Origin of the sequence: Chitinimonas prasina, from assembly GCF_030160395.1 — a bacterium.
Lineage (GTDB): Bacteria > Pseudomonadota > Gammaproteobacteria > Burkholderiales > Chitinimonadaceae > Chitinimonas > Chitinimonas prasina.
In genome coordinates this window covers 1,244,304-1,474,989 of record NZ_BSOG01000001.1, presented here as the reverse complement: position 1 = coordinate 1,474,989, position 230,686 = coordinate 1,244,304, and the positions used below count along the sequence as shown (strand labels likewise).

At 62.7% G+C, this 230,686-nt stretch carries 202 protein-coding genes, 6 tRNA genes, 1 pseudogene and 1 riboswitch (2 of these 210 only partly in view); of the genes and pseudogenes, 109 read left to right on the top strand and 100 right to left on the bottom strand.

Annotated features, from left to right (window positions below; translation table 11 throughout):
• From QQK16_RS06795 to QQK16_RS06780, 4 genes are all read left to right on the top strand, one after another.
• On the top strand, window positions 1-1,043 hold the 3' portion of the coding sequence (locus QQK16_RS06795) for a sensor domain-containing diguanylate cyclase (RefSeq protein WP_284195670.1). It extends 883 nt beyond the left edge of the window; the window shows 1,043 of its 1,926 coding nt (coding positions 884-1,926); the start codon falls outside the window, past its left edge; the stop codon is at window positions 1,041-1,043.
• A 25-nt stretch (window positions 1,044-1,068) separates the two neighbouring features.
• Complete coding sequence (gene gstA / locus QQK16_RS06790; RefSeq protein ID WP_284195669.1) at window positions 1,069-1,677, top strand: glutathione transferase GstA; 609 nt, start codon at window positions 1,069-1,071, stop codon at window positions 1,675-1,677.
• Between the two features lie 69 nt (window positions 1,678-1,746).
• The gene (locus QQK16_RS06785) at window positions 1,747-2,208 is read left to right on the top strand and encodes a DMT family transporter (RefSeq protein ID WP_284195668.1); all 462 of its coding nucleotides are present in this window, start codon (window positions 1,747-1,749) and stop codon (window positions 2,206-2,208) included.
• Window positions 2,205-2,492 (top strand): YkgJ family cysteine cluster protein, encoded by a 288-nt coding sequence (locus QQK16_RS06780; RefSeq protein WP_308446986.1) that lies wholly within the window; start codon window positions 2,205-2,207, stop codon window positions 2,490-2,492. The genes QQK16_RS06785 and QQK16_RS06780 overlap by 4 nt, the downstream gene beginning before the upstream one ends.
• 3 nt (window positions 2,493-2,495) lie before the next feature.
• Here the strand turns inward: QQK16_RS06780 and QQK16_RS06775 are convergent, their stop codons facing one another.
• Window positions 2,496-3,707, bottom strand: coding sequence for an HD-GYP domain-containing protein (locus tag QQK16_RS06775; RefSeq protein ID WP_284195667.1), 1,212 nt, complete (start codon window positions 3,705-3,707; stop codon window positions 2,496-2,498).
• Between the two features lie 362 nt (window positions 3,708-4,069).
• On the opposite strand from QQK16_RS06775, the gene QQK16_RS06770 reads away from it, so the two are divergent.
• The 4 genes from QQK16_RS06770 (at window position 4,070) to parE (ending at window position 8,119) form a co-directional block, all read left to right on the top strand.
• Window positions 4,070-4,894, top strand: coding sequence for an undecaprenyl-diphosphate phosphatase (locus QQK16_RS06770; protein ID WP_284195666.1), 825 nt, complete (start codon window positions 4,070-4,072; stop codon window positions 4,892-4,894).
• A 62-nt stretch (window positions 4,895-4,956) separates the two neighbouring features.
• A tRNA-Met gene (locus QQK16_RS06765) sits at window positions 4,957-5,032 on the top strand.
• Between the two features lie 289 nt (window positions 5,033-5,321).
• A complete protein-coding gene (locus QQK16_RS06760) occupies window positions 5,322-5,987 on the top strand; it encodes a hypothetical protein (protein WP_284195665.1) in 666 nt (221 codons plus the stop codon).
• A 158-nt stretch (window positions 5,988-6,145) separates the two neighbouring features.
• Window positions 6,146-8,119 (top strand): DNA topoisomerase IV subunit B, encoded by a 1,974-nt coding sequence (parE, locus tag QQK16_RS06755; protein WP_284195664.1) that lies wholly within the window; start codon window positions 6,146-6,148, stop codon window positions 8,117-8,119.
• Between the two features lie 55 nt (window positions 8,120-8,174).
• On the opposite strand, the gene QQK16_RS06750 is transcribed toward parE, so the two are convergent.
• The 3 genes from QQK16_RS06750 to QQK16_RS06740 are packed head-to-tail and all read right to left on the bottom strand — an operon-like array spanning window position 8,175 to window position 12,759.
• On the bottom strand, window positions 8,175-9,401 hold the full coding sequence (locus tag QQK16_RS06750; protein ID WP_284195663.1) for an alanine racemase: 1,227 nt from the start codon (window positions 9,399-9,401) through the stop codon (window positions 8,175-8,177).
• Window positions 9,398-11,365, bottom strand: coding sequence for an aldehyde dehydrogenase family protein (locus QQK16_RS06745; protein ID WP_284195662.1), 1,968 nt, complete (start codon window positions 11,363-11,365; stop codon window positions 9,398-9,400). The genes QQK16_RS06750 and QQK16_RS06745 overlap by 4 nt, the downstream gene beginning before the upstream one ends.
• Window positions 11,365-12,759 (bottom strand): FAD-dependent oxidoreductase, encoded by a 1,395-nt coding sequence (locus QQK16_RS06740; protein ID WP_284195661.1) that lies wholly within the window; start codon window positions 12,757-12,759, stop codon window positions 11,365-11,367. Before QQK16_RS06740 ends, QQK16_RS06745 begins: the two co-directional genes overlap by 1 nt.
• Before the next feature lie 192 nt (window positions 12,760-12,951).
• Here QQK16_RS06740 and QQK16_RS06735 point away from each other — a divergent pair, with 192 nt between their 5' ends.
• The 3 genes from QQK16_RS06735 (at window position 12,952) to QQK16_RS06725 (ending at window position 17,304) form a co-directional block, all read left to right on the top strand.
• Window positions 12,952-14,940, top strand: a complete 1,989-nt coding sequence (locus QQK16_RS06735) for a neutral/alkaline ceramidase (protein ID WP_284195660.1) — start codon at window positions 12,952-12,954, stop codon at window positions 14,938-14,940.
• Between the two features lie 96 nt (window positions 14,941-15,036).
• A complete protein-coding gene (locus QQK16_RS06730) occupies window positions 15,037-16,452 on the top strand; it encodes an OmpP1/FadL family transporter (protein WP_284195659.1) in 1,416 nt (471 codons plus the stop codon).
• 216 nt (window positions 16,453-16,668) lie between these two features.
• A complete protein-coding gene (locus QQK16_RS06725) occupies window positions 16,669-17,304 on the top strand; it encodes a TetR/AcrR family transcriptional regulator (RefSeq protein WP_284195658.1) in 636 nt (211 codons plus the stop codon).
• A 130-nt stretch (window positions 17,305-17,434) separates the two neighbouring features.
• Here QQK16_RS06725 and ptsP read toward each other — a convergent pair whose 3' ends face one another.
• The 5 genes from ptsP to gshA all read right to left on the bottom strand — a co-directional run bounded on the left by ptsP (window position 17,435) and on the right by gshA (window position 22,311).
• Window positions 17,435-19,168, bottom strand: a complete 1,734-nt coding sequence (ptsP, locus tag QQK16_RS06720) for a phosphoenolpyruvate--protein phosphotransferase (protein WP_284195657.1) — start codon at window positions 19,166-19,168, stop codon at window positions 17,435-17,437.
• A gap of 5 nt (window positions 19,169-19,173) precedes the next feature.
• A complete protein-coding gene (locus QQK16_RS06715; RefSeq protein ID WP_284195656.1) occupies window positions 19,174-19,443 on the bottom strand; it encodes an HPr family phosphocarrier protein in 270 nt (89 codons plus the stop codon).
• Between the two features lie 14 nt (window positions 19,444-19,457).
• Entirely contained in the window at window positions 19,458-19,859 is a 402-nt protein-coding gene (locus tag QQK16_RS06710) for a PTS sugar transporter subunit IIA (RefSeq protein WP_284195655.1), read from the bottom strand.
• A 118-nt stretch (window positions 19,860-19,977) separates the two neighbouring features.
• Entirely contained in the window at window positions 19,978-20,922 is a 945-nt protein-coding gene (gshB, locus tag QQK16_RS06705) for a glutathione synthase (protein WP_284195654.1), read from the bottom strand.
• 87 nt (window positions 20,923-21,009) lie between these two features.
• Complete coding sequence (gene gshA / locus QQK16_RS06700; protein WP_284195653.1) at window positions 21,010-22,311, bottom strand: glutamate--cysteine ligase; 1,302 nt, start codon at window positions 22,309-22,311, stop codon at window positions 21,010-21,012.
• Window positions 22,312-22,665: 354 nt separating this feature from the next.
• Here gshA and mgtE point away from each other — a divergent pair, with 354 nt between their 5' ends.
• The 3 genes from mgtE (at window position 22,666) to prmC (ending at window position 25,839) form a co-directional block, all read left to right on the top strand.
• Entirely contained in the window at window positions 22,666-24,114 is a 1,449-nt protein-coding gene (gene mgtE, locus QQK16_RS06695; RefSeq protein WP_284195652.1) for a magnesium transporter, read from the top strand.
• A 118-nt stretch (window positions 24,115-24,232) separates the two neighbouring features.
• Complete coding sequence (locus QQK16_RS06690; protein ID WP_284195651.1) at window positions 24,233-25,021, top strand: EAL domain-containing protein; 789 nt, start codon at window positions 24,233-24,235, stop codon at window positions 25,019-25,021.
• Window positions 25,018-25,839, top strand: a complete 822-nt coding sequence (gene prmC, locus QQK16_RS06685) for a peptide chain release factor N(5)-glutamine methyltransferase (protein ID WP_284195650.1) — start codon at window positions 25,018-25,020, stop codon at window positions 25,837-25,839. Before QQK16_RS06690 ends, prmC begins: the two co-directional genes overlap by 4 nt.
• A gap of 10 nt (window positions 25,840-25,849) precedes the next feature.
• Here the strand turns inward: prmC and QQK16_RS06680 are convergent, their stop codons facing one another.
• From QQK16_RS06680 to QQK16_RS06655, 6 genes are all read right to left on the bottom strand, one after another.
• A complete protein-coding gene (locus QQK16_RS06680; protein ID WP_284195649.1) occupies window positions 25,850-26,875 on the bottom strand; it encodes a septal ring lytic transglycosylase RlpA family protein in 1,026 nt (341 codons plus the stop codon).
• The gene (gene rodA / locus QQK16_RS06675; protein ID WP_284195648.1) at window positions 26,872-27,972 is read right to left on the bottom strand and encodes a rod shape-determining protein RodA; all 1,101 of its coding nucleotides are present in this window, start codon (window positions 27,970-27,972) and stop codon (window positions 26,872-26,874) included. Before rodA ends, QQK16_RS06680 begins: the two co-directional genes overlap by 4 nt.
• Window positions 27,962-29,914: a penicillin-binding protein 2 gene (gene mrdA, locus QQK16_RS06670; protein WP_284195647.1), complete on the bottom strand. Its 1,953-nt coding sequence runs from the start codon at window positions 29,912-29,914 to the stop codon at window positions 27,962-27,964. The genes rodA and mrdA overlap by 11 nt, the downstream gene beginning before the upstream one ends.
• Window positions 29,911-30,423, bottom strand: coding sequence for a rod shape-determining protein MreD (gene mreD, locus QQK16_RS06665; protein WP_284195646.1), 513 nt, complete (start codon window positions 30,421-30,423; stop codon window positions 29,911-29,913). Before mreD ends, mrdA begins: the two co-directional genes overlap by 4 nt.
• On the bottom strand, window positions 30,423-31,328 hold the full coding sequence (gene mreC, locus QQK16_RS06660) for a rod shape-determining protein MreC (RefSeq protein WP_284195645.1): 906 nt from the start codon (window positions 31,326-31,328) through the stop codon (window positions 30,423-30,425). The genes mreD and mreC overlap by 1 nt, the downstream gene beginning before the upstream one ends.
• A gap of 82 nt (window positions 31,329-31,410) precedes the next feature.
• Window positions 31,411-32,454, bottom strand: coding sequence for a rod shape-determining protein (locus tag QQK16_RS06655; RefSeq protein WP_284195644.1), 1,044 nt, complete (start codon window positions 32,452-32,454; stop codon window positions 31,411-31,413).
• Window positions 32,455-32,711: 257 nt separating this feature from the next.
• On the opposite strand from QQK16_RS06655, the gene gatC reads away from it, so the two are divergent.
• From gatC to gatB, 4 genes are read left to right on the top strand one after another with little or no spacing between them, the layout of a single operon-like run.
• The gene (gatC, locus tag QQK16_RS06650) at window positions 32,712-32,999 is read left to right on the top strand and encodes an Asp-tRNA(Asn)/Glu-tRNA(Gln) amidotransferase subunit GatC (RefSeq protein WP_284195643.1); all 288 of its coding nucleotides are present in this window, start codon (window positions 32,712-32,714) and stop codon (window positions 32,997-32,999) included.
• A complete protein-coding gene (gene lpcA / locus QQK16_RS06645; RefSeq protein ID WP_284195642.1) occupies window positions 32,996-33,586 on the top strand; it encodes a D-sedoheptulose 7-phosphate isomerase in 591 nt (196 codons plus the stop codon). The genes gatC and lpcA overlap by 4 nt, the downstream gene beginning before the upstream one ends.
• On the top strand, window positions 33,583-35,085 hold the full coding sequence (gene gatA, locus QQK16_RS06640) for an Asp-tRNA(Asn)/Glu-tRNA(Gln) amidotransferase subunit GatA (RefSeq protein WP_284195641.1): 1,503 nt from the start codon (window positions 33,583-33,585) through the stop codon (window positions 35,083-35,085). The genes lpcA and gatA overlap by 4 nt, the downstream gene beginning before the upstream one ends.
• A 59-nt stretch (window positions 35,086-35,144) precedes the next feature.
• Complete coding sequence (gene gatB / locus QQK16_RS06635) at window positions 35,145-36,572, top strand: Asp-tRNA(Asn)/Glu-tRNA(Gln) amidotransferase subunit GatB (RefSeq protein WP_284195640.1); 1,428 nt, start codon at window positions 35,145-35,147, stop codon at window positions 36,570-36,572.
• 504 nt (window positions 36,573-37,076) lie between these two features.
• Here the strand turns inward: gatB and QQK16_RS06630 are convergent.
• Window positions 37,077-37,841, bottom strand: coding sequence for a hypothetical protein (locus QQK16_RS06630; protein WP_284195639.1), 765 nt, complete (start codon window positions 37,839-37,841; stop codon window positions 37,077-37,079).
• A gap of 159 nt (window positions 37,842-38,000) precedes the next feature.
• Between QQK16_RS06630 and QQK16_RS06625 the strand changes: the two genes are divergently transcribed.
• The 5 genes from QQK16_RS06625 to QQK16_RS06605 all read left to right on the top strand — a co-directional run bounded on the left by QQK16_RS06625 (window position 38,001) and on the right by QQK16_RS06605 (window position 42,911).
• On the top strand, window positions 38,001-39,443 hold the full coding sequence (locus QQK16_RS06625; RefSeq protein WP_284195638.1) for a DNA-3-methyladenine glycosylase 2: 1,443 nt from the start codon (window positions 38,001-38,003) through the stop codon (window positions 39,441-39,443).
• Window positions 39,440-39,958: a methylated-DNA--[protein]-cysteine S-methyltransferase gene (locus QQK16_RS06620; protein WP_284195637.1), complete on the top strand. Its 519-nt coding sequence runs from the start codon at window positions 39,440-39,442 to the stop codon at window positions 39,956-39,958. The genes QQK16_RS06625 and QQK16_RS06620 overlap by 4 nt, the downstream gene beginning before the upstream one ends.
• Window positions 39,959-40,063: 105 nt before the next feature.
• Complete coding sequence (gene grxD, locus QQK16_RS06615; protein ID WP_284195636.1) at window positions 40,064-40,378, top strand: Grx4 family monothiol glutaredoxin; 315 nt, start codon at window positions 40,064-40,066, stop codon at window positions 40,376-40,378.
• 478 nt (window positions 40,379-40,856) lie between these two features.
• A complete protein-coding gene (locus tag QQK16_RS06610) occupies window positions 40,857-41,483 on the top strand; it encodes a LysE family translocator (protein ID WP_284195635.1) in 627 nt (208 codons plus the stop codon).
• A gap of 396 nt (window positions 41,484-41,879) precedes the next feature.
• Complete coding sequence (locus QQK16_RS06605; RefSeq protein WP_284195634.1) at window positions 41,880-42,911, top strand: Glu/Leu/Phe/Val family dehydrogenase; 1,032 nt, start codon at window positions 41,880-41,882, stop codon at window positions 42,909-42,911.
• A gap of 180 nt (window positions 42,912-43,091) precedes the next feature.
• Here QQK16_RS06605 and QQK16_RS06600 read toward each other — a convergent pair whose 3' ends face one another.
• From QQK16_RS06600 to QQK16_RS06530, 15 genes are all read right to left on the bottom strand, one after another.
• Window positions 43,092-43,508, bottom strand: a complete 417-nt coding sequence (locus QQK16_RS06600) for a hypothetical protein (RefSeq protein ID WP_284195633.1) — start codon at window positions 43,506-43,508, stop codon at window positions 43,092-43,094.
• A 373-nt stretch (window positions 43,509-43,881) separates the two neighbouring features.
• On the bottom strand, window positions 43,882-46,749 hold the full coding sequence (gene gcvP / locus QQK16_RS06595; protein ID WP_284195632.1) for an aminomethyl-transferring glycine dehydrogenase: 2,868 nt from the start codon (window positions 46,747-46,749) through the stop codon (window positions 43,882-43,884).
• Between the two features lie 99 nt (window positions 46,750-46,848).
• A complete protein-coding gene (locus QQK16_RS06590; protein ID WP_284195631.1) occupies window positions 46,849-47,256 on the bottom strand; it encodes a hypothetical protein in 408 nt (135 codons plus the stop codon).
• 28 nt (window positions 47,257-47,284) lie between these two features.
• Window positions 47,285-47,674: a glycine cleavage system protein GcvH gene (gcvH, locus tag QQK16_RS06585; RefSeq protein ID WP_284195630.1), complete on the bottom strand. Its 390-nt coding sequence runs from the start codon at window positions 47,672-47,674 to the stop codon at window positions 47,285-47,287.
• Window positions 47,675-47,828: 154 nt separating this feature from the next.
• A complete protein-coding gene (locus QQK16_RS06580; RefSeq protein WP_284195629.1) occupies window positions 47,829-48,713 on the bottom strand; it encodes a tetratricopeptide repeat protein in 885 nt (294 codons plus the stop codon).
• A 53-nt stretch (window positions 48,714-48,766) separates the two neighbouring features.
• Entirely contained in the window at window positions 48,767-49,864 is a 1,098-nt protein-coding gene (gene gcvT, locus QQK16_RS06575) for a glycine cleavage system aminomethyltransferase GcvT (RefSeq protein ID WP_284195628.1), read from the bottom strand.
• A gap of 185 nt (window positions 49,865-50,049) precedes the next feature.
• Window positions 50,050-50,598, bottom strand: coding sequence for a hypothetical protein (locus QQK16_RS06570; RefSeq protein ID WP_284195627.1), 549 nt, complete (start codon window positions 50,596-50,598; stop codon window positions 50,050-50,052).
• Window positions 50,599-50,605: 7 nt separating this feature from the next.
• Window positions 50,606-52,585: a ribonuclease catalytic domain-containing protein gene (locus tag QQK16_RS06565; RefSeq protein ID WP_284195626.1), complete on the bottom strand. Its 1,980-nt coding sequence runs from the start codon at window positions 52,583-52,585 to the stop codon at window positions 50,606-50,608.
• Window positions 52,586-52,890: 305 nt separating this feature from the next.
• Window positions 52,891-53,337 (bottom strand): hypothetical protein, encoded by a 447-nt coding sequence (locus QQK16_RS06560; protein ID WP_284195625.1) that lies wholly within the window; start codon window positions 53,335-53,337, stop codon window positions 52,891-52,893.
• 149 nt (window positions 53,338-53,486) lie between these two features.
• Window positions 53,487-53,867: a hypothetical protein gene (locus QQK16_RS06555; RefSeq protein ID WP_284195624.1), complete on the bottom strand. Its 381-nt coding sequence runs from the start codon at window positions 53,865-53,867 to the stop codon at window positions 53,487-53,489.
• Between the two features lie 147 nt (window positions 53,868-54,014).
• Entirely contained in the window at window positions 54,015-54,266 is a 252-nt protein-coding gene (locus tag QQK16_RS06550; protein WP_284195623.1) for a hypothetical protein, read from the bottom strand.
• Window positions 54,267-54,485: 219 nt separating this feature from the next.
• Window positions 54,486-55,217: a hypothetical protein gene (locus QQK16_RS06545; protein ID WP_284195622.1), complete on the bottom strand. Its 732-nt coding sequence runs from the start codon at window positions 55,215-55,217 to the stop codon at window positions 54,486-54,488.
• A 297-nt stretch (window positions 55,218-55,514) separates the two neighbouring features.
• Window positions 55,515-56,339, bottom strand: a complete 825-nt coding sequence (locus tag QQK16_RS06540) for an abortive infection family protein (protein ID WP_284195621.1) — start codon at window positions 56,337-56,339, stop codon at window positions 55,515-55,517.
• 402 nt (window positions 56,340-56,741) lie between these two features.
• Window positions 56,742-58,487, bottom strand: coding sequence for a methyl-accepting chemotaxis protein (locus tag QQK16_RS06535; RefSeq protein WP_284195620.1), 1,746 nt, complete (start codon window positions 58,485-58,487; stop codon window positions 56,742-56,744).
• Between the two features lie 58 nt (window positions 58,488-58,545).
• On the bottom strand, window positions 58,546-59,640 hold the full coding sequence (locus QQK16_RS06530) for an alkane 1-monooxygenase (protein ID WP_284195619.1): 1,095 nt from the start codon (window positions 59,638-59,640) through the stop codon (window positions 58,546-58,548).
• Window positions 59,641-59,748: 108 nt separating this feature from the next.
• Here QQK16_RS06530 and QQK16_RS06525 point away from each other — a divergent pair, with 108 nt between their 5' ends.
• From QQK16_RS06525 to QQK16_RS06510, 4 genes are all read left to right on the top strand, one after another.
• Window positions 59,749-61,956: a UvrD-helicase domain-containing protein gene (locus QQK16_RS06525; RefSeq protein WP_284195618.1), complete on the top strand. Its 2,208-nt coding sequence runs from the start codon at window positions 59,749-59,751 to the stop codon at window positions 61,954-61,956.
• Between the two features lie 65 nt (window positions 61,957-62,021).
• Window positions 62,022-63,749 carry a tetratricopeptide repeat-containing response regulator gene (locus tag QQK16_RS06520; RefSeq protein ID WP_284195617.1) on the top strand — a complete coding sequence of 576 codons (1,728 nt, stop codon included), beginning with the start codon at window positions 62,022-62,024 and terminating at the stop codon, window positions 63,747-63,749.
• A gap of 223 nt (window positions 63,750-63,972) precedes the next feature.
• On the top strand, window positions 63,973-64,296 hold the full coding sequence (locus QQK16_RS06515) for a hypothetical protein (RefSeq protein WP_284195616.1): 324 nt from the start codon (window positions 63,973-63,975) through the stop codon (window positions 64,294-64,296).
• Window positions 64,297-64,320: 24 nt separating this feature from the next.
• Complete coding sequence (locus QQK16_RS06510; protein WP_284195615.1) at window positions 64,321-65,199, top strand: hypothetical protein; 879 nt, start codon at window positions 64,321-64,323, stop codon at window positions 65,197-65,199.
• 14 nt (window positions 65,200-65,213) lie between these two features.
• On the opposite strand, the gene QQK16_RS06505 is transcribed toward QQK16_RS06510, so the two are convergent.
• Window positions 65,214-65,843, bottom strand: coding sequence for a TIGR02466 family protein (locus QQK16_RS06505; protein WP_284195614.1), 630 nt, complete (start codon window positions 65,841-65,843; stop codon window positions 65,214-65,216).
• A 428-nt stretch (window positions 65,844-66,271) separates the two neighbouring features.
• Between QQK16_RS06505 and QQK16_RS06500 the strand changes: the two genes are divergently transcribed.
• The gene (locus tag QQK16_RS06500) at window positions 66,272-66,643 is read left to right on the top strand and encodes an immunity 22 family protein (RefSeq protein WP_284195613.1); all 372 of its coding nucleotides are present in this window, start codon (window positions 66,272-66,274) and stop codon (window positions 66,641-66,643) included.
• A 348-nt stretch (window positions 66,644-66,991) separates the two neighbouring features.
• Window positions 66,992-67,783, top strand: coding sequence for a substrate-binding periplasmic protein (locus QQK16_RS06495; RefSeq protein ID WP_284195612.1), 792 nt, complete (start codon window positions 66,992-66,994; stop codon window positions 67,781-67,783).
• 8 nt (window positions 67,784-67,791) lie between these two features.
• Here QQK16_RS06495 and rng read toward each other — a convergent pair whose 3' ends face one another.
• The 3 genes from rng to QQK16_RS06480 all read right to left on the bottom strand — a co-directional run bounded on the left by rng (window position 67,792) and on the right by QQK16_RS06480 (window position 70,864).
• Window positions 67,792-69,249 carry a ribonuclease G gene (gene rng / locus QQK16_RS06490; RefSeq protein WP_284195611.1) on the bottom strand — a complete coding sequence of 486 codons (1,458 nt, stop codon included), beginning with the start codon at window positions 69,247-69,249 and terminating at the stop codon, window positions 67,792-67,794.
• Between the two features lie 83 nt (window positions 69,250-69,332).
• Window positions 69,333-70,343, bottom strand: a complete 1,011-nt coding sequence (holA, locus tag QQK16_RS06485) for a DNA polymerase III subunit delta (protein ID WP_284195610.1) — start codon at window positions 70,341-70,343, stop codon at window positions 69,333-69,335.
• Window positions 70,343-70,864, bottom strand: a complete 522-nt coding sequence (locus QQK16_RS06480) for an LPS-assembly lipoprotein LptE (protein ID WP_284195609.1) — start codon at window positions 70,862-70,864, stop codon at window positions 70,343-70,345. Before QQK16_RS06480 ends, holA begins: the two co-directional genes overlap by 1 nt.
• A gap of 220 nt (window positions 70,865-71,084) precedes the next feature.
• Here QQK16_RS06480 and QQK16_RS06475 point away from each other — a divergent pair, with 220 nt between their 5' ends.
• Window positions 71,085-72,035, top strand: coding sequence for a hypothetical protein (locus QQK16_RS06475; protein WP_284195608.1), 951 nt, complete (start codon window positions 71,085-71,087; stop codon window positions 72,033-72,035).
• 331 nt (window positions 72,036-72,366) lie between these two features.
• Here the strand turns inward: QQK16_RS06475 and QQK16_RS06470 are convergent, their stop codons facing one another.
• Together QQK16_RS06470 and leuS are read right to left on the bottom strand one after the other, a co-directional pair.
• Window positions 72,367-73,242 carry a substrate-binding periplasmic protein gene (locus QQK16_RS06470; RefSeq protein ID WP_284195607.1) on the bottom strand — a complete coding sequence of 292 codons (876 nt, stop codon included), beginning with the start codon at window positions 73,240-73,242 and terminating at the stop codon, window positions 72,367-72,369.
• Window positions 73,243-73,524: 282 nt separating this feature from the next.
• Window positions 73,525-76,170, bottom strand: coding sequence for a leucine--tRNA ligase (leuS, locus tag QQK16_RS06465; protein WP_284195606.1), 2,646 nt, complete (start codon window positions 76,168-76,170; stop codon window positions 73,525-73,527).
• A 133-nt stretch (window positions 76,171-76,303) separates the two neighbouring features.
• On the opposite strand from leuS, the gene QQK16_RS06460 reads away from it, so the two are divergent.
• Entirely contained in the window at window positions 76,304-77,173 is an 870-nt protein-coding gene (locus QQK16_RS06460; RefSeq protein WP_284195605.1) for a FecR domain-containing protein, read from the top strand.
• Between the two features lie 110 nt (window positions 77,174-77,283).
• Here QQK16_RS06460 and QQK16_RS06455 read toward each other — a convergent pair whose 3' ends face one another.
• Window positions 77,284-79,437, bottom strand: a complete 2,154-nt coding sequence (locus QQK16_RS06455; RefSeq protein WP_284195604.1) for a prolyl oligopeptidase family serine peptidase — start codon at window positions 79,435-79,437, stop codon at window positions 77,284-77,286.
• Between the two features lie 350 nt (window positions 79,438-79,787).
• Here QQK16_RS06455 and dusB point away from each other — a divergent pair, with 350 nt between their 5' ends.
• The 14 genes from dusB (at window position 79,788) to QQK16_RS06385 (ending at window position 93,976) form a co-directional block, all read left to right on the top strand.
• Entirely contained in the window at window positions 79,788-80,804 is a 1,017-nt protein-coding gene (gene dusB, locus QQK16_RS06450; RefSeq protein WP_284195603.1) for a tRNA dihydrouridine synthase DusB, read from the top strand.
• Between the two features lie 19 nt (window positions 80,805-80,823).
• Window positions 80,824-81,060: a helix-turn-helix domain-containing protein gene (locus QQK16_RS06445; RefSeq protein ID WP_284195602.1), complete on the top strand. Its 237-nt coding sequence runs from the start codon at window positions 80,824-80,826 to the stop codon at window positions 81,058-81,060.
• Window positions 81,057-81,620 (top strand): GrpB family protein, encoded by a 564-nt coding sequence (locus tag QQK16_RS06440; protein WP_284195601.1) that lies wholly within the window; start codon window positions 81,057-81,059, stop codon window positions 81,618-81,620. The genes QQK16_RS06445 and QQK16_RS06440 overlap by 4 nt, the downstream gene beginning before the upstream one ends.
• Window positions 81,621-81,656: 36 nt before the next feature.
• Window positions 81,657-83,219, top strand: coding sequence for a bifunctional phosphoribosylaminoimidazolecarboxamide formyltransferase/IMP cyclohydrolase (gene purH / locus QQK16_RS06435; protein ID WP_284195600.1), 1,563 nt, complete (start codon window positions 81,657-81,659; stop codon window positions 83,217-83,219).
• 671 nt (window positions 83,220-83,890) lie between these two features.
• Entirely contained in the window at window positions 83,891-85,177 is a 1,287-nt protein-coding gene (gene purD, locus QQK16_RS06430; RefSeq protein ID WP_284195599.1) for a phosphoribosylamine--glycine ligase, read from the top strand.
• 29 nt (window positions 85,178-85,206) lie between these two features.
• Window positions 85,207-85,638: a hypothetical protein gene (locus QQK16_RS06425; RefSeq protein ID WP_284195598.1), complete on the top strand. Its 432-nt coding sequence runs from the start codon at window positions 85,207-85,209 to the stop codon at window positions 85,636-85,638.
• Between the two features lie 180 nt (window positions 85,639-85,818).
• Window positions 85,819-86,622 carry a transporter substrate-binding domain-containing protein gene (locus QQK16_RS06420; protein WP_284195597.1) on the top strand — a complete coding sequence of 268 codons (804 nt, stop codon included), beginning with the start codon at window positions 85,819-85,821 and terminating at the stop codon, window positions 86,620-86,622.
• Window positions 86,623-86,816: 194 nt separating this feature from the next.
• Window positions 86,817-88,070 carry a glutamyl-tRNA reductase gene (gene hemA / locus QQK16_RS06415; RefSeq protein ID WP_284195596.1) on the top strand — a complete coding sequence of 418 codons (1,254 nt, stop codon included), beginning with the start codon at window positions 86,817-86,819 and terminating at the stop codon, window positions 88,068-88,070.
• A gap of 2 nt (window positions 88,071-88,072) precedes the next feature.
• Window positions 88,073-88,516: a GNAT family N-acetyltransferase gene (locus QQK16_RS06410; protein WP_284195595.1), complete on the top strand. Its 444-nt coding sequence runs from the start codon at window positions 88,073-88,075 to the stop codon at window positions 88,514-88,516.
• A complete protein-coding gene (gene prfA / locus QQK16_RS06405; RefSeq protein WP_284195594.1) occupies window positions 88,513-89,595 on the top strand; it encodes a peptide chain release factor 1 in 1,083 nt (360 codons plus the stop codon). The genes QQK16_RS06410 and prfA overlap by 4 nt, the downstream gene beginning before the upstream one ends.
• Window positions 89,596-89,630: 35 nt before the next feature.
• Complete coding sequence (locus QQK16_RS06400; protein WP_284195593.1) at window positions 89,631-92,087, top strand: putative bifunctional diguanylate cyclase/phosphodiesterase; 2,457 nt, start codon at window positions 89,631-89,633, stop codon at window positions 92,085-92,087.
• A complete protein-coding gene (locus QQK16_RS06395; RefSeq protein ID WP_284195592.1) occupies window positions 92,059-92,913 on the top strand; it encodes a transposase in 855 nt (284 codons plus the stop codon). Before QQK16_RS06400 ends, QQK16_RS06395 begins: the two co-directional genes overlap by 29 nt.
• An 86-nt stretch (window positions 92,914-92,999) precedes the next feature.
• Window positions 93,000-93,608, top strand: a complete 609-nt coding sequence (locus QQK16_RS06390; RefSeq protein WP_284195591.1) for a hypothetical protein — start codon at window positions 93,000-93,002, stop codon at window positions 93,606-93,608.
• A 92-nt stretch (window positions 93,609-93,700) separates the two neighbouring features.
• Entirely contained in the window at window positions 93,701-93,976 is a 276-nt protein-coding gene (locus tag QQK16_RS06385; protein WP_284195590.1) for a hypothetical protein, read from the top strand.
• A gap of 172 nt (window positions 93,977-94,148) precedes the next feature.
• Here the strand turns inward: QQK16_RS06385 and QQK16_RS06380 are convergent, their stop codons facing one another.
• Entirely contained in the window at window positions 94,149-96,224 is a 2,076-nt protein-coding gene (locus QQK16_RS06380; RefSeq protein ID WP_284195589.1) for a sensor histidine kinase, read from the bottom strand.
• Entirely contained in the window at window positions 96,221-96,931 is a 711-nt protein-coding gene (locus QQK16_RS06375; RefSeq protein ID WP_284195588.1) for a response regulator transcription factor, read from the bottom strand. The genes QQK16_RS06380 and QQK16_RS06375 overlap by 4 nt, the downstream gene beginning before the upstream one ends.
• 243 nt (window positions 96,932-97,174) lie before the next feature.
• Here QQK16_RS06375 and QQK16_RS06370 point away from each other — a divergent pair, with 243 nt between their 5' ends.
• Together QQK16_RS06370 and QQK16_RS06365 are read left to right on the top strand one after the other, a co-directional pair.
• Window positions 97,175-98,425: an SPFH domain-containing protein gene (locus QQK16_RS06370; RefSeq protein WP_284195587.1), complete on the top strand. Its 1,251-nt coding sequence runs from the start codon at window positions 97,175-97,177 to the stop codon at window positions 98,423-98,425.
• Complete coding sequence (locus QQK16_RS06365; RefSeq protein ID WP_284195586.1) at window positions 98,422-99,834, top strand: hypothetical protein; 1,413 nt, start codon at window positions 98,422-98,424, stop codon at window positions 99,832-99,834. The genes QQK16_RS06370 and QQK16_RS06365 overlap by 4 nt, the downstream gene beginning before the upstream one ends.
• A 100-nt stretch (window positions 99,835-99,934) precedes the next feature.
• Here QQK16_RS06365 and QQK16_RS06360 read toward each other — a convergent pair whose 3' ends face one another.
• Window positions 99,935-101,164, bottom strand: a complete 1,230-nt coding sequence (locus QQK16_RS06360) for a serine hydrolase domain-containing protein (RefSeq protein ID WP_284195585.1) — start codon at window positions 101,162-101,164, stop codon at window positions 99,935-99,937.
• Between the two features lie 119 nt (window positions 101,165-101,283).
• On the opposite strand from QQK16_RS06360, the gene QQK16_RS06355 reads away from it, so the two are divergent.
• A complete protein-coding gene (locus QQK16_RS06355; protein ID WP_284195584.1) occupies window positions 101,284-101,940 on the top strand; it encodes a response regulator in 657 nt (218 codons plus the stop codon).
• Window positions 101,937-103,328, top strand: coding sequence for a sensor histidine kinase (locus tag QQK16_RS06350; RefSeq protein WP_284195583.1), 1,392 nt, complete (start codon window positions 101,937-101,939; stop codon window positions 103,326-103,328). The genes QQK16_RS06355 and QQK16_RS06350 overlap by 4 nt, the downstream gene beginning before the upstream one ends.
• A gap of 35 nt (window positions 103,329-103,363) precedes the next feature.
• Here QQK16_RS06350 and QQK16_RS06345 read toward each other — a convergent pair whose 3' ends face one another.
• The 14 genes from QQK16_RS06345 to QQK16_RS06280 all read right to left on the bottom strand — a co-directional run bounded on the left by QQK16_RS06345 (window position 103,364) and on the right by QQK16_RS06280 (window position 121,508).
• A complete protein-coding gene (locus QQK16_RS06345; protein ID WP_284195582.1) occupies window positions 103,364-105,343 on the bottom strand; it encodes a helicase-related protein in 1,980 nt (659 codons plus the stop codon).
• A 135-nt stretch (window positions 105,344-105,478) separates the two neighbouring features.
• Window positions 105,479-106,903, bottom strand: a complete 1,425-nt coding sequence (locus QQK16_RS06340) for a gamma-aminobutyraldehyde dehydrogenase (protein ID WP_284195581.1) — start codon at window positions 106,901-106,903, stop codon at window positions 105,479-105,481.
• 20 nt (window positions 106,904-106,923) lie between these two features.
• Complete coding sequence (locus tag QQK16_RS06335; protein ID WP_284195580.1) at window positions 106,924-107,733, bottom strand: ABC transporter permease; 810 nt, start codon at window positions 107,731-107,733, stop codon at window positions 106,924-106,926.
• Window positions 107,723-108,700: an ABC transporter permease gene (locus QQK16_RS06330; RefSeq protein WP_284195579.1), complete on the bottom strand. Its 978-nt coding sequence runs from the start codon at window positions 108,698-108,700 to the stop codon at window positions 107,723-107,725. The genes QQK16_RS06335 and QQK16_RS06330 overlap by 11 nt, the downstream gene beginning before the upstream one ends.
• Before the next feature lie 3 nt (window positions 108,701-108,703).
• Window positions 108,704-109,714, bottom strand: a complete 1,011-nt coding sequence (locus QQK16_RS06325) for an ABC transporter ATP-binding protein (RefSeq protein ID WP_284195578.1) — start codon at window positions 109,712-109,714, stop codon at window positions 108,704-108,706.
• Window positions 109,715-109,820: 106 nt separating this feature from the next.
• Window positions 109,821-110,966 (bottom strand): ABC transporter substrate-binding protein, encoded by a 1,146-nt coding sequence (locus QQK16_RS06320; RefSeq protein WP_284195577.1) that lies wholly within the window; start codon window positions 110,964-110,966, stop codon window positions 109,821-109,823.
• 237 nt (window positions 110,967-111,203) lie between these two features.
• Entirely contained in the window at window positions 111,204-112,151 is a 948-nt protein-coding gene (locus tag QQK16_RS06315; protein WP_284195576.1) for an NAD-dependent epimerase/dehydratase family protein, read from the bottom strand.
• Window positions 112,139-112,996, bottom strand: a complete 858-nt coding sequence (locus QQK16_RS06310; protein ID WP_284195575.1) for a glycosyltransferase family 2 protein — start codon at window positions 112,994-112,996, stop codon at window positions 112,139-112,141. The genes QQK16_RS06315 and QQK16_RS06310 overlap by 13 nt, the downstream gene beginning before the upstream one ends.
• Window position 112,997: 1 nt before the next feature.
• Window positions 112,998-114,164, bottom strand: coding sequence for a radical SAM protein (locus QQK16_RS06305; RefSeq protein WP_284195574.1), 1,167 nt, complete (start codon window positions 114,162-114,164; stop codon window positions 112,998-113,000).
• Window positions 114,157-118,242, bottom strand: coding sequence for a non-ribosomal peptide synthetase (locus QQK16_RS06300; protein ID WP_284195573.1), 4,086 nt, complete (start codon window positions 118,240-118,242; stop codon window positions 114,157-114,159). Before QQK16_RS06300 ends, QQK16_RS06305 begins: the two co-directional genes overlap by 8 nt.
• Complete coding sequence (locus tag QQK16_RS06295; RefSeq protein WP_284195572.1) at window positions 118,232-119,341, bottom strand: radical SAM/SPASM domain-containing protein; 1,110 nt, start codon at window positions 119,339-119,341, stop codon at window positions 118,232-118,234. Before QQK16_RS06295 ends, QQK16_RS06300 begins: the two co-directional genes overlap by 11 nt.
• On the bottom strand, window positions 119,338-120,444 hold the full coding sequence (locus tag QQK16_RS06290; protein WP_284195571.1) for a hypothetical protein: 1,107 nt from the start codon (window positions 120,442-120,444) through the stop codon (window positions 119,338-119,340). The genes QQK16_RS06295 and QQK16_RS06290 overlap by 4 nt, the downstream gene beginning before the upstream one ends.
• Complete coding sequence (locus QQK16_RS06285; protein ID WP_284195570.1) at window positions 120,441-120,713, bottom strand: acyl carrier protein; 273 nt, start codon at window positions 120,711-120,713, stop codon at window positions 120,441-120,443. The genes QQK16_RS06290 and QQK16_RS06285 overlap by 4 nt, the downstream gene beginning before the upstream one ends.
• 24 nt (window positions 120,714-120,737) lie before the next feature.
• Window positions 120,738-121,508 carry a class I SAM-dependent methyltransferase gene (locus QQK16_RS06280; protein ID WP_284195569.1) on the bottom strand — a complete coding sequence of 257 codons (771 nt, stop codon included), beginning with the start codon at window positions 121,506-121,508 and terminating at the stop codon, window positions 120,738-120,740.
• A 152-nt stretch (window positions 121,509-121,660) separates the two neighbouring features.
• On the opposite strand from QQK16_RS06280, the gene QQK16_RS06275 reads away from it, so the two are divergent.
• Complete coding sequence (locus QQK16_RS06275; protein ID WP_284195568.1) at window positions 121,661-123,217, top strand: class I adenylate-forming enzyme family protein; 1,557 nt, start codon at window positions 121,661-121,663, stop codon at window positions 123,215-123,217.
• Here QQK16_RS06275 and QQK16_RS06270 read toward each other — a convergent pair whose 3' ends face one another.
• The 8 genes from QQK16_RS06270 to QQK16_RS06235 all read right to left on the bottom strand — a co-directional run bounded on the left by QQK16_RS06270 (window position 123,218) and on the right by QQK16_RS06235 (window position 127,753).
• Window positions 123,218-124,516: a nucleotide sugar dehydrogenase gene (locus QQK16_RS06270; RefSeq protein WP_284195567.1), complete on the bottom strand. Its 1,299-nt coding sequence runs from the start codon at window positions 124,514-124,516 to the stop codon at window positions 123,218-123,220.
• A gap of 136 nt (window positions 124,517-124,652) precedes the next feature.
• Window positions 124,653-125,228, bottom strand: a complete 576-nt coding sequence (locus tag QQK16_RS06265) for an HNH endonuclease (RefSeq protein WP_284195566.1) — start codon at window positions 125,226-125,228, stop codon at window positions 124,653-124,655.
• 505 nt (window positions 125,229-125,733) lie between these two features.
• Window positions 125,734-125,809, bottom strand: a tRNA-Trp gene (locus QQK16_RS06260).
• Between the two features lie 77 nt (window positions 125,810-125,886).
• Window positions 125,887-125,960, bottom strand: a tRNA-Pro gene (locus QQK16_RS06255).
• A 371-nt stretch (window positions 125,961-126,331) separates the two neighbouring features.
• The gene (locus QQK16_RS06250) at window positions 126,332-126,535 is read right to left on the bottom strand and encodes a hypothetical protein (RefSeq protein ID WP_284195565.1); all 204 of its coding nucleotides are present in this window, start codon (window positions 126,533-126,535) and stop codon (window positions 126,332-126,334) included.
• A 261-nt stretch (window positions 126,536-126,796) separates the two neighbouring features.
• Window positions 126,797-126,869: transfer RNA gene (locus QQK16_RS06245), tRNA-His, on the bottom strand.
• Between the two features lie 246 nt (window positions 126,870-127,115).
• Window positions 127,116-127,187: transfer RNA gene (locus QQK16_RS06240), tRNA-OTHER, on the bottom strand.
• Window positions 127,188-127,477: 290 nt separating this feature from the next.
• Window positions 127,478-127,753 (bottom strand): hypothetical protein, encoded by a 276-nt coding sequence (locus tag QQK16_RS06235; protein ID WP_284195564.1) that lies wholly within the window; start codon window positions 127,751-127,753, stop codon window positions 127,478-127,480.
• 207 nt (window positions 127,754-127,960) lie between these two features.
• Here QQK16_RS06235 and QQK16_RS06230 point away from each other — a divergent pair, with 207 nt between their 5' ends.
• The 5 genes from QQK16_RS06230 to QQK16_RS06210 all read left to right on the top strand — a co-directional run bounded on the left by QQK16_RS06230 (window position 127,961) and on the right by QQK16_RS06210 (window position 131,282).
• On the top strand, window positions 127,961-128,254 hold the full coding sequence (locus QQK16_RS06230; RefSeq protein WP_284195563.1) for a helix-turn-helix domain-containing protein: 294 nt from the start codon (window positions 127,961-127,963) through the stop codon (window positions 128,252-128,254).
• 253 nt (window positions 128,255-128,507) lie between these two features.
• The gene (locus tag QQK16_RS06225) at window positions 128,508-129,203 is read left to right on the top strand and encodes a suppressor of fused domain protein (protein ID WP_284195562.1); all 696 of its coding nucleotides are present in this window, start codon (window positions 128,508-128,510) and stop codon (window positions 129,201-129,203) included.
• A 178-nt stretch (window positions 129,204-129,381) separates the two neighbouring features.
• On the top strand, window positions 129,382-130,089 hold the full coding sequence (locus tag QQK16_RS06220; RefSeq protein WP_284195561.1) for a Bax inhibitor-1/YccA family protein: 708 nt from the start codon (window positions 129,382-129,384) through the stop codon (window positions 130,087-130,089).
• Between the two features lie 112 nt (window positions 130,090-130,201).
• Window positions 130,202-130,669, top strand: coding sequence for a DUF3592 domain-containing protein (locus QQK16_RS06215; protein ID WP_284195560.1), 468 nt, complete (start codon window positions 130,202-130,204; stop codon window positions 130,667-130,669).
• 178 nt (window positions 130,670-130,847) lie between these two features.
• On the top strand, window positions 130,848-131,282 hold the full coding sequence (locus tag QQK16_RS06210; RefSeq protein WP_284195559.1) for a DUF3592 domain-containing protein: 435 nt from the start codon (window positions 130,848-130,850) through the stop codon (window positions 131,280-131,282).
• Window positions 131,283-131,387: 105 nt separating this feature from the next.
• Here QQK16_RS06210 and QQK16_RS06205 read toward each other — a convergent pair whose 3' ends face one another.
• From QQK16_RS06205 to QQK16_RS06165, 9 genes are all read right to left on the bottom strand, one after another.
• On the bottom strand, window positions 131,388-133,262 hold the full coding sequence (locus tag QQK16_RS06205; protein ID WP_284195558.1) for a reverse transcriptase family protein: 1,875 nt from the start codon (window positions 133,260-133,262) through the stop codon (window positions 131,388-131,390).
• Window positions 133,263-133,609: 347 nt separating this feature from the next.
• Window positions 133,610-135,265: an SWIM zinc finger family protein gene (locus QQK16_RS06200; protein WP_284195557.1), complete on the bottom strand. Its 1,656-nt coding sequence runs from the start codon at window positions 135,263-135,265 to the stop codon at window positions 133,610-133,612.
• The gene (locus tag QQK16_RS06195; RefSeq protein ID WP_284195556.1) at window positions 135,265-138,372 is read right to left on the bottom strand and encodes a hypothetical protein; all 3,108 of its coding nucleotides are present in this window, start codon (window positions 138,370-138,372) and stop codon (window positions 135,265-135,267) included. The genes QQK16_RS06200 and QQK16_RS06195 overlap by 1 nt, the downstream gene beginning before the upstream one ends.
• 158 nt (window positions 138,373-138,530) lie before the next feature.
• On the bottom strand, window positions 138,531-139,715 hold the full coding sequence (gene prpF, locus QQK16_RS06190; RefSeq protein ID WP_284195555.1) for a 2-methylaconitate cis-trans isomerase PrpF: 1,185 nt from the start codon (window positions 139,713-139,715) through the stop codon (window positions 138,531-138,533).
• Window positions 139,712-140,092 carry an endonuclease domain-containing protein gene (locus QQK16_RS06185; protein ID WP_284195554.1) on the bottom strand — a complete coding sequence of 127 codons (381 nt, stop codon included), beginning with the start codon at window positions 140,090-140,092 and terminating at the stop codon, window positions 139,712-139,714. The genes prpF and QQK16_RS06185 overlap by 4 nt, the downstream gene beginning before the upstream one ends.
• 459 nt (window positions 140,093-140,551) lie before the next feature.
• Window positions 140,552-143,155 carry a Fe/S-dependent 2-methylisocitrate dehydratase AcnD gene (gene acnD, locus QQK16_RS06180; RefSeq protein WP_284195553.1) on the bottom strand — a complete coding sequence of 868 codons (2,604 nt, stop codon included), beginning with the start codon at window positions 143,153-143,155 and terminating at the stop codon, window positions 140,552-140,554.
• Window positions 143,156-143,262: 107 nt separating this feature from the next.
• Entirely contained in the window at window positions 143,263-144,414 is a 1,152-nt protein-coding gene (gene prpC, locus QQK16_RS06175) for a bifunctional 2-methylcitrate synthase/citrate synthase (RefSeq protein WP_284195552.1), read from the bottom strand.
• A gap of 310 nt (window positions 144,415-144,724) precedes the next feature.
• Window positions 144,725-145,609, bottom strand: a complete 885-nt coding sequence (gene prpB / locus QQK16_RS06170; protein WP_284195551.1) for a methylisocitrate lyase — start codon at window positions 145,607-145,609, stop codon at window positions 144,725-144,727.
• Between the two features lie 304 nt (window positions 145,610-145,913).
• Window positions 145,914-146,846, bottom strand: coding sequence for an ADP-ribosylglycohydrolase family protein (locus QQK16_RS06165; protein ID WP_284195550.1), 933 nt, complete (start codon window positions 146,844-146,846; stop codon window positions 145,914-145,916).
• A gap of 118 nt (window positions 146,847-146,964) precedes the next feature.
• Here QQK16_RS06165 and QQK16_RS06160 point away from each other — a divergent pair, with 118 nt between their 5' ends.
• A complete protein-coding gene (locus QQK16_RS06160) occupies window positions 146,965-147,306 on the top strand; it encodes a DUF5713 family protein (RefSeq protein ID WP_284195549.1) in 342 nt (113 codons plus the stop codon).
• Window positions 147,307-148,129: 823 nt separating this feature from the next.
• Here the strand turns inward: QQK16_RS06160 and QQK16_RS06155 are convergent.
• The 6 genes from QQK16_RS06155 to dnaA all read right to left on the bottom strand — a co-directional run bounded on the left by QQK16_RS06155 (window position 148,130) and on the right by dnaA (window position 155,792).
• Window positions 148,130-148,630 (bottom strand): hypothetical protein, encoded by a 501-nt coding sequence (locus tag QQK16_RS06155; RefSeq protein ID WP_284195548.1) that lies wholly within the window; start codon window positions 148,628-148,630, stop codon window positions 148,130-148,132.
• 274 nt (window positions 148,631-148,904) lie between these two features.
• Complete coding sequence (locus QQK16_RS06150; protein WP_284195547.1) at window positions 148,905-149,300, bottom strand: hypothetical protein; 396 nt, start codon at window positions 149,298-149,300, stop codon at window positions 148,905-148,907.
• A 163-nt stretch (window positions 149,301-149,463) separates the two neighbouring features.
• On the bottom strand, window positions 149,464-149,907 hold the full coding sequence (locus QQK16_RS06145; protein ID WP_284195546.1) for a hypothetical protein: 444 nt from the start codon (window positions 149,905-149,907) through the stop codon (window positions 149,464-149,466).
• 646 nt (window positions 149,908-150,553) lie between these two features.
• Window positions 150,554-152,950, bottom strand: coding sequence for a DNA topoisomerase (ATP-hydrolyzing) subunit B (gene gyrB, locus QQK16_RS06140; protein WP_284195545.1), 2,397 nt, complete (start codon window positions 152,948-152,950; stop codon window positions 150,554-150,556).
• 131 nt (window positions 152,951-153,081) lie between these two features.
• Window positions 153,082-154,188 carry a DNA polymerase III subunit beta gene (gene dnaN / locus QQK16_RS06135; RefSeq protein ID WP_284195544.1) on the bottom strand — a complete coding sequence of 369 codons (1,107 nt, stop codon included), beginning with the start codon at window positions 154,186-154,188 and terminating at the stop codon, window positions 153,082-153,084.
• 203 nt (window positions 154,189-154,391) lie between these two features.
• Window positions 154,392-155,792: a chromosomal replication initiator protein DnaA gene (gene dnaA, locus QQK16_RS06130; protein ID WP_284195543.1), complete on the bottom strand. Its 1,401-nt coding sequence runs from the start codon at window positions 155,790-155,792 to the stop codon at window positions 154,392-154,394.
• Window positions 155,793-156,045: 253 nt separating this feature from the next.
• Between dnaA and rpmH the strand changes: the two genes are divergently transcribed.
• The 17 genes from rpmH (at window position 156,046) to QQK16_RS06045 (ending at window position 174,889) form a co-directional block, all read left to right on the top strand.
• A complete protein-coding gene (rpmH, locus tag QQK16_RS06125) occupies window positions 156,046-156,180 on the top strand; it encodes a 50S ribosomal protein L34 (RefSeq protein ID WP_072426848.1) in 135 nt (44 codons plus the stop codon).
• A gap of 75 nt (window positions 156,181-156,255) precedes the next feature.
• Window positions 156,256-156,543, top strand: coding sequence for a ribonuclease P protein component (rnpA, locus tag QQK16_RS06120; protein ID WP_308446985.1), 288 nt, complete (start codon window positions 156,256-156,258; stop codon window positions 156,541-156,543).
• Window positions 156,528-156,737 (top strand): membrane protein insertion efficiency factor YidD, encoded by a 210-nt coding sequence (gene yidD / locus QQK16_RS06115; protein WP_284195541.1) that lies wholly within the window; start codon window positions 156,528-156,530, stop codon window positions 156,735-156,737. The genes rnpA and yidD overlap by 16 nt, the downstream gene beginning before the upstream one ends.
• A 22-nt stretch (window positions 156,738-156,759) precedes the next feature.
• The gene (gene yidC, locus QQK16_RS06110; RefSeq protein ID WP_284195540.1) at window positions 156,760-158,496 is read left to right on the top strand and encodes a membrane protein insertase YidC; all 1,737 of its coding nucleotides are present in this window, start codon (window positions 156,760-156,762) and stop codon (window positions 158,494-158,496) included.
• Between the two features lie 78 nt (window positions 158,497-158,574).
• Complete coding sequence (gene mnmE / locus QQK16_RS06105; protein ID WP_284195539.1) at window positions 158,575-159,924, top strand: tRNA uridine-5-carboxymethylaminomethyl(34) synthesis GTPase MnmE; 1,350 nt, start codon at window positions 158,575-158,577, stop codon at window positions 159,922-159,924.
• A 536-nt stretch (window positions 159,925-160,460) separates the two neighbouring features.
• Window positions 160,461-161,588 (top strand): Re/Si-specific NAD(P)(+) transhydrogenase subunit alpha, encoded by a 1,128-nt coding sequence (locus QQK16_RS06100; RefSeq protein WP_284195538.1) that lies wholly within the window; start codon window positions 160,461-160,463, stop codon window positions 161,586-161,588.
• Window positions 161,589-161,625: 37 nt separating this feature from the next.
• Window positions 161,626-162,003: a proton-translocating transhydrogenase family protein gene (locus QQK16_RS06095; RefSeq protein ID WP_284195537.1), complete on the top strand. Its 378-nt coding sequence runs from the start codon at window positions 161,626-161,628 to the stop codon at window positions 162,001-162,003.
• A 10-nt stretch (window positions 162,004-162,013) separates the two neighbouring features.
• Window positions 162,014-163,396 (top strand): NAD(P)(+) transhydrogenase (Re/Si-specific) subunit beta, encoded by a 1,383-nt coding sequence (locus QQK16_RS06090; protein ID WP_284195536.1) that lies wholly within the window; start codon window positions 162,014-162,016, stop codon window positions 163,394-163,396.
• A gap of 627 nt (window positions 163,397-164,023) precedes the next feature.
• On the top strand, window positions 164,024-164,161 hold the full coding sequence (locus QQK16_RS06085) for a thiopeptide-type bacteriocin (RefSeq protein ID WP_284195535.1): 138 nt from the start codon (window positions 164,024-164,026) through the stop codon (window positions 164,159-164,161).
• A gap of 86 nt (window positions 164,162-164,247) precedes the next feature.
• On the top strand, window positions 164,248-165,840 hold the full coding sequence (locus tag QQK16_RS06080; protein WP_284195534.1) for a hypothetical protein: 1,593 nt from the start codon (window positions 164,248-164,250) through the stop codon (window positions 165,838-165,840).
• Window positions 165,837-167,525 carry a YcaO-like family protein gene (locus tag QQK16_RS06075; protein WP_284195533.1) on the top strand — a complete coding sequence of 563 codons (1,689 nt, stop codon included), beginning with the start codon at window positions 165,837-165,839 and terminating at the stop codon, window positions 167,523-167,525. The genes QQK16_RS06080 and QQK16_RS06075 overlap by 4 nt, the downstream gene beginning before the upstream one ends.
• Before the next feature lie 5 nt (window positions 167,526-167,530).
• Window positions 167,531-168,769: a hypothetical protein gene (locus tag QQK16_RS06070; protein ID WP_284195532.1), complete on the top strand. Its 1,239-nt coding sequence runs from the start codon at window positions 167,531-167,533 to the stop codon at window positions 168,767-168,769.
• A complete protein-coding gene (locus QQK16_RS06065) occupies window positions 168,766-171,243 on the top strand; it encodes a lantibiotic dehydratase (RefSeq protein ID WP_284195531.1) in 2,478 nt (825 codons plus the stop codon). The genes QQK16_RS06070 and QQK16_RS06065 overlap by 4 nt, the downstream gene beginning before the upstream one ends.
• Window positions 171,240-172,643 (top strand): MATE family efflux transporter, encoded by a 1,404-nt coding sequence (locus QQK16_RS06060; protein ID WP_284195530.1) that lies wholly within the window; start codon window positions 171,240-171,242, stop codon window positions 172,641-172,643. The genes QQK16_RS06065 and QQK16_RS06060 overlap by 4 nt, the downstream gene beginning before the upstream one ends.
• A complete protein-coding gene (locus QQK16_RS06055; protein ID WP_284195529.1) occupies window positions 172,640-173,797 on the top strand; it encodes a quinone oxidoreductase family protein in 1,158 nt (385 codons plus the stop codon). The genes QQK16_RS06060 and QQK16_RS06055 overlap by 4 nt, the downstream gene beginning before the upstream one ends.
• Window positions 173,798-173,868: 71 nt before the next feature.
• Window positions 173,869-174,348 carry a hypothetical protein gene (locus QQK16_RS06050; protein WP_284195528.1) on the top strand — a complete coding sequence of 160 codons (480 nt, stop codon included), beginning with the start codon at window positions 173,869-173,871 and terminating at the stop codon, window positions 174,346-174,348.
• Complete coding sequence (locus QQK16_RS06045; RefSeq protein WP_284195527.1) at window positions 174,326-174,889, top strand: hypothetical protein; 564 nt, start codon at window positions 174,326-174,328, stop codon at window positions 174,887-174,889. The genes QQK16_RS06050 and QQK16_RS06045 overlap by 23 nt, the downstream gene beginning before the upstream one ends.
• 130 nt (window positions 174,890-175,019) lie before the next feature.
• On the opposite strand, the gene QQK16_RS06040 is transcribed toward QQK16_RS06045, so the two are convergent.
• The 6 genes from QQK16_RS06040 to QQK16_RS06015 all read right to left on the bottom strand — a co-directional run bounded on the left by QQK16_RS06040 (window position 175,020) and on the right by QQK16_RS06015 (window position 182,790).
• On the bottom strand, window positions 175,020-176,120 hold the full coding sequence (locus QQK16_RS06040) for a hypothetical protein (protein WP_284195526.1): 1,101 nt from the start codon (window positions 176,118-176,120) through the stop codon (window positions 175,020-175,022).
• Window positions 176,095-176,985: a thiopeptide-type bacteriocin biosynthesis protein gene (locus tag QQK16_RS06035; protein ID WP_284195525.1), complete on the bottom strand. Its 891-nt coding sequence runs from the start codon at window positions 176,983-176,985 to the stop codon at window positions 176,095-176,097. Before QQK16_RS06035 ends, QQK16_RS06040 begins: the two co-directional genes overlap by 26 nt.
• Before the next feature lie 2 nt (window positions 176,986-176,987).
• Window positions 176,988-178,097: a sigma 54-interacting transcriptional regulator gene (locus tag QQK16_RS06030; RefSeq protein WP_284195524.1), complete on the bottom strand. Its 1,110-nt coding sequence runs from the start codon at window positions 178,095-178,097 to the stop codon at window positions 176,988-176,990.
• 140 nt (window positions 178,098-178,237) lie between these two features.
• Window positions 178,238-180,688, bottom strand: coding sequence for an ABC transporter permease (locus QQK16_RS06025; RefSeq protein WP_284195523.1), 2,451 nt, complete (start codon window positions 180,686-180,688; stop codon window positions 178,238-178,240).
• 68 nt (window positions 180,689-180,756) lie between these two features.
• Window positions 180,757-181,437: an ABC transporter ATP-binding protein gene (locus tag QQK16_RS06020; RefSeq protein WP_284195522.1), complete on the bottom strand. Its 681-nt coding sequence runs from the start codon at window positions 181,435-181,437 to the stop codon at window positions 180,757-180,759.
• A 66-nt stretch (window positions 181,438-181,503) separates the two neighbouring features.
• Window positions 181,504-182,790, bottom strand: coding sequence for an efflux RND transporter periplasmic adaptor subunit (locus tag QQK16_RS06015; protein ID WP_284195521.1), 1,287 nt, complete (start codon window positions 182,788-182,790; stop codon window positions 181,504-181,506).
• A gap of 564 nt (window positions 182,791-183,354) precedes the next feature.
• On the opposite strand from QQK16_RS06015, the gene QQK16_RS06010 reads away from it, so the two are divergent.
• The 4 genes from QQK16_RS06010 (at window position 183,355) to QQK16_RS05995 (ending at window position 187,175) form a co-directional block, all read left to right on the top strand.
• Window positions 183,355-184,692 carry a sigma-54-dependent transcriptional regulator gene (locus QQK16_RS06010; RefSeq protein ID WP_284195520.1) on the top strand — a complete coding sequence of 446 codons (1,338 nt, stop codon included), beginning with the start codon at window positions 183,355-183,357 and terminating at the stop codon, window positions 184,690-184,692.
• On the top strand, window positions 184,682-185,908 hold the full coding sequence (locus QQK16_RS06005; protein WP_284195519.1) for a sensor histidine kinase: 1,227 nt from the start codon (window positions 184,682-184,684) through the stop codon (window positions 185,906-185,908). Before QQK16_RS06010 ends, QQK16_RS06005 begins: the two co-directional genes overlap by 11 nt.
• Before the next feature lie 95 nt (window positions 185,909-186,003).
• A riboswitch (FMN riboswitch) is annotated at window positions 186,004-186,175 on the top strand.
• 119 nt (window positions 186,176-186,294) lie between these two features.
• A complete protein-coding gene (gene ribB, locus QQK16_RS06000; RefSeq protein WP_284195518.1) occupies window positions 186,295-186,960 on the top strand; it encodes a 3,4-dihydroxy-2-butanone-4-phosphate synthase in 666 nt (221 codons plus the stop codon).
• Complete coding sequence (locus tag QQK16_RS05995; protein WP_284195517.1) at window positions 186,957-187,175, top strand: hypothetical protein; 219 nt, start codon at window positions 186,957-186,959, stop codon at window positions 187,173-187,175. Before ribB ends, QQK16_RS05995 begins: the two co-directional genes overlap by 4 nt.
• A 6-nt stretch (window positions 187,176-187,181) precedes the next feature.
• Here QQK16_RS05995 and QQK16_RS05990 read toward each other — a convergent pair whose 3' ends face one another.
• The 4 genes from QQK16_RS05990 to QQK16_RS05975 all read right to left on the bottom strand — a co-directional run bounded on the left by QQK16_RS05990 (window position 187,182) and on the right by QQK16_RS05975 (window position 190,417).
• Window positions 187,182-188,231, bottom strand: a complete 1,050-nt coding sequence (locus tag QQK16_RS05990) for a CobW family GTP-binding protein (protein ID WP_284195516.1) — start codon at window positions 188,229-188,231, stop codon at window positions 187,182-187,184.
• Window positions 188,228-188,854, bottom strand: a complete 627-nt coding sequence (locus tag QQK16_RS05985) for a ParA family protein (protein ID WP_284195515.1) — start codon at window positions 188,852-188,854, stop codon at window positions 188,228-188,230. The genes QQK16_RS05990 and QQK16_RS05985 overlap by 4 nt, the downstream gene beginning before the upstream one ends.
• A gap of 6 nt (window positions 188,855-188,860) precedes the next feature.
• Window positions 188,861-190,147, bottom strand: coding sequence for an acetyl-CoA C-acetyltransferase (locus QQK16_RS05980; protein WP_284195514.1), 1,287 nt, complete (start codon window positions 190,145-190,147; stop codon window positions 188,861-188,863).
• A 196-nt stretch (window positions 190,148-190,343) separates the two neighbouring features.
• A tRNA-Gly gene (locus QQK16_RS05975) sits at window positions 190,344-190,417 on the bottom strand.
• Window positions 190,418-190,543: 126 nt separating this feature from the next.
• Between QQK16_RS05975 and QQK16_RS05970 the strand changes: the two genes are divergently transcribed.
• The 8 genes from QQK16_RS05970 to QQK16_RS05935 all read left to right on the top strand — a co-directional run bounded on the left by QQK16_RS05970 (window position 190,544) and on the right by QQK16_RS05935 (window position 197,616).
• Window positions 190,544-191,137 carry a hypothetical protein gene (locus QQK16_RS05970; protein WP_284195513.1) on the top strand — a complete coding sequence of 198 codons (594 nt, stop codon included), beginning with the start codon at window positions 190,544-190,546 and terminating at the stop codon, window positions 191,135-191,137.
• Window positions 191,138-191,304: 167 nt separating this feature from the next.
• On the top strand, window positions 191,305-191,904 hold the full coding sequence (locus QQK16_RS05965) for a hypothetical protein (protein ID WP_284195512.1): 600 nt from the start codon (window positions 191,305-191,307) through the stop codon (window positions 191,902-191,904).
• 276 nt (window positions 191,905-192,180) lie between these two features.
• The gene (locus tag QQK16_RS05960) at window positions 192,181-193,026 is read left to right on the top strand and encodes a S1/P1 nuclease (RefSeq protein WP_284195511.1); all 846 of its coding nucleotides are present in this window, start codon (window positions 192,181-192,183) and stop codon (window positions 193,024-193,026) included.
• Window positions 193,027-193,291: 265 nt separating this feature from the next.
• The gene (locus QQK16_RS05955) at window positions 193,292-193,771 is read left to right on the top strand and encodes a hypothetical protein (RefSeq protein ID WP_284195510.1); all 480 of its coding nucleotides are present in this window, start codon (window positions 193,292-193,294) and stop codon (window positions 193,769-193,771) included.
• On the top strand, window positions 193,761-195,362 hold the full coding sequence (locus tag QQK16_RS05950; protein WP_284195509.1) for a GMC oxidoreductase: 1,602 nt from the start codon (window positions 193,761-193,763) through the stop codon (window positions 195,360-195,362). Before QQK16_RS05955 ends, QQK16_RS05950 begins: the two co-directional genes overlap by 11 nt.
• Window positions 195,363-195,373: 11 nt before the next feature.
• Window positions 195,374-196,447, top strand: coding sequence for a ferritin-like domain-containing protein (locus QQK16_RS05945; protein WP_284195508.1), 1,074 nt, complete (start codon window positions 195,374-195,376; stop codon window positions 196,445-196,447).
• A gap of 150 nt (window positions 196,448-196,597) precedes the next feature.
• Window positions 196,598-197,179: a peptidoglycan recognition protein family protein gene (locus QQK16_RS05940; RefSeq protein WP_284195507.1), complete on the top strand. Its 582-nt coding sequence runs from the start codon at window positions 196,598-196,600 to the stop codon at window positions 197,177-197,179.
• Window positions 197,173-197,616 carry a hypothetical protein gene (locus QQK16_RS05935; protein WP_284195506.1) on the top strand — a complete coding sequence of 148 codons (444 nt, stop codon included), beginning with the start codon at window positions 197,173-197,175 and terminating at the stop codon, window positions 197,614-197,616. The genes QQK16_RS05940 and QQK16_RS05935 overlap by 7 nt, the downstream gene beginning before the upstream one ends.
• A gap of 29 nt (window positions 197,617-197,645) precedes the next feature.
• Here QQK16_RS05935 and QQK16_RS05930 read toward each other — a convergent pair whose 3' ends face one another.
• From QQK16_RS05930 to QQK16_RS21295, 3 genes are all read right to left on the bottom strand, one after another.
• Window positions 197,646-198,488 (bottom strand): class I SAM-dependent methyltransferase, encoded by an 843-nt coding sequence (locus QQK16_RS05930; RefSeq protein ID WP_284195505.1) that lies wholly within the window; start codon window positions 198,486-198,488, stop codon window positions 197,646-197,648.
• Between the two features lie 13 nt (window positions 198,489-198,501).
• A complete protein-coding gene (locus QQK16_RS05925; protein ID WP_284195504.1) occupies window positions 198,502-199,992 on the bottom strand; it encodes a YifB family Mg chelatase-like AAA ATPase in 1,491 nt (496 codons plus the stop codon).
• 252 nt (window positions 199,993-200,244) lie between these two features.
• Window positions 200,245-201,000, bottom strand: coding sequence for a phosphatase PAP2 family protein (locus tag QQK16_RS21295; RefSeq protein WP_368860126.1), 756 nt, complete (start codon window positions 200,998-201,000; stop codon window positions 200,245-200,247).
• A gap of 326 nt (window positions 201,001-201,326) precedes the next feature.
• Here QQK16_RS21295 and QQK16_RS05920 point away from each other — a divergent pair, with 326 nt between their 5' ends.
• Window positions 201,327-202,997, top strand: a complete 1,671-nt coding sequence (locus QQK16_RS05920; RefSeq protein ID WP_284195503.1) for a phosphoethanolamine transferase — start codon at window positions 201,327-201,329, stop codon at window positions 202,995-202,997.
• A gap of 96 nt (window positions 202,998-203,093) precedes the next feature.
• A complete protein-coding gene (locus QQK16_RS05915) occupies window positions 203,094-203,765 on the top strand; it encodes a response regulator transcription factor (RefSeq protein WP_284195502.1) in 672 nt (223 codons plus the stop codon).
• 189 nt (window positions 203,766-203,954) lie between these two features.
• Here QQK16_RS05915 and QQK16_RS05910 read toward each other — a convergent pair.
• A pseudogene (locus QQK16_RS05910) lies at window positions 203,955-204,188 on the bottom strand (magnesium chelatase domain-containing protein); the annotation flags it as partial.
• Window positions 204,189-204,751: 563 nt separating this feature from the next.
• On the opposite strand from QQK16_RS05910, the gene QQK16_RS05905 reads away from it, so the two are divergent.
• Both QQK16_RS05905 and QQK16_RS05900 read left to right on the top strand, forming a co-directional pair.
• Window positions 204,752-205,357: a hypothetical protein gene (locus QQK16_RS05905; protein ID WP_284195501.1), complete on the top strand. Its 606-nt coding sequence runs from the start codon at window positions 204,752-204,754 to the stop codon at window positions 205,355-205,357.
• 3 nt (window positions 205,358-205,360) lie between these two features.
• A complete protein-coding gene (locus tag QQK16_RS05900) occupies window positions 205,361-205,822 on the top strand; it encodes a hypothetical protein (protein WP_284195500.1) in 462 nt (153 codons plus the stop codon).
• Between the two features lie 246 nt (window positions 205,823-206,068).
• Here QQK16_RS05900 and QQK16_RS05895 read toward each other — a convergent pair whose 3' ends face one another.
• The 3 genes from QQK16_RS05895 to QQK16_RS05885 all read right to left on the bottom strand — a co-directional run bounded on the left by QQK16_RS05895 (window position 206,069) and on the right by QQK16_RS05885 (window position 208,508).
• Entirely contained in the window at window positions 206,069-207,226 is a 1,158-nt protein-coding gene (locus tag QQK16_RS05895) for a phage tail protein (protein ID WP_284195499.1), read from the bottom strand.
• 110 nt (window positions 207,227-207,336) lie between these two features.
• Window positions 207,337-208,029, bottom strand: a complete 693-nt coding sequence (locus QQK16_RS05890; protein ID WP_284195498.1) for a glycoside hydrolase domain-containing protein — start codon at window positions 208,027-208,029, stop codon at window positions 207,337-207,339.
• 38 nt (window positions 208,030-208,067) lie between these two features.
• On the bottom strand, window positions 208,068-208,508 hold the full coding sequence (locus QQK16_RS05885) for a hypothetical protein (RefSeq protein ID WP_284195497.1): 441 nt from the start codon (window positions 208,506-208,508) through the stop codon (window positions 208,068-208,070).
• Window positions 208,509-208,999: 491 nt separating this feature from the next.
• Between QQK16_RS05885 and QQK16_RS05880 the strand changes: the two genes are divergently transcribed.
• From QQK16_RS05880 to QQK16_RS05860, 5 genes are all read left to right on the top strand, one after another.
• Window positions 209,000-210,016 carry a sensor histidine kinase gene (locus QQK16_RS05880; protein ID WP_284195496.1) on the top strand — a complete coding sequence of 339 codons (1,017 nt, stop codon included), beginning with the start codon at window positions 209,000-209,002 and terminating at the stop codon, window positions 210,014-210,016.
• A complete protein-coding gene (locus QQK16_RS05875; RefSeq protein ID WP_284195495.1) occupies window positions 210,013-210,774 on the top strand; it encodes a LytR/AlgR family response regulator transcription factor in 762 nt (253 codons plus the stop codon). The genes QQK16_RS05880 and QQK16_RS05875 overlap by 4 nt, the downstream gene beginning before the upstream one ends.
• 179 nt (window positions 210,775-210,953) lie before the next feature.
• Window positions 210,954-211,352: a DUF6249 domain-containing protein gene (locus QQK16_RS05870; protein ID WP_284195494.1), complete on the top strand. Its 399-nt coding sequence runs from the start codon at window positions 210,954-210,956 to the stop codon at window positions 211,350-211,352.
• Window positions 211,353-211,354: 2 nt separating this feature from the next.
• A complete protein-coding gene (locus tag QQK16_RS05865) occupies window positions 211,355-211,909 on the top strand; it encodes an RNA polymerase sigma factor (protein ID WP_284195493.1) in 555 nt (184 codons plus the stop codon).
• The gene (locus QQK16_RS05860; RefSeq protein ID WP_284195492.1) at window positions 211,906-212,280 is read left to right on the top strand and encodes a hypothetical protein; all 375 of its coding nucleotides are present in this window, start codon (window positions 211,906-211,908) and stop codon (window positions 212,278-212,280) included. Before QQK16_RS05865 ends, QQK16_RS05860 begins: the two co-directional genes overlap by 4 nt.
• 26 nt (window positions 212,281-212,306) lie before the next feature.
• On the opposite strand, the gene QQK16_RS05855 is transcribed toward QQK16_RS05860, so the two are convergent.
• Window positions 212,307-213,278, bottom strand: coding sequence for an alpha/beta fold hydrolase (locus QQK16_RS05855; protein WP_284195491.1), 972 nt, complete (start codon window positions 213,276-213,278; stop codon window positions 212,307-212,309).
• Between the two features lie 220 nt (window positions 213,279-213,498).
• Here QQK16_RS05855 and QQK16_RS05850 point away from each other — a divergent pair, with 220 nt between their 5' ends.
• Window positions 213,499-214,428 (top strand): alpha/beta hydrolase, encoded by a 930-nt coding sequence (locus tag QQK16_RS05850; RefSeq protein WP_284195490.1) that lies wholly within the window; start codon window positions 213,499-213,501, stop codon window positions 214,426-214,428.
• Window positions 214,425-215,279 (top strand): GNAT family N-acetyltransferase, encoded by an 855-nt coding sequence (locus tag QQK16_RS05845; protein ID WP_284195489.1) that lies wholly within the window; start codon window positions 214,425-214,427, stop codon window positions 215,277-215,279. The genes QQK16_RS05850 and QQK16_RS05845 overlap by 4 nt, the downstream gene beginning before the upstream one ends.
• On the opposite strand, the gene QQK16_RS05840 is transcribed toward QQK16_RS05845, so the two are convergent.
• Window positions 215,276-216,694 carry a cryptochrome/photolyase family protein gene (locus tag QQK16_RS05840; RefSeq protein WP_284195488.1) on the bottom strand — a complete coding sequence of 473 codons (1,419 nt, stop codon included), beginning with the start codon at window positions 216,692-216,694 and terminating at the stop codon, window positions 215,276-215,278. The two genes, QQK16_RS05845 and QQK16_RS05840, sit on opposite strands and share 4 nt — an antisense overlap.
• 219 nt (window positions 216,695-216,913) lie before the next feature.
• Here QQK16_RS05840 and QQK16_RS05835 point away from each other — a divergent pair, with 219 nt between their 5' ends.
• The 6 genes from QQK16_RS05835 to QQK16_RS05810 all read left to right on the top strand — a co-directional run bounded on the left by QQK16_RS05835 (window position 216,914) and on the right by QQK16_RS05810 (window position 220,934).
• On the top strand, window positions 216,914-217,465 hold the full coding sequence (locus QQK16_RS05835; RefSeq protein WP_368860125.1) for a YqgE/AlgH family protein: 552 nt from the start codon (window positions 216,914-216,916) through the stop codon (window positions 217,463-217,465).
• Between the two features lie 4 nt (window positions 217,466-217,469).
• Window positions 217,470-217,889, top strand: coding sequence for a Holliday junction resolvase RuvX (gene ruvX, locus QQK16_RS05830; RefSeq protein WP_284195486.1), 420 nt, complete (start codon window positions 217,470-217,472; stop codon window positions 217,887-217,889).
• Window positions 217,890-218,339, top strand: a complete 450-nt coding sequence (locus QQK16_RS05825) for a GNAT family N-acetyltransferase (RefSeq protein ID WP_284195485.1) — start codon at window positions 217,890-217,892, stop codon at window positions 218,337-218,339.
• Window positions 218,340-218,352: 13 nt separating this feature from the next.
• Window positions 218,353-219,306, top strand: a complete 954-nt coding sequence (locus tag QQK16_RS05820) for an aspartate carbamoyltransferase catalytic subunit (RefSeq protein ID WP_284195484.1) — start codon at window positions 218,353-218,355, stop codon at window positions 219,304-219,306.
• Window positions 219,303-220,589 carry a dihydroorotase gene (locus QQK16_RS05815; protein WP_284195483.1) on the top strand — a complete coding sequence of 429 codons (1,287 nt, stop codon included), beginning with the start codon at window positions 219,303-219,305 and terminating at the stop codon, window positions 220,587-220,589. The genes QQK16_RS05820 and QQK16_RS05815 overlap by 4 nt, the downstream gene beginning before the upstream one ends.
• A gap of 81 nt (window positions 220,590-220,670) precedes the next feature.
• Window positions 220,671-220,934, top strand: a complete 264-nt coding sequence (locus tag QQK16_RS05810; protein ID WP_284195482.1) for an acyl-CoA-binding protein — start codon at window positions 220,671-220,673, stop codon at window positions 220,932-220,934.
• Window positions 220,935-221,012: 78 nt separating this feature from the next.
• On the opposite strand, the gene QQK16_RS05805 is transcribed toward QQK16_RS05810, so the two are convergent.
• Window positions 221,013-221,171 (bottom strand): hypothetical protein, encoded by a 159-nt coding sequence (locus tag QQK16_RS05805; RefSeq protein WP_284195481.1) that lies wholly within the window; start codon window positions 221,169-221,171, stop codon window positions 221,013-221,015.
• 528 nt (window positions 221,172-221,699) lie between these two features.
• Between QQK16_RS05805 and parC the strand changes: the two genes are divergently transcribed.
• The 5 genes from parC (at window position 221,700) to QQK16_RS05780 (ending at window position 227,069) form a co-directional block, all read left to right on the top strand.
• Window positions 221,700-224,078, top strand: coding sequence for a DNA topoisomerase IV subunit A (parC, locus tag QQK16_RS05800; RefSeq protein WP_284195480.1), 2,379 nt, complete (start codon window positions 221,700-221,702; stop codon window positions 224,076-224,078).
• A gap of 80 nt (window positions 224,079-224,158) precedes the next feature.
• Window positions 224,159-224,815, top strand: a complete 657-nt coding sequence (locus tag QQK16_RS05795; protein WP_284195479.1) for a GIN domain-containing protein — start codon at window positions 224,159-224,161, stop codon at window positions 224,813-224,815.
• A 180-nt stretch (window positions 224,816-224,995) separates the two neighbouring features.
• Window positions 224,996-225,640 carry a 7-carboxy-7-deazaguanine synthase QueE gene (gene queE, locus QQK16_RS05790; protein ID WP_284195478.1) on the top strand — a complete coding sequence of 215 codons (645 nt, stop codon included), beginning with the start codon at window positions 224,996-224,998 and terminating at the stop codon, window positions 225,638-225,640.
• Window positions 225,641-225,878: 238 nt separating this feature from the next.
• On the top strand, window positions 225,879-226,556 hold the full coding sequence (gene queC / locus QQK16_RS05785) for a 7-cyano-7-deazaguanine synthase QueC (RefSeq protein WP_284195477.1): 678 nt from the start codon (window positions 225,879-225,881) through the stop codon (window positions 226,554-226,556).
• An 84-nt stretch (window positions 226,557-226,640) separates the two neighbouring features.
• Entirely contained in the window at window positions 226,641-227,069 is a 429-nt protein-coding gene (locus QQK16_RS05780) for a copper chaperone PCu(A)C (RefSeq protein ID WP_284195476.1), read from the top strand.
• A gap of 279 nt (window positions 227,070-227,348) precedes the next feature.
• Here the strand turns inward: QQK16_RS05780 and QQK16_RS05775 are convergent, their stop codons facing one another.
• Window positions 227,349-227,726, bottom strand: coding sequence for a DUF7793 family protein (locus QQK16_RS05775; protein WP_284195475.1), 378 nt, complete (start codon window positions 227,724-227,726; stop codon window positions 227,349-227,351).
• Between the two features lie 169 nt (window positions 227,727-227,895).
• Complete coding sequence (locus QQK16_RS05770) at window positions 227,896-228,492, bottom strand: sulfite oxidase heme-binding subunit YedZ (protein ID WP_284195474.1); 597 nt, start codon at window positions 228,490-228,492, stop codon at window positions 227,896-227,898.
• A 498-nt stretch (window positions 228,493-228,990) separates the two neighbouring features.
• Between QQK16_RS05770 and proB the strand changes: the two genes are divergently transcribed.
• Both proB and QQK16_RS05760 read left to right on the top strand, forming a co-directional pair.
• Complete coding sequence (gene proB / locus QQK16_RS05765; RefSeq protein WP_284195473.1) at window positions 228,991-230,109, top strand: glutamate 5-kinase; 1,119 nt, start codon at window positions 228,991-228,993, stop codon at window positions 230,107-230,109.
• Window positions 230,110-230,686, top strand: the 5' portion of a protein-coding gene (locus QQK16_RS05760; RefSeq protein WP_284195472.1) for a DUF924 family protein. The gene runs 527 nt beyond the window's last position; 577 of the gene's 1,104 nt are visible here — the first part of the coding sequence; it begins with the start codon at window positions 230,110-230,112; the stop codon falls past the right edge of the window. It abuts the gene before it with no gap.

Below are 230,686 nucleotides of genomic sequence, written 5' to 3'. Positions count from 1 at the left end.
ATGCCTATTACGGCGACTGGCGCCTGAAGGCCGGTGCCTATGTCAGTACCCTGCTGGTGTTGCTGTGCTTTGGCCTGGCCATGATCTGGCGCGGCTGGCGCGAGGCCAAGCTGGCGCTGGCACTGCAGTTGGGCGCACAACGGCTGCAGGAGCAGGATGCCCATATCGTGCGCGCCATCGAGACCATCTCGCGCCCGCTGTTGCTGGTAAGGGCTGACGGCGACATCATCCTGCAGGCCAACAAGGCCGCTGCCGAGCTATGCGGCCTGCCAGTCGAATCGCTGATAGGCCAGCCCCTGACCCAGCTCTACCTGCGGCCCGAGCATCATGTGGAGATCACCGCGCAACTGACCGCCCGCCAATCGCTAACCGACTACGAACTCAAGTTCCGCCGGCCTAATGGCGACAGCTACTGGGTGGCGCTGTCCGGTTCCGTCATCGAATACCAGGGCGAGCGCGCCTATTTCGTCAACCTCACCGACATCAGCGAGCGCAAGCAGGCTCAGGAGTCACTCTGGCGCCGCGCCACCCTGGACCCGCTGACCGGCATACCCAATCGCGGCTACTTTCTGGAGCGGGCACAGCTGGAGTGGCTGCGCGCCGTACGCTACTGCCATCAAGTAGGCGTGCTGATGCTGGACCTGGATCACTTCAAGACGGTTAACGATACCCATGGCCATGATGCCGGTGATCGGGTGCTGCAACGATTTGCCGAGCGAATACAGGGCGAGTTGCGCGAAACCGACCTGTTTGGCCGCCTGGGAGGCGAGGAATTCGCCGTCCTGCTGCCCGAAGAAACGGAAACCGGCCTGCTGGAAGCAGCCGAACGGCTGCGCAATGCACTGGCCAGCAAACCCATCGTACTAGAGGATGGCCACGCCCTGGCTATCACCATGAGCGTGGGCTGCACCCTGTCCAACGAACTGTCGCCCGATATCGAAAGCCTGCTGAAGGAAGCCGACCAGGCGCTCTATGCCGCCAAGGCAGCGGGTCGCAACCGCGTCATGGCTTACAAGCCCGTCGTCTCCGATACCCTACGCTAAACCCCTCACCCGGATATCCCTCGCCATGAAACTCTACTACTCCCCCGGCGCCTGCTCGCTCTCCCCCCATATCGCCCTGCGCGAGGCCGGACTACCGGTCGAACTGGTCAGGGTCAACCTCAAGAACCACCAGACCCAGGACGGCACCGATTTCTACACCATCAACCCCAAGGGCTACGTGCCCACCCTGATACTCGATGACGGCGCAACGCTGACCGAAGGCCCAGCCATCGTCCAATACATCGCCGACCAGCTACCGCTGAGCCAGCTGGCACCGCCCCATGGCAGCATGGCCCGCTATCGCCTGCAGGAGTGGCTTACCTTTATCGGCACCGAGATACACAAAGCCTTCGGCCCGCTCTGGAACCCCGGGGCCCCAGCCGAGACACGTGCGGCCGCCCAAGCCAGGCTGGAGCAATGGTTCGGCTGGCTGGATCAGCAACTGGGCCAGCACGACTACCTGATGGGCGATACCTTTACCGTGGCCGACGGCTATCTGTACACCTGCGTCAACTGGTGCAACTTCCTCAAAATCAGCCTAGCCCCCTGGCCGCATCTGGGAGACTATATGCAGCGCGTGGCCCAGCGCCCCGCCGTGCAGGCCGCCCTGCGTGCCGAAGGCCTGCTCGATTAACCCTTCCCTAAGAGCCTGTTTACGATCTTTTCGCCGGGGTGAAAAAACCGTGGACAGGCTCCAAGCCACATGACTACGCTCTATTATCTATTTGCCTTCACCATAGGCTGTGTGGTGCCGCTGCAGGCCGCCATCAACAACCAGCTCAAGCTGCAGATCGGCGGCAGCACCCTGCTGGCCGCCCTGCTGTCCTTCGCCGTCGGCACCTTGGCCCTGCTGCTGATCGCCGCACTGACCGGCCAGCGCTGGTCCGGCCTGACGGGCCTGGCACAGGTCAGCGGCTGGCAGCTCAGCGGCGGGCTCATGGGCGCCCTGTTTGTCTTCGGCACCACCCTGCTGGCCCCTCGCATAGGCGTAGCGGCCATGCTGTCGCTGATCATCGCCGGCCAGATACTGCTGTCGCTGCTGTTTGACCGCTACGGCTGGCTGGGCCTGGCCGTGCGCGAGGTCTCGCGAGCACGGCTAGTGGGTGCCCTGCTGGTGGTGGTTGGCGTATTGCTGGTCAACTATGGCGACAGGCTGGGCAAATGATGGAATGCCGCCTGGGCTGCGCAGCCTGCTGCATCGCGCCGTCGATCTCCTCCCCCATCCCCGGCATGCCCCATGGCAAGCGGGCAGGTGAGCGTTGCGTGCAGTTGGATGAGCTCGATCTATGCAAGCTGTTCGGCAAGCCTGAGCGGCCCGCCGTCTGCTGCGGGCTGCAGCCCAGCCTAGAGATGTGCGGCAGCAGCCGCGAACAAGCCATGCATTACCTGGGCTGGCTGGAGCGGGAAACCGGCGAGTTCACCCCTGCGGCCCGCTGGCCAAGGAACTAGCACCTACAGAAACCGCTGGGTATCAATCTTCCACTTGGACGGGCTCTCATGGCTGACTATCTTGTCCGCCCCCGTTTTGCCGCTAGGCTTGGCCAGATCGATCTCGGTCGGTGGCAGATAGCCCTTCTTGGTATCAAAGATCACCTTGACCTTGGGCTGTAGCAGGCTTTCCTCGTTGTGCTCGGTCACCAGGCCCAGTCGGCCGCTTTCCAGCAGCACCAGGGTGCCTACCGGGTAGATGCCAACGCAGCGCATGAAGGCCTTGACCAGGTCGGGCTCGAAGTGGAACTTGCTCCATTCGAATATCTTGCGCAGCGCATCGGTGGGCGGCATGCCCTTGTGATAGCAGCGGTCTGCCGTAATGGCGTCGTAGACATCGACAATGGCGCACATCTTGGCCAGCGTGCTGATCTGGTCGGCCGCCTGCTTGTCCGGGTAGCCCGAACCATCCACCCGTTCGTGGTGGTGCAGGGTGATATCGAGCGGAATCGGCCCCACGCCAGGGGTCTTAAGCAGTATCTCGTAGCCGTCACGCGGGTGGCGGCGGACAATGTCAAATTCCTCGTCGGTAAGCCGCCCTGGCTTGTTCAATATGCTGTCCGGCACCAATGCCTTGCCGGTATCGTGCAGTAGGCCGCCCAAGCCCGCCTGCCGAGTCGTCTCTGCATCCAGCCCGACCGAGCGGCAGAACGCCACCATGAAGGTACAGACGCTGACCGAATGCAGGAAGGTATAGTCGTCCTTGTTCTTGATGTGCATCAGCCCGATCAGCGCGCCGGAATTGCGCAGTATCGACTCGGTGATACCCGCCACCACCGGCTCCACCGCCTCCATATTGACCGCCTTGCCCAGCCGCGCGTCCTGCATCACATTGCGCACTAGATTGGCGGCCTGGCTCTTGATAGCGCGGGCACGCCCCATTTCCTCGGCGGTCGATATCCGTATGCGGGGGGCAGGCTCGCTCTCAGCAATGGCGATCATCTCGGCCTGCAGGGCGGTCTGCACTTCTTCCTGGGTGGGGGCATCGGGAACATCAAGGCCCCGGTCGGTGTCGATGTAGACTTCAGGAATGGCGCACTTGATGATGGTTTCTATTTCTTTTTCCGACTTGATCGGAAACGCCGAGCGCATGAAGGGGTGCTGGGACCAGTCGGCTCCCAGATCGTGGATATACATCCCGACCTTGAGTTCTTTGGAGGAAACACGCTTGATCATGTAAGAAACTCCAGGCTCGACCCCACCTCTAATCGAGCGGGTTCAATTCAGTCTAGACGATAATCCACTGCACCCAACCCCAGGCATCGGCGCACCGGATAAATTTATCCGGCAACCCGTACGGCAAAGGTTGCCAGAGACTGTGGCTGCCCAACAGGGCAAGGCGCGAATGAACCCCTTCAACGCAGTACTGGATTGATATATAAGGCAGGATTCTTCTCAAGCAACGCCGTATTGCGACACAAACCAGGTTGCTGGCCGTTGCCTTGATGAAATGGGGGCAACCTCCCTACCATCCTCGCCGCACTAAGCCGGGCCTCATCCCCGCCCTTAACTTCTTACCTAGCAAGACCACCCCCGCCATGGATTTTCTGCTGCTGTTCAAGTCGCTCATCATGGGCATCGTCGAGGGCCTCACCGAGTTCCTGCCCATTTCCAGCACCGGCCACCTGATACTGACCGGCCACCTGCTGGATTTCCTGGACAAGGAAAAACGCGACGTCTACGAGATCTTCATCCAACTGGGTGCCATCCTGGCCGTGGCCTGGGAATACCGCAGCCGGCTGATACAGGCCGCTGCCGGCGCCCGCGAGCCCGGCCCCGGCAGGCAGCTGCTACTCAACCTCGCCATCGCCGCCATACCGGCACTGGCCCTGGGCAAGCTGTTCGGTAGCCAGATCAAGGCCGTGCTGTTCAACCCCATCTGCGTGGCCATCAGCTTTATCGTGGGCGGGCTGATCATCCTGTGGGCCGAAAAGCGCCAGCACAGCATCAGCGCCCAGACCATGGACGACATCACCCCCTGCATGGCCCTCAAGATCGGCCTGGCGCAATGCCTGGCCCTGATACCGGGCACCTCGCGCTCCGGCTCCACCATCATAGGCGGGCTGTTCTTCGGCCTGTCCCGCCAGGCTGCTACCGAGTTCTCCTTCCTCCTCGGCATCCCGGTGTTGGGCACCGCCTCGCTCTACAGCCTGTACAAGCACCTGCCCGCCATGACCGCACAAGACATCCCGGTGTTTGGTGTCGGCCTGGTCGCCAGCTTCGTCTTCGCCCTGATCGCCGTACGTGCCCTGCTGCGCTTTATCGCCAGCCATACCTTCGTGGTCTTCGCCTGGTACCGCATCGCCTTCGGCTTCGTGGTGTTGCTCACTGCCTACACAGGCTGGGTAAACTGGACCGCCTGACATTTAATTGCACACAGTGCTTGACGACCCATCAAGTATCCGACATAATCTTTCCTCTCTGTCGCGGGATGGAGCAGTTGGCAGCTCGTCGGGCTCATAACCCGAAGGTCACAGGTTCGAGTCCTGTTCCCGCAACCAAGAACATCAAGGCCTTAGACGCGAAAGCATCTAGGGCCTTTTCGTTTTGGTTGGCTCTTCGGCAGAGCTGCGCATAGTTATGCTCTCCCGCACGTGCTCAGCCAGCGCACCTCGGCTTCATCGCGGGCAACCCACAGCTCTGGCGCCCCATATCGTCACACCTGCCATAGGCACTGCGCATTGCGCGGTTGGCCCTACAAACTGAAACCGCGTCCCGCGCGCGGCTTTCTGCTTTGCCCCGCCTGGTCTACTATCTGAGCTCCTTATCGCCTAAGCCATCGACACCGATATGCGCCACCTGCCTAGCCTTCTTGCCGCCCTGTTGCTATCCCCCGTGCTGCACGCTGCCGACCAGCCTGGCGCTGCACCGGTACAGTTGCCGCCGGCCTGGGCGCGTGGCGTGCCGGTCAGCACCCTGATTGGCGCCGATGTGGCGGCCGGCCTGAGCGGCCAGGCTACGCCGGCACAGTTCATCCTCAAAGTAACCGATCTGGCGCGGCTGCCGCAGCCGGTGCAGGGTGCCAGCGAGTGTGTGTTCGAGGCAGAGGGCTGGGCCAATTTGTCGTCCGAGCGGATTACCGTGCAGCCGCGCCTGTTGCGCTGCTTTGATAGCCAAGGTCGCGAGATCGCCAGCCGGGCCGTGCGTGGCTTTGCGGCGGACAAGGATGCCCGCAACGGAATCAAGGCGCCTTTGCTGTGGGGACAGGCCGCCAAGGATCTGCTGTTGATGGGGGTGGGCGCGCAGGCCAAGCAGAATTTCCTGCAGCGGGCCGCCAAATCAGCGCTGGGCCGCGCTTCGATGGGGTTGACCGATGACCTGATGGGTGGTGACAAGGCACCCAGGGTGGAAGGCGATGCCGTGCGTGAAGTTCGCAGCAGCGAGACACTGCTGCCCATGCTGGCGCTGGAGCCGGGCCGTGAGTTCAACATCGTGCTGAGTGGTACGCCGCAGTAGGCACCACCCACCGCACCTAGCCTGGCCTCCCCCTGACGGGCGGCCCGGGCTAAATCGCTGCAATAAAAGACCCGCTACACCCTGGGCGCCCGCCGGACTTGCCCCGGCAGCCTCGCGCCCCTAGACTCCGCGCAACTGCAGCAATAGAAAGACCTGTAATGGCCGCCGCACCGCAATACGACGAATCTTCCGTCAAGGTACTCAAGGGCCTGGAGCCGGTAAAACACCGGCCCGGCATGTACACCCGTACCGAGCATCCGCTCCATATCGTCCAGGAAGTGATAGACAACGCCGCTGACGAGGCGCTGGCGGGCTACGCCAAGAGTATCGAGGTGGTGGTCTACCAGGATGGCTCCATCGGCGTGGCTGACGATGGCCGGGGCATACCGGTGGGCATACACCCGGAAATGGGGGTGCCTACGGTGGAAGTGGTGTTCACCCAGCTGCATGCGGGCGGCAAGTTCAACAAGAAGGACGGCGGCGCCTACAGCTTCTCGGGCGGCTTGCATGGCGTGGGCGTCAGCGTGACCAATGCGCTCTCCACCCGGCTGGAAGTACGGGTCAAGCGCGATGGCGCCGAACATGCGCTGGCCTTTGGCGATGGCTTTGTGATCGAGCCGCTGGCCGTCGTCAAGGAAGTAGGCAAGAAGAACACCGGTACGACCGTGCGCTGCTGGCCCGATGCCAAGTATTTCGACTCGCCGGCCATCCCCATGGGCGAGCTGGCGCATATCCTGCGTTCCAAGGCGGTGCTGCTGCCCGGCATTACCGTCACGCTGATTACCGAGAAAAAGGACGGCAGCCGCGATACCCAGAGCTGGACCTATCCGGACGGTTTGACCGGCTACCTGAACGAGCAGCTGAGCGGCGCCGACCTGATCGTGCCGCTGTTCCGTGGCGAGCGCTATATCACCGAGGCCAATGAGAGCTTCTCCAGCGGCGAGGGCGCCGCCTGGGTGATTACCTGGACGGAAGAGGGCGGTATTGCCCGTGAGAGCTACGTCAACCTGATCCCCACCCCTTCGGGCGGCACCCACGAGACGGGTCTGCGCGATGGGGTATTCAATGCCATCAAGAATTTCATCGACCTGCACAACCTGCTGCCCAAGGGCGTCAAGCTGCTGCCGGAAGACCTGTTTGCACGGGCCTCCTTCGTATTGAGCGCCAAGGTGCTGGACCCGCAGTTCCAGGGCCAGACCAAGGAGCGGCTATCCAGCCGCGATGCGCTGCGGCTGGTATCGACCCAGGTGCGCGATCCATTCGAGCTGTGGCTGAACGAACACCTGGACTACGGCAAGAAGCTGGCCGAGCTGGCGATACGCCAGGCCCAAAGCCGCATGAAGGCCGCCAAGACCGTCATCAAGAAGAAGACTAGCGGTGTGGCCGTGCTGCCAGGCAAGCTGACCGACTGCACCAGCGAGGATGTGAGCCGACGCGAGCTGTTCCTGGTCGAGGGCGATTCGGCTGGCGGCAGTGCCAAGCAGGGCAGGGACAAGGACTTCCAGGCCATCCTGCCCTTGCGCGGCAAGGTGCTCAACAGCTGGGAAGTCGATGCCGGCGAATTGTTCGGCAACAACGAAATCCATGATATCGCGGTAGCCATAGGCGTAGACCCGCACAAGCCGGACAGCGCCATAGACCTCAGCGGGCTGCGCTACGGCCGCATCCTGATCATGAGCGATGCCGACGTGGATGGCTCGCATATCCAGGTACTGTTGCTGACCCTGTTCTGCCGGCACTTCCCGCAGCTGGTCAAGCACGGCCATATCCATATCGCCCAGCCGCCGCTGTACCGGATAGACGTACCGGGTTCGGGCAAGAGCAAGCCGCCGCGCAAGTTCTATGCGCTGGACGATGGCGAGCTGGAAGCCGTGCTGGACAAGCTGCGGCTGGAGAAGGTGCGCGAGGGCAGCTGGGGCATCAGCCGCTTCAAGGGCCTGGGTGAAATGAACGCCGAACAGCTGTTCGAGACCACCATGAATCCCGACACCCGCCGCACCCTGCAGATTGATTTCGACGCAGCCGAGGACGATACCCGCCGCATCATGACCATGCTGATGGGCAAGGGCGAGGCCTCGTCCCGCCGGGCCTGGCTGGAAGAAAACGGCAACCTGGCCGAAGGGGATATCTAGCGTATCCCCGCTAGGGCCGGCGGATGGCATGCGGCTGGCTGGTGCCGTCCGCCCCTCAGAAAAAGCGCCATCCCAGGCCACGATAGGTCGGCACCCGGTCGACGATACTACCGTCCCGTACCAGCAGGACTTCATCAAAGCGATCCAGGTATTCCCCCGCCTTGGCTGGGCGGAATAGTACGGGGCTGCCTATCTCTGGCAAGTTCTCGCCGAACAAGGGGGTCTGGACTTCGCCCAGGCCTTCTTGGCCCAGCAGACGCAAGCCAGGAGGCCAGACTGGGAGGGGTTGCTTGCGGGCTTCGATGGCGCCGGAGGCAATATAGCCGCCGCCCTGGCAGGTGATGCTGCCGGCACCGGCACTGCGGCAGGCTTCCAGGGCGAAGAAGGCGGCGGGCTCGTGCTGGAAGCCCCGGAAGTGATCGAACAGGACCGGGGTATAGAGCCCAGAGCCGGCGCCCAGTTCGGTCACGCTGAGATCCTGGGCGGTGCTCTCCAGGCTGCCGGTACCGCCGCCGTTGACGAAGCGCAGCTGGGCACCCTCCAGTTGCAGGGCCGCGACCATGGCCTGGCGGCGGGCGGCGATGCGCGGTATGGCCCAGGCCTTGAGGCGGGCCACCACCCAATTCTCCAGCGCCTTGCCGGGGACAGCCTCGCCTACGCCGGCTATCTGGGCCTCATAGCCCATCAGCCCCACCAGTTGCAGGCGGGCATGGCGTGCCAGGCTGGCATGCAGGGCCACCAGCTTGGCCGGGGTATTGAGCGGCGAGCGGTAGACGCCGAAGTGCAGGCCGGGCAGGTCCAGGCTCATATCCAGGTCGAAGGCTATCTGCATCCTGGTGCCCGCCTGCTCGGCAGCGGCCTGCAGGGCCGCCAGATGTGCCTCGCTGTCGGCCATGGCGACGATGCGGCGGCCGGCTGCCACAGCCTGGGCCAGGCGCGTCAGTGCCTGGGGCTGGCAGGTGGGGTAGGCCACCAGCAAGTCGTCCAGCCCCTGTTCGGCCAGGGCGACGGCCTCGGCCACGCTGTAGCAGAGCAGGCCGGCATAGGCTGGGCCAAAGGCCAGCGCCCGCTTGAGCAGGGCCGGCACCCGCAGCGACTTGCTGGCCACCCGTATGGGCTTGCCGCCGGCCCGTGCCGCCATGGCAGCCAGGTTGCGATCAAACGCGTCCAGATCAATCAAGGCGCAGGGCAGGGCTTCGCCGCGCACCGCATCCAGCAGGCTGGCATAGCGTTGGTGCCTGGGCTGGCTGGCTTGCGGCGGCATGGCGGCGGCCCGTTTCATGGCTGGCGACCCTTGCGCCCCAGCTTGTTGGCCAGGGATTCCAGCGGCAGGCCTGCCAGGGCAAAGCGGATGATGCCCACCAGGCCGCGCATACGGCTGGCCACCGTCATCTTGTCCAATGCCTGGTATTTGGCGGTGGTGAACGGGTACCAGTTGGCCTCGATCTTGGCCGAGTTGCCATCCACCATCACGGCCTTGGTATTGCAGAAGCCGCGTAACCCGTCCTCGCCCTTGAAGCGGCCTATGCCGCTCTGCTTGGCGCCGCCGAAGGGCAGGGCATGGTTGCCCTCGGTAATCATGTGGTTGTTGATGGAGACATTGCCGACCTTGAGCTGCCGTGCCACGCGCTCCAGCTGGGCCTTGTCGCCCCCCCAGACGCAGGCCGACAGGCCATAGATGGTCTGGTTGGCCAGCCGCACGGCCTCGGCCTCGCCGTCGAACGCCATCACCGGCAGGAAGGGGCCAAAGCTTTCCTCCTGCATGACCCGCATCTCGTGGTTCACCTGGGTCAGCACGATGGGGGGAATGGCCGGACTGACACCATCCCAATCCAGGCCGGTATGCTGCATGGCGCCCTTGGCCAGGGCATCAGCCAGGTGCTCGCGCACGATGGCGATCTGCATGGGCGTGGTCATGCTGCCGATATCATGGTCTGGCCCGGTGCCCAGGGTCAGCTTGCTGGTCTGCTCCACCAGCCGCGCCACGAAGCGCTCGAAGAGCGGCCGCGCCACATAGCAGCGCTCTATCGAGGTGCAACTCTGGCCGGTATTGGTGAACGCACCCCACATGGCGCCAGCGACGGCGCGCTCCAGATTGGCATCGGCAAATACCAGCATGGGGTCCTTGCCGCCCAGCTCCAGCTCCACCGGCACCAGCAGCTCGGCAGCCTGGGCCATCACCCGCTTGCCGGTGGCAATGCTGCCGGTAAAGAACAGCTTGTCGGGCGCTTGGGCCAGGCAGGCACTGCCGATCTGACCATTGCCGTACACCACCTGTGCCCAGTCCGCCGCAAAGCCGGCTTCGGCCAGGATGGATTCCACCAGCCCGGCCAGGGGGGTGTATTCCGATGGCTTGTGTACCACCGCGTTGCCGGCGGCAAAGGCGATGCTGATGGGCACGATGGCTTGGTAGAAGGGATAGTTCCAGGGCGCGATCACCAATATGGTGCCCAGCGGTTCGTACCAGACCCGCGACTGCTTGCCCAGCATGGCCAGCGGCGTGGGCATCTTGCGGTCCGCCAGCACGGCGGCCGCATGCCGGCGCAGGTATTCCAGGTTGTCGATGACGGCGTATATCTCGCCCAGCAGGGCATCGCTGGCGCACTTGCCTGTCTCCTGGCTCACCCGGGCGATGATTTCCTCACGCCGCCGCAGCACCACCTGACCCAGCCGGTCCAACAGTGCCAGCCGCTGCGGTAGCCCCAGTGCGGCGATAGTGGTTTGTGCGGCGCGGGCACGGTCGAAGACAGCTGCCACTTCGGTGGCATCCACGGCAAGGTCTGGCGCGGCATCGCGCACGAGCTGGTTCATCACGGGTTCTCCCGGTATCTGGGTTCGTATGGCGGCATCCCAGCCCAGGCGGTCGCGCACTTGCGTGCCGCCTGGGCCGGCAAAGCCGTAGTAAAGCGAGTAGACCACCCCTGCCGCGCCCAGCCGGGCCAGCCGCAAGGGGGTGAGCCGCAGGTGCTCGGCCTGGTTGAACAGGCGCAGCAGGCCGGCGAGCAGGGGTTGGGGAAGGCTGGCCGCCACATCCAGAAGCAGGCCCAGGTCGGCCCGGTCCTGCGGGTGCATGGCCTCGGCCAAGCGGTCTATCTGCCAGCCAGCGCCGCTGGCGCTGAAACTCGGCAGGCCGTCTCCGCCGGGGCAATAGCCATCGCCCAGCCGGTTCAGACCGCGTAGCTGGCGAGCGCTGAAATAGACGCTGCCCAAGGTGGCAGCCAGGTGCAAAGTAGATTCACGCCGCATCACGCAGCCTCCGCCATCTGTCGCCCCAGGCGGCGTGCCAGCGCCATGATGGTGAGCGAGGGGTTGATACCCGGCGCACTGGGAAACAAGCTGGCATCGGCCACCTGGATGCGCCGGCTGCCGAACAGCCGGTAGTCTTCACCCACGCAGCCCTCCTCGGGCCTGCGTGCAAAACCCAGGCCGCCCATCAGATGCAGGCCTATGCCAAAGCGGCCCGGCAGCACACGCTCGGCGCCGGTCGCCTCGAATATCCGCTGCACAGCCTGGTAGCCCGCCGCCGCGCGGCGCTGGTCCTCGGCGTCCAGTTCCTTGTCTATCTGCAGCCGCCCGCCCTGGCCCAGGCTGAGCCGGCCTGGATGGCTGTCGCGCACGGCGACTTCTATGCAGGCGTAATGGCGCATGGCGGCCATGTCGGCCTGATGGGCCGCTCCCATGCCCGGCAGCAGCAGGGCGGTGCCGATGGGGGGGGAGAACACGTTTTCCAGCTTGAAGCCCTGCCGCCTGAAACCGGCATCATCCGACTTGTAGGCTTGGAACGGCCCCTTGTGGGCAAGGACAGGCTCGCGGTATTGGGCAAAGTACATGAACTGTGGGTGGCAGTAATAGCCCTGCCCCAGCCTGGGCAATTGAGCGGCATAGCCCGAGCGCAGCAGCACGGTATTGCTGCCCAGGGTGCCGGCCGCCAGCACCATCTGGCCGGCGCGGAAAGTCTGTGGCCGGCCATCGGCCAACCTGGCCTGCACCGTCACCCGGCCGGGAGCTTCGCTCACCCGCTCGACCTCGCACTGGGTCAGCAGTTTGGCGCCCGCCTTGAGCGCGGCCTGCAGCGAGGTCAACGGCGTCGACTGCTTGCTGTCCAACCGGCAGCCGTACAGGCACTCTATGCAGTCGTTGCCCTCCTCGTGCCGACAGCCAGACTGCCCCCGCTGCAGCGGCGCGCACTGATATCCGCACTGCTCAAAGCCCTGCTTGAACAGCTGGGCATTGCGGTTGGCATGCACCAGCGGCACCGTCTGTATCTGCAGGGCGCCACGGGCCCGAGCGTACCAGGGGGCCATGCCCGCCTGGTCCAACCAGGCAAAGCCGGTACGCTCGCGCCAGTCGTCCAGCGCGACATCGTCAAACTCATCGAGCAGGGCCTGGTTGACGATGGAGCCCCCGCCCACCACCCGTGCCCGCAGCATGGCGATGCTGGCGCTGCGGTTGAGCTCCATGCCGCCATGCCAGAACAGCCTGGTATTGCCATCCAGCTCGCCACGCGGGTAGTCCTGCCGCGAATGGTAGGCCCCCGCTTCTATGACCAGGCAGCGCCAGCCGGCGGTGGCGAGCTCGGCCGCTGCATTGGCCCCGCCTACCCCGGCCCCTATCACGATAGCGTCGTAATCGCTTTGCACTCGCCTCTCCTCTTCCCCTTCTTGTAACGATGTTATCCCATAAAACCTTTGTATTGCGCAAGCTACCATTTCTGTTGCATCGCAGCATAATTTGCGCTTTTACATCAATTACTTGCGCAATCAAATCGGGGTTTGACAAATCCAAAACGTGATTCATAACATCGTTACACAAACACACAAAGGAGACACGTCATGCATGCTTTCAAACAGCGTTCCGGCCGCTGGCTATGCCTGGTCGCACTGTTCCTGACCCTGCCTGCCCAGGCGGGATACCTGGTTGGTCGGGGCAAGGCCGACATCACCGGCGAGGCGGCCGAAGTCGGCATGATGGGCTATGCCAAGCTGGACCAGAAGACCGCCGGCATCCATATGCGCCAATGGGCACGGGCCTTTGTGGTGCAGGATGAAGCAGGCCGCCGGCTGGTATTCGTCAACAACGACCTGGGCATGGTCTTCCAGGGTGTGCACCAGGCGGTGCTGAACCGCCTGCAGGCCCGCTTCGGCAACCGCTATACCCGCGAGAACGTGCTGCTGTCGGCCACCCATACCCACGCCGGCCCTGGTGGCTTCTCGCACTACGCCCTGTATAACTTCACTACCCTGGGCTACAACGCCGCCACCTTCCATGCCGCAGTCGATGGCATAGTCGAAGCCATCGTGGCCGCCGATGCCGACCTCAAGCCCGGCGAGATCCGGGTGGCACGGGGCGAGTTGTTCGATGCCAGCGCCAACCGCTCGCTACCGGCCTATGAGCGCAACCCGGCAACCGAACGCAGCCGCTGGCAGCACAACATAGACCCCACCATGACCGTGCTGCGCTTCAGCCAGGGCGGCCGCGATGTGGGGCTGATCAGCTGGTTCGCCACCCACGGCGTCTCCATGCATCCCGGCAATACCCTGGTCTCGGGCGACAACAAGGGCTATGCCGCCCAATACATAGAGAAGCAGGTCTACGGCAAGCAGGGCCGCAACGACTTTGTCGCGGCCTTCGCCCAGAGCAATGCGGGCGATATGACGCCCAACCTGTGGCTGAACGGTAACGGCCCCACCAGCAATGAATACGACAACACCCGGTTGCTGGGCGAGCGTCAGGCCGGCCGTGCCCTCAGCCTGTTCAATGGCGCCAGCGAGCTGGTAAGCGGGCCGGTGGACTACCGCCAGCAATACGCCAATCTCTCGCAGGTGGCGCTGCGGCCTGAGTTTGGCGGTGGCCAGACCTGCCCGGCCGCATTGGGCCGCGCCTTTGCCGCCGGTACCGAGGATGGCCGGGGCGAGGATGGCTTCAACGAGGGCGACCTGACCAGCAATCCCTTCCTGGCCCAGCTGGGCGGTGCGCTGTTTGGTGCGCCCAAGGAGGTGGAGGACTGCCAGGCCCCCAAGCCCATCATGATCGCCACCGGCCTGCAAAAGCCCTTCCCCTGGACACCTGAAGTGCTACCAGTATCGGTGGCGCGCATAGGCCAGCTGGCCATTGTGGCAGGGCCAGGTGAGTTCACCGTCATGGCCGGCCGCCGTGTGCGCGAGACGGTGGCCCAGGCCATGGGGCTGCCGCTGGGGAATGTGATCTTTGCCGGCTATACCAACGCCTACGCCGGCTATGTGGCCACCCCGGAGGAGTATGACGCCCAGCACTACGAGGGTGCCTCCACCCACTTTGGCCGCCGCACCCTGCCGGCCTATGCCCAGCTGTACCAGGATCTGGCCACGGCCCTGCGTAATGGCCAGGCGGTAGCCGCGGGTCCGCAACCGCGTGATCTCTCCGGCAACCAGATGAGCCTGCAGACCGGTGTGGTGCTCGATAACACCCCAATCTTCAAATCGTTCGGCCAGCTGGATCGCGATACAGCGGCCAGCTACAGCCGTGGCCAGACTGCCGAAGCCTGGTTCTGGACCGGCCACCCCAAGAACAATCTGCGCCGCAACAACACCTTCGTCAGCATCGAGCGCTGGGATGGCAGTACCTGGCGCCGAGTGGCCAGCGACGACGACTGGAGCACGCGCTACCACTGGGTACGCATAGACCCGGTGTGGGGCACTTCGCAAGCCCGCATCCAGTGGCAGATACCGCTGGATACCACGCCGGGGCAGTACCGGATTGTCCACCTGGGTAACTACAAGAATGGCTGGAACGGCCAGATCTACGGACTCTCGGGCAGCAGCCGCAGCTTTACCGTCTACTAAGTCCCCCGTACCACGCACGGCCTTGCCCTAAACCGGGCAAGGCCGTGACGAGGCCGCACCATCGCAATCAGACACTAACAATAACGAGGAGCACACATGAAGCAGCAACAGACCCTGGCCACCCTGGTGGCGCTGGCCCTGCTACCCGCCGCACAGGCTAGCGGCTTTGCCCTGGATGAACAGGGCGCCGCCGGTATGGGCAATGCCTGGGCTGGCGCCGCCGCCGTCACCGACGACGCCAGCGCCGTCTTCCACAATCCTGCTGCACTGATACGGGTGCAGGGGCCGCAGTTGGTGGCGGCAGGCAACTACCTGGATTTCTCGGCCCGTTTTCATGCCACCGGCAGCGACACCTGGCTGGTGGACCGTGCCACCGGCACCGTCGGCACCAGCAGCATGCTGGGCACACCTACCGGCGAAATCCGGCCGGTGGGCGGCAGCGGTGGTAGCGATGCCGGCCGGGGCGGCGTGGTGCCCGGCTTTTTCTATGCCCAGCCCCTGAGCCACGATCTGGTACTGGGGGTGGGCGTCTATGCCCCGTTTGGCAGCGAAACCCGCTTCGATGCCAATTGGGCCGGCCGCTATACCGCCATCGACACCGTCCTCACCGGTCTCAACATCAGCCCCAGCCTGGCTTGGCGCATCAGCCCCCGGCTATCGCTGGGCCTGGGCCTCAATGCCACGCTGGTCGATGCCGAGGCCAGCAAGGCGCTGGATTTCCGTTACGAGGCCAGCATCGCCGAAATGGCGCTGGGGCAGGCCATACCTGTGATAGACGGCAAGGCCACGCTCAAGGGCGATGGCTGGGGCTGGGGGGCCAACCTGGGCCTGTTGTACCAGCTGGAAGGGGGCGGCAGCCTGGCGGCCAGCTTTCGCAGCAGCATGACGCCCAAGGCCAAGGGCGACTATCGGGTCGATATTCCGCCGCTCTACAGCGAGTTGGCCGCTGGCCTGGGCTTGAGCCTGGAATCGGAAATCCAGTCGGCTACGGCCAAGGTCAAGCTGCCCTGGCGCCTGCAACTGGCTGCCGACCTGCCCTTGAACCAAACATGGTCGCTGCAGGCCGACCTGACCCGTACCGGCTGGAAGCGCTTTGACGAGTTGCGGGCCGTGATCAGCAATACGCCCGACCAGGTACAGGTGCAGAACTGGCGCGACACTACCCGTCTGGGCCTGGGTACCACCTGGCGGCAGAGCGACAGCATGGACTGGAAGTTCGGTCTGGCCTGGGACCAGACCCCGGTACGCTCAGCCCATTGGCGCCATCCCTCCACCCCCGACGCGGACCGCCTGTGGCTAACTACTGGCCTGAGCTGGCGCCCCAGCAAGGCCGGTAAGCTGGATGTAGGCCTGGCCTATGTACGCATGGATGATGCCGCCGTGGATTACACCGACACCGCCTACAACCGGGCCGACTATCCTTTCTTTGCCGCTGAACAGAAGTTCCGGGTACGCGGCAGCTTCGATCTGTCGCTGTGGTCCTTGGGCTTACAGTATCGCCACAGCTGGTAAGCGCCGGCCCACACCGGCCCGGTTGTGACTCCGTTGCGCCGGCTGCCCCGGCGTGGCGGAGGCACAGTCATCCCGGGCAGGCACGCCCAACCCTCGCCAAAACAGCGGCTTGGCAAGCACAGCACCTATGCGCAAAGGATACTTATATTTCTGTCAACCGTTTACGCGGCTACGGCCCAGTGCTCAAATAGCATCTTCTGCATCACAGGCTGCACCATGTCCATCGCCGAACGTCGTCAACGCGAGCGCGAAGTCCTGCGCCGAAAAATCATCGATGCCGCCCGCGCCCTCTGCGCCGAGGGGGGCTACGAAGCCCTCACCGTACGCGCCATTGCCAGCCGCATCGAATATTCCACCAGCGTCATCTACAGCCAGTTCGAAGACAAGGCCGCCATGCTGCGCGTCATTGCCGACGAGGACTTTGCCGAGCTGACCCGGCAATTGATGGACCACGACGTGGCTGATGCCAGCCCAGCCGAGCGCATTCTGGGCATGGCAGAGCGCTTTGCCCATTTTGCCCAGCACCAGCCCGAACACTACCGCCGCATCTTTATCAGCCCGCCGCCACCGGTCAGTGTCGAGGAATCCGCCGCCGAGCACGGCAACCCCAACGAAGATGCCTACGCCTACGCCCGCGCGCTGTTCGTGGCCTTGATAGAGGGCACCCCCAGCATCACCGAACCTGATGCTGACGCACTGCTGCAGATGTTCTGGGGCACCCTGCATGGGCTGATCGCCCTGCATATGACCCTGGGCGACGAGCCCTGGGTAACGCTCAAACCGCTATCGCCCCTGGTGGACAGCGCCTCGCGGGCATTGCTGCGGGGCGTGGGCGTGGTACTGCCGGCCTGATTTGTGCCCAGCATGGGACGATGCTGGGACTATGCACCGCTAGTAGCGTAGGGGCCGCCGCGCCTTTCCAGGCCGCACCGGTAGATATCTGTCCCAACTCCACAGGCTGTACACCCGGTGGCCGGCGCGCTCAGGCCACTACATCGTTGAGCATTTCACGTACCTGATCGGCATCGGCGGCCTGCTCCAGCATGGGGCGCAGCGCACCCAGCTTCTGCAGGTCGCAGCTGAGGATAATCTGTTTCACATTCAGCAACTGGGCAGGATGCATGGAGAACCGCCGAAGGCCCAGGGCCAGCAACAAGGGGGTCAGGCGGACATCACCGGCCATCTCGCCACAGACCGACACCGGCACATTGGCCTGGTCGGCCGTCTTGATCACATGGGCGATCAGGTGCAGTACGGCAGGGTGGAAGGGGTCGTACAGATGGCTGACGCTATCGTCGCCTCTATCGACCGCCAGGGTGTACTGAATCAGGTCATTGGTGCCGATGGAGACAAAATCCAGCTTCTTCAGGAAATGCCCCACGGTAATGGCCGCGCCGGGCACTTCTATCATGCCGCCTATCTCCACCAAGTCGGAGAACTCGATGCCATCCTCGCGCAGGCCTTCCTTGGCCTGCTCCACGTGGAACAACACCTGGTTCACTTCCGCCAGGTTGGCCAGCATGGGCACCAGCAGCTTGAGCTTGCCATGGCGGCCGGCACGCAGCAGCGCCCGCAGCTGGGTGCGGAACATATGCGGCTCGGCCAGGCACAGGCGTACGCCGGTCAAACCCAGTGCCGGGTTAGCGGCAGAGATGATTTCGCCTTCCGCCCACTTGGGCATCTTGTCACGGCCCAGGTCTATGGTACGGATGGTGACAGGCGCGCCTTTCATGCCCTGGATCACGGCCTTGTAGGAGGCGTATTGCTCATCCTCATCCGGCAGGTCGTCGCGACCCAGGAACAGGAACTCGGAGCGGTACAGGCCCACGCCGGTGGCGCCATTGGCCAGCGCCTGCTCCACATCGCCGGGCATCTCGATATTGGCGTGCAGCTCGATGGCCGTGCCATCCAGCGTCTTGGCGGTGGTGGTCTTGAGCCCGCGCAGCTTCTTGCGGTCGGCGGCATAGCCAGCCTGGCGCTTGCGGTACTCGGTCAGTATGGTTTCACTGGGGTCGATGATGGCCACGCCGGCCGTGCCATCGACAATCAGGGTCTCATCCTCGCGTATCAGCTGGCGAGCATGGTGCAGCGCCAGTACCGAGGGGATATCGAGGCTGCGCGCCAGGATGGCGGTATGCGAGGTCGGGCCGCCCACATCGGTCAAGAAGGCGGCGAACTCGGCTTCCTTGAACAGCACCATATCGGCCGGCGACAGGTCGTGCGCCACCAGGATGCGTTCCTTGCTGTCCTCGGGCGGCACATAGTGGCCCCCCCCTTCGCCATTGAGCGCCTTGAAGATGCGCTCCACCACCTGGATCACATCAGCGCGGCGCTCGCGCAGGTATTCCTCTTCAATAACGTCGAACTGCTCCAGCAGCCTGTCCTGCTGCAGCTTGAGCGCCCATTCGGCATTGCAGTGCTGCGCCTGGATGATGTCGCGCGGCTCTCGGCTGATGGTGTGATCGTTCAGCAGCATCACATGCAGGCTGAGAAAGGCGCCCAGCTCGGTCGGGGCATTCTCGGGAATGCTGCCCCACAGCTGCTCCAGCTCCTTGCGGGTCAGCCGCACCGCCGCATCGAAACGGGCAATCTCAGCGGGCACCTCGGCGTCCGTGATCTCGTAGTGGGCAACTTCGAGATCGGTATGGCTCACCAGATGCGCGCGGCCTATGGCGATACCGCCACCTATGCCTATGCCGTGCAGGGTGATGGTCATGGGGGCTATTCCGACTCGTCGAAACGGTTGGCAATCAGCTCGGTAATGGCTGCCATGGCAGCATCCTCATCCTCGCCGCTTATCTCCACACTGATACGGCTGCCCTTGGCGGCGGCCAGCATCATGACGCCCATGATGCTCTTGGCGTTGACGCGCTTGCCATTACGGGTCAGCCAGACCTCGCTGCGAAAGCGGCTGGCCAACTGGGTCAGTTTGCTGGAGGCCCGGGCATGCAGGCCCAGCTTGTTGATGATTTCAACTTCCTGTTGCGCCATGGTGTTCTGTCTCTCTAATCCTGCTTGCTGGGCGGCAGCATGTACATCACGCCTTCCAACCCACCGGTGACGGCCTTGCCGACCACCACATCAAGCGATTCATGTCCGTAATTGAGTGTACGCACCAGCATGGGCAGATTCACCCCCGCCACCGCTTCGATGCGGCCCGGCTCGATCAAGCGGTAGGCCACATTGGACGGCGTACCACCATAGATGTCCGACAGCACCAGCACGCCACTACCGGTATCCAGCTCGGCCAGCAAAGCCCTGGCCCGCTCCAGCACCACGTCTGGGTCGTCGCTACGGTACACCGGCAGATAACGAAGTTGCGGCAAGGGCCGACCAAGCACATGGGCAGCACACTCGGCCAGGCTCTCACCCAGGCCATAGTGCGTTACCAACAGGATTCCAACCATGACGAAGCTCAAAAAAACGCGTTGGAAACGATTCTAGCAGCCGCCGCCCGCTGCGCTGCACTATATGCGGACAAATGTACCGTCAGCAGGTGCCGGCAGCCCTGCCGGCAGCCTCCACTCACGCGCTGATGGCGGCTTCCAGCGCATCCATGAACAGGCCAGCCACCGGTATGCCGGATTGCGCCGTGATTTCCTGGAAGCAGGTCGGGCTGGTCACATTCACCTCGGTCAGGGTGTCGCCGATGACATCCAGCCCCACAAGCAGCAAACCCTCGGCCGCCAGCAGGGGGCCCAGCGCCTCGCCTATCTCGCGGTCGCGGGCGGTCAAGGGCCTGGCTACGCCAGTGCCGCCGGCGGCCAGATTGCCACGGGTCTCGCCGGCCTTGGGTATGCGGGCCAGGCACCAGTCCACCGGCTTGCCGCCGATCAGTAGCACCCGCTTGTCGCCATCCTTGATGGCCGGCAGGTAGCGCTGCACCATCAGGCTGACCGTGCCGTTGCGGGTCTGGGTTTCCAGTATGGCACCCAGATTGGGGTCATCCGGCCGCAGCCGGAAAATACCGGTGCCGCCCATACCATCCAGGGGCTTGAGCACCACGTCGCCATGCTCGGCCAGAAACGCACGGATATCGTCGTCGCGGCTACTGACCAGGGTAGGCGCGATAAACTGGGGAAAGCGCAGTATGGCCAGCTTCTCGTTGTTGTCGCGCAGGGCGCGGGGCTTGTTGAACACCTTGGCGCCCTGGCGCTCCGCCGCCTCCAGCAGATGGGTGGCGTACAGGTACTCACTGTCAAAGGGCGGGTCCTTGCGCATCACGATGGCATCCACCTCGGGCAGACCCAGGGTGGTAGCGGGCTCGGCCCGGTACCAGTCGTGGGCATCGCCAGTCAGGTTGATGACCCGCATGTCGGCCAGCACCCGGCCATCCAGAACCCGCATGTCGCGCTGCTCGAACGCCAGCACGGTGTGGCCGCGGGCGGCGGCCTCGCGCATCATGGCAAAGGTGGAGTCCTTGTAGGTCTTGAACCCATCCAGTGGGTCGGCCAGAAAGGCAATACGCATGGCTTGGTCTGCTCGAGTGGATTTGAGTCGGCCCAGGGCCGGGAACTCGGCCAGGGCGCACAGCAGTGGATCAGTCAGGCAAGCCGGCTAGGCCGCCATGCTGATGCTCTCCAGCACCGATTCGGTGCTTTCGATCTCGCGCGAGGCAGCCAGCAGCGCCAGCCGGGCCACCACGCCATAGGCGTAGAAGCGGTTGGGCGCGCAATCTGGGCTACCGTCGCAGTCCGGTGTCGATAGCGGGGTATCAAAGGCCAGCGGCTTGAAATACGCCCCCGGTGCATTGAGGTTTTCATCGGCGCCGCGCTCGGTATGGACGCGATAGAAGCCGCCCACCACAAAGCGGTCCATCATGTAGACCACTGGCTCGGCCACCGCCTCCTCCAGCGTCTCGAAGGTGGGCACGCCCTCCTGCACGATCACGTCGCTGACCTCCAGGCCTTCCTTCACCACCGCCATCTTGTTGCGCTGCTTACGGTTCAGGCCGATCACATCGGCAGGCGACTTCACGCTCATCACGCCCATGCCATAGGTGCCGGCATCCGCCTTGACGATGGCGTAAGGCGCATCGGTAATGCCCAGTTCACGATACTTGGCGGCCGTCAGCCCCAAGATACGCTCCACCTCGGCAGCCAGACGCTCCTCGCCTTCGCGGGTCTGGAAATCCAGCTGGCTGACCTGGCCGAAGTAGGGGTTGATATACCAAGGGTCTATGCCCAGCAACTGGCCAAACTCCGCGGCCACGCCATCATATTCACGGAAATGGTGGGTCTTGCGGCGAACAAACCAACCAGCATGCAGGGGTGGCAGCAGGTTCTGGTCGATATCGCGGAGGATATCGGGAATGCCGGCCGACAGATCGTTGTTGAGCAACACCACGCAAGGATCAAACCCAGGCAGGCCCACGCGGCGGCCATTACGTTGCAGTGGCTCCACCGTCAACGTCCCGCCATTGGGCAGTTCCAGGGTGGTGGGTGCCGTGATCTCGGGGTTCAGCGTGCCCAGTCTTACATTGAGGCCAGCCAGTTTCAGGATGCGCGCCAGCGAGGCCACGTTCTGCAGGTAATACTGGTTACGGGTATGGTTCTCGGGTATCAGCAGCAAGCGCCGTGCATCGGGGCAGATCTTCTCCAGCGCGCTTTGCACGGCCTGCACGCACAGTGGGGTGAAATCCGGGTTGAGGTTGTTGAAACCGCCGGGGAACAGATTCATGTCCACCGGGGCCAGCTTGAAGCCGGAATTGCGCAGATCGACCGAGCCATAGAACGGCGGCGCATGCTCCAGCCACTGGCTGCGGAACCAGGCTTCAATCTCGCACTGGGCGGCAAGGAACTTGCGTTCCAGGTCAAGCAGGGGGCCGGTCAGGGCGGTGGCTAGGCGGGGTACGTTCATGGCGGAACCTGTCTGGAAAAGAAACGGGCGAACCCGGACTTGGAGAATAGCCCATTGTGGCTAACTGTCACGACAGCCCTGGCTCCTTTGATGGCGTCTAGGCCGGCCAGCCGGGCTCTGGGAGCGGCAGGGCGGGCAATTCCTCTTAGATAGGGGCCAGGGGTGACAGTTTCAAGCCTTGCCCATGCTACACTCGCGCGGCTTTTCATGCTGCCCGGCCGAGCGTGCAAAACCGCTGCCTGTGCCATGCCGAAACAGCCGGCCAGGCACAGCAACAGCCCCCAGGATTTGCCAGGCAGCATAGGCGCCACCGTGCGTGGCGCAGCTAGTTAATGAACCGGTTCCGAGGTCGCCATGTCCGCACCCGCCCCCAAGCCCAAGGAAAGCCTGCAGGAAACCCTGCAGCAGGTGCTGCGCATCCTTAGCCGCCACAAGCTGGTCGAAAACCTGATCCACAAGCAGGAGATGCCCAAGCACGAGCTGGTGGAAACCATCGTGCACAAGCAGAACCTGACGGAGCTGGAAAAGCGGCTGGAGCAGCTCTACCCCGCCGACATTGCCTTTATCCTTGAATCGCTGCCGCTGGACGAACGGTTGACGGTATGGGAGCTGGTACGCCCGGAAATCGAGGGCGATGTGCTGCTGGAGGTGTCCGACTCTGTGCGGGAAACCCTGCTGGCCGACATGGATCGCGAAGAGATCCTGGCCGCCGCCGAGCATCTGGATACCGACGAGCTGGCCGACCTGGTGCCCGACCTGCCGCAGGACGTGATGCACGAGCTGATGGGCTCGCTGGAGGAGGAAGAGCGGGCCGAGCTGCAATCAGCGCTGTCCTATGCCGACGACCAGGTTGGCTCGGTGATGGACTTCGACATGGTCACCATTCGCGACGATGTGACGCTGGAGGTAGTGCTGCGCTATCTGCGCCGCTTCGATGAACTGCCACACCATACCGACAAGCTGTTCGTGGTAGACAACGACCAACGCATCAAGGGTGTGCTACCCATCAAGAAGCTGCTGATCTCCGACCCCGAGCGCGGCGTGGCCGATGTGATGGCGCACGAGGTGGTGATCTTCCGCCCCGACGAGGACGTCGGCGACGCGGCCCAGGCCTTCGAGCGCTACGACCTGGTATCCGCCCCGGTGGTGGACTCCACCCACAAGGTCATCGGCCGCCTGACGGTGGACATGATGGTGGACGTCATCCGCGAGGAATCAGAGGCCGAGGTGCTGAGCCTGGGCGGCCTGAAGGAAGACGAAGACCTGTTCAGCTCGGTCTGGAGTTCGGCCAAGAACCGCTGGCCCTGGCTGGCACTCAACATCGTCACCGGCATCATTGTCTCGCGGGTGATCGGCGCATTCGAAGCCACCACCGCACAGATCGTCGCGTTGGCCGCACTGGCCCCCATCATCTCCGGCATCGGCGGCAACTCTGGCTCGCAGACCGCCACCATCATCATCCGCGCCATGGCGCTAGGGCAGGTGACCGCCACCAGCACCCGCCGGCTGGTGGCCAAGGAGTTCGGCATCGCCATGCTCAATGGCGCGCTATGGGGTAGCGTGCTGGGCACGGTGGCCTGGCTGATCTACGGCAAGCTGGGCCTGGGCCTGGTGATGGCCGGCGCCATGATGCTGAACTTCCAGGTAGCCGCCGGCGTGGGGTTATTCGTACCGCTGCTGATGGAGCGCTTCGGCCGCGACCCGGCCTATGGCTCCAGCGTGTTCCTGACCTTCATGACCGATGGCATGGGCAACCTGATCTTCTACGGTCTGGCCACCCTGTTCCTGCTCAACGCCATGTAGGCAGGTGCCCGGCATGTCGACAGCTGTGGCGAGCAGGCTGCAAGGCGGTAAACCCGCATGTCGCCTGCCACCACCGGCTTTTAAATTGTGCAGCTCCCCTCGTGTAATATTTCCCGCCATGTTCTCGCCCATCTCAGACCGCGCCCTCCATCTTGCGCCAGCCCGCCTGCCAGCCACCCTGCTGCTGGATCTGATGCGCCATCAACGCTATGGGGTGGAGTACCAACCCATCATCGATATCGCCAGCGGCGAGGCCATCGCCTACGAGGCGCTGGCGCGCTTTTATGCGGCAGATGGCCAGCCGCTGGCACCCAAAGCCGTATTCGACGCCCTGCACGCCAGCCCACTGAGCCTCTACCAGGTGGAATACGACATGAAGCAGCTGCAACTGGCCCATGCCCCGGCCGATGCCAGCCAGCTGTTCGTCAACCTTGATCCCGATGCCTACGGGGTGACGGCCAACGAGGCGGAAGACCCGCTGCTGGGCCTCTTGGCCAGCCACGAAGGGCTGGTGGTGGAGATCATAGAAAATACCGATGTCGCTGACGCCCAATTATCGCAGCAGTTGGCCCAGGCCTTCTCGGCCCGTGGTGTACGGCTGGCGCTGGACGATATCGGAGCGCCCAACTCCATGCTCTCGCTGGATGTGATGATGGAGGTGGACTGGTTCAAGTTCGACCGCTCCTGGCTGGTACGGGCGCGTGACAGCCGCAACCGGGCAGCGCTGACCCACCTGATCGCATTCGCCCACGAATGCCACTGCAAGGTGATACTGGAAGGCATAGAGCGTCCCGAAGACCTGGCACTGGCGCGCAGCCTGCAGGTCGACTGCGTGCAGGGCTTTCTCTACCGCAAGCGCTTCGTCTCGGTTTCGCAGGCCGCTCGCCCCGCCCGGACGGCAGCATGAGCAGCGTCGCCAGCCTGATCATGGCCGCCCGGCAAAGTGGCATGCCGGTACTGGAGGCACGCTTGCTGCTGGAACATGCCAGCGGCCTGAGCCGCACCCGCCAGGCCGCCTGGCCCGAGGCCGAGCTGCCGCCCGAGCAGGCCGAACGCTTCCACACGCTGCTGCAACGACGCCAGGCCGGCGAGCCGGTAGCCTACCTGATAGGCCTGCGCGAGTTTTTCAGCCTGGATTTCGAAGTCAGCCCTGCCGTGCTGATACCACGGCCTGAGACCGAGCTGCTGGTGGAACTGGCGCTGGAGCACATTCCGCTGGACACCCCCAGCCGCGCACTGGACCTGGGCACCGGCTCCGGCATCATCCCGGTGTCACTGCGCAAGCACCGCCCCATGCTGGACATGCGGGCAGTCGATATCTCGGCCGACGCCCTGGCCGTAGCAGCCCGCAATGCTGAGCGCCATGCCACCCCCATACAGCTGATGCAGAGTGACTGGTATGGCTCGCTGGGGCGTGAGCAATTCGACCTGATCGTCTCCAACCCGCCCTATATCGCCCATGGCGACCGGCACCTGGCAGAGGGCGATCTGCGCTTCGAGCCGCGTGGTGCGCTCACCGACGAGGCCGACGGCCTGGCCCATATCCGCCGTATCATCCAGGGCGCTCCCCGCCACCTGGTCCATGGAGGCTGGCTGCTGTTCGAACACGGCTACGACCAGGCCGAACCCAGCCGCGCCTTGCTGACGGCAGCCGGCTTTACCCAGGTGCAAAGCTGGGACGACCTGGCCGGCATCGCCCGCGTCACCGGTGGCCGACGGGCCTAGCACCCAGGTTTTAGCGCATCACCACCGGCCGCAGATCCGCCTCGTTGGCGATCCGGTCGGCTGCCTGCTGCGCCGCCTGGCGGCTGTCGAACGGGCCTACCCTTACCCGCCAGATAGCGCCGCTGTTCTCTACCACCGGCGCCGGTAGCCAACCCAGCGTGCCCGTCACCTTGTCGCGAAAAGCCTCGGCTGTCGTCTGGGTGCCGAAGGCCCCCAGCTGCACCCAGCGCTGCTCGGCACGGGTCTCTATCGGTGGTGCCGGCATGGGTTCGTCCGCCAGATTGCTGGCCAGCCGGGCCAGCGGGTCCACCGCCGTGGTGCGCTCATCGCGTACCGGCAAGGTGCCGGCTGCCGCCTCTACCGCCTGCAGCAGCGCCGTCTCGGGCGGAGGAGCTGGCTGGGTCTCGCCGGGTGCAACCGCCTCTACCTTGACCTGGGCGCTACCGCCATTGTGGTAGCCCAGCCGGTAGGCAGCGGCATAGGACAGATCGATTACCCGCCCCTTGTGGAATGGCCCCCTGTCATTGATACGCACCAGCACCGACTTGCCGTTGCTCAGGCTGGTCACCCTGGCATAGCTGGGTATAGGAAGGGTGGGGTGGGCGGCAGTCAGCTTGAACATATCGTAGGGCTCGCCGCTGGCCGTACGCTTGCCGTGGAACTTCTTGCCATACCAGGAGGCCATGCCCTGCTGGCTGAACTCGCCATAGGTCTTGCGTGGGGTATAGCTCTTGCCCAGCACCGTGTAAGGCCGGTTGGCATAGCGGTGCAAGGGCTCGGGCCGGGCTTCCGGCTCGGTCAGGGCATCCAGATCGTAAGGCACGTCCAGAATGGGGCCATCGTCCTGGTAATAGCCGCCATATTGCTGCGGTATCTGTTCGGGTTTGGCCGGCGGCAGGGCAGGCTTGGGATTAGCCGCCACAGGCGGGCGTGCAGGTTCGGCCGGCTTGCTGGGTGTGGCAGGCGGCAGGGGCTGGTAGCTGGCGCAGCCGGCTGCCAGCAGGCAGCCGCAGAGTACTAGATGTCGTATCGTCAACTCTTCATCAACTTTCGGTCACGCTGAATAGCCATCAGCATACCGAAACCGATGAGGATGGACAGCATGGCGGTACCCCCGTAGCTGACCAACGGTAGTGGCACACCCACCACCGGCAGGATGCCAGACACCATGCCCATATTGACGAACAGATAGGTGAAGAAGGACAGCGTCAACGCGCCGGCCAGCAATCTGCCAAACAGGCTGGAAGCGTTATTGGCAATCATCAGGCCACGGCCGATGACGCAGAGATACAGTATCAGCAGCAGGATATTGCCTATCAGGCCGAATTCCTCGGCATAGACGGCGAACACGAAGTCAGTGGTGCGCTCAGGAATGAAGTCCAGGTGGGTCTGGGTACCCTTGAGCCAGCCCTTGCCGAACACCCCGCCAGAGCCGATGGCAATGGTGGACTGGATGATGTGGTAGCCATTGCCCAGCGGATCGGCCATGGGATCGATCATGGTCATCACCCGCTCACGCTGGTAATCATGCATCAGCGGCCAGATCACGAAGGGGATGGCGACCGCCAGCCCGGCCAGGCCGCCCAGGATGATGCGCCAGGAAAGGCCAGCAAAGAACAGAACATAGAAACCGGCTGCACCGATCAGCAAGGCCGTGCCCAGGTCAGGCTGCTTCAGCACCAGCGCCATGGGCATGCCTATCAGCAAGGCAGCCACGGCAAAATGCTTGAGCTTGAGGCTGGCCTCGTGCCGGTCGAAGTACCAGGCCAGCATCATGGGTACGGCCAGCTTCATCAGCTCTGACGGCTGTATCCGGGCCACGCCTATGTCCAGCCAGCGACGGGCGCCGTTGGTGATGTCGCCGAACAGCGCCACCCCGATCAGCAGCACCATGCCGAAGGTATACAGCTGCGGTGCCAGCCACATCAGCTGCACCGGCTTGAGGTTGGATACCACCCACATGGCAGAGAGCGCCACCACCACCGAGACCAACTTGCTGTTGATCTTGTCGAAGCTCTGGTTGGACGCCGAGAAAATGGTCATCAGGCTGACACCGACGAGCAGGGCCACGAACAGCAGCAGCCAGGGGTCGATAGGGTCGACGAAACGTTTGATCAGTCGCTTAATCAGCATGGCTGTGACTCGTGATTTCCGGTATTGGCGCCTGCGCCTCGGCAGTGGGCGCCACCGCCCCGGCTGCGGGCTTGGCTTCCTGGCTGGGCAGCTTGCCCAGCAGGTAGTAGTCGAAGGCCTTGCGGGCAATAGGCGCGGCATGCGCGGCACCGAAGCCAGCATTCTCCACGATCATGGCCAGGGCGATACGCGGTTTGTCGGCCGGTGCAAAGGCGATGAACAGGGCGTGGTCGCGCAGTTCCTCTCGGGTGGAACTGGCGTTGTACTTGGCGCCCTTGAGGCTGTAGACCTGGGCCGTGCCGGTCTTGCCGCCCGAGGTATAGGGTGCACCCCGGAAAGCGGTGGATGACGTCCCCTGCATATTGGTGGCCACCATGGCCTGCTTGATGACTTCGATATGCTCGGGCTTGTAGGGCAGTTGTTTGGCCGGCACCGTCTCCAAAGCACGCCGCTCGCGGCTGACGCTGTCCTCTATGTATTGCACCAGATGCGGGCGGTACTGCACGCCGTTGTTGACCAGGGTGGCTGTCGATTGCGCCATCTGGATGATGGTATAGGTATTGAAGCCCTGGCCGTTGCCGATGGAAATCGTATCGCCCGCCAGCCAGCGCTGCTGTTCCTTGCGTTTGAAGGCGCGGCGCTTCCAGGCCTGCGAGGGCAGTATGCCTTCCTTCTCGCCTGGCAGGTCCACCCCGGTACGGCTGCCAAAGCCCAACGGCCCCATGAAGTTGGATATGGCGTCTATGCCCATATCGTTGGCCAGGCGGTAGTAATAGGTATTGCAGCTGACCACGATGGACTTGTGCATATCGACCATGCCATGGCCGTGAACCGCATCGTCGCGCCAGCGGTTGTTACCCATGATGAAATAGCCGGGGTCGGAGATGGCATCGCTGGGGCGGCGCTTGCCGGTCTCCAGCGCAGCCAGCGCCATAAAGGGCTTGAAGGTGGAGCCAGGCGGATACAGGCCCTGGATGGCGCGGTTGTTGAGCGGCCGGGAGGTCGCGTCGTTGAGCTCCTTCCACGATACCGGATCGATGCCATCAACAAACAGATTGGGGTCGAAACCAGGCCGCGACACCATGGCCAGTATACCGCCGGTGCTGGGCTCTATGGCTAGCAGGGCGCCACGGCGTTCGCCAAATGCCTGCTCCACCACCTGCTGCAGCTTGATATCCACGGTCAGCACCAGATTGTTGCCCGGCGTGGCCTGGGTGCTGTTCAGCGCCCGTATGGCCCGGCCGCCCGCATCGGTCTCGACCTGCTCATAGCCGGTAGTGCCATGCAGCACCTGCTCATAGCTCTGTTCCAGGCCGAACTTGCCGATATGGTCGGTGCCCTTGTAGTTGGGCAAGCGGCCATCGGCATCCAGTCGTTTCAGGTCGCCATCGTTGAGCCGGCCGATATAGCCCACCAGGTGCGAGGCGGATTCGCCCATGGGGTACTGGCGGAACAAGCGCGCCTTGACCTCCACCCCGGGGAAGCGGAATGCCTGGGCCGCAAAGCGGGCCACTTCCTCGTCACTGAGCCGGGTCTTGATGGGCAGGGACTCAAAATCCTTGCTCTCATCCAGAAGCTTCTTGAACCGGCGCCTGTCCTTGGCCGTGATATCGATGAACTCAGCCAGCCGGTCTATGGTGGCGTCCAGCTTCTCGCCCAGCTTGGACTGGGTGATTTCCAGCGTATAGGCCGAATAGTTGTGGGCCAGCACCACGCCGTTGCGGTCAGTGATGATGCCGCGCGACGGTGGGATGGGCACCAGCGAGATGCGGTTGCTCTCGGCCAGGGTGTGATACTTGTCGTGCTTCATCACCTGCAGGTAGACAAAGCGACTGAGCAGGATGGCGAAGCCGATCAGCACGCCGGTGATGACCACCACCAGGCGCAACTGGAAGCTGTAGCGCTCGCCGTGGTGGTCGCGCAATACGGTGCGACGGCTCATGACTGGATTTCGGCAGGTTTATCCACGCGCTGCGGTGCCTGCAGCAACTGGCTCAGCAGGGGCCACAGCAAGGCGCCCGAGAGGGTGCCGACAAAATAGCTCCAGCCCGGAAAACCGCTGCCCGTCGCCATGCGCACCAGCAGCATGATGAGCTGGTTGGCCAGCAGCAGGGGCGCCACATAGAGGGCCTGCTGCCACAGCGGGAACATGCCCAGCTGGCGATGTCGCCCCAGCACAAACCAGCTGGTGGCGCAGTAGGCCAGGCCATGCTGGCCAAACACATTGCCGTCAGCGATATCCAGCAGCATGGCCAGCCAGAAGGCCCAGCCCACGCCCACATGGCGCGGCTGGTTCATGCACCAGTAGAGCAGGGTCAGTGCCACGAAATCGGGCAGGAAGGCACGCACCATGGGGCCCCAGGGTATCAGCGCCAGGGTTAGTGCCACGATAAAGGTAAAGACGATAAAGCTGCGCTTGACCGGCTTGAGCAGTTGGCTGGATACCGGCATCAGGCAGGCTCCTTGTGGGCGCCGCGACGGGCGGGCTTGGCGGCATGCTCCACCGGCCTGGCGGGCTGATCCCGGCGTTCGTCCAGTATCAGCAGGAAGCGGTGCTTGTCGATATCGGCGGCCGGCTCGCAGCTGATGCGGGCAAAGGCCGAACCGGCATTGCGATCCACCCGCTTGACCCGGGCCACGGGCAGGCCGGGCGGGTAGGTGCCATCGATGCCGGAAGTCACCAGCACATCGTCACTGCGTATGTCGGCGTTGAGCGGCATCCAGTTCACTTCCAGCGGGTTTTCCGGGCCCAGGCCATACAGCACGGCCCGCACACCGTTGCGCACCACCTGCACCGGCACGGTATGGCCCTTGTTGGAGATCAGCGTCACCTCGGCCGTCAGCGGTTGCAAACGCGTCACCTGGCCGACTACCCCCTGGGGGTCTATCACCACCTGGCCCAGCCTCACCCCGCTGCTTTCGCCTCTATCCACCACCAGCTTGGCGGTAAACGGATCGCGGTCGTTATACAGCACCTCGGTCAGCGTGCCCTTGCCCTGGTGGGCTGCCCGGGTAGACAGCAGGGCACGCAGTTGGGTGTTCTCCTGCCGCAGCGCCTGTAGGCGCATCAGTTCGGCACTGGCCAGCAGCTTGTCGTCCTGCAGCTTGCGGTTCTCCCGCTGCAAGGCCGTCTGCGACACAAAATAATCGCCCACCTGCTGGGCGGCGGAGATAGGGGCGGTCGCCAGCCACTGCAGCGGATACAACGCTACCGATACGGTCTCGCGCACCGGCTGCAGTATCTGCCAGCGCACATCCACTACCAGCAGGGTGAGCGACAGCGAGGCGTAGATCAGCAACAGGCTGAATGGCTTGGGGCCCTGCTTGAAGAAGACAGGTTGGTTAGTGGCTTGCATATCAGGGTGAGGGGCAAGGCGCAAAGGGCGCTGCGTGGAAGAGCTGGCTCTTCACACCTCACCCTTCGCTCCTCACGCTGTATCAGTCGTTAGTAAAGATCGTGCCGACCTTGTCCATCTTCTCCAGGGCCTTGCCCGAACCGCGCACCACGCAGGTCAGAGGATCATCGGCCACGATGACCGGCAGACCGGTCTCTTCCATCAGCAGGCGGTCCAGGTCACGCAGCAGCGCACCACCACCTGTCAGCACCATGCCCTTGTCGGCAATGTCGGCGCCCAGTTCCGGCGGGGTCTGTTCCAGCGCCTGCTTCACTGCCGAGACGATCTGGTTCAGTGGCTCGGTCAGGGCTTCCAGGATTTCGTTCGACGAAATGGTGAACGAGCGGGGGATACCCTCGGCCAGGTTGCGACCCTTCACTTCCATCTCGCGCACTTCGGCGCCAGGGAAGGCCGAACCGATACGCTTCTTGATCTCTTCCGCCGTGGTTTCGCCAATCAGCATGCCATAGTTGCGGCGGATGTAGTTGATGATGGCTTCGTCGAACTTGTCGCCACCCACCCGCACGCTGTTGGCGTACACGATGCCGCCCAGCGAGATCACGCCCACTTCGGTGGTACCACCACCGATATCGACCACCATAGAGCCGGTAGCCTCTTCGACCGGCAGGCCGGCGCCGATGGCGGCAGCCATGGGCTCCTCGATCAGTTCAACCTTGCGGGCACCGGCGCCCAGCGCCGATTCCTTGATGGCGCGGCGCTCAACCTGAGTGGAACCGCAGGGCACACAGATCACGATACGGGGGCTGGCGGCAAACAGGCGGCTGGGGTTCACCTTCTTGATGAACTGCTTGAGCATCTGTTCGGTGATGGTGAAATCGGCGATCACGCCGTCCTTCATCGGCCGGATGGCAGTAATGCTGCCCGGGGTACGGCCCAGCATCTTCTTGGCCTCTGCCCCCACGGCCAGGATGGTCTTCTTTGCGCTGGGGCCGCCTTCCTGCTGTATGGCTACCACCGAGGGTTCGTCCAGCACGATGCCCTTGCCAGAGACAAAGATCAGGGTGTTGGCCGTGCCAAGGTCGATGGCGAGGTCGTTGGAGAAATAACCGCTGAGAGAACCGATCATGAGATGTCCGTATGCTGTGTCTTGGGGCGCCATGCCCCGGGGGCCTGCCCGGGGACAGACCACGCTCTATATGGGTTTGTTCACCAGCCACACCTCGCAGTGCAACATGGCTTACCGTGCTCTTGCTTTTGTCCTTGGGAGTCAACGCCTTGCGTGCCTGCCTGCGCAGTCGCGCGCTTCCCCAAGGCTTGGGTGCGGTAAACCCGGTATGTTACCCTAATAGCCTTGCAAAACTAAAGATTTGAAGGGTTTTGACCATGTCTCTGACACAAGCCGATGTGCGACGCATCGCCCGCTTGGCGCGTCTGCAGGTAAATGACACCGAAGTCGCCGAGGTCGAGCAGAAACTCAATGGCATATTCGGCCTGATAGAACAGCTGAAAGCCATTGATACAGAAGGCGTCGAGCCCATGAGCCACGCCCGCGACGTGGCCCTGCGCCTGCGCGAGGACGTCGCCACCGAGACCAACCGCCGCGCCGCCTTCCAGGCCGTGGCCCCGGCAGTGGAAGACGGCCTCTACCTGGTGCCCAAGGTCATCGAATGAGCGCCGCGCATATCCGCGCCACCCTGGCCGAGGGGCATGCCCTGCTGGCCCGCGTGCTGGCCGACGAGGCGTTCATCGCCTCGGTCGAGTCGGCCGGCCAGTTGCTGGTCGAGGCCTTTCGCGCCGGCCACAAGGTAATCTCGGCTGGCAACGGCGGCTCGCATTGCGATGCCATGCACTTTGCCGAGGAGCTGACCGGCCGCTACCGCGACAACCGCCCGGCCCTGGGCGCCATCGCCGTATCCGACCCCTCCCACCTCAGCTGCGTGGGCAACGATTACGGCTTCGAGTTTGTGTTCTCGCGCTTTATCGAGGGCGTAGGCCGGGCCGGCGACGTGTTCGTGGGCATCAGCACCAGCGGCAATTCACGCAATATCCTGCGCGCCGTCGAAGCCGCCCGGCAACAACAGATGCGCGTCGTGCTGCTGCTGGGCAAGGACGGCGGCCAGCTCAAGGGCCAGGGTGACGCCGAGATCACCGTGCCGCACTTCGGCTATGCCGATCGTATCCAGGAAATCCACATCAAGGTCATCCACATCCTGATCGACATGGTCGAGCGGGGAATGGGGTATACAGAACAGCCATGACTTACACACTCAAGCAAGCCGCCGACCTGCTGGCCGCCGGCAAGACCTCCGCAGTCGAACTGGCCAGTGACTACCTGGCCAGGATAGAAGCCGCCCAGGGCGCGCTCAATGCCTTTATCACAGTGGACCGCGAGCTGACGCTGGCCATGGCCCGCAAGGCTGATGCCAGCCGCGCTGCTGGCAATGCCGGCCTGCTGACCGGCGTGCCCATTGCCCACAAGGACATCTTCTGCGCCGAGGGCTGGAAGACCACCTGTGGCTCCAAGATGCTGGAGCACTTTGTCTCGCCCTATGACGCAGGCGTGGTGGAGCGTTGCACGGCGGCCGGTCTGGTCACGCTGGGCCGCACCAATATGGACGAGTTCGCCATGGGCTCGAGCAACGAGAACAGTGCCTACGGCGCGGTACGCAACCCCTGGGACAGGGATGCCGTCCCCGGCGGCAGTTCCGGCGGTTCGGCAGCAGCCGTTGCTGCACGCCTGGCGCCGGCCGCCACGGCCACCGATACCGGCGGCTCCATCCGCCAGCCGGCAGCCTTCTGCGGCGTCACCGGGCTCAAGCCCACCTATGGCGTGGTCAGCCGCTACGGCATGGTCGCCTATGCCTCCAGCCTGGACCAGGGCGGCCCCATTGCTCAGACTGCAGAAGACTGTGCCCTGATGCTCAATGTCATGGCAGGCCACGATGTGCGTGATTCCACCAGCCTGGAAATGGCCAAGGAAGACTACAGCCGCGATCTGAACCAGCCGCTCAAGGGACTGCGCATCGGCATGCCGCGCGAGTACTTCGGTGCTGGCCTGGCGGCCGACGTGGCCGCCGCCATCGAATCGGCCTTGGCCGAGTACCGCAAGCTGGGCGCCGAGGTGGTGGAAATCAGCCTGCCACGTACCGAACTGGCCATCCCCGCCTACTATGTGATTGCCCCGGCCGAAGCGTCCAGCAACCTGAGTCGTTTCGATGGCGTGCGGTATGGCCATCGCTCTCAGAACTACGAAGCCTATTTCGAAGAACACAACAAAGAAGCCAAAGAGGAAAAAGAGAAGGTAACGCTGCTGGAAGCGATGTATGAAACCAGCCGAGCCGAAGGCTTTGGCTGGGAAGTGAAGCGCCGCATCCTGACTGGTGCCTATGTGCTCAGCCACGGCTATTACGACGCCTACTACCTCAAGGCTCAGAAGGTCCGCCGCCTGTTGTCCGAGGATTTCCAGGCCGGCTTTGGCCAATGCGACCTGATTGCCGCCCCGGCGGCCCCCACGGTGGCCTGGAACCTGGGCGAGAAGGGCGATGACCCGATTGCCATGTACCTGGCCGACATCTACACCCTGGGCGTCAACCTGGCTGGCCTGCCCGGCATTGCCCACCCGGTGGGCTTTGGCGCCAACGGCCGCCCGGTGGGCCTGCAGCTGATAGGCAACTATTTCAGCGAGGCGCGCCTGCTCAATGCGGCCCACCAGTTCCAGCAGGCCACCGACTGGCACACCCGCGCGCCAGCACTGTAAGCAACAGGGATCAATCGACAGGCCGTCCCGGCGGCCCAGTCATGGAAGGAATACGCAAGATGCAATGGGAAGTCGTTATCGGGCTGGAAATCCACACCCAGCTCTCGACCCAGTCGAAAATCTTCTCGGCCAGCAGCACCAGGTTTGGCAATGAGCCCAATACCCAGGCCAGTGCGGTGGATATCGCCCTGCCCGGCGTGCTGCCGGTGATGAACCGCGCGGCGGTGGAAAAAGCCATACAGTTCGGTCTGGCCATCGGCGCCAAGATCAACCGCAAGTCCATCTTCGCCCGCAAGAACTACTTCTACCCGGATCTACCCAAGGGCTACCAGATCAGCCAGTTTGAAGTGCCGGTGGTCGAGGGTGGCCAGGTCACCATACGGGTAGGCGACCAGGACAAGGTGATCAACCTGACCCGCGCCCACCTGGAAGAAGACGCCGGCAAATCGGTGCACGAAGACTTCCACGGCATGAGCGGCATCGACCTGAACCGTGCCGGCACACCCTTGCTGGAGATCGTCTCGGAGCCGGAAATGCGCTCGGCCGCCGAAGCCATCGCCTATGCCAAGGCTTTGCACAGCCTGGTGACCTGGATAGGAATCTGCGACGGCAATATGCAGGAAGGTAGCTTCCGCTGCGACGTCAACGTCTCGGTACGCCCGCTGGGCCAGAAGGAGTTTGGCACCCGGCGCGAAATCAAGAACCTGAACAGCTTCAAGTTCATGGAACAGGCGATCAAGTACGAGGTGCAGTGGCAGATCGAACAGATCGAAGACGGCCACAAGATCCAGCAGGCCACCGTGCTATTCGACCCCGATAGCGGCCAGACCCGCATGATGCGTAGCAAGGAAGATGCACATGACTACCGCTACTTCCCCGACCCGGACCTGCCGCCGCTGGTGATAGACGAGGCCTGGATAGAGCGGGTGCGCAGCGAGCTGCCCGAGCTGCCGGAAGCCATGCAGGCCCGCTTCCAGTCGCAATACGGCATCCCCGCCTATGATGCCGCCACCCTGACTTCCAGCAAGGCCATGGCCAGCTACTACGAAGCCACCGTGGCTGCCGGTGCCGATGCCAAGCTGGCCAGCAACTGGATCATGGGCGAAATCTCGGCCACGCTGAACCGCGAAGAGCGCGACATCGCCGACAGCCCGGTTGCCGCCGACGCCCTGGCGCTGCTGATACGCCGCGTGATGGATGGCACCATCAACAACAAGACCGCCAAGGATGTGCTGAAAAAGATGTGGGAAGCGGGTGACAGCGCCGATGCCATCATCGAACGCGACGGGCTCAAGCAGGAAAGCGACACCGGCGCCATCGAAGCCATCATCGACGAAGTACTGGCCGCCAATGCCGCCATGGTGGAGGAGTACAAGTCCGGCAAGGAAAAAGCCTTCAACGCCCTGGTCGGCCAATGCATGAAGGCCAGCAAGGGCAAGGCCAACCCGGCGCAGGTGAACGAAGTACTCAAGCGCAAGCTGGGCTGACGCTCCCACCCCACGCACCTCGCAACGTGAACTCCCATCACGGCAGCGAGGGCGGGGGGTGTGGAATAAATCAAGGAATAGCCTACCAGTTCAGGCTGCGCTGGCGCCTGCTCAGGCGTCGCACCCATCGATGCCCTCAGCCCATGAAAGGCTCGCTAACGAGCGTCAGCGAGGCTCCCTCACGGCGGTGAGGGCGGGAGAGTGGGAATAAATCAGGGGAGAACCTACTGGTTCAGGCTGCGCTGACGTTTAGCGCCAGCCCCCTGGCGCCTGCTCAATCCTTCATCACCCATCCCAGACCTGAGTCCATAGCACCCGCTGAAGCCCATTCAGAGAGATAACGAGCGTCAGCGAGGCTCCCTCGCGGCGGCGAGGGCGGGGGGTGTGGATTCAATCAAGGAAGAGCCTACCGGTTCAGGCTGCGCTGGCGTCCAGCGCCAGGGTTCCCCTGGCGCCTGCTGCTCACGTCATCACCCATCCCAGACTCAAGCCCATAACAGGCTCTCACCGGCGATTCCAGCCGTAACGCGGTGGGTCGGGGGTGAAGCCTTCTTGCGGGAAGGGGTTGGGTTCGTCGCGCTGATGGCGACGGCCCGGTATCACCCCGGCTGCTACCAGGTTACGGCGGCTGTCGTAGCGCAGGGCCAGGCGGTCGGATGGTTGGGTGCTGGCCCGCTCGAACCGGGTACGGCGAGCCTGCGAGTCCTCGATCTCACCGTGGCCGGTGCCCATCTGCGGCGCGGCGGACGGCGCCGACTTTGCGCGCGGTGAGCTCTCTTCCATGGCCCGGGCATCGCGATCACGGGCGATCACCACGGGTGGAATATAGCGACGCTCGCGGAACACGGCGGCGCCTATCACGCCTACTTCGTCCGGCCTGCCGGTACGGTCAGCGTAGCTGTCACCCAGGTCGGTAAAGTAGAAGCGGGCTACGCTGCCCATAGATTTGCGCCAGCCCGACACGACGGTGTCACCGTGGGGTTCCAGCACATAGCCGGCCTGCTGGTAGCCGGCAGTCTCACCGCTGACAGCGTTGATGCCGTCTACCGACAACACCACCAGCACCCGCTCGTCGGTAAGATTGCGCAGCCTTACCTGATAGGCCTCGCCTTGCTCGCCTGCCACCCAGGCACTGCCACGGTGCTGGTATTCACGGTAGTCACGACCGTAACGGTCTTCCACCTGGATCTCAACCAGGTTGCCACGCTGGGCCAGGGCGCCGAGCGAGGCGGTGGCAAGCAACAGGGCGATCAGCTTCTTGGTGTTCATTTCAGCCTCCTTGGCCGTTCGGGGTTGTAGTACCTTGAACGGCATTGAGCGCCTGATAGGGTTAACGCAAACTGAACTGATTGCAGACTATCTCGCTCCCGCCAATTCCAGCGTCAGCGATGACAGTCGCAAACCCCCAGCTCGCGCTAGACTGCCGCCATGGTTACCGATACCGAGCGCTACCAGCGCATACTGGACCGCGATGTCCGCTACAACGGCCGTTTTCTGACAGGCGTGCTGACCACGGGCATCTATTGCCTGCCATCCTGCCCTGCGCGCAAGCCCAAGCTAGAGAATGTTCGCTTCTTTGCCGATGAGGCGGCTGCCCGCGCTGCCGGACTGCGCCCCTGCCTGCGCTGCCGACCCGATCTGTTCTACCGGGGCCAGGGTAGCGACGAAGCCATCTATGAAGGCTTGCAGACTCGCCTGCTGGCCGACTGCAGCGAAGTTGCCGACCTGGCTGCACTGGCCCGCCTGGCCGGGGTATCCCGTACCAAGCTGGGCACCCTTTGCCGCGAGCATGGCCATACCAGCCCGGCAGCCCTGCTGCGCCATGCCCGCCAACTGGCCACCCTCAGGCACCTGCAAGCGTCCGACACCGCCATCGCCGATATCGCCTACGCCGTGGGCTATCGCAGCGAAGCCACCTTCCACCGCCAGTTCCTGGCTGAGCAGGGCATGACACCGGGCTGCTACCGCAGCATGCTGGCCGGCAGCAGCTTCACCCTGCGCCTGCCGCAGGCTTACCGCAGCGCCGAGGTGCTGGCCTACCTGGGCCGCGACCCTGACGGCCCCGCCGAGCGGCGCAGCGGCAACCACCTCTGCAAGGCCCTGCTGGTCCAGGGGCAGGCCATCCGGCTGAGCCTGACCCTGGCGCCGGGCCAGGCCCATTGCGAAGTTGCCAGCGAACAAAGGCTTGTGCCGGCCACCATGGCGGCCGCCCACCTGGCCGCACTACGCTGCCTGGGTCTATGGCGCCCGCAGGAAGAAACCCTGAGCGACCCACTAGCCTTGCAACTGCAGGCCAGCCAACCGGGCCTAGTGTTCCCGCTCAGCGCCAGCGTGTGGGAGGCCCTGGTGTGGGCCATAGTCGGCCAGCAGGTGAACCTGACGTTTGCCGGCCAGCTGCGCCGGCAGGTCATCCTGCTGGCGGGCGCCGATGCTGGCGAGGGCATGCAGGCCCATCCCAGCCCTGCTGCCGTGGCCGCGCTGGACCCAGCCTTGCTGTGCGAGCGCAAGTTTTCCCGCTCCAAGGCCAGCTATCTGGTCGACACGGCCCGGCATCTGGTCGAGCATGGCATTGATATCGAGCAGCTGCCGTATCAATCGGCACCGGCTGCCCTGCGGCGGCTCACCGCACTGCGCGGTATTGGCCCCTGGACGGCGCAATACACGCTGCTGCGGGGGGCCGGTTTTGCCGACTGCGTGCCGGTGGGCGACGCCGGCCTGGTCGCCGCCCTGCAGCGCCAGTTTGCCCTGCCACAACGGCCCGATGCCGCCCAGACCCAGGCGCTGATGGCCTGCTACGCGCCGCATCGCAGCCTGGCCACCGCCCGCCTGTGGGCCAGCCTCAAACCCCTGGCCAGCGAGGAGGCAGCATGAGCGACCGTTACTGGGACGCCATGGACTCGCCCTTCGGCCGCATGGTGGCGCAGGTCAACGGCCAGGGTGGCTTGCTGAGCATGAGCTTCTTCGACCATGCCGAAACCACGGCCGTTGCCGCAGGCGCACGGCACGACGCCCGCCGCCTGGCGGCGGTGATGGCCCAGTTGCGCGAATACCTGGCCGGCACCCGGCAGCAGTTTACGCTGCCACTGGCGCCCAGCGGCACGCCTTTCCAGCACGCAGTCTGGGCGGCCCTGGTACAGATACCCTATGGCGAGACGATCAGTTATGGTGAGCTGGCGCAGGCCCTGGGCCAGCCCGGTGCCGCCCGTGCGGTGGGGCGTGCCAACGCCACCAACCCCATCGGCCTGATCGTGCCCTGTCACCGCGTCATCGGCGGTGATGGCTCGCTGACCGGCTACGCCGGCGGCCTGCCACGCAAGCAGGCCTTGCTGGCGTTCGAGCGCCAGCACAAGCCGCAGCCGGGCAGCAACCTGGCGCTGTTTGACTGAAACCGATCAGCAGGCTTGCCGGCCACACCGGCCACCGCGTAAAATTCCCGACTGAATTAATCAGCTATTACGCAACCGGCCGCCCGATGGCCTGCGAGGAGTGTCATGGATACCCAGGAAAAAATCCGCCAAACCGTCACCGAAAACCCGGTCGTGCTGTACATGAAGGGTACGCCCACCTTCCCGCAGTGCGGCTTCTCGGCCAAGGCAGTCAGCATACTCAAGGCCTGCAATGTGAACTTTGCTGCCGTCAATGTGCTGACCGACGATGAAGTCCGCCAGGGCATCAAGGAATTCGCCAACTGGCCCACCATCCCCCAGCTCTATATCCGTGGCGAATTCGTCGGCGGTTCGGACATCGTGGGCGAGATGTACCAGAGCGGCGAACTGCAGAAGCTGCTGGAAGGCCTGACCAGCTAAGCGCTGTTCTGCCCCCATGCAAAGAGCCGGCTTATGCCGGCTCTTTGTTTTTGGGACTGAGGGTTATGGCTGCTTACCCGTCCACTGGCGCCTGCGCTGTCCCTAACCCATAACGGGCGAGCCGGCAGGCACCGACGCTACATCTGCTTGAACAGCTACTGATAACCCTACCTAGAACTGCTTGCCGACCTGGCCAGCAGCACGCCAGCCGGCGGGTACGCCGGGCCGTTATGCAGCCGCGAGCGGTACATTCAATGCGCCAGCGACAGCAACCGACAACAACAAAGCCTTGATTTGCATGATGGGATCTCCCGTGAGTTGATGAAGCACAGGAGGGACTCCAGGTAAGGTCAGGCGCATGGGGGAGACAGGCTGCGATGAATACCGGCAAGCTTACGATAAAACCGGGATTTTGCCCGACCTGGCCGTAGGCGTTAGCATGCGTCCTACTCTCCGCTCACGCTACAGGCAGGCTGTCATGTCCCTCCAACTCTGGCTCGCCTATGTCGGCGCCGTCTTCGTCATATCGGGCACGCCCGGCCCCAATATGTTGCTGGCCATGACCCACGGCATACACCATGGCCTGGGCCGTACCGCCAGTAGCACCATGCTGGGCCTGCTGGCCGGCCTGGCTGTCATATTGTCCATCTCGCTGGGCGGCCTGGGCGCGGTGCTGCTGGCCTCCAGCCATGCTTTCGACGTCATCAAGTACGTGGGGGCGGCCTATTTGATCTACCTGGGCATCAAGACCTGGCGCGCCAGTGCCGATGGCCTGGAAACCGAGGGCCGGCCCGATGCCGACAGCGGGTGGGCGCGCTTTCGCATCGGCGTGCTGATCGCCCTCTCCAACCCCAAGGCCATCCTGTTCGGGGTGGCGTTCTTTCCCCAGTTCATCGACGCCAAGCAACCCATGGCCGGCCAGGCCAGCCTGTTGTTGCTGACCTTTGTGCTGATAGAGACAGGCTGGATGTGTGTGTATGCCGGCGGTGGCGCCCGCCTGGCCAGCTGGCTGCGGCAGAGCGGCCGCATGCGCTGGTTCAACCGCGCAGCCGGTGGTGCCTTCGTGGCCGCCGGGGTGCTGCTGGGGGCGTTCAAGCGAGGTTGAGGGCCTGTTTGCGCTGAAGTCATGGATGGGGGATGGGCAGGGCAGGCACTAAGGAGACGCTGGATGTCAGCGCAGCCTGAATCCATAGACTCTCCCGCCCGCGCCGCCGTGCGGGAGCCTCGCTGGCGCTCCTTGAGGCCGTCGATGAAGGCCAGCCACGCATAAGCGGCAGGGACCGCCCATCCTATATTGCTGAAAAATCAGGCACACACCCTAGCCACGACGGCTATCCCGCATTACGATTCGGCCTCGGTTGGCGACACAATTGCCGACCGCATGGCAGCGTGGTCTATCGCCGCGCTGCATGACCCGAAAAACACGATTTTTCTGCGGACCCAGCCTGCCGACCAAGCCTTCTCGCTTGCGTTGCCGGCCATTCCGCGCGGAGCCAAAAGCATGACCGCATTTGTATTCAGCGAACCCAACTTCGACAACCACGAGCAAGTGGTGTTCGTGTCCGAGCCCAAGTCGGGCCTCAAGGCCATCCTGGCTGTCCACAATACCAACCTGGGCCCCGCCATGGGCGGCTGCCGGATGTGGAACTACGCCAGCGAAGCCGACGCCGTTACCGATGTACTGCGCCTGTCGCGCGGCATGACCTACAAAAACGCCGTTGCCGGCCTGCCCATCGGCGGCGGCAAGAGCGTGATTATCGCCAACCCCAAGACCGACAAGACCCCTGCGCTGTTCGAAGCTCTGGGAGAGGCACTTGAGCGCCTGGGCGGCCGCTATGTGACGGCCGAAGACGTGGGCACCAATACCGACGACATGGCCCATGTGGCCCGCAAGACCCGCCATGTGGCCGGCCTGGGCGAGACTGGTGATCCGTCGCCCTTTACCGCCCTGGGCTGCTTTGTCGGCGCACAGGCTGCCGTGAAGTACCACCTCAAGCGTGACTCCATGGAAGGCCTGGTCGTGGCCCTGCAGGGCTTAGGCAATGTTGGCTTCGACTATGCCCGCCGCCTGCGCCAGGCCGGCGCCAGGCTGATTGTCACCGACATCGACCAGGCAGCGCTGGAACGTGCCCGTACCGAACTGGGCGCCGAAGTTGTGCCGGTGGACAGCATCTACGACGTGGAAGCCGATATCTACGCCCCCTGCGCCCTGGGCGCCACGCTGAACCCCAACACCCTGGGCCGCCTCAAGGTCAAGATCGTGGCCGGCGGCGCCAACAACCAGCTGGCTACCGCCGACATTGGTGAGTTCCTGCGCCAGAAGGGCATACTCTATGTGCCCGACTTCGTCATCAACGCTGGCGGCATCATCAAGGTCTGCTACGAGCACCTGAAGAAGCCCGAGAACGAAGTGGAAGCCCATGTACGCCGCATCGGCGACACGCTCACCGAGATCTTTGAGCGCGCTGCCCGCGAAGGCGTCGCCACCAGCGTGGAAGCCGACCGCGTAGCGGAGTTGCGCTTCAAGCGTTGAGCATGATGGTGCAGCCCTGGCCGCAACAGCCAGGGCTCCACGTGAAACAGCCCGGCTTGAGCCGGGCTGTTTTGCTTTTCCCGGCCACCAATCATGCGGGGCAGGGCAGACAGATAGTTGGAAGTCGCCGGGGCTGTACCCGGCGCGGCCAGGCAAGCGCCGCGCATTCGGCCTACTTGATTAACGCTGGTGCACGCAGGCCCGATACTTGGCGTCTTCATCCTCGAATACTTCTTCGCCACCGGTGGCATAGGCCAGGCTCAGCGCGACTACGGCCTGATCCAACCGGCCCAGTTCAAACTCGCACTGGCCCAGGCGCAGCTGGATAAACGGGTTGGTTGACCCTTCCGGACACTCCGATGCCTGTGCCAGCGCCTGCTGGCCACGGTCGTGCTCGCCCATCAGGAAGCAGGCGTCGCCTATGGCAGCTAGCACCCAGGTACTGGCTTCCCAGCGTTCCAGATCGCTGGGCAAGAGGGCGCGGGCCTCTTCGTACTTGGCCAGGGCAGCGTCGAAGCGGCCCTTATCGAATTGCTTGTCGCCTTCGTCCAGCAGCGCCTGTATGGGCTCCTGCAATATGGCCGGCAATGTGGTCATGAATCGGACTCCCTATGAACAGAAGCCCGGACCAGGCCGGGCTTCAAACACTTTAACTCATTAGCAGGGCGTGGGGGCACACCCAGACTCTCCGCAGCGCACCACCTCGGTGGCGGCCAACGCCAGGCTCTCGGAGCCAGTTATGAGCTTAAGCACTAAAAATGCAGCTAATTCAAAGTGATGACGAGCGTCAGCGAGGTTCTCTCCACGCACCGTGCAACGTGGACTTCCGTTGCAGAGCGAGGGCGGAGGGTGTGGATTAAATCAGGGAAGAGCCGACTGTATCAGGCTGCTTTGACGCTTAGCGCCAGGGTTTCCCTGGCGCCTGCACAGCCCGATATCAGCAATCAATGACTTAATTCAAAACCGGCTCTTAACGGTAGGCGTCGATGCTGGGGCAGGAGCAGACCACATTGCGGTCGCCGTAGGCATCGTCAACCCGACCCACGCTAGGCCAGAACTTGTTGTCGCGCACCCATTCCAGCGGGTAGGCGGCCACTTCGCGGCTGTAGGGGCGTTCCCACTGACCCACCACGGCAAACTGGGTGTGGGGGGCGTTGCGCAGCGGGTTGTTGTCTGCCGGCCAGTTGCCTTGCTGTACCTGCTCCACTTCCTTGCGGATGGACACCATGGCGTCGATGAAGCGATCCAGTTCGGCCTTGGATTCGGATTCGGTCGGCTCGATCATGAAGGTGCCAGGCACCGGGAAGCTCATGGTCGGGGCATGGAAGCCGTAGTCCATCAGGCGCTTGGCGATATCCACCTCGGTCACGCCGCTGGCGGCCTTGAGCGGGCGCAGGTCGATGATGCACTCGTGCGCCACGCGGCCGTTCTTGCCGGTGTAGAGGATGGGGTAATGGGCCGACAGCTGCTTGGCCATGTAGTTGGCGTTCAGCAGGGCTGCCTGGGTGGCCTTCTTCAAGCCGTTGCCACCCATCATGCGGATATACATCCAGGAGATGGGCAGGATGGAGGCCGAACCGAACGGCGCTGCCGATACGGCAGTCTGGCCACGGTGCGGGCCGTCGATCGGGGCCACCACATGGTTGGCCATGTAGGGAGCCAGGTGGGCCTTGAGGCCGATGGGGCCCATGCCGGGGCCGCCGCCGCCGTGCGGAATGCAGAAGGTCTTGTGCAGGTTCATGTGCGACACATCGGCACCGATCTCGGCCGGCTTCACCAGCGCCACCAGGGCGTTGAGGTTGGCTCCGTCCATATAGACCTGGCCGCCGTGGGCGTGGATCACGTCGCAGATTTCGCGGATGGCTTCCTCGAACACCCCGTGGGTAGACGGGTAGGTGATCATCAGGCAGGCCAGGTTCTTGCTGTGCTCCTCGGCCTTGGCCTTGAGGTCGGCCACGTTGACGTTGCCGTTGTCGTCGCATGCCACCACCACCACCTGCATGGACATCATCTGCGCGGTGGCCGGGTTGGTGCCGTGGGCCGATTGCGGGATCAGGCAGATATTGCGATGCCCTTCGCCACGGGCCTCGTGGTAGCGGCGGATGGCCAGCAGGCCGGCGTACTCGCCCTGCGCGCCCGAGTTGGGCTGCATGCAGATCTCGTCAAAACCGGTAATGGCCTTGAGCTGCTCGCTCAGGCCTTCCACCAGCTCCAGGTAGCCACGGGTCTGGCTGGCCGGGGCGAACGGATGGATATCGCCGAACTCGGGCCAGGTCACCGGAATCATTTCGGCGGTGGCGTTCAGCTTCATGGTGCACGAACCCAGCGAGATCATGGCGTGATCCAGGGCCAGATCCTTGTTCTGCAGCTTCTTCATGAAGCGCAGCATCTCGGTCTCGGTGTGGTGGGCGTTGAACACCGGGTGGGTCAGGATGGCGTCGGTACGCAGCAGGCTGGCAGGCAGCGCGGCAACGCGTTCCTGGTCCAGCAGCTCCACATCCAGGGCCTTGGCGGCTTCACCGACCAGGGCCGTCCACAGTGCCTTCACATCGGCGCGGCTGCTGCGCTCGCCAAAGCTGATGCCCAGCTGGCTGCTGGAGACATGGCGCAGGTTGTAGCCGGCGCTCTGGGCGGCTTCGTAGGCGGCATGGGCCTTGGCGCCCAGGTCTACCACCACGGTGTCGAAGAAATGGCGGGTCTGCACGGTCACGCCCACGCGCTTGAGGCCTTCGACAAAGATGGCGGTCAGGCGATGGATGCGGTCGGCAATGCGCTTGAGGCCGACCGGGCCGTGGTAGACGGCGTACAGCGAGGCCATATTGGCCAGCAGTACCTGCGAGGTACAGATATTGGAGTTGGCCTTCTCGCGGCGGATATGCTGCTCGCGGGTCTGCAGGGCCATGCGCAGGGCGGGGTTGCCGGCCGAATCGACCGACACGCCGATGATGCGACCAGGCACCGAGCGCTTGTATTCGTCGCGGGTGGCAAAGAAGGCGGCGTGCGGGCCGCCGAAGCCCATGGGCACGCCAAAGCGCTGGGCCGAGCCCAGGGCGATGTCGGCGCCCAGCGCGGCTGGCGACTTCAGCACTACCAGGGCCATCGGGTCGGTTGCCAGGGCAACCAGACCGCCCATGGCCTTGATGGCTGCCACGGCGGCTTCGAGTTCGGCGATTTCGCCGTTGACATTGGGGTACTGGAACAAGGCGCCGAAGACTTCATGGTCCTTGGCCTCGGCTGCCGTGCCGTAGATCAGTTCCCAGCCAAAGGCCGTGGCGCGGGTCTTCATCACGTCTATGGTTTGCGGCAGTGCGTCGCGGTCCACAAAGAAGCGGTTGGACTTGGACTTGGACACGCGGCGGGCCATGGCCATGGCTTCGGCTGCGGCCGTGGCTTCATCCAGCAGCGAGGCATTGGCCAGCTCCAGGCCGGTCAGGTCCAGCACCAGTTGCTGGAAGTTCAGCAGGCATTGCAGGCGGCCCTGCGAAATCTCGGCCTGGTAGGGCGTGTAGGCGGTGTACCAGCCGGGGTTTTCCATCACGTTGCGCAGTATCACCTTGGGGGTGATGGTCTCGTGGTAGCCCATGCCGATGAACGAACGGGCAATCACGTTCTTGCTGGCTATGGCGCGGATTTCGGCCAGTGCCGCTTCCTCGGTCACGGCATCGGGCAGCGCACAGGGCGATCCGCCCAGGATGGTGCCTGGCAGCGTGTCCTTCACCAGGCCATCGAGCGAGTCCGAACCCACGGTCGCCAGCATGCTGGCGATTTCGTGTTGATCGGGACCGACATGGCGGTGGATGAATTCGTCGTGGTTTTCCAGCGAGAGAAGCGGCGTCATGGTATGACCCTTACTAGGTATGGTTCATCGCACGGGGCGATATTCAAAATGGCAAACCGGCCGCTTGTGGCGACCGGCGGGTAATGCTTGTGCGCAGCGTCAGAGCACTTTCTTGTAGCGCACCACCATGCTGGCGGTATCGGCGCAGCTCTCGCCGGGGCGGGAGCAGCCCAGCACCGTCACTTCCAGCTCGCCGGGGGCCAGCAGGCGGCCGCGCATGGGCAGGCTGAGCTTGCCGCTATTGAGCGTGCCGGCAAACTCGCCGGCCTGCCCCAGCTGGGCCAGCAGGGTATCGGCCCAGGTGCCGGAGAGCGGCCCGGCCAGCTCAGGCTGGCTGGCGCTGTTCGGTATCAGTTCCATGCCGATCAGCACCGTGCCGCTGGTGGTGACGATGAGATACTCGCCGTGCTGCGCCTGCCACACCCCGTCGAAGGCCTTGTCCGCAAGGGCCAGCATGGGTGCGGCAGCCAGCAACAGGGCAGCGAGGGTAGATTTCAGGCGCAGCATGGGGTGCCTCCTGTGCTCGGTGACTGGATCAGGCGCCGATTTCCTTGCCATAGGCAGCGGCGTCCATCAGGCCGTCCAGATCAGCTGGGTTGGCCGGCTTGATCTTGAAGAACCAGCCTGCACCGTAGGGGTCGGTGTTGACCGACTCGGTGGCATCGGCCAGGGATTCGTTCACGGCGAGAATCTCGCCAGCAATCGGGGCGTACACATCGGAAGCGGACTTGACCGACTCCACCACGCCAGCCTGCTCGTCGGCAGCCAGTTGGGCACCCACCTTGGGAACTTCCACGAACACCACATCGCCCAGCAGGCTCTGGGCGTGGTCGGTAATGCCCACGGTCACGCTGCCGTCGGCTTCAACGCGCAGCCACTCGTGGCTGGCAACGTATTTCAGATCGCTGGGGATATGGGTGCTCATGGGATCGCTTCCGTTTGGGTGTGGCGCTTTTGGCGCCGGATTATCGGACCGGCCATCAGGCACGGTTGGATTTTGCGCGGATTCTACCAAATCTGTAGGCAGTTACGCTGCTGCTACAGAGACTTATCTGTCGCGTTGTACATGAACCAAATCACTACTGCCCGGCCAGCAGCTTCATCCGTGCCAGCCGCTCGGCTTGATCGCGTTGCAGGAAGGCATCCTGCGACAGCGCCGCATGGGCCAGACCAAAGTAACGCCTGGCCTCGTCGCCCTGCTGGCGGGCCAGGTACAGCTCGGCCAGCTCCTCGAACACATAGCCGTCCACCTCGCCTGCTGCGGCATTGTCGCGCTCCAGTGCCTGTTGCTCGGCCAGGGCGGCTTCGTGCCTGCCCATGAGCCTGTGCACATGGGCCACCATCCAGCGGGCAACCCGCAGCGGCCCGGCTTGGCCTTGCTGGCGGCGCTCGGCCAGCTGTTTCTCGAAGTAAGCCAGGGCGGGCTCGTACTGGCCCATGTCCTGGTAGGCCATGCCGATATTGTTGTAGAGCGAGGCCAGCCAGCGCTTGGCCCTGGGCTGTCTGCTGGCTTCGGCATAGGCCACGGCCTTGAGGTTCCAGGCCAGTTGCTCGGCCGGCGCTACGGTAAACGGCACCATATGGGCGGCGTCCACCGCCAGGTAGTCGGCCTCTATGGTGCGCGCCTTGTCCCAGGCCTGTTCGAACAGGGGGCGGGCCTTATCCTTCTGCTTGCCGGAGTTGAACAGCCGGCCGCGTTCCAGCAGGTAGCGCACCGTCACGATGGGCGGCAGCGCATCCAGCCGGGGGGCCAGCTGATCCAGCAGGGCATGGCCTTCGTCAAAGCGCTGCTGCAACCCCAGGGTGCGGGCCACCTGGGTTGCCACCTGGGCCTGCTCGCTGCTGCCATCGGGATAAGCCGCCATGGTGGCGCGAAAACGCTGCTCCACTGCCGCCACATCCCGGCTCTGCCAGATCAGGAATTCCTGCAGGGCATCGTCATCCTTGGGTCGTTCTGCGCTCATGGCGGCCCCCAGGCAAACAAGAAAAAGCGCCTCAACGAGGCGCTTGCTCAGACTCACTCGTAAACCTTCTTGCCATTGCGCACAAAGGGCATCTTCACCACGCGGGCCGGTTGCAGGGTGCCGCGCACATCCACCTGCACGGTGTCGCCTACCTTGACGGCCAGCGGCACGCGGGCCATGGCGATGGATACCTGCAAGGACGGCGAGAAGGTGCCGGAGGTGATCTCACCCTCGCCGGATTCAGCCACCACCTTCATATGGCCACGCAGCACGCCCTTGCCTTCGTAGACCAAGCCCACCTGCTTGAGCAGGGCGCCACCGGCGGCGCGTGCGGCTTTTTCCTTTTCCACCACGCTGCGGCCCACGAAATCACGGCTTGCCGGCTCCCAGGCAATGGTCCAGCCCATGCCGGCGGCCAGGGGCGAGGTGTTGTCGTCCATCTCGTTGCCGTACAGGTTCATGCCGGCTTCCAGGCGCAGGGTATCGCGCGCGCCCAGGCCTGCGGGGGCCACACCAGCAGCGATCAGGGCGTTCCAGAAAGGAATCGCCTCGGCCGCCGGCATGGAGATTTCCAGGCCGTCTTCGCCGGTATAGCCGGTACGGGCAAAGAACCAGTCACCCATGGGCAAGCCCTGGAACACCTGCAGGCCGGCAATCAACTCGGCAGCGTCCGGGCGGGCAGCCTGGGCCTTGGCAATGGCGTTGGGGCCTTGTACGGCAATCATGGCCAGGTCGCGGCGCGGGGTCAGTTCCACGTGGAACGATGCCGCGATCGGCGCCATCCAGGCCAAGTCCTTGTCGGTGGTGCCCGCGTTCACCACCACGCGGTAGCCCCAGCTGGTCTTGTAGACAATCAGGTCGTCGATCACGCCACCGGCTTCGTTCAACATGCCCGAATACAGTGCCTTGCCCTCGAAACCCAGCTTGGCCACATCGTTGCCGATCAGCTTCTGGAAGAACTCGGTAGCCCGCTCGCCACGCACGTCCACGGCCGTCATGTGCGACACATCGAACATGCCTGCATCGCCGCGCACCGCCTCGTGCTCCTTGATCTGGGAGCCGTAGTTGATCGGCATCTCCCAGCCGGCAAAGTCCACGATCTTGCCGTTGGCGGCCAGGTGCGCATCGAACAGGGGGGTACGTTGAGCCATGTTGTCTTCCTTATGAGAATCGTTTTGTAGAGCCGCTAACAAAGCCCAGCGTAGCGGTTCTGGCTAGGCGTGCAAGCGTAGACAGTACAGGTGGGTACGGCAAGCTTGCACAACAACGCCAGAAGGGTTTTGTTCGTGGCTCTTGGGGAGCGGCAGTGGGTAAGCTGCCACTGGTTGGGTACAAATCAAGCCGCTTTATAGACGAAACAGCCATCCAGCAGGTATTCACCGTTAGCCACCCGCCCTTCGGGTTCTACCCGGTCGAACGGCACTTCCTGACCATTCACCACGATATAGGCCGGTATGGGCTTGCCCTGGTACTGGCCCAGCACGGCATCGGCGCGGGGGTAATCCACGCTCGGCACCGGGGCCGCCTGGGGGGCGGGCTGCTCGCGCGCCAGTTGGGCCTGGCCGTCCTCGCGGGCCTTCTGCTCGATGGCATTGGCCGGCAGGCTACGCAGGTAGAGCTTGAACAGAAAGTTAGGCAGCACCACCCGGCGCACCCGCTTCTCGTTGTCGATCACGCAGGCGATGGGGAACTGGGTATGGCAGCTAGGGCAATGGGCCGTGGCAGCCAGCGCCATATGGTCTTCCACCACGCGGGCAATGCCGTGCATATGGCGTGCGTGCAGCAACTGCTGGCACTTGATGCAAGGCTTGGAGAACTGCTTGACCAGGGTGCCGTTGCCAAAACGCACGGGCAGGAAATGATCGATACGATTATTGGGCTGCATGACAGACTTACTCCTCGGCCGGGGGGGCCGGTGCTACAGGTGTTTCGGCCACGGCGGGCTCAGCCAGTTCCTCGGGGACTTCCGCCGCCTCGGCCACTTCTTCTTCCTCTTCCACCACGGCAACCGGCTCGCCGGCTTCCAGCAGGCGGCATTCCAGTGCCAGGTCGAGATAGTCGGTGCTGATCAACTGCAGCTTGACCGGGGTGCCGCGTGCCAGTTCGGGCAGGCCGGCAATCCGCAGAATCAAGGGCAGGCCATCAAAGCGCACCAGGTTTTCCTTGATCACGGTTGCGCCTATCTCGCGCACGCCCTCCTGCTCCAGCCACTTCAGGCACCAGTAGCGCTCCATCCGGCCCTGGAATTCGGCATAGGCGTTGTAGGTCTGGTCAAAATCGCGCAGGGCCGCAAACAGCATGGGGTCGCGCGGGGCATAGCGCGGTGGCGTGCCCTGCAGCATGGCCACCAATTGCTGCTGGTTGATGAAATCGGCCGCGCGGCGCAGCGGCGAGCTGGCCCAGCTGTACTGCGCCACCCCCAGGCCCACATGGGGCGAGGGCTGGGTGGTCATGCGCACCCGGCCCATGGCCTGGGCGCGGTAGATGGCGGGAATCCGCGCATCGGCCAGCTGTTTGCCCCAGGTGGAGTTGCACAGAATCATCAGCTCGGCCACCAGTTTGTCCATGGGGCTGCCGCGCTTGCGCGGATAGATGCGCACACGCTTGCCGCCCGCCTCGTCGCGGTCGATGGCAAAGCTGTAGTCCGGCCGTTCCACCCGGTTGGGGTCGTGCTTGCCACGGCCTATCTCCAGCGCAATGGCAAAGCGCCAGAGGAACATCAGCTCGGCCTTCCACGGGTAATCGGGGCCGCCGTCGGGCTGGGCCACCGTCTCCTCGTTGAACACCGGGTCCAGATCGTGGTGGCGCAGGTTGGCCGCAATGTGCACGCGGTCCAGCCGGCTTTCGCTGGCGATCACCTGCAGATCGGGGTTCACCGTCACATACAGGCTCACCGCCGGGCAGTCGCGGCCTTCCGACAGCGTAAACGACTCCACCACCGCATCGGGCAGCATGGTGATCTTGTCGCCGGGGAAATAAACGGTAGACAGCCGCGCCAGCACTACCTGCTCCATGGTGGCATCGGCCGCCATGCCCAGGGTAGGCGCCGCGATATGGATGCCCACGCGGGTATTGCCATCGGGCAGCACCGTTACCGACAGCGCATCGTCAATCTCGGTAGTGGCGGCATCGTCGATGGAGAAGGCACGCACCCCGGCATCGGGCAGATCCGTCGGGGCCGCCGGCAGCTCCATGGCCGGAAAGCCCGTCCCCTTGGGGAAGTACTCGCTGAGAAAGCCATCCAGCAGCCAGGTCTCCACATCGGGTATGGCGCCACAGCCGGCCAGCAGGCGCAGCGGCGACTTCTGCGCCGCATCGGCGGCGGCGGCCACGGCCTTCCATTCGATGGTGTTCTTGTCCGGCCGGTGCAGCAGGGTGCGGATATGCGATTTCAGCACCTCGGGCAAGGCACCGGCCTGCAGCTCGCGCTGCCACTCGGCCATCAACGCCGCCTCGCGGGCCTTCTTCTCCATACCGGACTTGGCCGCCCGCAGGTTGTCCTCGGGCGCAGCCTTGTAGCGGCCCCGGCCCTTGCGGTAGAAATACATGGGCGCACCATGCAGGCGCACCACCAGGGCAGCTTGCTCCAGCGCCGTAGGGTTGGGGCTGTAGTACTCGCGGGCCAGCTCCAGAAAGCCGAACTCCTCGGTACCCGCCACCTCCCACAAAAAGTCGAGATCCAGCTGCTCGGCCATGGCCTGCGCCTGCGGCATGAAATCGGCCAGGGCGATCTTGTCGAAGCGCAACCGCACATCCACAGCCTTGATCTTGCTGCGCTTACCGCGCGCGTCCTCAATCTGCAGATTGGCGTCGGACTCGCTCATGATGGCAGCAACCTTGAAGTCACCGCTTTCTTCGTAAAAGACGTTCATGCGTGGCCGCCCGGCAGGGCGAACTCTGGGGAGGGAAAGGGGGCGGATTATACCGGAGCCAGCCGCCACTGGCGGCCCGGGCTTGCCCTATTCGTCAAGGCTTTGCGACGGGCGGTGGGGTGGTGGCGGGTGTTTGATGGCAGCGCTGGGTGGGAGGGTGTGGTGGCGGCTGATTGTTTGGGCTGGTGCGGGTACGGACGGCTACGTAGTCCGCGGGTTGGTGGTTGTGATCTGTGGATTTGCAAAGTGCCGAGTCAACAGGCTGCGTCCCGACCGAGCGGACATGATTACGCCAGAAAACACGCTCAGCGCGTGCTTAATACTTCCAACCCGATGACTTGACCATGCTGCCCAAGAAGCGTCCGCCTCCACGGGCCGGCGTATGCATATCTTGCGGCAAACTCAGCAACGTAAGTGACGACTTCGGTGGAGGTTGGCCATTCCGTGCAGGGTATCGTCATCTCATCGACGAATTTTTGGGCTGCAGAAAGCATCGCAGCGGTAACCATTACAGTGGGCTCAGTATGGCAAGATGATTTATCCAATTCCATTTTCGCCACACCGAGACTGTTAAGCACGCCCAAGGCGCTTTCGCGGTAGTCACCTACCGGCGCAGATCGTGCCCCAAGCAGCATTCCATAAGCAGTAATGGCACATCTCGCTTCATCCCCCACGATGCATTGCGCCAGCGATATCAACTCTTGGAGACTTTGGCAGGTAGACGCAGGTCCGAATAGTTGGTGTTCATTCATTCTGTGCATCTTCTATCTACTGGTGTTTTGAAAATTTGAGAAATGCTCATGAGGCTAAACATCTGCTGCTGGTCGCTAGTGATCCACAAACAGCACGTAGGGCAATGGCAGCTTGAGGCCATCATCCCGCTGCCCCACTCGCTAATCTCCTACCAAGTTTCAAACTCGCCCTTTAAGGCAAATTCGATGAACGCTGTAATCAATTCCCTATCATCGACATCTAGCTCAACGGAAATCCCAGCTTCTTCATGGAACATTTTCGCGAGCAATGCCTTCTTTTCTTCCCGTGCCGGGTCGGCGATATAGGCATTAAGCGCAATGGCAAACGCGATTGCATCTTGTGCTGCTACAACTTGACCCGCATTCCAATCGTACTCTCCCTGCCAAGGGCTCTTATCGCCATCCCAATTCCTTGGAGCAACTGTACCTATTGCTTCCCAACCGTAGTGCAATATCGCCAAATTAATGTAGAAAGCCCAGCCAATTGTTGTAAAGTAGAATTCCTGTCCGTGCTTGTTGCGTAAGTCCATGCCCATATGAGTTACCTGATTGCTCGACGGTTAAAACGAATAATTGATCACCAATGACCTACAGTGGTTATCCTAGCACAAATTGTACGGCGGCCGCTTCGAGCGTAGGGTAATGGGATGGACTCCTCCCTCCCATTGTCCTACGCGCTAGTCAAGTTGTTGCCAAGCAGGCTCTGACTCTCCATACTCCCAACACTTGAATTGAATGCGCTTGACCGCATGATCGATGCGATATGTTACATAGAAGCCTTCCCAGAGTTGGCTTTGCATCCAACGAAATCCCATGCTCGAGGTCTCTGGTGACCAGCCAGGAATGTGAAAACTGTATTCTGACTCGTTGCCGTCGAGTTCTTTGCGAAGAGTAGCGATGGCTACTTCTGTCTCTTCTCGTGTTGCCATGGCGTATCTCAAAAGGTTGAAACCCAAACGTTGGAGGTAACGTGCGGCTAGAACACCGTAGCGCGCAATAAGCAACGCGCATTGCGCCGTATGTTATCACCTCACGTAGGCTGAGATTAGCTTTGTGTAGCCATTGCTGTATTCGGTGTCAACCCAAGGTTGAGCCTCTATTCATACGGCGCAATGCCCGTTGCTTATTGCGCCCTATTCACTAAAAGGTTAGGCACGATCATTTGTCACCAAGTCAATTTGCCGAAGAAGCAACCGACCAAGAGATGTAATTTGATACCCCCTTACTTTCTGACGACCGGTTTGAGTGTCAAAAATGGGCTGTTTTGTTTTGGGGTCTAGTTCATATTTCGTTACCAGCAAACCAAGTCGAACCAAGTGTTCCTTATAACTTTCTTGAAGAGCATGTTTATCAACCAAGTCTTGACCACCACCTAAGTATGGAGTTATCGGCTTGAGTATTTCTTTATGGGCCCCTATGAATTCAGCATCACTACCTACCGTTGGGTTTAGGTAGTAGCGCAACCAAACAACTTCAATATCATTCAATTCGCCAAGAATTTGTAGTAAATGTTTTGATTCAGTATGTGATACTAATGTGGAAGAGATGCCATTAACTAGCAATGCAGATAGATATAGGCGGCGCTCATCTGAGATGGATTTAGCCGCTTGCCTAATACTCTCTTCAGCTAAGTCTGTAAAATTTTCATTACTCAACTGCTCGGACAGGTGCCCGTGATCTAAACGAGATAGACGACTCTCCAATTCAATGGCAAATTTTGCAAGGCGATCAATGCGTTGGTTCGGGATGACAGTGCCAGCTAACTCAGCTAGTAACGAGCCTGCGAATGGGACCATTCCAAGGACGCCCTTGGCTGCGGCAGTGACATAGTCAGTAGAATCAGACTGCAAGTTTTTGGGCGTGTTGGGAGTGATGGTCATGCTGGGCGCCTAACAGTTAATAATAGACCTTTGGGCATAAGCCCGCAAACATCGAGAAAAATAGCGCATTGCGCCGTATGCTATCGCCACCTGCACGCCGGTAGAATACACAACGTATAACCAACTTGCTAAGTGGTGCCCGGCAACTGCCTTTGGCAACAAATCGACGAATAGGTATTGGCAGGCCTCTATGAGCACGGGGATGTAGCCTTCGCTGTATTCGATGCCAAACCTAAGTTGAGCCTCCATTCATACGGCGCAATGCGCTTTGCTTATTGCGCCCTACGCGCTGAAAGGTTAGCGCTTTTTTTCATCCCATGTCTCGATAACAAACAGAGCCAAGGTATGCGCCGAGTTTATTGCTAAGCGTGCGTGACGAGGTTTGATGTTGTATAGCTTTCTTCCTTGCCCATGAGCGGAGCTTGCATGAGTTCTGAAGGCACCTATTCCATCAACTGTTGAAATTATTCCAGTCAATATTCTTTTTAAATCATCATCTTCAAGCGCGCCGGGGTCGAATCCGAGATCACTTCTTACAACTTTCCAAACATTTTGTAGGTCTTGCTTTTGTGGTACCTCTAGATTTTCATCTGCAATGTATACCTTGAATAGAGACTCCAGAATATTGCAGGCTGCCGAAACGGCTTCGCGAGGCTCTGCATTTACGTTTACCAATGCTCGATTGAATTCGGCCTCAAGTGCAGGTATGTCACGCCCCTTTATTAATTCTTGCAGTGACCTGCTAGGGGATGATGTTCCGTCGGAAATGTGTCCACCTTGGACGTATTGCAGGTTGCAACGTTTAAGTATTGATTTTAGCTTTTCTCTTAGTTGTTTCTTGGGGCTCTCTATTGAATGACCGAAGATTATTGATTCCTTTTCATCCTGCTCCGGAATCTCCATGTAGCACTCAATGAGCTTGCCAAGTACACGCAGTGGCTCTTTAGCCTCTTTGTTTATACGACGTAACCAAGCTTGTGTCTTAACAGGCTTTGAGCCTTCGGGAGGATCACCTGGAGCGTCAGCGTGTAAGAACAAACTATCCAGTGATGCGTGCGACTCAATAGACGGAAAACTCTCCGCTAGCACGGCGATAACTGGGGCAGGGATTTCTTTTCTCATCTCAGATGCCGCTCTAGAAAGCGCTAACAGTGTTTATACGGACCCGCGGGTCCGTATATCAATTAATATTAAGGGTGCCGTAAAATCGTCGTAACTCATTGATTTTCAGTCGCTTGCGATTCGCAGTGCAGTATAACAACAACAGAAAACCGGGCGCCACGACGTTCTCTATGTCTATAGGGTATGGTGAAACGCTCTCTCGCATGCAAGCCCGGAATGGATCATTAGCGGACGACCAAACCCAGTGTGCTCAGGGTCCGCTTAGGCCGAACTCCAGTCACACGGGCTTGCCAAGTTGGTGGTCTGCGCTTGGTCAACAGTGACGCATAAGCACCTAGCCTAGCCGCATTCGTCACCGCCTCAACCAAGCTCAAACACCTGCCACCCGACATTTCAAGCCCCCTACACCGCAAACCTCGCCACCGCCCCGCCCAACGACTGCGACAAGGCATGTAGCCCCCGCGAAGTCGCATCCAGCGATTCCACGCCCAGCTTGGTCTCCTCGGCCATGGCGGCCAGCGATTCGACATGGCGGGCCAGTTCTACGCTGGTGGCCTGTTGTTCGCCCAGGCGGTCTGATAGATCGTCCACTCTTGCCAGGGTGCCATTGGCGGCCTGCTCGACCTGGTTGACTGAGTCGGCGGCGGCAGACATGGTCTGCACCACGCCGCCTATCTGGCCCAGGGCGGCTTGTACGCTTTGTTCGGCCTGCTCTACCCCGGTGCGCATCTGTGCCAGGGTGTGGGTGATTTCGCGGGTGGATTGGGCGGTGCGCTCGGCCAGCTTGCGTACTTCGTCGGCCACCACGGCAAAGCCCCGGCCTGCTTCGCCGGCGCGGGCGGCTTCGATGGCGGCGTTGAGGGCCAGCAGATTGGTCTGTTCGGCCACGTCCTTGATCACACCCACCACGGCGCCCACCTGTTGCGAGGCGCCGTCCAGTGATTCCATGCGCTCGTTAGCCTCGATCAGGCGGCTGGCCAGGGCGTCGACCTGGGCGGTGGCGGCCGAGATGGCCTCGTGGTTCTGGGCCGAGAGGCTGCCGGCGCGCTGGCTCTCTTGCCGGGCTTCGCGGGCGTTGGCGGCGATTTCGTGGATGCCGACGGCGAAGTTCTCGACGGCGGCGGCCATTTCTGAGGCCAGCTCCTGCTGCATCTGGCTTTGCCCCAGGGTGGTGCCGGCCACCTGGGCCAGTTGCCCGGCATCGCCGCCCAGCCGGCCTGCCTGGCTTTGTATGCCGCCTATCAGCTCGCGCAGGTTTTGCTGCATCAGGCGCAGCCGGCCCAGCAGGCTGTGTTCGTGGGCCTGGGCGATGGGGGAGGCCAGGTTGCCGTTGGCCACCTGGTGTACGGCCTGGGCCGCAATGGCGGGCTCGCCCCCCAGCATCTGCACCAGCTTGCGATAGGTGTAGGCCAGGCCCAGCGCCAGGCCGGCCAGGTTGATGGCAATGGCCAGCCAGACCAGCCACAGGTCGAAGGTTTTCTTGGCCTGCGCGGCCTGCACGGCGCCTTCGGTGCGTTGCTCCATCAGCTGGTAGAAGGCATCGACCGGCTTCATGATGCGGGCTTTTTCGGCGTGGTAGGCGCTGTCGTGCATCAGCCGGCGGGCCAGTTCCAGGTCGGGCTCGGCGGTTTTGCTAAAGCCACCCTGGCCGTCGTCGAAGCGGCCTTTGACGGCATTCATGGCGATGGTCTCGGTCTTGACCAGGCCGTCTGAATTGGCCTTGGCTTCGTTCAGCTTGGCGAACTCGGCCTCGCTGAAACCGGCGGCCTTCATCATGTCCAGCAGGGCTGTGGGCCGGCCATCGGGCCGGGGCTTGGCCTCGCCTGCGGCCACAAAATCCCAATAGATGCGGTGATAGGCCTCGGGCAGTGGTTTGTCGCCATTGCGGATGGCGATCACATCCCAGTACTGCCGCTCGTAGGCGGGGTCGCCGGTTACCACATAGGTGCGCGCCAGCCGGGTCAGGTCGTCGGAGCTTTGCCGCAGGGTATCGGCCAGCAAATAGGATTGGTAGCGGTTGGCCTGGGCCTGGCTCAGTTCGTCGACGGCGGCCGACAGGCGGCTGAGGGTGAACAGTATCAGCAGTACCAGCAGCAACGATGCGGCGGTGAGCCAGATAAACAAGGAGCGCAGGCGCAGCTGGTACATGGTGGGGCCTCGGTTGAGTCGACAGGTCGAGTACCCGGTTTAGCTGAGCTGGCTGGGGCTATGAATCATTCATTTGGGGTAAATCGCCCCATTTTTTTGCACGCGGGTTCATGACGCGGAACCACAGGGGCGGTATCAGGGCCAGCGGAATCATGCCGGCATAGCCCGATGGCAGTTGCGGGGCGTCGGGGAAGGGGCGCAGGGCCTGGTAGGGGCGGCTGGGGTGGGCGTGGTGGTCGGCATGGCGTTGCAGCTGGTAGACGAACAGATTGGAGAACAGGTGGTTGCTGTTCCAGGAATGCCGGGGGGCAACGGGCTCGTAGCGGCCATCGGGCAGGGCGCGCCGTTGCAGGCCGTAGTGCTCCAGGTAGTTCACCACTTCCAGCAGGCTGAAGGCCATGACGGCCTGCCCCAGCCAGAACAGCAGGGCCCACGGCCCCAGTGCCAGGGCAATGGCGAGGCCCAGAGCCAGAGGGATGCCGCAGTGCCGCCACATGGCATTGCGCCAGTGCCAGCGGCTGTGGCCCAACCGCGCCATGCGTTCGAACTCCAGCCGCCAGGCGGCCTGCCAGGTGGCGGGCACGCAGCGCAGATAAAAACGGTAGAACGATTCGCCATAGCGGGCGGTGGCCGGGTCGCCCGGCGTGGCCACCCAGGCGTGGTGGCCGCGATTGTGTTCGAGCGTGAAGTGGCCGTAGCACACCGGCTGCAGTAGCAGTTGCGCCAGCAGGCGCTCCAATCGGGTGCGGCGGTGGCCCAGCTCGTGCGCCACCACGATGGCGATGCCGCCCACCACGCCCATGCTGAGGGTGGCGCCCAGCCGGGTCTGCGCGGTCCAGTCTGGCTGGGCGGCACACCATAGCCCCAGCAGCAGGGCTGCCCAGTAGGCCGGTACATAAAGGTAGATGACCAGGTCGAACCAGTAGTGCCGCTGCGGCTCGCCCTGCTGCACGGGTGGGCTGGGGTCGTCGCCCAGCAGCCAATCCATGCAGGGGGCCAGCACAAACGATACCGCCAGCAGTTGCCAGGCGCGCCAGCCGCCGTCCAGGAAGCCTGCCATGGCCTGCAGCGGTGTAATCAGGGCCACCATGAAGCCGACCTGCTTGAACAGGTTCCAGGCTGCGCCCGGTGCGGGGTGGAGTAACGACGACATGGGCGGGGTTTCCTGGCCTGTTGACCATTCCAATTTACGCCGGGCCATCGCGCATCACAAGACACTGATCGCACGGGTTTTTCCGGGGCGGCGGGCAGGCTTGCTAGAATGGGCGCCATACCTATCTCCGGCCCTCCTATGTCGTCCTCGCTGCTCAACGGCCTTAATCCCGAACAACTCGCTGCTGTCACCCTGCCGGCCGTGCCCGCCTTGATCCTGGCCGGCGCCGGATCGGGCAAGACCCGCGTACTGACCACCCGCATTGCCTGGCTGCTCAGCACCGGCCAGGTGAGCCCCCAGGGCATACTGGCCGTGACCTTTACCAACAAGGCCGCCAAGGAGATGCTGACTCGTATCTCGGCCCAGCTGCCCATCAATGCGCGCTCGCTGTGGGTGGGCACCTTCCATGGCTTGTGCAACAGGCTACTGCGGCTGCATTGGCGCGATGCCGGCTTGCCGCAGGCTTTCCAGATACTCGACAGTGCCGATCAACTGGCGGCCATCAAGCGGCTGCTGAAGGCGCTGAATATCGACGACGAGAAATACCCGCCGCGCGATCTGATGCACTTTATCAATGCCAACAAGGAAGAAGGCCGCCGTGCCCACGAGGTGGAATCGTGGGACGACTACACTCGCCAGCTCAAGCAGCTGTACGAGGAATATGAGCGCCAGTGCCGCCGCGAAGGGGTGGTGGACTTTGCCGAGCTGCTGCTGCGCAGCTACGAGCTGCTGCGCGACAACGCGCCCTTGCGCCAGCATTACAACGCCCGCTTCCGCTATATCCTGGTCGATGAGTTCCAGGACACCAACCGGCTGCAATACCGCTGGCTCAAGCTGCTGGCCGGCAAGACCGATCCGCTCAACCGGGCGCTGGGCAAGGTCGATACTGCTACGGGCGAGACCATCCCCGAGGCGGCGGTGTTTGCGGTGGGCGACGACGACCAGAGCATCTATGCCTTCCGAGGCGCCAATGTGGGGAATATGCGCGATTTCGAGTCGGATTTCGCGGTCCAGACCGTGATACGGCTGGAGCAGAACTATCGCTCCCACGGCAATATCCTGGATGCGGCCAACGCCCTGATTACCCATAACCGGGGCCGCCTGGGCAAGAACCTGTGGACCGAGGAATGCGCCGGCGACCCTATACGGGTGTTTGAGGCTGCCAGCGATTTCGAGGAAGCCCAGTTTGTGGTCGATGAGGTGCGCCAGCTTAACCGTGAGGGCCAGGCGCTCAGCGATATGGCCGTGCTGTACCGCTCCAACGCGCAATCACGGGTGCTGGAACATGCCTTGTTCCAGGCCGGCTTGCCCTACCGGGTATATGGCGGCCTGCGCTTTTTCGAGCGGCAGGAAATCAAGCACGCGCTGGCATATTTGCGGCTTATCGCCAATGTAGAGGATGACAACGCCCTGCTGAGAGTGATCAACTTCCCGGTACGGGGGATAGGCAACCGCACGCTGGAGCTGCTGGGCGAAACCGCACGCGGCACCGGCACCAGCATCTGGCAGGCCGCCTGCTCGGGCGGGGCAGGCCGTAGTGCCGCTGCCGTGGGCCGGTTTGTGCAGCTGATCGAGGGCATGCGTGCCCAGGCCGATGGCCTGAGCCTGCCCGAGCTGGTGCAGTTGGCCATCGAGCAATCGGGGTTGCTGGAGTTTTACCGCAACGACAAGGAAGGTCAGGACAGGTTGGAAAACCTGGAACAGCTGGTGTCTGCCGCCGCCCGTTTCGTGCAGGACAACGAAGACAGCGTGGTGGACTTTCTGGCCCAGGCCAGCCTGGAGGCGGGCGAGCACGAAGCTGCGCCCGGCCAGGATGCGCTGCAGCTGATGACGGTGCACGCTGCCAAGGGGCTGGAATTCCACGCGGTGTTCCTGACTGGTGTCGAAGAAGGCCTGTTCCCCCACGACAACAGCATCAACGATCCGCAATCGATAGAAGAAGAACGCCGGCTGGCCTATGTGGCTATTACCCGCGCCCGCCGCCGGCTGTATATCAGCCTGGCGCAAAGCCGCATGCTGCATGGCCAGACGCGTTTTTCCATCGCCTCGCGCTTTTTGAGCGAGATACCGGAAGACCTGCTGAAATGGCTGAACCGGGGCTATGCGCCAGCCGCCATGCCGGCCCGCAAGCCGGAGAAGGCGGCGCCCGAGCACGGTATGCGGGTGGGTGCCAGCGTGGCCCATCCCAAGTTCGGCACCGGCGTGGTGATCGACTACGATGGAACAGGCAAGGGTGCCAATGTGCAGGTGAATTTCGGTGCCGCCGGCGTGAAGTGGCTGGCGCTGGATTATGCAAAGCTCACCTTGGTGAGCTAACTATATATTCTGGGCCGCCTTGCTGCGGTTCCAGATAGGCAAGCTGCACCGGGAGGTAGACTGTCATGGCCGAGCTAGCTGGTAATTCCGCCCTGTTTGCGGCGCGCGCCGCGCGCGCTGGGGGCGACGACAGCCCGGAAGAAGTGGCAGCCCGCACCATGCGGCGGGGCCAGATTGAGGTCGATTACAGCGCCAAGCGCTTCATGGTGATCGACGCTGTGCAGGAAATGCGCGCCGCCATGAACAACACCCTGTCCACCTTCGGGGTGACCAAGGTCGAATACGCCCATCGCGCCACCGAGGCCATCGGCATGATCAAGCGGGGCGACTACGATGTCATCCTCTGCGATTTCGACCTGGGCCACGGCTACGACGGCCTGCACCTGCTGGAAGAGCTGAAGCTGCGCAACCTGATCAAGCCCTCGGCAGTGTTCATGATCGTCACCGGCGAGCGGCGCTCGCGCATGGTGATCTCGGCGGCCGAGCTGGCGCCGGACGACTACCTGCTCAAGCCGTTTACCGGCGAAGAGCTCAAGCAGCGGCTGGACCGCATCTACAACAAGAAGGTGGAATTCGAGGCGCTCGATGCCGCCATGATGAACCAGGACTATTTCAAGGCCCTGGCCGAGTGCAACGAGCGCATCGGCCGCAAGGACCCCTTCCTGGTTGATTTCCTGAAGATGAAGGGGCGCATCGCCCTGACCATAGGCGACTACCCGCTGGCGCGTGATACCTACCAGCTGGTGCTGAACGCCCGCGAGATACCCTGGGCCAAGATGGGGCTGGCCAAGGCGCTGTTCCACCTGAAGGAATTCGCCCCCGCCCGCGAGATTTTCGAGGCCCTGCTGGCCGAGAACAACCGCATCATGGAAGCCTACGACTGGCTGGCCAAGATCCACCAGGCCGAGCACGAACACCAGGAAGCCCAGGGCGTGCTGGAAAAGGCACTGGAGTTATCGGCGGCCAATGTCTCGCGGCAGAAGAAGCTGGGCGAGGTGGCCATGCGTAATGGCGATTTCGAGACGGCCACCAAGTCATTCCAGCAGACCATCAATATCGCCAAGTATTCGTTCTGGCGCGACGCTGGCGATTACGCCAGTCTGGCCAAGGCCCACCTGGGTAGCGGCAATGTGATGGAGGCTGCCAAGGTAGCGGCTGATGTGCGGCGTGAATTCCGCTACGACCAGAAGGCCGAGCTGCTGGCCACGGTGATGGAGACCCAGGTGGCCATCAAGCAGGGCAACGACAGCCGCGCCCAGCAGATATTGAACAAGGCCAAACAACAGTACCAGGCCGTGGCCAGCGAGCTGCCCAACCATTTTGCGCTGGAACTGGCCGAAGCCTGCTACCAGCTGGGCGAGGATGCCGCTGCCGGCGAGATTGTGCAGAAGCTGGTGCGCAACCACCACGAGGACGCCGCCGTGCTGGAACGGGTATCGGCCATGTACGAGGCTGTGGGGCGCTCCGACCTGGGCCAGGAGATGATAGAAAACACCGCCCGGGCCATCGTGGCGGTCAACAACGAGGCCGTGCGCATGGCCCAGGCTGGCGATCTGGGCGGCGCCGTGCAGAAGTTTATCCACGCTGTGGACGAAATGCCCGCCAACGTACAGGTGATGCTCAACGCCGTGAACGCCATGCTGGCCTATGTATCACGGCTGGGCTGGCACCAGGAATACATGGAACTGGCCCAGACCTACCTCGACCGCGTCAAGGCGCTGGAACCCGCTAGCGTGAAATACCTCAAGCTCAAGGATGCCTACGCCACCGCTAGACGGCGGTTCAGGGTTTGAGCACAGGGCGCATCGCGGCGCTTGCGCCTGCCCTGAGCTTGAACTGTTGCGTCGCGGAAGGCTATTCGAGGTAATGGCAAGCGCCAGTGTCCCCCCTGGCGCCATCGCCTCTCGTAATCACGCATCCCAAAAACGTGTTCATCGCGTTACAAATCCCATGGACTGAGTCCATCCGCTCGCCTAGCATGCAGGCGCTCAGGCTGCCCCAGGATCGCTACGCGCCATGTCCCCCTATCTGCTGATGTCGCTGCATGTCGTGACCCTGCTTGGCCTTTTGATGGCCAGCGGGATGTTCGTGCTGCCCCTGCATGACGAACTGGATGACGACGCAGACCGCTGGCGCGTGTTGAAGCTGGGCCGGATGGGAGTATGGACCGCCGGTCTGGCCTGGTTGGGTAGCCTGGTGGGCGCCTGGGCCAGTTGGCCGGGCTTGAACGAGCTGGGGCGCTGGCTGCTGATGGCTGGCCTGCCGCTGGAACTACTCTGGTTGGGGCTGTGCAGCCATGTGATATGGCGCGAAATTCAAACGATAAAGGCCACAAAATAAAATGGGCCATATGGGAGGAAATACATGGCGGGTGTACGCATACCAGGCCCGATAGGCCAGGAACCGGCAGTGGGCCCGGTCTTCTTGCCGGTGCCAAGGCAGGCGGTGGCGGGGCCGATCAAACCACCACAGCAGCAACCCAAGCACTACCAGAGCCAGACGGTGACGGCCGAGGTGGTGCAGGACATGGGCAATGCTGTGGCTGGCATGGTGCAACAGCTGTCCTTCGACTCGTTCGTGCGCATCTATGTCTATGAACCGGGTGCCCGCGCCATTGCCGAGCAGGGCGCGAAGTTCGTCAAACAGGGGATCATGACCACTCAGGAGGCAGCGGAGTGGGTGAATACCCAGCGCAATGCCTGGCTGATACGGGTGCGCGACACCCGCAACACCCCCCTTGGGCGGGCGTATTCGGAATTCCTCAAACCCCGCGACAAGCTGCCCAAGGTGCCGGACCTGCTGGAGAAGCTGGCCAGGCGGCAACCGAGCATGGCGCTGGAGCAGCGTTTTGAGGCCATCATCAAAAGCGGCGGTTCCACCCGGGCCTCCGTCAACAAGCTGGCCATCACCCTGCGCTGGGCGGGGCCGGTACTGCTGGTGGCACAAGTCGGCGTTGCCGCCTATATCGTGGCGGATGCACCGCCCGAGTCGCGCTGGCAGGTGGGCGCGGAGCAGGGCGGGGCCATCGTCGGCGGCTCGGTCGGTGGTTGGCTGGGGGCAAAGTACGGCTGTGCCGGCGGGGCGGCCATCGGCGTCTGGTTCGAAGTGGTCGGTGCCGTGCCGGGCTGTTTGATCGGCGGCATTGCCGGTGCCTTTGGCGGTGGCTGGGCGGGTTCCAGCGTGGGCCGCGAAGCCGGCTACTACAGCTGGAAGGCTGCGAGCAGCGTGGCGGAGTGGTTGTAACACTCGCCCTAGGGCTACGCTAGGCTGGCGCCACCCGCCTCCTCAAGATGAATATTGAAAGCAATGGCTATCCGCTCGCCCGGCCCAGTGTGCGGATGCACCATATGGTTGAGCCAGGCCGGGAACAGCACCAGCAAGCCGGCTTGTGCCGTTACCGTGGCCGAGGGCGAGAAGAACTGGCCGGGTTGGGGTAGCTGGTCGGCGCCGCTGCGGGGGTCCAGCAACTCCAGCTTGCCAGCCTGGCTATCGGCCCCGGCGGGCGGCACCATCAGGTAATAGCAACCGGACCAATGCTGGCCGGGGTGGTGATGGAGCTTGTGGTAACCACCAGGCGGCAGCACATTGGCCCAACCGGTGAGGGTGGCCTGCTGCTGGCGGCCCTTGCTGCCGGGTTCCAGCTCACCCAGAAGATGCCCCAGCTGCGCTAGGATGTAGCCATGCAGCTCACGCACGGCCGGGATATCGAGGGTGAACAGGTTGCCGGTGGAATGCCAGCCGCCCACATTGCTGACTACCGCGCCCGCCTGCTGTTGCTGTAAGGCCCGCACCGTGGCCAGCAAGGTTGGGTTGTACACCTCGGCCTGCGCCCAGGGCGCCAGCCAGAGCGGGGTGGCGAACAGCAGGTGCAGACTGGCTTGGGTCATGGTTGGGGGCTAGTGTCGCGATGGCTCAGTCTATAGGGACTAGGGGGCAATTTCATCTGACATGCGCCGGGTGTCTGATAGTTGCATCGGACACCCAAGGAAGCGATCGACTCGGGGTGCGCTGACGACTAGCGGCTGGGCCTCTTGGCGCCAACGCTGCCTCATCCCATAATGGTGTGCATTGCCGAATCTGGTGGCGCGAGACCGCCCATGCTGATGCTCGGGATTACGCTGGGATTGAGTAGGATCGTCACTGTATTGTCAGAGACAGCTGGTCGGTCTAAGCAGTCAATGATGACAAAGCGCTAGAATGGCAGCTACCGGCCAGAATCAGACGGTGGGGTCTGGTCGCCAAACTTGTCATTCCCGCCCTGCTATGATCATATTAATGCGGACCCTTGGGCCCAAATATACACTGTTAAACCATAATGGATATAACATCTGTCCACGTTTTTATTTCAACGAATCGCTTTAATAGTTTCGGCGAATTGCGCGAATATATTGACGAGACTTATACCGAAGATGGCGATGGCATCCCGTCTCAGTTCATGATTGAAACTGGGCTGAATGGATACGAGCCAATGTGTATAGAGGCGATCCTGTCCAACTCCGGTCACCCAGCGCGCCTTGACGAACTGCTTCGGGATTCTTCCTATGCCGATCAGTGGCTTCCACAACTGGATAGGGATAAGACCGCCGATGCTGCGATCTGTGTTTTCAGCCCGAATCAACTCACGACACCAGCTTCCGCGTCGATAGAGTATTTAGGTTGTCTTGCATACATGGTCAAACCAATTTGACCAACGGACGCCTAGCCTCGTTTAAACAGACCTCGCTATTGCATACGCTGAATGCTCGGGCTGCTTAGCTCGAACACTAAACGACTGCTTCTACAGCCCTTCGATTTCCGCTTTGGGTCGGCAGCAGACGGTGGTGTGCAGTCTTTCCACTGTCCGCTTCGGCCAAATTGCAGGCCAACTAGTCATGCTCTGGCAAGCCGTAGCCTCCGCATCAGTGAGCAGGGAGGTAATCACGAGTCATCAGAACGGGGGGTCGCGTCCAGCAGCATCCGCGCATTCATCACTGGTACTTAGCCAAACCTGCCGACCAAGGCTATAAATCAGGCAACGGTTAACCGGATGCTCGCCATGAAGACCCACCACCTGCTTGCCCTGGCCCTGGCCGTTTTGCTGCTGCCCGCCCAGGCGGATAGAAAATCCCTACGTATCGCCACTGGCGAGTTGCCGCCCTATGCCACCGAGACCCGGCCGGACCAGGGTATCGCGCTCAGCATTGTGCGGCGGGCCTTTGAACTGGCCGGATATAAGGTGGAGTTCCACTTCCTGCCCTGGTCGCGCGCCCTGGCAGAGACCAAGACCGGCAAATGGGATGGCACGGCCTATTGGGGGCACAGGCCCGATCACGAGAAGGCCTTTTATCTGAGCGACAATGTGGTCACCGAGCAATGGGTGTTTATCTACCGCAAGACCATAGACCTGAACTGGCGCACGCTGGACGACCTGCGGCCCTACCAGATCGCCATCATCCAGGACTACACCTACACGCCCGAGCTATGGGCCATGGTCAAATCGGGCGAACTGAAGAGTGACTCCACCCCCGATGACCTGGCCGCCTTGCGCAAGCTGGTGAATGGCAGGGTGGACATAGCCCCGATGGAACGCAATGTGGCGTGCGACCTGCTGGGCCGCAACTTCGTCGAAGGGGAAGCCAATCGCCTGCGTGCCCACCCCAAGCTGATGACAGACAAGTTCAGCACCCACCTGATGCTGCCACGCAGGTTACCGGACAGCCGGGCTCTCATACTGGCCTTCAATATCGGTCTGAAAAAGCTGTACGAAAGCGGCGAGCACGCCAAGCTGATGAGCCAGGTGCGCTGCCCCAGCAGCTGGTCGGAGGTCAGCGTCGGCATGCCTAAATAGGCGTGCCGCTACACCAGGATCACGTCGAACTGCTCCTGGAAGTAGGCGCTTTCCACCTGCAGCGAGATGGGCTTGCCGATAAAGTCGGCCAGCATGGCCAGGTTGGCGCTTTCCTCGTCCAGGAACATATCTATCACCGTCTGCGAACCCAGGATGCGGTACTCGCGGGCGTTGAACTGGCGTGCCTCGCGCAGGATCTCGCGCAGGATTTCATAGCACACCGTCTGCGCCGTCTTGATCTCACCACGCCCCTGGCAAACCGGGCAGGGCTCGCACAGCACATGGGCCAGGCTCTCGCGGGTGCGCTTGCGGGTGATCTCCACCAGGCCCAGGCTGGTAAAGCCTGATACCGTCACCTTGGTGCGGTCCTTGGCCAGGGCCTTGCCCAGTTCATGCAGCACCTGGTCGCGGTGCTCGGCGTTATCCATGTCGATGAAATCGACAATGATGATGCCGCCCAGATTGCGCAGCCTGAGCTGGCGGGCAATGACCTGGGTGGCTTCCAGATTGGTCTTGAAGATGGTGTCGTCGAACGAACGGGTGCCGACAAAGCCACCGGTATTCACATCTATGGTGGTCATCGCCTCGGTCTGGTCGATGATCAGGTAGCCACCGAACTTGAGGTTGACCCGCCGGGCCAGGGCGCGCTCTATCTCGGCCTCCACCCCATGCATCTCGAACAGCGGCCGCTCGCCCTGGTAATGCTCCACCCGTGGCGCCACATTGGTGACGAAGGCGTTGGCGAACTCGCTCATCTTCTGAAAGGTTTCACGTGAATCCACCACTACCTTCTGCGTCTCGTCGGTCACGATATCGCGCAGCACCCGCATGGGCAGGTTGAGATCCTGGTAGAGCATGGATTCGGGCGGCAGGGTCTTGGATTTCTGCTTGAGGTCGGCCCAGATCAGGTTCAGGTAGGCCACGTCGGCGCGCAGCTCGTCTTCCGTGGCATGCTCGGCCGAGGTGCGGATGATATAGCCGCCGTGATCGTGCCCCTTGGGCAGCATCTGCAGCAGCCGCTCGCGCAGGTGCTCGCGGCCTTCGCCGTGCTCTATGCGCTGGCTGACGCCGATATGGTGCTCCTGCGGCAGGAACACCAGGAAGCGGCCGGCAATACTGATCTGGGTGGAAAGGCGGGCGCCCTTGGTGCCTATGGGGTCCTTGATGACCTGTACCATGACGCTCTGGCCTTCGAACATCAGCCGCTCGATGCGCTGGGGTTCGCTGGGATGCTGGCGCTGCTCGATGACGTCGGCAATATGCAGAAAGGCCGCGCGCTCCAGGCCGATCTCGATAAAGGCCGACTGCATGCCGGGCAGCACGCGCTTCACCACACCCAGGTAGACATTGCCGACGATGCCGCGCGAAGCGGTACGTTCGACATGGATCTCCTGCACCACGCCTTCTTCGGTTACGGCCACCCGCGTCTCCTGCGGGGTGACGTTGATCAGGATGTGCTCTTTCATCTGCTCACTTCCGAAATGTCGTACCGCAACGCACGCGTCGGCATGCGCTGGGGTACGTCATTTCCAGGCCATCCGGCCCCGACTCAGCGCGCAGGCATCAAGCGCAGGCCCAGCTTGAGCAACTCCTCCCAGGCATCTCCCTGGCCCACGCCCTTGACGATGCGGTCTATCTGCGCGGCGTGCCCCAGGGCCGCCTTGAGCTGGCTGGCTTTCAGGCGATCCAGTGCGGCTGGGTAGCGCTTCTGCTTGTCGCCCCAGACCCGGTTCTCGCGGTATAGCTGCTGCAGATTCAACCCCTGCGAGCGGCCCAGGCCCACCCGCAACAGGGCGCGTATCTCGTCGGCCATGGCCCACAATACCAGATGTGGGGCCTCACCTTCGCCACGCAAGCCATCCAGCATGCGCGCCAAGCGGCTGGGTTCGCCAGCAATCAACGCCTCGCCCAAGCCCCATACATCGTAACGGGCCACATTGGCAACCGCCGCCTGCAGGGCGGCCAGGTCCAACTCACCAGCCGGATGCAACAAGGCCAGCTTGTCTATCTCCTGTTTGGCGGCAAGCAGATTCCCTTCTACCCGCGCCACCAGATACTCCATGGCATCGCTGCTAAGCCGCTGCTGCTGGCTGGCCAGACGCCCGGATATCCAGCCAGGCAGCTCGTTGCGGCTCACGGCCGGGCAGGCCACCACCGTGCCCTTGGCTTCCAGCGCAGTAAACCATTTGCTCTGCAACTGGGGCTTATCCAGCTTGGGCAGCTGCAGCAGCAGCACGTTTTCGCTGGGTGCATTGGCGGCATATTGCTGCAAGGCGTCACCGCCCTCGGTACCAGGCTTGCCGCTAGGCACCCGCAGGTCGATGAGCTTCTGCTCGGCAAACAAGGAGATGGCTTGGCCAGCTGCTGCCAGTTCTGCCCATTTGAAGCCCGGTTCCACCGTGAGCACTTCGCGCTCGGCAATACCGGCGGCACGGGCGGCATCGCGCACCATCTGGGCGGCCTCCAGCGCCAGCAGCGCTTCCTCGCCATGTATCACATAGATGGGCGACAGCTTGCCACCGGCCAGGTGGCTTGCCAGATCGGCTGGGCGTATCGGCATTACTGCGCTGCCGGTGCGGGGGTATAGGGTGCCACTGCGGGCTTGAGCGCAGCCAGCCGGCGTATGATCTGCTGGGCAGCATCCGAGCGCATATCACGCACCAGTATCTGTTCTTCCGCCTCCTTGCCCAGCACATTGTTCTCGTCAAAGGAGTAATCGCGACGCAAGGTCAGCTCGGTGCTGGGAATACGCTCAACCGCGCCCTGGCGCAGGTTGAAGCGGGCACGGTAGATCAGCTGGTATTCGGTCACCCGGCCAGACTTGTTCACCGTCAGTATCTGCTTGTCTAGGGCTTCGTTCTCCACCGCCAGCACGGCTTCTGCCTCTTTGGCTGCCAGCAGTTTCAGATCAGGCCGCAGCGATAGCTGTCGTCCCAACACATCACCCAGGCCACCGGCAGGCGCCGTGACATTGAGCGTGGCAAAAGCCAGCGGTGTGCTTGAACCCAGGCCACGCAGGTGGAAGCCGCAGGCGCTCAGCAGAAGGGCCAGGCCAGCGGGGATCAGGAGTCTTGGCGTCATACGGGGCAGTCCGATGAAAGGGGCCGGCAAAGGGCAAAGGCGCATTGTAGTCGCTGCCAGCGCGGTGAGACATAGGCAGACGCAGATGCGCCTACCCTAGCTGAATACGATGACTATCGACACGATTGAATCAATAGCAAACAGCCACTAACATGGCCTCACCTTGCCCGCCAAAGAGGCAAGGCAGAAAACCAATAGACAATACTCCAGGAGGCTTAACTTGAAACTGCGTTATCTTGCCGCCCTTGCGGCATCCACCCTGCTTGCCGCCACCCCGGCGCTAGCCCTGTCTCCAGACAACCCGCCCATCTCGGAATACACCAACAATCTGGTCGGCATGGACCATGTGCTCTATGTCACCCACAAGGGCGAGAGCAAGCGATATGTCGATCAGCACAACCTGCTACAGCGGGTGACCGACCATACCGAGTCCATCCTTCGCATCAAGCAGGATTTCGCCGACCAAGCCCGGGCCGAGCTGGAACGGCAGCTGCAGGGCAAGGCAAGCCTCAAGGCTTTCTCGATGACAGCGCCCGGCCCGCTGACGGTCAAGCTGGCTGGCAATGCCCAGGGCGAGGTGATCGCCTCGGTGGGTGGCTTCAGCCTCAATGGCTACGCCAGGGTGAAGAAAAGCTGGTATGCCGAGGCCACCATCAGCATACGTTCCAACCCCATCTGGATCAGCGCCCGCTACAACCCCTACAGCGGCCAGCTCAGCGACGCTCAGGTGCAGAACCTGGATATCCAGGCCAGCGTGGACGTGGACACCGTGTTTGACTTTATCCCAGGGTTCAACGCCCTGTTCACCAACAAGCTGGAGGATATGACGCTGGCCGAAATCAAGGGTGCGGTAACCGAGATCAACAACGCCCGCCTGCCCACCAGCACGATGGCCTTCTCGCTGGACAAGGCCATACCGCCGGGTGCTTATATCGTGGGCAATACCGATGTAAACCAGTTTGTGCGCGAGAAGCTGACCAACTTCGTGGCCGGCCAGACCATCGCCATCAGCCTGCATGGCGAACGGGTGCATTACTACAATGGCCGCGCCTCGTTCGAACAGAACACGCTGGTGGTGGAAATCCCGGGTGGTTCGCGCATCGCGATCGCCGAGCAGCCCATCTTCGAGCTGGTCCGCGACGAATGCTACCCGCACCAGATTTGCCCATAGGCAGGCAGTAAGAGCCTGTTCAAAGACTTTTCACCGCGTCGTTCGCAACCTTGCCGGATGAAGGGCAAGGCGCAAGACGCGCAGCGGTACGGGTACCGTCAGCGGCTTGCAACGCCGCCGTTCGCCAGCAAGGCTGCGAACCCGTAGGGCTGATCTGGAAAACGGCCACTCACTGCGTTGTGGCGCTTGGCAATAACTTGTTATTGCCTGCGCGCCACGCCTTGTGCCTGGCCATTTTCCAGACCAGCGACGCGGCGAAAAGACATTGAACAGGCTCTAAGCGCAGGACAAATAACCAGGTAAACGACAGGGCCACCGTGAGGTGGCCTTGTTATTTGGGCAGCGGCGCCGTGGGGTCGAACCACAGGCTCTTGTCGGCCAGTGGGGTCAGCGGCGGCAGTTGCCGGTTAGGGATGACAATCACGCGACGGCCGGCCAAGTTGGCCTTGCGTATCGATTCACCATTGTGGCGCCAGAATATCTCGTCAAAGCTGCCGTCCTTGATCATCAAGCGCAGGCCCTGCTCCAGCCGCCGGGCCAGGCGCTCGTTCTGCCGGCTGACAAAAAAGTAATAGGGATTGTCGTAGCGGATCACCAGCCGCTCTTCCACCGCCAGATTCGGTATTGCGGCGCGGTTGGCCTCGTATTCCTCGAAGGCCTCGTGCAGCCCGCGCGGAAACATGTCTATGCGCCGGCTACCCACCATGCGGAACAGGCTGTCGTAATTGCTGGTGACCACCGGGAAGCCCGCTTCTTGCAACACATCGGCACTGGACCAGCCCTTGCCCTGGCCGATCACGAAACGCCGCAGATCCTGCAGGCTGTGAACCTGATCAAATGCCGCCTGCCGCTCCTGGGCAATCAGCGAGATGCGATAACCGCCCAGCCCTTTGCGCAGCGGTATCCGCACGGGCAGAAAATCCCGCTCCATCTGCAGGGTGGTGCCGCTCCAGGTCAGCGTCAGCTCTTGGCCGGTGGACAGCGATACCAACTGCCTGGCCTTGTTCATCACCGCGCTGGCAGGCCGTATGTGGTAGTCGCCATACTGCCCCTTGGTGCGCTCCAGCGCCCCGCGCAGGAACTCCAGCTTGTCGTCATGGCGTACATCTGCCGCCCCTTCGGGCGCAGGGTAGACCACCTCGTCGTCTGCCCTTGGGGCGAGGGACAGCAGGGTCAGGCAGAGCAGGGGTAACAACAGGATGCGCATGGCAGGCCGGCGAACAATCGGATACTCCGTTATAGCAGGCCGATCAGCCGAGGAGCGCGCCCCTGGCCGGTCGCCCCTCGCCGATCGCCCCTCGCCGATCGCCCCTCGCCGGTTGCCCTCGTAGGGTGCCCTTGGCCGGTTAACGCGATAAGCGACGCTAGAAACAAAAACGGGATGGCCGGGGCCAACTTGGCCAGCACCATCCCGTTCTCGTTCGTCGCGGACGCCTAGAGCCTGTTTACGATCTTTTCGCCCCGGGGTGAAAAAATCGTGAACAGGCGCTTACACCACCAGGTTCACCAAGCGGCCCGGCACCACCACTACCTTCTTGGGCGTCTGCCCCTCCAGGAACTTCTGCACATTGGCATTGGCCAGGGCAAACGCCTCGATGGCAGCACGGTCGGCCGAGGCCGGGACTTCGATCTCGCCGCGCAGCTTGCCGTTGACCTGCACCATCAGCTTGATCTCGTCCTGTGCCAGGGCATCGGCAGCCGGCTCCGGCCAGGCGGCATCGATCAGTTCACCGCCGTAGCCCAGCTCCACCCACAGGGCGTGGGTGATATGGGGGCTGACCGGGTAGAGCACGCGCAACAGAATGCCCAGGCCTTCACGCATTGCCGCCCAATTGGCGTTATGAGGGGCGGAAAGCTGAGTCGCTTGGGCAAACGCTTCCATCGTGTTCAACAGTTTCATCGCCCCTGATACTACGGTGTTGTACTGCAACCGATCATAGTCAGCGTTGATTTGCTTCAAAGTTGTATGCACTTCAAAGCGAAAATCTTTTACAACTTTCTCTTGAGCCCGCGATGCCCCTGGTTCAATCTCAGCGAACTTCATACGGTCCGCATATTTATACGCAAAATTCCACAACCGGCGCAGATAGCGCGACGCGCCCTCCACACCGCTGTCGCTCCAGGCGGCACTTTGCTCCGGCGGTGCGGCAAACATGGTGAACAGGCGGGCGGTGTCGGCACCGAAGCGGGCAATGATGTCCTTGGGTTCAACCACATTGTTCTTGGACTTGGACATCTTCTCGATGCCGCCCATGATCACCGGCTGGCCATCGGCCTTGAGGGTGGCGGCAATGGCGCGGCCCTTGTCGTCATGTTGGACTTCCACCTCGTTGGGGTAGTACCAGGTCTTCTTGCCGCTGGCTTCCTCGCGGTAGAACGACTCGTTCAGCAGCATGCCCTGGGTGAACAGCGCCTTGAACGGCTCGTCTATCTTGAGCAGGCCCAGATCGCGCATGGCCTTGGTCCAGAAGCGGGCATACAGCAGATGCAGCACGGCGTGCTCGATGCCGCCGATGTACTGGTCCATGCCGCCAGCCATCCAGTAGTCGTTGCGCTCGTCCACCATGGTGCCGGCATCGGGGCAGGTATAGCGCATGAAGTACCAGGACGAATCCACGAAGGTATCCATGGTATCGGTCTCGCGCTGGGCCGGCTTGCCGCACTGCGGGCAATCAACATGGAGGAAATCCTCGCGCTTCTTCAGCGGATTGCCCGAGCCATCCGGCACGCAATCGGTAGGCAGTACCACCGGCAGTTGCTCGTAAGGCACCGGTACATCGCCACAGCCATCGCAGTGGATAATGGGGATAGGGGTGCCCCAGTAGCGTTGACGCGAGATACCCCAGTCGCGCAGGCGCCAGGTGGTCTTCTTTTCGCCTATCTGCCGGCCAGCCAGGTCGGCGGCCACGGCATCCACGGCCGCCTTGTAGCCCAGGCCATCATACTTGCCCGAGTTCACAGTCACGCCACGCTGCTTGTCGCCATACCATTCGGCCCAGCCGTCCAGGCTGAAGGTCTCACCTTCGACCGCCACCACCTGCTTGATGGCAATGCCGTACTTTCGGGCAAAGGCAAAGTCACGCTCGTCATGGGCCGGTACGCCCATCACCGCGCCATCGCCGTAGCCCATCAGCACATAGTTGCCTATCCAGACTTCAACCCGCTCACCGGTCAGCGGATGAATCACCTGCAGGCCGGTGGCCACGCCCTTCTTGTCCTGGGTCGCCAGCTCGGCCTCGGTGGTGCCGCCCGCCTTGCATTCGTCGATAAAGGCCTGCAGCTCGGGCTTGAGTTCGGCCGCGCGGCGGGCCAGCGGGTGCTCGGCCGCCACGGCACAGAAGGTCACGCCCATGATGGTGTCGGCGCGGGTGGTGAACACCCACAGCTGACCGTCGCCCACCAGTTGGCCTTCGGCATCGCGCACATCGTGGCCAAAGGCAAAGCGTACGCCCTCGCTCTTGCCTATCCAGTTGCGCTGCATGGCGCGCACCTGGTCGGGCCAGCCATCCAGCTTGTCGATATCGTCCAGCAACTCATCTGCGTACTGGGTGATGCCAAAGTAGTAGCCTGGTATCTCGCGCTTCTCCACGATGGCACCGGAACGCCAGCCACGGCCATCCACCACCTGCTCGTTGGCCAGCACGGTCTGATCCACCGGGTCCCAGTTCACCACCTGGGTGCGCTTGTAGGCGATGCCTTTCTCCAGCATCTTGAGGAACAGCCACTGGTTCCACTTGTAGTAGTCCGGGTCGCAGGTCGCCACTTCGCGCGACCAGTCAAAGGCCAGGCCCAGCGGCTGCATTTGCGACTTCATGTCGGCGATATTGGCGTAAGTCCATTCTGCTGGCGGCTTGCCATAGGCAATGGCGGCATTCTCGGCGGGCAGGCCGAAGGCATCCCAGCCCATGGGCATCAGCACATTGAAGCCCTTCATGCGCAGGTGGCGGGCCAGCATGTCGTTGATGGTGTAGTTGCGCACATGGCCCATATGCAGCTTGCCCGAGGGATAGGGCAGCATGGAGCAGGCGTAGAACTTGGGCTTGGTCTTGTCTTCAACGACGCGGTAGGCGTCGCGACCCTGCCAGTGTTGCTGGGCGGCAGATTCCACCTCAGAGGGACGATACTGTTCTTGCATGTGGGCTATCCTAACGAATCATGCCAAGCGACAGGCTGCCACGGGAATGTGGATGCGTGACTTGTTACCTGGCGACCAAATAAAACATTGATTATAACCGAGCGTTATCCCTATTCGTCTCAAGGAGTTTGCCATGCGCGCCCCCCTGATCGTCGCCCTGCTTGCCACCAGCCTGGCGACCGCTGTTGCGGCCGCCCCTACCCAGGTCAGCGCCGTCAATATGCCGGCCTGGCTGGAGCGCAACGGCCAGATGCGGCCGCTGGCAGTGGGCATCAACCTGCAGGCCAGCGATGTGGTCCACACCGGCAATGGCGCACGGGTGCTGCTGACCCTGCCCGAGGGCAGCCAGTTCAAGCTGGGCGAGGACGCGGTGTTCCGGGTCAACACTCTGAATGCATCTGACGGCCGCAAGACTGCCTTCCGGGCCACGGTGGACGTGCTGAAGGGGGCATTCCGATTTACCACCGGCCTGGCCAGCAAGCTGCGCCAGCGCGAGGTCGACATCAAGGTTGCCACCATCACTGCCGGCATACGGGGTACCGATATCTGGGGCAAGTCCGACGCCGAGAAAGACCTGGTCTGCCTACTGGAGGGCAGCATCGCGGTGGAGCACGAAGGCGAGGCCGGCTTCATCACCATGGACCAGCCCCTGGACTTCTATGTTGCACCCAAGGGCAAACCTGCCCTGCCGGTGGCCAAGGTCGATCCCAACAAGGTGGCCAACGAATGGGCGCCGCAGACCGAACCGCAGGCCGGCACGGGGCTGAGCCAGGCGCAGGGCCGCTGGCGGCTGGTGGTGGCGGTCGCTGGCAATCAGGCCGAGGCGCTGCAGTGGTATGACAACCTGCGCGAGGCAGGCTACCCCGCCAAGATACGCCCCATGGTCGAGGGCAAGTTCCGCGTTAGCCTGGAGCAACTGGCCAGCGAGACCGATGCCCGCGCCCTGGGCGAACGGCTCAAGGCACAGCTGAACACCCCCACCATCAGCACCATGCGCATGTAGGCGCCAGCCAGGCTACGGGCGTCGCCAGCAAAACTGGAGTAGCGCCAGGGTCTCCCTGGCGCCAGCCCTGGGCGCAACACCCATCAATGGCCTGATCTCATGACAGGCACTCAATGGCCGGGCGCGAATCCCGCTACGCCCATCTGCCACAGAAAAAAGCTCCACACATCGGCGCTCTCAGCCACCTGTTGTGCCTTGGTTGAGCCCCGGCCATGGCCGCCGTCGTAGTCCACCCGCAGCAACACCGGCTTGCCGCTGCTGCTGGCAGCTTGCAGGCGGGCGGTCAGCTTGGCCGGCATCCAGGCATCCACCCGCGGGTCGTTGGCCCCGGTAGTGACGATTACCGCCGGGTAGGCTACTCCGTCCTTGATGCGATGGTAGGGGCTGTTGCTGAGCATGGCCGGAAAATGCTCGGGGTTCTTGACCGTGCCGAACTCGGCAATATTGGGCGGCCCATTTGGGGTCAGCTCCATCCTCAGCAGGTCGCTCACCCCCACGGCGCTCTGGGCCGCGGCAAACAGCTCGGGCCGCGCCGTGATGGCGCCGCCTATGGTGATGCCGCCAGCACTCCCGCCGGTACCGGCCAGCTTGGCCGGCGAGGTATAGCCCTGCTGCACCAGCCATTCGGCGCAGGCAATGAAGTCCTTGGCCGTGTTGGCCTTGGTCTGGATGTAACCGGCACGGTGCCAGTCCTCGCCAAACTCGCCGCCACCACGTACATGGCACACTGCCATCACGCCATCGCGCTCCAGCCAGGCCAGCCGGTTGGCGGAATAACGTGCCTCCATGCTGATGCCGTAGGCGCCATAGCCGCTGACGATGGTGGGGTGGCTGCCATCCAGCTTGATGCCCTTGGCCGCCATAATGGACAAGGGCACGGCCACGCCATCGTGGCTCTTGACCATCACCCGGCGGGCCTCGTAGCCGTCCAGCCTGGTCGTAGCGGGTTTGAACACCCTGGTAGCGCGCACCACGCCGGTCTTGCCGTCGAGCCGATAGACACGCGGCGGCTCCACCCAGCCTTCCAGCTTGAACACCGCGCCGCTTCGGGCCACATCAGTCGCCAGTCCCATCAGGGTGCCGACCACCGGTAGCGCCAACTCGCGGGCAGCACCGCCGTGGCTGAGCTTGAACAGCTTGTCCACCCCGCCTTCGCTGGCCCTGACATACAGGGCCTCGCGTGCCACAGCGGCTTGCCGCAGCACATGGCTGCCCTGTGGCAGCACCAGTTTGGCCTGGGCCAATTGCGGCTGTTTCAGATTCAGCGCCAGCACCTTGCCCCTGGGGGCATCCAGCAGACTGTGCAGATACAGGGTGTCGCCGTGCAGCCAGGCATCGGCAGTCTTGTCGGCCGGGGTGCTGATACGCTGCCAGGGCGTTGCGGCACCGGCCAGCTGGGCAATGCTGGCCACATAGTAGGACCGCTCCACCGCATCGCCATGCAAGACCTCGGCCACCAGGTAAGGGCTGCCGGGATCGGTACGGATATGGCTGATGTCGGCGATATCGAAAGGCAGATCGGCCCGCACGCCGTAGCCGAACAGGGCGATATCACGCTCCACCGGCTGGCCTACCGTATGTAGCCAGGTGGCGCTCTTGTTGTAGCGCTCCTGCACCCCATCGGCGCCGGCGGCAGGCAGCCGGTTGTAGATAAAGCGCTTGCTGCCACCCAGCCAGCCCAGGCTGTCGTTCAGCCCAGCCCGGCTGATGCGCTCAGGCAGCCATAGTCCGCTCACCAGGTCCAGCAGGCGCAGCTCGCTATCCTCCGAACCGCTGGCCGACAGGCCCACGGCCACCAGCGCACCATCGGGTGAGGGCGAATACCAGTCTATGGCGATATGGGCGCCGGCAGTCCCCAGGGTGTCCGGATCCAGCAGCAGGCGCTCGCCGCGACCGTCGCGCACATACAGGCGACGGCCGTTGCGGCCGGGCTCGGTCTTCAGATAGAACAGGCGGCCGGCAGCCTGCTGCAGATCGGCCACATTCTCGCCCGCATCGGCCAGCTCGGTCAGCCTTTGCTTCAGGGCGCTGCGGCCGGGCAGGGTGGCCAGCACCGTTTCGGCATGGTTGGCCTGAGCCTTGAGCCAGGTCTTGAACTCGGCCCCCTGCATGTTTTCCAGCCAGCGGTAGGGATCGTTCACCTGGGTGCCAAAGTAGTCTTCGACCACATTGCGCACCGGCGTGGCAGGCGGCGGGGGCAGGGGCGCCGTCGCGGCGCTGGCGGTGACCGCCAGCAGGGTCAGCAGAGCAGGGCGATGGGGCATGGCGACTCCTTATATAGTCTGTTTTTCGGCCACGGCAAGCGGACAGGGGTGTCTGTGCTCCGGTGCGACACACCAGGACTGCCATCGTACGACAGCATTGTAGCGACAACCGATACTATCCCTCGCGTTCGCTGCAACTGCGCGCTGTTATCGGCAGCGATTGCCTTGGCACTATCGGCACCTGCTCAAAAATTAAGCGAAATGCCTTCGCGCCGGGCGCAGGCTTAGGTAGAATGCGCGCCTGTTACCGCTGGATACCGAAGCCTCTACGCCTCTCGTCTCCAGCGGTTTTTCATTCTGTACCGTTGCCGGCACCGCCCCCTGGGCGGGCCATGGTCCATAGAACAAGCATGCGCATAGGTCCTTATCAACTCCGCAACCGCCTGATCGTCGCGCCCATGGCCGGCGTGACCGACCGGCCATTCCGCATGCTGTGCAAGCGGCTGGGCGCAGGCCATGCAGTCAGCGAGATGATTACCTCCAATGCCATGCTCTATGGCAGCAACAAGACCCGCCGCCGTGCCAATTTCGACGGCGAACTGGCCCCGGTCGCGGTGCAGATTGCCGGCAGCGACCCTGCCCAGATGGCCGAGGCCGCCCGCCATAATGTGGCGGCAGGTGCCCAGATCATCGATATCAATATGGGTTGCCCAGCCAAGAAAGTCTGCAATGTACTGGCCGGCTCTGCTCTCTTGCAGGACGAAGACCGCGTCGCCCGCATACTGGAGGCCGTCGTCAGCGCGGTGGATGTGCCGGTGACGCTCAAGACCCGGCTGGGTTTTCGCAACGGTGAGGAGAATATCCTGCGGGTGGCGCAGCTGGCTGAGCAGACCGGCATTGCCGCCCTGGCCCTACATGGCCGCACCCGCGAGGACATGTATAACGGCGCCGCCCGCTATGAACTGATTGCCGAGGTCAAGCGCAGCCTGCGCATACCGGTGGTGGCCAATGGCGATATCACCACCCCGGAGAAAGCCCGCGCGGTACTGCAGCAGACCGGTGCCGACGCGGTGATGATAGGCCGCGCCGCCCAGGGCCGACCCTGGATATTCAGAGAGATTGATCATTTCCTTGCCACCGGCGAGCACCTGCCCCCACCCAAGGTGAGCGAGATACACGCCATCCTGATGGAACACCTGCAAGACCACTACGCCTTCCACGGCGAGTACTCGGGCTGCCGCATCGCCCGCAAGCATATAGCTTGGTACACCAATGGCCTGCGCGGCTCCAACGAGTTCCGCCAGCGTATGTACCAACTAGATAGCACGACCGAGCAGCTGGCTGCCGTGGATGCCTATTTCAAACAACTGGCGCTCCAGGGCGAGCGGCTGGTTTACCAAGACGAGACCGCGCTAGCGGCCGCCTAGTTCAGGAGAGAACCCCACCATGTCCACCAAGGATCAAATCTGCTTTGCCGTGCGCGACGCGCTGGAACAGTATTTCCGCGACCTGGACGGCGAAGCACCGCAGGCGATCTACGACATGGTGCTGGCCAAGGTGGAGAAGCCCATGCTGGAAGTAGTGCTGGACAAGGCGCAGGGCAACCAGACCCGTGCCGCCGAACTGCTGGGCATCAACCGCAACACCTTGCGCAAGAAAATGCAGGAACACGATCTGATATGAGCCTGGGACTGGTTGAAGGCACGGTAGTGCTGGTCGAACACAATGCGGACTGGTCGGAGGCCTATGACCAAGCCGCCCACGCCATCGCCACCGCCCTGCCGGGTGTAGTGTTGGCCCATATTGGCTCCACCGCCGTGACTGGCCTCTGCGCCAAGCCGGTGCTGGATCTGATGCTGGGACTGACCGCATTGTCGGAGCACGCAGCCTGCATCGCCCCACTGGCGGCGCTCGGGTACCAGCACCATGGCGAGTTCGGTATAGCTGGGCGCCATTATTTCACCCGCCAGCAGGCGGGGCTGCGTACCCACCATCTGCATATGGTGGTGGTGGACAGTCCCTTCTGGCGCGAACACCTGGCATTTCGCGACTGCCTGCGCAACAACCCGACGCTGAGGGCCGATTACGCCGCACTCAAGCAGATGTTGGCACGGCAGTATCCGACCGATAGCAAGGCCTACGCCGGTGCCAAGACCGACTTTGTCCGCGCCGCCCTGCACGGACTGGCGGTCGTCCCCTCCACTGGCGCCAAGGCAACGGCAGCCGGGGCTGGCAGCTGCTAAGTTTTATCTTTCACTTTGTCTTATGAGCAAGCAACCATGGTCAATATCAAACGTGCGCTGATCAGCGTCTCCGACAAAACCGGTGTACTGGAATTCGCCCAGGCCCTGGCCGGTTTTGGGGTGGAGATACTTTCCACTGGCGGCACCGCCAAGATGCTGGCGGAAGCCGGGGTCAAGGTCATCGAGGTGGCCGACTACACCGGCTTCCCCGAGATGCTGGATGGCCGCGTCAAGACCCTGCACCCCAAGATCCACGGTGGCATCCTGGGCCGCCGCGATCTGGCCGGCCATGTCAGCAAGATGGCCGAGCACGGCATAGGCAGCATCGACCTGGTCTGCGTCAACCTCTACCCTTTCGAGGCCACCATCGCCAAGCCCGATTGCGATTTTGACGATGCCATCGAGAACATCGACATCGGCGGCCCGGCCATGGTGCGTTCCGCCGCCAAGAACCACGCCTTTGTCGCCATCGTCACGGATGTTGCCGATTACGCCCCACTGGTGGCCGAGTTGCAAGCCAACGACGGCGCTCTGGGCATGCCCACCCGCCGCCGCCTGGCCAAGAAGGCCTTCAGCCACACGGCAGCCTACGATGGCGCCATCTCCAACTACCTGACTTCGCTGAACGAGGACGGTACCCAGCAGACCTTCCCCGCCCGCCTCAATATCAGCGTGGAAAAGGTGCAGGACATGCGCTACGGCGAAAACCCTCACCAGGCTGCGGCCTTCTATCGTGACCTGCACCCTGCCGTGGGCAGCCTGGCCGGCTACCAGCAATTGCAGGGCAAGGAACTGAGCTACAACAACATCGCCGATTCCGATGCCGCCTGGGAAGCCGTCAAGGCCTTCGATGAGCCGGCCTGCGTCATCGTCAAGCATGCCAACCCCTGTGGCGTTGCCATTGCCGCCGATACGCTGACCGCCTACCAGCTGGCCTTTGCCACCGATACCACCAGCGCCTTTGGCGGCATCATCGCCTTCAACCGCGAAGTGGATGCGGCCACCGTGGAGGCCGTCACCGGCCAGTTCCTGGAAGTGCTGATCGCCCCCGGCTTCTCGGATGAAGCCCGCGCCATCATCGCCGCCAAGAAAAATGTACGGGTGCTGCAAGTCGCCCTGCAGGATGGCGCCAACCGCTTTGACCTCAAGCGCGTGGGTGGCGGCATCCTGGTACAGACACCCGATATCCATCACATCACCACGGCCGACTTCAAGGTGGTGACCAAGCTGGCACCGACCGCCGAGCAGCTGAAAGACCTGCTGTTCGCCTGGCGCGTGGCCCAGTTCGTCAAATCCAATGCCATCGTGTTCTGTGGCGGCGGCCGTACCCTGGGCGTAGGCGCGGGCCAGATGAGCCGGGTGGACTCCACCCGCATCGCTGCCATCAAGGCCCAGCATGCCCAGCTGGCACTGAAGGGCTCGGTCTGCGCTTCCGATGCCTTCTTCCCCTTCCGCGATGGCGTGGACGTGATCGCCGAGAACGGTGTCAGTGCTATCGTCCAACCTGGCGGCTCCATGCGTGACGAGGAAGTCATTGCCGCAGCCGACGAGCATGGCATTGCCATGGTGGTGACTGGCGTGCGCCACTTCCGGCATTGAGAGCCTGCTATGAACGCAAGTCACTGATGGGTGGTATCGGACGGCGCAGGCGCCAGGGAAACCCTGGCGCTAAACGCCAGCGCAGTCTGAACCAGTAGGCTCTTCCTTGATTGAGCCCACACCCCCCGCCCGCGCCGCCGCGCGGGAGCCTCGCTCACGCTCGTCATCATTTTGAATGGGCTTGAGCGCTTGGTATGGACGCAAGTCATAGATGGGTGGTATCGGACGGCGCAGGCGCCAGGGAAACCCTGGCGCTAAACGCCAGCGCAGTCTGAACCAGTAGGCTCTTCCTTGATTGAGCCCACACCCCCCGCCCGCGCCGCCGCGCGGGAGCCTCGCTCACGCTCGTCATCATTTTGAATGGGCTTGAGCGCTTGGTATGGACGCAAGTCATAGATGGGTGGTATCGGACGGCGCAGGCGCCAGGGAAACCCTGGCGCTAAACGCCAGCGCAGTCTGAACCAGTAGGCTCTTCCCCGGTCGAGCACACACCCACCTCCCTCGCCGCCGCGACGGAAGTCCACCTTGCAAGGTGCGTGGGAGGCGCCAAGTGCAACACGCAAGCAGGTATCTGGGCCAAGGTTCCATGTGGAACATCGGCCCGGTGAGCAGTAAGGCTTGCCAGCTGCCAGCAGCGGGCAAGCCTCACTCCTTACCCCTATGAGGCAAGCATGAACGTACTCGTCATCGGCTCCGGCGGCCGCGAACACGCCCTGGCCTGGAAAATTGCCCAGTCCCCCCGCGTCAGCAAGGTCTTCGTGGCGCCCGGTAACCCCGGCACCGCCCGTGAAGCCGGCCTCACCAATGTCGATGTCACCAGCATCCCCGAGCTGGTGGCCTTTGCCCAGCGCGAAAACGTGGCCCTGACCGTGGTCGGCCCCGAGGCCCCCCTGGCGGCTGGCGTGGTCGATGCCTTCCGTGAGGCCGGCCTGAAGATATTCGGCCCCACCCGCGCCGCCGCCCAGCTGGAAAGCTCCAAGGATTTCGCCAAGGCCTTCATGACTCGCCATGGCATCCCTACCGCCCAGTACCGCACCTTTGCTGATGCCACTGAAGCCCATGCCTATGTGGAGGGCCGTGGCGCCCCCATCGTCATCAAGGCCGATGGTCTTGCTGCCGGCAAGGGCGTGATCGTGGCCATGACCTTGGCTGAAGCGCACGCCGCCATCGACAGCATGCTGCTGGACAACAAGATGGGCGATGCAGGCGCCCGGGTGGTGATAGAGGATTTCCTCAAGGGCGAGGAAGCCAGCTTTATCGTGATGGTGGATGGCCGCCATGTGCTGGCCCTGGCCAGCTCACAGGACCACAAGCGCCTGAAAGAGAATGACGAAGGCCCCAATACCGGCGGCATGGGCGCCTATTCGCCCGCCCCGGTGGTCACACCCGAAGTCCACGCCCGCGCCATGCGCGAGGTGATACTGCCCACCGTGGCCGGCATGGCCCGTGACGGCATACCGTACACCGGCTTTCTTTACGCCGGCCTGATGGTGGATGACGAGGGCGCGGTCAGCGTGGTGGAGTTCAACTGCCGCATGGGCGACCCGGAAACCCAGCCCATCATGGCACGCCTCAAGACCGACTTTGTCATGCTGCTGGAGCACGCCGTCAACCAGACGCTGGACCAGACTGAGGCCGAATGGGACCGTCGTGTCGCGCTGGGCGTGGTACTGGCAGCCGGCGGCTACCCCGACGCCCCGCGCAAGGGCGACGTGATACACGGCCTGCCAGACACCCAGGCAGAAGACGTGCTGGTGTTCCATGCCGGTACGGCGCAGCAGGGCGAGAAGATCGTCACCAATGGCGGCCGCGTACTTTGCGTCACCGCGTTGGGCGACAGCGTGAAGATGGCACAAAAGGGCGCCTATGAAGTCATAGACGGCATACACTTTGAAGGTATGCAGTGCCGCCGTGATATCGGCCATCGGGCCATTGCCCGTAAGCCGGCCGGCAGCTGACCCACGCTCCCCTCATCGTTAGGTAGGCCATGGCAAGCGATCAGAGTTGGTTTTCCCGTCTCCTCAGTGCCTTCTCCTCGCTGTTCAGCAGCGGCGCAGCCAAGGAGCCCGGCGCCCGCTCGCCCGTCCAGACCACCGCCCAGGCCCGCCGTATGGCGGGCCATTGGCCGGTCTGGATAGAGCTGGGCAAGACCACCCGCGAACAGCACCCACCGCGCGATGACTCGGCCCTTACCCTGCGTTTTTCTGCCACCGATGGACCCTTGCTGAAATCCATGGGCATCAATACCCGCGATTTCAACGGCAGCTATGTACCCGACAAAAACGCAGGCCTGGTGCAGATACCGGAGCGCTTGGTGCAGGAATTGATGCGTAAAACCGACAGTGCCGTCTTTGTCGAGGCCTTTCTGGATGGCGAATCACTGGGCGCCCGCAAGTTCACCATCCCGCTCCGGTTCTGACCGTCCGCCGCCTCCAGCCTCGCTTGGCGGCAATCACCCTGGCCCGCTCATCCGAGTGGGCTTTTCTATTACCGTATCCTTATCTACGCTTTCCCTAATAGGCGGTGCATTTGTACTGAACTATGGTCGCGACCACAATGACATTGGCACGACCGCCCATGTCGAATACGGAGCAAACCTATGAAAATCAAACTGTTGCTGACCGCCCTGCTGGGGCTGTGCATGCTGTCACCTGCTGTGGCGGACGATCTGGACGAGATCAAGAAACGCGGCACCCTGGTGGTCGGCGTGAAGGATTCCACCCCCCCTTTCGGTGTGCTGAACACCAAGACCCAGACCATCTCCGGCTATGACGTGGACTTCGCCGCGGCCATCGCCAAGAAGCTTGGCGTCAACCTGATCGTCAAGGGCGTGGAATCGGCCCAACGCGTACCCAAGCTGCAGAACAAGGAAGTGGATCTGATCATCGCCACGATGACCAAGAACGCTGAGCGCGAAAAGCAGGTGGATTTCAGCTACGGCTATTTCATCACCGGCCAGAAGTTCGTCGTCCGCAAAGGCAAGGTCAACTCGATTGAAGACCTGACCAGCGCCACCATCGGCACCGTCACCGGTTCGACCTCGGCCAAGCAGTTGGCGCGTGAAATGCCCGGCGCCAATATGGTGCTGTTCGGCGATTACGACGAAGCCTTCGTTGCGCTGGGCAAGGGCCAGCTCGATGCGGTCAGTACCGACGAGCCCATCCTGGCCGGCCTCTTGAACAAGATGCCCAACAAGGCCCAGTACGAGATACCCAACGTCACCATCTCGCTGGAAGTCTATGGCATTGCCGTGCGCAAGGGCGAAAAGCGCCTGCTGGAAGAGGTCAACAAGACCATCGTCGCCATGGAGCAGTCGGGTGAAGCCGCCAAGATCTTTGATCGCTGGTTTGGCCCCAACTCCAACGCCCCCCTGATGCGCCTGTTCAAGATCAACGCCAAGTAAGCGTTTGAACTCACCGCACCTGAAAGCCCGGTCTGACCGGGCTTTTTGCTAGCTGGCGCCACGCTTATCCACCGCTTGGTGTCAGCACCACCGCCGCCGGCCTGCAGGCCAAGTATTTGCCGCAAAAGCCTTTCTGGCTCGCAAGGGCCCGCCTGGGGTAAAATTCAGGCCCTTTCCCGTCCCGCCTCCCTCGCATGTCCCTGTTTGCCCTCGGCCTCAATCATGAGACTGCGCCCATCGCGGTGCGGGAGAAGCTCGCCTTCGCACCCGAGGAACTGGCTGCGGCGGTGGCCGAACTGACGGCGCAGAAGGGCGTGCACGAGGCGGCCATCGTCTCTACCTGCAACCGCACCGAGCTGTACGCGGCGGCACGCGATGAAGCCACCCTGCTGAACTGGCTGGCCGCCTCGCGCCAGCTGGATGCAGCCAGTATCGCCCCCTATCTGTACCGCCTGCCCGATCGCGAGGCCGTGCGGCATGTGTTCAGGGTGGCGTCGGGGCTGGATTCCATGGTGCTGGGCGAGACCCAGATACTGGGCCAGCTCAAGGACGCCGTGCGCGAGGCGCAGGAGGCTGGTGGCCTGGGCTCCTCGCTCAACGGCCTGTTCCAGAAAGCCTTCTCGGTCGCCAAGGCCGTCCGCAGCGAAACGGGCATAGGCGCCAATTCGGTGTCCATGGCCGCCGCCGGGGTCAAGCTGGCCGAGCGCCTGTTCCCCGATATCGCCGACCTGAATGTGCTGTTTATCGGCGCGGGCGAGATGATAGAGCTGTGCGCCACCCATTTCGCTGCCCGCAAACCACGCCGGCTGTCGGTAGCCAACCGCACACTGGAGCGTGGCCAGGCGCTGGCCAGCCAGTTCGGTGGCGATGCCTTCGCTCTGGCCGAGCTGCCGGACCGCCTGCCGCAATACGACATCGTGGTCACCAGCACCGCCAGCCAGTTGCCCATCATCGGCCTGGGCGCGGTCGAACGGGCCATCAAGGTGCGCAAGCACCGACCTGTCTTCATGGTGGATCTGGCCGTACCGCGAGATGTGGAGCCCGAGGTGGGTGCCCTGCCCGACGTCTACCTCTACACCGTCGATGATCTGTCGGAAGTGGTGCGGCAGGGCAGGGCGGAGCGGCAGCACGCCGTGGTGGAAGCCGATGGCATCGTCGAGCGCAGTGCCGATGAGTTCATGCAGTGGCTGGACAATCGCGCCCTGGTACCCACCATCAGGGCACTCAAGGATCAGGCCGAGCGGCTACGCCGGCATGAGCTGGACCGTGCCACCAAGCTGCTGGCCAAGGGCGAGGACCCGGCCGCCGTGCTGGAATCGCTGTCGCTGTCGCTCAGCAACAAGCTGCTGCACGCGCCGCTGGCCGCACTCAACCAGGCCGACGCCAGCCAGCATGGCGAGCTGATCGATGCCGTGCGCCGGCTCTACCACCTGCACGAGGGAGACTGAGCATGGTCTTTCCCCTAACGTATGGCGAGTACCAGATCGATACCGACCCGGCCAGGCTGGACCTGGCCCAGTGCCACGCCTATATCGCCAGCACCTACTGGGCCAAGGATATCCCCCTGGCGACCTTTCGCCGCTCGGTAGAGGGCGCGCTGTGTTTTGGCGTCTATCACCATGGGCAGCAGGTAGGCTTTGCCAGGGTGATCAGCGACTACGCCACCATCGCCTATCTGGGCGATGTATTCATCGCCCCTGACCACCGTGGCCAGGGGCTCTCCAAATGGCTGATGGACAGCATCATCAGCCACCCCGACCTGCAAGGCCTGCGTCGCTGGATACTGCTGACCGGCGACGCCCACGGCCTTTACCAACAATACGGCTTTACGCCCCTGGCTGCCCCCGAGCGCTGGATGGAGCGGGCCCACCTGGATATCTACACCTCATCATGAAACCCAGCATCGCCAACAAGCTGTCGCAACTGGCCGACCGGCTGGAGGAAGTCGGCCAGCTGCTCGCCAGCGAAGAAGCCACTCGCGACATGGACAACTTCCGTAAGTTGAGCCGTGAGCACGCCGAACTGACCCCGGTGGTCGAGCTGTACCAATCCTTCTGCCAGACCGAGGCCGATCTCGCCACCGCACGCGAGATGCTGGACGACCCGGACATGAAGGAGTTGGCCGAGGCCGAACTGGCCGATGGCGCAGGCCGGCTGGAAGCCCTGGAAACCGAGCTGCAGAAGGCACTGCTGCCGAAGGACCCCAACGACGAGCGCAATATCTTTCTGGAAATCCGCGCCGGTACCGGTGGCGACGAATCGGCCCTTTTCGCGGGTGACCTGTTCCGCATGTACACCCGCTTTGCCGAGCGTAATCGCTGGCAGGCCGAGATCGTCTCGGCCTCCGAATCGGACCTGGGCGGCTACAAGGAAGTCATCGTCCGTATTGCCGGCCTGGGCGCCTATTCCAAGCTCAAGTTCGAGAGCGGCGGCCACCGCGTGCAGCGCGTGCCCGCCACCGAATCGCAGGGCCGCATCCATACCTCGGCCTGTACCGTGGCCGTGATGCCGGAAGCGGACGAGCTGGAGGAGGTGAACATCAACCCCGCCGATATCCGCATCGATACCTTCCGCGCCAGTGGCGCGGGCGGCCAGCATATCAACAAGACCGACTCGGCCATCCGCATCACCCACTTCCCTACCGGCCTGGTGGTGGAGTGCCAGGACGGCCGCAGCCAGCACCAGAACAAGGCCCGCGCCATGCAGGTGCTGGCTGCCCGCATCAAGGACAGGCAGGAGCGCGAGGCCCACGCCAAGGAAGCTGCCATGCGCAAGTCCCTGGTCGGCTCAGGCGACCGCAGCGAACGGATACGTACCTATAACTTCCCGCAGGGCCGTATCACCGACCACCGCATCAACCTGACCTTGTACAAGCTCGACTATGTGATGGATGGCGATCTGTTCGAGCTGACCGATGCCCTGATGGCCGAACATCAGGCCGAATTGCTGGCCGCCATGGCCGAGCAGGTCTAAACGGAACCGGCGGCGACCATGTCAGGCACCATCCGATGAAGCCAGCCGCCCTGTTCCAGTTACTGCTATGGCTGCTGCTGGCCCTGCCGGGGCTAGCGCAGGCCAGTCCGCCCATACAGTACCGCTGTGCCCCAGGCGTCTCTGCCTGGCAGCCGCTGCCTACCGATGGCAAGCTGCACCTGCTGGAAACTGACCACGACTTGCAGCGGGTCTGCCAAATCCGGGCCTATCTGCCAGCCAGCAGCCCCGCCCCGCTCTGGCTAACCGTGCGCAGCGTCCCGCAAAGCACGGTCAGCAGCGAACCGGCCGGCCCCAACCGGCATGTGGCTCCCCAAATATGGCGCAGCGCCCGCAGCGCCGCCCTGGCCCTGTACCCCGGCGAATGGGCCCAGGCCAGGCTGGACATGCACCTGCCCATAGGCAGTACCGTGCATATCAGCATGGAACCGCCAGCCGACATGCTGGCCCAGGAATCCCGCGATGCGCAGATCCGCAGCGCCCTGCTGACCCTGCTGTTTGCCATGGGCCTGGTCAGCGGCATGTTTGCCTATGCCCTGCGCGACACCACCACCGGCTGGTACACCGCTCTAACGCTGATGCTGGCCCTGCTGTGGAGCCTGCTCAGCGGCCATGCCATCAGCCCCACCGGCCTGGCCATCAGCCATCCACAGCTGAGCCAGGCCTTGCTGCTGGGCAGCTATGGCCTGGCCCTGTTTACCGGCCTGCGCTTCAGCCTGGGCTTTACCAACCTGCAGCAGCACGCCCCCCGCCTGGCCCGCTACCTGCGTGGCCTGGGCTGGCTGGTACTGGGCTACACCCTGATGGGCCTGGTGCCCGCCCTGGCGGCCTGGGTGGTGCAGTACTACAACCTGGTGGCGCTGGTGACCATGCTGGCCATGCTGGTGCCCGGCCTGGTCGCCCTGCGGGCCGGCGATTTCCGTGGCGGCGGCTTCTACCTGGCCGGCTGGTCGCCCATCGTGCTGATCTGGTGCGGTGTACTGCTGCTGCGTATCGACCTGCTGGCGGGTTACCCAGCCTGGCTGGGGCAGTTGAGCCATGGCCTGCAGGCCGTGGGCCTGCTGCCGGACTGGATAGACACGGCCCATGCCCGCCAGGCCGCCTTCCTGCTGCAAGCCGTGATCTTCTCGCTGGCCCTGGCCGACCGCGCTGCCCGCCTGCGCCACAGCCGCGAGCGGGCCACCATGACAGACCGCACCACCGGCCTCGCCAACCGCAGCAGCTTTCTGCTTGAAGGCGACCAGTTGCTGGCACAGGACAACCAGCGCGCCCGTACCCTGGTGCTGTTCGATATCGCCGGCTTTGCCGCCATCAACGAAACCCTGGGCTACGACACCGGCGACCGGGTGCTGCAGGAAACCGCCGAGCGCCTGCGCCGCAAGCTGGGGCCCAACAGCCCCTTGGCCCGCGTAGGCGGCAACCAGTTCGCCACCCTGCTGGACGATGGCGCCAGCGCCGGCTCGCTGCAGTTGTTGGCCAGCACCCTGACACGCCAGCCGCTGGTGGTGGATGAGCAGCAGGTCGATATCCGCCTACGGCTGGCAGGCGCACTGCACCCGGCCCATGGCAACGATATCGAGCTCCTGATGCGCCGCGCCGAAATTGCCCTTGGCCATGCCAAGCAGGAGAAACAGCACGCTCAGGTCTACCATGGCGCGCTGGAGCGCGACCTGCGCTTCCAGCTCAGCCTGCTGTCCGCCCTGCGTGCCGCCATGGCGCAAAACCAGCTGCAGCTCTACCTGCAGCCCAAGGTAGTCAGTCGCACCGGCCTGGTCACCGGCGCCGAAGTGCTGCTGCGCTGGCAACATCCCACGCTGGGCCTGGTATCCCCGCACGATTTCCTGCCCTACGCCGAGAAAACCGGCCTGATTGTGGAATTGACCCGCTGGGTACTGGTGGAATCGCTCAAGCTGGCCAAGCACTGGCAACTACAGGGCGAACCTCTGCGGCTATCGCTCAACCTCTCGGCCGCCGACCTGGCCGACCCCAGCCTGCCCGCCTATGTGGCCGAGTTCCTGCAGCATAGCAAGGCCAACCCGCACCTGCTGACGCTGGAGATCACCGAGAGCGAAGTGATGCGCGACCCCAAGCTCGCCATCAGCAGCATGCAGGCGCTGCGTACGCTGGGCTTCCAGCTGGCGCTGGACGACTTCGGCACCGGCAACTCCTCACTGGCCTACCTGCAGGCCATGCCGGTCAGCGAAATCAAGATAGACCGCTCCTTCGTCAGCAACTGCCGCCGCAACCCCCAGGGCGCCACCCTGATACGCGCCATCGTGGCCCTGTCGCACACCCTGGGCCTGAAGACCATCGTCGAAGGGGTGGAAAACGAAGAGGAATGGCATATGGTCTGCGACACCGGCTGCGACGAAGTCCAGGGCTACCTGCTGAGCCCGCCACTACCGGTGCCGGCCTTCGAGGAATGGCTGCTGCTGAATCAGCCCTATGTGGTGCCGGAGCGGCAAACCGCATAGCAATCCGCTGATACCGCGCTGGCGTGGCTTGTGCCTGGTCGCCGGCGATGGCTCTTCCCTGCGCTTTGGGCTGCGCATCAACCATGTGCCGCACGCTGCCATGCGCGATCAACTCGCCTTCTGCCTGCATCTGCCCGGTGCTGATTTGATGCTGGCAGGCGCCTTGCGCGGCCCGCTGGAGAACGAGCGACAGATGCTGTTCGAGCAGCTCGACCGCCTTGGTCACGATGATCTGCTGCTGCTTGATCGCGGCAATGCCGCCCGCTGGCTGGTGGCAGCCCTGAACCAGCGCAGCATCCGCTTCTGCATGCGGGTCGTTGGCTCGGGCTATGCATGTGTACATGACTTACTGCGCAGCGGGGAGGCCGAGCGCATGGTCATACTGACGGCACCGAACCGCAGCAATGCCGCTGACTACGACTGCCCGGCCACGCCGCAGACCATGCACCTGATACGCCACCTCACACCAAACAGTCAGGTAAGCGTCCTGATGAGCAATCTGCTTGATTCTGCCGCCTTTCCGGCCACGTTGTTCGGCGACCTTTATCACCAGCGCTGGCGCATCGAGGAGGCGTTCAAGCGGCTCAAGTGTCGCCTGAACCTCGAGCACGTGTCGGGCCTGTCGCACTTGGCGGTCGCGCAGGACTTTGCGGCCCGGGTGCTGTGCGACAACCTGCAGGTCTTGACCAGCCTGGCCGCACAGGCGATGCTTAAGCCCATACGGTGCTCAAGCCTATTCTGCCGCTGTTACCGTTGCGCACCTCTCGGGCGGTTGATCTGCTCGCCCAAGCCGTGGACCGGATCGCGGAAAGGATTGTTGGGCTGAGGCTGGCTTAAGTTGGGTGGTTTGCCGCGAGGACCCCTGGCGCACGCCTGACTCACTTGGAAGATCCCATGAGACGACGCTGAGACATGATCAAAAATTCAGCCCCCGGAACAGGGGAAGCTACACCTCGCTCGTTGAGCCCTTTTTCTACAGCCTCGTTAGATGCCTCCCTCTTCACTTATTCGCTCACAAAGAAAGAAATGAACGCCATGAAAATATACGCTGCTGCACTGGTCATTGTAATTTCTCTTATGGGCTGTGCAACAGGCGGACCCAAAACCATCCTAATTGCAAATAGCATTGCGCCGGAAAAAGCTGCCATATTGCATCCTACGGTAGTCCCAGGAGGAATCATGTTGATTCGCAGAGTCAATGAAAAAAGCACGTATACGCTTTCCATTGGTTACTTCGGTTCGCTCTATGTTCCGCCTGGTGAGCATGAATTCGAAATCGAAGTTAGCCATGGCTTTACAGTTCATGATGCTGGGGGGCCAGCCTGGACTGCACCGAAAGGTGCTAATATTTCGCCGGTCATCGGCGAGTATGGCGGAGGGTTATTCGTTTTGAAAGGGGTATCAAAACTCAAAGGGAAAGTGCTGCCCGGCAAAGTCTATGAGATCAAATTTGGTTTTGACAGAAGCACCCATAACAAGCCCGTACCTGTTACATGGTTATCGGAAGTACCCGGTACCTAACACGGCAGTCAACCGGACACACAAATGCTACGCATTTGGGGTCCCTCTGCTGGCACTTTGACATACGCTGACCAAATAATTCTGAGACGGCGATGAAACTGAAAATGAGCAAAGTTGAGTGGCAAGCTAAACTGGCTGAAGTCTTGCCGCTGTACGAAGCCGGAACGTACACAGCAAGTGAATTCTTTTGGTTCGCTCTCCCGCTTTTCGATGGTGGAGTGAACGACAAAGACTTCTGGGAGGTGCTGCCGCAAGATGTGAAAGACTATTTTGTTGCGCAGCTCGGGAGGGTTGTGGAGGCGAATGACTCGGTGGGATTGGCTCTGTTGGAAAGGTTATCAGCGGTTCGGCGAGTAGCGATGCTTTAGCGAACGTGCGACCGTGGGGTCTTGTATTTTGCATATTCTAAACAGCCATGGAGTGCAAATAACAAGACCTCATGGTTTCTTATGAGGAGGGGTTAGAGGGGTTAGATGCGTTGGACTCCCTCAAAGGTCGTCCACGAATGATGGAATTGAATGGCGGGGCAATTGATGCCACTCAAGCCCCCACCGCCCGCTGCAACACCAACTCAAAGCACACGCCATCATCCAGATTGTGCGCCGTGATGGTGCCGCCCATCTTGGCCATATAGGTTTTGGCGACAAACAGGCCCTGGCCGCGGTTGCCCAGGGCGCCGGATTCGGCTTGGTCTGATACGCCATATTCGAAGATCTTGTCCAGCATGTCCTCGGCGATGGCCGGCCCCTGGTTGCGTATGGCCACGGTCACGGCGGTGTCGCTGGCCTGCAGTTGCAGGGTGATGTGGCTGCCTGCGGGGCGATAGCGGTCGGCGTTGCGCAGCACATGGGTGACCACGTCCTCCAGCGGGTATTCGTCGGCACGGGCCCATAGTGGGCCTGCCGGGCCCTGGTAGTGGACTTCGACGATGCCTGCGCTGGGGGCATTGGCCGCCACATGCTGCAAGAAGGCGGCGATATCGATGGCCTGCGCCTGCAGGGTGGTGGACTGGAAGGCCTCGCTGGGCGAGGCCGTGCCATAGAGCACCCGGATGGCCTGCTGCATGCGGTGGATATAGCGGCTGCTGTCGTCGTCGCTGCCGCCGTGCAGGGCCATCAGCGACTGCAGCGGCGACATGATCTCGTGTCCCACGGCATGCCACATGTCCTTTTCCTGCTCGGCGCGGATATGTTCGCGGGCGACGTCTTCCTTTACCCGCTGCAGCAGGTCGGCCAGGCCGGCGGCCAGCACGCCCAGCTCGTCATGGCCGCGCAGGTCGCTCAGGTCTATCTGGTCCAGCTCGCCTACCCCCCGCACGGTGCGCGACACCGAGGCCGCCCGCCGGGTCAGCACCGTGATGCGGCGGATGATGCCTATCTCTATCGCCAGCCAGGCCAGCATGATGGCTAGCAGCATGGCACCGACAAACCACGATACCCGGGTGGCCACCACCGCCAGGTTGCGGTTCACGCTGCGCACATCGCCCGTCAGTATCAGCTGGTAGCTGCCCAGCGGGGTGGCGATGGTCTCGCGCGCTTCCAGTGGCTGATCATAGCCGGCCACCGCCAGCCGCCGGATCACACTGCTGATCAGGCGCGAGGGCTGGTAGGGTTCGTCCGCCACGCCGGTCAGCTGCAGCAGATCAGGCTGGCCGGCATCGGGCAGCTTGCGCAGGCGTAACTGCTCGCCGGGCAACAGCAGCGGCGCGAGATCAGTCAGGGCAAAGGGCAGGGTGGCTTCCGGGCTGTTGCTATCGAGCAGGGGCGGGCCTTCGCCTGGCGGCAGCACCTGCACATGTACCTGTATCCGGTCCAGATCGGCCGGCGGCCAGACCAGCTTCTGTTTCATGAACAAGGCATCGCGCAGCACCCCTACCGGCAGGCGCAGCGAGAAGAACGACCGCTTGCTGCAGGCCACCGGCCCCATGGGCCCGACGGTATCGCAATGGCCGTCCTGCCAGATCCAGCCTCGGAAATCCCGCACCGGCCGGGCGCCCGGCATGACCCGGCCACGATCGACAAACCCCGTCAGCCGGCCGCGCACGCCGGCCTCTGGCCTGGCGTCGACCTGGCCCAGCAGCTCGAACGGGGCGATCCAGCGATAGGTCTGGCCGCGCAAAGTCACCACCACCCGCACCCGATGCGCCAGGCTCAGGTCATCCTCACCGCGCGCGTGGGCCACCAGTTCGCTGCTGGCAAAGCTGCCTGCCACATAGACGAAACCACCGGCCCAGGGATTGCTGCCTACGGCGGTGCAGAGTGTGCCGTCGCGATACTGCACCAGGCAGCCGGCCATCTCCACTGCCTGCTGCACCTTGTACTGGTCGTCGAAATCAATGGCGGTATAGGGCAGCAGCAGGGGCCGCAGCGGGACCAGGTTGTCATTGCCGGTGCGTGGGTTGAGCAGGGCCAGTTGACCAGCCGGGTGGTGCAGCTTGGCAGCGATCTGTGCCTGGGTCTTGCTGAAGCCGTATTGGTAGTTGCGGTAGCTGAGCTGCTTTTCCTCGCGCAGCACATAGAGCGCCAGCGCCACCGTTGCCAGCGCCAGCAGCAGGAAGGCCCCGCGCGACAGCAGCCGCAGGCGGTAGGGTGTCAGGCTCCACCAGGCGGGCTTCATCGGCCGGCCTGGTCTACCCAGCGGAAACCACGCATGGGTATGTTCTCGATGCAGTCGAAAGCCGGGTCTATCTCGCGGAAGGCATCCCGCAGGGTGCTGACATGCTTGCGGATATTGTCGCGGTTGCGGCCGCTTTTCACTACCTGGAACAGGTCGTCATAGGACACCACCTGGCCCCGGCACTGGTACAGCGTGGCCAGGATGCGCTGGGCTGTCAGCGGCAGGTTGATGCGCTGGCCACGCCAGATCGGCGTGCTCTGGCGCAGTGGGTCCAGCGACAGCTCATTGCCCTGGGGCAGGGCGGCGGGGGCTTCCTGGCGGCCGGGCCTGTCCTTGGCGGCACGCAGTATTTCCAGGAAGGTGTCGATGAAGTCGCCTTCCTCGAAGGTGGTCTTCTGCAGGTAGTCCCAGGCATCCAGCGCCTTCATGATGCTGCGGTAGATGGTGGCGGGCATGGCCGATACCACCAGCACCGGCGTGCCCGAGCCCTTGTTGATGGCATTGATGATGGCCACCCCGGCATGGCGTTCGCGCCCCAGCTCGATATCCAGCACCACCAGGTCATACCGCTCGCGGCTGATGGCCGCCTCGGCGTCGTCCCGGTTGAACCACTGGTCCACCTGTATGCCGGGCCGGGCCGACTCTATCCAGCCACGCAGCTGGTTGCTGGTGGGCAGATCATCTTCTACGACGGCAACCTTCAACATGGCCTTGCTCCGTGGCCATAGGGCCGGTTTTTGCTATGCGCCATTATCGAATGGAACCGGCCCAGGGCGGTGTGAGTTTTTCTTCCGGCGGCGGATGAAACTCACCCCGGCCCGGCTTTGATATTTCCGCGGCCCCTCGCGCAACATGCATCCCAAGGAGCAGGGCAACGCGGACTGCTCCCGGGCCACCGGCGGTGGCTTGCAGACCGCGATTCCAACAGCGCATATACAAGGGGTAACACCATGTCGGAACGTATCAAGAAGCTGGCGTTGGCCATCCGTAACCTGCTGGCCAAGCCGGCCGCCCAGGGCGGACAACTGGCCGCCAGCGGCCTGGCACAACACAAGGGCAAGCTGCTGGCAGGTGCCGTCTTGCTGGCAGCCGGCTACGGCCTCTATACCCACCCGCCCATCCAGACCCTGGGCAACGGCGAGATCGGTGTGCGCAGCAACCGGCTTACCGGCGGCCTGACCGAGCTGCGCGAAGGCAGCGCGCTGGTCCTGCCGGGGCTGCACGAAATGCGCCGCTTCAGCCTGCGTGATCAGGTCTACCGCCCGGTGCAGAGCAGCCGCGCCAACGGCGAGGCGCCATTCCAGTCCATCGAAGGACTGTCGCTGGGGGTAGACCTCACCATCCGCTACACCCTGGACCCCACCAAGGTCGGCACCATGGCCCGCAAGCTGCCGGAAGACATCGGCGGCCAGATTGTCGAACCGGCAGTGCAGGGCGTCATCTACAAGACCTTCACCCGCTACACCGTGAGGCAGATCTTCTCCAGCAAGCGGGCCGAGATACAGCAGGTGATAGAGGCCGAACTCAAGCCGCGCCTGGCTGCCGATGGCATACAGCTGCGCAGCGTGCAGATGGGCAAGGTCGACCTGCCGCCCGAATACCGCGTCGGCATGGAAAGCCTGCTGGCCGAAGAGCTGCAGACCGAGAAGATGCGCTACACCCTGGAGCTCAAGGGCAAGCAGGTGGAGGCCACCGCACTGGACGCCGAGGCCGAGAAGGTACGCCGCCAGAAGGAAGCCGAGGCCGCCGCCAGCGAGCAGATCATCGCCGCCCGCGCCCAGGAGGAAGCCATGAAGCATGTGCTGCCCTTCAAGCAGAAGCAGATAGAACAGCGCCAGTTGGAGGCCGAGGCCGACAAGCAGTCGCGTATCCGGACCGCCGAGGGTAGCGCCCAGGCCCGCCGCATCGAAGCCGCCGGCGAGGCCGACTCGCGCCAGAAGCTGGCCGATGCCGAGGTCTACCGCATGGAGCGGCTGGGCAAGACCAGCAGCGAGCAGATGGCCCGCGATGGCGCCGTCATCACCAAGCATCCGCTGCTGATCCAGAAAACCCTGGCCGACAAGCTGTCGGACAATATCTCGGTCATCATCGCCCCGCCCTCAGCTGATGGTGGCTTTATCGGCTCGGGCCTGATCGGCAAACTGCCAAACGCCCCACGCCAGGCCGATGCCGAGAGCAGCAGCGAAGCAGGAGCAGAATGATGTTGATCGCCTCCCTGGCCGCCATGGCCATCGTCACCCAGAACCAGGCCCCCCTGCGTGCCGCCCCCAAGGACAGCGCCCAGCAGCAGGCCGTGCTGTGGCAAGGCGACAGCCTGGAAATCCGCGGCGAGCGCCTGGGCTACCTGCAGGTCTGGGATCACCGGCGCGAACGCGGCGGCTATGTGCGGGCCAGCCAGGTACGCCAAACCCAGCTGGATGCCGCCGCTGCACCCGAACTGCTGAGCGTGGTGCGCTTTCTGCGCGACACCCCCGGCGCCGAAGCCCTGGGCATCGCCTATAGCGCCGCCTACCTTAAGGCCGCGCCGGCCCAGAGCATCACTGCTGAGCCTTTCGAGGCACTGGGCAACATGGCAGACCGGCTGGCCCGCCGTGCCAGCAACAGCCAGGCCAAGGCGACCGATACCACGGTGGCAGCCCACCTGGAAGTTGCCGCCCATTACGGCATCAGCATGACCAGCCTGGAGCGCGACGAGCGCATCCAGCTCTGCTACCAGGGTGATGCCTACCGCCGCGTGCTGAGCCTGCCGGCCACCGACGAGCAACGCGCCCGCGCCGCCTTGGCCCTGACCCGGCCCGACTGCCAGCGCGCCGACCTGCATCCGCAGGCCCGCTACAGTGCCGACAACGAAGCCGCCGACCTGCTCAACCGCATCGCCAGCGACAAGCTGCCCGAACAGCTGAAGAACCAGCTGCGCCTGCGCCGCGCCGGCATCTGGGCCAATCTCGCCTACCAGCGCAACCGGCGGGGCGAGGCCTTCCAGTCTGCCGCCGAACGCGCCCTCAATGAGCTGGCAGCCATCAACAAGCAGGAGCTGGCCGAAGACGACCAGGCCAGCTACAACGACGCCGCCATGCGCGTGGGCGCCTCACGCTGGGCCGTCGAAACCGCTACGGCCGCCATCCCCGGCAAGCTGCGCATCGTCACCGAACCCGGCCAGCCTGGCGAGACCTGCGTGCAATTGCAGGACACCCGCCAGAAAACACCCACCTCGCTTTACCGCCGCTGCAGCTACGGCACGGTATGGACCGCCTCGGCCCGCAGCAACGCCGACGGCACAGCCCTGGCACTGGCCGTGCAACCGCTGGCCAACTGGCGCGAGCTGTGGGTATTCCAGCAAACCCCCGAGGGCTGGGTACTGAGCGTGCTCCCCCCGGCCGACCAAGGCCCCGATCTCGGCTATATCGAGTTTGCCGGCTGGGTGCCAGGCAGCAAACAGATGCTGGCCGCCCGCGAGGCCCGCGTGCAAGGCCGCTACCAGCGCAGCTTCCAGCTGATCAGCCTGGACAGCATGACGGTGCTGAAGCAAGCCGACCAACCCAGCTCGCTGAGCACTTTCTACCGCTGGCAGGATGCAGCGTGGAAGCGCTTGACGGTGAGTTTGCGCTGATGTTTCACGTGGAGCGGGGGGCGGGAAAGGCACGCCCCCTTTGGAGTAGTGAGGCAAACCCTAGACTTGGCGGCATCCTCAGCCATCCCTCAAACAACCATTACAGACCCGCCTCCTTGAGCGCGTTCTCGATGTCGTACAGGGCGCTGTATTCAACCGACCCCGGCCCATCGCTGTGTAATTCATCCCGCGTATTGAGCATCACGGCAAAGCTGATGCCCGACGGCAGCTGGCGCATCACCGTGGTGAGGCCGGGCACCGCCCCGGTGTGACCGCCGTTGTGTGTCTTACCCGCCAGCGGCAGACCGCTGGGCGCCTCATATTTACCGGCAAAGGCCGCCATGGCATGGGCCGTGCTGATCACCAGACCGGTCGATTGCCAGTTCTCCGCCCGCACCGCCCCATCCAGCGCCGACACCATCTTGCCAGGCTCAAACACACTGGGAACCTGCAAGGTAGTCAGATAGTTGGGTTCGCGGGGATCGTGATCCTTCAGGCGCGATGCCATGGGCTTGAAGTCCTCGCGCGGAATACCCAGAGGCTGCAAGATCTGGCCGTACACATAGTCGACATAGGCCGTCTTGCTGGCCTGCTCGATAATGCGCCCCAGCAGCATATAGCCAAAGTTGGAGTACACCATTTGACTGCCTGGCTGGTAATCCAGGGGCCGTCGCACCATCCAGCGGGTGATGTCCTCTTGCTGGGCCGGTGCATTCAGGCCCAGCTCGGCCCGGATCACGGCCTCGGCGATGAAGGCATCGCCGGAAACCGACGCATCCCAGCCGCCTTGGTGGGCCAACAGATGGCTGATGGTGATGTCCTTGAGCCGGGGATCGAAAGCCTCCTCTGGCGAGAGGGGCACAGGCAGCCAGCAGCTTTGGCCTGCCACCGTGCAGAACACCTTGTCGTCCAATGACAGCTGCCGCGCCGCTGCCAGCTTATGTATAGCGGCGGCGGTCACCGGCTTAATGATGCTGGCGGTGACAAACAGCGCATTGGCCGGCAAAGGGGTACGCTGGGTCGCGTCCAGAAAGCCATAACCCTGTTCATGCAGCACCCGGCCGTCATGCATGATCGAGATGGTGGCGGCGGTCACGCCATGTTTTTTCTGTATGCCCTGCATGGCCTTGCCCACCTTGGCAGGCAAGTCCCCTTCACAGGCTTTTATCTGCTTGACCGATGCACCAGGCTGCTTGGCCGCACACAAGCTGGCCTGCACATTCGTTTTGGCTGAAATGCCATTGCAGGCCGACAACAAAGCCAGGGGCACCAGGCAAAGTGCCACTGTTCGGGCAATGGGATTTTCAACAAGGCAGTTTGATTTCAGCATGATGCAGACATCCTGTGAGTGAGAAGGTCTCCATCGTGCCAAACCCAAGCTTTGCGCCAGCTTAAGACGGCCCGGCCAGGGGCTGCCCAAACGGTGGGACTCTGCCTACACTGCAGGCTATGCATGTACTCCTTATTGAAGACGATCTAGACTTGGGCAGCGCGCTGCAGAAATCCCTGAAAGCCGCCGGTTTCAGCAGTGAATGGCTGCGGCGCAGTGCCGATGCACCACAACACCCAGCCGATCTGGATTACGCCTGTGTCCTGCTCGACCTCTCGCTGCCCGATGGCAGCGGTTTTGAGTTGCTCAATACCTGGCGCAAGCAGGGTGCCACCGTCCCCATCATCATCCTCACCGCCCGGGCCACCCTGGAAGAGCGCCTGCACGGCCTCGATAGCGGTGCCGATGATTTCATCGTCAAACCCTTTGCCACCGCAGAACTGCTGTCACGGCTACGTGCCGTGCTGCGTCGCTACGCACAACAGGCCAGCGAAACCTGGCAGATCGGCCCCTTGCAGATAGAACCCAAGCGCCACCGGCTCTGCCTGGCGGGAGCAGAGATCGAACTCTCGCCCCGCGAGTTCCAGATCCTGCTGGAGCTGGCCCGCGAGCCAGGCATGGTCGTCTCCAAGGGCGAACTGGCGCAACGCCTCGAACCCTTGGGCGAGCCGCTCAATTTCAGCGCCATCGAGGTGCATATCTGCAATCTGCGCAACAAGATCGGTGCCGGCCATATCCGCACGATTCGCGGCGTCGGCTATCTGCTGCAAGCATGAACAGCCTATTTCGCCCCACCCTCATCCGACGGGTTGTCCTGGCCTTGCTGGCAGCCTTCTCATTGGTGTGGCTGTTGTTGCTGGCCGTCATGTTTACCACCGGCAATAGCGATACCGAACTGGATACCGGCCTCCGCGATGTCGCCAGCGAGCTGCGCAGTAACTTGTTGCAGCTGAAAAGCGACGAGGAGGCGGTTGCCGCCACGCAGACGACGTCGAACATGATCAATGGCATGTACCGGCGCAATGACATACCCAGCCTGGTGCTGTTCCAGCTATACGACCAGGACGGCCGCCTCATGTATCGGACTACCCAAGCCGCGGGTCAGGTGCTCAATCAGCAGGCGGAGCATATCCAGGACCAGCAGTTGCTGGGGCGCCGCTATCGGGTGCATACCGTGACCGCATCACGCTGGACCCTGACCGTGGCCGCCTCTCAGGTGGACGCCGGCTGGATGCTGCAATCGCTGGCCGAGGATTTGACACTGTATCTTTTGATTGCGTTTCCCTGTATCGCACTGCCAGTCTGGATAGCCGTGCGCCAGGGCATACGGCCCTTGCGGCAGTTCTCCCAATTCATTGCCGCACGCAGCATCGACGATCTCTCGCCCATCACACTGCCGGTACGCCATGAGGAACTGAAACCGCTGCATCATGCCCTGAATCAGCTGCTCGATCAGCTACGTCTCAAGGTGGCCCGTGAACACAGCTTTGTACACGACGCCGCCCATGAATTGCGTACCCCGATGGCGGTCATTGCCGCCCAGGCCCATGTACTGACCCTGGCCGCCACACCCAGCGAACGGCAAGAGGCGAAACAGCAACTCGAGCATGCCATTGCCCGCTGCGCACACCTGGTGCAGCAGCTATTGCAACTGGCCCGGCTGGATCCCGCTGCCCCGCAAACCCTGCGCCAGCTCGATGCCGCACAATTGCTCCGCCAGGAAATTGCCCTGCAGGCCCCCAAGGCCTTCGCAAAACAGCAGGAGTTGGCGCTGGATACACCGGACCATCTGCCCTGCCAGTTGGCCGAATCGGCTTTCCAGTGCGTGATACATAATCTACTCGACAACGCCATCCGCTACACGCCGCAGGGCAGCCATATCGACATCGCGCTGCAACAGACGCAGCAGTCTCTTTTACTGAGTGTTCGGGACGATGGGCCAGGGATTGCAGCCGAGCAGCAGGACATGGTGTTTGAGCGCTTCCATCGCGGCCAGCACCTGGACAGCAGTGGCTCCGGGCTGGGCCTGGCTATCGTCAAACAGGCCATTCAGCGCCTGGGCGGCCAGATCACGCTGGAGGCCGGCCTACAAGGCAAGGGCTGCTGCTTTACGGTCAGCATCCCCTTGAGCGCACCGGGAGCGCCACCGCCGACATTGCGATAATGTTATCTTGGCCACGTCAGGCTAGAAATGGATGCCTAGCGCCGCCGCCCCTTGAACTTGGCCGCACCGCCGCCGTCGCGCCTACCCTGCCGCTTTTCCTTGTCCTGGCGTTGGCGGGTATTGCGCATGGCCAGCATGCGGTCGATCTTCTCCGAAGTGGATTGCATCAGCATCTGCGCCATGTCCTCGTCCGGGAAGGTCTCGGGCATGCGGTAGCCCAGCCAGGCATAGGCGGCATAGAGCTTGCAGCTGTCTTCCATGAACTGCAATTCGTTGCGGCCGCCCATGCCCTCCATCCGCAGCAGCGGGGCACGGCGTTTTTCGGCGCGGTGGCGGGCCCAATCCTGCAGGGCACGTTCCAGCATCGGTATCTTGGTCGATACCGGGCACAGGCTCAGGGTAAAGCGGTCGGCCAGCGAGAGGTTGAGGGTGTCCAGCCAGCGGGCTTTCTCGGTCTGCTCGGTCAGGTTGGCGGGCAGGAAGAACTCGTCGTGCACATTGATGTGCTTGGCAAACAGCTCCAGCAGCGGCTGCAACTTGGTCTGGCCGGTGGCCTTGGCGATCAGTTCCAGGTAATCGAGATTGGGCGCCACAAAGAAGCCGGTGTCGGGCAGCGGTTCGGGCTTGGCGCGAAGCAGGGCGGTGATGGTCTTGTGGGTGTGGGCATCGAGCCCGGCCACGTAGCCGGCGGCATGCTCGCCATAGCGGCCGGCCCGGCCGGCGATCTGCTTGGCCAGCGGGGCGGCGATCACCCCTTCGGCATAGCCGTCGAATTTGTTGGAGGTAGTAAAGATCACCCGCCGCGCCGGGGTGTTGAGGCCCATGCCGATGGCGTCGGTGCCCACCACGATCTGGGTCTCGCCTTCGATAAAGCGCTCGGCCTGGGCCTGCCGTACCTCGGGCGAGAGGTTGCCGTAGATGGCCGAGACGGCAAAACCCTGTTCCATTACCTGATCGCGCCAGTTCAGCACCTCGCGGCGGGAGAAGGCGATCAGCACGTCGCCGGGCTTGAGGTTGCGCAGCGAGCCCAGTGGCTGCTTTTCCATCTCCAGCGGCGATTTGCGCTCCATCTTGCGTACTTCCAGCGTACCGCCCACCCGTTTGACCAGCGAACGTATGGCCTCTTCGGCCTCCAGTGCGCCCAGCAGGTAGACGGTGCTGGCAGGGACGCCGCAGACGGCTGCCGTCCAGGCGGCACCACGGTCGGGGTCATCGAGTAGCTGTATCTCGTCGATGACCGCCACCTCTATCACCCGGTTGGGATTGAGCATTTCCACCGTGCTGGCCACATGGGTCGCCTCGGGGTGGAGCTTGCGCTGCTCGCCGGTGACCAGGCTGACGGCCACGCCCACGTCCAGCAGTCGGTTGTAGTTTTCCAGGGCCAGCAGGCGCAGCGGCGCCAGATAGACGCCGGATCGGGCCCGGGTCAGGTGCTCCATGGCCGCATGGGTCTTGCCCGAGTTGGTCGGCCCCAGGATGGCAATGAAATGCCGCTTCATGCCCTGAGCGGTGGTAAAGGATTCGGGGTAGAGCGACAGATTGACCGCATCACGGGTCTTCTCGGCCTGGCGGGTGGCGGCGCGGTTGCCCTTGGCCGCCTCGATACGATCGAGCGCCACGATGCAGCGCAGCCGCGCCAGCTCGTACTTGGCCTGCAGCGCATGCAGGGCACTGCTGGGGTCCAGCTCGTATTCGTGGGCGATGGCGACCACCTGGTCTGCGCACTTGCCCAACTGGGCTTCCAGCCGGGCGCGGGCCTCGGCATTCCAGCGCGACTGCAGCAAGGCCAGCCGCTCGACGATATCGAGCTTGCGCCATTTGCTGACCTTGCCCAGAAAACCATCGTCCGGGATCAGGTGGTAGGGCACCACCCGCTTGCCCACCAGGATCTCGCCATGCACCGATACGGCATAGCTGCCGTCCGAGGTCACCAGGGTGGCCTGCTGGGCCTCCAGGTAGTCGCTCAGGGCGGTGGCTTCGGTCGGGGCGATATCGTTCTGGCTGCTGTCATTCATGGAGATACGGTGCTTTCTGGGAAGTCAGCCATGCGTATACCAAAGCACGGCCATTGCCACCAGCGATTTCCGCCGCGTAGGCCGTCGTAACCTTCACCGCCGGTCGGATAGCCGGCCCGTGGTGGGCATAGCCCTTCAACCTTTGATCATCACATGCCGCACGCAGCTGTAATCCTCCAGCGCGTACAGCGACATATCCTTGCCATAGCCTGACTTCTTCATGCCGCCATGCGGCATCTCGTTCACCAGCATGAAATGGGTATTGATCCAGGTGCAGCCGTATTGCAGCCGGCTGGCCACCTGCATGGCGCGGTTCACATCGCGGGTCCACACCGAGCTGGCCAGGCCGTAGTCCGAATCATTGGCCCAGCTGACCGCCTGCTCCACCTCGTCGAAACGGGTAATGGACACCACCGGGCCGAACACCTCGCGCCGGACGATCTCGTCGTCCTGGCGGGCACCGGCCACCACCGTGGGCTCGAAGAAAAAACCGCTGCCCGCGCCGGCCCTGCCACCAGCGGTCACCTCGATATGCGCCTGCGCGGCCGCCCGCTCCACGAAGCCGGCCACCCTGTCGCGCTGTCGCGCCGAGATCAGCGGGCCCATCTCCACGCCTTCCAGGTGCTGTTCGCCAAAGCGGATGCCCGATACCGCGCTGGAAAGATCGGCCACCAGCTTGTCGTAGATGCGGGGGCCAGCATAGATGCGGCAGGCCGCCGTGCAATCCTGGCCGGCGTTGTAATAGCCGAAGGTGCGTACGCCTGCCACCACTTCATCCAGGTCAGCATCGTCGAACACAATCACCGGTGCCTTGCCGCCCAGTTCCAGGTGGGTGCGCTTGAGACTGTGGGCGGCGGTCTCCAGGATTTTCTGGCCGGTGGCGACATCGCCGGTCAGCGAGATCATGCGTACCTGCGGTTGCGAGATCAGCGGGCGGCCCACCGTCTCGCCCCGGCCGGTGACCACGTTGACCACGCCGGGCGGCAGCAGCTCGGCCAACAGCTCGGCCAGCTTGAGGGTGGTCAGCGGCGTCTGTTCGCTGGGCTTGATCACCACGGTATTGCCGGCAGCGATGGCGGGGGCGATCTTCCAGGCCGCCATCATCAAGGGGTAGTTCCAGGGCGCGATGCTGGCCACCACCCCTAGCGGGTCGCGCCGTATCATGCTGGTAAAGCCCGGCAGGTATTCGCCCGCCACCTGGCCCTGCTGGCAGCGCACCGCGCCGGCAAAAAAGCGGAAGACATCGGCCACGGCCGGTATCTCGTCATTCAGCGCAAACAGATAGGGCTTGCCGCAGTTGAGCGATTCCAGCTGGGCAAACTCAGTGGCGCGTGCTTCGATGGCATCGGCCAGCCGCAGCAAGGCGGTGGACCTGTCCTTGGGCGTGGTACGGCCCCAGGCGGCAAAGGCGGCTTCCGCCGCCGCCACCGCAGCCTGTACCTGTGCCAGGCTGGCTTCGGCCACCTGGGCGATGGCCTGGCCGCTGGCCGGGTTGAGCACGGCTTCCACATCGCCCTCGCCAGCAACAAACTGGCCATTGATCAAGAGTTGGGTCTGCATGGTGTCTCCAGATAAGCACGCTATTTGCCGCTGCCCGCCACCGCTTCGGTGCCCTGGGTCAGCTTCCAGGCGGCGATGACGGGAACCATGGTGATCAGCATCACCGTCAGCGCCACCACATTGGTAATCGGTACATCGCGCGGCCGGCCCAGCTGGTTGAGCAGCCAGATGGGCAGGGTGCGTTCGTGGCCGGCCGTGAAGGTGGTCACGATGATCTCGTCAAAGCTGAGGGCGAAGGCCAGCAACCCGCCAGCCAGCAAGGCGGTGGCCAGCTGCGGCAGCACCACATGGCGAAAGGTGGTGAAGCCATCTGCCCCCAGATCCATGGAGGCTTCGACCAGGCTGTGCGAGCTACGGCGGAAGCGGGCAATCACATTGTTGTAGACCACCACCACGCAGAAGGTGGCGTGGCCGATGGCGATGGTCCAGAACGAGGGCTCCCAGGCCAGCAGCTTGAAGGCCGACAGCAGGGCGATGCCGGTGATGATGCCGGGCAGGGCGATCGGCAGTATCAGCATCAGGGTCAGCGCCTCCTTGCCCCAGAACCTGCGGCGGTACAAGGCCGCTGCCGCCATGGTGCCCAGCAGCAGCGATGCCAGGGTGGCCACGGCAGCCACCTTGACCGACAGCCAGATGGCGGCAAGCACATCGTCTCGGCCGAAGGCGGCGGCAAACCAGTCCAGGGTAAAGCCCTGCAGGGGGAAGCTGTAGGCGGATTCCTCGGTGTTGAAGGCATACAGCGCAATCACCACGATGGGGAAATGCAGGAAGGCCAGGCCGCCATAGGCCAGCAGCTTGAGCCATAGAGGGGCACGGGCTTCAGAGTGCATCGAAGGCTCCCAGACGCCTGGCCAGGGCCAGGTACAGGCTGATCAGCAGCACCGGTACCACGGTAAAGGCCGCTGCCATGGGGATGTTCCCCACCGCGCCCTGCATGGTGTAGACATAGTTGCCGATGAACAGGCCGGACGGCCCGACCAGCTGCGGCACGATAAAGTCGCCCAGGGTCAGGCTGAAAGTGAAGATGGAGCCTGCCACCACGCCTGGGAAGGCCAGCGGCAGCATGACGGTCCGGAAAGTCTGTGCCGGCCGAGCGCCCAGATCACTGGATGCCTGCAGCAGCGACAGCGGCACCCGCTCCAGCGCCGCCTGTATGGGCAGTATCATGAAGGGCAGCCAGATATAGGTGAATACCATGAAGCGCCCCAGATTGCTGGTGGAGAGCGAGCTGCCGCCCACCACCGGCAGGCTCAGCACGGCCTCCAGCACGGCATTCAGCCCCAGCGCCTGCACCAGCCAGTAGACGATGCCACCCTTGGCCAGGATCACCGTCCAGGAATAGGCCTTGACGATATAGCTGGCCCACATGGGCGCCATGACCGCGATATAGAAAAAGCCTTTCTGCCACCCCCTGGCGTAGCGGGCCATGTAATAGGCGATGGGGAAGGCAATCAGGGCGCAGGCCACCGTCACGGCAGCCGCCATGCCCAGGGTGCGCAATACGATATCGATATTGGCGCCGAACAGCGGGTTGGCCGGATCGGCAATGGCGCGGAAGTTGGCCAGCGTCAGTTCGGGCGTCACCGCCATGGTGAAGTCGTCAAAGGTATAGAAGCTCTGCATCAGCAGGGCCAGCAGCGAACCCAGGTAGACCACCCCGAACCACAGCAGAGGTGGCGTCAGCAGCAATAGCAGCAACAGGGTCTGGCGCCGGTACAGCAAGCTGGCCAGGCGTCGCCTGATGCCGGCGGTGGGCAGGCCATGCTGGTGCAGCGGGTCGGGGGCTGGGATAGCCATGGCTCAGGCTTCCAGCATGACCATGGCGTGGGCAGGCCAGCCCACCGTCACGGCCTGGCCGGGCTCGGGCGCTACCTGCGTGGCATCAAGCAGGTTGGGGCGGCTTACCGCCAGTTGCCGGCCATCGGCCAGTGCCACCTGGTAGCGGCTGACCGCACCGTGGTACTGCACATCCACCAGGGTACCGGCCAGCTGGATGCCACCATCGCCCTCGCTGACGAAATCCATCTGTTCTGGCCGCACCGAGAATGCTTGCGCCCTGCCGATCAGGCCCTGGGCCAGGCTGGCATCAATGACATTGGCGCCGCCGACGAAGTCGGCCACGAAGGCAGTACGCGGCCGGTTGTACAGCTCGCGCGGGCTGGAGAGCTGCTCGATGCGGCCCTGCTTGAACACCGCCACCCGATCCGACATCGACAGGGCCTCGCCCTGATCGTGGGTGACGTAGACAAAGGTGATGCCCAACTGCCGCTGCAAGGCCTTGAGTTCGGTCTGCATGGCCTCGCGCAGCTTGAGGTCCAGCGCGCCCAGGGGTTCGTCCAGCAGCAGCACGCGGGGCTGGTTGATCAGGGCGCGGGCCAGGGCTACCCGCTGGCGCTGGCCGCCCGATAATGCCGCCGGCCTGCGGCCGCCGAAATCGGCCAGCTTGACCATGGCCAGCATGTGTTCTGCCTGCCTGTGCCGCGCTGCACGCGCCACTCCCCGCACCATCAGGCCATAGGCCACATTGTCCAGCACGCTCATATGCGGGAACAGGGCATAGTCCTGGAACACCGTGTTCACGTCGCGCTCATAGGGCGGCACCCCGGCAGCGTCGCGGCCATGGATGCGGATACAGCCGGCACTGGCCTGCTCAAAGCCTGCAATCAGCCGCAGGCAGGTGGTCTTGCCCGAGCCCGAGGGCCCCAGCATGGAAAAGAATTCGCCTTCGGCGACGGTTAGATCGACCCTGTCCACGGCATGGACGGTATCGAATACCCGCGATACCTGTTGGAACTCGACGGCATGATTCATCACACTACCTGTGGCGGGCAAAAAACCTGGCCAACCGTGGGGTCGGCCAGGAGAGCGGTGCGCGCAGCAGCCGCGGAGCAATCGGGCTGAGGACAGCCCACCGGCATCAGCGGCCGCCCATGATGGCGATGTAGTCGGCCGTCCAGCGGCTATAGGGCACGCAGCTGGCCTGGGTGCTGCACTTGGCCTGCGGGGTTTTCCAGAAGCGTATCTGGGCGATGCGGTCGAAACCATTGCTCTTGCAGAAGTCACTGCCGCCAGGCACCTTGTCCTTGCAGGCGGCTGGTACGGCAGGGTTGGAGCCAAACCATTCGGCAAGTGACGATTGCAGCTTGCGGTTGAGCGAATGCTCCATCCACTTGTAGGCGCAGACCGGGTTCTTGGCATCGGCATGCAGCATGGTGGTATCGGCCCAGCCGGTAGCGCCTTCCTTGGGTATCACACCTTCAATGGGGAATTTTTCCGCCTGCAAGGCATTGATCTGGTAGCCCCAGGCACTGCTGGCCGCCACCCCCTCGTTCTTGAAATCGTTCATCTGTACAGTCACATCGTGCCAGTAGCGATGGATCAGCTGCTTCTGCGCCCGCAGCAGTTTGAGCACCTCGGCATACTGGGTCTCGGTCAACTCGTAGGGGTCCTTGATGCCCAGAGCGGGATTCTTGTACATCAGGTAGAGCGCGGCATCCGCCACATAGATGGCCCCATCGTAGGCCTGCACCCGGCCCTTGTTGGTCTTGCCGTCCGGCAGTTTCTGCTCGTCGAACACCACGCCCCAGCTATCGGGCGCCTTGGGAAAAATCTTGGTGTTGTAAGCCAGGAAATTGGCCCCCCACTGGTAGGGCACGCCATAGTGCTTGCCATCCACCTTGTGCCAGGGCGCGTGCTGCAGGCGGCTATCGACGGTGGCATAGGAGGGAACCAGCTTCAGGTTCACCTCCTGCACCTTCTTGCCGTAGATCAGCCGCAGGCTGGCGTCCCCCGAGGCGGTCACCAGGTCATAGCCACCCTGGTTCATCAGGCTGACCATTTCGTCCGAGGTAGCCGCCGTCTTGACGTTGACCTTGCAGCCGGTGGCCTTCTCGAAGCCGCTTACCCAATCGTAGTTCTTGTCGGTCTCGCCGCGCTCTATATAGCCTGGCCAGGCAATGATGTTGAGCTTGCCTTCGGGCTTGCCCAGCGCCTGTAGTGGTGCGGCCAGGGTGTTGCCTGCCAGTGCGGCGGCAACAGCGATAGAGAGCGTGCGTGCGTGCATGGTGGGTCTCCTTGGAGCCGCTAACAAAACCCTTCTGGCCTTGTTGTGCAAACTTGCCGTACCCACGTACTGTCTGCTGCACGCGCCTACGTTTGCACGCCTGGCCAGAACCATTGCGCCGGGTTTTGTTAGCGGCTCTTATCATCACGGCCGGTTAGCCGGGCAATTAGATATAGACCATCCGCACTTGCGATACGCCCCTCCCGGCCTGGGCCGCCGTAAGAAGCTGCACCAAGGCTATCCGTGCGCCTCAGCCCAGTTGCGCGACCAGGCCAGGCTGCGCCGCAGCCCCTCGGGCAGCGATACCTGTGGTGCATAGCCCAGCAGCCGGCGGGCGTGGTCCAGATTGGCCACATAGCGGCTGATCTCGCCAGCCTGGGTGGGTGCCTCCACCAACTGGGCCGCCCGCCCCAGCAGCCCGGCCAGATAATCGGCCAGCTGCCGCAGGCTATGGCCCTCGCCCCTGGCCAGATTGAAGGTCTGGTCGCGTACTTCACCCGCCTGCAGGGCCTGTATGCCCAGGAACAGCCCCTCCACGCAGTCGTCGACATAGGTGAAGTCCAGCACCTTGTCCGCGCCGAACAGCGTCAGCGCCTCGCCCTGCTGCAGCTTGTGCATGAACAACGGTATGACCCGCTCCATGCGGCCCAGATCGTTGTCGTAGCGGCCGTAGACATTGCTGAGCCGGAATACCAGATAGGGCAGGCCATAGCAGCGGGCATAGCTGTAGACCAGCGCTTCGCCCGCCAGCTTGCTGGCTGCATAGGTACTGGCAGCCAGCGCAAAATCGGCATCCGCCTCGGCGGTGGTATCGCGCCTGGCATTGCCATAGACCTCGCGGCTGCTGCTGAAGACGATGGGCAGGCCATGTTGCCGGCAGAACTCCAGCACCTGCTGGGTCATGGCCATGTTTTCCATGGCCTTGTCGGGCTCCAGCACCAGTTGATGCACCTTGGCATGGGCCGCCAGATGCACCACCACATCCGGCTTGCCCCAGGCCGCCAGTTGCGTGGTCAGCAGGCCGGGCGTACCGGGCCGGGTCAGGTCATGTAGCAACACGGGGTAGGCATCGCACCAGCCATTGGGGCGTTGGTCCACGCCATGCACGGTGTGGCCTGCCGCCAGGCAGCGTAGCGCCAGGTTGCAGCCTATCTGGCCGCTGGCGCCGGTAATCAGGATACGCAAGGCAAGTCCTCGGGGTAGTCGGCATAGTAATGATGCAGAAACACGCGGCGTGCCGCCGACAGTACGGCCGCCGGGCTGCCATCGGCCAGGTAGCGGCATGCCGCCGCCAGTTCGGCCTCGCCATAGGCAGCAGGATTATTCAGCATGATCTGGGCATGCAGGGCCTCGTAGCGGGGCAGGATGTCCCATAGCTGCGACTGTCGCCGCCGCCGATGCAAGAGATAGGGCGCCGCCAGATGCAGGGCACGCGCACCGTGCAGGGCGGCCGCCAGCCAGAAGTCCCAGTCGTCAAAACCGCTGACATTGACCCGGTAGCCCCCCACGGCCTGCCACAGGCTACGGCGGTACAAGCCGCAATAGGCCAGCTGGTTGAAATACTTCAGGCGGGCCAGCTCGAATCGTCCCGATGTCCAGCGGCGCTCGCTGTCGCCAAAATCCTGCCGGTCGGTGTAGACCAGGTCCAGGCTGGCATCGGCATCCAGCATGGCACCGCATTCAGCCAGCATGGCCGGGTGCAGGCTGTCGTCGGCGTCCAGCGGCAGCACATAGGGGCCTTGGGCCATCGCCATGCCCAGGTTGCGGGCCGCCGCCACCCCGGCATTGGCCTGCCATGCCGTGCGCAGCCGTCTGCCATGGCGCTGCTGCAGGGAGGCGATCAGTGCGGCCGTTTCATCCACGCTGCCATCGTCCACCAGGATGATCTCGCTGGCCGGGCGGCTTTGCGCCAGCACGCTGGCCACCGTCTCCGCCAGGGTATCGGCCGAGTTGTAGCAGGGAATGATCACCGAGATGGCGGGTGGACTGGCGCGGTCCATGCGCTCCGGCAACTGCGGCTGCTCGGCCATCTCAGCCCCCACGGGTATAGAGCAGATTGCACTTGGCACACACCGGCATCAGGCCGCAGCGCGCCAGCGTCTCCCGCTGCTGGCGAAAGCGCGGCCCCAACCAGACGGCCTCCACATCCTGCTGCGCCAGGTTGCCCATGCGGAACTCGGGGAAGAACTTGCAGGACACCACCTCCCCATCCGGGAACACATCCATGCGGGTGGCAAGCGACTGGCAGCGCTGCTTGTTCTGCGCCGGCACATCGCTGCCACCGATAAAGGCCGGCAGCTCGGCCGCGCTCAGGGACGGGTTGTAGCGCAGCTTGATGGGGCCCTGGCGGGCATCGAGCGCCGCCATGCCCTGCGCCAGCGCGGCCAGGTGATCGGCCGCCAGCCGGTAGTTATAGGAATACCAGCTGGGCCGGCCAAACACCTGGGGCGTACCAAAGTGGCGCTGGTGGTAGTCATCCATCCTGGCATTGGCCTCGTCCGACAAAAACCAGGGAAAGCTGACATAGACCGTACCCACGCCCTCCTGCTCCAGCCAGGTCACAAACTCGGCCATGCGGGCCACCATGGGGTCGGTAATCAGGAAGTTCACGGTGATCTCGCCCCGGTAGTCGCCCGCCCGCTGCGCCGCCAGCAGCGTGCGCAAGCCTTGCAGCGAGCGGGCAAAGCTGCCCTGACCACGGACGGCATCATGCTCGGCCTCGAAGCCATCGAGCGAGACCGATACCTCCAGCTGTGCCGACAGCTTCAACAGGCCCGGCAGTCGCTTTTCAATCAGGGTGCCGTTGGTACACAGGGCCACCCAGCGCGGGTCTGCCACCAGCAGGTTGACCAGGCCATCCCAATCGCGATAGACCAGCGGCTCGCCCCCCCATAGGTAGACATTGCTTTTGCGGGCACGGGTAGCAGCCAACACCTTGGCGATGACCGCCAGGTCCATGTCTCCCCCCTTGGCACCGGCCGGCAGCATGCGGTGGTAGCCCGCCTCATTCCACTGATAGCAATGGCTGCAGCGCAGGTCGCAGCGGTTGGTGAGCTTGAAGGCCACTTCCTCGGGCACCGGCCGCGCCTGTTCGGCGCCGGTCAGCTCGGCCCGCCGGCTGGCCAGGATATTGGGCGCAATGCGGCGCAGTTTTTCAAAGGCCTGCTGATCAAACCGCGGCCCCTTGGTCCTATCCATGGTGTTGCTCCTTGCTTGCCAGCGTGGCAGCCAGACAGGCCGACAGCACCTGGGCTGTGGCTTGCGGGGTATCACGCAGATACGATTCATGGTCGCCCGGTGCCACCCAGCAACGCAGTCGCCCGCCCAGCAGGGCCTGCCAGTCGCGCGCCAAGCCCGCCTGTTGGTTGGCCTGCGACAGCAGCAACTGCACTGGCAGATCCAGCGGCCTGGGCCGGTAGCGCATGGCTTGGGCAATATGGTTCGCTCCCTGGGCATGGCTGGACTCCTTGCCCGCCTCGGCCCGGCCCACCTGCGCCAGCTTGCGCCACCAGGCGGCGGCAATCCGGCCCTGGGTGAGGGCGACGTGATAGAAATAATGCAGGCTGCGGCGCGGACGGAAAGCCGGCCGCTGGCGGACATGCCCGCGCCAGGCTGCCCAGAAATCCAGCCAGCCCAGGCGTGCCAACGGTAGCCGCAAGCGCCACAACAAGCTGGGTTGCTGCCAGCAGCGCCAGTGCCAGCGCCGCCACGGCGTGGGGCACCAGCTATCCAGCAACAGCAGCAGGGCCACCGTCTCGCCCTGCGCCTGCAACTGCCCGGCCATCTCGTAGGCCAGCACCCCGCCCACGCATTCGCCCGCCAGCGCATACGGCCCCTGGGGCTGTTGCTGGCGCAGGGTGGCAATATGCCGGGCCGCTGCCTCGCTCACCGATTTGGGCAAGGGGCCGGCATCGTCCAGCAGCAGCCCGTAGACTGCCCTGTCACCGGCCAGGTGCTGCATCAGGCGGGCATACAGGGTCATCTCCGCCATACCGCCACGGCCACCGGGCAGCATGAACAAAGGCTGCCGTGTATCGCCTCGGCGTATCTCCACCAGCCCCGCAGCTCGCAGCACCGGCTCGGCAGCCAAGCGGCCGAGCTGGCCGGCCAGGCCTGCAGGGGTGGCATGCTCGAACACGGCAGCCAGGGGCAGGCGGCAACCCAGCAGGGTTTCCAGCTGCGCCACCAGCCGCAGCGCCAGCAGGGAGTGTCCGCCCAGGGCAAAGAAATCCTCGTCCGGCCCTACCTGCGGCATCCCCAACAGGTCGGCAAATACCTGGGCGATGGCCATGGTCTGCGGCCCAAGGGCGACTACGGCGGCAGCCGGCCTGGGCAGTCGCTGCAGCGCGGCCCTATCCAGCTTGCCTGTCGGCGTCAGCGGCAGGCTGGCGTGCAGCCACAGTTCGGACGGCTGTAACGGCGCCGGCAGGCGCTCCCGCAGATAGGCCAACAGCAGTACGCGCAAATTGGCCTCGTCCGGGCAGGCCGGTACCGCCACCACATGGGCCTGCAGCTGCTGCCGCGACGCCGCCGCGCAGACCAGCGCCCGGGCCACCAGCGGGTGGCTGGCCAGTACGGCCTCGATCTCGCCCGGCTCGACCCGGTAGCCGCGCAGCTTGAGCTGGCCATCAACCCGGCCCACAAAGGCCAGCGTGCCATCCTCGCGCCAGCGCATCAGATCACCACTGCGGTACAGCGGCTGGCCCTGGGCCAGCGGCGGTGACTGCAAGGCAGCCGCCGTGGCCTCGGGCTGGCCCAGATAACCCCGCATCAGGCCGTCGCCGCCCAGCCAGGCCTCGCCCACCACGCCACTGGGGACCGGTTGCCCCAGGCTATCCAGTATGTGCACATCGGTATGGCTCACCGGCCGGCCCAGCGGTATGGCGCCCTCGGTATCGGCCAGGGTCACGGTATGAAAGGTACTGAAGGTGGTGTTCTCGGTCGGGCCATAGCAATTGATCAAACGCCCAGCGGGCAGCCCTTGCAGGTAGCGCCGGGCATGGCCGGGCGACAGCACATCGCCCCCCACCAGCAACTGGCCAGGCAGGGCCAGGGCTGCAGGCTCGGCGTCCTGCATGGCCTCGAACAGGCCGGTGGTCAGCCAGAGTGTGGTCACACCATGCTGCCGTATCAGGCCGGCTATCTCGCCCAGGCTGGGGCGGGGCATGGGCGGCAGCACCAGGCGCGCGCCGTTGAGCAAGGCGCCCCAGACCTCGAAGGTTGCCGCATCGAACGGCAGCGGCGCCAACTGCAGCAGGGTGTGGCCCGGCCCCAGGTCGGCGTAGTTGGCACCCAGCACCAGCCGCAACACTCCCCGGTGCGGCGTGCATACCCCCTTGGGCGTACCGGTAGAGCCGGAGGTGAACATCACATAGGCCAGGTCGTCCGCCACCACCGGGCGCAACGGCGGCGTCTCCGACAGGCCAGCCAGCGCAGTGGCGTCGAGCAGCTGCACGGGTGCCAGCCCTGCCAGTTGCGGTGCAAAGCCGGCATGGCTCAACACCGCGGCCAGCGGCCGGCCGCCCAGGGCTGCCAGCACCCGGCCCGCCGGTTCATCCTGCAGCAGCGGCACAAAGGCAGCACCACACTTGAGTACCGCCAGCATGGCCACGATGTAGTCCACCCCGGCCGGCAGGCAGATACCGACCAGCGCCCCAGGGCTGACCTGGCCGGCCAGGCTGTGTGCCAGCTGGTTGGCGCGCCGCGCCAAGGCCCCGTAGCTGAGTATCTGCCCGCCGCAGACCAGAGCCGGCGCCTCGGGCTGGGCCTCGGCCCAGGTATCGAAGCGGGCCGGGATGCTGCTATCGCGGGGGTAATCAGGCCTGGGGCCACAGCCTTGCCGCCAGGCCAGTTCAAGCGCCTGTGGCGTCAGCAGAGGCAGGGCATCCAGGCTCAGGCCCGGTTCTGCCACGGCGGCCGCCAGCAGGGTCTGCCATTGCGCCAGCATGCGACTGGCCGCAGCGGGGGTAAAGCGGTCGCAGTCATACTCCAGCTGGCCTCCCAGGCAGCCATCGCGCTCCCATAGGGTCAGGCTCAGGTCCATCCTGGCCGTGCCATTGGCCACATTGTCGGCTGCTACCACCAGCCCAGGTAACGACCAGCCGGAAGGGGGCAGGTTGAGGTAGGCAAACAGGGTCTGCACCAGCGGGGGCACGTGCGGCTGGCGCGGCAGGGGCAAGGCTTGCACCAGCAGCTCGAATGGCATGTCCTGGTGGCGGTAGGCCTCCAGCACCGTCTGCCGCAACTGCCCCAGCAGGCCACGAAAGCTGGCCTCGCCCTGCATCTGGCTGCGCAGCGGCAGGGTGTTGACCAGCAGGCCCACCAGGCCCTGCAGTTCCCGCCGGTTGCGGTTGGCGACAGGCGTGCCAACCACGATGTCGGCTTGGCCGCCATGCCGGTACAACAAGGTCTGGTAGGCCGCCAGCAGCAGTACAAACAGCGTCACGCCTTCCTGCGCGGCCATGGCCCTGCAGGCCTGGCTCAGCACCGGCGACAGGTCGAACTGCACACAGGCGCCACGCCGCTGCGCCACCCCGCCTGTCGGCTTGTCGGCGGGCAGTTGCAGCGCGGCGGGTGGCCCAGCCATCCGGGCCAGCCAGTATGCCTGCAGTCGCTCCAGCGGCTCGCCCTGCAGCCAGCCGCGCTGCCAGGCGGCGTAATCGGCGTATTGCCATTGCAGAGGGGGCAGTTGTACAGGCTGGCCCTGGGCCAGGGCGCCATACAGCTGCCCCAGCTCGGCCATGAATACCTCGAACGACCAACCGTCAAAGGCCAGATGGTGGTGGGTCAGTAGCAGGCAATGCTGCTGAGCATCCAGCTGCAGCAGGCTGGCGCGCAGCAGCGGTGGCCGGTTCAGGTCGAACGGCGTGGCCGCCTCGGTGCGGGCCAGCTCGGCCAGCGCGGCCTCATCGGCCACCTGCTGCAGCGGCAAGTGAAAGTCTGTGGCCGGATGTATGCGCTGCAACAGCACGCCGTCGTCCAGATACAAGGTGGTGCGCAGGGCCTCGTGCCGCTCCAGCAGCAGAGCCAGGCTGCGTTGCAGCGCCGATGTATGCAGCGAGCCGCGCAGGCGCAGACTCACGCAGAGATTGTGCTGGGCACTGGGGCCGCTCAACTGCTCCAGCAGCCATAACCGCTGCTGAGCAAAGCTGGCCGGCAGCGGCCCACTGCGGTCTTGCCGTGCCAGCGGCGGCGCCTGGCGCTGCGCCTGCAGGCCAGCCCGCACCGCACCCCAGCGGGCGGCATGCCCCGCATGAGTGGCAGCGCTATCCGCCATGCTGGGCCGCCGGTGCAGGCAGGGCACCGGCGCCACCGTAATAACGGCAACAGGCGGTACAGATGGGAAACAGCTGGCCGCGCAGATGCTCGCGCACCTGCCTGAGCCGCTCGCCGCGCCAGATCTCCAGCAAGGGTTGCTGGTGGATATTGCCTATGGGCAGGTCGTAAAAGGAATGGCAGGTACTAACCTCGCCCCGCGCCGAAATCTCGGCGGCCAGCCAGGGCACGCCGCAGCGGCTCTTGCGGTCTACCATGGCCTGCCAGTTGGCCGAGAAGTATTGCCGGATATTGTCGGCCTGCAGGGTCTTGGGCTGGCTGTGGAACAGGATGCCACGCTCGGCACAGGCGTTTGCCACGGCCTGCAGCTGGGCTGTCAGGCTGTCGCTGTCTATACCGGCGAAAATGGCCGGATCGCGCGCATAGGCACGAGCACAGGGGGCACCCTGCACGCCGAATTTGGTCTTGAGCACCTCGGCATAGGCCTCGGTCTGGGCATGGGTGGCATAGCTCTGCAGCTCGATGCTGACGCAGGACAACAGGCTGAGATCGATATCCTGCAAAAAGAAGGACGCCACGAAATCGCAATTGGCCGGTGTCACCACATAGGTGATGCCCAGCTCGGGGTAGCGACTGCCCCTGGCCTGCTTCACCGCCTGCAGCTTGGCCAGCCCGCGCATCACCCGCTTGAACACACCACGGCCGCGTTGCCTGTCATTGATGGCCGCCGGGCCATCCAGTGATATCCACAAGCGGGTGGGGCCTTGGTCGACCAGCTGTTCGGCGTATTTCTCCAGCAGCGTGCCATTGGTGGGGAAGGCCAGCTCGCAGCCGCCCTCGCGTATGCGGCGTATCACCTGCCAGATGCCGGGGTAGAGCAGGGGTTCGCCGCCGAAGAACTCGAAGGTGGGCTTGCTCGGCAGGCACTCGTCCACCGTGCGCAGCACCAGCTCTAGATCCAGCGTCGCCAGTTTGTCCAGGCCATGGTAGGCGCCATTGTCACCCCACTCGTAGCACATGGTGCAGCGAAGATTGCACTGCTCCAGCAGCTGTATCACCACCCAGGAAGGGGCAGCCAATGCGTCGGACAACCGTATCATGCGGCTTGCTCCTGCAGCAGCCTGGCTGCATAGGCCTGAGGGTAGTCGGTGCCGCGCCCGGGGTGAGCCAGCAGATTGTGGTGCAGCTGTTCCAACAGGGCGGGATCGAAACCGCTGTCGCGCCAGTCCTCGTAGCGTATGCCAAAGCCCAGCTGCAGCCAGATGTCGGCATTGCGGGCCTCGGCATAGCCATAGGGTTCCAGCAGCACGACCGGCGTGGCCGATGCCAGCGAATCGATCAGGGTGCAGCCGCCCGGCTTGCTGACGATGGCCTGGTTGCGGCGTATCACGTCATACAGCACATGGTATTGGGCATGCCGCAGATAGAGGGTTTCACGTGAAGCAGTGACTTCGCCCATGGCTGGGAACTGCAGCTCACCGGCGGCATCGCGGTGCCAGGCCCGCCAGCCGGGCTGCAGCAGGAAGCAGGCGTCGCCGGGCCGGGCGACGGTGGCTTCCGCCTCGGTGTGGATGACGCGATCCAGCGCGAAGCCTGCCTGCGCCAGCGCCTCGGCCCGCGCCTGGTAGGTGCCTATGCCCCAGCCGCCGCCATGGACGGTCAGCCGCGCCTGCCGCTGCTGCCAGGGCAGGGGTGGGGCGCTACCCACGGGTATCTCATACACCAGCCGGCCGGCATCGCCATGCCATAGCCAGATTTCCCGGCCCTGGGCGGCGAGATCGGCATGCACCCGGAAAGACGCCGACATCTCGGCATCGATGCGGCAATGGTCTATCTCCAGCGCCCAGCCGGTCTGGGTTTGGTAGCGCGCCAGGATGGGCAGCCAGAAGCCTGACCACACCATGAAATGGCGGCAACCTTGCCGGGCCCAGTCCGCCAGCAAGGTCTGCAGCCGTTCGCCGTCGAGGCAGCCCTGCACGTCGCGGGCCATGCGGTGGGCCAGCTGCGCCAGGGCAAAATCGGCGTGATGTGCCTCGCCGTGGGCAATATGGCTTTGCTGGCGGCTGGCGGTGTAATAGTCCTCCAGCACCTCACAGCGCACGACCAGCCCCTGCTGGCGCAGGCGTCCCTGTATCAACAGGGCGGGGATATAGACCCCCAGCCCGACGGCCGAGGTAAGGATGACGGCGACCGGTGCACTCATGCCAGCCCCGTTGCCGCCTGGCGCCGTGGCATGTTCTGCAGAAAGCCCGCCAGGGTGGCGATGGAGCGCAGGTAATCGAACTCCAACGCGTCGAAGTCGATCTCTATGCCCAGGCGCTCCTCCACCTCCAGCATGAACTGCAGCATCTCCAAGGAATCGAGCCCGACCTCGTTGATCAGGTCGGCGGTATCCCCCAGGCTCTGGGCCAGGGCCGGGTCACGCTTGAGTTTGGCCACGATGGCCTTGATGGTTGCGATAGTGGTTTGCATGTTTTCCTCCGCCGTCCTGGCACGCTAGCCCAACTCGTCCAGACGGCTGTTCTTGATGGCCAGGCCTATCCCCATATAGGGGCCCAGACCAGGGTATTGCTCGGTGTACTCATGGCAGGTCCAACCGGGCAGCGCCTTGATCTCCTGCCAGACCTTGGCTATGCCGGGACAGCCGATATTGCTGATATCGTGGAAGGCAATCATGTTGGCGTAGGGCACCAACGCCGCGAACTCCCGCCGGCACTGGTTTTCCTCATGGTGCGAATCGATGAACACCAGGTCTACGGTGCCGTACTGCTGCAGCAGCGCCGTGAACTCGGCAGACTGGCTGTTGAGGCAGGCAAACCGGCTGCGCGGGTTGATGGCCTGGTATTCGGTCATGGCAGCGCAAGGAATGATGTCCACCCCCACGGCAAAATCCAGCGGCCGAAACCGCTCCAGCAGCGCCACCGTGGCCAGGTAGCTGCCGCCGTGGCGTATGCCCAGCTCCAGATAGGAGCGCACCTGCAGGCGGGCCAGCTGGGCCAGATAGGGGCCGAACTGGATGGGGTATTGCCAGATGCGCAGGCCCTGGCCGCAACTACCATGCAGTGCGGGCGGAAACTCCGCCAAGCCTTCGTCATTGAGGCCCAGCTGCGGCAGCAGCGTGACCAGATGGTCGGGCTGGGCCAGCCACTCGGCCGGCTGCTGCTGGATCAGCGCTAGCCTGGCCAGGTCTACGGCACGGGGCCGCAGGCCTTTGAGCAGGCGCCAGGCACTCTCCTGCACCGACGGTTGGCGTGCGACTTCATCCAATGCTCTTCCTCCTGTCTATACCTGATCAGGTCAGCGCTTGGGCCCATGCCCTGTGACGCGCTTCACAAGTCATGCAGTGATGGCTTGCATCACCACAGGTTTAGCGCCATGTTAGTTCATCGCCCAACTGGGCATAGTGAAGGACTTCACAGATGCGTCTGCCCGGCTCCCTGCTGCAGGACTATCTGGCGCACAGCGCACAGCAACTGCCCGACAAGATCGCCCTGGTCTGCGGCAAGCAGCGTCTCAGCTACGCCGAGCTGGCCCGCCAGAGCGACGCCCTGGCCCACGCCCTGCTGCAGGCCGGCCTGGTGCGTGGTGATCGGGTCATCGTACTGGCCGATAACAGCGTCGCCAGCGTGCTCGCCCTGTGGGCGGTGCTCAAGGCCGACGCGGTGGTCTGCCCGGTGAGCCCGCATACCCGAAGCGACAAGCTGGCCTACTACCTGCACGACACCGGCGCCCGTGCTCTGATGGCCGATGCCCCACTGGCCGACCAGCACGCCCCCCTGCTAGGGCAATCCCACCAGCTCGCCTGCGTACTGGTCGACGGCGTTGCCACCCAGCCGCTGCCAGGGCTATGCAGCCATGCTGCCGCGCTGGCCGCTTTGCCACCCGGCTTTCAGCCACCGGGGCAGAACCTGGATATTGATCTGGCCGCCATCCTCTATACCTCGGGCAGCACTGGCGAGCCCAAGGGGGTGATGCTGAGCCACCGCAACATGCTGGCCGCCACCGCAGCCATCAACCACTACCTGGGCAATCGGCAGGATGATGTGATCCTGGCGGCCTTGCCGCTGTCGTTCGACTACGGCCTGTACCAGCTGATCCTGGCCACCGCTGTCGGCGCCAGGGTGCTGCTGGAGCGCTCCCACGCCATCCTGCCGCAACTGCTGGCCCGCGCCAGGCGCGAGGCAGTCACCGCCTGGCCTTTAGTCCCCAGCGTGCTGGCGCTGCTGGCCGAAATGCCCTTGGACAGGGTCGGGCTGCCTCATCTGCGCTATCTCAGCAGCACTGGCGCTGCATTGGCGCCGGGCCATATCGCCACCGCACAACGGCTGTTCCCCCAGGCCCAGCTCTTTGCCATGTATGGTCTGACCGAGTGCAAGCGCTGCAGCTATCTGCCGCCGCAGGACTTGCCGCACAAACCCGACAGTGTGGGCCTGGCCATACCCGGCACCGAGCTATGGCTGGTGGACGAGGCCGACCAGAAGCTGGGGCCGGGGCAGGTAGGACAGCTGGTGATACGCGGTGCCACCGTCATGCGGGGCTACTGGAACAAACCCGAGGCCACCGCTCGCCGCCTGCGGCCCGGCCCCCTGCCGGGCGAGCAGGTGCTGTACACCGGCGACCTGTGTCGGCAGGACGAAGCGGGCTATCTGTACTTTGTGGCGCGGATGGACGAGGTGATCAAATCACGCGGCGAAAAGGTGGCGCCGCGCGAGGTGGAGCTGGCCCTGCTGGCACAGCCCGGCGTCAGGGAGGCGGCGGTCATCGGTGTGCCCGACCCCGTCTGGGGCCACGCCATCAAGGCCTATGTACTGCCCGCCAGCGGTGCCTTGCTGGATGTCGACAGCCTGCTGGCCGCCTGCCGGCGGCAATTGGAACCCAGCCATGTACCCCAGTACCTGAGCCTGGTGGAGCAGCTGCCACGCACCAGCAGCGGCAAGGTCGACAAGACGGCCCTGTCGGTTGCAGACAGCCAGTAGCTACAATCGCCCATCCGCCGCACCCTGCGGCAGGGCCGACTTGAGGTCGTATAGCACATGGCCGGGCTGACCCAGCGCCCGCAGGCCCGCCACGCCCCAGTTCAAGAACTCCGGCTGCGGCACGGCCAGCACCAGGGCGGCATAGCGGCCCGGTTGGGGTGGTTGGCTCAGGAGGCGGAGGTCGTACTGCCTGAAGGCCTCGGTGGCATCGACCCAGGGGTCGTAGATATCCACCCTGGCACCGCAGGCCTGCAGCTCGCGCACCAGGTCTGCCACCTTGGTATTGCGGATATCGGGGCAGGCTTCCTTGAAGGCAAAGCCCAGCACCAACACCGGGGCACCCGCCACGGCCAGGCCAGCCCGTGCCATCAGCCGTAGCACCTCGCCCGCCACATGGCGGGCCATGCCCTCGTTCACCTGCCTGGCTGCCAGCACCAGCTGCGGCGTATGGCCAACGGTGCGGGCCTGGTGGCACAGATAATAGGGATCGACGCTGATGCAGTGCCCCCCCACCAGGCCAGGCCGGTAGGGCTGGAAGTTCCACTTGCTACCGGCCGCTTCCAGCACCTCCACGGTATCCAGCCCCAGGCGCGAGAACACCATGGCTAGCTCGTTTACCAAGGCGATATTGAGATCGCGCTGGGTGTTTTCTATCAGCTTGGCCGCCTCGGCCACGGCAATGCTGCCGGTACGATAGACGCCCGCCGGCACGACGCAGCCGTACAGGGCCTCTATGAACTCTGCCGCCGCCGGGGTGGAACCCGACACCAGCTTGCAAATATCGGCCAGCCGCCGCGTGCCATCGCCAGGGCTGACCCGTTCAGGGCTATAGCCCACCACAAAGCCGGTGTTGAAGGAGAGACCCGATACCTGGGCCAGCAGCGGGGCGCAATGCGCCTCAGTCACCCCGGGGTAGACGGTGGATTCGTAGATGACGACCGCGCCCGCCGCCATGGCCAGACCCACCAGCCGGGTGGCCGCCAGCACCGCAGCAAGATCAGGCTGCAGCGCCGCATCCAGGGGAGTAGGCACGGTGACGATATAGACATTGCAGCCTGCCAGGTCGGCAGGCTGGCTGCTGCAACGCAGCTGGCTTGCCGCCGCCAGTTCGGCGGCGCTCACCGAGCGGGTGGCGTCGTGGCCCTGCTGGATGGCGGCCACCCTGGCGGCATCGGTATCAAAACCCAGCACCGGGAAAAACCGGGCAAAGGCCACCGCCAGGGGTAGCCCCACGTAGCCCAAGCCCAGCACGGCTATGCGTACGGGCTGGCCATCGGGATGCAAGGGGGGTAGGGACACGCACAGGCTCCGGTAGACGGCAGACAATGGCGCCATCCTAGCAGCCGCCCTGGCGGTTTGCCTGTGGGCAGGTTCACAGCCCTGCAAACCCGGCAGGCAGAAAAAAAGCCAAGTGTCCGGCTGGAACGCTTGGCTTTCAGTGTGCCCGCAGGCGACTGTGTTTGGGCAGCTTGGCCCTGAGGTAGGCATGCTGATCGGCCAGCACATTGCGGCCACTGAGCAGGAAATGCTCGAACCGGCAGGGTGCGTAAGGCACATAGATCAGGGGGCGGAAATCCTCCACCATCTTGGCGCCCTTGGCCTGGTTGCAGTCGCGGCAGGCAGTCACGCAATTGGTCCAGGTATCCTTGCCACCCCGGCTGCGGGCCAGGATGTGGTCACGGGTCAGGTAGCGGCGGGCAAGACGGCGGCCACAGTAGCCACAGGTATTCTGGTCTCGCTTGAACAGCAGGGTATTGTCGCGGTCGCTCAGCACCAGCTGATCCCAAGCCATGGAGGCCATGATCTCGCTGCCGGCAATGGCAATAATGGGCGCCACTTCAATGCGCGAACGGGCACCATGGTGGTTGTAGCCGCCACGGAACACGGCACGGGCACGGCCCAGTTCCCACGCCACCTTGTTCTTGGCGTAGTAGGTTACGGCTTCTTCGGGATTCAGCCAGGCATAGGGTCGGCCGGCGATATCGAGGGTCAGCACTTGCTTCATGGTCATGATGTCACCTTGGTTACATGTATCTGGTTTTCTCTGGGTTGGTATCGCGCCAAGGGCCGCGCGCGATATACGGCATCCGGGCATCACAAGACCCCACCCTTGCCTGCAGTGTAGTCTCTATGGCGCCATGTGAATCAATAACTTGCTGACACAGGCACGACAGCACCGGCCGGCCGCCGCCGCAGCGGAAAACCGGACGAAGCAACGGCAACCGGGCCACCGCCCGACACCTGAATATATCCACACAGGCCCCCGCCATGCCCGTGCGTGGCCCATCCCCATCTACCCCAGGCACCTACGGTGCAAGGGCATGGCGGGCCTCCCTTTCCACAGCCAGCCAGACCGTGGCGTTCTGGTAGGAGGCAGCCTGCCTCCCCTATCGGGCGCAGCACCCTGGCATCCGCCAGACGGGCGTGAGGGCGCCCTGGTGCTGCATGGATGTGTCTCCCCCGGCACACCGGCATCGCAAGCTAGTGCCTACGTGCAAGTTGCCGGGAGGCGAAGATGGCGACCCAGGAAGGAATCGAACCTCCAACCTTCGGATTTGGAATCCGCTGCGCTGCCAATTGCGCTACTGAGCCGGATATAGATGCCTGCAAAGGCAGGGTGTGGCCGAACAGGTTCTGACTACAAGGTCGAAACCTTTGCGGTTTTTTTGTCGAAACGGTCAGGTTCGAACTGACGACCCCCTGGTCCCAAACCAGGTGCGCTACCGGGCTGCGCTACGCTTCGAAGACAGATCAATATCTGGCACAAGCGCCGGGAGCGCCTGGCAGATGCCAATACGGGCGTGGGATTCGAACCCACGAAGGCAGCCTAAATGCCGCCCGCCTTACCAGCAGGCTCCCGCCGAAAATATGGCCGCCAAGGGTAGGGCGCAGCGCTGTTAAGCGCCGCGAATTGCCTCACTACGGTCAGCACTTTTTAATTACCCGAGTTGTATATCTACCTGAATTGGCAAGGGTGGAGGGATTCGAACCCCCGACCACATGGATCAAAGCCATGTGCTCTACCCACTGAGCTACACCCCAACAAAAGAATGACACCGGTTCGACGGCAAGGCAGGCCGTGCCAGTGCTGGCCGCGCCAATACAGGCCGCGCCCTACAGCGCGGGCCGCCAGGTCACCCGAGCCGCGCCATCTATCGTGGCCAGCTGGTTCTGCCTGCGTATCTCAACCATGCTGCGACTGGCCCTGACCAACACCCCGCCACGGCTCAGCAACTCGCGCGCGGCCTGCATGGCCAATGGGGTCAGCGGCTCGAAGGCATCGAGCGACGGCTTCTTGATGCTTGTGTGGTTTGCCATGATGACTCTCCTTCCTGCCGCCTGAATGGCGCGTATATGAAACATAAAATGGTCGAAACTGCCCAGTTGAGGCAGTAGCAATGTCCTTGGTATGGCGGCAGCGTGAGACTGCTACCCGAAGGGCTCCCTCGCGGCGGCGAGGGCGGGGGGTGTGGATACAATCAAGCGGGCACGGTCTGAGTTCTCCTTGGCCCCAAGCACCCGGCTTTGCCGGGTGAAGCGCAGCTCGCCGAGCAAAGCTGCATTCGGTCCATAGGCCGGGGAGACCGATCGGATTCGAACCGATGACCACCGGGACCACAACCTGGGGCTCTGCCAACTGAGCTACGATCTCCCCGAAGTACACGCGAAACTGGTACACCGTAGGAGTTACGATCTCCTCTGACTGGATTGAAAGCCCAGTGACCTCACCAGAAGTCGAACGGTGCGCAAAGAGGCAGGCTGGCTACCCCTTACTAAAGATGTATCAAATTCACGTAAGCAGCCTCTGCACCGCTGCCCCCAACCTGGCAGCCATCGCACCCGCGACCTTGCCGGCACAGGCAGGCAACAGCCAGCACAGAAGCCACTTACGTGAATGCGCGGAAGGTGGGATTCGAACCCACGGCCTCGACCACATTGGGTCGCGCTCTACCGATTGAGCTACCTCCACGCGGCTGCCCCGGCAACCACGCCATGCACATACTGGGCACAGGGGAGGGGGCAGTACGACGCCATGTTGTGAAAGATCGTTGCTGTCCGTATCCGATAAGTACCGGGAACAGGCCCCGCCGAGCGAGGGCTTTACTGCTGCTGGGTTGCGGGCCGGTACCACTGTCCGGCAGGCACGCCGCCCGCTTGAGGTGAAGGTTCATCGATAACTCCAATGCCAAGAAAACAAAAAGCCCGGAGTCCATTTGGAGCATCCGGGCTTGGAGCCTGATCGAGTGTTTCGATCCGTCGCTAGCGTATTCCTCCAGCGACCTGTGGGGTAAACCCCGGATGCTTCCTGTACACATGCCATGCCTGTTGGTACTGATTGAGCTTGCCCAGGCAGACTTCTTGGTGCTTGCGCTCATGGCGGGCGGCTGGCTGGCCTGCCAGCGTTGGCTTGGCGGCAAACGCCTGAGCCACGCTCTCCGGCAACCCGAGGCGAGCGGCGCCAGCGCCGGCCGCAACAGCCAGCCACGACGTCATGCGCCGGCTGACTGCTATCAGGTTGATGGAAAGGGTGTTCACGTTTGCAGCTCCAGTTCGAAATTCAAGTGTGCCGGCCCGCTATCGGGCTGGTATGGGATGCAGTATGGCACGATAAAAAAGCCGCGCGCAAGCCCCTGCAATCAATTTATTTCCATCTGATGCACATTTTTTTCACCAAAGGGCCATAAAGTGCGCCTGGCGACCCGCTGCGGTATGATGCGAATGTCGTAGTGAGGAACGACATGCATGCCAGATACCACCGATTCCGCCAGCACACCGGCCGGCCAGGGCTATAAGTATGGCCAACGCCGCCTTGCACTCAATGTCCGGGTGCTGATGGCCCAGCACGGCTACCGCGATATCTCCAAGCTTTACCGCGAGCTCATCAGCCGTGGCTGCGATATCTCCTATTCGCAGTTCAAGCGCATCGTCGACAACCAGGCCGAAAAGCTCAATACCAATGTGCTCGATGCCCTGCTCAATCTGTTCGATTGCCGCATAGACGAGTTGTTCATCACCCTCGATACCCCGCCGGACTAGCGCCTGCTTATGGCTCAAGTCATAACTTGTTGGTGAGGGGTTCAGCAGGCTATCCCAGTTTGCTCCCCCCGCCCTCACTGGCTTTCGTCAGCAACGGAACAGGCCGCACGCCTGCAACGATTCGAGCACTCACGGGCCTGTTGTACCCACACCGAATGTCGCCATCACTCACCCATATGGGGTATGACCGGCCTGCGCCCACTGCGTAGCATGCAGCCGGTCATATAAAACACCAAAGGGAGAGGGTAGTCAGATGACCGATCAGGCCAATGCCACCAATCAAACATTGTCCACGGCGCATGCGCTGCTGCAGGGCCTGCCTGCAACCGGGTTCGACGACACGGCCTTGCTGGCCTTCTATGAACAACAGCTGGGCAAGGTATCAGCCACCCCATTCCACGCCGAAGCGCTGGACGGTTACTGGCAGGGCCGCATCCTGAGCATAGCGTCCGATATCTACGGGCCAGGCACCCATATCTATGCCTCCTGCGGGCTCAGCGATCCCGAAGCCTTCTCCGGAGAGCGGGACGCCGGCTTGGGTTATGAGCTAATGGTGATCAGCCAGGGTCCCGCCGACTGGGCGCTGCAGGTAATCGCCCAGACCCTGTATGCCGAGGTGGTCAACGAGGCAGGTTTTCTGGAAATCGTGGAAGCACACGATGGCATGACCACTGGCGGACTGGATATCGGCGTAGCGGCGCCGGTCAACCTGATGATCACCAAGGCTTTCGCCCCGCTGCCGCAGACCCTGCAGTCGGCCGCCGGCCAGGTTGAGATGCTGGTGATCACCGTCATCACCGACGAGGAAGTCACGCTGTCGCGCAAGTCCGGCACGCCAGCCTTGCTCAAGCAGCTGATCAGCCAGGGAGTGGGCCAGCTCAGCGATCTGGAGCGCGTCCTGCCCAAGCAGGGCGGCTTGTCGCGGCTCTGGTCGCGTCTGACCGGCTAGGCGAAATAGCCGTCGGGATGGGTCAGGCAGCAGCAGTCTGGCTGCCTGGACCATCCTGGTTGCGACACAACTATTCACACTCGCCCCCAAGCAGGCGGGCATGCCCGCAAGCGGCTGCTAGAATTCGCCCCGACATGCCAAATGCATGCGAACTATCTGATAATCAGGGAGAAATACTGTGCAAGAAATCTATGAAGGCGGCCCCAGTGGCGGCATGGCGGTAAACAGCCGCGCCGAGTTCATCCGCTCCACCTATGTCCACCTCAGTGTGGCCATGCTGTCGTTCGTTGCCATCTCGGCCGTCTTCCATGTCGCCGGCCTGGGCCGCGCCATGCTGAGCGTACTGGCCGGCGGCAAGTATATGTGGCTGGCCTTCATGGGCGGCTTCATGGTGGTGGGCTGGCTGGCCACCCATCTGGCCGATAATGCCGAGAGCAACCAGAAGCAGCTGGTTGGCCTGAGCATCTACGTGCTGGCAGAGAGCCTGATCTTTGCCCCGCTGTTCGCCCTGGCGGCCGTCATCTCGCCTGCAGCCATCCCCGCCGCCGGCTTTATCACCCTGCTGCTGGTCGGTGGCCTGACCTGGACGGCCTTCTCCACCAAGAAGGACTTCTCCTTCATGGGCGGCATGCTGCGCATCGGTGGCATGGTTGCCTTGGGCGCCATCATCGCCAGCGTGATCTTCGGCTTCCAGCTGGGCATCTGGTTCTCCGCCATCATGGTGGTGTTTGCCGGTGGCTGTGTGCTGTACGACACCTCCAACATCATTCATCACTACCCCACCGACCGCCCCGCCGGCGCCGCCCTCCACCTGTTCGCATCCATCGCGCTGATGCTCTGGTACGTGCTGCGCATACTGCTTTCGCTGGCTAGCAGCGACGATTGATCGCTGCCCCGGCGGCATGAATGCCGCCGCCGCGGCAAACCTTTGGCGCAGCCCAGCCAGCAGGCTGGGCTGCGCTCTTTCCTTCATTGCATACCGATACATACATGCCGTCATGATCGATAAAATCAAAAGCTTTCTGCTAGTACCCGTCCTTATCCTCGTCGGCATAGGCCTGCTCTATAGCGGCGTGCAGGAATACCGCCACAGCAAGGCCCTGAATGATCACGGCAAGCTGGCTGAGGCCGTGATTGAGCAGGTTAACTGGTCCACCAAGCGTGGCCGTGACCGCAACTTCAAGGCCGATATCCGCTTCACCACCGAAGCCGGCCAGGAAATCGCCGGTTCGGTCGAGCTGCCCGATACGCAAGGCAAGCAGCTGCGCGACAGCGACGCCCCCGGCACGCTGAAGGTGAAGTACCTGCCGGAAGACACCACGGTGATAGAACTGGCCGACCACCAGGACAACTCCGCCGGTATGTTCGGCGGCGGCGCCGTGGCCCTGCTGGCTGCCGTAGGCGTGGTGCTCTACCGTCGCTACAAAAAGAAATCTGCTGGCGAGATGGAAACGGCTGCTGCCTGATCTACGGTAGCCAGGCAGAAAACAAACACACCGGCTCAAGGCCGGTGTGTTTATTTGTTCCCTTCCCCCCGATAGTTTCCCTTTCTTGAAGTACAGCGAGGCACCTTGCACCTGTACCCACATGGTTTTTTTTGCCTGGCTTAAGGCAATACAGCTGCAAAACAGAAGGAATAGACCGATGTTCGAGTCGACAAGAGATGCGCTAACCCTACCCGTCCTTGCTGTGGTGGGCGCCATCATGTTGTACCAAGGCTATCAGGAACGCCGCGACAACCGGGCGCTGGAGGACCATGGCGTAACGACCGAAGCCACCATCGAAAGTGTGGACTGGCAGACCATAGACTGGCGCAACCGGAACTACTCGGCCAGCATCCAATATGAAACCGAAAGCGGACGTTCGGTGCGGGCCTCGGTTGATCTATCCGACCGCCTGGGCAAGAGCCTGCGGAATCAATCTCCACGCGATATGGCGCCATTGGAAATACGCTATCTGCCCGAGGACACCCAGGTCGTCGTGTTGTCCAATCACGCAGATAGCTCGGATTTCCTGCTTGGCGTTGGCGCCGCCTGCCTGCTGGGCGCAATAGCCATGGCCATCTATCGCCGCAGCTGAGCGGCCCGGCACTGGCCGGCATGCCTGCGACCAGAATCCGGGGAGTGCTCCACAGGGGGATGGCTAACGACGCTTTGCGCCGCCAACAGGGTTTTGTTGGCGCGCTTAGTGCAATACCCCATCGAACAGGATGCCCACCACCAAGGCCAGGGCAAAATGCCAGCCGCTGATATGGCGGGTGCGCAGGGCATACAGCATCAATGCCAGGCCACATAGCGGCAGTAACCAGAAGCGCCCCAGCACTCCGATGGCCAGCAGGGCCATGAACTGGCCTACGGCCAGCAGGCCGTAGTACTGCTGCACCCAGCCAGCGCCAGCCCGGTTGGCGCCCTGCGGCTGGGCTGCAGGCGGTGTGGCGGTGGGGCGGCTGGAGGTGGTCTGTGGCACCGGGGCGGGCTTCGCGGCCTCGCGCGCTGCGGCACGCTGCTCGCGTTGCTGCTGGTCGGTCTGCTCCAACTGGGGCACAGGCCGTGCAGCCGGCAGCCAGATGCGGCCCGGCGTCTGCCGGCCTTCGGCGCTGGCCGAGCGGAAGGCGCGGCGATAGCCGGTGCTGGCGGGCGCCGGCAGTACCGAGCCCCACTTGGCGCGCAGCAAGGCGGCCCGCTGGCACAGCGGCTCGCCCTTGGCGGGATCCACCATGGCGATAAAGCGGGCATAGCCCTCCAGCGCGGCAATGACGTTGCTGTTGCCATTCCACTGCTTGCCCAGCGGGCCATCCTTTTCCACCTGGAACAGCGTCGCCCGGAAACGCCGCAGCGTATCGCGGCAGATGGCCGGCTGCCGGTTCACCACCACGCCGGTCACTTCCTGCCGGCTGGCAGCGCGCATGATGCGCTGCTTGTCCGGGTGCAGGGTAAAGCCCTCGTCGGCGATGATGCGCTTGACCCGCCAGAGCAGCCGGGCCAGGCCGTCGGCCTGGGGGGCATCGGCCGAGAAGGTCATATCGTCGGCATAGCGGGTATAGCTAAAGCCCAGCTTCGCCGCCGTGGCAGTCAGCCGCCGGTCCAGCCGCCGGCACAGCAGATTGGTGATGGCCGGGCTGGACGGCGCGCCTTGCGGCAGGCAGCGTTCACCCGTCTGCACATGGTAGCGGTTGCCATCCAGCTCCACCTCCTCGCTGGGCGTCTCGGTACAGATCAAGGCCAGCAAGGTCGCCATCTGGCGCGAATAGCCAAACGACTGGAACAGGCCCCGCACGCGCGGATAGGCGATGGAGGGAAAGAAATTCTGCAGATCCAGGTTCAGCACCACGGCACGGCCGACATGGGGCAGGGCGTTACCGACGATGGAGCGCCCCGGCACAAAGCCGTGCGCCGCCTCATGCAGTGGCAGCTTGGCCAGGATACGATCCAGCACCCAGTACTGGGCACGCTTCAGGCGCGGCATGGGGGCCGAGATCAGCCGCACGCCGCCGGTCTTCTTGGCAATGCCGAAGCGGCGGTAATGACTGATGCGCGAGACGCTGCGGTGATAAGCCAGAAAGCGCAGCTCGGCCAATGGCACACCCATGGCAGCGGCCAGCGCTTGCGGCCCATCAAGCAGCGGCAGCTGCTTGCTGGCCAGCCTGGCGGCATCGTGGCGCGCGTCATCCAGGCCTGCCGATACACCGGCGCCCAGGTAGACGATGTCCTGTTGCATGCGGGTATGCCAGGCGGTGGCACGCTCGTAGCGCAGCTGGGCATGGCGCTGGCGGGTTTCCTCACGGCGGCGCTTGGCAGCCGCCATGCGCTCTTTCTTCATCTCCAGCAGCGCGGCCTGTGGGTCGCGCACGCGGGCCAGGTTGCGGTTGATCTGTTGCAGCTCCTGGATCAGCGCGGCTTCCTGTTCGATCAGCGCAGCCACCTCGCCCTCAGCGGGCGAAGCCTGGCCCTGGGGCCAGAAGCCCAGGCGGCGCATTTCTTCCAGGACGACGGCGTCCTTGCTGCTGTTACGGATGCGCGCGATGACTGCTTCGCGGCTGGTTTGGGCGGCGTCGCTCATAAGGTGGCGCTACGCCGGGCAGGACAGAGGGGGGAACGCGATGGCGGGGTTCTCATCGAAGAGCCTTGTAGACTGGACTGTTCCACTCGAAGCCGTAACGCACCCCTAGCGCCATCGGGCTTGGCACAAGCCGCACCGTCATGGCGCTAGGGGTGTGTTACGGCCCAGTGAAGAGCAGGCCAGTGACGCGTGGGGCAGCTAGGTACAAGGACGGCGATCCACCGTCCGGGTTGCAAGAGCCACCCCGCCATACGCGAGCCCGAGTCTATCAGACCCGGCGTTTTCTCCTCAAGGTAAAGACTGGGTTCATTCCAAGCCGGCCCAGCATGGGCCGGTATCCGGTATCGCTATTGCGTCGCCTGGCCTGCACGCTGGCGGCCAGCCGCCAGTCGCGCGGCCAGCATGTGCTCGCAGGGGCCTTTGTAGAGCCGGTTGCGGACAAAGTAATCGCATTGGCAGCTGGCCTCCACCAGCCGCTCATCGCCATCCAGCACCAGCCTGACCGGCCGCTTGCGACCAGCGTCGTCCACCAGGGCCTCTATCACCCGGCCGGCCGCCTGGGCCTGTATCGCCAGCTTGCCCACTTGGCCGGCAGCCACCATGCCAGCCGCGCGCTCCTCCCGCTCGTTACCGTAACGCAGCTGATCCAGCGGCAGCGGCTCGCGCGACAGCTCGCGCAGCCGGTAGGCACGATCGCCCAGGTCGTAGACCACCCGGCCAGCCTCGGCAAACAGCAGCAGGCAGGATTCCGCCACCTGTGGGTCCAGCCCGGCGGCGGCACCCAGCTCGGTGGGTGTCAGCTTCCAGTGCTGGGCCAGGGTCTGGTAGACCTTCTCGCGGGTCAGTGCATCGGCATGCTTGCGAGGGCCCAGCAGGTCGAACTGGCCGGCGCGCGACCAGTCATTGGCGGTCCAGCCCGACAGCCCCAGGGTAAAGCGCAGGCCCGAGCCTTCCACCACCCAGAAACTGGGTAGGCCGGTGCCCAGCAGATGGACTTCCACCGTCTGCGCCAGCGCAATGAAGCGCTCCAGCGTCAGCAAGCGGCGGCGGCCCCAAACCCGTATGGTCTGCGGCTCGGTGGCCGTGTGGCTGGAACGCGGGCACACCACTTCCACGCCCCAGGGCTCGAACACGGCCCGCACCGGCTTACCCGGCTCCAGCTCGAAGCGGATGGCGCGCGGCCCGGCCTTCTCCTTGCGACGCCGTAGCAGCAGACAGAAGTTGTGCAGATCCATGGGATGCAGATGGAGCCTGTGGCCCGGCTGGGCCATGGCCGCGCTGACCTGCAGGAAGCCGCGCACCCAGCTATCGGGCACGTCTATCTTGTGTTCCACAAACCCAGGGTCGTCGCCGGTCTGGACGGTAAAACCCTCGGCCGCCACCGCCAGCCGCGTGGTCTTGTAGTCGCGTATCTTCTGGAACTCGTCATACAGCGCGGCCGAGTAATCGATATTGGTGGTGCCGCAGGCAAACTCGCCACGGTGATCAAACGCCTCATGGCTGCAACTGACGCTGGCATAGGTCGATTCATCGCGGCTGAAGCACTCGAAGAACACCCGGTCCGGATGCACGGTGATTACCGGATCCAGCATGATCCACAGGCTGCGATCGCTGGCGTAGATATGGTCGAAGTAGCGCTGCCTGGCCTTCCAGAAAGGGGCCAGCATGGCCTGCTTGCGCCGCTGCACCTCGCCCAGCTGGGCCTGCACCGCCTTGGCCTGGCCCTGCAGTTCGCCGGCCCGTTCCATGAACTCGGCCAGCAGGGCGCCTTCCTGCGACTGCAGCCAGGCCTGGTACTCGCTGTGATCGCGCTGGCGGGTACGCAGATCCGACACCACTACGTCATGCAAGGCCGAGATCGCCTCGCGGAAGGGCAGATGGCGATTGATGTCGGCCACGAAATGCACGGGCTTGCGCAGGGTGTCGGGCGCAAAGCTGATGCCGGTGCTGCTGGCATCGTTGCTGACCCGGCTCTCGCCGTAATAACGGTACTGAAACTCCATCAAGCCACCTCTCGCACAGCCGCCGCATGCACGGCCAGACCCGTTGCAATGGCGGGATAACGCCGGCGTATATCGTAAAGACCGGCGATGTACTGCGCCCGGTCGGTCAGGGCTACCGTCACGGCCAGGTGCTCGAACAGCGTGGCCACCTCGCGCGCGGCGGGCTCGGATGCGGCCGCCCGCTGGCGCAGGAAATCCAGCACCGCAGTCTTGGCTGCACGGCCACGGTTTACCTGGGCCAGCACGGTCAGGAAGTAAGGCCGCAGCCGCACCAGGGATGCCACATCGTCAGCCACCGCATGCTGCAGATAGTCCGCCACAAAACGCTGCACCTTGAGCGAAGGGTGCTGGGCCAGCGCCATCAGGGCCTCGGTATCGCTACCCTGGGCCAGCCGGCCGCCCAGCAGCGCACAGCCCAGGGCCTGCACATCGGCATGCTCGTGGTCGCACAGCTGGATCAGCTGCGCCATCTGCCAGTCTGCCGCCGCCACCCGCGCCTGCAGGCAGGCAATCAAGGCGCCACGGGCGTCATCCCAACGGTTGGCCAGGGCTGGCAGCAGGCCGTCCACGCCCAGCGCAGCAAAATTGGCCGCCATCATCGCCAGCGCCCGTTGCCGCACTGCCAGGGTCTCGTGGCGGGTCAGCCTGACCCACAGGCTCAGCGGCAGCTCGGCATCGCTATAACCGTCCAGCAACCAGCTACCCAGGCGCTGGGCCGCACGGCTGCGGGCTTCCAGCAGGCGCTGGGTGGTGTCATACGGCTGCTCACGGCTGGCCTGGGCCAGCGGCCCGGTCAACAGGGCCAGCACCTCGTCCTGCAGGCCCACTATGGTCTCGGCCCGGAACACCACGTCCAGCAGGCTGGGCATCAGGCCCGCCAGGAAGGCCGCATCCAGCCCGGCCAAACGCAGCATCAGCGGCTGCACGGCCTGGCGCACGGTAGCCGCCGGGCACAGGGCAAAGCGGGCAATCAACTCGGCCTGGGTCAACAACACCGGCTCGGGCAGGGCGCCCAGCAAGCGGATGGCAGCGGCCAGCACCCGCTCGTCCTCGCTCTGCAGCAAGGGGCGGTAACTGGCCGGCGGCAGGCTGCTGACGGGTTGCTCGTGGGCGATCAGCCAATCCATGGCCAGGCAGACTACCGGCACGGCGGCATGCTGAAGAAGCCCCTGCAGGCGGCCATGGTCCACCTTGCCGGCCGCCGGGCGGAAGGTATTGCTCACCAGCCAGGCCAGGTTGTCGCAGATAGGTTCCAGCGCCTCGGTGGCCGGGTCGGCATCGTCCAGCCAATCGAGCAGCCTTTGCACCGTGGCCTCGGCCACCCCCGGCATGGCCAGGGCGGCCTGGCACAGCAGGCGGCTCAGCTTGCGTACCCTGGCGGTGCGCGCCAGCAGCACCGCTGTGACCAGTGTGGGGCTGCTGGCATGGCCGGCCGGGTCTGCCTCCAGCAAGGCCAGGGCCGCATCGCAGATGGCTGGGTGGCGGCTGCCCACCAGCAGTGCCAGCCATGCCTCGCGCCGTTCGCGGTCGGGCTCGGCGGCAATGCGCTGGAACAGGTAGTCGTAGGCAAACTGGGCGGTGGCGGTAAATGGGCTGTTGAGCAGGCGGCGCCACAAGGTATCGCTGATGCCAGCGCAATAGGCCGGCTGCCCAGCCAGGGCACGGGCGGCAAAGCACTGCACCTGCTCGGCGCGGGATTCCAGCGCCAGCCTCAGCAGCAGATCGGGCCGCTGATCCCAACGCTCGGCCAGGGGCTCCAGCCGTGCCCCTAGCGTGACCGGCAGGGCCTGATCGGCAGCCCAGCTGCTGGCATGACGGTTGCCGCGCACCAGCCCACCAGGGCGGAACAACAGGCGGTTGAACAGGGTGGCATCGTGGTGGCGGTAATGGTATTCGCGCCGGGTCTGGTAGCGGCGACCATCCCATACGCTACGGCTGACTTCCATATCGGGCTTGGCCGCCGCATCGTCATACTGCAGCAGGGCCGCAAACGCCAGCGGCGGAAACTCCGCACTGCCGGCGCTGCCCAAGCGGCGCAGCGTGCGCCAACCGCGCTGTACCAGATAGCGGCGGGTGCGCTGCGAGTAGGCCAGGCGGCTGTCCTGGCGGACCAGCTCGTCGCTGATGCGTACCCAGCGGCCATCCAGATACCTGCCTTGGCCTTCGTAAGCATGATGGAAAGCGGCGCCAGTCTGCTCGAAGCGCCGCTGCAGCAAGGCCCACACTGTCGCATCGCCACGGAACTCCGCCGCCTTGTACAAGCGCCTGGCGGTACGGAAGCTGCCGGCCGCAAACGGTAGCTGCGCCAACTCATCCAGCAGCAACTGCCGCGCCAGCGGCTGGGCCAGCGCAACCTGATCAAGCTGTTCCAGCCACTCGGCACGCTTATGCCGCTGCCAGGTATCGGCATCGGCCAGCACCCGCGCCAACTGCGCCGGCTCACCCGCCTGCCAGGCCTCGCGCAGGGGTAGGGGCCAGTCACCCACCAGCCGCGCCGCATGGGCTGCACGCTCGTCCGCCGAGGCCAGTTGCAGCCAGGCCAGCAGCGCCATGCGCTTGACCATCTCGCTACCACCACGCCGCGACAAACCCGCCATGGCCTCCTTCGCCCCGGCATCGCCGCAGCGGCCTATGGCCCAGGCCAGGCAGTAATCCAGCATGGCATCGCCAGTGGCCAGCAACTCGACCAGGCGCGGCACGGCAGCCGCCACCCGCAACTCGCCCACACGCCAGACCAGGCGCGAGCGCTGCCGGGCCGCCAGCAAACGCCACTGGCCGTGCTCCAGCCGGGACAGCAAACCTGCCTGCTGCGCCGCCGTCACACCCAACGCCGAGGCATCCACCGCCGGCACCGCGCTCTCCAGGCCCACAAAACCATCATCGAGCTTGGCCGCCACGGTGCGCTCCAGCAAGGCCTGCGCGGCCGCCAGGGGCAAGGGGGAGTTGTTCTTGTGCAGCGCGACCAAGGCTTCGCCCGGCGCACCTTGGCTCAATACCACCCAATAGCCGCCGTCATCCGCCGGCGACAGCGCCAGCGTCAGCCGCAAGGGTTCGGCCCCGGGCCGGAAAAGCGCAATCGCGCCCATGGCCATATTGTGCGTAGTCAAACTACCCCCTCCCGTATTCGCCAGAGATGGTCGTAGCCATCGTGGCGGACGATTATAGGGATCGGGCAGGGGCTTGCCTATGGCGCTGGCATGGGTGCTTTTCCACTTGCCAGCCAGGGTGGGGAGCGGGGCGTTTCACGTGGAACGCCCAGGCCGGTCTAGCCGGGCACCCGCACCCAGCCCTCCATCAGCACCCTGGCACTACGGCTCATGATGGCCTTGCTCACTACCCAATCGCCATCTTGCTGGCGGGCCTCCGCCCCCACCCGCAAGGTGCCGGAGGGGTGGCCGAAGCGGACTGCCGTACGGGCACCGCCACCCGCCGCCAGATTGACCAGGGTGCCGGGTATCGCCGCCGCCGTACCTATCGCCACCGCCGCCGTACCCATCATGGCGTGGTGCAACTTGCCCATGGACAGCGCCCGCACCAGCAGATCGATATCGGCTGCTGCCACGGCCTTGCCGCTGGACGCCACATAGTCGGCCGGCTTGGCCACAAAGGCCACCTTGGGCGTGTGCTGACGGTTGGCCGCTTCGTCCAGGTGCTGGATCAAGCCCATGCGCAGTGCACCGTGTGCCCGCAATGTCTCGAACATGGCCAGGGCCTTGGCATCGCCATTGATGGCATCCTGCAGTTCGGTGCCGGTATAGCCGATGGCCGCTGCGTCCACGAATATGGTCGGGATGCCGGCATTGATCAGCGTGGCCTTGAGCCTGCCTAGGCCCGGTACTTCCAGCTCATCCACCAGGTTGCCAGTAGGGAACATGGCGCCCCCCCCACCGTCCTCGTCCGCAGCCGGGTCCAGGAAGTCCAGCTGGATTTCCGCCGCGGCAAAGGTCACGCCGTCCAGCTCGAAATCGCCCGTCTCCTGCACCATGCCGTTGCTGACCGGCACCTGGGCCACGATGGTCTTGCCAATATTGGCCTGCCAGATACGCACGGTAACCATGCCATCCTGCGGAATACGCGCCGCATCGATCAAGCCATTGCTGATGGCAAACGGCCCCACCGCCGCCGACAGGTTGCCGCAGTTACCGCTCCAATCGACAAAGGCCTTGTCGATGGCCACCTGGCCGAACAGGTAATCCACATCATGATCCGGCCGGCTGCTTTTGCTGACGATCACCGCCTTGCTGGTACTGGAGGTCGCCCCACCCATGCCATCGATCTGCTTGCCATAGGGGTCCGGGCTGCCTATCACCCGCAGCAGCAGGGCATCACGGGCGGCACCCGCCACCTGGGCCGCCTCGGGCAGATCCTGCAGGCGAAAGAACACACCCTTGCTGGTGCCGCCACGCATATAGCTGGCGGGAATCTTGATCTGCGGCGCGTGCTTGCTCATGTCTCGTCTTCCTGTATTGAATAATCCGCCCCGGCCAGCGTGCGGGTGAGGGCAGAACCGGTCGCCGCCCAGATGGCCGTCAGGACTGCATCGGTCTGCTGCAATATCTCGTTGTTCCAGAACCGCAAGACCCGAAAGCCCTGCCGTTGCAGCCAGGCATCCCTGACCTCATCCACCGCGCCGCCATGCTGGCCGCCATCGGCCTCCACGATCAACCGCGCGCCGAAATGGACGAAGTCCACGATGTAGGGGCCCAAAGGCTGCTGCCGGCGGAATTTCTCGCCATCAAGGCGATGCGCACGTAAATGCCGCCACAACAGCCGCTCGGCATCGGTCATGTTCTGCCGCAGGGCTTTGGCGAACTGCCGCTGTTCCATGCTGCCCCCTCTCCCCAACCCCTCTCCCGCGGGGGAGAGGGGCTCTGAATGATTTTGTGCTTGCTGCTGTGTTCTGGTTGGTTTGAGGGTGGTGGGGTGGATGGATTGCTTGCTGTTCCACCGCCCCCTCTCCCCAACCCCTCTCCCTCGAGGGGAGAGGGGCTAGTGAATGATTTTGTGGTTGGTGCTGCATTCTGGTTGGTTTGGGGGTGGGTGGGGTGGATGGATTGCTTGCTGTGCCGCCGGCCCCCTCTCCCCAACCCCTCTCCCGCAGGGGGAGAGGTGCTAGAGAACGAGTTCGCTGTTGTGTCGCTTGCTTTGTTCTAACGAGGCCAACAGCCGCCCATCCCATCAGCTCGCTCAGAAAACCCCAACACCCCCACACCCACCCCTACCCGCCATCCATTCGTCACCCCTCTCCCCCCGCGGGAGAGGGGCCGGGGGAGAGGGGGAGGCCCATCACCCCCTGGCAGACGCCAGAAAATCCTGAGCAAAGCGCTGCAGCACGCCGCCGGCCTCGTAGATCGAAACCTCCTCGTCGCTATCGAGACGACAGGTCACCGGCACCTCCACCCGCTCGCCGCTGCGGCGATGCACCACCAGCGTCAATGTCGCCCGTGGCCGGCGTTCGCCGATCACGTCATAGGTTTCGGTACCATCCAGGCCCAGGGTCAGGCGGTTCACGCCCGGCTTGAACTCCAGCGGCAGCACACCCATACCCACCAGGTTGGTGCGGTGAATGCGCTCGAAACCCTCGGCCACAATGGCCTCCACCCCCGCCAGGCGCACGCCCTTGGCTGCCCAGTCGCGCGATGAGCCCTGGCCGTAGTCGGCCCCAGCGATCACCACCAGCGGCTGCTTGCGCGCCATATAGGTCTCGATGGCTTCCCACATGCGGGTGACCTGGCCCTCGGGTTCGATCCGCGCCAGCGAACCGGGCTTGACCTTGCCATCCTCGCGCACCATCTCGTTCAGCAGCGTCGGGTTGGCAAAGGTAGCCCGCTGGGCCGTCAGGTGGTCGCCACGGTGGGTGGCGTAGGAATTGAAATCCTCTTCCGGCAAGCCCATCCTGGCCAGGTACTCGCCCGCGGCGCTATCCAGCAGAATGGCATTGGAGGGCGACAGATGGTCGGTGGTGATGTTATCGCCCAACACCGCCAGGGGGCGCATGCCCTGCAGTGTGCGCTCGCCGGCCAGCGCACCCTCCCAGTACGGCGGGCGGCGGATATACGTGCTCTGGCCGCGCCAAGCATACAGCGGGCTGACCTGCTGGCCCGCATCCTGCTGCGGCGCAAACATGGGGATATACACCTGGCGGAACTGCGCCGGCTGCACCGCCTGCTTCACTACCGCATCGATCTCCTCGTCCGAGGGCCAGATATCCTTCAGCCTTATCTCGCGGCCATCCACCACACCCAGCACATCCTTTTCGATATCGAAGCGTATGGTGCCGGCAATGGCATAGGCCACCACCAGGGGTGGCGAGGCCAGGAAGGCCTGCTTGGCATAGGGGTGGATGCGGCCATCAAAGTTGCGGTTGCCCGAGAGCACGGCGGTCGCGTACAGCTTGCGGTCTATGATTTCCTGCTGGATCTTGGCATCCAGCGCACCCGACATGCCGTTGCAGGTGGTACAGGCAAACGCCACCACCCCAAAGCCCAGCTTTTCGAGATCGGGCATCAGCCCGGCGGCCTCCAGATACAGCTGCACCGTCTTGGAGCCCGGCGCCAGCGACGACTTCACCCAGGGCTTGCGCACCAGGCCCAGGCGGTTGGCATTACGGGCCAGCAGGCCGGCGGCGATCACGTTGCGCGGGTTGCTGGTGTTGGTGCAGCTGGTAATGGCCGCAATGATGACTGCACCGTCAGGCATCAGGCCCTGGGCCTCCTGCGCGCGGGCCTGATCCAGGCCCACGGCGATGCCACGCTCGGCCAGATCGCTGGTGGGCAGGCGCTTGTGCGGGTTGGATGGCCCCGCCATATTGCGCACCACGGTCGCCAGGTCGAACCGCAACACCCGCTCGTATTGGGCGCCCGCCAGGGCATCGGCCCACAGACCGGTATGCCGGGCATAGGTCTCCACCAGCTTGACCTGCTCATCCTCGCGGCCGGTCAGCCGCAGGTAGTCCAGTGTCTGCTGGTCGATAAAGAACATGGCCGCCGTCGCACCATACTCCGGCGCCATATTGGAGATGGTGGCCCGGTCGCCCAGGGTCAGCGCCGCCGCGCCCTCGCCGCGGAACTCCAGATAAGCCCCCACCACCTTTTCCTTGCGCAGGAACTCGGTCAGCGCCAGCACCACATCGGTCGCCGTAATGCCGGGCCCAGGCCGGCCCGAGAGTTCCACGCCCACGATATCGGGCAGGCGCATCCACGACGCGCGGCCCAGCATCACGTTCTCGGCCTCCAGCCCGCCCACGCCGATGGCAATCACCCCCAGCGCATCCACATGCGGTGTGTGGCTATCGGTGCCCACGCAGGTATCGGGGTAGGCCACGCCATCCAGCACCCCTATCACCGGCGACATCCGCTCCAGATTGATCTGATGCATGATGCCGTTGCCCGGCGGGATCACATCCACGTTCTTGAAGGCCCGCTTGGTCCAATCGATAAAGTGGAAACGATCCTCGTTGCGGCGATCCTCGATCGCACGGTTCTTGGCAAAGGCATCGGGGTCGAAACCGCCGCACTCCACCGCCAGCGAGTGGTCCACGATCAGTTGCACCGGCACCACCGGGTTCACCTTGGCCGGGTCGCCACCCTGGTCGGCTATGGCATCGCGCAGGCCGGCCAGGTCCACCAGGGCGGTCTGGCCCAGAATGTCATGGCACACCACCCGCGCCGGAAACCAGGGGAAGTCGAGATCCCGCTTGCGCTCGATCAGCTGCCGCAGGGCATCGACCAGATTGGCCGGCTCGCAACGGCGCACCAGGTTCTCGGCCAGCACGCGGGAGGTATAGGGCAAGCCATCCCAGGCCCCAGGCTGGATGGCATCGACCGCCTCACGGGCGTCAAAATAATCCAGCCGGGTGCCGGGAAGGGGTTTGCGGTGGGCGGTATTCATGGATGTCCCCATCTGCTACGTGTCACTACGGTACGGTATGTTTTTTTGAGTGATGCAGGGCAGCCGGCGGGGCAGGGCGCCAGGCCCCGCCACCGCAGCGGCGCCGGTCAGCGCTGTGCCAGCGGCACGAACTGCAGGTTTTCCGGCCCGGTGTAGTTCGCGCTGGGGCGGATGATCTTGCCATCGACCCTCTGCTCGATCACATGCGCACTCCAGCCGCTGGTGCGCGAGATCACAAACAAGGGCGTGAACATGGCCGTCGGCACACCCATCATGTGGTAGCTGACCGCGCTGAACCAATCCAGGTTGGGGAACATCTTCTTGATATCCCACATCACCGATTCCAGACGCTCGGCAATATCGAACATCTTCATGTCGTCGGCCTGCTGCGACAGCGTACGTGCCACTTCCTTGATCACCTTGTTGCGCGGATCGCTGATGGTATAGACCGGGTGGCCAAAGCCGATCACCACCTCCTTGCGCTCCACCCGGGCGCGGATATCCGCCTCGGCCGCATCGGGCGATTCGTAGCGCTTCTGCACCTCGAATGCCACCTCGTTGGCGCCACCGTGCTTGGGGCCGCGCAGCGCGCCGATGGCGCCGGTAATGGCCGAGTAAATGTCCGAACCAGTGCCGGCTATCACTCGGGCAGTAAAGGTCGAGGCATTGAACTCATGCTCGGCATACAGCACCAGCGAGGTATGCATGGCCTTCACCCACTCTGCCGACGGCTTCTCGCCATGCAGCAGGTGCAGGAAGTGACCACCTATCGAATCATCGTCGGTCTCCACCTCGATACGGCGGCCGTTATGGCTGAAGTGATACCAATACAGCAGCATCGAACCCAGCGACGCCATCAGCCTGTCGGCGATATCGCGCGCGCCCGGCATATTGTGGTCGTCCTTCTCCGGCAGCGTGCAACCCAGGGCCGATACGGCAGAGCGCATCACATCCATCGGGTGGGCGCTGGCCGGCAAGGCCTCCAGCACCGCCTTCACGCTGGCCGGTATGCCGCGCAGCGCCTTCAGCTTGTTCTTGTAGCCACGCAGCTCTGCCGCATTCGGCAGCTTGCCATGCACCAGCAGGTAGGCAATCTCCTCAAACTCGCAGGCATCGGCCACGTCCAGAATGTCGTAACCCCGGTAATGCAGATCGTTACCGGTGCGGCCCACGGTACACAGCTCAGTATTACCGGCAGCAACGCCCGACAGGGCAACAGACTTCTTCGGCTTGGGCAGAACGGATTGGGTATCGGACATGCTGTACTCCTTCACGGCCCGAATGGCGGGCAGGGTTAGATTGATCTTGGGTCTGATGTAACTTGAACGGCGGGCAACGTACTGGCCACCAGGGCAAAACTGGCAGCACGCCGTAGGGCGAATCGCGCCGCCCCGCCGGGTTGGACAAGGCCGCCGCGCCTGGCAGGCCGCCTCGCCCCGATACAGCTAGCGGCGCTTAGAGCGGCTAACAAAACCCAGCGTAGCGGTTCTGGCTAGGCGTGCGTGCGCAGACAGTACGTGGGTACGGCAAGCTCGCACAACAACGCCAGAAGGGTTTTGTTAGGCGCTCTTACTGCCCGCTCTGCGCAAACAGCGCATCCAGCTTTTGCTCATACTCGTGGTAACCCAGGTGCTCATACAGATCCATGCGGGTCTGCATGCGGTCTATCAAGTTCTTCTGGGTACCCTCGGCCGCAATGGTCTGGTAGCTATGCAAGGCCGCCTGCGCCATGGTGCGGAAGGCCGACAGCGGATACAGCATCATGCTCACCCCCACGCTGCCCAGCTCGTCGCGGGTAAACAGCGGCGTCTTGCCAAACTCGGTGATATTCGCCAGCACCGGCACCTTCACCGCCTCCACAAAGCGCTGGTACATCTCCAGGCTCTCCATGGCTTCGGGGAATATCATGTCGGCCCCCGCCTCAACGCAACGGCAAGCCCGGTCGATAGCCGCATCCAGGCCCTCCACCGCCAAGGCATCGGTACGCGCCATGATCACGAACTCGGCATCGGTCTTGGCATCCACCGCCGCCTTCACCCTATCCACCATCTCGTCGGCCGACACAATCGCCTTGCCCGGACGGTGCCCGCAACGCTTGGCCAGCACCTGGTCCTCGATATGCACAGCAGCCGCACCGGCCCGTATCATCTCGCGCACGGTACGGGCAATATTGAAGGCACCACCCCAACCGGTATCGATATCCACCAGCACCGGCAGCTGGGTGCGGTCGGTAATCCGCCGCACATCAATCAGCACGTCTTCCAGCGTGGTAATGCCCAGATCGGGGATGCCGCAAGAGCTGGCCGCCACCCCACCACCCGACACATACAAAGCCTTATGGCCACTATGCTCGGCCAGAATGGCCGCATAGGCATTGATGGCGCCCACGATCTGCAACGGGGCTTCGGCGGCAACGGCATCGCGAAAGCGACGGCCGGCGGAGACTTGGGACATGGAGCACTCCTGAATGAGGGATGGCGAGGCACTGAGCAGTTACCATGCCAGACCAGCACAGGCCCAGGCACGGTGTTTGGAATCAACGATATACCAGCATGGCGGGCAGGGTGGCCCTGGCCGACAGGCTGTGTAACGTTTCATATAGGAAACATGATCTCACAGGTGAAACACAAGGCGCACCCTAGAGTGGACCTTCCCGGTTGGCCAACGCTAGGGCGTATCTGGGGCAGCCTTCATCGCCAGCGCAGGCAATTGATTGCTGGATCGGGTTTCACGTGGAGCCATGCCACCCTGCGCCTATTCAACCCCGCTGCAATAGCTGCTCCAGCAAGGGCAGAAACAACGCCCTGCCACGCAGCTTTTCCCGCCAACGCAGCGGTATATCGTCCAGCCCACCGCGCAACCCGGCCAATCCACCAGCCAGACAGGCCGTCGTATCGGTATCGTTGCCAAGCCGTATAGCGGCACGAACCACTGCCTCATAGCCATCTGCAGCCAGCGCAGTGCGGGCAGATCGCAGGCTATCCACCACATAGCTGCTACCGCGCCCGTCCATCTCATCATCAGGGCGGATATAGAACTCCAGCTCAGCCTGTTCCTCCGACCCATCACCACACATAGTGCGCAGCACAGCAACGGCATAAGTCCAAGGTTCGTCCACCTCGTTCAATATCGCCCGGGCCCATAAGCAATAGAGCGCGCAGCATAGCTGGGCACGGGCGTGGCCGTGCGTCACCCTGGACTGCAATCGGGCATCGGCAACCAATTCGGCATCGCTACCCTTATGCCACAGCGCCAAAGGCAGCACCCGCATCAAAGAACCGTTGCCGTTGTCACGCGCGCCAGCAGGCCCCGCATCAAGTGCTGGCACGCCAGCCCGAAACGCCGCCAATGCCCGAGAGGTTTGCACGCCCACATCGAACACACGCTGGTCCACCGCCATATACCCCGACTCATACCAGTCATGTAGCCGCCGCATCAGATCGGCCGGATCCAGTCGACCGCATTGCAGCAAGGACGCCAATAAACAAAGCGCATGCGCCCCGTCATCGCTCCAGGTGCCAGATGGCACGGCGCTGTGAGAGCGGCGAAAATCAGCAGGCGGGTCAAACTCTATCGCCTCCGATACCGGAATCAGATCAGGCGCATTGAACTCGTAGGGAACGCCAAGCGCATCACCTACCAATAGGCCCCAAAGCGCGCCCTGAATTCTTTCGGAACGGGTATGTTTCATATAAGCCATGCTTAGGTATGGGGAGGCCTTGAACTATCCCCCAAGGCGTTTCAATATCCAGAATCTGGCCCCTTGTTGATCAAGCCCAGCGCCACACATCATTATCTTTGGAGATTTCATGAACCTCAGCAATACGACGATGGCGAGTTATGCTTTTCTTAAGGAAATGTATCGTGACTCATATTTCCCCGATGATCTGGTAAAGAAAGGCGAAAGCATACTGATTGATCTATGCAGGGAGATCGAAAAAAGCAGTCCATCGAACCTCAGCGAGCTCTACGCCTTAACGCATGCAGCCACCGACAAGTTCAATGACCTGCAAGAGGAGTTCGACGAACGCGATAGTGAAATTGAAACAGCGGCACGAGAAGCCATTGCCGAAGACTTCGCGAACATCGCGAAAGCCTATGGTTTTGCCGAGGCAGACGTCGAGGAACTGATTGCAACAAGGGATTGGTAAGCTGCTTAGGCAGCTCAAGCCAACCAGCAGGGGTAAACAACGTGGCATGGGGCTCCCCATGCCACGAAGTCATTACCAGCACGCCAGCCTAAGCCCGGTACTGTTGACGCCGATAGCGCTTCCAGCAGCGCTGGGTGGTGCGTAAGTCATCATCCCAAGCATTCGGTAGGTACTGAGGCTGCCGCACTGCTCGAACTGGCGGTTCGCCTTCTTCAGGCATTACTAGGGCGTGCGCTTTCCGCTCAGACTGGGTTTTGGGATATCGGAAACCGCACCAGCCGCTACCCTTTCCTGTACCAGGGATAGCTCCCCGACGAAAGCGTGGCCAACAAGCAGGGCGTTCCGCGCGTTTACGTAATCCCCTGCCATAGGCCGCCAGTGCAAGCACATCCAGCGATTTTCCGCTCGGCGACCAGGCATGCATGACAGTGCAAGGGTTAAAGCTGATGCAATTATGGACAGTCCAAAACGCTACTTCCTGCGCCAGGCTCGCCAGATCAGGCCTAGCGAGGTGAAAGAAAGTATGGTTTGGGCGCACGACAAGGCAACCGAAACAGCCGTCAAAGGCCGGGGGCGGTTGGTATTTCTGTTGCATCGGAATCTCCAGGTTAAGCACCTAGAAATCCGTTGCACCTCCGATGGGATAGCGTAATAGATGAAACATGGCAGTCACGGCGTGGCAAGTCTAAAGAAAGCCTAGTCTAGCAGATAGAGCGTCGATTCACCGTACCGCAGCGCAACGATTACGCAAGGCATGCTTCACTGCCCGTCATAAAATCTTTGCAAAGAAACGCTGCTTGGATTCGCCAACTCACCACGCCATTCATTCTGTAGGATCGCGCTCAATGCCATATTCAAGGAGGCTCATCCTACGGAGGATAACATTCGGCACTGCAATATTGATTTGATCGACAAGCGCCTTGATCTCCGAATGGGAGAATCCCGTCAGATTTATCCGCTTCTTCCGCCCACGTACGTCCTTAAGCGACATATGGAGCTCGGTATCACCAAGAAATTGCCGCCTCCGGTAGATTGTAACGACCCGAATACTACCGAATCGCATCTTCCATCGTTCACGTCTATATCCATTCCAACACTGGGTCACCTTGTATTCAAGTTCATCTTCTTCCGGTTTCCAATGCAATGTCTTGATCAATTCCCATTCTTTAAAATATGAAATTAAGAAACAAATGAACCCTATAGAAATACCCAGTATAACCATCTCTGCAGAGGCATCAAATAGCATAAAACCGCCTAAGGCCATAGCGAAAATATACCCAATGGCAGATTGTTTATATTGAGTTCTATATGAAGTGATCAACATGATTTATTTAACTGAAAGATTCGACCTATAGCCAAGGGAAGCCATAGTGGTGCGCACACAAGTTAATGTTAGAAACCGCACGATTTGCGCAACCCTTAATGTGGCATGGTTTATCGGAAACTCCCTTCAAGGAGCAGAGTTAGCAATTTTACTTTGGCCCGCAAAGCATAGGATCAGGTCTTGTATTTTGCATTCCAAGGCTGTTTCGAGTATACAAAATACAAGACCTAACCCCATGGTTCCCTGCGCTCGATGGAGGGGTTAGGGTGCGTATTCACGGCAACACCAAGCGAAGGGACGAGCGTAAGGATCTAGCCTTTACGCCGCAGTTTGGTTCCTTCACAAACACCGTCACTGCCGCATGAACGTCATAGGTGCCTGGGATGAGTACCCCAAGGTCTTCTTCATCTTCAAGTGCGTCAGCCATCGTGACAAGCGGCACGTCGGGCCCGACAAGTGTCTCCACATCGTGGATTCGGAGGATGCACGTCGAATAGCCTATTTGGATCTCTTCCTTGTTCACGTTCTGCAGGCTACACATATTGACGTCCATCCGACCAAGGACAATGCATGGTTCGTCGAAGCTGACGCAGTATCTGAAGGGCATTGAGGACATTCGGCTGTGATACCGCAAGTCCTGGATCAGGGAAATGGACAGCTTCATATTCATATTTGGCTCGCACGCACTAACGATTGCCTTCAGCCGCGCCGCTAGGCGTCGGCTGCAACTTCGGGTTAGGCAGCGCTGTCGCTACCAAAACTTCCATCATTTGCACTTGCGCATAACATCGCGACTGCCTGGCTTGGGATGTAAATCTGGCCACCTGTGCGAATCATTCCCCGGGTATGCGCGACCGGCTAAAGAGTGTTGCACAACGCTGGGGCCGCGCAGCAGGATTACCGGGTGGCATTGGAAATGTAGTCCCCGGCGTTTTAAGCAAGAACGCGTCAATGATGAAACGCACAAGCTTGCGATCGTAGTCAGTGTCCTGTGCAGCGTATTGCTCCGTATTGCGATTGACCCAGGAATCAATCACCCGGACCCCGTCCGACGAGCCTTCCAGGCGCAAGCCGTAGATAAAGACACCAGTCCAGCTACGGTGGAAGCGAAGCCAACTATCCTCGTAGTAGATGAACCACTTGTCTTCCATCTGTTCGGGCACGAGTCCAAGCATCAGTCGTTCGGCCTCTTCGTCAGTGAATAGAGCCTCAAATCCGAGCTGCTCCCTTGTGGCGGGAGGATCAAGATGCTTCCAAGAAGAGCTTGTGGCGCGCATGCTGTGATGCCTAACAGTTATTCAACGGACGCATGGGTCCGTATATTGATAAGAATGGCGATATGCTTCATGCCAATATCCATATGAATTTGAATTGAATTTTCATACTTGGCATCCGCATATTTGTAGTTAGCACTGACACGCCTCAGCGAGACTCGCCAACACCACTTCAACAGGTGTGAGTCTAACCCGCACAGATAGACCTTCGCATACCCAAGCTGACGGCGGCATCCTGATAAATTTCACTCATGCCTGCAACCTACCCATGAGCGGACACATGTGGCCGTAAGCATCTACGACCGCTGAGGCCGAAAAGCAGTCACTCGACGCTGTCGCACGGTCTCTGGCCGTACGCGGTCACCATCGCTTACAGCAGGAGGCTGCTCCGGATGTACTGCTTGAATGGGCGGCCACTCTGGGCGAGGTATGTCAGCCCAAGGCGGAGTAGCGACACCGCTCAGGCTACGTGGCGTGCTTGGCGGGCGGCTAGTACGTCGGCTTCACAAGCACATGACGCACTCGAGGGCCAAAGGCGAACTCCAAGAAGAAGCCCTCGAAGTGAGGGCTTTTCAACAACTGTGTCACAGATTTTTCACTAACTTGGCACGGCTTTCACTAACTGTGGCACCCGACAACACTACGCACCTTACACATCAATATTCCGCGCAATCAAAGCATTCTGCTCGATAAACGCTCTACGCGGTTCCACGTTGTCGCCCATCAGGGTCGTGAAGATATCGTCCGCCGCCATGGCGTCTTCTATCTGCACCTTCATCAGGCGGCGCACGGTGGGGTCCATGGTGGTTTCCCACAGCTGGTCGGGGTTCATTTCACCCAGGCCTTTGTAGCGCTGTACGGTCATATTGCGGCGGACTTCGTTCAGCAGCCATTCCAGCGCTTCGCCAAACTCGGTGATCTGCTTTTCGTGGTCGCCACGGCGTACTACGGCGTCGGCGTCCAACAGGCCGGTCAGCAGGTCTGCCGTACGGCGCAGTTGCAGGTAGTCGCCCGAGTGCAGGAAGTCGTGATCCAGGTACTGCATGCTGATATTGCCGTGGACAATTTTCTTGAGGCGCAGGATAAACGCGTCGTTCTTGTCGTCATGCACGGGTTCCAGCACAAAGGCGCTGTCCCCGATAGCGGCCATCAGTTGCTTGGCCGATTCGGCGGCGGCGGCTTCGCTGCTCATGTCGAGAGCGGGCGACTTGAGCAGGGCGTAGAGCACGGTGGGGTCGATCAGGCGTTTTTCGCGCTCAATCACGGCCTGGGCCAGCAGGTATTGGCGGGCGATGGCGTCCAGCGCGGCGCCTTCCAGCGGGTCGGCTCCCTTGCGGGGGATTAGCTGGGCGCCGCTCAGGGCCAGTTTGAGCAGGTACTGGTTCAGTTCCTGGTCGTCCTTCTGGTATTGCTCGTTCTTGCCGTGCTTCACCTTGTACAGCGGCGGCTGGGCGATGTAGATGTAGCCGCGCTCTACCAGCTCGGGCAACTGGCGGTAGAGGAAGGTCAGCAGCAGGGTACGGATGTGGGCGCCGTCCACGTCGGCATCGGTCATGATGATGATGCGGTGGTAGCGCAGTTTCTCCAGCGAGAAATCGTCCTTGCCTATGCCGCAGCCCAGGGCGGTGATCAGGGTGGCGATCTGCTCGGACGAGATCAGCTTGTCGAAACGGGCGCGTTCCACGTTCAGCACCTTGCCGCGCAGTGGCAGGATGGCCTGGAACTTGCGGTCGCGGCCCTGCTTGGCCGATCCACCGGCCGAATCACCCTCCACCAGGTAGATTTCTGACAGGGCGGGGTCTTTTTCCTGGCAGTCGGCCAGCTTGCCGGGTAGGCCCAGGCCGTCCATCGCGCCTTTGCGGCGGGTCAGTTCGCGCGCACGGCGGGCGGCATCACGAGCGCGGGCGGCGTCGATGATCTTGCCGACAATCGTCTTGGCGTCGAGCGGGTTTTCCTGCAGGAAGTCATTCAGCGCATCGGCCACTACCTCGTTCACCACCGGGCCGATTTCACTGGAGACCAGCTTGTCCTTGGTCTGGCTGCTGAACTTGGGGTCGGGCAGCTTGACGCTCAATACGCAGGTCAGGCCTTCGCGCATATCGTCGCCGGCCGTTTCGATCTTGGCTTTCTTGGCGACTTCGCTTTTTTCGATGTAGGTGTTGAGCGTGCGGGTCATCACCTGGCGCAGTGCGGTCATATGGCTGCCGCCGTCCCGCTGGGGGATGTTGTTGGTGAAGCACTGGACGGATTCCTGGTAGGAATCGTTCCACTGCATGGCCACTTCCACGCTCATGCCGTCCTTCTCGCCAAAGCCGTAGAAGACCTTGGGATGCAGGGCGGTTTTGTTGCGGTTCATGTATTCGACAAAGCCCTTCACGCCACCGGAGTAGGAGAAGTTTTCTTCCTTGCCGTTGCGGCGGTCGATCAGCACGATGCCCACGCCGTTGTTGAGAAAGCTCAGCTCACGGATACGCTTGGCCAGGATCTCGTAATGGAATTCGACATTGCCGAAGGTCTCGGTGCTGGCCAGGAAGTGGACTTCGGTACCGCGATGCTCGGTTTTGCCGACTTCCTTCAGCGGCTCTACCCGCTCACCCCGGCGGAATTCCATGCTGTGGACCTTGCCATCGCGGCGTATGGTCAGGCGCAGCCAGTCCGATAGAGCGTTGACCACCGAGACGCCTACACCATGCAGACCACCCGATACTTTGTAGCTGTTCTGGTCGAACTTGCCGCCCGCGTGCAGCTCGGTCATGACAATTTCGGCAGCAGAGCGCTTGAATTCGTCGTCTTCCTTGATGGCGGTGGGTATGCCACGGCCGTTGTCTTCCACCGAGATGGAGTTGTCGGGGTGGATGATGACCTTGATGTCGTTGCAGTGGCCTGCCAAGGCTTCGTCAATGGCGTTGTCCAGCACTTCGAACACCATGTGATGCAAGCCTGTACCGTCCTGCGTATCGCCAATGTACATGCCGGGGCGTTTACGTACCGCCTCCAGGCCTTTCAACATCTTGATACTGTCTGCACCGTATTCCTGATCGCTCATCTACCTATCCACCTGGAGCTATCGGCTGTGGCCAGCAACCGTGGTTTGCAACGGTTTGCGGCGGCCTGCCGCTGTACTGATAAAAACACCAAAGCCGGCCATGATAGCCGGCTTGGCAATGCTAGGCGCACTTAAATGCGCATGGGCATTACAACGTATTTGAAGTTGGGCTCTTCCGGCACGGTCACCAGGGTACTGCTGGTGGCATGGTCGCCAAAGGCAAACACCAGGGCTTCGTGGTCCAGATTGGTCAATACATCAAGCAGGTAGCCGATGTTGAAGCCGATATCGAGCGGGTCGCCCTGATAGGGGATCTCCAGCTCTTCGGTGGCTTCTTCCTGCTCGCTGTTGTTGCAGATGATCTTGAGCGTACCGTCGCTCAATACCAGCCGTACACCACGGAATTTCTCGTTCGACAAGATGGCGGCACGCTGCAGCGATGCCAGCAGTTGGGCGCGGTTCAGCGGTACCAGCTTGTCGTTGCCGGTCGGCACCACGCGGTTGTAGTCGGGGAACTTGCCGTCTACCACCTTGCTGTGGATGACGATATTGCCAAAGGCAAACTTCACCTGGTTCTGCGCAATTTCGATGGTGACATCGTCGTCGATATCGGCCAGCAGCTTGTACAGCTCCACGATGGTCTTGCGCGGCAGGATCACTTCATTGCGCTCAACTGCGTTTTCCAGATCGCTGGAGACAAAAGCCAGGCGATGGCCGTCTGTGGCCACCAGCTTGAACGAATTGCCCTCGGTCAGCATGAACAGGCCGTTGAGGTAGTAGCGGATGTCCTGATGCGCCATGGCGTACTGCACGCGGGCAATCAGCTGCTTGAGCTGGCTTTGCGGCAGCTTGATCACACTCTTGACGTTGGTGTCGATGGCGAGCTTGGGGAAATCCGGTGCTGGCAGGGTCTGCAGGTTGAAGCGGCTCTTGCCGGCTTTCACCGTGAGACGGCTGTCGTCCTGGTCCAGGCTGACGGTAGAGCCATCAGGCATGGCTCGCAGTATGTCCTGGAACTTCTTGGCTGATACGGTGAACTGGAAGTCACCCCCTTCATTGCTGGCGTGCTGGGTGGTGATCTGGATTTCCAGGTCAGTTGCCAGGAAGGTCAGCTGGCCGTCTTGCTTGGCAATCAGCACGTTCGACAGGATGGGCAGGGTGTGGCGACGTTCGACGATGCCGGTGACGGTAGTCAGCGGTTTGAGGAGGGAATCGCGTTCTGCTTGTATCAGCAACATAATAGAGTAGTTCCTGAAGATAGATAAATAAGAGCGACCGTTTTCTGTGGATAAGTCTGCTTGCGCTTACTTTTCAACAACTTGCCGCTTTTTTGCCTTGTGGACAGCTCTGCTACGCTGTTGTGTATGAATTGTGTCCCGAATTTTGCCTCAACTCGGTACGCCAGCTTATCCACATTTGATGCATTGTTATCCCGTTGTGTTCAGTTGCGCAGTATCTGCGCCAAAACGTTGTAATCGTGGTTCATGGTGGCGTCGCCTTGGCGCAACGCTGCAATGGTCTTGCAGGCATGCAGCACGGTGGTGTGATCGCGGCCGCCAAACGCTTCGCCTATGGCCGGCAGGCTCATCTGGGTCAGGTCCTTGGCCAGTGCCATGGCGATCTGGCGGGGGCGGGCGATATCGCGGGTGCGCTTCTTGGAGTGCATGTCCGCCACCTTGATCTTGTAGAAGTCGGCCACTGTCTTCTGGATGTTTTCCACCGAGATCAGTTTGTTGCCCGAGGCCAGGATGTCCTTGAGGGCTTCCTTGGCGACTTCCAGGGTGATCTGCTCGCCGGTGAAGCGCGAATAGGCCAGCACCCGCTTGAGCGCGCCTTCCAGCTCGCGCACATTGGAGCGTATGTGCTTGGCGATGAAGAAGGAGACGCTGGATTCCAGCTTGAAACCTTCCGATTCGGCTTTCTTGTGCAGAATCGCCACCCGCATTTCCAGCTCGGGCGGTTCGATGGCCACGGTCAGGCCCCAGCCAAAGCGCGAGATCAGCCGGTCTTCTATGCCCTCGATCTCCTTGGGATAGCGGTCCGAGGTGATGATGACCTGGCGATGGCCTTCGATCAGGGCGTTGAACGCATAGAAGAACTCTTCCTGCGTGCGGTTCTTGCCCGAGAAGAACTGGATGTCATCGATCAGCAGCAGATCGAGCGAGTGGTAGTAACGCTTGAACTCGTCGAAAGACTTGTGCTGATAGGCCCGCACCACATCGGCCACATAGCGCTCGGCATGGATGTAGCGGATCTTGGCGTCGGGCCGGTGCTGGTGCACCAGGTTGCCTATGGCCTGGATCAGGTGAGTCTTGCCCAAGCCCACGCCACCGTAGACAAACAGGGGGTTGTAGGCCGTGCCGGGGTTTTCGCCTATCTGGATGGCGGCAGCACGGGCCAACTGGTTGGCCTTACCGGTTACCAGGGTCTCGAAGGTGAAATTGGGGTTGAGACGGGTGGTCTCGTTGGCCATGGCCAGCGACCGCAGCGGGGTGGGCTTGGCGGTGGTGGCTTGGGCCTGGGGCGCTGCGGTTTCGTTGCGGCCGGCGCTGTTGCTGCTGGTACTGGCGGCGGCAGGGCGCGCAGTCTGGGCTTTGCCCACCGTCAGTTCGATGGTGTGGGCCAGCTCGCCAAAGTATTCGGCGGCGTATTTTTCGATACGGACGAGGAAGCGATCTTTGACGAATTGAAGCGAGAACTGGTTGGGCGCGTACAGCGACACCGCCTCGTTCTCCACAGAGCAGGCCAGCGGCTTGATCCACGTGTTGAACTGCTGCGCAGACAATTCTTCGGCGAACCGGGCAAGGCAGCTCGGCCAAAAGTCTTCGGCGGGTAAGGTCATGTTTTTATTGGAAATCGTGCGGCACGGCCGATAGGTTATGCAAACGGCATACCGGTGCGGCTGCCCTTATGGGGCGGGTGGCCGTTGCACTGTCGTCTTGGCAGACAACAGGGTTAATCGGCCACGTATTCTAGTCATTTTCAACAGGCTTATCCACAGGCTGTGGAAAATAAAGGGTATTGACAACTAAGGCTTTTTTCCGTCTAATCGCACGTTTCTTCACACGACACGAACAAGTCTCAGGGGCATTGCCATGAAACGTACTTACCAACCCTCCGTTATTCGTCGCAAGCGTACCCACGGTTTCCTGGTTCGCAGCCGTACCCGTGGTGGTCGCGCCGTGCTGGCCGCACGCCGCGCCAAGGGCCGTCACAGCCTGTCGGTCTGAGCGTAGCGGTTGACGCAACGCTTCACCAGGCAGCAACGCCTGTTAAAAACGGATGAGTTTTCATCCGTTTTTAGTTTGCGCCGTATCCAGGCCAATGCCTTCTTCCAGGTCTGGATCAAGCCCAATGAACTGGGCAAGGCACGGCTCGGCGTGGTGGTCTCCAAAAAGATCGAACGCCGGGCGGTAGGCCGCAACTTCATCAAGCGCACAGCGCGCGAGCTGTTTAGACGCGAAGCCGACAAACTGGCCGGACTGGATCTGATTGTGCGTGCCAAACGCAGCTTTCACCGTAGCGAAGCCCCGGCAGCTCGGGCGGCTTTGTTGCGCCTGTTCGATCGGTTTGCGCCATGTCGCGGCTCCTGATCGGGCTGATCTACGCCTACCGCTATACCTTGCGGCCGCTCATCGGCCCGCGTTGCCGCTATACCCCGCACTGCTCCGAGTACGCCATCCAGGCGCTAAACCGCCATGGCGCGGCGCGGGGTGGATGGCTTACAATCCGCCGGCTTTGCCGCTGCCACCCCTGGGGTGGCCACGGGCACGACCCCGTGCCCTGATTCCCACGACGAGATTCCAAGCATGGATACCAAACGTCTCATAGCTTTCGTGGTGCTTTCCTTTGCCATCCTGTACGGCTGGCAACACTGGTTCGCACCCAAGCCGACTCCCGCCCAAATCGCTGCCCAGCAACAGGCTGCCGCCACTGGCACGCCCGCCGCCGCTGCAGCCACGGGTACCGCCACGACTGCTGCTGAAGGTGCGCTCACCCGTGCCGGCCGCATCAAGGTCAAGACCGATCTGCTTGATGCCGAGATCGACACCATGGGCGGCGACCTGCGCAAGCTCACGCTGATCGAGCACGGCCAGCACGACAATGCCAAGGTGCCCTTCGTGCTGTTCCAGGAAGGCCCCGAGCATACCTATGTGGCGCATACCGGCCTGATCAGCAACGGCCTCAACCTGCCCACCCATCGCACCCTGTTCAGCAGCAAGGACACCGCCGTCAGCCTGCAGCCTGGCCAGAACAGCGTGTCGGTGCGGCTGGATGCGCCCGAGGTCAACGGTATCAAGGTCGCCAAGATCTATACCTTCAAGCGCGATAGCTATGTCATCGATGTGGCCTATGAAATCGTCAACGGCAGCCAGGCGCCGCTCAATCTGAGCGCCTACTACAGCCTGGTGCGTGACGGTAAGGACCCACGCGGTACCGGTGGCTTCTTTACCGGCGGCGCGGCCTTCACCGGCCCGGCGGTCTACACCGAAGAGAAGAAGTTCCAGAAGGTCACCTTCAGCGATATCGACAAGGACAAGGCCGAATACGTGGCCAAGCCGGCCGATGGCTGGGTGGCCATGGTGCAGCATTACTTTGTCAGCGCCTGGTTGATGTCGCCCAACGGCGGCGCCAATCTGTGCGCCAAGTCGGCCTGTACCGTGCAGGTCACCAAGAAGCCGGGCGAGCTGTATCAATCGGCCGTGCAGGTGAACCAGCCCACCATCGCCGCCGGCGCCAACTATCGCGTCAGCGTGCCGCTGTATGCCGGCCCGCAGGAGACCCGCGCGCTGCAGGCTGCTGCACCTGGCCTGGATCTGGTCAAGGACTACGGCATCTTCAAGATCATCGCCCAGCCCATGTTCGCGCTGCTGGATCTGATACACGGCGGTGCCAGCATCGGCGGTGTGCAGATACCCGGCATAGGCAACTGGGGTTGGTCCATCGTGCTGTTCACGTTGCTCATCAAGCTGGCGCTGTACCCGCTGGCCGTGACCCAGTACCGCTCCATGGCCAAGATGAAGAAGCTGGCCCCGCGCATGCAGAAGCTGAAGGAACAATACGGCGACGACCGTATGAAGTTCCAGCAGGCTGTGATGGAGTTGTACAAGAGCGAGAAGGCCAACCCGTTGTCCGGTTGCCTGCCCATCCTGATCCAGATGCCTATCTTCATGGGCCTGTTCTACATGCTGCAGGCCGTGGTGGAACTGCGCCAGGCGCCATGGATGCTGTGGATACATGATCTGTCGGTGGCCGACCCGTACTGGGTCCTGCCCATCCTGATGATATTGACCATGTGGATACAGACCCGCTTCAACCCGCCCAGCGGCGACCCGATGCAGGATCGCATGATGAAGATCATGCCGGTGGTGTTCGGTGTGATGTTCATCTGGTTCCCGGCCGGTCTGGTGCTCTACTATGTGATCAACAACGTGTTCTCCATCGGTCAGCAGTGGTACATCACCCGCAAGATCGAACGCGAGGACAGCACGGTCAAGACCACGCCGGCCAAACCGGCCAAGGCCAGCAAGGCCAAGGGCAAGTAAGCCCGGCTAGCTTGTGAGAAAGATCGGTTATGCCGCCCTATGGGCGGCATAATTGTTTGTGCCATCAGGATGCCCAACATGACCCAGTCCCCCCGTCGCGACACCATCGCCGCCATCGCCACCGCCCCCGGCAGGGGAGGCGTAGGGGTGGTACGGATATCCGGCACCGGCCTGGCCGAACTGGGCCTCACCCTGGCCGGCAAGCCGCTCAAGCCACGGCATGCCCACTATGCGGATTTCCGTAGCAGTGATGGCGAGCTGATAGACCAAGGCCTGGCGCTGTTCTTCCCCGGCCCGCACTCATTTACCGGTGAAGATGTGCTGGAACTGCAAGGCCACGGTGGCCCGGTGGTAATGCAGATGCTGCTGCGCCGTTGCCTGGAACTGGGCGCCCGCCTGGCCGAGCCGGGCGAATTCACCCGCCGCGCCTTCCTCAACGACAAGCTGGACTTGGCCCAGGCCGAAAGCGTGGCCGACCTGATCGACGCAGGTTCCGAAGCCGCCGCCCGATCGGCCCTGCGCTCGCTGGCCGGGGCTTTTTCCGGCGAGATCCACACCCTGGTCGAGCAGTTGATCAACCTGCGCATGCTGGTGGAGGCCACGCTGGACTTCCCCGAGGAAGACATCGATTTTCTGGAGGCCGCCGACGCCCGTGGCAAGCTGGCCAGCCTGCACGGCCAGCTGCAAAAGGTGTTTGGCACCGCCCGCCAGGGCAGCCTGCTGCGCGAGGGCATGCATGTGGTGTTGATAGGCCAGCCCAATGTGGGCAAATCCAGCCTGATGAACGCCCTGGCCGGTGAGGATGTGGCCATCGTCACCGATATCGCCGGCACCACCCGCGATACCGTGCGCGAGCTGATACAGCTGGATGGCGTGCCCATGCACATCATCGACACCGCCGGCCTGCGCCAGACCGACGACACGGTGGAACAAATAGGCATAGCCCGCACCTGGGCGGCAGTGGAGAAAGCCGACCTGGCCCTGCTGCTGATAGACAGCCGCGAGGGCATTACCGAGCACGACCGCGACATCCTGGGCCGCCTGCCCGAGCGACTGCCCCGTGTGCATGTGTTCAACAAGGTCGATCTGACCGGCGAGGCGGTGGGCCACGCCGAGGAAGACGGCCATGCCGTGCTGCGCCTGTCGGCCAAGGCCGGCCTGGGCCTGGATGAACTCAAGCGCACCCTGCTGGATATGGTGGGCTGGGGCGGTACCGACGCCGGCGTATTCCTGGCCCGCGAACGCCACCTCGATGCCATCCGCCGCGCCGCCAGCCATCTCGAGACAGCGGCCCTGGTCTGGCAGCAAGTAGAACTATTCGCTGAGGAATTACGCCTGGCCCAGAACGCCCTGGCCAGCATCACCGGCGAATTCAGCGCCGACGACCTGCTGGGCGAGATATTCAGCCGCTTCTGCATAGGCAAGTAACCTTGGGGTGGTAAGAGCCTGTTCAAAGTCTTTTCACCGGGCCGGCGCGAGGCGAAAAGACTTTGAACAGGCTCTAAGGTAGGGCGCTGATGCCAGACCGCCACCACACTGTGGCCTATCTGCCATTGTGTGCTGCAACATCTTCCCAATGCCCCAAAAGCGTGCTTGAATAGGGCAACCGTTCAAACGCTTGTTTGAAACGCGCGGCGTGATACGACACGTCCGTGTGCAAGCGACCGGGTCGGCCATACGCCGGCCCCTACACCTCGCCGCCATCCGCGGCGACACCGAACCCAGCCGGGTTCGACAGCCCGCCGCATGATCGGGCTGCAGCAAGCCAGTTCGCAAACTACATTGAGACGGGTGCAGCCCAGCTGCCATCCGCGATTGAGTATCTGCGCCATGTACTGCCCTTGGGCAAGTGGTGCGGCAGCGGTGGTTCTCCCGCGCAGGCGGGCTTCGTTGCCAAATCCAAGGCCGCATCCCATGGGGTTGCACGCCTTTGATTTGGAAATGAAACAAGGCGAGGTGTAGCAATGAAAATAGCCATACCCAGGGAAACAGCCCTGCGCGAGACCCGCGTGGCGGCCACCCCCGAGACGGTGAAGAAATACGTGGCCATGGGCCATGCCGTTGCCGTGCAAAGCGGCGCTGGCGTGGCATCGGCCATACCCGATACGGCCTATGCCGAGGCGGGCGCCAGCATCGCGGCCGACTACGCGGCCACGGTGGATGGTGCCGACGTGGTCTTCAAGGTGCGTGCGCCATCGGCAGAAGAATTGCCGGCACTGAAAGACGGCGCGGCCGTCATCGCCCTGTGCGATCCCTACCGCAACCCGCTGCTGGCCGATTACGCCGCCCGCAAGCTCGATGTCTACGCCATGGAGCTGGTGCCCCGCACTACCCGGGCGCAAGCCATGGATGTGCTGTCGTCGCAGGCCAATATCGCCGGCTACAAGGCCGTACTGCTGGCGGCCGAGTACTACCCGCGTTTCTTCCCCATGATGATGACCGCTGCCGGTACGGTAAAGCCGGCGCGGGTGCTGATACTGGGTGCCGGTGTGGCGGGCCTGCAGGCCATCGCTACGGCCAAGCGCCTGGGGGCTGTGGTGGAGGCCTTTGATGTGCGGCCGGTCGCCAAGGAGCAGGTGGAATCGCTGGGCGGCAAGTTTGTGGAAGTGCCCCTGAACGAAGAGGAAAAGAAGCAGGCCGAGACGGCGGGCGGCTATGCCCGCGAGATGTCGGACGATTACAAGCAGCGGCAGGCCGCCCTGGTCGATAAACATGCCCGCAATGCCGATATCGTCATCACCACCGCCCTGATACCAGGCCGCCCCGCCCCCGTGCTGATCAAGCCTGAGACGGTGGCCGGCATGAAATACGGCGCGGTGCTGGTGGACCTGGCGGTGGAGAACGGCGGCAACTGCCCTTTGTCGCGGCTCAATGAGGTGGTCACCACCGACAACGGCGTCAAGCTGGTGGGCTACGGCAACCTGGCTGGCCTGGTGGCGGCCGATGCCTCGGCCCTGTATGCCCGCAACCTGCTCAACTTCGCCGGCCTGATCCTGGACAAGGAAAAAGGCTATGTGGTGAACCGCGAAGACGACATTGTGGCCGCCAGCCTCGTTACCCATGCGGGTGACGTTCTGTTCGGCAAGGGCTGAAGCCCGCTTCGATTACACAGCATTCAGGGAGCCTTCCATGAGTACCACAGAAACCGTCGCGCACGCCGCGACCCAGGCCGCCCAGACGGCGGCTGCCAGCCTGCCGGTGGAGCAGCTGGTGCAAACCCCCTTTGTGGCCACCTTCACCATCTTCGTGCTGGCCATCTTCATCGGCTATCACGTGGTGTGGAGCGTCACCCCCGCCCTGCATACCCCCTTGATGGCGGTGACCAATGCCCTGTCGTCCATCATCGTGGTGGGTGCCGTGCTGCAGACGGTCGATATCGGTGGCCAGGCCATCACCCTCACTTCGGTGCTGGGTGCGGTGTCGGTCTTTCTGGCCAGTGTGAACATTTTCGGCGGCTTCGCGGTGACTTCGCGGATGCTGGAAATGTTCAAGAAAAAGAAGAAGTGAGGCGAACCCCATGAACCTGATCGCGCAATACGCAGACTGGATCTACCTGGTCGCCGCCGTCCTCTTCATCCTGACGCTGAAAGGCCTGTCCAGCCCCACCGGTGCCATCGCCGGCAACCGCTACGGCATGGTGGGCATGGCTCTGGCCGTGCTGGTCACCCTGGTGATTGCCCCCAGCCCCAACTTTGCGCTCATCGTTCTGGCCATGGTGGCCGGTGCGGCGGTAGGCCTGTACCGCGCCAAGACCGTGCCCATGACGCAGATGCCCGAGACCGTGGCGTTGATGCATTCGCTGGTGGGCCTGGCCGCCGTGCTGATTGCCCTGGCTGCCGTACACAACGGCGACCAGCACCATAGCACGGTGCAGCGGGTAGAGCTGTTCATCGGCTGCTTTATCGGTGGCATCACCTTCACCGCCTCGGTGGTGGCCTGGGGCAAGCTCAGCGCCAAGCTGGCGGCCAAGCCGCTCAAGGGCGGCTGGGTCAAGCCGGTGCAGATCGGCCTGGCGCTGGGCATGCTGGGCTTTGGCGGGCACTACTTCATCACCGAATCGCTTACCTCCTTCTGGGTGATGACGGCCTTCTCGGTGGTGCTCGGTTACTTCCTGATCGCCCCCATAGGCGGCGGCGACATGCCGGTAGTGGTGTCCATGCTCAACAGCTACTCGGGTTGGGCGGCAGCCGGCATCGGCTTTACCCTCAACAACTCGGTGCTGATCATCGCCGGCTCGCTGGTGGGTTCTTCCGGTGCCATCCTCAGCTACATCATGTGCAAGGCCATGAACCGATCGCTGATGAATGTGATCTTCGGCGGCGGCATGGGGGGTGATGAGGCGGCCGGTGCGGCTGGCGATGCGGTGCAAAAGGCCTACAAATCAGGCAGCGCCGACGATGCGGCCTTCATGATGAGCAATGCCGATTCGGTGGTGATCGTGCCTGGCTACGGCCTGGCCGTATCGCGTGCCCAGCATGCGCTGCAGGAATACGCCAACGCCCTGACCGAAAAGGGTGTGAAGGTGCGCTATGCCATCCACCCGGTGGCGGGTCGCATGCCCGGCCATATGAATGTGCTGCTGGCCGAAGCCGAAGTGCCCTACGAGCAGGTACAGGAGATGGAGGAGATCAACTCGGACTTCTCCAACACCGATGTGGTACTGGTAATAGGCGCCAACGACGTGGTCAACCCGGCCGCCTTGAAAGATAAGCAGAGCCCCATCTATGGCATGCCTATACTGGAGGCGCACAAGGCCCGCACGGTGATCGTGGTGAAACGCTCCATGAGTGCGGGTTATGCTGGACTCGACAACGAATTGTTCTATCTTGACAAGACCATGATGGTGTTCGGCGATGCCAAGAAGGTAGTGGAAGACATGCTTAAAGCGGTCGCGCACTGACCGCCTCTTTCGAAAGACCGTCCATAACAGACGCTTCAGCCGCCGCCCAGGCGGCTGTTTTTTGCCCTGCCGTATTGCAGGTCTTGGTGGACAGTTCGCTGCCTGGGCAATTGGTTTCACGTGGAGCGCGAGGATGATATGGCACTGGCGCAATAGTTGGTGGCCTGTGACAAGCGCCGCCAGCCTCTCCTCAATCTTACCCTAGCCATGATCCGTAACCGGCCATCGTGTGTAGCCCCCCTACCAAAACCCAGCGTAGCGGTCCTGGCTAAACGCCAGCATGATTTTGTGGGCGGCTTGCTGAGCTGACTTCCTACTTGGGGGGCTTACGGATACCCCCGCTCGATACTTCGGCCCGTTCGGTGCCGGATATTTGCCTGATAGCCGCCGCTGCATGGCCCGTCGTTCTTCATGCTGCAGAGCCGGTTATTGACCAGCAAGAATCCGTGCGGCTTTAGGTCGACACTTCACGATAGGTCTAAAAAATCAAACCATTGATTTAAATGGATAAATAAGATTTATCCGTAACAGAAGATGGCTGGCACGCTCCTTGCCATATAGACCTCGTACCCGCCGGGTACAGCAACGCACAACGTTGCCACATCAAAGTGATAGAGGAGCTTTAAAATGCAAAACCAAGAGATCGCCCAGGTTCAAGAACTCGACTTCGAAATCCTGGAAACGACCGAAGCCACTGCAATGGAAGAAATGGGCGCATCCAGCACCATCGCTGCTGGCTCGACCTGCAGCAAGCAAGAGAAGTAAGACGCCGGAAGTCCTGCCCGCAAGGGCAGGACTTTTTTGCTGGCCGCCAGGCTAGCCTGCATACCTCTAGCTTACCGGTTTCCGCCATGAGCGCCCTCGTACCATCCAGTACCTACCGAGTCCGCCCCGACCTTTTCATCAAGGTCAGCGAAGAGCGGCTTTACCTGCGCCATCGCGAGCAGCACTACATCCTGCGCCTGGGCAGCGAATTGATACGCTCCATATTCCAGTTTCTGGACGGCAACGATGGTCGGCTACCACTCCATGCCGTGCTGGCCGCCTTTCCTGAAACGCATCGCCAGGCCCTGTTGAAGTTTCTGGGCTTTCTGCTGGACAAGGACATGGCCTTCCGCCAGCGCAGCGGCAGTATGCCCCCTGAGCTTGCGCCGGTCACCGATACCCTGAGCTACCTCGCCGATTATCTCGACGACCCGATCGCTGCCTACGAGGCCGTTGCCCGCCAGCGCCTCCTGCTGGTGGGCCAAGGCTATGCGCTCAGCAGCGCCATCAAGACCTTGTCCCGGTTGGGGCTGCGCAATCTGTGGGTGCAGGTACAGGCAGATGCCCCCGGCTTCGACGAAGCTGAGCTGGCCGCCTGCTACGACCAGCTCAGCTGTTGGCCCGATGCCCGCCTGGGCTTCATCCGCCAGCCAGCCGATCTTGTCGCCGTTGGCATAGATGCTTTGCTGTACTGCGGCATGCCCGAGGCCGCGCCGGTCGCCCAGCCTTGCACCGCCTACTACGGCTACCTGCAAGGCGCGCATGCCTGCCTGAGCTTGGCGCCGCTGGACACTTCACCACTGGATGGCTCGGCTGAATGCCCACCCAATATGGCATTGGTCGGTGGCGCCGTGCTGGCCACCGCCTGGTTCGATCATCTCTGCGGCGTACAGACACTACTGCCCGGCCAATATCAGCATTACCCCCTGCATGGCCAGGGGCGGTTGCAATCGGCACCCGCCCTGCGCCTCCGTCCACTCGATGCGCTCCCACCCGTGGCCGATGTGGGGCCCCATGCGGCGCCACACATCGGCCGCCAGCTGGACAGCCTACTGGGCACCCCGCTGTTCCCCCTGCACAGCCTGCGGGAGGAAACCGATCAGCGCAGCTATATCAAGCTGTATTCCCTCGTCTGCCAAGATGCGCGGCAACAGGGCCAAGACTCGCCACGGCTGCTGGCCGCCGGCTTTGACCGACAGGACTGCCTGCAACGCCTGCTGCTGCAGCTGCCCACTACCCGGGCCTGCTGGTTCGATAGCAGCGATGCGGCCGAAAGGCAGGCCAGCCTGCTCGCTGCAGCACACTACCAGTCGGCCCACGCCCTGCTTGCCACCCGCCTGCCCACGCTGCTGTCGTCTGTCAACCAAGCCTTGAGCCAGCTACTGGGTCCGCGCGAGGAATACATCGCCTTCTGCATAGGCATGGCATTCGCACAGGCTGTGCGGTGGTACGAAGGCCCACTGGACCTGGACGGGCTCCCGCATTGCCTGGTCGCACAAGCCGGTGCCGCCGTGGTATGCCTACCCTACGGCGACGCGCCGACAGAGGCTGATCGCAGCGCCTTGCTGTTTACCCTGTATGCCGCACTATGGCGCCAAGCCCAGGGCGAAGCGTTGCCCGCCTACGAAGTACTGCTGCCGGCATCGCATCATCCATTCCACGGGACAGCCGGGCAATGAGTGCGCCACGTATGCCCCTGTTGGCCTTGACCGAGTGCATCGCGTCGGCTGCCGCGCGCCTGCACCTGCCCTTACATCTGGCCACGCGCGATTCGGCTCTGGAAAGCCTGCCGTTCTCGGGGCCAGTACTGCTGTGCCTGCAGGAGCCAGGCCTGCTGGCCCTGCTGCCCCTGGGTGCCGCACCACGCGAGGCACTGCGCAGCGCTTTTGCTTTTGCCGACGATTTCGACACGTTTCCTAGCTTTCAACGGCAGTGGCGCTGGTCGGCCAAGCTCGCGGTCCAGCTGGAAACGCTGCTACAGCAGCTGGCCGCAAGCCGGCTGGAGAGCGGCCCAGTGGGCGTGGCACATGTCTACCTCAACGGTGCCTTCGAACGTAAATACTATCCTGCCCCCCTGGCCACGCCAGCACCGGCCGCTGCCGATGGCGCTGACAATTGCCGCGCCCCTACGCCCCTGCTGCAAGCCATCGAGCTGGTCTTCGGCGTTGACTCCCTGCAGAACGCCGACCTGGGTCCGGCGCCGGACCAGGCCAGCTACTTCCGCTACAGCCCGCGCTGGAACATCGTCGGCATAGGTCGCGGCAATACCGAGCAACAGATGCGCCGGGGTGCCATCTTTGAATTCGCAGAGCGTTGGGCTGCCAGCATGCGGCCGGCCAACACCCTGACTGGCCGGCAGGACAGGTTGGGTACAGCCGCACTGCGGCCTGAGCAATTGCTGGGCATGCCGTTGGGCAGTGTTGCCGATCAGTTCCCTGGCTTTAGCCCAGACCGCCATTGCGACTGGCTGCCCGCCCGCCGCATAAGCAAGGACGGCGAGCACAGCTGCTTGGTACCGCTGGCACTGGTGAACTACCTGCTGCCCAGTGAGCCACCCATGGCCGTTCAGCGCAACAGCAACGGTTGTGCCCTGGGCAACAGCCCTGAAGAAGCCGCCCTGTTCGGCGCCTTGGAAGTCATCGAGCGCGATGCCCTGCTGCTGGCCTGGTATAGCCGCAGCACGCCACCCCGCCTTGATCTGGACGTCCTGCCGCACCCCGCCAGCCAGGCGGTGCTGCAGCTACTCCAGCTGCGCGGCTACCAGGTTGCCTGTTTCGACATCACCACCGAGTTCGCTGTCCCTTGTGTGCTGGTGGTATTGGCGGGCCAGGGCGAGAACCAGTTGGGGGCCTTTGTCACCGCTGCCTGTCACCCCAACCCTGTCCATGCGCTGCACACCGCGCTGGCTGAGGCCTTGTCGCTGCTGCCGACGGCCGAGCGCAATCACCACCGCAGCCAGGGTGTCCCGGCGGCAGGCCATACCGCCCAGTACCAGCGCTATGCCGATCCGGCGCAGCGCAGCCACTTTGACCACCTGCTGGGCGCCCCGGTCAGTATGACCGTCGCCGCCTTCGTGGCCCGTCAACCCTACGACAACCCCAGCCCGCAGCAAGCCTACCGGCAGCTGTACCGGCACTTGGCCCAGCTGGGCTACGAGCTGATCGTCTGCGACAACACCCCTCCGCAACTGGCCGCGCTGGGCTTGCACAGCGCCCGTGCCTACATACCGGGTACGCTCTACCTGAGCTTTGGCGAAACCCCGCCCCATACCCTGCCGCAGCGCTATGCCGCGGCAGCGCGTGCGCTGCACTGGCTGCCCGAGGGCAGCCTGCCAACGCATCTGCCGCCCCACCCACTGGGATAAGCGCCATGCACACGACCACCCAGGGCCGACTGGCCGCCGATGAGTTCGCTTTCCGCTATCTGTTTCCGGACGATGCGCGCAAGGAGCCTTGGACGCTGGATGCGACCGAACAGCGCTACCAGTTGCCATCCACCGCTGGCGATGCAGCGGGCGTCGACTTGGAGCCATGGTTTCGCCCCTGTGTGCTGGGCAAGCCTGCGCAGGTTGGCCTGCGCGACCGCCTGCTGACCACGCTGCTGGCCTGCCTCAGCCCGGCCAGCCTGACGCCACGCAGCCCCTACGGCCTGCATGGCAGCCATCCTTCACCGCGCGCCTATTATCCCTTGCAATGCTTGCTGCTTGATGCCCAGCGCGACGAATGCCATTGGCTCGACCATCGCCAACTGCGGCTTCGCCCGATTGCTGGGCACGGCCTCCTCCCACCCCCGGGTGATGCTGGCCTGTCACTCTGGCTCAAGGCCGATTTTCACGTTTATCACCCGCTCTACAATCTATTTCGCAAGGCCTTGTTCGCCCTGGAGGCAGGCCACTTCATGGCTGAGATACTGGCCCTGGGCAAGGCCTACGAACTGGACCTGCGACCTGCCATCGACGAGCAGGGCATACGCATCACTGTCCATGCCCACCCTGCAGGCAGCGCCGGCGGCGACGCCCTCACGGCCCATAGTCGCTTTGCCCGCCAGCGCAACAGTGGCCGCTTCCAGCAAGGCCTGATGCCTGCCTCACACCGTTTCGATGGCGCGGCCCTTGGACGCCTGCAGGACGCCATCAGCACGGCTCTCGACGAGGCCGCCGGCTTGTTCCCGCTGGTACGCCAATACCCGCTGAGCGCCAAGCTGTGCCTGCGCGCAGGGGAGGGGGTTGCGGCCGGCATCTACCGGATCGCGCCTGAGGGCCTGCAGCAGCTCGACCCCGCAGACCCGGTGGATGCTTGCGAGCGCCATTTCAATTATCCCAACTTCAGCTTTGCTACCGTACCTGGCCTGCTGTTCCTGTGCATAGACCCCACCGCGCTGGCTGGACCGGAACGTAACTTTATCGAGATCAACTGCGCGCTGGGCCATGTGGCGCAACGCCTGATACGCCATCTGGACGGCCAGCAATTGTTCGGCCGCCCTTTCCGCAGCTACGACCAGTTCGGCATGGACCGGCTGTTGCGCAACAGCGCAGATGGCAGCAAAACCTATTATGGCCTGCTGATGGGCCGCAACCGCAGCCAGGAAACACTGGGAGTCTTGCGATGATCGTGCCCTACGTGGTGGTCCGTTCCAACAACCTGCCGCTGGAGACCCTGAATGCCCTGACCCGCTCCGAGCAGGTTGAGGGCTTGGCCGCCGAGATAGCCGGCCTGCGCGGCGAACTGGCGCTACTGCGCGAGCCGGCGTGCGAGCAGCTGTACCGCTTGGCCAGCCAGGACAGCGAGCGTTACCGCACCCTGATCGACCTCAAGCGCCGGTTGCAGCGCGACAGTCCCATTCCCCAGCTGCTGGAACGCCATGGTGCCATGCTCGACACCCTTCCCGGCCTGCAGGACTGGACCCGTGCCGCACGCCGGCTGATGGCGCTGGAACAGGCACTGGACAGCGTTTTCGAGAGCGAGCTGACGCTGGCCCGGCGCTGCGCCCAGTCGTTGGCCGACCAACCCTGTTTCCGCCATGCCACCGCCTTCACCCGCGGCCAGATCGCGGCCTCAGTCACCGACTATATCGAAGGTCGCCGCTTCGAAGACAAGAAGACGCTGAACGACGAGGAAACCGTTTACCGCTATCTCACCCGCGCTGTCACCAAGGCCAGCCCATTCTCCAGTTTTACCTCGATCGGCTTTGCCCGGCTGGCGCCTGATGCCGGCAGGCAGGTCCACCGCAGCCGGGATATCGGCCATCGCTACAGCTATGACCGCGCTACCTTGCTCAAGCTGTACGAGCGCTTCGTGATACGGCACAAGCACTATTGGTTCTACCGACTGACGGCCAATCAGATTGAGGAGGAGGACAGTCGGCTGATGTATCTGTTCATGGATCGCGCCGACGTCTATCCCTACCGCACCTCGTTCGCCAAGACCCGGGCTCCGGCTGGCACCGAGGCGCTGCACGCCGCCTTGGGCGCAGAATGGCTGAGCTGGCCGCAGCTTGATGCCATGCTGCCCATCGCCATGGACCGCGATGCCCTGGTGGCAAAATGGATCAATGCAGGCCTGCTGAACTACACTCCCCACCTGAACGAGCAGGCCCGCGACCTGGTCAGCGACTTTCTGAAAGTGGCCGAGCTGGTGGCAACGGGCGATGAGGCGGCCAGGCCGGTGGTAGATGGGCTCCGCCGGGTCCAGTCCATCTACCGAGCGCTGCACGAGGCTGAGGCCAGCACGCTGCCCGCGCTGACCGAGGCCATCAATGCCGAGATACAGGCGTTAGCCCAGCAACTCGGCTATCGCCCCATCAAGACCAGCGGGCTGGTTTACCACGACAGCTATCTGGATGGCCTGAGTACGGTGGATCAGGCCGATATCGGTCGCTTCGCCGGCCAGACCGAGGAGTTTCTGCACGGCTACCTGGGCTGCAATTTCCGCGACGGTTTCCACCACGACACCCTGGCCGCCCTCCGTGCCGCCTTGCCCCCGGGCGAGGCAATCAGTGTGTTCGCCTTCCATGATATTGCTCAGCGCTGCCTGTCGGTCGAAGCCAACGGCGGCCACGCCGGTGGTGCCCAGACTGCGCTGCTGGCCCTGTATGCCGAAGTCTGGCATCGCCGCGATGAAACCCTCATCCAGCTGGCGCCGCGCGCGCTGCCCGAGGTCCAGCCACGCAAGGCATTCGCGGCCTACGGCCACGTGGTGGGCCGCCAGTTTGTGCTCAACAACATCGACAGCGGCTTCCTGCGCTGCTTTTCACGCTTTTTCGCCTTCACCGACGATCCTGGCGTGCTGGACGAATGTCGTGCGGCCTATGGCGATGCGCTCGACGGCGCCCATGATTTCTACGATACCTTCGGTTTCAACACTGCCTGCCGCCCACGTATCTGCCGTGGCCGCGTGTGGCTGGACCGAGCCGAGTCGCCCACCGAACACGACGTCGCGCTGGCTGACCTTGACGTCGTCTGGCCCGAAGACCAGGCCTACCCCTCGCTGCGCAATCGCCGCGACGGCCAGGCCGTGACCCTGCGCCACACCGCGTTGTTCATTTCATCACTGTATCCCCGGCTGTTGGAAACCCTGCTTCGCTTCGCCTCTGTCGAGGAGCCATGCTATTTCGCCTTCCGCTTCGGGCTATACAAGCTGGTTGCCGACCACGGGCAGCAAGAGGTCATACGCTTCCCCCGCGTCTGCTACCGCGATCTGGTGTTGTCGCGTGAGCAGTGGTGGATACCCAAGGCACAGCTGCCCCAGCGTACCCCGGGTGAGGCCAGCGCCAATTACTTCCGCCGTATCGACAGCTGGCGCCGCGAAGTCGGCTTGCCGCAGCGGGTATTTGTGCGCCGGCACCAACTCAGCAAGGTGCTGGACCGCGATATATCCAACAGCAAGAAGCCGCTGTTCCTCGATTTTTCCGCGCCCATCATGAGCCGGATGATAGGCAGGGTGTTCAACACCGGTTTCGATTATCTGTCGGTTGAGGAGATGCTACCCGACCACCAGCATGATTTCGTCAGCGACGGCGACCGCCACTACGCCAGCGAAATCATCTTTGAACAGGCCAGCGCCGAGGAAAGGCCCGCAGCATGAGCAAGATCGATTTCACTTCGGATGACGTGCACAAGAACCTGATGCGGTTCTCCGTACCCATGCTGTTTCTCTCCATGCTCGACTACCTGGGTTTATTTGTGAACCTGGGTTGGCTCATGGTCATGTCGCAAGAGCAGCACCTGCCTTCGGTATTCCGTCTCTCCGCCTCGGTGGTGGGCGTGCTCGAAGCGGGTTTCGGTGGGCTGCTGTCGGCCGTCTACATCTATGCCAACCAGGCGTTCGGCCGCAAGGATCACACCGTTGCCCGGCACCTCATCAGCTTCGGCTTTGGCCTGTCCATCGTCATCGGCGTGCTGATTGCGTTTAGCGGTGGACTGCTGGGCCAGCAACTGCTCGGCGCCTTCGGTGTGGAGGGCGGTATCAAGCTGCAGGTGTCGCGCTACCTTGATGTCCTGTGGTACGGCTACCTGGCGGTCATCGTGCATATCTATGCCGGCTTGATCGCGAAGATGGCCGGCGATACCGGCTTGATCACCCGTTTCCGCGTCACCACCTTCCTCTGCAACTTGCTGCTGACGCCGCTGTTCATCCTGTATGCCCAGGCACGCGGCCTGGACGTGATACAGGCGACTGCCGTCGCCATGATCCTGGCACGGCTGGGTGGCCTCGCCATGCTGGGCTATCAGCTGCACCGGGGCCAAGTTTTCCCCTATCGGCTGGGCGTGGACTTCCTGCCTCGACGGGTTTTCACCGAATGGCGAGCCCTGACCAAGCTGGCGGCAGCCGAAACCATCAACGGTTTTTCGCTGACCCTATCCTTCTTCCTGTTCTTCGTCATCGTCTCCTACTACGAAGCCGGCACGCTGGCGGCCGTCACTGTCTCGCAGTACGTCACTGGCTTCGTCCAGACGGTCATGATAGGCACGGTGGCCGCGCTGATTCCTTTCACTGCCCAAAATGCCGGCAACCAGAACATCGTCAATATCGGCAAGGGCGTGCGCTGGATGACCAATCGAGTGCTGATCATATGCCTGGGCATCAGCATCCCCTATGTGCTGCTGGCTCCCTACTTTGTCGGCCTGTTCAGCCCGGGTGATCCGGTCATGGCGGCCCATACGCTCAGCTATATCCGCATCACCACACTGCCCTGGGCCTTTCTGATCGCGTCTTTCCCCTTCATCTTCGCCATTGTGGGGCTGGGCGATACCCGTGGCACCCTGCTGTTGACCATCTGGTCCATGTACCTGGGCAACCTGCTGCCCATGGTGATCGTGCTGCACTGGGTGGGCAACACCATTACTCATGCAGCCTATGCCGAGGCTGGTGCCCACCTGCTGACCTTCTTTGGCTGCATGGCCTACTACCGTTATCGCGAAAAACAGTTGTCCCAGTCCTGGCAGGCCAGCATGCCCGCCCAAGTTGCAGGAGCCACCGCATGAAAAGCTTTGTCGTTCTTGCGCCCCAGACCGCTGCCAGCCTCGCTCCAGCCCTGCGGCAACGCGCCACCCTGCATGGCACCCAGGTAGACTTTGCCCTGGTTGAGCAGCGCGACGCCGACTTCGATGCCCAGGACCCAAAGCACGCCCATAGCGTGCTGGTGCAGGTTAGGGCGTTTTCCTGCAATTACCGCGAGAAGGCCCGCTTTCTGGACATCGCCCAGAAGCCCGCCGGCAAGGGCTATTTGGTGCTCGGTTCAGAATTCGCCGGCACGGTGCTCAAGACCGGCCCGGCCGTGCACCATTTGCGCGTCGGTGACCGGGTCTGCGGCAACGGCTCGGTGGAGCCAGGTCAGGATCAGCCGGGCCTGACCACGCAGCGTGCCTCGTCCGAGCGGCAGGTCCATCATCAGGACAAGCTGTTCCGCTTGCCCGACAGCATGAGCTTGGTCGAAGGTGCGGCCTTCAGCATCGGTGCACAGACCGCCTATTCCATGGTGAGGCGCCTTCCGGCCGAGGGGATGCAACACGTGGCCATCACTGCAGCTGCCTCTAACACCTCGCTGTTTGCCATACGGGCATTGTTGGCCCGGGGCTGCCAAGTACATGCGCTCACCACCTCAGCCAGCCTCGAGCCGCATCTGCGCAAGCTGGGTGTACAGCACTGCTGCGTGCTTGGGCGCGATGGCAGTTATCCCCACCTGCTACAGAACCACCTGGCCAACCTGGGCCTCAGCGGCTTCGATGCCGTGCTGGATCCATTCAGCGATATCTATCTGCGCAAGCTACTGCCATTTGTGCGGCGCTTTGGCAGCTATGTCACCTGTGGCGTCTACCAGCAGTTTGCCGAGCAACAGCCCGATGCCTTTGTACATGAAGGCCTGACTGTGGCCGAAGTGTTCAGCCTACTGATACGCAAGAGCATCTCCCTGGTGGGCAACAACCTGGGCACCACGGCCGATCTGGAGCAGGCGGTAGCCGATTACGCCGCAGGCCGGCTGCACATCAACCTCGATACTGTGGTGACCGACGGCGATCTGGGTCGCTTCATCGAACGCAGCTACCTTGCCCCTGACCGCCTGGGCAAGGTGGTGTTCGACTACGGCGAGCCCGCCGCCACCCCTCGCCCCGCCCAACAGGAGGCCGCACTGGCATGAACCCGTCCAGATACGCCCGGCGGCTAATCCCCGCCATTTTCCCCGCGCTGCTTATCTTGGGAGCCCACACCATGGCATCTGCACAGAATCTCCCCATCCTGATCAACATCGACGAAGGCACGGTAGAAGTGGAGCTGACCGACGCTCCCATGTCCGAACCGTACAGACTGAGCTACGGCCCCCAGGGTCATTGCCAGCCTGAGGTCGCCATCACGGCGGCGGCGGACGGCGTCGCTGCCCGGCATACCCGTAGCTGCCACGGCCAGGGGCGTGACGAAGGCACCATCTTCACCCTTACCCTGTCTACCCATGCCTCTCATACCCTGCAGCTTAAGGCTGGCCGCATCAATCTGCGTGGCCAGCCTGGCGTAGCGGCCTTCGGCAGCTTCGACAGCGAAGTCAAGGTAGGCCGCATCAACAACCGCCGCAGCGATCTGTCCATGCAGGTCGGCCGCCGCTTTCTGGTGGGCGCGACGGCCCAGCACCAGCAGGACGGTTTGGGCGGGCAACTGAAGGTCAGCATCAGCTATGGCGAACTCAACATACTTTGAACGGGCTCTGTCCCGTTTGTGGATGCTGGCCGGCATCCTGATCCTGCAACCGGCCATGGCAAAGGAAACCACCATGCAAGCCAGCCCCGCGCAAGCGCAGACCATATCCCTCGGCAAGGGCCATTTCGTGGTGGAGTTCGATCCATCGGTGGAACGCTACCAATTGACCAGCGTCGTCATACCTGACCAGTGTACCCCCCGCCTGAGCTTGCAGGAGGATGGCGACGGACTGGCGGTAAAACGCGAGAGCGATGACTGCAAGGCCGACATCTATGCCAAGCTGCGGCTCAACCCAGCCTGGGCCAGTAACCTGCACCTGAGCCTGAGCGCCGGACAGCTAGACTTGCAACCGACCCTGCTTAGCCAGGTCGGCAAGCTGGTGGCTGCCGTCAAGGTCGGCGACATTATTGGCCACCGCGACGTCAAGCGGAGCTGGCTGCTGGGCGCCAATCTCTCGCTGGAGAATGGCACCGGTACGGCAGTGCGCGCCACGGTGGGTGCAGGGCAGATCACCCTGGTATCGGCAAGCGTCTCACAGTAAGTGGCGTTCCAATTACAAGGGGGCCGCAGGCGATCAAGCCCCGGCCCCGCAATACCATGGGTGCGGTCGTTGAGCTTGTTCCCGAATATTTCGCCCCAGCGCCGGGGTGAAAAAATCGGGAACAGGTTCTTTAGTATGTCAGCATGGCATGGCGTACCTGTCGTACCAGATCCTCTTGTTCCCGCTGCATCTGGTCCAGCGAGAAATTCAGGTACTGCCGCCTGAGCGGCGAGACGTCGAGCAAGGGCAGGGTGCGGTAGACGATGTTGAGCAACCAGCGGTAGCCTGAAAAGGCATGGTTGAACTGATAGGCTGAACCGTCCGCACCATAGAAAAAGCGGCGGTGGAAATCTGATACGGCCTCTGGCGGCGCCAATTGCTCGCGGGGGTAGGGCGAGCGAGCGTGGATCACCCCTTCGGCCGCCAGCCGGGTGAACTGCAGGAAGGTCGTCATGATCCAGCGGGTCAGGATGCCCGTGCTTCCACTCGCCTCTGCGGCACCTTGCCCAGCTGTCTCCAGCTGCTGCAGCAAGGCCACCAGCTTGTCCACATAGCCGGCCTTGTCCATCTGATAATCCCGTTCGAAGCGCTCGCCTATCGTCGCCTGCTGCGCCGGCGAGAGGCCATGCAGCCAGAAGCGGAAATTGGAATGGAAGGACAGGAAACCGTTATATTCATTCACCTCCGGGTCGTCCGATGGCCTGGGTGGATAGGCGCAGGCGAGCAAGGTCAGTAGACCATGCAGAAAGGCGTCGTGTTTGTCGTGGCCGCGCCATTGGGCGATCAGGATGGGGCGCAACGCTACTTCGGCCTCGTACAGGCTGAGCCATTGCGCGGTGGATTCATAGCGCTGCGCCAGCACCGCCATGGTGGTTTCGCTTAGCGTCTGGCTGTTGTTGCCATGCACCCAGCCTGGGTCCATGTCGGCAGACTCCAGCTGCTTGAGCCGTGCTTGTGTCTGCAAGTATTGCGCTTCGTCATAGTCCTGCGATGGATGCGCCGCCAGAAAGGTTGCGATCGTCTGCTCGGCCTGCTTCACCAACGTCGGTTCGAAGAAAGGGTCGTCGGCATCCAGACTCAATAGTATGTGCGGCCCGTTCTGCCAGCCGCGCGATAGCGTCCAGCGATCGAAATAGTGTGCCCGCCAGGCCGCCTGCAGAGGTGCCAGCAGCTGCCGGAACAGTATGGCGGGGCTACCATGGTAGTTAATGCGTATCTGGGTAACAGTCATCGCGCTCTAGCGCCTCCTCGGCATGGGCGGCAAACAGCCGTATGGTGGTTTCCCGTGCAGGCGTTACGCCGGCCCGGTTGAATGACATATGCAGCAGGGCATGGAAAATGGCCGGCAGGTCCGCGACACCATGGCGCTGCAAGGCATCGCCCAGTTGCAGCAGACGGGCCTGCAGGGGCGCAAGATAGTTCGGGAAGTACAGGCCCGCCGCATGGTCGCTTGCTACCTTGTGCAGGGCGGCGGCCATGCCTGCCAGCTTGGCGCGGGCCTGCGCATCTAGCCAGGCGCTGCTGGTGGCGTCGGGCAGCAGGCCCGCTGTTTCGCCAGTCTGCGCCGGGCCAGCCCGCAGGCCGCGCAGAACGCCAGCATAGGTCAGGCAATAGCCCAGCAGCAGCTTGTCCAGTACCGCCTCCGGCTCGGCCGCCAGGATGCCCAGGCTATGGGCGCTGTCCCAGCAAAAGAAGGCCTCGCACAGCGGCAATCCCGCCGGCCCGCCATAGCGCTCGGTTTCGGGGTGGTAGGCGAGGTAGTGCAGACTACCGTTGGCATGCCAGTCTTGAGCCATGCCAGGCTCCATATGGCCGGCATAGGCGCGGTAGTACGGTTCGGGCTGCAGGGTGGACACGAAGGCGTGCTGCTGCAGGTAGTGCGTCAGCCTGTCCGTCACCAGGGGTATCCATTGCGGATCGCGAAAACGCAGACGCAGATGGGGTCCGCCGTGCCAGTACCGTATGTAGAACGCCTGGCGCCAGAACGCCACAGGCAACCGATTCAGGCATTGCCTCAGGCAATCGTTTAGCCGGCCGAAGTCATGGATGAAGACATGCAGCGATACCCAGTCTGTAGGTGCTTGCCTGGGCAACATGGTCACGCTCCCTCCGCGAAGGCAGGAGAGTCGTCCATCAGCTTGTATTTTCGCCGTTTGAAATCCAGCTTGCCCCGGCTCAGGTTAAGGTGATCCATGGCATCGTTGATGGAAGGATTGCGGTTGAGCGCATAGCTGATCAGCGTCGACTCCACCGTCTCCAGGAGTCGCGGCAGGTCGATGGGGCGCTCCAACACCTTGAGTATCTCGCGCACCAGGGCATTGATGGGTTGGGCCTCTGGCCGGCCATCGGCATACAAGGTGGCATCGCTACCGTCGAGCGGATCACGCATGGCTGCCGTGGCAATGAAATGCGGTGCGAACAGTCCGTCGCCCACCATGGCGGCCTTGAAGCGCATGGTATCCAGGGCCTTGTAGAGCTGACGGATATTGCCGGGCCAGCGCAGCGGCGTACAGCACGCCACCAGTTGCTGGAAATCGTCGCGGCGGATGCGCAGGTCATGCTGACTGCAATACAAGGCGATCAGGTCTGCCATGTCGTGGCGCCGGTCGCGCAGCGGTGGCAGGGCCAGTTCTATGCCCTGTATGCGCATATAGAGATCCAACAGGAATTCACCGCGCTCGACCAGGCGGTGCAGGTTTTGGTTGGAGGCCACGATCAGTTGGAAATGCCCCTGTCGCTCGGTTGATTCGCCCACACGGGTATAGCAGCCCTCGTCCAGCAGGCGCAGCAGCTTGCGCTGGGTACCGATGCTGAGACAGTGGATTTCGTCCAGGAACAGCACGCCCCCTTCTGCTTCCCCCACCGCACCGATGGAATGATCGTGTGCGCCGGTGTAGGCACCCCTGCGACAACCGAACACCATGGCATCGGCCACATCGCCATTGAGTACCGCGCAATTGAGCGAAACGAATGGGGTATTGCCCTCCCGTTGCCGGCGCAGTTGCGCAATCTGCTTGGCCAGTATGCCTTTGCCGGTACCGGTTTCACCGTGGATGAGTACGGGGATATCGGTCAATCTTGACAAGGCCTGGGCTGTTTCCTGGAAGGCCTGCGGCAGTACCACGCCCTGCGGATATCGGCGGGCAATGGCGGAGAAATCGAGGATTGCATCGTGATCGGTGCTGCTGTCAAAGGAAGGCGTGTGCATAACGAATCCGTATCAGAAGATGTTTGCCAGCACTTTCCAGGCGTGCGCCATGGCAGCGGGCAGCATCACGGCACCCGCCGTCCTCATGGCATACGTCTGATTGATGAGCGCACGTTATGGCGTGCGCGATGGCTTAGGGTCTAGCCATTGAGCGCCTGCGATGGTCTGAGTTGGAGCGCGGCGCGGGTATGCCTTGCGGCTGCGACGATGGCGACCAGGCTGCTCGCCAGCAGCGCCAGCAGCAGTGTCCAGCCACCAATCGGGGCATGCTCCACGAAACCTGATAGGTAGCGCTTAATGGCCATGGCCGCAGCAGGCAGCCCTATCATTGCGCTCACCAGCAGCAGCAGCATGAACTCGCGGTTGACCAGTCGGGCAATGGCCCAGCGCCGTGCGCCATGCAGCTTGCGCAGCACGATCTCCCGGGTAAGGCGCTGTACCACATAGGCTGCCAGCACATAGACACCGAAGCCGGCGATCGCCAGGACTACTACGGCGGCGGCTAGCAGGAGCCGCACCAGCCGCAAGTCATCGGCATATGCCGCTGCCAGGAAGGTCTGCGCCTGTGACATCTGCAAGGCCTCGTTGGGAAAGTAGCGTGGCCACAGCCCCTCGATCGCAGTCTGCACGGCCGCCATGTCACCGGCTACATTCACCGTCAGTACCGGCGTCAGGCGGCTGAGGTTGTAGACCACCGGCGGCGGTATCTCGCGCAAGGATTGAAAGCGTACATCGGGCACCACGCCCAGCACCTGCTGCAGCTTGCCGACATTACCCACACCGTCGAGCTCGATGAACTGGCCGACCGCTGCGGCGACATCGGTATAGCCCAGTGCCTTCGCAGCTGTCGCGCTCAGCACCACGCCCGTCCCAGTTTCTACATTGTCGCGCGGTACAGGGTCGCGCGCCGGGTTGAACACCCGCCCGGCCAGCGGCCGTATGCCATAGACGTCGAAGAAACCGGGGCCGATGCCTTTCTTGTCCAGCGTGACCATGGCGCCGCCCTGGCGACGCGCGGCCCCTTTCTGCACCACGTAGCTCCGCCCCACGGCCTCCATGCTTTGCGCCGCACCGGCAACGCCAGGCAGGCGGGCCACCGCTTCGGCAAAGGCATTGGTGCGGGGGCCGGATGGCGTAAAGGGCGGCGAAACGTCGATCACGAGCAAGCGCTTGGCGTCGAAACCGGCATCGATACGGCTGGCATACCAGGACTGCCAGGCCACTGCCAGGGTGACGCCGGTCAAGCCCATGGCCGTGGCAAGCTGCGTCACGGTCAGGATGCGGCGCAGCCAAAGGCCAGCGACGGTCTCGCTGTTGTCGCGCCCGGCCAGCGCCTGGGTGGGCCTTACCCGGCTGGCCACCCAGGCCGGGTAGGCCCCGGCCAGCAAGCCCAGCACCAGGCTCAGCACCAGGCTGCCCAGCAACAGGCCTGGGCTGAACATATGCTCCAGGCGACGGTTCATGATGTCCGCAAACAGCGGTAGTACCAGCCACGCCAGCAAGAGACCGGCAGCCATGGCCAGCAAAGTCAGCAACAGCGACTCGCACAGGAACTGCAGCATGACTCGCGTCACGCTCGCCCCCAACACCTTGCGTATGCCGATTTCGCGTTGCCGCCGCAGGGTACGCACGGTGGCAAGGTTCACATAGTTGACGCTGGCCAGCGCCAGTATCAGCGCGGCCACGCCAGCCAGCGCAAGCAAGGTCGCCATATCGCCATGCAAGGTCGGCGGCGCCGACGCTGCCAGATCCGGGTCCAGGTAGGCATCAGCCAGCGATACCAGCTGCACGTCCATCAGCTTGTTGTTGCCCAGGTGGGAAAGAAAGGCCGGCGGCAGCTGCCGATACAGCGGCGAGCGGTCCGACGCTGCCTGCAGGGCATCGGCAACGGCCGCTGGGTCGCTACCGGCAAGCGGTTTCACATAGATGCGACCGAACAGGCGGCCCCAGTTCTGCAGGGCATCCGCCCGGTCATATTCCTGCCACAGACTCGACTCCGGCCCAACCAAGGCTGCATAGGGCATGGTGGTGGTGGCCGGTGGGGTGGGCACGATGGCGGTCACGCGATAGAGCATGCCGCCTACGCCAACTGTCTTGCCCAGCGCCGGTTCGGCGCCGAACAGCTTGTGCGCTGTCTCCTCCGTCAGCGCTAAGCCATCAGGTCGACGCAGGCTGGCCGCCAGCTCACCGGCGCTGGCCCGCACGCCAAAAAGCTCGCCAAATTCCGGGTCCACCAGCGTTACCGGCACCGTAGCCACGCGGCTGTCCACCTTCATCGAGGTACTCAGTTCGGCGAACATCGAGACGGACACCGGCAGCCCGCTATCCCGCAGGGCCAGGCGCAGCGCCTGCGGCGCCTCCTGGGTCCAGTGCTCTGGCACATTTGGAAAATGGAAGCGGGTCTTGACCAGGTGGATCTGCTCGCTGGCCGGCACATGCCGGTCATAGCTGAACGAATGGCGGACAAAACCAAGCAGCAGGATGCAGGCGGCGAAGCCGACTGCCAGCCCGGCGATCACCACGCCCGACCAGACAGGCTCCTGCAGCAGCAGGCGCCAGCCCACCAGGAAGTCACGATAGCTCATGCGCATGGCAGGACACTCCCATGGTGAGGCCAGGTATACGGTTTCACAATCATCAAGCGCAGCATCTTGGCTCCTCAGGCGTATTGCTGCGCATCGATCAGCACCCGGCCGTCGAGCAGGTTGACCGTACGCGAGGCCTGTGCTGCATGGCTGGGCGAGTGGGTCACCATCACCACCGTGGTGCCGTCGGCATTGATCTGCCGCAGCATCTTCATCACTTCGTCGCCATGGGCGGTATCCAGGTTGCCGGTCGGTTCGTCAGCCAGCAGCAAGGCCGGCTCTGCCACCAGTGCGCGGGCAATGGCTACACGCTGCTGCTGCCCGCCCGACAACTGCGAGGGCCGGTGCCCCGCACGGTGTGATACCCCCAGGCGCTCCAGCACATTGGCGATCTTGCGCTTGCGCTCACGTACCGGCACATCGCCGTATTCCAGCGCCAGACCCACGTTCTCCTCCACCGTCAACTCTTCGATAAGGTTGAAGCTCTGGAAGATGAAGCCGATACGGCCGCTGCGCAGCCGGTTGAGCCGGTTCTCGCTCCAACCTGCGACGTTATGCCCTTCGAACCAGTACTCGCCTGTGCTGGGTACGTCCAGCAGACCCAGTACCGACAGCAGAGTGGACTTGCCGCAGCCCGACGGCCCGGTCACTGCGACATACTCCCCGGTTTCGATATCGAGGTTGATGCCATTCAAGGCCCGGGTTTGTACTTCGCCCGCCTGGTGCAGCTTGCTCACGTTTTTGAGACTGATCATTGTTTTCCTCTCCTCTACCCCGTACCCATGCGGACCCGCAACGACCCGCCTGCTTGCCGCCAGCCATCAGCGGCTCAGCGACAATCGCTCCTGCTGACCATAGGTGCCGTAGGACGATACGATGACCCGATCTCCCGGCGCCAGCCCTGACAATACTTCCAACTGTGTGTTGTTGCGCCTGCCCAAACGTATGGCGCGCCGTTCTGCTGCCGTGCCACCCGGCGCCAGCACAAAGGCCCAGGCGCCGCCGCTGTCGTTGAGGAAGGCTCCGCTGGCCAGCAACAAAGCCGGCTTGGGCTCGCCCAGCGTCAACTGGCAGTCCAGGCTCTGTCCTGCCCGCAGACCGGGCGGATTGGCTCCCGCGAACGCCAGTTCCAGCTCGAAACGGCCATCCTTGACCTGTGGGTTGCTGGCGATCACTCGCACCGGGTGTGCCTGGCCGTCGATCACCACCTGCCCCTTGAGTCCGGCCCCCACGCGATTGAGATAGAATTCGTCCACCTGGGCGCGTAGCTTGAACTGCTGGGGATCATCTATCCTCCCCACCCGGTCGGCCTGCTGTACCGAGGCCCCCACCTGCAGGGTGAAATTGGTCAGCCGGCCGGCCATGGGCGCCTTCATCAAGAGTGCATCCAGGCCACTGCCCACCAGTTTTATACCGCCGTTGAGCCCATGCACAGCCTGTTCCATCTGGGCCAGTGCCTCACGTTTGATCTTCAGTTCATCCTCGGCGCTGCGCTGCTCGTCGGCAAGGTCGCGGGTCTGTTGGCTTAGCTTGTCGGCCGAAGTCTCCAGCGCCGCCTGCGAGATGAAACCCTGCGCCCCCAGCTGCTGGTTGCGCTGGTGCTGCCGCCGCGTCTCGCCCAGTGCATCCTGCAAGGCACTGAGCCGCCGCCGGTACTCGCTACGCGCCGCTTCATACTGCACCCGCATGCTCGACAGGTTGGACAGCTGCTGCGCCATATCAAACTGCCGGGCCAGCAGCTCCAGCCGCCGCTGTGGGTTGGAGAGCCGGAACAGCGGTTGGCCCGCCTGCACCATGGCACCATCCTTCACCCAGACCTCTTCTACCCGGCCCGATTCCACCGAATCGAGCAACACGCTGCTGGCCGGCTCGGCCGTAGCACGGACGATGACTTCGTCCATGAACACACCGGGGGCCACAGTCGCGACGCGGATATCGCGAGCCGCTACGCTCAGGCCAGCGGGCAGCAACTGCGTGAGCGCCGGTACAGCAATCAGCGTAGCCACGATGGCGGCGGCGACTATCCACAGGCGACGGCGGCGGCGCGGCACAAGCGGTATGTCCATATCGGCGCCGCTGACAGGTAGGTGGGGTTCTCGAGAGCTCATGGTTCGTCAATGCTGCATGATGAGGGTCAGACCTACTTAGCAGTTGCCGTGCCAGATTAAATCTCACATAAAAACAATAACTTGAGACTCTCCCTTCGACCCTCGGCCAAGAAATGCCCGATACCGGACAGTACACAGTGTCCGTATCCGGACACTGTCCGGCGGCGGACACTTTGATGTGCACCGGACAGCCGCCTGGCTCGTTTGCGCTACACCTAAGTCACAAGTAAGCCGAATACCCTAGCTGAATTGCTGTGCCACCCATCCACTGCTAGAGTCAGCCCCCATAAGGTCAGGGAACGGCCAGACACCTCGAATGCCGGGCGCGTCAGGCTTCAACCCTATACAGCAGGGTATTGATTAAAAGGGTAAATCCGTACAGCAGGATGCCCCAAGGCAATCGAGGAAGATGGCGGTTCCCGCAGGATGTAGCAAGGTAGCAGTCAGCCCCTATTGACGATCGCCCACCAGAGGCGACGGACAGATTCCGGTCACCAGAACAAAGAACAACGCTTGCTGCACGGCACCCAGATGCCGGCCGCAGGGAGAATAGCGGAGGCTCTCTTGTCAGAACTTAGCATCTTGATCATCGACGACGATCCAGATATCGCGTGTGCCGCGCAAATGCTGTTGCGCAAGCAGGCGGCCCGCATCAGCACACTGGGGCAGCCCCAGGGGCTGGGGGCAAAACTGGCGCTCGGCTTGCCAGATGTCGTTTTGCTGGACCTGAACTTCACGCCAGGCCGCGCCGATGGCGCTGAGGGCCTGGCGCTGCTGGCCGAGCTACGCGCGCTACCGACCCCCCCCACGGTGATCGTCATGACGGCCTACGCCGACATTCCCCTGGCGGTGAAGGCCCTGCAGCAGGGTGCGGCAGACTTCGTCACCAAACCTTGGGACAACGATAAACTGGTCGCCACCGTGGCCTCTGCCCTGGCCGGTCGCCATCCCCAGCAAGCCGCCGTCGGCAGCGGCACCTCGCAACTGCTGGGCGATTCCAGCGCCATGCGTAATTTGCGTGCCATGATCGCCAGCATCGCGCCCACCGAGGCGAGCGTACTAATACTGGGCGAGAACGGCGTGGGCAAGGAGCTGGTGGCCCGCGCCATACACGACGCTTCGCGCCGTGCCCGCGGTACCTTTCTGGCAGTCGATATGGGCGCCTTGCCCGAATCCACCTTCGAGAGTGAGCTGTTCGGCCATCGCCGTGGCGCTTTCACCGATGCCCGCAGCGATCGCGCTGGTCGTTTCCAGACAGCACGGGGCGGTACCCTGTTCCTGGACGAGATCGGCAACATGCCCCTGGGTGCGCAGGCCAAGCTGCTGACAGCACTGGAGCGCCGCGAGGTCACGCCTGTCGGGGCCGACCATCCCGAACCGGTCGATGTGCGCATCGTCAGCGCCACCAATCTCGACGAAGCCCGGTTGCACGACCCGCAAGTCTTCCGTACCGACTTGCTGTTCCGGCTCAACACCATCGTGGTACCGGTGCCCCCCTTGCGCGCCCGGCGCGAAGACATCGTCCCGCTGATCCAGCGCTATCTGTCGGTCTATGCCCGCCATTACGACAAGCCGCTGCGTCCGCTGGACGATGCCGCCATCGTCGCGCTGGAAGCCCACAGCTGGCCGGGCAATGTACGGGCGCTGCGTCATGCCTGCGAGCGCGCCGTGATCCTGGGCCAAGGGCCGACGCTCACGGCGGCGGATTTCGGCCTGGGCAACCTGCGCCCATCAGCCGGCCAGCCCATGGTCAACAACGATGCACTCAAGCTCGACGTGCGTGAGCGCGAAACCATCGCCGTGGCGCTAAGCCGTAGCGACGGCAATATCAGCAGTGCCGCCAAACTGCTGGGCCTGTCGCGCACCGCCCTGTACCGCCGCATGGAAAAACATGGCCTCTAGCCCACCCATGCTGCGCCGCCCCCGGTTGATCCTGCTGGCCCTGGTCTTGTTGCTGGGCCTCTGCTCAGCTGCAGCCATGCCGCTGCGCGATTCCCCCCGATGGTTGGTCACGCTCATGCTGGCTGCCGGCATATTGCTGGCATGGCACTGGCGGCTGAGCGGACAGATAGGCCGTCAACCCAGGGACGAGCCCTTACCTGCTCCCCCCAGCGACATGCAGGCCCAGCTGCGGGCGCTCAACACCCTGGAAGCCCAGCTGGAATATGCGCCGGTAGCACTCTTCCGCGTTCAGTCCAGGCAGGTCAGCCCGCTCAACAGTCGCGCCCGTCGCTTGATCGCACCGGGTTACGCCAGCGACCGCAACAGCCTGTATGAGCAGTTGTCCGGCGAAGCACCCAACAAGCGGCGTCTTATCAGCTTCGAAGCCGAGCATGGCACCGAGCGCGCGTTGATCTCTACTGCCACCCTCATCAATGCGGGCGAAGCCGAGCGGGTTGTCGCGCTGATGCCGGTCGAGAGCGAACTCGAAGCCGAGACCCTGAAAGCGTGGCAGCAACTGGTGCACGTGCTTACCCATGAGATCATGAACTCGCTCACCCCGGTCGCCTCCTTGTCTCGCACGGCCAACGACATCCTGGCAGAGTCGCGAGATCAGGTTCCTGCAATCATGCACGACAATCTGTCCATCTCCCTTGCCGCCATCAGCCGCCGGGCCGACAGCCTGGCCGATTTCGTTGCCACCTACCGCAGCCTTTCGGCTATGCCGCCTCCCCAGCCTGAACGCATCGTGCTGCACGACCTATTCGCCCGGCTGTCTGCCCTGGTAGGCCCGGCTTGGCGGCAGCGAGGCGGCGAAGCACATTTCTCGGTCGATCCGGTATCGCTGGAGCTTCGTGCCGACGCCGGCCAACTGGAACAGGCGCTGATCAACCTGGCCACCAATGCTTTCGAAGCAACCCAGGCCCAAGGCCACGGCCTGCTAACCGTCAGCGCCCGCCTGGCGCAGGGCTCACGCCTGCGGATCGAAGTCTCCGACAATGGCCCCGGCGTACCCGAAGCCCTCGTCGGCCAGATATTCACGCCGTTCTTTTCTACCAAATCCAAGGGCCGCGGCGTCGGACTCGCACTGGTGCGGCAATTGGTCCACGGTAATGGCGGGACTGTACGCTACGCCCGGCGCGTGAGCGGCGGCGGGCTGTTCATCATTACCTTCTGAACGTCCTAGTCACCAGGTTGCGAGCGAAGGCACCCTGGCGGCTTTGCGGACGGGACGGTCTCCCTGCTACCATGCTGGCGCCGCCCGCCTGGGCGGTGCGTCTTCAGGGCGGGGTGAAATTCCCCACCGGCGGTAGGGTGTAGTCCATCACACCAAGCCCGCGAGCGCCTGCACCGTCTTTGTCCCTTGGGTCAAAGCCATGCAGGGTCAGCAGATCCGGTTCAAGGCCGGAGCCGACGGTCATAGTCCGGATGAGAGAAGACGAGAGGTCGTGTCCTGCCCCGTGGCAGCGGCACGCGCTTCCCATTGGCCAGTCCCTGGGTATAGCCTGGGTGCTGCGCTGCGCCCTGAACGCTTACTTGCCACTATCCGACAAGGAGCGTTTTATGAGTTTGTTCCAGCACTATTTTGCCCACAGCACCCCGCAAAGCCGCCTCGCCGCAGCCCTCGCCGCCATACGCCGGGGCGAGCCCGTGGTGTTGCGCGATGACGAGAACCGGGAGAACGAGGCCGACCTGATCGTGGCAGCCGAGTTGATCACCCTGCCGGTGATGGCCCAACTGATACGTGATTGCAGCGGCATCGTCTGTCTTTGCCTGCCCGATGCCCAGCTAAGGCAGCTGGCGCTGCCCGCCATGCCGGTGCGTAACGGCGGCAGCCGCTATGGCACAGCCTTTACCGTCTCGATTGAGGCGCGCGAGGGGGTGAGCACAGGGGTATCGGCACGCGACCGCATCACCACCACCCTGGCCGCCTTGAGCGGCAACCCGGCAGCCCTGGTCAGCCCCGGCCACCTGTTCCCCATCCGCGCCCAGGCCGGTGGCGTGCTGGCTCGGCGGGGCCATACCGAAGGCTCGGTCGATCTGGCCAGCATGGCGGGCCTGCGCCCGGCTGCCTTGCTGTGCGAGCTAACCCGTGACGATGGCGAGATGCTGCGCGGCGACGAGGTGATAAAGTATGCCGAGCAGCATGGCCTGGTGGTGCTCAATGTGGAGGACATCGTGCAGGGCCGGCTGGCCGCAGCCGCACAGGAAGCGAGGGTGGCGGCATGAGCCCATTCCACGGCCTGGACTGGCTGGCCATGGCCCTGACCTTTACCGCTCTGTATCTGGTCGGCAACCGACAACGCAACGGCTTTCTGCTGATGATGCTAGGCAATCTGGTGTGGGGTGTCATCAGCGTCTGGATGCGCAGCCCGGCCATGCTGATTGCCAATGCCGGCTTTCTGCTGATGAACGCCCGTAACTACCGTAGCTGGTCGAACTAAGCGGCGCTAGGAAGCCGTGTCTGCCAGGAGACAGTCCGCAAGGGCTGTCTCCAGCCGCTGCCAGTCGGCGCTATCCGCCTGGGCGATCAGTTCCGCCCGGCTATCCCGGCGCCAGGCGATTTCCACGGCGCTAGTTTCGCCGCCTACCCAGTTGAACAGCAGCCAGCCGTGATCGGTGTGGAATACTCCCTTGGCACGGGAGAGCGGCGGCAGGCCCAGCGCGGCGTGGTCGTGCAGGCGCTGGAACAACAGAGCCAGCTGCTCGGCCGAGAAACGCTGTGCCGCTGGCCAGACCCAGCCCCGGCTGGTCTGCCCCGGCTCGCTATGATCCTTGCTGCTGATGCCCTGCGGCGGCGGTGCATCGTGGGATAGCGCAGGCTTGCTGCGGCGTGCCGGCGCGAGCGTGGCATGGCCCAGCGCCGGGCCGGCGGCTTGGCCAGCGGTCGGCACCTCGGCTGCCAGGTCAAGCAGCGCGCGGTCGAACACGCCATCACGGGTGGTGATGATAGCCAGCTTGGGGGGGAACATGGCCTGTGCCATGGCCAGGAAGCGATCCACCTGGGCGGCGTCGGCGCGGTCGCATTTGTTGGCGATCAGTACCTCGGCCAGGCTGATCTGGTCGCGCCAGGTCTCGTGGGTGGTGTAGCGGCTATCGTCCAGCTGGCGTGGATCCACCAGTGTGACCGTGGCACGGATTTCCAGCGCGGCGGCAAGAAAGGGATCGCGCAGTACATCAATGATGCCGGCCGGGTGACCCAGGCCGCTGGGTTCGATGATCAGCCGGTCCGGGCGGCGATCGCGCAGCAGCCGCGTCAGGCTGACCCGCAGCATGGGGCTGGTGGTACAGCAGATGCAGCCACCCGGCACCTCGACCACATTGAGCTCGTCGCTGGCCGCGCTGATGACCGCGCCATCGATGCCGACTTCGCCAAACTCGTTCACCAGCACCGCCCAGTATTCCTGTGGCGGTTTGTCGGCCAGCAGGCGCCGTATGGCCGTGGTCTTGCCCACGCCCAGAAAACCGGTGATCACGTTCACCGGGACTTTTTGCTTCATCGGGGTTCCAGCCAATCCAATATCGGTTGCCATTGTTCCAGATCACGGGCCACGCGGGGGGCGGGCAGGTCGAACAGACCCAGGCCGCGGGGCAGGGTCTGCAGATAGTATTGGGTATCGCGCAGGCTGCTCAGCACCGGCAGGTCGAACTGGGCCAGGAAATCGACCAGCTGCTGGCTGGCACGGGTGCCGGTCTTTACCCGCATGCCCACCACGCCGACCTTTACCTTGCCTTTGCGCACCTGTTTTTCCTCGGCCAGGCGGGCGAAGAAGTCCTGGCTGGCCCACATATCGAAACTGGAAGGCTGTACCGGCACCAGGATATGGTCGCTGCACTTGAGCGCCGCCTCCAGCCGCTTGCCGCGCAGCCCGGCCGGGGTATCCAGTATGGCGATCTCGGTTCCCCTGGGGGGCTTGGACAGTTCGTCCTCGTCGCCTTCCCAGCGGGCAATGGCCGGGAAGCTGGCTGAGCGCAGGCCCAGCCAGTGGGCCGACGACTGCTGCCTATCCAGGTCGCCCAGTGCCACCGCTTTGCCACGCCAGGCATAGTAGGTGGCCAGGTTGGTGGCGAGGGTGGATTTACCGGCACCGCCCTTGGGATTGGCTATCAGCAGGGTGTGCATGGGGGGTCACGGTTTCTCGAGTATGGCGGCGATACCCATGCCGCCCGCTGTACAGATGGAGATCAGCCCACGGCCGCTGCCACGCTGGTTCAGCAGCTTGGCCAGTGTCGCCAGCACCCGTCCGCCGGTGGCGGCAAACGGGTGGCCAAAGGCCAGCGAACTGCCGTTTACATTGAGCTTGGCCGGGTCGATGCGGCCCAGCGCCCCCGGCAGGCCCAGGCGCTCGCGGCAGTACTGGTCCGACTCCCAGGCGCGCAGGGTGCACAGCACTTGGGCGGCGAAGGCTTCGTGTATCTCATAGAAATCGAAGTCCTGCAGCGTCAGGCCGGCATCCTGCAGCAGGCGGGCTACCGCGATGGTAGGGGCCATCAGCAGGCCTTCGCCCGCCACAAAATCGACCGAGGCGGTCTTGGCGAAGGTCAGGTAGGCCTGCACCGGCAGGCCTCGCTTTGCGGCCCAGTCCTCGGATGCCAGCAACACGCTGGAAGCACCATCGGTCAGCGGCGTACTGTTGCCCGCTGTCAGCGTACCCTTACCGGACTCCTTGTCGAAGGCCGGCTTGAGGGTGGCCAGTTTTTCCAGCGTGCTGTCGGGCCGCAGATGGTTGTCACGGCTCACCCCGGCGCAGGGCACGATCAGGTCGTCGAAAAACCCTTCGGCCAAGGCGCGGGCGCCTTTCTGGTGGCTTTCCCAGGCCAGCTTGTCCTGCTCCTCGCGGCTGATGCCCCATTGCTTGGCCATGATCTCGCAATGCTGGCCCATGGACATGCGGGTGCGCGGCTCACCCGCATTGGGCGACGCCGGCTTGAGCTCACCCGGCCGGAAGCCCTTGAAGGCCGCAAAGCGCTCACCCAGGCTTTTGGCATTGGCCAGCTTGATCAGCCGCTTGGCAAAGCGGGCACCAAATACGATAGGGGCGTCCGAGGTGGTATCGGTGCCGGCCGCGATGGCGCTGTCTATCTGGCCAATGGCGATCTTGGCGCCCAGTTGTACGGCGGCCTGCAGGCTGGTGCCGCAAGCCATCTGCACGGTGTAGGCGGTGGTCAGCGGCGACAGCTTGCTCGACAGCACCGCTTCACGCGCCAGATTCCAGTCCTTGGAATGCGAAATGACCGCGCCTGCTCCCACCTCGTCGATTTCCACCCCGGCCAACTGGTAGCGATCCGCAAGGCCGTCGAGGGCGGCGGTCAGCATGTCGAGATTGGAGAGATCCTGATATTGGGTATTGGAGCGGCAGAAAGGGATGCGGCTGCCGCCCAGGATGGCAACGCGGCGCAGTGTGCGTTCGGTCATGATGTGTGTGCCCAAAGCGGGAAAAATCACAGTGTAGCTTGCCAAGCAGTTGCTAGGCTGGCGGTGTGACGGCCCGCTTTACGCCACGACTATGGCATATATGCAACATGAATAATTTGGCCTGCGACAGGGCCGAAAGCAACAAGGCCAACCTTGTCGGCTGGCCTTGTCTATGGCCGGGATACGGCCTGGAATCTGGAGCGGGCGATGGGAATCGAACCCACGGCTCTAGCTTGGGAAGCTAGGGTATTACCATTATACGACGCCCGCAGCGGGGCAGATTCTAGGCGTCTATGCCACAGCAGAGCAAGCATTTAAATTTGCGGGGCCGACTTTTCTTTGCCAGATTGATACAATGTCGCCCTTTATAAAATTACTGATAAGCCTAGGAAATCTATGATTACCCGTGGTTTGAAGCTGGCCTGTGCCGGCCTGCTGCTGAGCGCCCCCCTGACTGCCCTGGCTGACGGCGGCCGTGTACCGCATCCTTCGCTGCGTCTGATGATGACCGGTGGCATTACGGCGGGTGGCGATACCATCTACGTCGCCAACTACGATAATGGCTCCAATTCCTCCATCCGTGCCGGTGACAAGGTCAATCTGGGCGTGGGTGCCTACTGGCGCCGAGAGAACAGCCCCTGGTCGCTGCAGCTGACGGCCAACTACCATACAGACAACGCCAGCGCCGCGAATGGCCGGGTGGATTTCAAGCGCTACCCGATTGAGTTCCTGGGCCACTATCACTTCGAAAACAATCTGTATGTCGGCGGTGGCCTGCGCTACGCGGCCAAGTCCAAGTTTACCCTGGAGCGGAATGGCAGCTTTTCACGCGTGGATGTGGACAGCAAGCCGGGCCTGGTTGCCGAACTGGGCTGGGAACCGGTAGCCGACCTGCTGCTGACCTTGCGCTATGTCGCCGAAGAGTACGAGATCGATGGCGCCAAGTTTGATGGCAACCATGTTGGTGTGACCGGCGCCGTGCTGTTCTAAGCGCCGCGCTAAGCTAGCGCCCAGGCTGGCCTTCCCCAGCCTGTCTACCGCGCCCTGCCGTGCAGGGCGCCACATAGCTTCGAATACTATCCTTCGCTTTTCCAAAGGCTAGGCACAGCAACCCTGTGCCCGGCCTGCTTTCCATAAAAACACAAGGGAGTACGGTTATGCGCCGTCCATTTATGCGCCTTGCAGTGCAGGGCTTGTTGATTTCCGCCGCCGTGGGTGCCATGGCTGAAGTATCGGTGCCACACAAGGCCCTGCGCTTCACCATGACCGCCGGCCTGACTGCAGGTGGCGACAAGATAGACCAGATCCAGTTCGACAATGGTCACGACCAGAGCATCCGTGCCGGTGGCAATGTCAACATGGGTGCGGGCATTACCTGGCGGCCAGAGAACAGCCCGTTCTCAGCCCAGCTGACCGGTAACTACCAGGTTGCCGGCGTGTTCGCCAAGAACGGTAGCGCCACCTTCAACCGCTTCCCGGTTGAATTGATCGGCTTCTACAACATTAACGACAAGTTCCGCGTGGGCCTGGGCCTGCGTCGCGTCTTTAACCCCAACTACTCCTACGACGTGGGTAGTGGCTACGACCTCAACTTCAAGGACACCACCGGTGCCGTGATCGAGGCCGGTTACTTCTTTACGCCGTCCATTGGACTCAACCTGCGCTATGTGAAGGAAGAGTACGAGCTGGAGAACAGCCTCCGCAAAATCACGGTGGACGGCTCGCACGTCGGTATCAACAGCACCTTCATGTTCTGATATAGCGTGGGGAGACGCCCTGTCTCCCAGTGTGCTGCAACCCTCCCCTGGCCATCCTGGGGCGCACGCAGCAAGCATGACGACAACGCCCCGGCCCTACGCTGGGGCGTTGGCATTTCTGCCCCTGCCATACCGCTACCGACGGTCAGCCAGATCGGGTATCTGCCGCCAGGCTGGCCTGCTGCGCTTGTGTTCCCGCCGGACTTTGCTAGAAACACACAAGGGCGCGTCCATAAGCAGCCCCATACCAATAAATATCGTCTAGGAGGAAGCGCCATGAAGGTGCAACGTACCCTGCTGTCCGTCAGTCTTGGCCTGTCTGCCTTTACCTTCCCGCTCACTGCCCATGCCTGGGGCCCCGAAGGCCACCGCATCACCGGCCTGGTCGCTTACGAGCTGCTCACCCCGCAAGCCCGCGCCGCCGTGCGCTATTACCTAGGTTCGGACGATCTGGCGGCAGCGGCCGTGTGGATGGACCAGAACCGGCCCACCCTGGGCAACCAGTTTCCAGGCTCATCGGCCTGGCATTTCGATGATGTGCCGGTCTGCCCGGACCCCAGCGTGGACACCTGCCCCAACGGCAATTGTGCTTCCAACAAGATCGCCAGCTTTGACCGGGTGCTGTCCGACAGCGATGCTACCAAGGACGACCGCACCCTGGCCCTGCGGCTGGTCGTGCATATGGTGGGCGACATACACCAGCCCCTGCACTCAGCCGACAATCACGATCGCGGCGGCAACCAGATATCGGTGCTGCTGAATGGCCGCAATACCAACCTGCATGCCGCCTGGGATACCGGCCTGGTGCGGGCCAGCCTGCGTGGCAGCAGCGAGCAGCGCTATGCCGAGGGACTGCGGACCACCTATCGCGACCAGATCAAGGGCTGGCAATCCGGCACCGTGCAGAGCTGGATACAGGAAGCGCACCAGCTTGCCATCCAGGATGTCTACGGCGGCCTGGGTGGGTTTCAGTGCCCAGCCAACACGGCAGGCACGCAGGTAACACTGGACGCGGCCTATCAGGCGCAGGCGGGCAAGGATATTCCGCTGCAACTAGCCCGTGGCGGTGCCCGCATCGCCTATGTGTTGAACCAGGCGTTCGCCGGTTTTACGCGGCCCTGATTGTCGAGCCTGCGATGAATGCACCTCACAGATGGGTGGGACGGCTTGAGCAGGCACCTAGGGAACCCTGGTGCTCGACGTTGGAGTGGTCTGAACCTAGGGCTCACCCCTGGTTGAGTCCACACCCGCCCTTGCCACTCCACTGGATCTTGTACGCGCTTCAGCGACTGAAAAACTAACCAGCGCAAGACGCCGGGGCAGTCCAGGTAGGGCTGCCATGGCGCCAATGCGCTTCCCGCCATTCCTACTGGCCAGGAGTAACCTCATGTACCAGACACCCGCCAAGCATCCGCTCAGCGCCGAACTGCCCGCGCTGGACGATGCCACCTATGCCGCCATGTGGGCGTTGTTCTGCCATATCGGCAAGTACTGGCAGAACATGCCCGACCCCGAGCCGTTCCGCTCGCAGCTGTACAGCTTCATGCTCAACCGCATCAATCTGCGGCCGGTCTACCGCGACTACTACCTTTTTGCCGCCGCGACCCTGCGGGGGCTGATAGAGCAACATGGCGAGGAGGGCGCCTATGCCTTTCTGTTTACGGATGCCGATGCCAACAAGGCGCCGCCCGAGACGGCGTTGGCCGTGACCCGGCAGAAGGTCGCCAACGAATTCATGGCACTGCAGTTGTCACTGGGCGGCTTCAAGGCGTTTGGCGCCATCAATTACTGCGGCTTTATCGGCGGTGCCAATATTCCTGGCCAGGCCGCACCTTACCGCACCATGGAGGCCGACCATGAAGGTTGAAACCCTGATCATCGGCTCGGGCGTAGCCGCCGCTGCCCTGGCCCAGCGGCTGCTGGCCAAGAACCCCAATGCCAGCATCCTGATGCTGGAGGCCGGCCGCAAGGTCAAGATGCAGGACGCCGCCATCTGGCAGGACTATGTCGTCTCCGGCAAGCTGCCTTATACCCAGTATTACGATCTGCCTTACCCCGACCGCGACCAGCCCGGCGAAAACCTCAGCGCCGGCACCACCACTGTACCCCTGGATGGATCGCGAGCGCTAACCTATGGCGGCTCCACCATACACTGGGGTGGCTGGTCGTTCCGGCTCAAGCCGGAGGACTTCGCCCTGCGTACCAACACCGGCCATAGTCTGGACTGGCCCTTCAGCTACGCCGACCTGGAGCCCTACTACAGCCAGGCTGAGCATTACATCGGGGTATCGGGCGATTCGCACGACACCACGGTGCCGCGCCATTGCGACTACCCTTTCCCGGCTTTCCCCTACACCCTGGAAGACCAGCCGGCCGCCGAGGCCATGGCCTCCCTGGGCATGGCCTATTCGCACCTGCCCATCGCCCGCCATGGCATCACCGACACCACCTCGCGCCATGCCCCCTGCCAGACCACGGGCACCTGCAAGTACTGCCCCTTCGGGGCCCGCTACTCGGCCAACAACTTCCTCGACGATATGCAGAACTGGGGCAATTTCCCCGGCCTGCAGATACGGCTCAACAGCATCGTCCAGCAGATCAGCATGCGCAGCCGGCAGCAGGCAGGCGGGGTGGTCTATCTGGACAGGGAAACGGGCCAGCAAGTCGTGGTGGAGGCCGACCGCATCATCGTGGCCGCCGGTACGCTGGAATCGACCAAGTTGCTGCTGCGCTCACGCTCTGATCACTGGCAGCAAGGCATAGGCAACGACCACGATCTGGTCGGCCGTAATATTGTGACCCACCCCTATTTCATCTTCAGTGGCAGCGCCCCTGGCAATCCGCTCAAGCTGCAGCCGGAGATGAACTTCCCCACCCTCTGCTCGCGCCACTTCGACAGCCCGGCCGAGCAGGCCAAGGGCAAGTTCATCCTGATCAACCCGCCCAGCTCGCCTGCGGTCAACCTGCTCAGCAAGATGCAGGCCGGTGTCAGCCGCTTGGACATGGACCGCTATGTGGCCGGCCCACGCCAGATACAGCTGCATGGCATGGTCGAGATTTTTAGCGAGCCACAGAACCGCATTGCCAATATCGACAAGCTCAACCACCTGGGCATGCAGGAAACCCTGGTCGACTTTGGCCAAGCCGCCGGGTTCGACCCCCGCATGCAGGCGATTCAGGGCCATGTGCAGCGCTTGTTCGAGGCCATGGGCGCCACCATGAATGCCAAGCCCACCATCTCGTGGCGGGCCGACCATGCCGCCTGCACCCTGCGCATGAGCGATGACGACAGTGAGGGCGTGACCGACCGGCATATGCGGGTACACGGCGTGGACAATCTCTATGTCTGCTCCAACGCCACCTTTCCTTCTACCGGTGCGGTCAACCCCACGTTGACGCTGGCGGCGCTTGCCCTGCGCCTGGGCGACCACCTGAACCAAGCCACCTGCCAGCCCTGAGGATGCCCAACATGACTCTGGAACAACATAAATCGCGGCTCTATCCGCTGCTGCAGACCGCCATGGAACTGGAGCTTTCGACCATTCCGCCCTATCTGACCGCCTTGCTCAGCATCAAGCACGAGGCCAACCGGGTGGCGGCAGGCCTGATACGTAGCGTCATGATGGAGGAAATGCTGCACATGGTGCTGGTGGGCAACCTGATGTCCAGCCTGGGCGGCCGGATCTGCCTGAACCAGGACACCCTGCCCAGCTACCCCCTGCGGCTGGAATTTGAAGGCCACGGCTTCAAGGACAGGGAGTTCGACATCAACCTCGAGGCCTTCTCGCCCCAGGCCGTCCAGACTTTCTTGCAAATAGAGCTGCCTACCAGCCTGGCCCGCCAACCCCAGCGGCTGATGGCACGGCCCAAGATCACCGTCCCCGGCATCACGCTGGGCGAGTTCTACCAGCGCATCATCGCCGCGCTGGACGCCCTGTGCGCCGCCTACCCGGAATCCGCCGTATTCAATGGCGACCCTGGGCGGCAGATCAGCGAGCAGTATTACTGGGGCGGCGGAGGCAAGCCCATCATCATCAGCAGCCTGGCCCAGGCCAAAGCGGCGCTGGAGGTGATCATCAAGCAAGGGGAGGGGGGCGACGACAGTATTTTTGATGGCGACGAGCATTACTTTGACCAGGCCGAAGAAGTCGCCCATTACTTCCGCTTCAATGAAATCGCCCAAGGTCGTCGCTACCGCCCTGGCGACAAGCCGAATGAACCGCCCACAGGCGAGGCCTTTACGGTGGACTACCAGGCCGTCTACCCCATCAAGCGCAACCCCCGCCACGGCGACTATGCCGCTGGCTCGCGCCTGGCCACGCTCAACGAGCAGTTCAACCGCCAGTATTCGCTGATGCTGAACCAGCTGGAGCAAGCCTTCAACGGCCACCCCGCCGTGCTGTACGACGCCATTGTCAACGGCATGCACGGCATGACACCCATTGCCCAGGAGATGATGACCCTGCCGTTGGACGGCAGTGCCGGGGCAAGCCACGGTGCGCCCAGCTTTGAATGGGTAGCGCCGCCGTATGTAACGGCCTAGCCAGGATGTGTCGCCCAACCAGCCCCGCCTTGCCGGGGCTGGTTGGGTGCCGGCCAAGGGCATAACTCCACTTGCGGCCTGGCAATGACACATGCATAGTTTGCTGCCTGCCACCCCCTGTGCCAGGCATCCCCACCAATAAGGAAAAATATGCTGTTGATCGACAAGGAGGGCATGGTGGTCAATCCACGCGTACACGCCGCACGCGCCACCAGCATCGAACGCGGCCAGATGAAGCTGGTCAGCGGCATCATCGTGCACCAGACCGGTGGCAGCACCGCCCAGTCATCACTGAGCAGTTACAAGAATCCATCAGCCAATGGCGCCCACTTCCTGATTGAGAAGGACGGCACGATTTACCAAACCGCCTCGCTCAGCCAGCAGACCTGGCATGTGGGCAAGCTCAAAGCCCGTTGTTTGCTGGAGAACCGGTGTACGCCGGTCGAGATCAAGGCGCTCAAGACTTTCTCCCCCACGGCCGAGAACAAGCGCGAGATAGCCAAGCAGGCACCGGCACGTTTTCCAGCCAACCAGGATTCCATCGGTATTGAGCTGGTGGGCGAGGCCCAGGCCAACGGTAGCTATGTGGCGGTGACGGCTGCACAGAACGACTCGCTGAAATGGCTGGTGGCTGAGTTATCGCAAACGCTGGGCATTGCACCGACCGAGGTGTTCCGCCACCCTGATGTGTCGCGCAAGAACCCCACAGAAGCGAGTACCGCCGCATGGTAGGCCGCTGGTGGATAGCGGCGGCGCTGGGGCTTGCCGCCAGCCTGGCCCAGGCCAATGATGGCTGCAGCGCCGGCAGCGAATTCGAACCCCGGCTCTGCCCCAGCAAGCTGCCCGCCATCAAGCAGGTGGTCATACAGCAAAACGGCATGAAATCTGCCCAGGAAACCAACCCCGCCGTACGCTGCGATGGCTTCAAGCTGAGCGTGCGGCAAGTACGGCAGTTTCTTGCCCGGGCGGGCGAGGTCGACAAGCAGGACGCCCTGCACCAGTTGGACTGGTCGCCCTGCTATGCCAGCGGCGAAGTACGTTTCAAGGACGGCCGGGTAGGCCTATGGCAGATCAGCCAGTTTCGCCAGGGCAGCTTGCGCCTGGGTGAAGGCGAGCCGGTCTACCTGTACTGCCCGGCTTGCCGGGATCGACCGTTCAAGCAGCCCTAGCAGAAGCTAGCTGGGTTGGTTGGCGGTTCTTAGGCCGGCACCGGCCAGCGCATACCTTGCCTTACGGCCAGCGGCAACCAATGAGCTGCGGCGGTGCTGATCGCCGTCCCGTAATCTTCACCGCGTGGCCATAGCAGGGGCAGGCCGGCGTCGGCGGCGATCAGCTCGGCCAGGGCGGTATCGTCCAGCGCGCAGACTTCGCCGTGGCGTTGGTGTATCAGCCAGGCCAGGTTCAATTCCTGGCCCCAGAAGAACACCTGCTTGGCCGCCACACGTGCTTGCACAGCGCGCATCTCGGCCAGCCGCTCAGGGTCGTAGAAAGGGAACCAGTAATCGGCCAGCAGGGTATCGACCGCCTCGCCAGGCTGCCAGCGGTGGGCGTCACCCTGCAGCAGGGTCATCTTGGCGGCGATATCGACGGGTAGTTGGGCGATGATGCCGGCTGTTTCAGCCAGATCGAGCACAATCGGGTCGTATTCAACGACGGTAACCTTGCTCACTGCCGGGTTGAGCGCCGCATTGCAAGCGGCGATGCCCATGCCGAAACCCAGTACCACGGTGTGGCCCTGGGCCAGCCGGCAACCCAGCTCCTGGCTCTCCAGCTCGGACGGCGTAACCGACATCCAGCTCTCACGGCCGTGGCGCATCAGCATGGTGGTGTTGGCGACCAGGTAGGGGCTGCCCCAGTAACCCTTCATGGTCAGCATGGGCACCTGCCGCACCGACCAGGCATCCTGCTGATAGTCGGGGAACTGCGGTATCCACATCTGTGGCTGATACAGCGGCACCGCCTGCCCGGCGGCTGCACCCAGGGCAGCGGCCAGCAGCTCGGCAGAGAGTTCATGCAGGGTGGTTTGCAGGGGGTCGAACATGGCAGACACTCCCCTAGATGGCGCGGCGATACTGGATCGCCTCGGCCAGATGGCCTGCCGCAATCAGCTCGCTGCCGGCCAGATCGGCAATGGTGCGCGCCACCCGCAATATGCGGTGGTAGGCGCGGGCAGAGAGATCCAGCCTTTGCATGGCCAAGTTCAGCAACTGCTGGCCTTCGCCATCGAGCTTGGCCACGGTGTCCAGCTCGCGGCTGCCTAGCCGGGCATTGTCCCTGCCCTGACGGGCGTGCTGCCGCGCATGGGCTCGCCCCACCCGCTCACGCACCCGTGCACTGTCCTCACCTGCGGCGGGGGCGCTCAATTCCGATTGGCTGACAGCGGGGACTTCGATGATCAGGTCAATACGATCCAGAAACGGGCCGGAGAGCTTGCCGGCATAGCGGCTCACCTGGTCTGGCGTGCAGCGGCAACGACCCGAAGGGTGGCCCCGATAACCGCAGGGGCAGGGGTTCATGGCGGCAACCAGCTGAAAGGCCGCGGGAAACTCCGCCTGCCGGGCGGCGCGGGAGATCACGATACGGCGGTTCTCCAGCGGCTCGCGCAGCACCTCCAGCACCTTGCGGTCGAACTCCGGCAGCTCGTCCAGAAACAACACCCCATTGTGCGACAGGGATATCTCGCCGGGCCGGGGCTCAGAACCACCCCCCACCAGGGCCACGGCCGAGGCGGTATGGTGCGGTGCCCTGTAGGGCCGCTGGCCAAACCGCTCTGCCTGGAAACCCTGCGAACCCAGCGACTGCAGTGCTGCCGCTTCCAGCGCCGAGGCCTCGTCCATGGGTGGCAAGAGGCCAGGCAGGCGCGAAGCCAGCATGGACTTGCCGGTGCCAGGCGGCCCCACCATCAGCAGCGAATGTCCGCCGGCCGCCGCAATCTCCAACGCCCGCTTGGCGGGCTGCTGGCCCTTTACATCAGCCAGGTCGGGATAGTGCGCCAGTTGCAGATGGGCCGGTACAGGGTGGCGTGGCAGCAAGGTGTGGCCGCCCAGGTGAGCGCACACGGCCAGCAGGCTGGCCGCGCCAAACACCGTGCTATCGCCTATCAGCGCCGCCTCATCAGCATTGGCCTGCGGCAACACAAAACGCCGCCCCGCCTTGCTGGCCGCCAGCGACATCGCCAGCGCACCACGCACCGGCCGCAACTCGCCGGTCAGCGCCAGTTCGCCAGCAAACTCATACTCGGCCAACTTGTCGGCCGGTATCTGCCCACTGGCCGCCAAAATGCCCAACGCAATGGGCAGATCGAACCGGCCACTTTCCTTGGGCAAATCGGCCGGCGCCAGATTGACGGTAATGCGCCGGGCCGGAAATTCATAGCGAGCCGTCTGTATGGCCGCCCGCACCCGGTCGCGGGCCTCCTTCACCTCGGCATCGGGCAGGCCGACAATGGTGAAAGACGGCAATCCGTTCGCCAGATGGGCTTCCACCACCACTTCGGGCGCGGCTACCCCGTTGAGTGCGCGGCTGTAGAGTACGGCCAGAGACACTGCTTCCCCCTTGATTTTGTATGGTTGTTTTGGGGGGATTAGAGCATGGGGGTTGGTGGGGTTCAAGGGTGGCGGCGCACACGATTGACTCACAGCGTTTCAATGCACAACCCGTAGGTTGCGATGTGATACGGCCAATCTCTCATTTGGATGATGCTGGACAAAAAGGTCAGGCCTTGTATTTTGCACCGACCGAACAACCTTGGAGTGCATATAACAAGACCCTGCTGCCACATTGAGGTATCTGAAGGGCTACTTTGCCATTCTCGAATTCCAGCATCGGCTTAACTTGGGTGGATTGGTCTGACCTCTGCGAATCGTCAGCCTATAAACCACTAGGCAGGTAGCCCAGCATATCCAGCCGGACCAAAGGGTATGGGACAAGAAATGCGCTCCTCGAAGTTGCTGCCCCCAGCCTAATGCGAGTCCAATAGTGAAGGCTGTCCACCAGGCGATCTTGGCCTTTTTCTTGTCGCGCCCAAGCCAAAGCAATGTAAACGCGAACAGGGAGAAACCCGTGCTGGCATGCCCAGCTGGGAAGCACTGCCCGGTTGCACCACTCGTTGAAAACGATAGTATCGATACGTCGATGAGTTTCCCGCCGTAGCGTTGAAGATCCCAAGGACATGGCCGGTCGCTGAAATGCTTCATCGTTGCTACCGCCGCCGGCGCCAACAGGAGTGCAATGCCTACGGCTTGCCATTGAATCCTATTCTCACGCCATGAGGACCGCCATCGACTACCCAGAATACGCGTCCACACCGCGCAGACAGTAGCGATCACAGCCCATTTCACCCATCTATGACTGAATGTCTCCAGCCACCAGCTTCCTGCGCCGACGAAGCCACCCAGCCGATAGTGGCTGTCTTCTAACCAGACATCGAGTGCTGTCAGTTTAAATACCAGGTACTGACCGACCGCGACTGGGACGAGCCAGCAACCTGGCGGAGTGGATTGCTTTTCGTGCTGAAGCGGGTAGAGCGCGTGGGGTGCTGGATGGAGTGCCATGAGACGCATTTGCCTCGGATCAGAGGACTTCATCTCACCAAACGGTACTTAAGGCAGACTTAAACGCGTTAACTTTGGCCAACAAAAACAGGCCCGTGAGGGGCCGTTAGCATGTCGTTGCGTCGCCACTCACGCTCAAGGCCTAGCTCTTCACCTACGAACGCCTTGGTATTGCTTCTCATGACCTGTCTGTAAAACAGCCTTGGGACCATATATAAGTTTTCCTTAAGGTTCAGCCCGTCAAATGGCGTCGATTCGATAATCGATGCCGCCGGTCCGGGCCCTATGCCCTCGCCACCAGCGCATCCTGACAACGGGACTCCCTGGTGCACCTCTCGTTTACTCACCCCTACTTGCATTTAGCCGAGAAACATCCTTGGCTGGCATTCCGCCCTGTATTACGTGTTGAAACACTAACCTTCCTCTTCTGCGCCTACTTCGCATTGATGTGCAACGGCGCTTTCTGGAGGGATGCGCTAGCGGGGCGCCCAGCGCTAGCACCAGATACCTGGCTGTTCGCCTTATCAGTAGCGGTGGGCATCGCTGCTGTACATGCCTTTGTTTTGTTGGTGGTGCTCAATCGCTGGACGGTCAAGCCGCTGCTGGCCGTACTGATGGTCACTACTGGCATGGCAACCTATTTTTCGCAGCGCTACCAAGTCTATTTTGACACCAGCATGATCCGGAACGTGATGCGCACCGATGTCCGAGAGGCAAGCGACCTGCTGACGCCAGATCTATTGCTTCACCTCCTGCTCCTGTCTGGACTACCCTTAGGCCTGCTATGGCGCGTTGATATCCTGTCCCAGCCCTTGTTTCGTGCCGCATGGCAGCGGCTTTGCTGGATGATAGGGGCCGCATTGATTGCAGTGGCGGCCATCTTGCTAGTCTTTCAAGATTTCTCGGCCCTGATGCGGAATCAGAAAGCATTGCGGCACTTGATTGCCCCTGGCAACTTCATCGTATCCACTGTTAAGGTTCTGGCCGCCGAAAGTGCAAGGCCCGAAGGACCCAAAACATCTGTCGGTGTGGACGCAAAAACTGGTCGGTCTTGGAAAAGCCGTACCAAGCCAGCAGTCCTGGTCGTGGTCGTTGGCGAAACAGCTCGCGCCGCCAACTGGGGGCTAAACGGCTATTTGAGGCAGACCACACCAGAGCTGGCGAAGCATGGTGTCTACAATTTCAGCGATGTGACATCGTGCGGCACCAACACCGAGGTCTCGGTCCCCTGCCTGTTCTCACCTTTTGGCAGGCATGAATACGACGAAGACCAAATACGCCAACACGAGTCACTGTTGCACGTATTCCAACATGCCAATTTCAATGTCATCTGGCGCGACAACCAATCCGGCTGTAAGGGCGTTTGCAGCAGTATCGAGACGGAGCAACTCAATCTCGAGAAAGATGCGACGCTTTGTGATGATGAGGGATGTCTTGACGAAATTCTGCTCAAAGGGCTGGACCAGCGCATTCAGGCAACGCAGGGCAGCTTGGTGGTCGTGCTGCACCAATTGGGCAATCATGGCCCCGCGTATTTCAAGCGCTATCCTTCGAGCCAGAGACATTACCAGCCCACCTGCGATACCGTAGAACTGGGGCGATGCAGTCATGGCCAGATCGTTAATAGCTATGACAACGCGATTCGCTATACAGATCACTTCCTGGCAAAAGCGATCGATATGCTGGCAGCGCAATCAAGCCATGATGCTGCGCTGGTCTATGTATCGGATCATGGTGAATCACTCGGCGAGAGCGGTATCTTTCTTCACGGCCTGCCCCGAGCAATTGCGCCGAGCGAGCAGACGCACGTACCGATGGTCATGTGGCTAAGCTCGGCCTTCACGCGCAGTTTCGGCCTGGACACCTCTTGCCTTAGGGCGCAGCAGCACAAACCGCTCACGCACGACAACCTGTTCCATACCTTGTTGGGCATGCTGGATATTCAAACTGCTGCCTATGAGCAAGGCTATGACTTTGCCGCTCAATGCCGGCGCTGAAGGTGCGTTGCGAGTCATGGTTGCGCTGTCCCTACCGGGAGTCGGAAACGCTGACCCGTCTCATTTAAGAAGTTCAGAACATGTACTGAAACGACTATGCGCATACTGCTAGTAGAGGACGATTTATTGTTGGGTGATGGGCTCAAGGCTGGCCTGGGGCAAGCTGGGTTTGCGGTGGACTGGGTTTGTGAAGGCTTGGCTGCTGAGGAGGCACTCGCCGCCGAACCTTTTTCTGCTGTTGTGTTGGGCTGGAACTTGCCGCGCAGTGATGGCCTATCCATCGTCAGGCAGGTCCGTGCACTACGGATGGACACGCCCATTCTTATGCTGGCAGCACGTGATGCCCTTGAAGATCGGCTGATCGGCCAGGAATCAGGGGCCGATGGCTACCTCGTGAAACCTGTCGCAATCGCTGAACTAGCTACGCGCCTTCGAGCCCTGCTTCGGCGTGCTACGGGTTGTAGCAACCCGCTATATCAGCATGGTAAGTTGGTGCTTAATCCTGCGACACGCACCGTTGAACTGGCTGGGCAACCATTGACCATTGCAGGGCGGGAATTCGATGTGCTAGCGCTGTTACTCACACAGCCTGGACGCCCTTTTTCGCGGGAACAGATCGAGTCTGCCATTTATGGCTGGGGAGAAGGGTTAGAGAGCAATGCCGTGGAGGCGCATGTGCACTATCTACGCAAGAAACTTGGTAGCGACTGGATTAAGACCCTAAGGGGTGTTGGCTATATGCTGAATCCCGCGAAGGCTAAGCCATGAAATCCGCGCTATTAGTTACCACTTGTGAATCTCCTGCTCCGAGTGGTGGCGATACTTCCGACCTTCTAATTATGACCTGGTTCAGGCGTTGCTGATGAGTAATGTCTTGACCAGTGGTCGTGAACTCAGTCGCAAATAGTGAGGAAAATATCGCATTTAATTTGGAAAAGTCGCAAATAAATTGGAAAGTGACACCTTGGGCAGATCGGCCGGTGCCAGATTGACGGTAATGCGCCGGGCCGGATATTCATAGCGCGCCGTCTGTATGGCCGCCCGCACCCGGTCGCGGGCCTCCTTCACTTCGGCATCGGGCAGGCCGACAATGGTGAAAGACGGCAATCCGTTCGCCAGATGCGCTTCCACCACCACTTCGGGCGCGGCTACCCCGTTGAGTGCGCGGCTGTAGAGTACGGCCAGAGACACTGCTTCCCCCTTGATTTGCTATGGTTGTTTGGGGGGATTAGAGCATGGGGGTTGGTGGGGTTCAAGGGTGGCCGGCCGCCTTGTTGTTGTTGGCCTACTTGGCTATTGCAATCCCCTCAGCATCAGTTCAATCAATCAAAGAGAGAGCCAGATTTATCCGCATCGTGTGGAACAGCCAACGCGAACGTTCAGCTGAAATTAACATAACAGTCAATTTAATTTATGGATTAACATAGCGTTGCACCAGGAGAAAAAATTCAAGCTTTATATACTGGCGTACCGATAGTGCCTATTTGTGCTAGCGGAATAGCAGAAATAAACTTAGGAGCAATTAATGCTAAAAATGCACGCTTTCGTCATGACCATGATAATGACTGGATCGTTGTCCGTATTTGCCGCGCCGCCTGTCTGTCCCAGCCCTGGTAAAATTAAATGTAACCCGCCGTGTCAGATTCTAGAGTGCGATAAATACGATTGAATTGCCTGTAACAAGGATGGTTGTACCGAATCTAATCACGGAAGCCACTCATAAGAGTGGCTCCATTCGCCATAGCAGGTTGCACATGCGTAAATTACTAATGTTCAGTTTTGGCGGCTTGCTATTTACAGCAGGATTGACTTTTGTGCTGCAAGGTGGCAAAGCTGAATCGGAAGCTGATATCTTGCCGACTGATAATGGCGGTATCGCTGCCCTTGATACCGATGCTGCACCAAACCTGTTTACAGTGCCCAAAGCCTCGCCTAAGGATGCACCGGTAACCGCTACTCCGGTGTCAGAAGCTGCCCAACGTGCAGCACTACCACCATCAATCAGCGCAGCTGTGTATAGCACTGCTCTGGGCTTTGCCATAACAGATAGTCAATGGATCTGCCGGGAACAGAATTGCACCATGCAGCTATCACTGCAAAGTACAACAACACCACAGATGATCGCAACCTCCCTGGGAGCCCTGCAGGAAGCGGCCAGAAACGGCGCAATGGCTGGGATCAAAGCCGTCGCGCTTGAAGAAATCTCCAACGAAAATGGTCAGAAATCGACTTCGTTTTCATTTCAGCGTAATGCTGCCGAACCGATACCATCGGTAGTATTACAGTTAAAAGAGGCGATGAATGAAAATGCGAAATTGAAACAGCAAATTACAACCCGATCGCCGCAGACGAACAATTAATCCATGAACATACACCATAGCTCAATACTGGCCCTTGCACTTATATTCTGCAGTATGGCTGTGATTGCGAACGAAAGCGCCAGCATTTCAAAGAAAACTGTCTTGGAAAAACATATCATTGCCACAAAGACGTTTTCGGGAAAACCAGCCTATGGCATTCCCTATGTCAAGGTCTATTCCGCGAAATCAGAACTGATTTATGCCTCTGATTTCATCGGATCAATGGTTGAAAACGATGAGCTATTCAAAGGCAGGCACGAAACTCGACATATCACGACAAGCTTGACGCAAGATCTGAATCAGTTGAGGCTCAAGCCACGCTCCGCACCTTATACGGTACTTTACTTCAAGGGTAGCCGTTGCCCACCTTGCGATGAACTACAGCCCAGAATGGTAAGCTATCTGGACAAGAAATTAGGCAAAGGCTTCCGTTTCATCGTGGCTGACATCGACCATCGAAGATAAACCTCATCTACCGTTGGTGGCAGCACAAGCTCGCTTGAGGATGCTGGTTATCCTTGTAAAATTCTTCCTAGGGGGCACTCTGATCTAACTAGGTACCCAGCAGTCAGACTCCTCCTAAGTTAAAAGCCAAATTATTGAAGGGCACCGTGTTTGCATTTCTTGTGAATGCAAATAAGAAAATATATCGATAAAAATTGGATAAAACCCCCATCATCCATTTTCTAAAGTAAGATTCAGAAGGTTGGACTACTGTTTGACACAGTATTGAAGGGCCAACCAAGGTTGCATATTTTCATGCTCACCACCTCCTCCACTTTGGCTTATATTCCCTGAAGGGGTATACTGCCCAGCCAATTGACTTTTTCCCAAGGCTATAGAATTAGTATAATCAGCCACCATGACCATCGCTCCATAATTAATCCCAATCCCAGTGAAATCATGGGTGTGCTGTGGCATTTCAGCAACGGTAAGTTTGTGTTTTTCTGTCCCGCCCATGGAACCAAAAATACGCTTACTTAAACCATCACCCTCTCCCGAACCTATTATAGTTCGCCCACGAGCCTCCTTATAAAGCTCCCAACCTTTAGGGCAGTTTTTATTTGAGAATGCTACAACACTACCAGAAAGTCCCATAGTTGCAATCGTATCACTCTTTATTTTATCTGCAGTTACACGAGAAAAATTTCCAATTGCGGCCAATGGCACAGTCATGCTATCTGCACTTGTGACAAAAACCAAATCTTGTGCATCTGCACTCAAATCCGATCCTTTTACAATAAGATTTCTCTTACACGTTATAGTCACATTACTTGCCGCGGAGAATATAAATGGGTCCGATGCACTGGGGTTCAGGACTTTTCCGTTTGCCATTGTAGTGCATTTAGAAGTACCTGAACCAAATTGTTCCACACCATAATAAATTGCGCTCAAACCGCTTTTCGCTGTAATAACAACAGTTATTCCTTGCAGCGTGCTCGAAGGTAGAATAGAAAACTCCAAACCTTTGGCTGCTATTTGTAGACACTTATTCCAAGCATCGAGAGATCCTTGGTAAATTGTTTTCGAGTAACCAGATGTTTTATTGCTGTAGGCACTACTATTGAACCCCAAAGTACAGACTTGAGATTGCTTAGTAATAATATCCTGTTTACTCGCATTCCCTCCTGCGCCGCCAGAGAACAAACCATATGATGCTTCTATCTGAGCTGATTGAGTACTCAAAGTGGAGTTGTTGCTGTAGTCAGCAGAGCAAAAAGTAGAGAGGGCTAGCGACTCTGCGTCCGTTGAACTACTTGCAGCAGACGTATTATATAAACCCATATTGAGAATAGCATTGCATGTTCCAGCGGCACTTGATGCAACTGGGATCGCAACAAACAGGATCGCAGGAATAATTTTCCTCATTTTAATCTCCATCTATGCTTTTTGATTAGCTTACGCTTTTTAAAGAGAATTTGTAGAACCTCTAAGCACCACTGATACTACGTTTTAGGTATATGAAGTTTCTAGATAATTCACCCCGACCAATCCCCCACCCCCGCCGTATTCAAATCCACCGTCATTGCCGTTACCGGCGCCCCCGGCAAACTGAGCGTGCAATTCTGTTCACGCTGCCAGATGCTGGCGCTGACATAGCCGCTGCCGGCGGGATCAGGCGTTGGGAAGGTGGCGATGCTGCCGGTGTAGGCATGGGTGGCAGTGGTGCTGACCTTGTAGGCCCAGATACGGGGTGTGGCGTTCAACTCCAGCGTCTGCAGCAGGCTAAACAGGTTGGCGGCGATAACGTGTGAGCAGTAGATACCTACGCTATAACCCTGCTGGGCCAGTGCCTGGGCCCAGGCTTTGATATAGGCCTGGCTGGCGGCGGTAGGGGCGGAGCCGTCTTCTACGTCAAGGTAGACATAGCTGCCTTGGGCAAAACCGGCCTGCCCAGCCAGTTGCGCGGCATTCGCGCCATCAAGGCTGCCTTGGGCGGCGGTGATGATGTGCGAGCCGGGGCCGGCGGTCTGTTGGCCGAGATAGACCGGGGCGAGGCCCCAGCCTTGGGCGACCAGGGTGGCGCGGGTATTCATCCAGCCGGTATCGCCGTGGCTGGGGGCGGGCGCCAGGTAAAAGCCGCACCAGGTCAGGTTGGTGTTGGCCTTGAGCCAGGCCATCTGGCTGTCGCCGGGGTAGTGCGAGGTGTCGAATCCTGCCTGAAATCCCATTGCCATCCTCCTGCGCGTATTGTTTTTCTCTTACATGTTCACTTCATCATGCTCGACAGCTGGTTGAAGGCATAAGGAGCAAACAGGGCAGAGCCGACCAGGAAGTACTTGGCCAGATCGTCGATATAGGCCAGCGAAGCCGGGCTGAAAAAGGCGGCGTAGAGGGCGAAATAGCCGATGCCGACATACATGGCGGCCATGATGACCAGGCCCACCATGCCAATCAGACGGCTGGCACTGGGGATCAGGTGTCCGGGCAACTGGTAGGTGTCTGCCGCTGTTGGGGTGGCCTGTGGCGCGGGGTTGGCCATCGCGGCGGGCAAGGAGGCGGCATCAAGCTCTTCGCTCATGGCCTCGGCAATACGCCAGCCTTGCTTGATCAGGGCGCGGCGTATGGCGGCCAGCACCGATAGCAAAATGAGCGTCACCAGCCCAGTCACGGCGATGAAATAGACGAGTTTGACGGTCTCTTCGTCCATGGTTTCCTCCTGCGGCTTCGATGTAGGGGCACGTTGCAAGCGTTGCGAACCACACCTGTTGGCCAGTTCGCTGCGCTACGGCTCTAACAACGTTCTATACGCTGGCAGCGCAAAAAGAAAACCCCAATGCGATTTCCACCGCTTGCTGTGGCGAACCTGGCGACCGCCATGGGGGCTGAAACCCGGTCTGGCAGGGCTGTTGGCGGCTGCCAGCTGCCCCAAAACCACGCTGTTTGTGCCGTCCATCCGGCTTGCCCTACCGGATGGCCGGGCGATGGCGTGAACGTGGGTATGGATTGGGGATAATTCGGCCCTTTTGCACAGGCCCAAAAAGCATCCACTAAGCGTTCTGCCCGCAAGTACACAGTTATGCACCGGGTACAGGAGGCTTAAGCCTGTGAAAAGTAAACGTTATCTGGGTTTTCCACAGATTTCGGCTACCTTTATTAATCTTTATCCATCTTTACACACTTACTCAATCAAGCCGCCCTGTGAATAGCCCGCTACCCCAGTCCGTGCCAGACAAGCTGCCCGATACCCGCAACCTCGGCGTCATGCTGCGCGTGCTGCTGTCAGCCAACCTGTTCGCGCTGGGTCTGGCTTTGTGGAGCACCGATAGCGTTCGCGATGCGATGCGTGAGTACATCGCGCAAGCCGCCTTGCTACAGCCCACCCTGTTGTTTGCACTGGGCAGCCTGGCGCTGCTACGCGATCGCTTGCTGCGCTTACCCTATGGCATGGGTGTGACTGTCTGCGTGCTGCTATGCACTGCTATCGGCATGCTGGTCCGTATTGGCCTGGCTGATTTCTACCCGCTGGTGGCACAAAGCTATCTGCGCACGCTGGTTGCCAGCTCGGCACTGACTCTGTTGCTTTTGGGCTACTTCCGGCTACGCAGCCGCGCCATGTCGCCACTGCTGACTGAGGCCAGACTGCAAGCCCTGCAAGCCCGGATACGGCCCCATTTTCTGTTCAACAGCCTGAATGCCGTGTTGAGCCTGATACGCAGCGAGCCGCGCAAGGCAGAAGAAGCATTGGAAGATCTGGCTGATCTGTTCCGCGTCTTTATGGCCGAGAACCGTGATCTGGTGCCACTGGCACGCGAGGTGGCACTGGCCAGCCAGTACTTGCGGATAGAGGGGTTGCGACTAGGAGGACGGATGCAGCTGGAATGGCACAGTGAACGCATGCCGGCTGATGCGCTGGTGCCGCCACTGGTGCTGCAACCCTTGCTGGAAAACGCCGTGTATCACGGTATTGAACCTGCCATTGCACCCGGTATCATCAGCATCAATATATTTCGATCGCGAGATGAGTTGCATATTGATATCCGCAACCCCTATTACAAAGAGGGTGGGGATCATCATTCCGGCAACAAGATGGCGATGGGCAACATCCGGGAAAGGCTGCGTTTGCACTTTGATGCTGAAGCTAGCCTGAAAACCACCGTGGGCAACGACTATTATCAAGTGCATGTAACTATGCCTTACCGCACGGCAAAACTATGACTGCTACGCTCCGAGTGTTTCTGGTGGACGACGAACCACCAGCCCTGAACCGGCTGCAGGATATCCTGGCCGACTGCCGTGCCGAGTTTCCGCACGAAGTGGTCGGCACGGCCCAAAACGGCCCGGAAGCCATAGAGAAACTGGTACAGCAGCCTGCCGACCTGGTGCTGACCGATATCAATATGCCCGGCATGAATGGCCTGGAGCTGGCTCGCCACCTGGGGCGCCTGCACCACAGGCCAGCGGTGATCTTCTGCACGGCCTTCGATGAATTCGCGGTACAAGCTTTCGAAGTGCATGCGCTTGATTACCTGCTGAAACCCATACGGCAGGAGCGGCTGGCTGCTGCGCTGGCCCGCGCGCGTGAATTGCCGCATGCCAGTACCGATGCACTGGCCTCCTTGGCGACAACGGCAAGGCGGTATTTCAGTGTGGCGGAGCGCGGTAGGGTCAGGCTGGTGCCGGTGGATTCGGTGTTATTCCTGAAAGCCGAGCTGAAGTACGTTACCCTCAAAACCCGCGAAGCCGAGTTTCTGCTGGAAGAATCGCTCACCCAGCTGGAAGCCGAATTTGGCGACCGCTTTTTGCGTATCCATCGCAATTGTCTGATTGCCCGCAACAAGCTGCAGGGTTTTGAGCGTGGCCATGAGGAAGGCGAAGGCCATTGGATGGCCATACTGGATGGCTGCGCCGAGAAATTGCCGGTCAGTCGCCGGCAGGCCCATGTGGTGAGGGAATTCCGCCGAGGCGACGCCTGAAGCAAGCACCCTGATTGCCGTGGTCAAAATATTTTTCTGTTTTCTGCATCCAGCAGGCTGAATGCCTGCATCCAAGTCGGTGTAAGCAATGTGGCGGGTCTTTACCGCCTTTTCGGCAGCTGCCACCAGCCGCTGCAAGGCCGGCTCGTAAATTTGCCCACACACCGAGGACACATTACATGGATGCACAACTCTTCAACGAACATCTCTGGCTGCTTGTCATGATTCCCTTGGCTGCCATTGCCTTGCCGGCCGTCATTGTGTTTGTGGTGCTGTATTTTCGGCAGCAGCGCACCGTGCAAATGGTCGAGGCCATCAAGTATCTGAGCGATAGAGGCCAGCCCATACCGCCTGAGTTGCTTGATCCGCCCCGGCAAGATGAGAAGGAAGGCTCCCCCTTGTTTCAAGCCATTACCCTGTTGGGTGTTGGTGTGGGCCTGGCGATCATGTTCTACATGTTGGGTTTACGCTTTTTGAGCGGCATCGGCGCCTTGGTGTTCTGCATCGGTGCGGCACAGTTGTTGGCCGTGTGGATAGAAGGCCGCCAGGGTAACAAGTCGGGCAACGCGGCTGACTGACGGTGGACGGCGCCACCATTACCCAGACGGAGGCGGAATCTGCCCTGCTGGGCCGGGCAAGCGCGGGCGACAGGGCTGCTTTTGGCGAACTAGTAAGGCTGCATCAGGCACAGGTGCGGATGCAGCTGCGCCGATTGACCAAGGGCGATATCGCCTTGGCCGATGATCTGGCACAGGAGGCCTTTGTGCAGGCTTGGCGGCATATTGCAGGTTTTCGGGGAACAGCCCGGTTCAGCACCTGGCTATACCGGATTGCCTACCACCAGTTCCTGATGCATCAGCGTAGCCACCCGGTGCAGCAGACCTTGCCCGATACCTGGGACATCGCCGCCAGCGAGGTGGATAATGTCTTGCGGCTGGATATCGAAGAGGCCGTCAAACGGCTGCCGGAGATGGAACGGATAGCGATAGTCCATTGTTTTCAAATGGATTTAAGCCATGAAGAAGCCGCTGCAGTACTGGGTTTGCCCTTGGGCACCCTGAAATCACATGTGGCGCGTGGCAAAGCCAGATTGCGCACGTGGCTGGCGGCCTGGCAGGCAGGAGAGCAGAAATGACACCGATCAAACCGGAGATGGCAACGGACGAGGCGCTGGATGCCATGTTGCACGCCACCGCAGGGCCGTTTGATCTGGCGGACGATGGCTTCAGCCAGATTGTGATGGCGCAGGTGTATAACTCGCCGCTACCATCCGTGCCTGCCGCGCAGGCATTGGCTGTAGCCCAGCAGCGGTTGGCCAGGCAGCGGCGTCAATCGCGCTGGACGCTAGGTGGGGCAGTGGTTGGGACCTTGATAGCCTTGGGCCTGATGCAGCTGTCTGGTGGCGAGAGCCTGGGTAGCTGGCAGGGCTGGGGGATGACGGTGCTGGTGCTGGTGGGCACCAGTGGCTTGCTGGCGGCGGTGATGCTGAAGGGCGAGTGGCGCTGAACACCACCCGCCCTGGTTTGATAGCCTCAGGCCGTGCTGGTGCCGGGGGCACCGATATGCATGGCAGGGCTGACCTTGTCGCCCTGGTTGGCCAGGAAACCGCGATACACCCTGGCGGTAGCAGCTGGTTTCTCCAGCATGGGGACATGGCCGCAGGCCGGGATGATGGCTACCTGGGCGTGGCGTATACCCGCCTGGAACAGCTTGATGGATGAGATGTCCAGCACCCTGTCGTCGTCGCCCCACAGTATCAGGGTGGGGGCCTTGATGGCGGGCAAGCGGTCATCCAGCCAGACACGTTCGGTAAAGATTTCGTGGAAGACCAGATCCTGGTCATCCGCTACCGACATGCGCTGGGCCACCAGAAAGTCGCGCAGAAAGCCCGGTATCCAGGGCTGCTTGTGGTAGACCAGCTTGATGATGCGGTCGAAATCGCTGGGTTCACGCACCAGCAGCCAGTTTTCGCCCTCCAGCGCAGCGTCATAGAAGGGGCTGCGCTTGGGCATATCCACCCCGGCGGCATTGAACAACCCCAGGCTGGCCACACGTTCGGGATAGGCGGCGGCGAAACCGGCAGCGATATAGCCCCCCATGGAGTTACCGACCAGATGCACCTGCTCCAGGTGCAGCATGTCGACAAAATCCTTGAGACGGGCGATCTGGCGTTCCAGCGAATAGGATTGGCCTGGCAAATAGCCGGTCTGGCCAAAGCCAGGCAGATCGGGCACCAGCACGCGGTAGTCGCCGCGCATATGCGGGGTGAAGCGCACCCAGTTGTCGCCATCGCCACCAAAGCCATGCAAGAGCAGCATGGGCGGCGCATTGCGCCGGCCGGATTCGTGGTAGACCAGCTCGAAGCCATCGACCCCTATGCTGTGCCGGACATAGCCAGCACGGCGGCGCATCAGCGCCAGGGTGGCGGTAGCCCAACGGGTCCAGGTCAGGCCTATGCCCACCAGTACCAAGCCTGCAACGCCTACAACCTGCCACCAGTTCATGGCAGCTCCCCCGGGTTGGTCGGGGTATAGAGATAGTCTATCAATCCAAGCCTCTGATTTATAAGAATCTTATTGGCCCCCTGGTGGCCAGCCGAGAGCTTACCAAAAACCACGGCAGCACTACGGCGTAAATGCTGACGCTCGCCACCTGCCCCCATGACATGGTTTATGCTGCGCGTTTTGCTACCTTGCCTGCAGCCTGTTCGCCATGACCATCAATATGAAAAGAGACACCTTTACCGCCAGCGATGGTGCTACCTTGGCGCGCTACCACTGGGCCGGGCGTGAGCCTCGCATCATCGTGGTGATCTCCCATGGCATGGCCGAGCATGCTGCGCGCTACGATGCCTTTGCCGAGTTCCTGAACGAGCACGATTGCGATGTGTGGGCGCTGGACCATCGTGGCCACGGCGGCAGCGTACAAAACGGCAAACTTGGGCATTTTGCCGATCACGACGGGTTTCGCCGGGTGGTGGCTGACCTGATGGAGTTGATCGCCTACGCTCGCCAGCAGCATCCCGGTCTGCCGGTGGTGCTGCTGGGCCACAGCATGGGCTCCTTTATCGCCCGTTCCCTGCTGCTGACCCGGCCAGGCCTGATTGATGGCCTGATACTCTCGGCCACCGGATTCAGGCAAGCACCACTGGCGCGCTGGATGGGCCGGATCGCCCGCTGGAAAGGCCGCAAGGGCATGGATCAGCCCTCAGCCTTCATGGGCAAGCTGGTGTTTGGCACGTTCAACCTGCGGTTTCGGCCGGCGCGCACGCCGTTCGACTGGCTGAGCCGCGACCCGGCCGTAGTGGATGCCTATATTGCCGACCCGATGTGTGGTTTTGATTGCAGCCCCAAGCTATGGTCTGATCTGTTCGCGGCCATTGTCGATATGGAGAACCGGGAAGCCGGCGGCTCTACCCTGCCAGCCAAGATGTCGGTGATGCTGCTGGCAGGCACCCACGATCCGGTCAGCATGGGCGGGCGTGGCTGCCGCCAGCTGTCTGAGCGCTACCTGCGCATCGGCCTGCGCGATGTGGTGGTGACGCTGTTCGACAAGGGCCGCCATGAACTGCTGAACGAGACCAACAAGGAAGCGGTCTGGCATGGCATACGGGTATGGCTGAACCGGCGCTTTCCTCCGGCGGGGCAAGCATGAAGGACTGGCACTTTGCCAGCCTGGAAGGGGTGCCGTTGGCGCAGCTCTACCAGGCTTTTGCTGCGGCTTTTGCCGATTACCTGCTGCCCATGCAGCTGGACGAGGCCGGCCTGCACACCATGCTGCAACGGCGCGGCTATGTGCCGGGCCTGTCGGGTGGGGTGTTTGCCGGTGAGCGCTTGATCGGTTTTCACTTTATCTGCCAGGGCGACTGGCAAGGCCGCCGCACGGCTTACGATACCGCCAGCGGTGTGCTGCCCGAGGCGCGTGGCCAAAGGTTGAGCCAGCGGCTGTTTGCCTGGCTGGCACCACGTTGGCGTGAACAGGGGGTGCAGCAAGCCCTGCTGGAAGTGCTGGCAGAGAACACGGCCGCCCGGCGCAGCTACGCAGCCACGGGCTTTGCCCTGAGCCGGCATTTTGACTGCGTGCAACTGCCGGCCCGACCCCCGCTGGTCCTGCCCGAGACCATGACCTTGGTGGTGGAAGCCAGTAATGACTGGCCGGTAGGTTGCCTTGACTGGTTAGCGGCAGAGCCCGCCTGGCAGAATAGCGTGCGTGCGCTGGCAGCCAGCCCGCAGCGGTTCGAGCGGGTGGGCCTGTGTGGCCAGGGCCAGCTGCAAGCGCTGGCGCTGCTTAATCCCATCAGCGGCGAGCTGCCGCTGTTCGCCGTCCACCCCAGCTATCGCCGCCAGGGCCTGGGACAGGCACTGATCGCCAGCGCGGCAGCCCGTAGCGATAAGCCGCTGTATTTCAACAATCTCGATGCCGATGGCCCATCGGTGCAGTTGCTGCGCAAGATGGGCGCCACCTCGGTCGCCCTGCAGCACGAGATGTGCTGGGATCTGGCTTAGCCATGTCGTTTGAACAGCGCCAGCGCCAGGGCGCGCTGGGTGGCGTGATCGACTACCGGTTCCGGGTAGTCCTGCCCCAGCCGTATGCCGGCCCCAGCCAACACCAGGGGCTTGGCCTGCCAGGGGGCATGCAGGGCGTCGGTGGGCAACCGCGCCAGCTCAGGCACATAGCGGCGGATGAACCGACCTTCCGGGTCGAAGCGCTCTGACTGGCTGACCGGGTTGAAGATGCGGAAATAGGGCTGGGCATCGCAGCCGGTGCTGGCTGCCCATTGCCAGCCGCCGTTGTTGGCGGCCAGGTCGAAATCGATCAACTTCTCGGCAAAGTAGTGCTCGCCCCAGCGCCAGTCGATCAGCAGGTCCTTGACCAGAAAACTGGCGGCCACCATGCGCAGGCGGTTGTGCATGAAGCCGGTCTGGTTGAGCTGGCGCATGGCAGCATCGACGATGGGGTAGCCGGTACGGCCCTCGCACCAGGCGGCAAATAGCGCGGGATCGTTGGGGAAGGGCAGTTGCTCGTACTCGGGCTTGAAGGCATGGCTCACCACATCGGGGCGGTGCCACAGTATCTGCTGGTAGAAATCGCGCCAGATCAGTTCGTTCAGCCAGCACAGGCTGCCGGCGGTGCCGCGCTGCCAGGCATGGCTGGCCAGCCGCCGTACCGATACCGTGCCAAACCGCAGGTGTACCGACAGATACGACACCCCCTTTATGCCAGGGTAGTCGCGCGCCACCTTGTAGTTGTCGATGCGGTCGTGGAAATCCTCGAACAACTGCGAGGCACCCGCTGCGCCGGTCTTGATGCCTATCTGCTGCAGATTGCTGCGCTCGAATCCCAGTTGCGACAAGGCATGCAGTGGCTCGGCAGGGCAGCGACGCAACGCTGGCAGGTAGCGGGCGACCGGGTAAGACTGCAGGTAGAACGGGTCCAGCTTTTTTAGCCAGGCGTTCTTGTAGGGGGTGAACACGGTGAAGAACCGGCCCGCCTGGGTCAGCACCTCGTCGCGCTCGAAGATCACCTGATCCTTGCTGCTGTGGAAATCTATGCCGTCCGCCGCCAGGGCGGCGGCGACCTGGGCATCGCGCGCCAGGGCGGCGGGTTCGTAATCGGCATTGGTGTAGACGGCCTGGGCACCGAGTTCCCGTGCCAGGCGGGGGATTTCCTCCGCGGCCACGGCATGGCGTACCAGCACATCGCTGCCCAGCGCCTGTAGCTCGCCCTTGAGCGCGGCCAGGGTTTCCCAGATGAATTCCACCCGGCGATCCTGCCTGGGCAAGGCGTCCAGGATGGCGCGGTCGAACACGAATACCGGCTGCACTTGCTCGGCGGCCTTCAGTGCGTGGTATAGCGCGGCCTGGTCATCCAGCCGCAGATCGCGGCGCAGCCAGAGCAGGGCGGTGGTGTAGGGCTTCATGTGATTTGTCCATGTTATGTCTAATGCAATTGTAGGGATAATGCAGCTTGCTTGCAGCTGTGTCCTGCCGTTATTTCACGTGAAACATGGCCCGCAGCGGGCGGACTGGGCGCGCAGCGGCCAGGGTGCCCCATGCGCAGGGGCGGGATTTCAAGAACGGGCTGTTTGCCGCACGGGCAAGTGTGGTGCGGGTATGCGATAATTCGCCGCATGGAAGCCATGAATCTGAGCCGCCAATTTCTTATCGCCATGCCCGCCATGGCCGACCCCATCTTCGCCAAGTCGTTGGTGTTTGTCTGCGACCATAACGACCAGGGCGCCATGGGTGTCATCGTCAACCGCCCTCTGGGCATGAATATGCGCACCCTGTTCCAGCAGGTAGACATCGAGCTCCGCCGCGAGGACGTGGCCGAGCAGGAAGTCTATTTCGGCGGGCCGGTCCAGACCGACCGGGGCTTTGTGCTGCACCAGCCGCTGGGCAACTGGCAATCCACCCTGGCGGTGGAGGATGAGCTGGGCCTGACCACCTCCAAGGACGTGCTGCTGGCCATGGGCGAGGGGGGTGGGCCGGATCGCATGTTCATCTCGCTGGGCTACGCCGGCTGGGAAGCCGGCCAATTGGAGAGCGAGCTGGGCCAGAATGCCTGGCTGACGGTCGATGCCGATATCGAGGTGATCTTCAGTCTGCCGTCGGAGCAACGCTATGAAGCGGCCCTGGGCCTGCTGGGCATAGACATGGCCATGCTGTCCGACACGGCCGGCCACGCCTGAGCCCATGGCCGGCTACGTACTCGCTTTCGATTTTGGCGAAGTCCGCATCGGTGTCGCCGGCGGCAGCACCGAGCTGTGCCTGGCATCGCCGCTGACCACCATTACCGGTGCCAGCAACGACGACAAGTTTGCCGCCATCGCCAAGCTGATCGCCGAATGGCAGCCCAGCCAACTGGTGGTTGGCCTGCCCAGCCATCTTGATGGCACAGAACACGACATGAGCCGGCTGGCACGCACTTTCGCCAACCGCCTGAACGGCCGCTTCAACCTGCCGGTGGCACTGGTGGACGAGCGCCTGACCTCGGTTGAGGCCGAGGAGCTGTTGAGCGAGGCCCAGACCTTTGGCAAGAAGCGCAAGGCCGCGCTGGACCAGGTGGCAGCCATGCGTATCCTGCAGGTATGGTTTGATCAGCAGGGGGCCTGAATGGACGTGCTGATACGCCCCTATGTGATGGATGACGCGGCTGCCATGGGCCAGTTGCTGACGGCCCTGGACTACGCCCCCGCTGATGCCGCCACCATGCAGCGCCGGCTGGCACGCCTGGCGCAAGGATTGCCGCATGCGGTGTTCGTGGCGGACTGGCAAGGCCGTGTAGTGGGGTGGGTGCATGTGGCCCAGGTGTGCCAGACCGCCAGCGATGGCTATGCCGAGGTCTATGTGTTGACGGTAGATCCGGCGTGCCAGGGCCAGGGCGTGGGACGAAAGCTGCTGTCGCAGGTCGAACACTGGGTAGTGGCGCAGCTGGGCGGCGGCCGCATCAGGCTGGGTTCCGGCGTCCACCGTACCGAGGCCCACAAGTTCTACGAGCATCTCGACTATTCCAAGCGGCCCAGTTTCGTATTCGAGAAACACAGTGCAGCGACCGTCATCTGAAAGGCATCGACCGATGTATAACCCCCAACTGAACAGCCACGGCGAGCTGATACACCTGCTCAGCACCGAATCGCTGCCGGCGCGCATCCTGCACCAGATACTGGACCGTGCTGCCGGCTATGTGGCGGCGGGCGATGCCGGCGAGAAGAAGCACAGCGACCTGGCCGGCAAGAGCGTGTTCAACCTGTTCTTCGAGAACTCCACGCGCACCCGTACCACCTTCGAGATCGCCCAGAAGCGCCTCAGCGCCGATGTGCACAGCCTCAATATCCAGGCCAGCTCCACCGCCAAGGGCGAGACCCTGCTCGATACCATCCACAATCTTGAGGCCATGGGCGCCGACATGTTTGTGGTGCGGCACGCCGAATCGGGTGCGCCCTTCCTGATCGCCAAGCATGTGCGGCCGGGCGTGGCCGTGGTGAACGCCGGTGACGGCCGCCATGCCCACCCCACCCAGGCCCTGCTGGACATGTACACCATCCGCCATTTCAAGGGCGATTTCCGCAACCTCACCGTGGCCATTGTCGGCGATATCCTGCATTCACGGGTGGCCCGCTCGCAGATCCATGCGCTGACCACCCTGGGCTGCCCCGAGGTCAGGGTGATCGGCCCCAAGACCCTGCTGCCGCGAGATGTGGAGCAGCTGGGCGTGCGGGTGTTCCACGATCTGAAGGAAGGCCTCAAGGGCGTGGACGTGGTGATCGCCCTGCGCTTGCAGAACGAGCGCATGAACGGCGCCCTGCTACCCTCGGCCAACGAGTTCAACCAGTTCTACGGCCTCAGCCGCGAGAAGCTGGCGCTGGCCCAGCCCGATGCCATCGTGATGCATCCTGGCCCCATGAACCGTGGCGTGGAGATTGATTCCGCCGTGGCGGATGGCAAGCAGAGCGTCATCCTGGATCAAGTCACTTTCGGTATCGCGGTACGCATGGCCGTGATGAGCATCTTGTCGGAGGCCCGCGCATGATTACCCTGATACAGAACGGCCGCCTGCTGGACCCGGCCAGCGGCCATGAGACGGTCGCCGACCTCTACCTGGCCGATGGCCGCATCGCCGGCATAGGCGAGGCCCCGGCCGGCCATGTGGCCGACCAGACCCTGGATGCGGCTGGCCTGACCGTGATACCGGGCCTGATCGATCTGGCTGCCCGCCTGGGCGAGCCGGGAGGCGAGCACAAGAACAAGCTGCAGAGTGAGCTGCGTGCCGCGGTGGCCGGTGGGGTGACCACGCTGTGCGCCATGCCCGACACCCATCCGGCGCTGGATGAGCCCGGCCTGGTACAGATGCTTCGCCAGCGGGCCGATGGCCTGGGCCTGGCCAAGGTGCTGCCGCTGGGTGCGCTGACCCGGGGACTGGCGGGTTCGGAGCTGACCGAGTTTGCCAAGCTGCGCGATGCTGGCTGCGTCTCGTTTAGCCAGGCCGATGCGCCATTGGCCGATACCCGCGTGCTCTACCGCGCCATGCAGTATGCCGCTACCTACGGCATTACCCTGCGCCTGCGGCCGCAGGACGTGCGGCTGGCGTCTGGCGGCGTGGCCCATGATGGTCAGGTCGCCACCCGGTTGGGCCTGCCGGCCATTCCCTCAGTGGCCGAGACCGTCGCCATTTCCACCATCGTGATCCTGATGAAGGACAGCGGCGCCAGCGTGCACCTGGAGCGGGTATCCACCCGCGAAGGCTTGGAGATGATCGCCGCCGCCCGTAACTACGGCCTCAAGCTGACGGCCGATGTCAGCATCAACCATGTGCATCTGGCCGATATCGATATCGGTTACTTCGACAGCAATATGCGTTTGAGCCCACCCCTGCGCGGGGTGACCGACCGCGATGCCATCCAGCATGCCCTGCTCGATGGCACCATCAGTGCCATCTGTTCTGACCACAGCCCGGTGGGCAACGACGACAAGCTGCTGCCGTTTGGCGAGGCCAAACCCGGCGCCAGCGGGCTGGAGCTGCTGTTGCCGCTGGTGCTGGCCTGGGCCGAGCAGAAGCGGGTGCCCCTGGCACAGGCGCTGGCCCGCATCACCAGTGGCCCGGCCGAGCTGCTGGGCCTGGAGGCCGGCCGTATTGCCGTGGGCGCTCCGGCCGACCTGTGTCTGTATGATCCGCACGCAACATGGCGTGTCATGCCGGAAACGCTGCTCAGCAGTGGCAAGCACACACCGTTTGTCGGGATGGAGATGCGTGGTAGAGTCCGCCATACCCTGGTCGGTGGCCGACTGGCCTATACCGAACCGGGCGCAGCGTGAAACGCACGCCAAGCTTCTAACAGGGTCCATGGACCCCGACCCGAGCACGACCAGAACCCCTGAATTAGTGAGGAATACGCCATGTCCGATATCGATGCAAACTTCAAGCAAGCCGCCGAAGACGTCACCAAGCTCTCCGAAGCCCCTGACAATTCGGTCAAGCTCAAGCTGTACGCGCTGTTCAAGCAAGCCAGCGAAGGCGATGTGAAGGGCGACAAGCCTTCCATGTTCGACTTTGTCGGCGCTGCCAAGTACAACGCCTGGGCTGAACTGGCCGGCACCGAGCAAGACGCTGCCAAGCAAAAGTACATCGACCTGGTCGAAGCACTGAAGGCCAAGGAATAAGCACCCGTTGGTGCTATCGCGACAAGGCCGCCCTAGGGGCGGCCTTGTTGTTTCCGGAGGCCGTGCAAGACCGGCCCATCAAGGGGGAAACGCATTCGGGTTGTTGCTGAGGTAGGCCATGAACAAGCGCTTGAGCTTGCCCAGCTCGGCATCAAAGCGGGCCTTGAGCTGTTTGCCGCGTGGCTTATCGACAAAGCCGAATTCCAGGGGTTTGGTCAGTACCGCTGGCTTGATCACGATGCCTGCCTGGGCTGCTTCGCCAGCGGCGGTTTCATCTCGGCCTCTTAGTCGGGCACCACATCCAGCCGGTTGGCAGCCAGCATATTCAGCATGCCGGCCAGCGAGGCTTTGCCCTGCCAAGCAAAAACCGGTTCTCCCACACGGCGGCATCCACTGGGTCCATATCGGTTATCTGGGTCGACAGCAGCATCTTGCTGTGGGGTGAGTGGTTGGTGCTGGGTGGATATTGCATAACAGATCCTAGGTAGTGGCCCCTGACGCTGGGTTCGGCATCACCGAGGTAATCGCCAGTGTGCAGCGTCCATGGCACCTGGGCCGCAAGGTCGACTAGCATGAGCAGCAGGGGGGCAAGGCGCATGATGTAGACTCCAGTTATTGGTGGCCCTAACGGCATAGCGGCTTATCCTGCCCTCTACCGCCTGTTGTCAGGCGGGTCTGGCGTTGCGTTTTCAACAGCCCCATTTGTCCAGGCCCCCTGCGTCGTGCCATCATCCGCCCGCCCGAATCCTCTTAGCCGTAAGCACCATGACCGATACCCCAGACCTGCCACTCGATGAACCCGAAGACGAACTGCCCGAGGCAGTCGCTGCGGAGCCTGGCAGCAACGATCTGCCACCGCCACCCAGCCTGACCGACTTTGCCGGTGCCGACAGCGTGCCGCTGGGGCGCTATGCCGAGCGGGCCTACCTGGAATATGCCGTCTCGGTGGTGAAGGGACGCGCCCTGCCGGATGTATGCGACGGGCAGAAGCCGGTGCAGCGCCGTATCCTTTACGCCATGCACGAGATGGGCCTGGGTGCTACGGCCAAGCCGGTGAAATCGGCCCGGGTGGTGGGTGAGGTGCTGGGTAAGTACCATCCGCATGGCGATACCTCGGCCTATGACGCCATGGTGCGGCTGGCGCAGAATTTCTCTCTGCGCTATCCGCTGGTGGACGGCCAAGGCAACTTCGGCTCGCGCGATGGCGACGGCGCTGCGGCCATGCGCTACACCGAAGCGCGCTTGACCAAGATTGCCGAGCTGCTGCTGTCCGAAATCGATATGGGCACCGCCGACTTTGTGCCCAACTACGATGGCGCATTCGAAGAGCCCAAGCTGCTGCCGGCCCGCCTACCCATGTTGCTGCTGAACGGCGCATCGGGCATCGCCGTGGGCATGGCCACCGAAATGCCGCCGCACAATCTGCGCGAGGTGGCGGATGCAGCGGTGGCGCTGATACAGCGGCCGCAGATCAGCCTGGACGAGCTGCTGGACCATATCCAGGGGCCGGATTTTCCTGGTGGCGGCCAGATCATCTCCAGCCGCGAACAGATACGCACAGCCTATGAGGGCGGCCGTGGCAGCCTGGCGGTGCGGGCACGCTGGAAGATAGAGGAACTGGCACGCGGCCAGTGGCAGTTGGTGGTGACCGAGCTGCCGCCCAATACCTCGTCGCAGCGGGTGCTGGAAGAGATAGAGGATCTGACCAACCCCAAGATCAAGAAAGGCAAGAAGGCACTGACCCAGGAGCAGGTGCAGCTCAAGCAATTGCTGCTGAGCCAGCTCGATACCGTGCGCGATGAATCGGGCAAGGACGTGGCCGTGCGGCTGGTGTTCGAACCCAAGTCGCGGACACAGAGTCCGGACGAGTTCGCCAACATGCTGCTGACTCACACCAGCCTGGAGGGCAGTTCGTCCATCAACCTGGTGGCCATCGGCATTGATGGCCGGCCGCAGCAGAAATCGCTGAAGCAACTGCTGGCGGAGTGGGTGCAGTACCGCTTTGCCACCGTACGCCGCCGCACCGCGCACCGTTTGGGCCAGGTGGATGACCGCATCCATATCCTGGAAGGTCGCATGGTGGTCTACCTCAATATCGACGAGGTGATCCGCATCATCCGCGAGAGCGATGAGCCCAAGTCGGCCCTGATGCAGGCCTTCCAGCTCAGCGAGCGGCAGGCCGACGATATCCTGGAAATCCGCCTGCGCCAGCTGGCCCGGCTGGAAGGTATCAAGATCGAGCAGGAACTGGCCAAGCTGCGTGACGAGAAGGCTGGCCTGGAGCATCTGCTGGGCAATGAATCGGCCATGCAGAAACTGATCGTCAAGGAGATACGCGACGACGCCAAGGCTTTTGGCGATGACCGCCGCACCTTGATTGAAGCCACCGAGAAGGCCAGCATCACGGTAGCCGTGGTGGATGAGCCGTTGACCGTCATCGTCTCGCAAAAGGGCTGGATACGCAGCCGCAACGGCCATGGCCTCGAGACCCAGAACCTGACCTTCAAGGAAGGCGACAGCCTGCTGGCGGCGCTGGAGTGCCGCTCGGTCGATACGGTGGCGCTGTTTGGCTCGGATGGCCGTGTCTACAACCTGCTGGCGGGCAATCTGCCGGGTGGGCGCGGTGACGGGGTGCCGGTGGCCTCGCTGATTGACCTGGCAGCCAAGAGCCGAATCGTGCAGTTGCTGGCGGCGCGGCCGGAGCAGGCATTGCTGATCGCTGGCGCCAACGGCTATGCCTTTCACTGCGAGTTCAAGGATCTGCTGACCCGGCAGAAGGCTGGCAAGGCCTTCCTGTCGCTGGATGACGGGGAAGAGCTGCTGAAGATCGCCACCTTCAGCCCGGCCGAGGGCAACCTGGTCTGCTGCCTGTCGGTATCGGCCCGCCTGCATGCCTTCCCCCTGTCTGAGCTTAAGGCGCTGTCGGGCGGCGGGCGCGGCATGATCGCCATGGCGCTGGACGAGGGTGACAAGCTGGCGGCCATCACCATCAGCGACGGCAAGAGCCTGACGCTGAACGGCACCGGCCGTGGCGGCAAAAGCATGAGCCTGACCTTCGACGCCAACGACCTGGCGCCCTATGTGGGCAAGCGGGCCAAGAAGGGCAAGCCCTTGGTGGGTGGGTTGAAGCTGGCTGGGTTCTAGCAGCGCGCCTTAGGCTGCGGGCATTTGCATTTGTGGATGATTGGTAACATACTAGCCAGTATGCTAACTAGGAGACCGCCATGCAAATGCCTGCAGCCTTGATTGCCCTTGCCCTGATCACCCCGGTACTGGCCGAAGAAGTGCGTGGCAGTGGCCGCGTGGTGGAGCAGCAACGACCGGTGACCGATTTCCAGTCCATCCGCAGCGATGGTGTCTGGATACTCGATGTGAAGGTCGGTCCCGCGCCCTCGGTCAAGGTCAAGGCTGACGATAACCTGCAGCCGCTGATCGAGACTGTGGTGCAGAACAAGCAGTTGCATATCCGTTTCAAGGGTGGCAAGCAGACTGTGCACCTGAAGGACGACAGCAAGCTGCGCATCGAGGTGACGGTACCCAAGTTGACGGCCTACAGCCATGAAGGCGCCGGCAAGACGATTTTCCACGACATCAATAGCGAGCAGTTCAGCCTGGAGTACGAGGGGGCTGGCCTGGTCACTGCTACCGGTCGGGTAAGTAAGCTGTCCGTGCAGGCGGCCGGCGCCGGCGCGCTGGACCTGGATGCCCTCAAGGCGCGCGACGTCAGCGTCAGCCTGGAAGGCGTGGGGGCTATCAGCGTCTACGCCAGCGAGTCGCTGACTGCCGCTGTTGATGGTATCGGTTCGCTGACCTACTACGGCAAGCCCACCAAGGTGAGCAAGACGGTGTCTGGCATAGGCAGCGTCAGCGCAGGCGACTGAGGACAGCGCGGCGGACAACGACGGATAGGGGAATTACCCCCCTGTATCTGGCAGGGGTTTTCGCGCAGTCGTCAGACGCGCACAGGCAAGCTTCGCGTCCGGGGAGATTTCTGAGATAATTCAGCCAGTTGCAATACGGCATGGGCGGCCGCCCATGCCGTTGGCTTTTCTGGGTACAGGATGTCTAGCTCCCTACGCATTACCGAAATCTTCTACTCGTTGCAGGGCGAAACCAGCCGGCTGGGCCTGCCCACGGTCTTCGTGCGCCTGACCGGCTGCCCCTTGCGCTGCGGCTACTGCGATAGCGCCTATGCTTTCCATGGCGGCAAGCGCATGAGCCTGGCCGCCATACTGGAAGAAGTGGCGCAGCACGGCACGCCTTATGTCTGCGTCACCGGAGGCGAGCCCTTGGCCCAGGCCGGCTGCCACGCGCTGCTGACGCAGCTGTGCGACGCCGGTTTTTCGGTCAGCCTGGAAACCAGCGGCCACCTGCCGATAGAAACGGTAGACCCGCGCGTGTCGCGCATCGTTGATATCAAGACGCCAGGCTCGGGCGAGGTGGAAAAGAACCTGTGGGCCAATCTGCAGCACCTGACGGCGCGCGATGAACTGAAGCTGGTGCTGGTGCACCGGCACGACTACGAATGGGCGCGGGACCTGCTGCAGGACAACCAGCTGTTCACGCTGTGCCCGGTGATTTTCAGCCCGGTGTGGGAGTCGCTGCCGCCCAGGGACCTGGCCGAGTGGGTGCTGGCAGACAAGCTGCCGGTCAGGGTGCAGGTGCAGTTGCACAAGATATTGTGGGGCGACAAGCCGGGGGTATAGCGTTAAGGTCAGCCTGCAGGCGGCCCAGCCCCTGCCCTGCGTGCCAGCGAAGCGGTGCAGGCCAATTGATTTAAGGGAACTTCCAGACACCGCATTCTCGTTGCGATACGGCCTTACTTGTGCAAGCTTGCTGCGTGCATAGCAAGCCTTTGTTGCATCGAGTGGGGCGCTCGCACCCTGCCTTGCCTAGAAATTGCGGCTTCCGGAAGCACCCATAACGGATACAACGGGACACACCATGCAGAAAAAAGCTGTCATCCTGCTTTCGGGCGGACTGGACTCCGCCACCGTGCTGGCCTTGGCACAGAACCAAGGCTATGAGTGCTATTGCCTGAGCTTTGACTACGGCCAACGCCACAATGCCGAGCTGGCTGCCGCCCGGCGCGTGGCCCTGGGGCTGGGCGCCAAGGAACACCGCATCGCGACCATAGACCTGGCCGCCTTCGGCGGCTCGGCCCTGACCGACGCCGCCATCGATGTGCCGGTGGATGGGGTGAAGGAGGGCGAGATACCGGTGACCTATGTGCCGGCCCGCAATACCATCATGCTGTCCTTCGCCCTGGGCTGGGCCGAAGTGCTGGGCGCCAATGACATCTTTATCGGCGTCAACGCGGTGGACTACTCCGGCTACCCCGATTGCCGCCCTGAATTCATCTCGGCCTTTGAGATGATGGCCAACCTGGCCACCAAGGTTGGGGTGGAGGGTGCCACGCTCAGCATACGCACCCCCCTGATCAAGCTGACCAAGGCGGAGATCATCAAGACCGGTGTGGCCCTGGGCGTACACTATGCGCTGACCGTCTCCTGCTACAAAGCCGACCTGCAAGGCCGTGCCTGCGGTGCCTGTGATGCCTGCCGTCTGCGCCGCGCTGGCTTCGAGGCGGCCGGTGTGGCCGACCCGACACCCTATGTCTGATGGCAGCGGGCTGCGACATTGTGCCGCAGCCCGGCAGCCCGCCCAGGCGGCTAAGCTATCCCCTTAACCCAGCCCGAGACCCCCATGAAAATCGCCCTGATCACCAGCCTGCTCCTGGCTGCAAGCGCCACCCTGGCCGCCGATATCACCGTCAAGCACGCCTGGGCGCGCGCCACTGTGCCGGGCCAGCCGGTTTCGGGTGCTTTCCTGGAGATCACCGCCGGCAAGGCAGCCGTGCTGACCGGCGCCAGCAGCTCCGCTGCCGCCATGGTGGAGGTACACGAAATGAAGATGGAAGGCGGCGTGATGAAGATGCGCCAGCTGGACAAACTGCCCCTGCCTGCCGGCCAGACCGTGGCGCTCAAGCCTGGTAGCTACCACCTGATGCTGATGCAGCTGAAGGCGCCGCTGAAGGTGGGCGAAAAGCTGCCGCTGGTGCTCCACGTGGAACAGGACGGCAAGGCCATCAAGCTCGATACCACGGCGGAAGTGCGCGGCCTGGCGGGGAAGTAGTGGGCTCACTGGCTGCTGAGCTTGTCGTACCCGGCTGCGCTGACGTCTAGCGCCAGGGTTTCCCTGGCGCCTGTGTTGCCTGCCCCAAGCTGCTATGACTTGCGTCCATCACAGGTGTCGAGCGAAAGCGAGGCTCCCGCGCGGCGGCGCGGGGGGGGGTGTGGAATAAATCAGGGGAGAGCCTACCGTATCAGGCGACGCTGACGTCTAGCGCCAGGGTTTCCCTGGCGCCTGTGTTGCCTGCCCCAAGCTGCTATGACTTGCGTCCATCACAGGCTCTCACTCCCTGGGCACGTACTGCAGCAGCCAGTCTATGGCATCGTCCTCCCGGTCGAAGGCGCGGCAAGGGTAGGGCGGCTGGCGATAGGTCAGGTAGAGCTTGGCGGCGATGCGGGCAATGGTGGTGGGCTGCATCAACGCGACAGCGGTGGTCACGGCCATGACCTCGGGGGTGGCGGCATAGTCCTCTGCCTCGGCAGTAGACGTGACCATACCCTGGCCTTTGACCAGTACCGGGCGCGGCACGGTGGAGATCGCGACGTGCTGGCGCAAGGCTGACTGTATGGCTTCCAGGTCTATGCGGGGATTACGCCCGTAATCGAGCCGAAGGATGCCATCCTCCCCCAGCCAGACGTAGGGGTATGGTGCTTCTTGCATCCCATCATTCAAGGTCAAGCCGAGTGGGATTGCTACCCCGCCTTGGTGGCGGGTGGAAAATTCACGACGAAAATGTCGAGAACAGATATCTACGGTCAGCCCCTCTACTACCCAGGTATCCCGAGTACCGGTATCGCATGTAGCCAAACGACACGACCTAAAGGCCTGGCTAGGCTCCCCGCCAACGCCACCACAAGCGCAGCCCCAATAGCAGGCCCAGGATGGCCGCGTAGATCAGCGGCTGGGTCAGGTCTTTCTTGACCAGCCACCAGTAGTGCAGCACGCCCAGCAGGGCGATGCCATAGACCAGCTTGTGCAGGCGCCCCCAGTTGCGCTTCAGCCGCCGCATCATGGCATCGGTGGAGGTGAGCGCCAGCGGGACCAGCAACACGAAGGCGGCAAAACCCACAGTGATGAAGGGCCGTTTGGCGATATCACGGATGATGGCGGCCACATCAAAGAACTGGTCCAGCCACAGATAGGTAGTGAAGTGCAGGCTGGCATAGAAGAAGGCATACAGGCCCAGCATGCGTCGCAGCTTGATCAGCACGGTGTAACCGCTCAGCCGCCGCAGGGGGGTGATGGCCAGGGTCAGCAACAGGAACACCAGCGTCCAGGTGCCGGTGGAGCGGGTAATGAACTCGATGGGGTTGACCGCCTCACCACTGAGCACGATATAAGCCGCCCTGCACAGCGGCAGCAGGCAAAGGATGAAGACCATGGTCTTGATAAGGCCGATAGAGAGGGCGCCGGACAGTGGTTTCATGGCTGAGGAAGAAGAGGTTGATGGAAGGCTGGGCATGATCGTGGTGGTACTGTTTGGCAGCTTGCGCCATTTATCTGCAGCCTGACACCAAGTCTAGCGGCGGCGCAGGCGGGGGGTGTGGGATAAATCAGGGAAGAGCCCCATGTATCAATCTGCCCTGAGCTCTAGCGCCAGGGTTACCCTGGCGCCTGCGCAATCCGTCATCACCTATAGATGTCCTGAGTTCATAAGGGGCGCTGCAGCTCATTCAGAAAGATAACGAGCGTCAGCGAGGCTCCCGCGCGGCGGCGCGGGCGGGGGGTGTGGGATAAATCAGGGAAGAGCCCCATGTATCAATCTGCCCTGAGCGCTAGCGCCAGGGTTACCCTGGCGCCTGCGCAATCCGTCATCACCTATAGATGTCCTGAGTTCATAACTAGGCTCTTAGTCGCTTGTAGTGTGCCGTCATGACGGCATAATCGGAGTTTTGTTCCACCAACCCTAAGCCGAGTCTTTGCCATGCAGAGTTGCATTGCCACCGCCAACCGCCTTGTCGTCAAAGTAGGCTCTAGTCTTGTCACCAACGATGGCCGTGGCCTTGATCATGCTGCCCTGGGCCGCTGGGCCGCCGAAATGGCCGCCCTTACCCGCATGGGCAAGCAGGTGGTGTTGGTCAGTTCCGGTGCCATTGCCGAGGGCGTGGCCCGGTTGGGCTGGCCCCGTCGACCTAGCGCCCTGCACGAGTTGCAGGCCGCAGCGGCAGTGGGGCAGATGGGGTTGGTCGAGGCCTACGAGCGTTGTTTCAAGGCGCATGGGCTCAAGACCGCGCAGATTCTGCTGACCCACGAAGACCTGGCCGACCGCACCCGCTACCTGAACGCCCGCTCCACCTTGCTGACCTTGCTGGGCTTGGGGGTCATACCCATCATCAACGAGAACGACACCGTCTCCACCGACGAGATCAAGGTGGGCGACAACGATACCCTGGGGGCGCTGGTCACCAATCTGATCGACGCCGATGCGCTGATCATCCTGACCGACCAGCGTGGCCTGTATAGCGCCGACCCGCGCAAACACCCCGATGCCCGCTTTATCGACGAGTACGAGGCCGGCCAGCCTGAGCTGGAAGCCATGGCCGGTGGTGCCGGCAGCAGCGTGGGCACGGGCGGCATGTACACCAAGATCATTGCTGCCAAGCGCGCAGCCCGCAGCGGTGCCAGCACGGTGATTGCCAGCGGCCGCGAAGACCAGGTGCTGGGTCGCCTGGCCCAGGGTGAGGCCATAGGCACGCAGCTGACGGCCCGCACCACCCGCCTGGCCGCCCGCAAGCAATGGCTGGCCGATCACCTGCAGGTACGCGGCACCCTGCAGCTCGATGCTGGCGCCGTGCGCGCCGTGGCGCAACAAGGCACCAGCCTGCTGCCCATAGGCGTGGCCAGCATAGAAGGCGATTTCCTGCGCGGAGAGATGGTGCGCTGCGTTGGCCCCGACGGCAGCGAGATAGCCCGTGGCCTGTGCAATTACGACGCCGCCGATGCCCGCCGCATCGTTCGCCTGCCCACTAGCCAGATCGAGGCGGTGCTGGGCTTTGTCGATGAACCCGAGCTGATACACCGCGACAATATGGTGGTGCTGTAGATGTTGGCGGATGCCGCGTTGATACGGCCAGCCACCTTGGCTGACTGCCGCCGTATCGCCGAGATACACGTACAGTCCTGGCAGGCGACCTATGCAGGCCTGTTGCCGGGCGAGGCCTTGGCAGCACTTTCGATAGACCAGCGCGAGGCACGTTGGCAGACCCTGCTGCCGCAAGGCGAATCCACCACCCTGGTGCTGGAGCAGGCCGGGCGGGTGGTGGGTTGGCTGTCCTACGGCCATTGCCGCGACGCTGGCGCCGACGCCTGCGAGGGCGAAATCTGGGCCATCTATCTGGACCCGGCCTGGCTAGGCCAGGGCCTGGGGCGCCAGCTATGGCAGGCCGGTGTGGCCGGTTTGCGGGCCGCCGGCCTTACCCGCATCAGTGTGTGGGTGGCGGCCGGCAATGGTGGTGCGGTGGATTTCTACCGCGCCATGGGCCTGGCGGCCGAGATCGACAGCATGCAGCCGGACGAGATGGCCGGCCACCCCGTCCAGATGCTGCGTCTGTCCGGCGCCATGGATGCCGCGCCGCCCGATGCAGCCGCTGAGATTGCCGCTGTCTTGGCATTCTGGTTTG

Bases quoted from the DNA above. Each gene is read 5' to 3' on its own strand.
- QQK16_RS06725 (WP_284195658.1), top strand. From the start codon at position 16,669: ATGTCCATCGCCGAACGTCGTCAACGCGAGCGCGAAGTCCTGCGCCGA.
- QQK16_RS06325 (WP_284195578.1), bottom strand. From the start codon at position 109,714: ATGAATCATGCCGTCGAGTTCCAACAGGTATCGCGGGTATTCGATACC.
- acnD (WP_284195553.1), bottom strand. From the start codon at position 143,155: ATGAATACCGCCCACCGCAAACCCCTTCCCGGCACCCGGCTGGATTAT.
- QQK16_RS06340 (WP_284195581.1), bottom strand. From the start codon at position 106,903: ATGCAGACCCAACTCTTGATCAATGGCCAGTTTGTTGCTGGCGAGGGC.
- QQK16_RS06330 (WP_284195579.1), bottom strand. From the start codon at position 108,700: ATGGCTATCCCAGCCCCCGACCCGCTGCACCAGCATGGCCTGCCCACC.
- QQK16_RS06385 (WP_284195590.1), top strand. From the start codon at position 93,701: ATGAAACTGAAAATGAGCAAAGTTGAGTGGCAAGCTAAACTGGCTGAA.
- QQK16_RS06395 (WP_284195592.1), top strand. From the start codon at position 92,059: ATGTGGTGCCGGAGCGGCAAACCGCATAGCAATCCGCTGATACCGCGC.
- QQK16_RS05970 (WP_284195513.1), top strand. From the start codon at position 190,544: ATGATTACCCGTGGTTTGAAGCTGGCCTGTGCCGGCCTGCTGCTGAGC.
- prpC (WP_284195552.1), bottom strand. From the start codon at position 144,414: ATGTCCGATACCCAATCCGTTCTGCCCAAGCCGAAGAAGTCTGTTGCC.
- QQK16_RS06025 (WP_284195523.1), bottom strand. From the start codon at position 180,688: ATGCGCATGAGCTATCGTGACTTCCTGGTGGGCTGGCGCCTGCTGCTG.
- parE (WP_284195664.1), top strand. From the start codon at position 6,146: ATGGCCGCCGCACCGCAATACGACGAATCTTCCGTCAAGGTACTCAAG.
- QQK16_RS05885 (WP_284195497.1), bottom strand. From the start codon at position 208,508: ATGGACGAAGAGACCGTCAAACTCGTCTATTTCATCGCCGTGACTGGG.
- QQK16_RS06605 (WP_284195634.1), top strand. From the start codon at position 41,880: ATGACCGCATTTGTATTCAGCGAACCCAACTTCGACAACCACGAGCAA.
- QQK16_RS05965 (WP_284195512.1), top strand. From the start codon at position 191,305: ATGCGCCGTCCATTTATGCGCCTTGCAGTGCAGGGCTTGTTGATTTCC.
- prpB (WP_284195551.1), bottom strand. From the start codon at position 145,609: ATGTCCCAAGTCTCCGCCGGCCGTCGCTTTCGCGATGCCGTTGCCGCC.
- QQK16_RS06290 (WP_284195571.1), bottom strand. From the start codon at position 120,444: ATGAGTGCACCGGTCGCCGTCATCCTTACCTCGGCCGTCGGGCTGGGG.
- prfA (WP_284195594.1), top strand. From the start codon at position 88,513: ATGAAACCCAGCATCGCCAACAAGCTGTCGCAACTGGCCGACCGGCTG.
- QQK16_RS06520 (WP_284195617.1), top strand. From the start codon at position 62,022: ATGGCCGAGCTAGCTGGTAATTCCGCCCTGTTTGCGGCGCGCGCCGCG.
- QQK16_RS05990 (WP_284195516.1), bottom strand. From the start codon at position 188,231: ATGAAGCAAAAAGTCCCGGTGAACGTGATCACCGGTTTTCTGGGCGTG.
- QQK16_RS06305 (WP_284195574.1), bottom strand. From the start codon at position 114,164: ATGGATAGGACCAAGGGGCCGCGGTTTGATCAGCAGGCCTTTGAAAAA.
- QQK16_RS05895 (WP_284195499.1), bottom strand. From the start codon at position 207,226: ATGAGGAAAATTATTCCTGCGATCCTGTTTGTTGCGATCCCAGTTGCA.
- QQK16_RS06445 (WP_284195602.1), top strand. From the start codon at position 80,824: ATGTCCACCAAGGATCAAATCTGCTTTGCCGTGCGCGACGCGCTGGAA.
- prpF (WP_284195555.1), bottom strand. From the start codon at position 139,715: ATGAGCAAGCACGCGCCGCAGATCAAGATTCCCGCCAGCTATATGCGT.
- QQK16_RS06390 (WP_284195591.1), top strand. From the start codon at position 93,000: ATGATCAAAAATTCAGCCCCCGGAACAGGGGAAGCTACACCTCGCTCG.
- QQK16_RS06775 (WP_284195667.1), bottom strand. From the start codon at position 3,707: ATGATCAAGCGTGTTTCCTCCAAAGAACTCAAGGTCGGGATGTATATC.
- QQK16_RS05955 (WP_284195510.1), top strand. From the start codon at position 193,292: ATGTACCAGACACCCGCCAAGCATCCGCTCAGCGCCGAACTGCCCGCG.
- QQK16_RS06160 (WP_284195549.1), top strand. From the start codon at position 146,965: ATGAACCTCAGCAATACGACGATGGCGAGTTATGCTTTTCTTAAGGAA.
- QQK16_RS05840 (WP_284195488.1), bottom strand. From the start codon at position 216,694: ATGAAGCCCTACACCACCGCCCTGCTCTGGCTGCGCCGCGATCTGCGG.
- QQK16_RS06400 (WP_284195593.1), top strand. From the start codon at position 89,631: ATGAAGCCAGCCGCCCTGTTCCAGTTACTGCTATGGCTGCTGCTGGCC.
- lpcA (WP_284195642.1), top strand. From the start codon at position 32,996: ATGAGCGCCGCGCATATCCGCGCCACCCTGGCCGAGGGGCATGCCCTG.
- QQK16_RS05935 (WP_284195506.1), top strand. From the start codon at position 197,173: ATGGTAGGCCGCTGGTGGATAGCGGCGGCGCTGGGGCTTGCCGCCAGC.
- QQK16_RS05775 (WP_284195475.1), bottom strand. From the start codon at position 227,726: ATGCAAGAAGCACCATACCCCTACGTCTGGCTGGGGGAGGATGGCATC.
- QQK16_RS06155 (WP_284195548.1), bottom strand. From the start codon at position 148,630: ATGTTGATCACTTCATATAGAACTCAATATAAACAATCTGCCATTGGG.
- QQK16_RS06095 (WP_284195537.1), top strand. From the start codon at position 161,626: ATGAGTACCACAGAAACCGTCGCGCACGCCGCGACCCAGGCCGCCCAG.
- QQK16_RS06690 (WP_284195651.1), top strand. From the start codon at position 24,233: ATGTTCTCGCCCATCTCAGACCGCGCCCTCCATCTTGCGCCAGCCCGC.
- QQK16_RS06355 (WP_284195584.1), top strand. From the start codon at position 101,284: ATGCATGTACTCCTTATTGAAGACGATCTAGACTTGGGCAGCGCGCTG.
- QQK16_RS06150 (WP_284195547.1), bottom strand. From the start codon at position 149,300: ATGAATATGAAGCTGTCCATTTCCCTGATCCAGGACTTGCGGTATCAC.
- QQK16_RS06185 (WP_284195554.1), bottom strand. From the start codon at position 140,092: ATGGAACAGCGGCAGTTCGCCAAAGCCCTGCGGCAGAACATGACCGAT.
- rodA (WP_284195648.1), bottom strand. From the start codon at position 27,972: ATGCTGATTAAGCGACTGATCAAACGTTTCGTCGACCCTATCGACCCC.
- QQK16_RS06625 (WP_284195638.1), top strand. From the start codon at position 38,001: ATGGTTACCGATACCGAGCGCTACCAGCGCATACTGGACCGCGATGTC.
- QQK16_RS06100 (WP_284195538.1), top strand. From the start codon at position 160,461: ATGAAAATAGCCATACCCAGGGAAACAGCCCTGCGCGAGACCCGCGTG.
- QQK16_RS06045 (WP_284195527.1), top strand. From the start codon at position 174,326: ATGGCGAACTCAACATACTTTGAACGGGCTCTGTCCCGTTTGTGGATG.
- QQK16_RS06760 (WP_284195665.1), top strand. From the start codon at position 5,322: ATGCGCCACCTGCCTAGCCTTCTTGCCGCCCTGTTGCTATCCCCCGTG.
- QQK16_RS06265 (WP_284195566.1), bottom strand. From the start codon at position 125,228: ATGACCATGAAGCAAGTGCTGACCCTCGATATCGCCGGCCGACCCTAT.
- QQK16_RS05820 (WP_284195484.1), top strand. From the start codon at position 218,353: ATGTATAACCCCCAACTGAACAGCCACGGCGAGCTGATACACCTGCTC.
- QQK16_RS06535 (WP_284195620.1), bottom strand. From the start codon at position 58,487: ATGTACCAGCTGCGCCTGCGCTCCTTGTTTATCTGGCTCACCGCCGCA.
- QQK16_RS06425 (WP_284195598.1), top strand. From the start codon at position 85,207: ATGGCAAGCGATCAGAGTTGGTTTTCCCGTCTCCTCAGTGCCTTCTCC.
- gatC (WP_284195643.1), top strand. From the start codon at position 32,712: ATGTCTCTGACACAAGCCGATGTGCGACGCATCGCCCGCTTGGCGCGT.
- gcvP (WP_284195632.1), bottom strand. From the start codon at position 46,749: ATGACGCCGCTTCTCTCGCTGGAAAACCACGACGAATTCATCCACCGC.
- gatA (WP_284195641.1), top strand. From the start codon at position 33,583: ATGACTTACACACTCAAGCAAGCCGCCGACCTGCTGGCCGCCGGCAAG.
- QQK16_RS05930 (WP_284195505.1), bottom strand. From the start codon at position 198,488: ATGTTCGACCCCCTGCAAACCACCCTGCATGAACTCTCTGCCGAGCTG.
- rng (WP_284195611.1), bottom strand. From the start codon at position 69,249: ATGAAAGAGCACATCCTGATCAACGTCACCCCGCAGGAGACGCGGGTG.
- QQK16_RS06495 (WP_284195612.1), top strand. From the start codon at position 66,992: ATGAAGACCCACCACCTGCTTGCCCTGGCCCTGGCCGTTTTGCTGCTG.
- dnaN (WP_284195544.1), bottom strand. From the start codon at position 154,188: ATGTTGCTGATACAAGCAGAACGCGATTCCCTCCTCAAACCGCTGACT.
- QQK16_RS06580 (WP_284195629.1), bottom strand. From the start codon at position 48,713: ATGAGCGCAGAACGACCCAAGGATGACGATGCCCTGCAGGAATTCCTG.
- QQK16_RS05845 (WP_284195489.1), top strand. From the start codon at position 214,425: ATGAAGGACTGGCACTTTGCCAGCCTGGAAGGGGTGCCGTTGGCGCAG.
- QQK16_RS05900 (WP_284195500.1), top strand. From the start codon at position 205,361: ATGAACATACACCATAGCTCAATACTGGCCCTTGCACTTATATTCTGC.
- QQK16_RS06540 (WP_284195621.1), bottom strand. From the start codon at position 56,339: ATGAGAAAAGAAATCCCTGCCCCAGTTATCGCCGTGCTAGCGGAGAGT.
- QQK16_RS06230 (WP_284195563.1), top strand. From the start codon at position 127,961: ATGCCAGATACCACCGATTCCGCCAGCACACCGGCCGGCCAGGGCTAT.
- QQK16_RS21295 (WP_368860126.1), bottom strand. From the start codon at position 201,000: ATGGCACTCCATCCAGCACCCCACGCGCTCTACCCGCTTCAGCACGAA.
- QQK16_RS06360 (WP_284195585.1), bottom strand. From the start codon at position 101,164: ATGCTGAAATCAAACTGCCTTGTTGAAAATCCCATTGCCCGAACAGTG.
- mreD (WP_284195646.1), bottom strand. From the start codon at position 30,423: ATGCCGGTATCCAGCCAACTGCTCAAGCCGGTCAAGCGCAGCTTTATC.
- QQK16_RS06375 (WP_284195588.1), bottom strand. From the start codon at position 96,931: ATGTTGAAGGTTGCCGTCGTAGAAGATGATCTGCCCACCAGCAACCAG.
- purD (WP_284195599.1), top strand. From the start codon at position 83,891: ATGAACGTACTCGTCATCGGCTCCGGCGGCCGCGAACACGCCCTGGCC.
- QQK16_RS06275 (WP_284195568.1), top strand. From the start codon at position 121,661: ATGCGTCTGCCCGGCTCCCTGCTGCAGGACTATCTGGCGCACAGCGCA.
- QQK16_RS06455 (WP_284195604.1), bottom strand. From the start codon at position 79,437: ATGCCCCATCGCCCTGCTCTGCTGACCCTGCTGGCGGTCACCGCCAGC.
- QQK16_RS05815 (WP_284195483.1), top strand. From the start codon at position 219,303: ATGATTACCCTGATACAGAACGGCCGCCTGCTGGACCCGGCCAGCGGC.
- QQK16_RS05870 (WP_284195494.1), top strand. From the start codon at position 210,954: ATGGATGCACAACTCTTCAACGAACATCTCTGGCTGCTTGTCATGATT.
- QQK16_RS06310 (WP_284195575.1), bottom strand. From the start codon at position 112,996: ATGGCCGAGCAGCCGCAGTTGCCGGAGCGCATGGACCGCGCCAGTCCA.
- QQK16_RS06600 (WP_284195633.1), bottom strand. From the start codon at position 43,508: ATGACCACATTGCCGGCCATATTGCAGGAGCCCATACAGGCGCTGCTG.
- QQK16_RS06040 (WP_284195526.1), bottom strand. From the start codon at position 176,120: ATGACTGTTACCCAGATACGCATTAACTACCATGGTAGCCCCGCCATA.
- QQK16_RS05850 (WP_284195490.1), top strand. From the start codon at position 213,499: ATGAAAAGAGACACCTTTACCGCCAGCGATGGTGCTACCTTGGCGCGC.
- QQK16_RS06420 (WP_284195597.1), top strand. From the start codon at position 85,819: ATGAAAATCAAACTGTTGCTGACCGCCCTGCTGGGGCTGTGCATGCTG.
- proB (WP_284195473.1), top strand. From the start codon at position 228,991: ATGCAGAGTTGCATTGCCACCGCCAACCGCCTTGTCGTCAAAGTAGGC.
- queE (WP_284195478.1), top strand. From the start codon at position 224,996: ATGTCTAGCTCCCTACGCATTACCGAAATCTTCTACTCGTTGCAGGGC.
- yidC (WP_284195540.1), top strand. From the start codon at position 156,760: ATGGATACCAAACGTCTCATAGCTTTCGTGGTGCTTTCCTTTGCCATC.
- QQK16_RS06285 (WP_284195570.1), bottom strand. From the start codon at position 120,713: ATGCAAACCACTATCGCAACCATCAAGGCCATCGTGGCCAAACTCAAG.
- QQK16_RS05995 (WP_284195517.1), top strand. From the start codon at position 186,957: ATGAGCCCATTCCACGGCCTGGACTGGCTGGCCATGGCCCTGACCTTT.
- gshA (WP_284195653.1), bottom strand. From the start codon at position 22,311: ATGAACGTACCCCGCCTAGCCACCGCCCTGACCGGCCCCCTGCTTGAC.
- QQK16_RS06005 (WP_284195519.1), top strand. From the start codon at position 184,682: ATGGCCTCTAGCCCACCCATGCTGCGCCGCCCCCGGTTGATCCTGCTG.
- QQK16_RS06470 (WP_284195607.1), bottom strand. From the start codon at position 73,242: ATGCGCATCCTGTTGTTACCCCTGCTCTGCCTGACCCTGCTGTCCCTC.
- QQK16_RS06200 (WP_284195557.1), bottom strand. From the start codon at position 135,265: ATGGAGTTTCAGTACCGTTATTACGGCGAGAGCCGGGTCAGCAACGAT.
- QQK16_RS06090 (WP_284195536.1), top strand. From the start codon at position 162,014: ATGAACCTGATCGCGCAATACGCAGACTGGATCTACCTGGTCGCCGCC.
- gcvH (WP_284195630.1), bottom strand. From the start codon at position 47,674: ATGAGCACCCATATCCCCAGCGATCTGAAATACGTTGCCAGCCACGAG.
- QQK16_RS06085 (WP_284195535.1), top strand. From the start codon at position 164,024: ATGCAAAACCAAGAGATCGCCCAGGTTCAAGAACTCGACTTCGAAATC.
- QQK16_RS06380 (WP_284195589.1), bottom strand. From the start codon at position 96,224: ATGAAGCCCGCCTGGTGGAGCCTGACACCCTACCGCCTGCGGCTGCTG.
- QQK16_RS05985 (WP_284195515.1), bottom strand. From the start codon at position 188,854: ATGCACACCCTGCTGATAGCCAATCCCAAGGGCGGTGCCGGTAAATCC.
- queC (WP_284195477.1), top strand. From the start codon at position 225,879: ATGCAGAAAAAAGCTGTCATCCTGCTTTCGGGCGGACTGGACTCCGCC.
- QQK16_RS06735 (WP_284195660.1), top strand. From the start codon at position 12,952: ATGCATGCTTTCAAACAGCGTTCCGGCCGCTGGCTATGCCTGGTCGCA.
- QQK16_RS05835 (WP_368860125.1), top strand. From the start codon at position 216,914: ATGAATCTGAGCCGCCAATTTCTTATCGCCATGCCCGCCATGGCCGAC.
- QQK16_RS06515 (WP_284195616.1), top strand. From the start codon at position 63,973: ATGTCCCCCTATCTGCTGATGTCGCTGCATGTCGTGACCCTGCTTGGC.
- ptsP (WP_284195657.1), bottom strand. From the start codon at position 19,168: ATGACCATCACCCTGCACGGCATAGGCATAGGTGGCGGTATCGCCATA.
- QQK16_RS06750 (WP_284195663.1), bottom strand. From the start codon at position 9,401: ATGAAACGGGCCGCCGCCATGCCGCCGCAAGCCAGCCAGCCCAGGCAC.
- QQK16_RS05795 (WP_284195479.1), top strand. From the start codon at position 224,159: ATGCAAATGCCTGCAGCCTTGATTGCCCTTGCCCTGATCACCCCGGTA.
- QQK16_RS06070 (WP_284195532.1), top strand. From the start codon at position 167,531: ATGCACACGACCACCCAGGGCCGACTGGCCGCCGATGAGTTCGCTTTC.
- QQK16_RS06080 (WP_284195534.1), top strand. From the start codon at position 164,248: ATGAGCGCCCTCGTACCATCCAGTACCTACCGAGTCCGCCCCGACCTT.
- QQK16_RS06630 (WP_284195639.1), bottom strand. From the start codon at position 37,841: ATGAACACCAAGAAGCTGATCGCCCTGTTGCTTGCCACCGCCTCGCTC.
- QQK16_RS05905 (WP_284195501.1), top strand. From the start codon at position 204,752: ATGCGTAAATTACTAATGTTCAGTTTTGGCGGCTTGCTATTTACAGCA.
- QQK16_RS06165 (WP_284195550.1), bottom strand. From the start codon at position 146,846: ATGAAACATACCCGTTCCGAAAGAATTCAGGGCGCGCTTTGGGGCCTA.
- QQK16_RS06365 (WP_284195586.1), top strand. From the start codon at position 98,422: ATGATGTTGATCGCCTCCCTGGCCGCCATGGCCATCGTCACCCAGAAC.
- hemA (WP_284195596.1), top strand. From the start codon at position 86,817: ATGTCCCTGTTTGCCCTCGGCCTCAATCATGAGACTGCGCCCATCGCG.
- QQK16_RS06785 (WP_284195668.1), top strand. From the start codon at position 1,747: ATGACTACGCTCTATTATCTATTTGCCTTCACCATAGGCTGTGTGGTG.
- QQK16_RS06060 (WP_284195530.1), top strand. From the start codon at position 171,240: ATGAGCAAGATCGATTTCACTTCGGATGACGTGCACAAGAACCTGATG.
- dusB (WP_284195603.1), top strand. From the start codon at position 79,788: ATGCGCATAGGTCCTTATCAACTCCGCAACCGCCTGATCGTCGCGCCC.
- QQK16_RS06335 (WP_284195580.1), bottom strand. From the start codon at position 107,733: ATGCACTCTGAAGCCCGTGCCCCTCTATGGCTCAAGCTGCTGGCCTAT.
- QQK16_RS05770 (WP_284195474.1), bottom strand. From the start codon at position 228,492: ATGAAACCACTGTCCGGCGCCCTCTCTATCGGCCTTATCAAGACCATG.
- QQK16_RS05855 (WP_284195491.1), bottom strand. From the start codon at position 213,278: ATGAACTGGTGGCAGGTTGTAGGCGTTGCAGGCTTGGTACTGGTGGGC.
- QQK16_RS05890 (WP_284195498.1), bottom strand. From the start codon at position 208,029: ATGGGATTTCAGGCAGGATTCGACACCTCGCACTACCCCGGCGACAGC.
- QQK16_RS06350 (WP_284195583.1), top strand. From the start codon at position 101,937: ATGAACAGCCTATTTCGCCCCACCCTCATCCGACGGGTTGTCCTGGCC.
- leuS (WP_284195606.1), bottom strand. From the start codon at position 76,170: ATGCAAGAACAGTATCGTCCCTCTGAGGTGGAATCTGCCGCCCAGCAA.
- QQK16_RS06030 (WP_284195524.1), bottom strand. From the start codon at position 178,097: ATGCACACGCCTTCCTTTGACAGCAGCACCGATCACGATGCAATCCTC.
- QQK16_RS06655 (WP_284195644.1), bottom strand. From the start codon at position 32,454: ATGATCGGTTCTCTCAGCGGTTATTTCTCCAACGACCTCGCCATCGAC.
- QQK16_RS06570 (WP_284195627.1), bottom strand. From the start codon at position 50,598: ATGCAGCCCAATAATCGTATCGATCATTTCCTGCCCGTGCGTTTTGGC.
- QQK16_RS06320 (WP_284195577.1), bottom strand. From the start codon at position 110,966: ATGCACGCACGCACGCTCTCTATCGCTGTTGCCGCCGCACTGGCAGGC.
- QQK16_RS06210 (WP_284195559.1), top strand. From the start codon at position 130,848: ATGTTCGAGTCGACAAGAGATGCGCTAACCCTACCCGTCCTTGCTGTG.
- QQK16_RS05810 (WP_284195482.1), top strand. From the start codon at position 220,671: ATGTCCGATATCGATGCAAACTTCAAGCAAGCCGCCGAAGACGTCACC.
- QQK16_RS06145 (WP_284195546.1), bottom strand. From the start codon at position 149,907: ATGCGCGCCACAAGCTCTTCTTGGAAGCATCTTGATCCTCCCGCCACA.
- QQK16_RS06730 (WP_284195659.1), top strand. From the start codon at position 15,037: ATGAAGCAGCAACAGACCCTGGCCACCCTGGTGGCGCTGGCCCTGCTA.
- QQK16_RS06410 (WP_284195595.1), top strand. From the start codon at position 88,073: ATGGTCTTTCCCCTAACGTATGGCGAGTACCAGATCGATACCGACCCG.
- grxD (WP_284195636.1), top strand. From the start codon at position 40,064: ATGGATACCCAGGAAAAAATCCGCCAAACCGTCACCGAAAACCCGGTC.
- prmC (WP_284195650.1), top strand. From the start codon at position 25,018: ATGAGCAGCGTCGCCAGCCTGATCATGGCCGCCCGGCAAAGTGGCATG.
- QQK16_RS05945 (WP_284195508.1), top strand. From the start codon at position 195,374: ATGACTCTGGAACAACATAAATCGCGGCTCTATCCGCTGCTGCAGACC.
- QQK16_RS06525 (WP_284195618.1), top strand. From the start codon at position 59,749: ATGGGCGCCATACCTATCTCCGGCCCTCCTATGTCGTCCTCGCTGCTC.
- QQK16_RS06370 (WP_284195587.1), top strand. From the start codon at position 97,175: ATGTCGGAACGTATCAAGAAGCTGGCGTTGGCCATCCGTAACCTGCTG.
- QQK16_RS05940 (WP_284195507.1), top strand. From the start codon at position 196,598: ATGCTGTTGATCGACAAGGAGGGCATGGTGGTCAATCCACGCGTACAC.
- QQK16_RS06780 (WP_308446986.1), top strand. From the start codon at position 2,205: ATGATGGAATGCCGCCTGGGCTGCGCAGCCTGCTGCATCGCGCCGTCG.
- QQK16_RS05875 (WP_284195495.1), top strand. From the start codon at position 210,013: ATGACTGCTACGCTCCGAGTGTTTCTGGTGGACGACGAACCACCAGCC.
- QQK16_RS06500 (WP_284195613.1), top strand. From the start codon at position 66,272: ATGGATATAACATCTGTCCACGTTTTTATTTCAACGAATCGCTTTAAT.
- QQK16_RS05950 (WP_284195509.1), top strand. From the start codon at position 193,761: ATGAAGGTTGAAACCCTGATCATCGGCTCGGGCGTAGCCGCCGCTGCC.
- QQK16_RS05980 (WP_284195514.1), bottom strand. From the start codon at position 190,147: ATGACCGAACGCACACTGCGCCGCGTTGCCATCCTGGGCGGCAGCCGC.
- dnaA (WP_284195543.1), bottom strand. From the start codon at position 155,792: ATGACCTTACCCGCCGAAGACTTTTGGCCGAGCTGCCTTGCCCGGTTC.
- QQK16_RS06065 (WP_284195531.1), top strand. From the start codon at position 168,766: ATGATCGTGCCCTACGTGGTGGTCCGTTCCAACAACCTGCCGCTGGAG.
- purH (WP_284195600.1), top strand. From the start codon at position 81,657: ATGGTCAATATCAAACGTGCGCTGATCAGCGTCTCCGACAAAACCGGT.
- QQK16_RS06590 (WP_284195631.1), bottom strand. From the start codon at position 47,256: ATGCTGCGCCTGAAATCTACCCTCGCTGCCCTGTTGCTGGCTGCCGCA.
- QQK16_RS06035 (WP_284195525.1), bottom strand. From the start codon at position 176,985: ATGTTGCCCAGGCAAGCACCTACAGACTGGGTATCGCTGCATGTCTTC.
- QQK16_RS06745 (WP_284195662.1), bottom strand. From the start codon at position 11,365: ATGCGGCGTGAATCTACTTTGCACCTGGCTGCCACCTTGGGCAGCGTC.
- yidD (WP_284195541.1), top strand. From the start codon at position 156,528: ATGTCGCGGCTCCTGATCGGGCTGATCTACGCCTACCGCTATACCTTG.
- QQK16_RS05860 (WP_284195492.1), top strand. From the start codon at position 211,906: ATGACACCGATCAAACCGGAGATGGCAACGGACGAGGCGCTGGATGCC.
- parC (WP_284195480.1), top strand. From the start codon at position 221,700: ATGACCGATACCCCAGACCTGCCACTCGATGAACCCGAAGACGAACTG.
- QQK16_RS06205 (WP_284195558.1), bottom strand. From the start codon at position 133,262: ATGAGCGACGCCGCCCAAACCAGCCGCGAAGCAGTCATCGCGCGCATC.
- QQK16_RS06505 (WP_284195614.1), bottom strand. From the start codon at position 65,843: ATGACCCAAGCCAGTCTGCACCTGCTGTTCGCCACCCCGCTCTGGCTG.
- QQK16_RS06480 (WP_284195609.1), bottom strand. From the start codon at position 70,864: ATGACGCCAAGACTCCTGATCCCCGCTGGCCTGGCCCTTCTGCTGAGC.
- gyrB (WP_284195545.1), bottom strand. From the start codon at position 152,950: ATGAGCGATCAGGAATACGGTGCAGACAGTATCAAGATGTTGAAAGGC.
- gcvT (WP_284195628.1), bottom strand. From the start codon at position 49,864: ATGGCTCAACGTACCCCCCTGTTCGATGCGCACCTGGCCGCCAACGGC.
- gatB (WP_284195640.1), top strand. From the start codon at position 35,145: ATGCAATGGGAAGTCGTTATCGGGCTGGAAATCCACACCCAGCTCTCG.
- QQK16_RS06770 (WP_284195666.1), top strand. From the start codon at position 4,070: ATGGATTTTCTGCTGCTGTTCAAGTCGCTCATCATGGGCATCGTCGAG.
- ribB (WP_284195518.1), top strand. From the start codon at position 186,295: ATGAGTTTGTTCCAGCACTATTTTGCCCACAGCACCCCGCAAAGCCGC.
- QQK16_RS06715 (WP_284195656.1), bottom strand. From the start codon at position 19,443: ATGGCGCAACAGGAAGTTGAAATCATCAACAAGCTGGGCCTGCATGCC.
- QQK16_RS06555 (WP_284195624.1), bottom strand. From the start codon at position 53,867: ATGGACTTACGCAACAAGCACGGACAGGAATTCTACTTTACAACAATT.
- QQK16_RS06300 (WP_284195573.1), bottom strand. From the start codon at position 118,242: ATGGCGGATAGCGCTGCCACTCATGCGGGGCATGCCGCCCGCTGGGGT.
- QQK16_RS06440 (WP_284195601.1), top strand. From the start codon at position 81,057: ATGAGCCTGGGACTGGTTGAAGGCACGGTAGTGCTGGTCGAACACAAT.
- rpmH (WP_072426848.1), top strand. From the start codon at position 156,046: ATGAAACGTACTTACCAACCCTCCGTTATTCGTCGCAAGCGTACCCAC.
- mnmE (WP_284195539.1), top strand. From the start codon at position 158,575: ATGACCCAGTCCCCCCGTCGCGACACCATCGCCGCCATCGCCACCGCC.
- QQK16_RS06560 (WP_284195625.1), bottom strand. From the start codon at position 53,337: ATGAATGAACACCAACTATTCGGACCTGCGTCTACCTGCCAAAGTCTC.
- QQK16_RS06550 (WP_284195623.1), bottom strand. From the start codon at position 54,266: ATGGCAACACGAGAAGAGACAGAAGTAGCCATCGCTACTCTTCGCAAA.
- holA (WP_284195610.1), bottom strand. From the start codon at position 70,343: ATGCCGATACGCCCAGCCGATCTGGCAAGCCACCTGGCCGGTGGCAAG.
- QQK16_RS06215 (WP_284195560.1), top strand. From the start codon at position 130,202: ATGATCGATAAAATCAAAAGCTTTCTGCTAGTACCCGTCCTTATCCTC.
- QQK16_RS06225 (WP_284195562.1), top strand. From the start codon at position 128,508: ATGACCGATCAGGCCAATGCCACCAATCAAACATTGTCCACGGCGCAT.
- gstA (WP_284195669.1), top strand. From the start codon at position 1,069: ATGAAACTCTACTACTCCCCCGGCGCCTGCTCGCTCTCCCCCCATATC.
- QQK16_RS05960 (WP_284195511.1), top strand. From the start codon at position 192,181: ATGAAGGTGCAACGTACCCTGCTGTCCGTCAGTCTTGGCCTGTCTGCC.
- QQK16_RS06530 (WP_284195619.1), bottom strand. From the start codon at position 59,640: ATGTCGTCGTTACTCCACCCCGCACCGGGCGCAGCCTGGAACCTGTTC.
- QQK16_RS06050 (WP_284195528.1), top strand. From the start codon at position 173,869: ATGGCATCTGCACAGAATCTCCCCATCCTGATCAACATCGACGAAGGC.
- mreC (WP_284195645.1), bottom strand. From the start codon at position 31,328: ATGCAAGCCACTAACCAACCTGTCTTCTTCAAGCAGGGCCCCAAGCCA.
- QQK16_RS06710 (WP_284195655.1), bottom strand. From the start codon at position 19,859: ATGGTTGGAATCCTGTTGGTAACGCACTATGGCCTGGGTGAGAGCCTG.
- QQK16_RS05915 (WP_284195502.1), top strand. From the start codon at position 203,094: ATGCGCATACTGCTAGTAGAGGACGATTTATTGTTGGGTGATGGGCTC.
- QQK16_RS05825 (WP_284195485.1), top strand. From the start codon at position 217,890: ATGGACGTGCTGATACGCCCCTATGTGATGGATGACGCGGCTGCCATG.
- QQK16_RS06250 (WP_284195565.1), bottom strand. From the start codon at position 126,535: ATGGCAAACCACACAAGCATCAAGAAGCCGTCGCTCGATGCCTTCGAG.
- mgtE (WP_284195652.1), top strand. From the start codon at position 22,666: ATGTCCGCACCCGCCCCCAAGCCCAAGGAAAGCCTGCAGGAAACCCTG.
- QQK16_RS06620 (WP_284195637.1), top strand. From the start codon at position 39,440: ATGAGCGACCGTTACTGGGACGCCATGGACTCGCCCTTCGGCCGCATG.
- mrdA (WP_284195647.1), bottom strand. From the start codon at position 29,914: ATGAGCCGTCGCACCGTATTGCGCGACCACCACGGCGAGCGCTACAGC.
- QQK16_RS05780 (WP_284195476.1), top strand. From the start codon at position 226,641: ATGAAAATCGCCCTGATCACCAGCCTGCTCCTGGCTGCAAGCGCCACC.
- QQK16_RS06075 (WP_284195533.1), top strand. From the start codon at position 165,837: ATGAGTGCGCCACGTATGCCCCTGTTGGCCTTGACCGAGTGCATCGCG.
- QQK16_RS06610 (WP_284195635.1), top strand. From the start codon at position 40,857: ATGTCCCTCCAACTCTGGCTCGCCTATGTCGGCGCCGTCTTCGTCATA.
- QQK16_RS06020 (WP_284195522.1), bottom strand. From the start codon at position 181,437: ATGATCAGTCTCAAAAACGTGAGCAAGCTGCACCAGGCGGGCGAAGTA.
- QQK16_RS06545 (WP_284195622.1), bottom strand. From the start codon at position 55,217: ATGACCATCACTCCCAACACGCCCAAAAACTTGCAGTCTGATTCTACT.
- QQK16_RS06015 (WP_284195521.1), bottom strand. From the start codon at position 182,790: ATGAGCTCTCGAGAACCCCACCTACCTGTCAGCGGCGCCGATATGGAC.
- QQK16_RS06345 (WP_284195582.1), bottom strand. From the start codon at position 105,343: ATGAATGACAGCAGCCAGAACGATATCGCCCCGACCGAAGCCACCGCC.
- QQK16_RS06565 (WP_284195626.1), bottom strand. From the start codon at position 52,585: ATGAACGTCTTTTACGAAGAAAGCGGTGACTTCAAGGTTGCTGCCATC.
- QQK16_RS06460 (WP_284195605.1), top strand. From the start codon at position 76,304: ATGCGCGCCCCCCTGATCGTCGCCCTGCTTGCCACCAGCCTGGCGACC.
- QQK16_RS06295 (WP_284195572.1), bottom strand. From the start codon at position 119,341: ATGATACGGTTGTCCGACGCATTGGCTGCCCCTTCCTGGGTGGTGATA.
- QQK16_RS06510 (WP_284195615.1), top strand. From the start codon at position 64,321: ATGGCGGGTGTACGCATACCAGGCCCGATAGGCCAGGAACCGGCAGTG.
- QQK16_RS06055 (WP_284195529.1), top strand. From the start codon at position 172,640: ATGAAAAGCTTTGTCGTTCTTGCGCCCCAGACCGCTGCCAGCCTCGCT.
- gshB (WP_284195654.1), bottom strand. From the start codon at position 20,922: ATGCGTATTGCCTTTCTGGCCGACCCACTGGATGGGTTCAAGACCTAC.
- ruvX (WP_284195486.1), top strand. From the start codon at position 217,470: ATGGCCGGCTACGTACTCGCTTTCGATTTTGGCGAAGTCCGCATCGGT.